This is a genomic window from Bacillus sp. FSL W8-0640 (assembly GCF_038007725.1).
GTDB classification, from domain to species: domain Bacteria; phylum Bacillota; class Bacilli; order Bacillales; family Bacillaceae_G; genus Bacillus_A; species Bacillus_A cereus.
On the sequence record NZ_JBBOXT010000001.1, the window covers coordinates 1,013,896 to 1,244,581 of the forward strand.

Below are 230,686 nucleotides of genomic sequence, written 5' to 3' on the forward strand. Positions count from 1 at the left end.
TTCCTGATCGCTACGATTGCTCTGGGTATACTGTGCTGCGCTTTCGATTGGTCAACAATACTTATGTGGCAAACATATAGTGTTCTTACAGCTTTGATTTCGTCAGCATTATTAACAGCAAGCATTACATGGTTTGTATACACTTACCGATAAAATACCTTGCTCCTAAGATAAGCATAATGTTAAGTCATTAAAGTCCGATTGGTGAGGGCTGATAATCAGTGGGGGGTGAAGAAAACCCCCACTGATTAAAGTTTCACTTTATTAAAAATGAAATAAAATAGTTAAGAAGTACGCATGGGTGTAACGAAGAACTAATAAAACATATCTTGCCACTAGAATGGGGGCATATCAACTTTTAAATTGAGTACCGCCAGCATTTCAGAAAAAATATGTTAAGCAAAAAATACAATAAGCTGTCCATATGGGCAGCTTATTTACATAATTCTCGATATTGGAAGTTGATTAATATCAGTTCATTTGTTTTTCGAAAGGAGTTATTTTGTTCGTTCAAAGATAATATCAAAGTAATTCGCGTACCCCATAGTTGGTGGCGCAAATAGTTGATTTTATAGGGGGAAAACCTGTAACTAAAGCCTAACATAGGTGTTTTTGTTTAAATTTTGCTTAATTCTCACTAGTAATTAACTAAAAATTTAGAAATCGTTATATAATGAATTTAATTTAAAATTAGGAGTGATTAAATTGCCAGATATGATAAACCTCGTTCTTTTCATCATTATAGCGAGGTGTTAAAACTTCTAATAGAAAGCATATTCGATTAAGAAAGAAGGGGTAGTTATGAAAACTAGTGAAGAAACGCATTGGCAAAGGTTTAAACGTAAGAGTAAATCCCCGAAAGAGTGGTTAAAGAAAGTATACGAATTTTTTATTAATGAACACGTATGGGATGCTATCTTTAAAGTGTTCCTTAAACTAGTATGGGCAGTAAAAGGTATGGGGAAAAGCTTGAAACGGGTAATAGAAAACATATTCAATTAAATTCTATTCTTTTATAATTTCCTCATACGATCGATAATTTCCAATAAATTTGTTTTATATAATGGAGTGTGAATACGACAGTTGATACAGCAATGGCTATAATACCTATATGTGCGTAAAAATTGAAGTAATCATATTTCTGGAAGAAAAATTCAAGGACAGGAAATAAAAGAGTAAGACTAGCAAGTAATATTAATTGTTCTTTTTTCATTATCATGCCTCCTTCTTTGTATAATTCAGCATTGATAGAAACAATTCCTATATGAATATCCTATACATGATCAGTTAACATAACGTCCTATTATCGGTAGCAAGGAAAAAGGAGGAACCCTGCTCTCACAAGGGAACCTCCTTTTTTTGTTCTATCAATCTATGCAATCTTTTATACATTCCTATTCTTGTGCGGTTTTAGGGTTCTTGTCTGCTATTGGATTAACGAAAAAACTGTATAAAATCTCGCATACTCTTAGCGTGTTTTTTTCAAAAATGCTGGCGATATCTCACATCCATCAACTTATGAATTTTATAATGTCCTCAAACCAAGAATTTCTCGTGTTTTTAGTCCAAAATGTTATTTAATAAAAAAATATCTCGAATTTGAGATAAATTACTTGCTTTTTAATCACTTGAGTTGTAAAGTGATAGTAACGAAAGCGATTGAGTCATATGAAAAACATACACTCAGTTGTTTTCGAGTTAAAAACGAAAGTAACTTATGCAGTAAAAACCAAGATGAATTTACAAAAACATAATGAGAATAAATTGAACAGCTAAAAAACATATTATTTTTTTATCATCACTTGACTAGTAAAACGAAGTGGAGGAATTATCAATGTATGAAATTAAAGGGCATCATCACATTTCAATGGTTACAAAAAACGGAAGTGAGAATAACCATTTTTATAAAAACGTGCTTGGTTTACGCCGTGTGAAAATGACGGTAAACCAAGATGATCCATCGATGTATCACTTATTTTACGGAGATAGAACAGGGAGCCCAGGTACGGAACTATCATTTTTTGAAATGCCTTTAGTAGGAAAAACGTACCGTGGTACGAATGCAATTACGCGAATTGGCTTACTCGTTCCGTCAGAGGAAAGTTTACATTACTGGAAAGAACGATTTGAGAAATTTGGTGTAAAACATAGTGAAATAACAACATATGCAAATCGTCCTGCTTTGCAATTTGAGGATGCGGAAAGTCTTCGTCTCGTGCTACTCGTTTCAAATGGAGAAAAAGTGGAGCACTGGGAAACGTGGGAGAAATCAGAAGTTCCTGCAAAGCATCAAATTCAAGGAATGGGTTCAGTGGAAATGACAGTGCGTAGACTTGATAAACTGGCGAGTACATTAACAGATATATTTGGTTATACAGAAGTTAGCCGAAGTGACGAAGAAGCGATTTTCCAGTCTATTAAAGGAGAAGCCTTCGGAGAAATCGTTGTGAAATATTTAGATGGTCCTACTGAAAAACCGGGCCGCGGTAGCATTCACCATTTAGCAATTCGCGTGAAAAACGATGCAGAGCTTGCCTATTGGGAAGAACAAGTGAAACAAAGAGGCTTCCATTCTTCAGGAATCATTGACCGTTTCTATTTTAAAAGCTTATATTTCCGTGAATCAAACGGAATCCTATTTGAAATTGCGACAGATGGACCAGGGTTTACAGTTGATGGAGATGTAGAACATTTAGGAGAAAAACTTGATTTACCACCGTTCTTAGAAAATCAGCGTGCAGAGATTGAAGCAAATTTAGCACCTATTGAAGAGAAAATATAAAATTTAAAACCATTGGAGGAATATAAAATGAACCAATTAAAAGGAATTCACCACGTTACAGCGATTACAAGTAGTGCAGAAAAAAACTATGAGTTTTTCACTCACGTTTTAGGAATGCGTTTAGTTAAAAAAACAGTAAACCAAGATGACATTCAAACGTATCATTTATTCTTTGCAGATGATAAAGGTAGTGCAGGAACAGATATGACATTCTTTGACTTCCCAGGTATTCCAAAAGGAGTACACGGTACGAATGAAATTTCAAAAACTTCATTCCGTGTTCCAACTGATGCAGCATTAGAGTATTGGGTGAAACGCTTTGACCGTCTTGAAGTAGAACATACAGGAATTAAAGAGCAATTTGGTAAGAAAACTCTTTCTTTCGTTGACTTTGATGACCAACACTATCAATTAATCTCAGATGAACTTGATAAAGGGATCGAATCAGGTACACCATGGCAAAACGGACCAGTTCCATTAGAATATGCAATTACTGGTTTAGGCCCTGTATTCATCCGTATTGCAAACTTTAGTTTCTTCAAAGAAGTGCTAGAAAAAGTTTTATTATTTAAAGAGGTTGCGCAAGAAGGAGAATTCTATTTATTTGAAGTGAATAAAGGTGGAAACGGTGCTTCTGTCATTGTAGAACATAATACGGTTCTTCCAGAAGCACGACAAGGTTTTGGTACGGTTCACCATGCTGCATTCCGCGTAGAAGATCGCACTGTATTAGAAGAATGGATTGAGAGAATCAGTAGCGTAGGACTTCCTTCATCTGGCTATGTAGACCGTCACTTCTTCGAATCATTATACGCAAGAGTTGCACCACAAATCTTATTTGAATTTGCAACAGACGGCCCAGGATTTATGGGAGATGAGCCATACGAAACACTTGGCGAAAAATTATCTTTACCTCCATTCCTAGAGCCAAAACGTGAAGAAATTGAAAAATTAGTTCGTCCAATTGATACAGTGAGAAGTACGAAGGAATTTATTAAAGAGTAAAAATAGAGATAGTAAGTAGGAGAGCAAGTAGTTTTAGCGGAGTGCTGGAACTGCTTGCTTTTTTATTTATCCTAGTAAGTTTTCTGACAATTATTTCTCAAGTTATCAAAAAAGGAAAACTTTGGTATAATTAATTAAAATATTAAATTTTCTGATAATTATTTTTCAATACATAGAAAAGGAGTGGTAATATACAATTTTAATAATTGTATAAAAATCCTAATTTTGTAATTTTGGAGAAAAGGAGATGCGAGTGTATGGGAGCAGATGTAGTAACGCGGGAGCAAATGAAACATTCTTTAGATGATTGGTATCGTGTAATGTTGCAGCAAAATATAGAGAAAGCTATGGAAATGAAAGAGGAGATTGAAAGTAAGATTAGTGGGGTGGACGTGGATCAGGATGTATTGCTTTATCATGCGTTGTTGAATTTTAGGTATCAAGTTTTGAATGATTGGGTTTCCATTAAAGAAGGTCACTTTAATCAAGTAGAACCTTTTGAAGTTCCGCAAGAAGGTTTGCTAGCTTATTATTATCATTTGTTTAAAGCGCTTTATTTTAGAATGGTTGAAAATTATGAGGAAGCTAGTAAAGAATTTGAACAGGCAGAAAAATTATTAGAATATATTCAAAATCCTTGTGAAAAAGCAGAATTTAATTATCGTTTAGGTGAATTTTACTATCATACATACCAGGAAGTGAAAGCTATTCACCATATTCAAAAAGCGAAAGAAGAATTTATAAATCATCCTGAGTACCAAATTAATGTTGCATTATGTGAAAATATATATGGTTTATGTTGCGTGGAATTAAAGCAATTTGAATTAGCTGAAGAAAGTTTTAATATTGCTTTAGATGTATTCCAAAGATTAAATCATAAAAAGTACGTTCTGATGATTAGAAACAATTTAGGTTGGTTATATGGTACTCAAAATCTATCTGATTTAGCCATTCGTCATGCTTCTGAAGTTGCTGAGAAATTACCTAAACATTATAAAGCGATTTTTACAGTGGCTGAAGAGTATTGGAAATTGGGTGAAATTGAGTTAGCGCAAAAATATATTGCGATGGGAATTGAAACATGTAACGAATTAAAAAATAAAGAATTTCAATATCGTTTTATGATATTGGAAGAATTGAATAAGGGCTCTAATGCAAATGAAATGGAGAAAATTGTATTAGAAAGCATTTCGTATTTTGAAAGTAAAAATCTGTTAGAATGTATAAAAGAATACAGTGAAAAATTGGCAATGCAATTTTATGAAGAAGGTAATCATATCAAAGCAAGTAAATATTTTTATATAAATAATAAGGCGAATAAAAAATATTTAGAAAAGGGAGCTTTGAAATAATGAAAAAACTTAGCAAATTAATAGCGGGATTAGCAATTTTGGGGGCTTTAGCCATAGGATTAAACAGCTCTACTGAATCTAATCAATACGCTAGTCGAGGAGATACGGGTGGAGCACCAGCAAGACCAGACTACGTTAACATTGGTGACACAGGCGGAGCACCAGCAGATAATAAAGGCGACGGCGGAGTAAGCCAACTATAATAACAAAGAAAGGGACTTCAACATGAAGTCCCTTTTTCTATTTTCAGGCCATGTAGAGAAAAGAATTGACTTACTTTAAATATGTAACTATAATAGTTACAGAATAACCATTAGTAATAGAAATGAGTTATATTTTTTTAGTATAATTGTAACTGTTCTAGTTACAATTAAAAAGAGAACATAAAACAACCAAAAAATGTAAAAACTTTAAATAGCAACTCAAGAAAGGAGACGGGAACTTTGAAACGGTTTAAGTTTTATTTGATTAGCGGTATTGTGCTTGTTTTGCTTATCGTATGTAACTTCGTTGAGAAGCCGATTGCGAAGGTTGAAGAAGTGAAAGATACTGTTATGATGAAGCTGAATACGAAAGAGAGTATGGCGCAAATTGATGGGCAGACGATTTATTTTAAGCAAATTGGTGAGGGGAAACCTCCGTTACTCATGTTGCATGGGTTTGGTGGTTCTTCTGATGGGTTTAGTGATATTTATCCGGAACTAGTGCGAGATCATACGATTATTGCGGTTGATATTTTAGGGTTTGGGCGTTCTTCTAAGCCGGTTGATTTTCAGTATTCGTTTCCTGCGCAAGTGAATTTATATTATAAGTTAATGAAGAAGCTTGGATACGATCAGTTTGCGGTGCTCGGCCATTCAATGGGCGGAGAGATGTCCCTTAATTTAGCGTATTTATATCCGGATGCAGTGACGCATCTCATCTTGGCGGATGCTACAGGGATAGAGTCTTTCCAGCAAAAAGAAAGTTATGAAGTACCACCGCTATCGACGGACTTACAAACTGTAACTGAGATTACGAAGTATAATAAAAATGAAGTAAAAAATAGTCGTGATGATAAAGAGCATTATGATCAGCTTACGAAAATGCGAGAGCGCCGCATTGCGATGGAAGCTGATAAAATTAAGGTACCGACTTTAATTATATGGGGACGACATGATAAGAGTGTTTCGTGGAAAAATGGTGAACTGTATCATGGGCTATTTGCGAATAGTACGTTTCATATTATTGAAAAAGGATACCACGCACCGTTTCGTCAGGAACCAATTGAGTTTATGGAATATGTACAAGCATTTTTCGTGAAGCATCCACAATAAAAATTTTAAGCATAAATCCACTTCTTTCCTCATAAAGTGAAACTAATAAGGCTTGTCTAAGGAAAGGAATGAAGTGATTTGGAAACTTTACCATGGTGGGTGTATCTTGTAATTGTCGGGATTGTACTAAGTGGCTACATGGTTTTATATACTTCGAAAAAAGAGCAAGATATGGATAATGAGTTTATCGAAAAAGAAGGCGAAGTATATATGAAGCGTTTAGAAGAAGAGCGTGAGAAACGTAATCAGGATAGTGATAAAGATTCGGTATTGCTTTAATAGAAATTTTGAAAGGTTACCACCTGGTAGGATTTTACATCTAGGTGGTAGCTTTTTTTCTTCTGCGGGAGCAGTATATGTTCATCAAGCTAAGGTTATATTAGTTTAATTTTACATGTATAAGAGAGTCATCATAAACTTTTATTGATGGTATTTATATATTTTTTTACTCATAAGAATGGAACTAGTGGGGATTTTACTGGGGGGGATTAACAATGCATAGGGATGAAACTTCATTACATCCGGATACAGGTGTTACATCTGTAATGTTTGTTGAGCGTTCATTAAATGAAATTCGTTTTTGGTCTAGAATCATGAAGGAGCATTCTTTTTTTCTTCGTTTAGGATTTAGATGCGAGGATACTCAACTAATCGAAAAGGCGAATCAATTTTATCGATTGTTTGAACATATTGAACAAATAGCGCATTCCTATACAAATGAAACAGATCCTGAGCAAATAAAAAGATTTAATGCAGAAGTACAACAAGCCGCAACTAATATTTGGGGATTTAAACGAAAAATTTTAGGGTTAATTCTCACATGTAAATTGCCAGGACAAAATAACTTTCCACTTTTAGTTGACCATACAAGTAGGGAAGCTGATTATTTTAGAAAACGTTTAATACAATTAAATGAAGGTAAATTAGATGCTCTTCCTGATGCTATTATTAAAGAAAATGTTTTCTTTTTACGGATTATGGCAGACCATGCTAAATTTATTGGCCATCTTCTTGATCCATCGGAAAGAAAGCTTGTAGATACAGCGCGGAATTTTAGCAATGATTTTGATGAATTGATGTATCAAGCAATTGACTTAGAATCTATGAAACCACAATCCCAAACAGCCCCTCTTTTAGATCAATTTTTAGATCAAAATCGTGTGTCGGTTGCATCTCTTCGGGATTTTAAGAAAACAGCACGTGATTTAATTGAGCAATGTAAAATAAAGAGTATCATTCATCCGTTATTAGCAGACCATGTTTTCCGTGAAGCTGATAGATTTCTTGAAATCATTGATATGTATGATGTTCATCTTACAAATATTCAATCACAGCCTAGATATTAGAAGATAAGGAAAGATACTATTTTTTCCTTAAGCCGAGAAGTTAACAATTTATTGTTAGCTTCTTTTCTTTGGGATTAAAATTTTCTTTTAAGGACTACATAAATCCCTTTGACCAAATATGTAATTCTTTGTAAAATGATATATATGGAAAGATTATGAATATACAGGAAATATATGGATAGTAGATTTTAATAAATTATTCGAGGGGAATTTATTAGTTAAGTATATTAACTTGTTTGCACTACATTTTACAAATAAAGGGGTATTAGTAATCATGAAAGCAAAGAAATTAGTAAGTTTAGCGTTACCAGTTATGTTATTGAGTGGTTGTATTACAATTGAAACTGATGGTAAGAAAGCTGAACCAAAGAAAGAAGAAACGCAAAAGGTAGAGAAAGAGAATAAGACTTCTGAAAAAGAGAGTAAGTCAACTGATGGCAAGAAAGAGGATAGCTTATCTGTAGCGAAAGGTGAAGGTACAAACAGTAGTTCATCAAGTAGTCAACCAAGTTCTTCTTCAAATAATTCAACTTCTTCTAGTTCTTCAACTGGTAAGGTAACTGGTTCAGATGTTGAAAGGTACAAGGCAGATATCATAAATAGTGCTACTCAAATTGAAAATACAATGAAATTAATTGAAGGAATAGCAGATTCAGACGTAAAATCATACAAACAAAAGAAAAGTGAAGTACAACTGAGTTTAGGTGGAGCAAAGGCAACTGCTACAAAGCTGAAGAATCTACAAGCGCCTCCAGAGTTACAGGGAGAACAGGCGAAGATAAAGCAGTCGATGGAACTATATGCGGATTGTTTTCAACTTCTCTTTGATGCATTAGATCAGGAAGACGAAAGTAAAATGCATCAATCAGTAAGTAAAGCACAAGAAGGTTCGAAACTGTTTGAAGAGGCAGCGAAGAGTATCGGTAGTAAAACCAACTAAAAATAAAGTATTTAAAGGGGTATTTGTAAGTGCAGTTGGTGTAAGTGAAGAGTTAGGAATTAGTTATGGAAACACATTACAAATTTATCAAATGGACGATAATGTTCGTATTCGATATGTAAAACAATAAATAATTGGTGAAAAACTCTGTAATAAATTTTACAGGGTTTTTTGTTAGTTCTAGTTTATTTTTTGTCTTCCCAAGCGCTAAGCATACTAGTATAAGTTGAGAAATGAACAAAACAATAATGATAGGCAGATGATGTAACTCCATAGTAACTGTAACCATCCAAAGCCCAATTCATACACTATGATGGAGGCTTTTTACTTACTAATCGGATGAAAAAGGAGTGTAATCATGAAGAAACGTACTGTTAATGAAGCGGGAGGGAATGTGCCACAACCAATCCGCAGCGACGGAGCAGGTGCGATTGATTCTGGACCTCGTAATGTTATGCGGGATATTCAAAATCCGAATATGCTTGTTCCGCCTATAACGGATGCAGGGTTAGTTCCTAACTTGAAGTTTTCATTCTCGGACACTTCTATGATTTTGAAACAAGGCGGGTGGTCTCGGGAGATTACTGCTCGGGAACTACCGGTTTCGACGACGATTGCGGGAGTAAATATGAGTTTAACGGCCGGTGGAGTACGAGAACTACATTGGCATAAAGAAGCGGAATGGGCGTATATGCTTTTAGGACGGGCGCGCATAACGGCTGTTGATCAAAATGGGCGTAATTTTATTGCTGATGTTGGGCCAGGTGATCTTTGGTATTTTCCGCCTGGTATTCCGCATTCCATTCAAGGATTGGAACATTGTGAATTTCTACTCGTTTTCGATGATGGGCATTTTTCTGATTTATCTACTTTAGCTATTTCTGATTGGTTTGCGCATACGCCAAAAGAAGTGTTGTCGGCTAATTTCGGAGTACCTGAGAGTGCTTTTCGTTCTATTCCTTCAGATCAAGTTTATATTTATCAAGGAGAGGTGCCAGGTTCGCTTGAAAGTCAGGAGATTCAAGCGCCGAAAGGAGAAGTTCCTTTAACATTTAAACATGAATTGTTAAAACAAAATCCGATTAAGACGCCTGGTGGTAGCGTTCGAATTGTAGATTCTACAAATTTCCCTATTTCCAAAACAATCGCAGCAGCGCTCGTTGAGGTTGAGCCTGGCGGAATGAGAGAACTTCATTGGCACCCGAATAATGATGAATGGCAATATTATTTGACAGGGGAAGCGAGAATGACTGTGTTTCTTGGAAATGGTACCGCTCGTACATTTGATTATAGAGCTGGCGATGTCGGATATGTACCTTTTGCGACGGGGCATTATATTCAAAATACAGGTACCGAAACATTATGGTTTTTAGAGATGTTCAGAAGTAATCGTTTTGAAGATGTATCGTTAAATCAATGGATGGCACTGACTCCTAAAGAAATAGTGGAGAGTAATATACATGTTGGCCCGCAAGTAATGGATTCCCTGCGTAAGGAGAAGAGGCCTGTTGTGAAATATCCGGGGTTTTCATATAGTCCGAAAAATGATGAGTAAAAATGAAAATTTGCGTTATTCTTTCTGGAGACTGATAAGAAGGGAGGGCGTATTTCTTATGCCTAATCTAGTCTTTATCCCGCTATTTGCCGGGCAGTAAGACCCCACCTCAAAATTCAGCGGAATCAAAGAAGTTAGGTGGGGCGCGGGCTGTTCGTAAAAGCCCGATTAGTGAGGGCTGATTAAAGTTTCACTTTATTAGTATCCGTCCCTTGTATTATTGTTCGGGAAATTATTATTGGAGCATAGTATAGGGAAGATACATATAAAAGAGCGCCATTATAAGCTGTAGCGTATAATGGCGCAGGAAATGCAACGATAACTCGCTTTACTCTTCATCATTTATTTGAACATAATGGGCATAGAGAGGTGATAAACACAGTATGATTTTTAGTGAGCGTTTAAAAGAAGAAAGGGAAAAAAGAAATTGGTCGCAAAATGATTTGGCTGAAAAACTTCATGTGAGCAGGCAATCTGTTTCGAAATGGGAGACGGGAAAGAACTATCCGAGCATTGAAATTATTATTCATTTAAGTGATCTGTTCGGTATTACAATTGATGAACTGCTAAGGAGTGATGAAGAATTGACGCAGAAAGTAATTGAAGATAGTAAGCAATTGGCATATCCAAAATGGAAGGTATTTTTTGATAGTCTATTTATGATAGGAGTATTTTTGTTTATTGCAAAAATCGTTGTATGGATGCTAAATAAGTTTGCTGGAGCAAGTATTACAATTGTAGCAGATGCGCCATATGTAATGAATCTTTTGCCCCTTGTATTCATGATTATAGGTGGTATAGGTTCCGATAAGTTGAAGAAAATATACAGATAAGAGAAAGATTTGAAAGAAATCCCCGACACTAGCTGTTCTTTTCACTTAAATTGTGTACTATAAAGGATAGGATGACATAAAGAAGGGGACATATAGAATGGAATTTCATGAACAGAAGATTTTGCCGGCAGTGAGGCAAATTAAAGATTTGGAAAAGCTATTACATAGTTCGTATGAATATATCGTTATTTTAGATATTCATGTCGGTCAATTGAAGAGTGTTATATCACTTGCGAAGCAATATTGTAAAAAGGTGTTTTTACATGTGGATTTAATTCATGGTTTGCAGAGTGATGGGCATGCGACGGAATATTTATGTCAGGAGTTTAGACCGTACGGGTTACTTTCAACAAAGGCGAGCGTTATTATGAAGGCGAAGCAAAAAGGTGTTGTGGCAATACAACGCATCTTTTTAATCGATTCGAGTGCGATGGAGAAGAGCTGCAATCTTTTAGATAAGACGAAACCGGATTATATTGAGGTACTTCCTGGAGCAATGACGGATATTATCGCTGAAGTGAAAGAGCGTACTGGTGTACCGATTTTAGCGGGTGGTTTTATTCGTACTGTAGAAGATGTGGAAAGAGCTTTAAACGCTGGTGCGACAGCAATTACGACATCAAAACGCGAACTATGGAAACATTACCAAAAAAAGTGACGAAAATGTGAATTTTTTCGTTGACACCGCTTTCATTTACGGTTAACATTATAGACAAGTTAATAAACGTGACGGAGAAAAGTAGAGATCCACATTTCATTGTTTCTATATAAATTTATATAGAAGCGTGCAAGCTGTGGGTCTTTTTCTTTTGACAAAAACGAATGGCCATTCATTTTACCTCTATCACATTTGGAAGCGTTTAAATTGATTGTGGAGGGATACTATGTCAGCATTTTTAGGAGAGTTAATAGGGACTGCGTTGTTAATCGTACTTGGTGGCGGCGTTTGTGCTGGTGTAAGTTTAAAGAAGTCGTTTGCGAAAGATTCTGGTTGGATTGTAATTACAATGGGCTGGGGCTTAGCGGTAGCGGTTGCAGCATATGCGGTTGGATCAATTAGTGGGGCACATTTGAATCCAGCTTTAACAATAGGATTAGCATTTAAGGGAGCGTTCCCATGGAGTGACGTACCTGGTTATATCGCAGCACAAATGATTGGGGCAATTATCGGGGCAGTTATCGTATATTTACATTACTTACCACACTGGAAAGAAACAGAAGATCCAGGAACAAAGTTAGGTGTATTTGCAACAGGTCCAGCAATTCCGAACACATTTGCAAACCTTTTAAGTGAAATGATTGGAACATTCGTTTTAGTATTTGGTATATTAGCAATTGGTGCAAATAAGTTTGCAGATGGATTAAATCCATTTATCGTAGGTTTCTTAATTGTAAGTATTGGTTTATCATTAGGTGGGACAACAGGATACGCAATTAACCCAGCACGTGATTTAGGTCCGCGTATCGCACACTTCTTCCTTCCGATTGCAGGAAAAGGCGGTTCAAACTGGAAGTATGCATGGATTCCAGTAGTTGGTCCAATTTTAGGTGGATCACTTGCAGGTTTATTCCATCAAGTTGTATTTGAAGGAAAACAAAATTCAGCACTTATTTATGTGATTATCGCAACTGTGATTGTACTAGCAATCTCTTATATGACAAGTAAAAAAAGTGGAAGCAATACAAATAGTAGAAAAGTAGCATAAGGGGGAAACCGATATGAAAAAATATATTCTTTCATTAGACCAAGGAACAACAAGCTCACGCGCAATTCTTTTCAATAAAAAAGGTGAAATTGTTCATTCAGCTCAAAAAGAGTTTACACAACATTTTCCAAAGCCGGGCTGGGTAGAGCATAATGCACAAGAAATTTGGGGATCTATTTTAGCAGTTATCGCAACTTGCTTAAGCGAAGCAGATGTAAAACCAGAACAAATCGCTGGTATCGGTATTACGAACCAACGTGAAACAACGGTTGTCTGGGATAAAACAACTAGTAAACCAATTTACAACGCAATCGTATGGCAATCTCGCCAAACAGCTGAAATTTGTGATGAGTTAAAAGAAAAAGGTTATAGCGAAATTGTTCGCGAAAAAACAGGTCTTTTAATTGATGCATACTTCTCTGGTACGAAAGTAAAATGGATTTTAGATAATGTTGAAGGTGCAAGAGAGAAAGCAGAAAACGGCGATCTATTATTCGGAACAATTGATTCGTGGCTTGTATGGAAACTATCTGGTGGTAAAGCACACGTAACAGATTACTCAAATGCATCACGTACGTTAATGTTTAACATTCACGACTTACAGTGGGATGATGAGCTTCTAGAAATGTTAACAGTACCAAAGAGCATGCTTCCAGAAGTACGTCCATCATCTGAAATTTACGGAGAAACAATTGATTACCACTTCTTCGGCCAAAATGTACCGATTGCAGGTGTAGCTGGTGACCAACAAGCAGCTTTATTTGGACAAGCTTGTTTCGGTGAAGGTATGGCGAAAAATACTTACGGAACTGGTTGCTTCATGTTAATGAACACAGGTGAAAAAGCAGTAGCTTCTGAGCATGGTCTATTAACAACAATTGCATGGGGAATAGATGGTAAAGTAAACTACGCATTAGAAGGAAGTATTTTCGTAGCGGGTTCTGCAATTCAATGGTTACGCGACGGAATGCGCATGTTTAAAGATGCGAGTGAGAGTGAAGTGTACGCGAATCGCGTTGAATCAACTGACGGTGTATACGTTGTACCAGCATTCGTTGGACTAGGAACACCTTACTGGGATAGTGAAGTACGCGGCGCTATGTTTGGTGTAACACGCGGTACGACGAAAGAGCACTTCATTCGTGCAACGCTAGAATCTTTAGCTTACCAAACGAAAGATGTATTATGCGCAATGGAAGCAGATTCAGGTATTGAACTGAAAACATTACGCGTTGATGGCGGAGCGGTTAAAAATAACTTCTTAATGAAGTTCCAAAGTGATATTTTAGATGTTCCTGTAGAGCGTCCAGTAATCAATGAAACAACGGCTCTAGGTGCAGCATACTTAGCTGGTCTTGCGGTTGGATATTGGAAAAACCAAGATGAAATTAAAGAACAGTGGCATATGGACAAACGCTTTGAACCAACGATGGAAGCGAAAACAAGCGAAGAGCTATATGCTGGATGGAAAAAAGCAATTGAAGCAACAAAAGCTTTCAAATAATCATAAACAGTGTTATAATGGTGACAAGTTAATAATTCGGTAGGAGATTTGGAGAGACCACAACGCGCTATAGAGGCGAAATCTATAGCGGAGTTTGTGGTCTCTTTTTTCGTTATCAAAGGGAGGAATTACCATGAAATTTTCAAGTAAACAACGTAAAGACGTATTAAACGGAGTAAATAAACAAGAGTTAGATGTGATCGTAATTGGTGGAGGTATTACTGGTTCTGGTATTGCATTAGATGGAGCAACACGCGGGTTATCAACAATTGTTTTTGAAATGCAGGACTTTGCAGCAGGTACATCAAGTCGTTCAACGAAGCTTGTACACGGTGGTCTACGTTATTTAAAACAACTTGAAGTGAAAATGGTAGCAGAGGTGGGTAAAGAGCGTGCGATCGTATATGAGAACGGTCCCCATGTAACAACACCAGAGTGGATGTTACTTCCGTTCCATACAGGCGGTACGTTCGGATCATTTAGTACATCAATTGGTCTTCGTGTATACGACTTCTTAGCAGGTGTAAAACGAAGCGAGCGCAGAAAGATGTTTAACCGTGAAGAAACATTAAACAAAGAGCCTCTTGTAAAAAAAGAAGGATTAAAAGGCGGCGGTTACTACGTAGAATATCGTACAGATGATGCGCGTCTTACAATTGAAGTAATGAAAGAAGCAATTGAACGTGGTGCAAAAGCTGTTAACTACGCAAAAGTAGATGGTTTCTTATATAAAGATGGAAAAGTATGTGGTGTACGTGTAATCGATTTACTAGACGGTGAAGTATACGAAGTTTACGGTAAGAAAATTGTAAACGCAGCAGGTCCTTGGGTAGATACACTTCGTGAAAAAGATAACTCGAAAAAAGGAAAAGTACTTCAGTTATCAAAAGGTGTTCACTTAGTAATTGATCAAAAACGTTTCCCATTAGGCCAAGCGATTTACTTCGATACACCAGATAAACGTATGGTATTCGCGATTCCTCGCGGCGGAAAAACTTATGTAGGTACAACAGATACGTTCTACGATAAAGACGCAGCTGTACCACAAATGACAACAGAAGATCGCACATACATCATTAATGCGATTAACTACATGTTCCCAAGCGTAAAAATTACGGAAAAAGACATCGAGTCAAGCTGGGCTGGTGTACGTCCGTTAATTTACGAAGAAGGTAAGAGTGCATCTGAAATTTCTCGTAAAGACGAAATTTGGACTTCTGAATCTGGTTTAATTACAATCGCAGGTGGTAAATTAACAGGATACCGCAAAATGGCTGAAATGGTAGTAGACTACGTAACGAACTTACTACAAAAAGAAGGGCATAGCGCATATCCGAAGAGCGACACGAAACATATGCCAATCTCTGGTGGACATGTAGATGGTTCACACGGATTCCCAGCATTCGTTGCGAAAAAAGCTGGCGAAGGTACGAAATATGGTTTAACAACAGCACAAGCAGAAGAATTCGCGAAATTCTATGGTTCTAACGTTGACGTACTATTTGACTTAGCGAAAAAACATAAAGACGAAGCGAAAGAATACAACATGCCGCTTGACGTTCTAATCCCGCTTGTATACGCAATGGATTACGAAATGACAGCAAAACCAGTTGACTTCTTCGTACGCCGCAGAGGCGCTGTATTCTTCAACATCCACTGGGTATATGAGTGGAAAGAAGCAGTAATCAACTACATGGCTGCGAAACTAGGCTGGAGCAAAGAAGAACAAATGAAATATACAGCAGAACTAGAAAAAGCACTAACAGACGCTGTTATTCCTGTAGATCAACAAGAACAGGCAGCTGCGTTAGCGTAAAATAGAAAACCACCTGAAGGGGAGCCTTTAGGTGGTTCTTTTTTTATGGAATATTCTTCTAACTATATTGCATAACGACATATGTTGTTATACGATGTATATAAGGTGGTGGTATTGTTGGACAAAGAAATCTTGAAGGGAAGTATAGATATTTTATTACTTTCTATCATTGCAAAACGTGATACATATGGATATGAAATAGCTCAAAGTTTAAAGGATGCAAGTGAAGATTTGTATAGTATGGGGCAGGGAACTTTGTATCCTGCTTTAAAGAGATTAGAGAAAAAGGAGTTTCTTGAATCTTATTGGAATGAATCTGAGAATGGGATGAAAAGGAAATTCTATACTATTACAGATAAAGGGAAAAAAGAATTGCAGAAGAAAGTGAATTCTTGGGAGAGTGTAACAGCATTAATTCAAGCTTGTCAGAAAGGAGTTATTTATGAGTGAATTTGATGAGTATATTAAGTCTATTTTAGCCTATTCAGAACTTAGTGATATTGAACAGGATGAGTTATTTCTAGAAATGTATGATCACTTGAACAGCTTGAAAGAAGAATATATGGAACAAGGTATGAATGAAAAAGAAGCGATTTATAAAGCAATTCAAAGTTTTGGAGAATCAAAAGTTATTGGCGTAGAGATTAATAAATCGGTATACGAAGTTCCTAGACCATTAAAGGTATTATCAAAAATTTTATGTATTCCTTATATAATCATTTGTTTTATTGTCTTTTTAGGAACGTTTATTTCAACTTCTACATTTGACTCTGTTCGCAGTTTGACAGGTGGGACTGTCTATCATCCCATTGAATTTTGGCAGCAATTTTTACATATATCTGATTTAGAAACGTTATTACAACTTTTTGGAATAACACTTTGGCAAGTTAAAGATTTTATTGCACATCCAGGTCCTTGGGGAAACTCAACTTATTGGTTAAGTGTTTTACAACATATAATATTAGTAGTTCCATTCGGATTTTTCGTTCCAGTGCTGATTAATAAAGTGACTAACTATAAGAAAGCTCGTAAGTGGTATGTTATGACCTTTCTTGTTTGGGAGATATTACATTTACTAACTTTGTCTGATGTTTTTGATGTGTGGCGGATTGCTATAAATATGCTCGGTGCGTCGGTAGGATATCTTTTATTTATAAGCATGATACAAATAGATAATAAATTTAGGATAATGCGCAAGAAGATATTTGAAAATTAGCTTGCTATTCTGTAGTTTAAATTATACAAATTTAGTTTGATGGTAATAGAGTATTGCTGAAAACATAGGTGCTATATAGTGAGAGGATTTTTTATATTCGTAATAGGTGTTGTTCCTTGTTTACTCATACTGTTATGAAGCGGGTACATAATCCGTCTTTATTGGTGCTATAAATGATGAGAGCGGCACAGCTGAACTTGAAAAAGTCTAGCTGCGTTAGCGTAAAATAGAGAACCACCTGAAGGGGAGCCTTTAGGTGGTTTTTCTCTTGACTAAAAATAAATAAAATGTGTTACAATGATGATAGAGTATGTAGTGTGAATTTTGCATAAAATAAAAAAGACAGAAGCCTGAGAAACTTCTGCCTTGTGTAACCTAACTTGCTATTGTGGTGGTAGTAGGTGCGGTTATAAGACAATTACATTAACGTTTTAGCCGAGAACCGCCCTTACCTTTTCCACGAAGCAGGGTGGTTCTCGCTTTTTTGTATACAGAAATTAGCCACGGACCGACGTATCTTCTACCGATGACAACGCCAGCTCCGGTTAGGATACCATACACTAATTTAATTATAAACATCGCGATTATATTATCACCTCCCCCCTTTTTTCAAAATGGAAGAGATGATTGCCACACCTACTAGTTATAGCTTATTAAGTTACATTTTAATTGTATTATGTTTTAAAATAGGGAACAAGATATATGGATGAAAATTCCTGTTTTTAAGCAGAGCATTAGTGTCAGGGGACAAGAAGTAAATAAATATTCATAAAAAAACGGTATGGACATTACCATCCGTATTTTTTATGTATTTATAAAACTTTTCCATACAGTGCGTCGTCTAATATATGGGAAGGAGGAAATGATGTGGATGAATTAACGATAGAAGCGTTTGAAATAGAAGATAAGGAGGAACTTATCGACGAAATAATGAACAAGTATGGGCAAGAAGTCCTGCAGCTTGTGTATTCATATGTGAATAATAAAGAGATTGCGGAGGATATAACGCAAGATATATTTGTGAAATGTTATAAATCTCTTCATACATATAAAGGGAAATCGAATGTGAAAACGTGGTTATGGAGAATTGCGATTAATCAATGTAAGGACTATATAAAAAGTTGGTATAACAAAAAGGTAATCGTTACAGAGGATGAATTTGCGTATATTGGGATTCAAAATGATAGTGTCGAACAAACTGTCATTCAAAATGCGGAGGATAGTAGGTTGGCTTCTGCGGTAATGAGTTTACCGATAAAATATCGAGAAGTCATTTATCTATTTTATTATGAAGAATTATCAATTAAAGAGATTGCTATAGTAATAGACGTAAAGGAAAATACGATAAAAACGAGACTGAAAAAAGCGAAGGAACTTTTGAAGAAAGGATTGGAGGGATAATCAAATGGAAGATCGATTAAAAGGCTTGCGAAAATCAATGGAGAACACAACGTTTAAACATTTGAGTTTTTCTGATCAGCACCAGAAGCAGGTGCGCGAAAAAATTAAGCAATCGTCCGAAAAGGAAGAAGATATCCTTTTAGCAGTGTTACAACTTCTTATGAATGAAAAAACGGGTTATGAATTGATGCAGTTGCTAAGAGGGAGAGGGATTCAAAAATTCGAAGGTGGTGAAGGGTCTCTATACACTTTATTACATCGTCTAGAACAAAATCGCTTTATCCAATCTAGCTGGGATCACGCGGGAGCTAAATATTATCAATTAAATGATAAAGGAAATAAAATGCTGCGAAAGGCAGAGAAGAATGCTACGAAGGCACGATTTATATTAAAAGGATTAGTACAGGAGTGAGAAAAAATTGAGCAAAAAAGGGGAGCGTTTTTTAAAAGAAGTTACGAACCATATTAAATCAAAAGAAGCAAAGGACTTGGTGGCAACAGAACTAGACTTTCACTTGAAACAGACGAAGAATATGTGGATAGAGAAAGGCTTAAGTGAGGAAGTTGCTGAAGATAAGGCTGTTGAACAAATGGGAAGTCCAATTAAGCTTGGCCAGGAACTTAATAAACTACATAAGCCAAAGGTTGATTGGTTCTTAATTGGTTTATTAGTGGCTGCGATGGGGCTAGGATTTTTGCCAGTTATAGCTTTTGGATATACGAATGATGTAATAATGAATAAGGTGATATTTGTTATTCTCGGTGTTGTAACAGCTTTTGGGATGATGCTGATTGATTATCGGAAATTAGAGAGAATGGGAGGGTTGTTTTACACAATCGGGGTACTCATTCTGTTAATGCTATACTGTTTTCCGAACGCTTCGTTGACTGGAGAACCGTTAATAAAAATCGGTCCTATTGAAATTGATTGTTTAATAGCAGTACCGTTCTTTTTTCTAGCGTGGGCGTCTTTTTTCAATAATAGTAGGTTAAAGGTTATGCATCTTGTGGTTTTATATTTATTTTCTTTGTATTTATTTTTGATTGTATCAACCCTTTCGTCAATTTTTGTTTATATGACAATGGTATTCGTTATGCTTTGGTGGAGTAAGTTAGGAAAGAAAACGGCGTTGATTATTACGATTGTACCCATTTGTTTATTTATTATCAGGGCATCGGTATCCTGGTCTTCAGGATATCACTTAGATAGAATTTTAGGGTATTTAAATCCGGAGAGTGATGCAGGTGGTGCAGGATTTATGTATATACGATTAAAAGAGGTAATGTCATCAGCAGGTTGGTTTGGTACATATGGAGATATGAAATTCATCCCTGCTCCGGATACTGATTTTGTATTTGCAAGTTTGACTTACTATTATGGGTATTGGCTTGCATTAATTCTTGTCTTCGTTCTTTCTCTTTTTGTAGCAAGATTAATAGTCATCTCTTATAAAATAAATGATCGGTACGGTAAATTGCTACTCGTTGGTGGATTGACTCTTTTTGTATTCCAGTTCATTTATAATGTTGGAATGATACTAGGATTATTGCCGCTTGCTGCTATATCCTTACCTTTTATTAGTTACGGATTAACGCCGACTGTATTTCATGCGCTTATAATGGGGATCGTGCTGAGTGTGTATAGGCGTAAGGATATTTCAATTAGAATGAGAAAAACACCTTGATGATTATCAAGGTGTTTTCATTATAAGCTCAAAACTCTCCGAATCAGCCCCAAGCACAAAAGGACTAACCTCGCCAACGCTATAAAGTTGCAACTCATGCATCGCCCGCGTACAAGCAGTGTAGAACAATCTACGTACGCTCTCATCACTGTACACAGCTTTAGAAGCATCGTAAATAATAACAGCGTCAAATTCAATACCCTTCGCTAAATAAGCAGGGATCACGACGATGCCTTGCTCATACTCGGCTGAGTTACTTTTCACAAGTTTAATATTGTCGATATGACGAAGTGCTTCGTAGGCAGCGGCGCTTTCAGCTGCAGATTTACATATAATTGCGATAGTATTTTGCTGCTCTTTTTGTAGTTCCGCAACTTTGGCAGTAATGTGTTCGTGCAGTTCGTTGACATTCGATACTTTCGTCACTGTAGGTTTCTCGCCGTCACGTTCAAAGGCGTGAATGTTCTTGCCCTCCGGGACGAGAGTGCGTGTAAATTCAATAATTGGTTTTGTTGAGCGATAGCTACGAGTTAAGTTGATGCCGTTCGTTTCGTCTGGTCCGTATAAGCTAGTAAGTGTGTTGAAATTCACTGCTTCACTCGCATGAGCAAATATCGCTTGGTTAAAGTCTCCGAGTACAGTCATTCTTGCAGCAGGGAAGAGACGTTTTAAAAACTCGAACTGAAACGGCGAATAATCTTGCGCTTCGTCTACGAGTACGTGTTTAATCGATCTGTTCGTTTGGAAGCCTTCAATTAATTCTTTTAAAAGTAAGAATGGAGTCGCATCCTCGTAATATAGTTTTCCTTCATCAAGCATGTTTACTGTTAAGGAGCAAATGTCATCCCACTCTTTCGGTTTTTCTCCAGTAACCCATGATGCATCTGTGAAAAGTTGTTTATATATGCCTATGAAATTGATAAAGCGTAATGTTTGAACGCCTTTACGCAGTGGCTTCAATTTTTTACGGACAATCATACGTCCAAGTACTCTCGTTTCTTTTTCAAAATCATTAAAGGAGTTGTCGTCAAACTCGCCTTTTTTCTGTAAATATTTATAAGCTTTTTGGTATTCATCTTTACTAAGTAATTCAATTTCTTCTTCTACCCAAGGCTTTTTCAGTTCTGCTTTTTCAAGTGCATCTATTTGCTTATTTAGCCAATCCGTTAACTTCTCAATTCGACTATAGAAGCGGAGGGAGGAGTCGGTATTGTAAAATTGTTCTGTAATTTCCTTCGCAGAAACAATCAGTTTTCCTCTAAATTTCATTCCTCTAAATAGCATGCCTGAAGATTCAAGAGATTGTCTGTACGCTCTAATCATCTCGAAAAATTGAGTAGATGCCTTAAATCGAATGCTCGCATTTCTCGTTTTATAGGTAGGATTATTCGTTTCAGTTAACATATATTCTAATTGTTCATAAGGATCTTCAACGTCAAATGACTTACTTAGTCTATGGTTTAAATATTCTTGGAAAGTCACTTGCTGCATATTTTCTTCGCCGAGTTCAGGTAGTACGTTAGAAACGTAGCTGTTGAACATAGAGTTAGGGGAGAAGAGAATAATTTGATCTGCTTTTAACCATTCGCGATATTTATATAGTAAGTAGGCGATTCGTTGCAATGCAGCTGACGTTTTACCACTACCAGCAGCTCCTTGCACGATAAGGAGTCGGCCTTCATCGTGACGAATAATTTCATTTTGCTCGCGCTGAATTGTAGCAACGATGCTCTGCATATGTTTATTCGTACCTTTTCCGAGCGCTTGCTGCAAGATTTCATCACCAATTGTAAGGCTCGTATCGAACATAGAATCAATCTCGCCATTTTGAATAATGTATTGTAATTTTTTCTCCACATTACCGTGGATTACGCCGCCTGGTGTACTGTATTCAGCAGGTCCTGGTGGATAATCGTAGTACACACTCGAAATAGGTGCGCGCCAGTCATATATAAGGAAGTTTTCTCCGCTTGCATCAGTAAGTGTAGCGACGCCGATATAAATTTGATCCGCGGCAGATTCTCCTTCTTCTTTGAAATCAATTCGTCCGAAATAAGGTGCTTTATGCATACGTCTTAATGCGGCAAGTCGATTAAAGGTGTGCTTATGGGTAATTTGTGTGACAGCTAGTGACTGAGCTTGTTGTCTCAAGTTGATAACTGTTTCAAGATAATCATCGAAAGTATCAGTATTCACTTTCACGTCATCCCAAAAGTGTTTACGAATATTGATTACTTCTGCCCGGCGTCTGCCAGTTTCGTTTTCCAGTTTATCAATTTGCTCCGTAATTGTCTCGATTACGGTATCCAATCTTTTTTGCTCTAGATCAAGTTTTTTGTTCATACGGTAAGCACTCCTTTAAAAGTGAAAAATAGAGGTTGACTGAAGATGTGTTTTGGTATAAAATTAAGATACGGATAAATACGTTCCTTTTGTTTTATAAAACGTGTTTCTGTTCTAATTTAACATAGTTTTTTCATTTAATCAATCATAATAAGATAAACCTTGGTTCTACGTGGCGTGGATCAAGGTTTTTTTGTGTTTGAAGAGGAGTCACGCTTGTTGTCGTTTTTTGTCGGTAAGTCGATATATTTGAAAAATCGCCGATATAATTTCATTTACCGAATCTAGATTAACTACCGGGAGAAGAGGGGATAAAAAAGCTTGGGCCGAAGCCCAAGCTTTTTTTACTTCATTATTTCTTTTCGTCTTTCTTAGCGTCAGCTTTTTTCTCTTCGAAAAGATCTTTTAAATCTTTATCGTCAACTTTTACGTCAGCTTTTTTGATTTCTTTCATCATAAGATCGTTCATAAATTGAGCATCTTGTGTTTTTTCTTGAACTAGTGATTTTTTAATATCAGCTTTTGCTTTATCGAAATTTGCATCTGCGTGATTATCAGTTACTTTGATGATATGGTAACCGAATTGTGTTTTTACAGGTTCGCTTACTTCACCTTTTTTCAACTTTTGAGCTGCTTCTTCAAATTCTTTTACCATTTTCCCTGGTCCGAAGAATCCTAAGTCGCCACCTTTTTCTTTTGAGCCTGTATCTTCAGAGTATTGTTTTGCTAATTCTTCGAAAGATTTACCTTGAGCAAGTTCATCTTTTACCTTTTTAGCAGTTTCTTCATCTTTTACAAGGATATGACTTGCTTTAATTTCTTTTTTATAATCCTCGAATTTTGCTTTTACATCTTTATCAGTAATCGATTGTTCAACCGCTTTTTCTTGAGCTAATTGAGCACGCACACTATTTTTAATAGTTTCTTCTTTAATACCTTGTTGTTTCATTAGTGTATCGAATTGATCACCGTATTGTTTTTTCATTTCATCGAACTTTTTGTCTACATCTTTGTCTTCAACTTTGTAGTTTTTAATAAGTACTTTTTCCATAACCATGTTGTTTAGTACTTGTTTACCAGCTTGTGTCTTCATTTGATCGTAGAATTCTTCTTTTGTAATGTCACCAGCTTTAGATGTAACAATTTTGTCTGATGATGATGTTCCACATGCTGATAATGCGATTACACTTGTTGCGGCTAAGGCAAGCATAGCTTTCTTCATTCAATAAACACTCCTACTATTATGTATTTTTAATTTATCCTACACCGATGAATTTTAGTTCATAAGAGCCCGATTAAGTCTCACTGATACTTTTGCTTTTTTATATTGGTAAAGCGCGCTTAACAGGGCTTACCGTGGCTGAGGATAAAGTTTTGATGAATGTTTTGTTCTATAGTATAAGCAATATGTACAAAATTTAATATATCATATTTCGAACCGTTTTCATATTGATAAAGAAAAATTAACCAGCACGTGTCAGATTTTGAAAGTGTGCCATATTGGGCGTATGCCGCATATACAGAATAGAGGAGGGGATGGGGATGAATTCTCAACTTATTTTATTACTTGTACTGTTTATTTTATTGGTTATTGTAGGTATAATTTGCTTATAGAGGAAAAAAGTGAGGAAGGGGCTTTCCTTCCTCACTTTCCATGAAATATAATTTCTATATAACTAGAAATTAATAAAATTGTTATACATACATTAATAACCCGAAAGACACCGGGCTGGCGGCTCGCAGCTATTTGTTTTCGTTCACACAGTGTATGTGTCATGAAATTCGTGTAAAATATAACAAGAAGTGCGAATGCGACAAAAACAACTGTTATAAGTGTCATGAGGCGAGACCTCCTTTTGGCTAAAATACATATACATATATTGTATCACACGATATTTTGTTCGTGTTACAAAATTCAGAAATAGAAGACTTTGTGTTAGAAAGTGAGGGAGAAAATGGACGTTGTTAGAAGATTAGAACAAGCTGAATACTATGTAGACCTATTATTTAAAATGATTGATGAAGAGAAGTGTCCATTTTATTCTTTGATCATAAAGAAAAAAGCTCGTAAAAAAGATATTGAACGTATACTAAATCTTTGTGAAAAACTGAACGAGCAATATGTAGTGGAGAAAGCAGAAGGGCTTCTTTTGTTCGATGCGCTGTTAGATCAATTTGAAAAAGCGCTTCCACATCAGCTCGAAGTACACGAAACTGCGGAAGCGCTAGCAAAACAAGGTTTATTTAAGCCGCTTATGAATGAATTCTTAAGCATGATTGCGAAAAAATAAATAGATTATTTCTTAACTAACTTTTGATCGGATTCTGTAAAGTTCTCTTCAATATCTTCTAATGATTTCTCAAAAATATCGATAAAGTCTTGTCCGTAAATGTTACGCAGGATTGCAATCAGTTCGATATTTTCTGGGAACTTCCCATAAAAATTACGAAGTGCAAGAGCCCCATTAAACACTGAATTATTTTCAGGATCATACTCTTCCATTAAGCGAAGTAGTAATTCTTCCCCTTTGTCTGTAATTTCAATGTACGTATTTCGTTTATCATCTTCCTTTTTTGAGAATACAAGATAGCCGCGTTCTTCCAGCTTTTTCGAGAAGTTAAACGCTGTTGATACGTGCATAACTCCAAACTTAGCAATCTCAGAAATAGAAGCCCCTTTTAAATGATAAGCGATTGTTAAAATATGATGTTCATTAATATTTAAATCGTAAGGTTTAATCCACTGCTGCCAATCTTTCTCTACACATTTCCATAACGCTTTCGATAATTGAGCAATGCGTTGGCTGAAAATCATCGCTTCTTTTACCGAGTAATCTTTTTCTCCACTTTTCATTTACTCACCCACTTTAACATTCTTTTTTCATTACTATCTATTATGCCAGTAAAATAAAAATTAATAAAGTCTTTTTGTGAGAATTGTGAAAATTTTTCGGAAAAATGACATTCTATACAAATCATGCATAACTATGGGAGCGTTTTATGAGTCGTGAATACATACGTTGTCCTTACATGTTAAGTGATAACATATATTGTAAATGCATAAAAACACGGCATATCTATACGATATGCCGTGTCAAGGTCAATTTATATAAAAAATATTTGTTATATGCAAAAAACTAAGCAGGAATTTGTTTACGCTTTTTCTGGAACAGCTTCTTGTAGTTTCTCAATTGACTTTTGGATGTCCAAAATTTCTTTCTCAATATGGCGCTTGTTTTGAGAAATATCTTGCTTCCAGTTAGAAAGCGTGTCTTGCATGTCATCTTTTAATTCTTGAAACACTTCTTTACCTTCTGAAGCAGTTTCAACAATTTGACGCTTTAATAATTTCGTATCGGCTGTAATATCAGCTAAAGTCTTTTTAATATCATTTCCTTTTTCTTTTAACTTGCCGCGCATGTCTTTACCAGAAGAAGGAGTTGAGAAAAGAACAGCTAGTCCAGCAACTGCTCCGCCGCAAATAACACCTGTAATAAAGGATTTAGCTTTTGACATAAAAGGAGACCTCCTTATTTTTTGTTCGTATTCATGATGGGAAAAATATGCATATCTTTCTTATATGTGCTATGCACAAACAATCATCCCTGAGCATTTTAAGTAAAGAAACAAGCCATGCGGAATTTGATGACTTCAGGGAAGTGGCTTGTTATGTATTACGCCTTCTTATAGTGTCATTATTTCACACTATTTGCAATTGTACTTGCGATGTTTTGTAAATTTTCCATAGTGTATTCATTTTGATGTGATTTCCAAACAGCACCGAAACCATCTTTTTCACCGTAGCGTGGAATTAAATGAAGGTGGAAGTGGAACACAGTTTGTCCAGCTTTTTCACCGTTATTGTTAAGTAGGTTAAAGCCAACTGGATTAAACTCTGCTTTAATCGCATTTGCGATTTTTGGAACGACAGAAAAAATGTGTGATGCGATTTCTGGCGTTAACGCAAAAATGTCTTGTTTGTGAACTTTCGGAATAACAAGAGTATGTCCTTTTGTTACTTGACTAATATCTAAAAATGCAAGCACATGTTCATCTTCGTATACTTTTGAGCAAGGGATTTGCCCGTCAATGATTTTACAAAAAATACAATTGTCTGCTGTATGATTCATTGATCTCATCCTTTCAAATATCCTTAGCCGTATTTTACCATAATTACATAAGAGAACAAACACGAAAAACAGGAAGCTGACTCAGCTTCCTGTTTTCTGAAGAGGGATTGAAAAAGCATTATCGTAATTTACGTTTCGCAGACACCTCATTTATTTAAGAAATGCACGGTAAATCGGCTAAAGTTTCTGCCGTAGACACCCCATTTTCAAGTGAAATGAATTGCAATCTTTTTTAAAATGAAATTGTTTATTTTTTAAAACAGTATATGCTCTTTCAGAGACACCCCGTTTCGAAAATGAAACAAATGATCTGGTTATGTGTAAATTTCATTGTCCAACTTGGACACCCCATTTCATGATGACTTCACTATGTTGTTGTACTCATCAATTGGTGGTTGCTTTTTCAATGTGTTCCTTCTTCAATAATTATGATGTCCGCTTTCGGAAAAATATATGCTAATAAATTTAAAAATTTTTTTTGAGTACATGGATACTATGTAGTACAGCATAATTTTTGGTAAGATGAATATAGAATGAATACTAATGAAGAAAGTGGTGTCGTATGAGCGAGTTATTGCGTGTAGAAAATGTTACAGGAGGATATACGAAACGACCTGTATTAAAAGACGTTTCGTTCTGTGTTAATAAAGGCGAACTTGTCGGCTTAATCGGTTTAAATGGAGCTGGTAAAAGTACGACGATTAAACATATTATCGGTTTAATGGAACCGAAAAAAGGAACTGTCACAATTAATGGGAAAACAATTCGTGATGATATGACAGCGTACCGTTCTAGCTTTTCATTCATTCCGGAAACGCCGGTATTATATGATGAATTAACGTTAGAAGAGCATTTGAAATTAACAGCTATGGCGTATGGGGTTGATGAAAAACAATATGAAGAACGTGTAGGACAACTACTACAAGAGTTTCGTATGAAAAATCGTTTAAAATGGTTTCCATCTCATTTCTCAAAAGGAATGAAACAAAAAGTAATGATTATGAGCGCATTTTTAGTGGAGCCATCTCTTTACATAGTAGATGAACCTTTCGTTGGATTAGATCCGTTAGCGATTCAATCCCTTCTTCAAATGATGGACCAAATGAAAAAGAGTGGTGCCGGTATTTTAATGAGCACACATATTTTAGCGACGGCAGAGCGTTATTGTGATTCGTTCATTATTTTGCATCAAGGTGAAGTAAGAGCGAAGGGAACGCTATCTGAACTGCAATCACAGTTTAATATGCCAGGTGCAACGTTAGATGATATTTACATCGCGCTAACAAAGGAAGAAGATTATGAATAGCACAGCGTTATGGAAAGAACGATTTCGTCACTTTCTAAAAGAAGTTCGTACATATAGTAAATACGTATTTAATGATCATTTGAAATTTATTTTCGTGTTCATCATTGGTGCGGGAGCGTATTATTACCAGCAATGGTTACAAACGTTAACACCTTCGTTTCCGGCGGCGCTCGTAATGGCAGTATTAATTGGACTCGTGTTAACGGCTGGATCCATTCAAACATTATTAAAAGAAGCGGATCTCGTTTACTTACTGCCAGTTGAAGAAAAGTTAAAACCTTACTTCACAAAGGCATTTCTTTTTACATTTATGATTCAGTTATACATAATCGCAATCGTAGCAGCTGCGCTTGCTCCGTTATACTTCCAACAAATGAAGCAAACAGGAGCTGGCTACATATGGATCGTACTTGCATTTGTCATTGTAAAAGCGTGGAATTTATTTGTAGCGTGGGAAAAGTCATTTTTAACAGATCAAAATATACAAAGAGCGGATTGGTTCATTCGTTTTATCCTAAACGGTTTATTTGTATATTTCCTTGTAGAGCGTACTTCAGTTCTTTTCATTGGTGGAATCGTCCTTCTCATGGTGTTATACCTTGCTATCATGCATCAAATGGTAAAGGGAAAGCCACTAAACTGGGAGTATTTAATTTCTGAAGAAGGTAAGAAGATGATGCTGCTGTACCGCATCGCGAACATGTTCGTTGATGTACCAGCATTAAAAGAAAGAGTAGCACGCAGAAAATGGCTCGATTTCATTCTTTCGATAATCGGTGAAAAGCGTACATATTTATACTTATATACGAGAACGTTTTTAAGATCAGGTAACTATTTTGGATTATATGTGCGTTTGCTCGCTCTTGGAGGAGTTATTTTGTACTTCATTCCGTTTTTATATGGACGATTTATCGTAAGCCTTATTTTCCTATACTTAATCGGTTATCAGCTCTTAACTTTATGGAAACATCACCGCATGAAGATTTGGCTTGATTTGTATCCGGTAGGGGGAGAAGAGAAGAAGAAAGATTTTCTTACTTTATTAAACGCGATTCTAATCATCGGGAGCGTAATCTTTACAGTTATATTTGCACTAGCAACGAAAGATTTCATGATGACAGGAATTTTACTTATCGTAAGCATATTATTTAGTATCGGTTTCGTTTACCAATACGGGGCGAAGCGCATTGAGCGTTTAAATTGAAGGGAATGAACCTATGATTACATATGAAGAAAAGGTTATAAAAGAACTGGAGCAGTGGAAAGCTACATTTATGAAAGATTCTTCTATGATGACACGGTTCTCAAAGAAAGTGCAGACGAAGGTGCAACAGCTCATTCCGGCGAAAGTACAAAAGGTACTAACAGAGACGATTCGTATGATGGTGCAAACAATCAGCGCCGGGTCAAACTTTATAAAGCCGAAGCTAAAAGAGACGACATGGTCACTGCAAAGACGTGACGATGAAGTTCGTAAAAAAATGGATGAGTATAAAAAAATAGCAGCGGCAGAAGGGGCAGGGACGGGGGCTGGCGGTATTCTCCTCGGTCTTGCTGACTTTCCGCTTTTACTCGGCATTAAAATTAAATTTTTATTCGATGCAGCGACATTGTACGGATTTGATACGAGCAACAAAGAAGAGCGCCTTTTTATCCTTCATGTTTTTCAGCTTGCCTTTTCAAGTGACGATCACCGAAAAGAAATATGGAAAGCAATCGAAACGTGGGATACAGAAGAAGAAAATCATATGGACTGGGAAAAGTTCCAAACAGAGTACCGAGACTATATCGATTTAGCCAAAATGCTGCAGCTCGTACCAATAATCGGTGCCCCGGTAGGCGCATATGCGAACTATCAACTACTGCAAAGACTCGGAGAAGTGACGATGAATTGTTATCGTATGCGATTGCTGAATAGGGATTAAAAAGAAGGCGTCCTACATGTGTAACGTAGGACGCCTTTTCTTAGAAGCCAAGTCCGATATAGCTAACTCCAACTATAATCAATACGATAAAAAGTACAATGATTAATGAAAATCCGCTCTTACCAGCTTGTCCTGCTTCACCGCCGCCATTACCACCAAGTCCCATATGATATCCTCCTTATTGTTATATGTTGCTTTTACTTTATAACTTTCTGTATTTTCTGATAAACACCTTCTGTAGTGCTAACTAAATTGAAAATCATTTCGTTTTGTTTTATAATTTACTTACCGACCGGTAAGTAAAAATAAGTGAGGTACAGTATGACGAAGAATTTACAAACATCGCAAAACATTGTAGAGGCTTCATTTAAACTTATGGCAGAACACGGCATTGAGAAGATGAGTCTTTCCATGATTGCGAAAGAGGTAGGTATTTCAAAACCGGCTATTTATTATCATTTTTCTTCTAAAGAAGCGTTAATCGATTTTTTATTTGAAGAAATTTTCTCTGGATATCATTTCGTGAGTTATTTCGATAAAGAGCAATATACGAAAGAAAACTTTGCAGAAAAGTTAATTGCTGATGGTTTACATATGCTCTCTGAATATGAAGGGCAAGAAGGGATATTACGCGTTATCAATGAATTTATCGTAACTGCATCGCGAAATGAAAAGTATCAGAAACGCTTATTTGAAATACAAGAAGATTTCTTAAATGGTTTCCACGATTTATTGAAGAAAGGCGTAGAACTTGACGTAGTGTCACAACATAAAACGGAAGAAAATGCTCATACGCTAGCACTCGTGATCGATAATATGAGCAACTATATGCTCATGGGATTCCAGTTAAAGTATAAAGAAATTTGGATTCGAAATGTGAAAAACGTCATGAAGGAGGAGTAAAAATGAAAATGCAAAAAAACTGGTGGCTCGGTTTTCTTGGATTTATTGGGGTTTATAAAATACCAGGTATGATTGAAGCTTTTCAAGCGGATGGAAATTGGATGAAGTTAATCGGTTTCATTTGGCTACTTTGGTTCGGATATTTTATTCCTGAGAAGAAAGAAGATTAAATTTCAATTTTCTGTAAAGTTACGTAAAATATAGATTAAGAGTATTCATATATTAGATTACTAGATTTGGAGTGGTTACATGGATCCATTGAAAAATGAAATTCACCCTGACATGGTCAAGGTGTGGAAAGCGCGTTCTTTAATTGAGCTAGGAATCAGTATTATAGTCATTTTGGCATATCTTTTCTTTATGATTAAGTTTAATTGGTGGGCTTGGATTTTCTATGTGCTTATCGGATTAACAATTGTATATACACCGTTTGATTACTTTACGTTTCCGAAACTACGTCAACGTTATTACAGCTACCAACTAAATGAAGAAGAACTTGAAATTCAGCATGGTCTTTTCGTCGTAAAGCGCGTATTAGTACCGATGATTCGTGTACAGCACGTAACGATTGAACAAGGGCCAATTATGAGAAAATACGGATTAGCAGAATTACACATTTCAACAGCAGCAACTTCTCATAGCATCCCAGGTTTAACGATGTATGAAGCTGAAATGTTGAAAACGAAAATCGCAGAATTAGCGAAAGTGAGTGATGAGGATGTATAAGAGGCAGCATCCAATCACGATGTTATTAGAATTAAAAATAACAGATTTTATACCATTTATTATTTTTCTTTTTAGCTTAAAGGGAAAGTTTCCATTTTGGTATTTAGTTCCTATTGGTTTTGCGGTAATCACAATTGTTTCAGCTATCGTAGGTTGGTATTACAAAGTATACTGGGTCGAAAATAACGTATTACATGTGAAGCAAGGTCTCTTCGTAAAGAAGGAGAGCTACTTAAATAAAGAACGTGTTCAAACGATTAATACAAGTTCTAACGTACTATACCAAATGCTTGGTTTGAAAAAAATTCAGATTGAAACAGCTGGCGGGGGCGATGAAGCAGAAGTTAGCTTAGCTGGAATTACGGTAGAAGAGGCGACGGAGCTTATTACTTTGCTAAATGAGCCAACTCCAGAAGTGAAAGCAGAAAAAACGTTAGACGAAGCAGCAGAAAATACAGTAGAAAAAGCAATTGTTACAGAGGAAAAACAAACGACAGAGTACAAGTTAACGTGGAAAGAGATTTTAATAGCGTCTGTTACATCTGGTCAATTTGGAGTATTGTTCTCTTTAATCTTTTTCGTTTATCACCAAGTAGATGAGTATATTCCGAAATGGATAAAAAATAGTGTGACGTCATATGTAATGGACCACGATATATATGGCTGGATTTACATGGTAGCTATTTTACTTGTCGTTTCTTGGATGATATCTACAATTGGCTACGCGTTAAAACACGGTAACTTCACAGTGAATCGAAAAAATGATGAAGTCCGTATTTCGCAAGGGTTACTGGAGAGAAAAGAACTCGTACTAAAATTGCACCGCATTCAAGGGATTACGATAAAAGAAGGCATTTTACGCCAACCGTTCGGTTATTGTGCTGTGCAAGTAGAAGTCATTCAAAGTGAAGGGAAAGAAGAAAAAGTTACACTGCATCCTATCATTCGAAAAGATCGAGTGCAACAATTACTCGCGCATTTACAATTACCATACGAACTGAATGCAAATATTACTTCGTTACCAAAAGCAGCATTGCGCCGCTATCTCATTGATAGTTTCATCTTTTTCGCTATGCTCGCAATCCCGCTTACTGGAATAAGCGTATACTTTGAAAAGTATTACATCATGTGGGCATTACTACCGCTCGCAATCCTTATCTTTACACTTGGCTACGCAACATTTAAAACAAATGGCTACAGTGTTAACGGAGAACAAATTACACTTGTCTATCGTAGCGTCGGAAAATATACAGGACTTATTAGAAGAAGACACGTCCAATCAATGGAGAAGACACAATCATATTTCCAGCGCCGTGCGGATTTATGTACGTATAAGTTTTCGAGTGCATCATCTAGTTATAAAATAGAGCATACGAGAGTAGAAGATGCGGAGAGAATGCAGGATTGGTATAAGAAGAAAATAAATGAGATGTAACTTGAGAAAGCTTGCCTATTATGAAAGGCAGGCTTTTTTGTTACAGGGAAAAGAGTCGTTTAATCCATATATTAGTACAACTACAGCACACATGTATCAATACGTATGAAAAAAGGTAATATGCTTCTGTTTTAGGAAAATATGTGGGATTTTTGATATAAATGGTATAATAAAATGGAAATAGTATTAGGAGGTTATATATGATAAGTCAGTTGAAAAGAGAAGCACTTGATGCATTAAAAGGAAGATGGGGACTAGCGGTAGGGGCAACCTTATTAATTGGAATCCTTATTGGAGCTGTTGAAATGCTAACAACAGGTATTTTCTCGATATTTTGGGGTTGGGAAGAAGCAAGTGATTCACTTACAGTAAGTATTATAGTAATGCTTGTTATTGGTCCATTAACAATAGGTGCCTATTATCTTGTTTTAAATGCAATTCGTGGGACTGATGCTCGCATTGGTCATATATTTAGATGGTTTAGCGATGGAAGTAAGTTGATGAAGTCGTTTTTAACATATTTACTAATGTATGTATACTTGACTCTATGGACATTACTTCTTATTATTCCAGGTATTATTAAATCATTTTCTTATTCTATGACATATTTTATTTTGAATGATCATCCAGAATATACAGCGAATCAAGCGATTACTGAGAGTCGTCATATGATGAATGGACATAAAATGGATTACTTTTTACTATGCTTAAGTTTCTTAGGTTGGTTCATTTTAAGTATTCTTACTGTAGGAATCGGTTTCTTATGGTTAGCACCTTATTTCTACGCGACATCAGCCGCATTTTATGAAGAGATTTCAAAAGAATATTATAAAAAAGAAGGCACTACTTTCTAATAAAACATATAAACTATCTACCCTAAAGAATGTAGGGAGCAGATAGCAGATGGTTTAGGTGTTTTGATATTTGTCCTATTTTCGGGATTCACTTCAGGATAAGGTATAGATTTTTATATAGAAATGCTACCCTCTATGTTTTATCATAGAGGGTTATTTTTTTATGTAAAAATGATAGGAAATAATGAATAATATATGTAAAGAAAAAAGCGAGGTGAATGAGAGTGAGCAAGTTTTTAATACCGTATTCATTTTCTATATTAAGTTTCTTTATTTCAGCAACAGCACTTGATTTATATGATAGGATGGGAAACGATAGTGAGCTGGTTTCGCCGAACATAATTGGAAAGATAATTCAATCTACTGCGCAAATGGGAGTCCTTACATTGTATTTCGGAGTACCTATTATTTTAGGTGGCTGTCTACTTGGTGAGCTATTGTTTAGAGGTATCATTTTACGATTTAAACTAAGCTATATTATATCTTTATTATTATATCTATTTTTAGCTTTTAGTATTGTTTTCGTAACGGTAGGCATTCCAACTACATATGAAGATTCTAATACATTTTTCATGGGGATAACTATGATTTGTGCTGTTACATTCTTTGTGAGTCGGAATATATGGGAAAACAAGTTAATAATGGAGTGACAAAATGAAATACACCTGTCCATGTTGCGGATATAAAGTTTCACTTTATTGGATCAGTTAGAAAACCGACTAGTGAAGATGTGAAGGATGCTAGTTGGCAGCGAATTTGTTAAGTAGAATGTTATTACTCAATTTAATGGGAGTAATAACATTTTTTATTTAGTACTGAAAGAATTACTGCTGTCTTAAAGTAATAAGAAGGAATAAATCGGTAAATTTTATTAATGGATATATTTTCAATAAATACAAAAGTATAGATGTATAGTCAGCTTTGTGTATTTAATGTTATCATATTGAATGATATGGAAATTTTTAATAGAATAAGTAACTAAAAATTCAAAGGTAATGAAGCTTTTGTTGTATAAAGAAAATACTTAGTAGTAATCAACAATATTAAAAATAAGATTCGTATTTATATAAATTTAGTAGAAATGGGGTTTTAAAAAGGAATGAGTATAAGCATAACGCGGCAAAAGATTTTGGCGGCCGCTTCTCAAATTGTACAATGTAAAGGGGTTGCTAAATTAACTTTAGAAGCAGTGGCAAAAGAGGCGGGTTTAAGCAAAGGTGGATTATTGTATCACTTTTCAAATAAAGAAGCTTTAATAGAAGGTATGATAGTCCGAGGGGTAGAGGATTATGAAGGGGCCATTTACAATAAAGTAGCGGAAGACTCAGAGAGGAAAGGGAGATGGGTTCGCTCTTTTGTAGAGGAAAGATTAAGTAATGAGAGAAGAACAGAAGAGTTGTCTAGCAGTATGATGGCAGCACTCATGTTAAAACCTGAATTACTTGAGCCATTACAACAATCATTTCAGCAACTGCAAAAAAATATAGAAAATGATGAGATAGATTCAGTTTGTGCAACAATTATTAGATTAGCAGCAGATGGATTATGGTATTCGGAATATTTAGGGGTTGGAAGACTAAGCCCCGAGTTAAGAGAAAAAGTGATTCAAGCTCTTATTAGTAATTCATATAAATAGAATATACGAACTATATAATGAGAAAATAATTCACCATTGCTTCTTTAATGTAGTGGTGAATTATTTTTTTTATTAGAAAAATAGAACAATTTTATAGAGTATTGAATTATAACCGTCCAGACGGTATAGTAATATTTGGTTTAAGAGGAAAATGAAACAAAAAAAGAATAAAAGATATTTTTAGCACACTATTCGAAAGGATAGGCCGCAAAGCTTAGAGTCTACGGTAATACATATTGGTTACTAAGATCGTCTGGTTGCACATTTTTGATGCAACCGGACGATCTTTTTTTGTTATATAAATATAAAAATTTAGGAGGGAACTATGCAAATGAAAAGTACTAAAAGACATATTTCAATGGTTTCATTAGTTTTTCTAGTATTATTTTCAGTGCTGAATGTGTGGGCTCCAGTTATTCAAGCTGCTGTTATGAAAAGTCCAGTGGACGAAATTAATATTTCCCGTACTGATGGCACGACATCTGAACCATATCAAGCCTCAGATGGTATGAAAGTAGAAGTGAAGTGGTCAGCTAAAGAAAAAATAAAAAGTGGAGATCAATTCACAATTGATATGCCAAAAGAGTTTCGAAAAGACCTTATGAATATGAGTTTTCCTTTAAAAGATGCTGAAGGAAAAACAGTTGGTACATGTGAGATGAAAAAGGGTCTATTAACGTGTACTATGGGTGATTACGTAGAAGGAAAGAACAACATTAAAGGTTCTTTATTCGTAGAATTCTACTTTGGTCTAGAAGCATATGATGGTGTTAAAGAAATTCCATTAGAATTTAACGTTGATGGTCAAATCGTAAATAAAGAAGTAAATGTAAGTAATACGACAGAGAGACCGAAGCCACAACCCAATACGGAAAATCTATTGAAATGGGGTTCTTATAATCAAGAAGATCCGTCTATTGCTGATTGGCTTGTATATGTAAATGCAACTGGAACAGAAATGCAAGATCTTAAATTAACAGATACATTAGGACCTGGGCATGAGTTAATTACAGACAGCGTAGTATTAGAAGAGGCTGTATTTGAAGATGGTTATGCACCAACAAATATTAAGCCAGCAAATTTATCTAACATTAAAATAAATGCAACAAAGACTGGATTTACAATTGAATTTCCAGACAGTTCAAAAGGCTATATTTTAAGATATAAAACAAAGGTTACAAATCCTGCTGCAAAACCTCATAAAAATACTGTGAAATTAGAAGGTAAAAATATTAAAACTGAAGAAAAAGTAGGACAAGTATTTGTGAGTGGTGGGGGAGGATCTGGTTCAGGTGACAATAATCCACCTAGCATTGAAAAAAATATAGTTGATGAGAATGGCAAGCTTGTAGAGAATGAGCAGCTAACACAAATGGATCAAGTTATTCAATACCAAGTTGGTACACATATACCGAACGATCCTTCTAAATACACATCTATGGTAATTAGTGATGATTTAGAAGATGTTTTAGAAGTATTAGAGGCAAAAGTGTATGATAAAAATGGCCAAGATATTACTTCTAAAGGGACGTTAAATATAGATAAACAAAGAAGTGAAGTAACATTTACGTTTGGTGAGAATTTTGATTATAAGTCATATGAAGACCAGATAATTAATCTTAGTATCAAGGCGAAAATTAAAAATAATGCAGACTTATCTTCTTACGTAGATAAGAAGATTCCTAATAAAGCGGAATTACATTTTGATGATAAAACATTAACATCAAAAGAAGTAACTATTACACCGCCTGAAGCTCCAAAAGATGGTACAGTATCGCTTCATAAAATAGATTCTGAGAATCCGAACAAAGGGTTAAAAGGTGCCGAATTTGAAGTTCGAAATAGTGCAAATGAAGTTGTTGCAAAACTGACAACGGACGAAAAAGGTTTTTCAGTACCTCAAACTTTAGCTCCTGGGACGTATAAAGTTTATGAAACAGTAGCACCAGAAGGATATCAAAAATTAACAAGCCCAGTAGAGGTTACACTTCAAGCTGGAGAAACAAAAACAATTGAAATTAAAAATACTGTGCAAAAGGGTCAAATTGAAATAAAGAAAATTGATTCGGAAAATGGTGAAAAACCATTAGCAAATGCAGAGTTTGATATAGTAAAAGACGGTGTAGTAGTCGAACATATTGTTACAGATAAAGATGGTAAGGCAATCTCTAAACCGTTAGCACTAGGAAAATATATTTTAAAAGAAACGAAAGCGCCTGAAGGCTACCAATTAAAAGAAACAGAGTTCGAAGTAAGTGTAACAGGGGACGGCATATTCCCAATACAAGTGGAAAATGCAATGGTAGACAAAGGTAATATAGAAATTACAAAAGTGGACAAAGAAAACGGAGCAGTATTAGCGGGTGTCGAATTTGAAGTCCGAGATGAGAAAGATGAAGTAGTAAGAAAAGTAGTAACAGATAAAGATGGAAAAGCAAATGTTTCAGATCTATCAGTAGGAAAGTACAAATTAGTAGAGACGAAAAGCTTACCAGGTTATAAAAAGCTAACAGAACCAGTACCATTTGAAATAAAAAAAGGTATGACAAAAGCTTTAGCAATAAAAGTAGAAAACGAGCAGTTAGACAAAGGCTCAGTAGAAATTACAAAAATAGATAAAGATAGTCAAAAAGTATTAGAAGGCGTAGTCTTCGAAGTGCAAGATGAGCAAGGAAAAGTAGTAACAGAAGTAAAAACAGATAAAGATGGTAAAGCAAAAATCTCTGATTTATCAGTAGGGAAGTACAAATTAGTAGAGACGAAAAGTTTACCAGGCTACAAAAAGCTAACAGATTCAGTATCATTCGAAATTAAAAAAGGTATGACAACAGTCCTATCGTTGAAAGTAGAAAATGAACAGTTAGATAAAGGTTCAGTAGAAATTACAAAAATAGATAAAGACAGCAAAAAAGCATTAAAAGGCGTAGTTTTTGAAGTGCAAGATGAAGCTGGAACAGTAGTAAAGGAAGTAAAAACAGATAAAGATGGTAAAGCAAAAATCTCAGATCTATCAGTAGGAAAGTACAAATTAGTAGAGAAAGAAAGTTTACCAGGCTATAAGAAACTAACAGATCCAGTATCATTTGAAATCAAAAAAGGCATGACCGAAGTTCTATCATTAAAAATAGAAAATGAAATGGTAGATACGGGAAATATAGAGATAACAAAGATAGATAAAGATAATAAAGCACCGTTAGCGGGAGTAACATTCATCGTCCAAGATGAAAAGGGTAATGAAGTTACAAAAGTAACGACAGATAAAGATGGAAAAGCAAATGTTTCAGATTTACTTGTAGGAAAGTATGAATTAGTAGAGGTAGAAAGTTTACCTGGTTATAAAAAATTAGAAAAACCAATATCATTTGAAATCAAAAAAGGCATGACCGAAGTCCTATCATTAAAAGTAGAAAATGAAATGGTGGATACAGGGAATGTCGAGATAACAAAAATAGATAAAGATAGTAAAGCACCATTAGAAAATGTTGTATTTGAAGTACGTGATTTAAAAGGAAAAGTAGTTGCGAAAGTAACAACGGATAAAGAAGGAAAAGCAAACGTTTCAGATTTATCTATCGGGAAGTATGAGTTGGTAGAAGTAGAAACACCGGCAGGATACAAACCACTAGAAAAGCCAATTTCATTTGAAATTGAAAAGGGTAGAGTAACAGCGCTAAAGCTAACAGTAGAAAATGAATTAGTGGATACAGGAAATGTAGAAATTACAAAAGTAGATAAAGAAAATAAAGATGCTTTAGCTGATGCAGTCTTTGAAATTCAAGATGAAGCAGGGCAAGTAGTCGCTAAAATAACGACAGATAAAAAAGGACAAGTACAAGTTACTAATTTATCAGTCGGCACATACAAGTTAGTAGAAGTAAAAGCACCAAAAGGATATAAACAATTAGTAGATCCGATTACTTTCCAAATTGAAAAAGGCATGACAAAATCTCTTGCTTTAACAGTAGAAAACGAAATGTTAGACAAGGGAAATGTGGAAGTAACAAAAGTAGATAAAGATAGTCAAAAAACATTAGCAAGTGTAGTCTTCGAAGTACAAGACGAACAAGGCAAAGTAGTAACAGAAGTAACGACAGATAAAGAAGGGAAAGCAAAAATCTCAGACTTATCTGTAGGAAAGTACAAATTAGTAGAGAAAAAAAGCTTACCAGGTTACAAAAAACTAACAGAGCCAGTATCATTCGAAATCAAAAAAGGTATGACAGAAGTCTTATCATTAAAAGTAGAGAATGAACAGTTAGACAAAGGCTCAGTAGAGATTACAAAAGTAGATAAAGATAGTCAAAAAGCATTAGCAGGTGTAGTCTTCGAAGTACAAGATGAAAAAGGCAAAGTAGTAACAAAAGTAACGACAGATAAAGAAGGAAAAGCAAAGATTGCTGATTTATCAGTAGGAAAATATAAGCTAGTAGAGGTAGAGAGCTTACCAGGATATAAAAAACTAGCGAAACCAGTATCATTTGAAATCAAAAAAGGTATGACAGAAGTCTTATCACTAAAAGTAGAGAATGAACTAGTAGACAAAGGTTCAGTAGAGATTACAAAAGTAGATAAAGATAGTCAAAAAGTATTAGAAGACGTAGTCTTCGAAGTGCAAGACGAACAAGGAAAAGTAGTAACGGAAGTAAAAACAGATAAAAATGGTAAAGCAAAAATCTCAGACTTATCTGTAGGAAAGTACAAATTAGTAGAGAAAGAAAGCTTACCAGGCTACAAAAAACTAACAGAGCCAGTATCATTCGAAATTAAAAAGGGTATGACAGAAGTTCTATCATTAAACATAGAAAATGAAATGGTAGATACGGGAAATGTAGAAATTACAAAAATAGATAAAGATAATAAGGCACCGTTAGCAGGTGTAGTCTTTGAAGTTCAAGACGACAAAGGCAAGGTAGTAACGAAAGTAACGACAGATAAAGCTGGAAAAGCAACAGTTGCAGATTTATCAGTAGGAAAGTACAAGTTAGTAGAAGTAGAGAGTTTACCAGGCTACAAAAAATTAGAAAAGCCTGTACTATTTGAAATTACAAAAGGTATGACAAAATCTTTAGCGTTCACTGTAGAAAATGAAATGGTAGATACGGGGAATGTAGAAATCACAAAAATAGATAAAGACAGTAAAGCACCATTAGAAAATGTTGTATTTGAAGTACGTGACTCAAAAGGCAAAGTAGTTGCGAAAGTAACAACGGATAAAGAAGGAAAAGCAGACATTTCAGATTTATCTATTGGAAAGTATGAGTTAGTAGAAGTAGAAACACCAGCAGGCTACAAACCACTAGAAAAGCCAATTTCATTCGAAATTACAAAAGGTATGACGAAAGTCTTATCATTGCAAGTAGAGAATGAACAGTTAGACAAAGGTTCAGTGGAGATTACAAAAATGGCCGCTGAAAGCAAGGAAGTCTTATCAGGAGCTGTGTTTGAGGTTCATGATGAAGAGGGAAAAGTAGTAGTGAAAGTAACAACAGATAAAGATGGAAAGGCAAAAATCACAGATCTATCTGTAGGTAACTACACACTAGTAGAAGTAGAAGCACCAAAAGGATATGAAAAATTAACTAATCCAATTCCATTTGAAATTACAAATGGAATGATAAATGCAGTTCAATTAGAAGTATTAAACAAATTGAATCATTTAGCGCCACCAGGCCCAGAAACACCAGATCCAGAAAAACCTGGAACACCAGATCCAGAAAAGCCTGGAACACCAGATCCAGAAAAGCCTGGAACACCGAATCCGGAGAAACCTGGAACACCGAATCCAGAAAAGCCTGGAACACCAAATCCAGAAAAACCTGGGACACCAGATCCAGAAAAGCCTGGGACACCGAATCCAGAGAAACCTGAAAAAGAATTACCGAAGACAGGGCAGAAAATGCCTGTGGAACCATATATGGGAGCACTTCTTGTAATGATGAGTTTTGGATTACTCATATTAGGTAGAAAACAGCAGAGATAATAAAGGTGAAAAGGTATCCTCAAAGTATTTGAGGATACCTTTTTTAGCATAAAAAAAAGCATCTAGCAAAAGTACTAGATGCAAATAAAAACACAAGGGAAGACAAAATTCTTCCCTTTTCCCGTATGTAATTATATCAAAAAATTTATAAAAAACTAGCTATATTTAAAATATAATTTTTAAAAAAGTTATATACATAAATAATTGCAATACGCGCAGTTTTATCTTTCTGAAAAATCTATTTCTTTATTTTTGAATATTAAGACTAATGTTGATAAATCTTCAGATAATTAGAAAAAATACCCGAAAGGATATATAATATTGCTTAATAAATAATTTTAATGAATTACGTATATTTCATTTGGTGTATTAATTGAATATCATAATTTTTAATTTTATTAAGCAAGAATCTCGGTTACTTATTGCATTTCTAACATAGGGTGAGATAGAAAAATACAATAGTGTGGAGGTTTTTATAATGACGTTTGTTCTTAGTAAAATGAGTGGCTTTAGCATAGAAGAAAAGGTACATGAATTTGAATCTAAAGGATTCCTTGAAATCTCAAATGAAATCTTTTTACAAGAGGAAGAGAATCATCGTCTATTAACACAAGCACAGTTAGATTATTATAATTTGGAAGATGATGCATACGGTGAATGCCGTGCTAGATCTTATTCAAGGTATATAAAGTATGTTGATTCACCAGATTATATTTTAGATAATAGTAATGATTACTTCCAATCTAAAGAATATAACTATGACGATGGCGGGAAAGTTAGACAGTTCAATAGCATAAATGATAGCTTTTTATGTAATCCTTTAATTCAAAATATCGTGCGCTTCGATACTGAATTTGCATTTAAAACAAATATAATAGATACAAGTAAAGACTTAATTATAGGTTTACATCAAGTAAGATATAAAGCTACTAAAGAAAGACCATCTTTTAGTTCACCTATTTGGTTACATAAAGATGATGAACCAGTAGTGTTTTTACACCTTATGAATTTAAGTAATACAGCTATTGGTGGAGATAATTTAATAGCTAATTCTCCTCGGGAAATTAATCAGTTTATAAGTTTGAAGAAGCCTTTAGAAACTTTAGTATTTGGACAAAAGGTCTTCCATGCCGTAACGCCACTTGGAACAGAATGTAGTACGGAGGCTTTTCGTGATATTTTATTAGTAACATTTTCTTATAAGGAGACAAAATGAGAGAGAATAAAATAATTATTATTTCTGGAGCCAATAGCGGTATAGGTCATGCTTGTATAAAATACTTTTTAGAAAAATCATTTCATGTAATAGCGCTTGATATTAATAATAATAATTTAATAGATTATATGAAAACAGATATGCCTTTGAAAGTAGTGCAAATTGATTTAAGTAATAGCGAAGCGATTCATAATCTTTTTACTCAATTAGATTTAGAAAAGCTTTCTCCTGATATATTAATAAATGCAGCTGGTATTCGAGAGATAACACCTGTTTTACATTTATCCGATGATATGTTTAAAAAAGTAATTGATGTAAATTTAGTAGCCCCATTTATCCTTTCTAGGGAAGTAGCTAAGCGATGGTGTGAATCGAAAATAAAAGGTTGTATTGTGAATATAGCATCGGTTTCTGGATTAATGGCTGAACCAGAGCGAGCTGCTTATGTTGCATCAAAGCATGCTTTAATCGGATTGACTAAACAGATGGCTATGGAATTTGGAAAGCAAAATATAAGGGTGAATAGCATTTCTCCCGGTGTTATTAGAACTGAACTTACAGAAGAATACTTTAGTAATACAGCCTTGATGTCTATGATAAAAAGTAATCAATCTTTAGATACTTGGGGGGTGCCGCAGGATATTGTTTCATGTATTGAGTACTTGATTTCTGATCAGGCCCGCTTTATTACTGGTTCTAATTTTGTAATTGATGGTGGTTGGACTGCTGGGAAAAATTTATAATTGAGTGTTTTTGAGGAAAAGCACCTGTCCTTTTTTAGGCTGGTGTTTTTCTCACTATAAACCGAGTTTTTATTGGAGGGGGATTAATTTGCTTCAAAAAAGTTTTAAGCAAGAGAAAACGGTACCGGCTTTAAAGATGATAGCATCAATGGTTATCTTTGGATCAGTTGGATTTTTTTCAGTTCAAACAAACTTACCTTCGTTTGAATTAGTGTTTGTAAGGTGTATTTTTGCGACAATATTTTTAAGTGTATGCTGGTTGCTTACAGGGCAATATAAACAAGATAAATGGGAACGAAAAGAAGTTATTCAAGTTTTAATATGTGGCTTTTTCTTAGTATTTAATTGGGTTTTCTTATTTAAAGCCTTTGAAAATATGTCAGTTACAATTGCTATCTCGGTTTATCATCTTGCACCAGTAATTGTACTGTTAATTGGAAGTATCGTCTTTAAAGAAAAATTAACATTAATATCTATCATTTCAATAGTTGTGTGTTTTGCAGGAGCTTTATTAATTGCTGGTATCGATGGAAGTTTCTCTGTCGGTTCATTAATGTCTTCAGGTATGATATGGGGATTTCTTGCAGCTCTTTTTTATGCATTTACAACTTTATTTGGTAAAGGGATTAACAAAATGAGTGCGTATGCAATGACATTTTTACAAACATTCTTGGGGATATTTCTTTTAATACCATTTATAGATTTAGATGCTTTTAGTGGCCTCACTCAAAGTAATTGGACATATATTATAGCTACTGGTTTTATTCACACAGGGATAGTATATTATCTGTTTTTTGATAGTTTACGCTATTTATCTACAAAAACAATCTCAATATTAGTTTTTTTGGATCCGGCAGTGGCAATATTATTAGATACTGTACTTACTGGATTCCGTCCAACTTTAATGCAAATAACAGGAATTCTTTTTATTTTTATTGGTATGACTTTAACATTAAAAAAATCTAAAGATAAAAAACTGAGCCAAAAAGAAAAGCGAATTGAAAGCGATGCTAGTATATCTCAACAATAATGAAATATATTGTGTATAAAACGATAAACCTTACATGAATCATGTAAGGTTTATTTTAGTTCAATATAATTCATATTTATAATATATAATTTTCAAAACTGAGGTATGTTTTTCTTTAATATGCTTTTGATTCATATATTTTTATTTGACTATAAATTTACAAAAATGTATATGAAATCTTATTTTTTGATAATATATAAGTAATAAATTCATAGAATTGGAGTGATGAGATGCAGCCGTTAGAAAGGGAGATTCATTCTAATATGCTGAAAGTGTGGCGAATTCACGCTTTAATTGGGACGGCAGTTATACTAACAGTCGTAATTGCGTATTTCTTTTTTATGATTAACTTTAACTGGTGGGGCTGGTTGTTTGGACTATTAGTAACAGGAGCTATTACATTTATTCCACTTGATTATTTTGTGTTTCCAAATTTACGTCAGCGCTATTATAGTTACAGATTAAATGAAGAAGAGATTGAGATTCAAAAGGGAATGTTCGTTGTAAAACGCGTACTTATTCCGATGATCCGTGTGCAGCACGTAACGATTGAGCAAGGGCCGATCATGAGAAAGTATAATTTAGCAGAATTACACATTTCAACAGCCGCAACTTCTCATAGTATTCCAGGTTTAACGAAAGAAGAAGCAGAACAGCTAAAAAGACAAATTGGAGAACTTGCGAAAGTGAGTGATAAGGATGTATAAGAGGCAACATCCGATTACGATATTGTTAGGTATTAGAGTTGCGAGTTTGTTGCCACTTATTATTCTTGTTTTATTTAAACCTGATGAACAAGTGGAACCTTGGTATTTATTTTATCTTTTCCTTCTGGTTGTTTTATTTATCATGGCTATTTTTTCAGCAATTAAATGGTATTTTAAAGTGTACTGGATTGAGAATAATATTTTACATATAAAGCACGGTGTTTTTGTAAAGAAGGAAAGTTATTTAAATAAAGAACGTGTGCAAAATGTTAGTACGTCTTCTAATGTCATTTATCAGATGCTTGGGCTTATGAAGTTAAATATAGAAGTAGCGGGTGGTGGTAGTGAACCAGAAGTGATGTTGGCTGGTATTAAAGAAGACGAGGCAAAACATTTAATCTCTTTATTACATAAGAAAGAAACTACTGTAAAAGAAGAAATAGAAGAGGAAGAAAGCAAGACGGTTTATCAGTTAACAGCGAAAGAGGTTTTAGCAGCAGCGATTACATCTGGTCGGTTCGGACTAGTGTTTTCTGGACTGGTACTTCTTTACACAAAGTTTGATTTTGTTCTTCCTGAAGGATTCACAAGTAAAGTAGAAGCGTATGTGATGGGAAACGGTGTTTATAAACTAATTGTAATAGCATTAATTTTAATGGCAATTTCATGGATTATTTCCACGGCTGGATATGTGTTGAAATATGCAAACTTTAAAATTGAGCGAAAAGGGGAAGAAATTCGTATCGTTCAAGGGTTATTTGAAAAGAAAGAGTTTGTCTTAAAATTGCACCGAATTCAAGCGATTACTGTAAAAGAATGTATGCTTCGCCAGCCATTTGGTTATTGCGCTGTTGAAGTGGAAGCAATTCACAGTATTGGAGCAGCAAGTAATGAAGTGATGCTGCATCCTTTTATGAAGAAAAAAGATGTACAGCACCTGCTCACATATTTAGAGTTACCTTATGAAATTGAAGCGGAGATCGCTCACTTACCAAAAACAGCGTTGCGTCGTTATTTCATTATGGGCTGGTTAATAAGTATCATACTCACAGTTCTAATTGCTAGCGTGAGTATATATTTAAAACAATATATTGCGTTATTTTTTGTTTTACCGTTATTTATCGTGTTTTCGTTACTTGCGTATGCTAGATATAAAAGTGGCGGTTATGAATTAAGAGAAAATCAACTAACGGTTGTATATCGTAATTTTTCGAAATATACAGGAATAATGCGAAGAAGACATGTTCAAGCAGTAGGTTATAATCAATCGTATTTTCAAAGAAAGGATGAATTATGTACAACTCTTGTAGCGGTAGCGGGGCGGGGTTATGAAGTAAAGCATATGAGAAAAAAAGATTCACTTCGTATATATAATTGGTACAAAGAAAAAGGAAACACCGGTGTGTAATGGTGTTTCCTTTTTGTGTCATGATTTGTCGATAAGTCGATATATTCGAAGAATCGCTGATATAATTCGAGTTGCGCCGATATATTCAGAAAAACGCTGATATAATTCGAGTTGCGCCGATATATTCGAAAAATCGCCGATATAATTTCACATACCGCGGTTTCTGAACTCCAAACTCAAAAAAATTAAACTAACACATCAAAAGTAGTCACAAAAGAAGGGCGAGAGAAAATACTCTTTTGCTGTTCCGCATGTGGATGCGCTTGAGCCTGAGGTTTTCCTTCTGCTTGCGTGGGACGTTTTTTATGAGCGTTTTCGAATGAACGTGATTCTGTCCAGTCTTTAAAGTTTTGCTCTGTTTCCCACATCGTTAAGATGACATATGTATCGTTACTTAATGGACGTAGAACACGGATCGCTTGGAATCCTGGTTCGTTTTCGATAAGGCCTGCGCGGTTTTTAAAGCGGTTTTCAAATACAGGGCGACCTTCGTCTGTTACAGAAATGTTGTTACAAACGATATAGCCAGGTTGTCCTTTAAATTCGCCGACAGCATCTAGTACGTCATACTGAAGTGAGCCTTCTACAGATTCTTCTGTATTTTCTTTATAAAACATATTTTTCTCATCATTTTTTGCAGTGAAATGTGCTTGTTCTAGAGGTGTTTCGTATGAAATAATAGCCTTCATTTTAATGCCCCCTTACTAGTTTGTTTCTATTATATCAACTCTCTTAAAAAACTTCGAAGATTATATACATAAAGATACTTCTTTTTCAAATAATAAATGTACCATCATTTGGAAAGAAGGACGATGTATGAAGAAAGTAAAGTGGACTTTATTAGGCGGCGTCGCAACGTTCGTAGTAGCGATTGTACTCTATAAACTTATCGTGTTAGCTGGTGGCTATATGATGGATGAAAAGCAGCTCGTTTTCCACTCTTCATCACGTATCGTTGACCAGAAAGGGAAAGAAATTACGAAATTATACGTAGAAAATAGAGACCTCGTACCGATCGAGCAAATTCCGAAGTATGTGCAGCAGGCGTTTGTTGCGGTGGAAGATTCTCGTTTTTATGAGCATCAAGGGATTGATTATCCGTCTATATTCCGTGCTCTTTATAAAGATACGTTAGCTAGAGAGAAGGTAGAGGGCGGTAGTACCATTACGCAGCAACTCGCTAAAAACGTCTTTTTAACTCGTGAAAAAACATTTACGCGTAAATTGAAGGAAGTCGCAATTTCTCTTCAATTAGAGCAAAAATATACGAAGCAACAAATTCTTGAAATGTATATGAATCATATTTATTTTGGTCATGGGGCTTACGGTATTCAAGCGGCAGCAAAGTTATATTTTAATAAAAATGTTGAGGATTTAACAGTAGAGGAAGGGGCAATGCTTGCAGGCCTTCCGAAGTCACCAAACGGATATTCACCGTACTATTCTGCAGAGAAGAGTAAGGAACGCCGCGATCTAGTATTGTCACTTATGCATAAACAAGGCTATTTGACTGCAGAAGAAAGCGTTCGTTATCAAGGGAAGACAATTGCTCTATATAAAAATTTAGATGAGAATGAGCTTGCATATATGCCGTATATTGATATGGTCATAGATGAAGCCGCTCGTTTATACGGGTTGTCTCATCAAGAAGTACTTCGCGGAGGATATACGTTTGTCGTACCTATGGATGAAAAGATTCAAAAGGTAGCATATAACCAGTTTCAAGATGCAAGGAATTTTCCTGGGAAAGAAGAAGGGGCGCAAGGTGCTTTCTTATTAATGGATAATCGTACGGGAGGGATTAAAGCGGCGATTGGGGGAAGAAAGTACGTCCCGAGAGGATTTAATCGTGTTTTTGCCAAAAGGCAGCCCGGATCTGTTTTAAAACCACTTATCGTTTATGCACCAGCACTAGAAACGAAAAAGTATAATCCGTATTCTTTATTAACGAATGAAAGAAATTCTTTTGAAGGGTATGAACCTCGAAATTATAATCATGAGTATTCAAAAGAAATGACGATGTATGATGCGATTTTAGAGTCGGCAAACGTACCGGCAGTTTCTTTATTAAATGAGTTAGGGGTAGAAGAAGGAAAGCAATATTTAGAAAAAGGAAATGTCCATATTGCAGATGCTGGTTTAAGTACAGCGCTTGGGGGACTAAAAAATGGCGTTTCAACATTTGATCTTGTAAAAATGTATCGTTCATTTTTAGCAAATGGAAATATTATTGAGCCGCACGTTATTGATAAAGTATTAAATAGACACGGTGCAGTCATTGGGGAATCTCCAAAAGTAGAGACGAAAATCTTCTCGAAGCAGACAGCATGGTATATGACGAAAATGTTAGAAGGAGTTGTGAAGGAAGGAACAGCGAGAGTTGGTGTATATAACGGTGCGTTAGCTGGGAAAACAGGTACAACTTCATTGCCAAATGACGATAAGGGAGCAAGAGATATGTGGTTCGTCGGCTATACACCGAACTTAGTAGGCGCTGTTTGGATTGGTTATGACCGTACGGATAAGGAGCATCAGTTGCAAGGAGAAAGTGCATCTGCGACAAAATTGTTTAAGAAAATTTTAACGAAGGCTAATGTAGAACATAAAGAGAAGTTTATGAAGCCTGAAGGTGTGGAAACAATCGGCGCTCCGATTCGACTGCGCAAAATTGAAGATGTAAAAATGAAACTATCATTTAGCCCTTTCGGTTTATTTAAAGCAAAATTAAGTTGGACGCCACTTCCAGATAACAGAATTATGTACCGAATCTATAGAGTGGAGAACGGAATTCATACACATGTTAGCACTGTAAATGGTGCTGGGGAATATGAGGAAAAGTTCGTTAACATATTTTCAAAACCGAGCTTTTACGTTGTACCATATAATACACAAACGAATCGTGAAGGAGAAAAGTCAAAAGTAGCTAAACCATAGTTTTTCTCTGTGTTATAATAAGAATGTTGTGAAAATAGTAAGCGTTTTTAAGAATGTTTGTGTCAATTTAATGAACAACGTACATAATATTATGCATTTTGTTTTTACAAGCTGTATAGTAAAAAAAGATAAATATCGAACGTATTCGAAGCATTGGTAAGGAAGGGAGCAAGGGTCTTGGTAAGAACTATAAATGAGACATTTTTAAAAGCATGTAGGGGGGAACGTACCGATTATGTACCAGCATGGTATATGCGTCAAGCAGGTCGTTCACAGCCGGAATATAGAAAGATTAAAGAAAAGTATTCTTTATTTGAAATTACACATAATCCAGAGTTATGTGCTTACGTTACAAAATTGCCGGTTGATCAATATAACGTAGACGCAGCAATTCTTTATAAAGATATTATGTCACCACTACCTGCAATTGGTGTGGATGTAGAAATTAAATCAGGTATTGGCCCAGTTATTGATAATCCAATCCGTTCTTTACAAGACGTAGAAAAACTAGGGGAAATCAATCCAGAAGATGACGTACCGTACATACTAGATACAATTCGTTTATTAACGACAGAAATGTTAGACGTACCGTTAATCGGTTTTTCAGGAGCTCCATTTACATTAGCGAGCTATATGATTGAAGGCGGTCCATCTCGTAACTACCATAATACGAAAGCGTTCATGTATGCAGAGCCAAAAGCTTGGTTCGCTTTAATGGATAAACTAGCAGATATGGTTATTACATATTTAAAAGCGCAAATAAACGCAGGAGCAAAAGCAGTTCAAATTTTCGATTCTTGGGTTGGAACAGTAAATGTAGCAGATTATCGCGTATTTATTAAACCAGCAATGGAGCGTATTTTTGCAGAAGTTCGTAAGATGGGTGTACCGATGATTATGCACGGCGTAGGAGCTGCACACTTAGTGAATGAGTGGCACGACTTACCGCTTGATGTAGTCGGCTTAGACTGGCGCTTACCGATTGAAGAAGCACGTGCACGTGGCGTTCATAAGGCGGTACAAGGTAATATGGACCCTTCATTCTTACTTGCACCATGGTCTGTTATTGAAGAACATGTAAAAGGTATTTTAGATCAAGGGATGAAACAGCCGGGTTATATCTTTAACTTAGGTCACGGTGTATTCCCAGAAGTAAATCCGGATACATTAAAACGTTTAACTACATTTATTCATGAATACTCTAAAGGGCAGTTAGCGAAGTAAAGGAGAATTGCTGTATGAAAAAGAAAATTGGTTTGCTTGTAATGGCATACGGAACGCCATATAAAGAAGAAGATATTGAACGTTACTATACACATATTCGTAGAGGAAGAAAGCCAAGTCCTGAAATGCTGGAAGATTTAACAGAGCGTTACCGTGCAATTGGTGGTATTTCTCCTTTAGCTACTATTACATTAGAGCAAGCTAAGAAGTTAGAACAGCGTTTAAATGAAGTACAAGATGAAGTAGAGTACCATATGTATCTTGGTTTAAAACATATTGAACCGTTTATTGAAGATGCGGTGAAAGATATGCATAACGACGGAATACAAGATGCAATCGCACTTGTTCTTGCACCTCACTATTCTACGTTTAGCGTGAAATCATACGTTGGACGAGCACAAGAAGAAGCTGAGAAACTTGGAAACTTAACAATTCACGGCATTGATAGCTGGTATAAAGAGCCGAAATTCATCCAGTACTGGGTTGATGCAGTGAAAGGTATATATAACGGTATGTCAGATGCAGAGCGTGAAAAAGCAGTATTAATCGTATCTGCACATAGCTTACCAGAGAAAATTATTGCAATGGGCGATCCATATCCAGATCAATTAAATGAAACAGCGGATTATATCGCGCGCGGAGCTGAAGTAGCAAACTATGCAGTAGGCTGGCAAAGTGCAGGAAACACACCAGATCCTTGGATTGGTCCAGATGTACAAGATTTAACGAGAGAACTAAATGAAAAGCACGGTTATACTTCATTCGTATATGCACCAGTTGGATTTGTTGCAGAACATTTAGAAGTTTTATATGACAACGACTTTGAGTGTAAAGTTGTAACGGATGAAATTGGTGCGAAATATTATCGTCCAGAAATGCCAAATGCATCGGACGCATTTATTGATTGTTTAACAGATGTTGTATTAAAGAAAAAAGAATCTGTACTGTAAGAAGAAAGGGGGAGCCTGCTTGAGGAAAAAAGTTGTGATCGTCGGCGGAGGCATCACTGGATTAACAGCAATGTATAACTTACAAAAAAATATTCATGAAAAAAACTTGCCGATTGATACATTACTTATAGAAGCATCGGGTAAACTTGGCGGAAAAATTCAAACCGTTCGAAAAGATGGATTTACAATTGAGCGCGGACCGGATTCTTTCTTAGCACGAAAAGAAAGTGCAGCTAGATTAGTGAAAGAATTAGGTCTTGGCGATGAACTTGTAAATAATCAAGCCGGTCAATCATTTATCCTCGTAAACAATCGGTTACATAAAATGCCGAGCGGATCAATGATGGGAATTCCAACGCAAATTACGCCGTTTCTATTTTCCGGGCTGTTCTCTCCAATTGGTAAACTAAGAGCTGGTTTTGATCTATTAATGCCGAGGTCAAAGCCAGTATCTGATCAATCACTCGGACAATTTTTCAGACATCGTCTTGGAAACGAAGTGGTTGAAAACTTAATAGAACCGTTACTATCGGGTATTTATGCAGGGGATATTGATGAAATGAGCTTAATGTCAACATTCCCGCAAATGTATCAGATTGAGCAGAAACATCGCAGTATTTCACTCGGTATGCGTACGCTCGCTCCGAAAGAAGAGAAAGCTGAACCGAAAAAGGGAATGTTCCAAACAGTGAAAACAGGTTTAGAATCTATCGTAAAATCTCTCGAAGCAAAGATGCATGAAGGTACGATAATAAAGGGAACTCGCATTGAAAAAGTTGCAAAACAGGGTGATGGTTATACAATTACTCTTAGTAACGGAAAAGAAATAGAAGCGGACGCCATCGTAGTGGCAACTTCGCATAAAGTATTGCCGTCCATGTTTGCTCAGTACAAGCAGTTTCGTTTCTTCCGTAATATTCCATCCACATCCGTTGCGAATGTGGCACTTGCTTTCCAAAAGTCTGCAATCCAGCGCGATATTAATGGTACAGGATTTGTCGTATCACGAAATAGCGATTACACCATTACAGCATGTACGTGGACGCATAAAAAATGGCCGCATACAACGCCAGAAGGAAAAACACTCCTTCGCTGTTACGTTGGACGTGCTGGTGATGAAGCGGTTGTAGAACAAACCGAAGAAGAACTCGTTCAGCTCGTACTAGAAGATTTAAAGAAGACGATGGATATTACAGAGGATCCAGAGTTTACAATCGTAAGTCGCTGGAAAGAAGCGATGCCTCAATATACAGTAGGCCATAACGAGCGAATGAAACAGCTCACAACATTTATGGAGAAAGAGTTGCCAGGTATATACTTGGCAGGTAGCTCCTATGCTGGCGCTGGACTTCCAGACTGTATTAATCAAGGTGAGGAAGCTGCAAAGCGTGTATTATCTCATTTGGAGAAAGTAATAGATGCTGAATTAATCGCACAATAAATTATAAGAAACGCCTTCAATCATATTGAAGGCGTTTCGTTTATTATATAAAATACTTATTCGCCAATAAACATATATAAGTTATTTGGCTTTATAACAGCATCTCCTGCATAAATAACCCACTCTGTTAAGTTATCAAAATCTAAATGATAACTATTTCCTTCACTCATATCTTCTATAAAATATGGTTCATTAATGAGTATTCCTTGAATGAAATCTTCCGTAATGTTTTGCATTTCAAACCACATATGTTCACTTTTTCCTTCTTCGTAGGAGACACCAAACTTAGCAAGGAAACGAAAATCTTCATTTGATTGTTCAATGTGAAAAATGTTGCTGAAATACCCAAAAGTATTTTTCGCATTGTAAGCCATACGATCGGTTTCACTATTTGTTTTATAGAACATGAGCCCTGTAGCTTCCTCGTGTTCTTTGAAAAAACTTTCAATATATTCTTCTGAAGTATTAAATTTGAATAAGAGAACGGATGGAGATTGATGGTATTCATCTCGGGCATCCATTCCGCCTAAGAATGTATTTTGTGCATCTATTGGTTGTAGTTTCACTTCCTCATCTTCGATTGAAGATAATTGGTCCATACTCGTTTTATGCCCTATATAAGATAATCCTTTTTCCCACGGAACAGCGACTGTATGTATAGAACCTTGCTGACTATGCGCGATAACGATAGGCTCATTCATAGGGACTTGTCCATTCTCAACGGCATTATTAGCAAATGTTTGAAAGAGATCGCTAATGCCGTAGTAGGAAGAAATGCGATTTGGAATAATTAACTCTATTTCAGTTACGCCTGCTCTTAAAAGACCGTGTGTATGAAACCAATATTGCGTAGGCTCACCGTCTTTATCGTCTTCATAAACGGAATGAATAACGTATAAGTCAGGAATGTCAGGTAATAATTCATTTTCAACGTGATATTCAATATAGCTTCTAGATATCACTTTCATTGCTGCACTTGAATCGATTACAAATAACAAATCTGGGGCGAGATTCCATAAGAACTGTAACTGCTGGAAAAAGCAGTCCAGTACATCGCCTACAAATAGCGTACGAGTGAAAATTTCAGTGCCGAAAGCTGCATCTTCAAAATTACGATCTACGATTGTAGCATCTTGTCTATTGTACATTTTATATCCTTCTGGATCGTTCGGTTCATCAATATGCAGTTCATACGGTATGACTGTTTCACCCATATGTAATTCAACAATAAGGCTTGTCTCATCACTATAAACAATTTTTAAATCATCAACTTTAGTAGCGATCGTTTCTAGTCGCTGTTTTAACTGCTCAATTGTAATTCTAGTTGGTATAACGGCAATCATATCTGAAAAATGACGTTCTAATGTTCCATTCATAGCTGCGCGGTATGTTTCTGTTTGCACTTCCATCCAATCACTCCTATTCAAATGAATCCATTTTACATGCCAATTAAATGTCGATATTTTCTGTTTTCTCTCTCTAACATTATAGAGTGTATTTGTAGAAGGTGTAAAATTATTATTTTGTATTATAGTTTGAAAGCTTGTAAATTAAATAAATCTTTTGTAAAATTTGTCGAAATATAGTTCTATATAACGAATCATTTGTTATGATAGAAATGCTGAGAAAATATGAAATAGAGAGAGGAAAATGGCTGTGAAGAAATTGTTAAGTGTCTTTTTATCATTCTTGCTATTGCTTTCATTTACTGGAACTTTAGCGCAAGCAGAAGAAACTGCTTCTATGTCAGTAGAAAAAGCAATTCAAGTATTTAAGCAGCAAGGGAAAACGAAGGGGATAGTAGAAGGATATATTGTTGGATATACGCAAAGTTCTTCTAAATATACGAAGGATCCAGCTAAGTTTGATGATACAAACGTAGCAATTGCAGATTCGCCAAACGAAACGAATCCAGACAAAATCATGCCCGTTCAGTTACCGAAAGGTGATGTGAGAACGGCAGTGAATGTAAAAGATCACCCTGAAAATATCGGGAAGAAAGTTAGTTTGACTGGGACCCTTGAATTATATTTTAGTAACCCAGGTCTAAAATCAGTAACAGCTTATAAGTTTCAAGGTGAAGGACAAAACCGTGTTAGCGATGTAGTAGCTTCACCGAACGGTGGAGAAGTTGCTAAAGGAACAGCGATAACATTAACGACGAATACAGAAGGCGCAACAATCTACTATACGTTAGATGGCTCTAATCCTACTAATAAAAGCGTTCGTTATAATGGACAAATTATAGTGAATGAAAATAGTGTAGTGAAAGCAATCGCAGAAAAAGAAGGACTTACTCCTTCAGCAATTTCGACATTTTCATTTATTATCGTAAATAATGAACAGGTTCGTATTCATGACATTCAAGGGAAATCACATATGTCTCCTTACAACGGGAAGAAAGTAAACAATGTGGAAGGCGTTGTCACAGCGCTTGATAAAAACGGCTTTTATATAGAAGATAATCAGCCAGATAATGATCCAGCTACTTCAGAAGGTATGTACGTATATAAAAAAGATGTGAATGTAGCAGTAGGAGATCTTATTCAAGTTGATGGAGTAGTAGAAGAATATGTTGGACCAGGATATGCAGAACGATTTGAAACAGACTTAACGACGACTGAAATTAAAGCGAGCCGCGTTGCTGTAATCGCAAAAGATCAATCTTTGCCAGCACCGATTGTACTTGGGGAAAACGGTGTGAAAATCCCGGACCAGATTATTGATAATGATGCATTTGGTTTATTTGATCCAAATGAAGATGCAATCGACTTCTATGAAAGTATAGAAGGTATGCGTGTTACGATGCCAACACCAAAAATTATTACACCTCAGAAAAACGGAAATTTATATGTAACAGTAAAAAATGGTGGAGATAAAATAGTAACACAATATGGCACACCTCTATTAGATGAAAATCAATTAAACCCAGAGCGCCTTTCTGTAAAAGTACCTCGCGATTATGTAGCAAAAGTAGGAGATACTTTTACTGGAGATATAACAGGGGTAGTAGGATATGATTACGGTTCTTTCCGTATTTCGCCAATAACAGAACTGCCAGCTGTAGTGGATGGTGGATTTAAGCAAGTAGGGGCAAATATTCAGCCACGTCTTGATAAGTTAACGGTTGCTACATATAACATTGAAAACTTCTCGGCGAATAAAAAAGAAACAACAGATGAAAAAGTAAAAGCGTTAGCGTATTCTATTAAATACAATTTAAAAATGCCAGATATTATCGGTGTAGAGGAAATGCAAGATAATAACGGATCAATTAATGACGGTACAACAGATGCGTCATTAAGCGCAAAACGTATCATTGATGCAGTTCTAGAAATTCGTGGACCGAAGTATGAGTATGTAGAAATCGCTCCAAACAATAATCAAGATGGAGGAGCACCAGGAGCGAATATTCGCGTCGGCTTCTTCTATAATCCATCACGCGTGAAATTAGCGACGGTACCGAAGTTACTTGATAAGAATGTTGTTCGTATTGGAGACGAAAATCCATTGTTTGAAAGTACACGTAAACCGCTAGCGGCAGAATTTACGTTCCAAGGACAAAACATTGTTGTCGTTGCAAATCACTTAAACTCAAAACTAGGAGATGCAACGCCATTTGGAAAAGTGCAGCCGCTCGTATTAAAGAGTGAAGACAAACGAATTCAGTTAGCACAAGAAGTAAATTATTTCGTGCAAGGAATTCAGAAAAAGAATACAAATGCACCAGTTGTTGTGTTAGGTGATATGAACGATTTCGAATTCTCTAAACCACTAAAAACACTAGAGGGAACAATCTTAAAAGATATGTTAAACACAGTGCCGAAAGAGAATCGTTACACGTACATTCACGAAGGAAATGCACAAGTGTTAGATCATATTTTAGTAACAAACAATATCGCACCACACACAATTGTAGACCCAGTACACTTAAACTCAAACATTATGAAAGAACACGGACGTGTAAGTGACCACGACCCAGTACTTGCTCAAATTGATTTGAAGAAGGCTTCTTAAAGTGGGGAACGCTTAGGTGACTAAGCGTTCTTTTTTTGCATCGTTATAGAATAGTATAAAGAGATGATTCCTTTTTTTGTAATCTAATGATAAAATTGATTGAATATTTAGTTTTTAATAAGGGGGACAACAATGCAGTTACAAATAAATGGAAAGGTAATGAATCAGTTTGCAATTTTTTTTAGTACGATCATCATGCTTCAGTTTGTAGCTGATATAACAGGACTTACAAGCAATCTAGATATTACGTATAACTTAATACATACAGCAGCTTCTTATATAACATTTAGTTTGGCGGTTATTTTCACTTTAATAGGTGCAAGAAGAGAATTAAGTAAATATGCAATTGTTTCATTATGTTTAGTTGTAGGTATTAAAGCGATTTATTTTGTAGCGGTCGTTATTTTATGGGGGTTGGCAGGTACGCCATAAGTGAATAGTAAATAAACCCTAATTTCCAATATAGTAAGGAAATTAGGGTTTTATTATACTTGAAACGCTTTTCTACACCGCTCTCTTTTTTGCAGTCTTCTTTTATATTTTTTTCTATCCCGCTTTACTCCTTGTATATACATAAGTAAGCTAACGAAAAGGAAGAAAGCACATTGCGTCATTAAAATATATGGTGACATGCCTTGCAATGGTTGTTTCGGATCATATAAATGAAAAGGTGCTCCGCCTATTGAAGGAAGTATTGTATTTAGCAGGACGTAAGGAATGGAGGCGGCTGCAAATGGAAAGAGAATTGCCATATAGTCTTTTTGTGACCATACAGATGCAGCAAGTCCTAAAAGGGCCATTAAACCTGCAAATAAAAAATTAATTCCGATATATACAGCAATGTAAGTGAGAGGCGCATCAAAATATAGGTTTGCGAACATTCCATCAGCATTTATGATGCCTGAACCAACCGTAGGTGTTCCGTCTGGAATGGTTAATTTGCAAAATAATAACGATAAGATGAATGGAAGTGTATAAAGAAATCCTCCGCAAAAAAACGTAACGATATATTTCGCTACTGAATAAGGAAATATAGAAATCCCCTTACTCACAAACGGTTTAAAACCATCGGACTTATCCGAATTGTAACTTGTACTAAAGGGGAAACTCGCAATAACTGGCATTAATAATAAATAAACATCCATTTCATTGTCGCGAAATCCAATCCATTTTAAATCTGTTGATATAGGACCATTTGCTGCGTTTCCTAAATAACGAATTACATAATAATAGTGATAAATGCAAATAAGAACGAATCCACTAAGCATCATAATTAAAGAAATACGACTACAAAAAGCTTGCTTTATATTTAAACGAAGTGCACGCATCATGACTGAAAAAGCCTCCACTGTTTTGATAAACTTGTCTATTTTCTATATTACTATTAATTGTAAAGATTTTCTTGTTTTTTTATTTGATTATTTGAAAAAGAGGAATTTTGTTGTTGTGAAGTAAGGTTTAGCTGAAATTAATTTTTCTAAAATATGGTTGACAATTAAGTATTACATTTGTAATCTTAATTATGGATTACAAATGTAATACTTAGGAGTGAAACATACGATGACAAATCAATTACCTAAAATATCTGAAGCGGAATTAGAAATTATGAAAGTACTTTGGTCGAGTTCTCCGCAAACAGCGAATGAAATTATAGAAGAACTGGAAGATGCAATGGACTGGAAACCGAAAACAATCCGCACATTAATTAATCGATTAGTGCAAAAGGAAGCCGTTTCTTACCATCAAGATAAAGGGCGTATGTACGCTTATTACCCGTTAGTATCACAAGATAATTATTTGCAAGTGGAAACGAAATCTTTACTAAAACGTTTTTGCGGTGCAGCGTTTAAGCCATTACTTGTTAATTTCTTAAAAGAGGAGAATTTATCTTCAGAAGATATTAATGAATTAAAACGCATTTTAGATGAGAAGACAGAGGAGAATAAGAGGAAGGATTGATAAAAATGATAAACACGCTTATAAATGTATACCTTCCTCATTTTTTTGATTGGCTTATAGAAACGTCACTTATGGCTAGCATATTAGTCGGATTTATTTTATGTATAAAAGTTCTATTTAGAAATAAATTAACCCCCCGGTGGCAATATATGCTGTGGATCGTATTAATGATAAGACTCCTTTTACCGTGGTCGCCAGATAGCTCTTATAGCATTTACTCATTACTTTCTTATAGTTCTAGCGTATCGGAAGTTATTCCAAAAAATATGCCGGCTACTGAGAATATAGTGAACATAGAAAGCGACCGAAAAGTGGAATTGGAATCAAATTCTAAAATGGTGACAAAAACTAGCGAACCGGAAGTAAAAGTCAGTTCGGAAAAACAGACTACATTTTCTTTATACAAACTTGCTTTGTATGTGTGGCTAGCTGGGGTAATCATATTAGCAGCCATCACGTTTCTTACAAATAGACGTTTATATTCTTACATAAAGAAACAACCGGATATTACGGACGAACAGGTCACTACAGTGTTTAATCGCTGTAAGCAGTCTATGAAAATGAAGAAGGCAGTTTCATTACGTCTTGCAGGAAAGATTGCAAGTCCAACGGTTTTTAGTTTCTTTCGCCCGAAAGTATTACTATCAAAAAAACATATGAAAGTATTAAATGAACAACAATTACAATATGTCTTTTACCATGAGTTAGCTCATATTAAGAGAAACGATGTAGCTGTAAATTGGATTATGTACAGTTTAATCCTATTAAATTGGTTCAATCCAATTCTTTGGTACGCCTATTTTTGTATGCGAGAAGATCAAGAATTAGCCTGTGATGCATATGCACTTACTTTTATAGATAAAGAGGAACAAATTGCATACGGTCATACAATTATTACCCTTTTAGAACACTATTCCTATCAAGTACCAAGCCTAGCAAATTTAAGTAGAAATAAACGATTACTAAAAAGGAGAATCATTATGATTAAAAAATTCCAAAAGAAATCGTATCGTCTTTCTTTACTTGGAGTTATTGTCATAGTTGCTATAGCATCTCTTTCTTTATTCAACGCACGTGCAACGGAAGGAAAAGAAAAGCAAGAGGATAAAGTAGAGCAGTCAAAGGATGCTTTCCAAAATGCTGTAGATATGCTGTTTGGTACAGAAGAAAATGCAAAAAAAGAATATAGGTATTCAGCAAGAGTGTATGAAAATAAGACAGATTATTTATATTTAGCTGAAAAGGCTTTAACAACAGATGAGTTCCAACAGTACATAAAGTTGTATAAAGAAATTATTAATATACAGAAAAAAGGTGCTCCGAGAGATTCTGACTACGAGTCAATATTTTTTAGGGAAGAACGTTTAACAGAAGCTGATCGTGAAAAATTATATGCACTTTATGATCAATCAAAACCGTTTAATGACAAAGTGGAAGAATCTTTAAATTACACGGTAAAGGAAGCGCAGGAACATGTAGATTTTCAAATTAAGAAGCCAACTTACACAATTGAAGGCTACGATCTAAAGGATGAAAAGGTAAGTTGTTTTATTAAGAGAAGACCCGAGTTAATTATAGAATTAGAGTATACAAACGGAAAAGGAAACTATACAACTTATCAATCACAAGTATTTGGAGAAAGTAAAGATCCGTTCCATGCTTTATTTGTTGTAGAAGAAAATATTGAACAGTACGAATTAGAAGGTAATCAAATATTCTACGCTACTCATCACTCGGATAGTAATTTACAAGGTATGAAGATGATTGTTCCAGCAAAAGGGAAAAATAGTGCATACCAAATCGTTATTATTAATCATAGTTTAGAGAACCCAGGAGAAGCAGTATTCGATAAGAATGTAAATAAAGAAGAATTAGAGAAAATTATGCTTTCTATGTTGAAATAGCAAAAAGGTGTTCTTAAGATGTATATCTCTAGAACATCTTTTCCTTTTCTCTTTTCTTCTGATAAACTATGGAAAGTATGATATACACTGACTGAAATTTTTTTATACTGGAAATAATAAAAAGAGAACTTGTATAGAATGTAAGCGTGTGGTAATATCAAAGATGTACTGATTGACTATATTATCCAATTGGTCATTTTTGGAGGTGATGATGTGGCAATAGATCGAAAACGTTCTATTATTGAGGCTGCAACAAAGTCTTTTTCAGCGTTCGGCTATAAAGCAACAACGATGGATCAAGTAGCGAAGTTAGCGAATGTAGGGAAAGGAACGATTTATACTTTTTTCAAAAATAAAGAAGAGTTATTTGGTGAAATTATTTCTAATTTAATTACAGAAATGAAGCAAGTTGCAGAAAGTGCAATTCGTTCAGATGTTTCATTTTTTGAAAATGTACATAGAGCATTATATAGCATCTTGGAATTTAGAAAAGAACATCAGCTCATGATTAAATTAATTCAAGAAGAGCGCGATATGGGAACGAAAGAAGTACAAGAAGTGATGCAACAAGTTGATGTGGAAATCGTTTCTGTTATTCAATCGTATTTAAAGATTGCGATTGAAAAAGGTGAAATTAGCAAATGTGATCCAGAAATTACAGCATTTATTATGCTTCGTCTATATGTATCGCTTATTTTTGATTGGGAAAAAAATCACGAACCGCTAGAAAAAGAAAAAATTGCAGAGTTATTTGAACTTTATTTACTAAAAGGATTGTCAAACTAAGATAATCCTTTTAATTTTATAAAAAATGACCAAATGAACAATACGGTCATATATTTAAGTTAAGGGGGGATATAGAAAAATTATAATCATAATAAGAAAAAGTTGCATAGTAATAAATTCGGGGATAAGGCATATGTATGAACAAGTATAGCCTTTTTGTTTGGGTAAAAATGACTATATGAACATTTTGGTCATTTTATAAAAGGGGGAGAAATTATGAAAGGGAATCAGTTACTTCGGAAAGAGTTCACGGAAATTATAAAAAGTAAAAAAATATTAATTCCAATTATTGCGGTCTTATTCGTACCGATTTTATATGCAGGGATGTTTTTGTGGGCCTTTTGGGATCCGTATAAACAGTTAGATGACTTACCAGTTGCAGTAGTCAATTTAGATAAAGGCGCAGTATTTGATGGGAAATCAATTGAGGTCGGAAAAGGGCTCGTTGATAATTTAAAAGATAATAAAAGTTTTAAATGGGAGTTCGTAAGTGAAAAAGAAGCGAAGAAAGGAATGGAAGGTAGAAAGTATTACATGTTAGTGCGCATTCCAGATGACTTCTCAAGTAACGCTACAACGTTACTAAAAGACAATCCAAAGCCATTAAACTTAGAGTACATTCCAAACGAAAGCTTAAACTTCTTATCTTCACAAATTGGAGGAACAGCCATTGAAAAGATTAAAACTGAAGTATCAAGCACGTTAACAAAAACATATGCAGAGAAAATGTTCGATTCTATTAAAGATGTCTCAAAAGGATTAGCAGATGGATCAGAAGGGGCAAGTAAACTACACGACGGATCAAGTGAATTGCATGATGGTTCAAGTAAAGTGACGGATGGCCTTCATACACTTCAAGGGAAGTCTGGGGAGATGAAGGATGGAGTTGAGAAACTATTTGATGGATCTGGGAAAGTGACAGCAGGTTTAAATACGTTAAATAGCAAAACCGGTGAAATGCAAATAGGTATCGGGAAATTAGTAGATGGCTCCGGAAAAGTAACAGATGGTTTACATGTATTAAATAGCAATGCAGGTATCGGAAAATTAGTAGATGGCTCCGGAAAAGTAACAGCAGGTTTAAATACATTAAATAGCAAAACGGGTGAATTGCGTGATGGATCTGAGAAAGTGACCGGTGGCTTGAACAAATTAGTAAGTAAATCCGGTGATTTAAAAACAGGAACAACTGATCTATCAAATGGTATGGGAAAACTTGTTGAAGGGCGAAGTCAATTAGAAAAAGGGTCTCAAGAAATTCAAAAGGGATTGCAAGATTTAAATAGTAACGTACAAAAGTCTGCTGCAGGCTTAGAGGAAATGCAGTCGAAAGTTCCTTCTATATTGAATACAGTAAATGAAAAAATAGATGGAGCTGGGGCGAATATAAATCAGTTAAATGAACTTACGCAATCAACAGTAGGAGATGCTAAAACTGCAGCACAAGATGTAGCGAATTTACAAAAGCAAATTGAAAGTTTACCAAAAGAATATCAAGAGCAGTTACAACCGTTCATAACAAGTGCTGTAAAAAGTACAGCGACAGTTCAGCAAAAGGCTGCCGGAGTAGCAGGTGGAACAAATAAACTAAATGAAGAAGTAAAACAATTAAAGGGCGAAATACATCAAACAACAAATGGATTGCAAAATAAATTACCAAATCCAGCAGGGATGAAAGCTCTGGCAGGTGGTGTTGAGAAACTAACGAACGCACAAAATGAATTTGTTAGTAAATTTCATGGATTTGGTGAGGGATTAGATAATGCAAAAATAGGTGCTGATAAATTAAAAGATGGATCAGTTCAATTAATTGATGGAGTAACGCAATTACAAAGCGGCTCTGGAAAAGTAACAGATGGATTAGGTCAATTATCTGCAGGAGTAAATCAATTAGCAGATGGCTCAAGCCAAGTAACAGGTGGTTTAGGCACATTATCTGCAGGAGTAAACCAATTAACGGATGGCTCAAGCCAAGTAACAGGCGGTTTGGGTACATTATCTGTAGGAGCAAATCAAATGGCAGGTGGAGTAAATCAATTAGCAGACGGCTCCGGTCAAGTAACAACAGGCTTAGGCACATTATCAACTGGCTCAACCCAGCTAATCGACGGTGTAAATAAACTAGCAGACGGCTCAGGAAAAGTAACAGATGGTCTCGTTAAAGTAAACGATGGTTCAGGTGAACTTGCTGAGAAGCTTGGCGAAGGGGCAGAGAAAACTGGTGAAGTAAAAGGAACGGATAAAACGTATGATATGTTTGCAAGTCCTGTAAAAGTGAAGACGGAGAAAATGGCGGAAGTGCCAAACTACGGAACCGGATTTACGCCGTATTTCCTATCACTCGGTTTATTTGTTGGGGCATTACTATTATCAATTGTATATCCATTACGTGATACAGTCGGTGTTCCAAAATCAGGGTTTAGCTGGTTTATTAGTAAGTTCGGTGTTTTACTATCGGTCGGTATTATTCAAGCGATAGTAGCAGATGTTATATTACTGTTCGGATTAGGTGTAGAAGTACAAAGTATTCCGTACTTCATACTCTTTAGCATCGTTACAAGCTTAGCATTTATCGCATTAATTCAATGTTTAGTAACAGCATTCGGTGATGCAGGCCGTTTTATCGCCATCATCACATTAATTATGCAGCTTACAACAAGTGCTGGAACATTCCCGTTAGAGTTGATTCCGAAGTTTTTACAACCATTCAATGCTTGGTTACCGATGACATACTCTGTATCAGGATTGAAAGCAGTCGTATCGAGTGGAGACTTTGACTTCATGTGGCAAAACATAGGAATGCTCATGATCTTTATCGTTGTATTATCACTTGGAACAATCGCTTCCTTAACTTTGATGCACAAACGACAATTTAAAAATGTTGCTGAAAATCAATCGGTTGAAGCGTAGATAAAAGCACCTTTTTGGTGCTTTTTTATTTTAATAGAGGGCATCTTTTCCTTAGTTCATCTATAAATCTTTCTAAAAGCTATAGAAACGAAAGAAAAGGAATTACAACAATTTACAGAGAAACATAGGGTAGAGGAGTTGATATGATGAAAGGCAATCTTACTTATTATTTTATCGTAAATCCGCTAATAATCTTTCTTGTTTATGCCCTTTCACCTATATTGTTTGATAAAGAAGTATATACAAGTATGAAAGATGCATTTGGAATACTTACGTTCTACTATGTGTTAATGGGTGGATATTACTTTATTGATATTTTAAGTGAAAAGATAAAGAAAAAAAGTGATGGAGGATAAAAAATGACTGAAAGTGAAATGAAATTCCGTGATACGACCATTCGTAACTTTTTCGATAAAGAGGATCGTTTAAAATCGATTCCAGGTCAAAAGAAGAAGAAACTAGTATTGTTAGAGCATTTAATTAGCAAGTTAGATGCTGGAAATCAATATACAGAAAAAGAAATTAATACATTTATAAAACAATATCATGATGATTTTTGTACAATTAGACGTGAATTTATTGTACACAGGTTTATGGATAGAGAGGATAATATGTACCGTATAAACGGGAGAGAAGTTTGGACGAAGTGGGAGGAGTTAAAATAATGAATCAGCGAGGGGATCCCCGCTGATTATAAGCCTGTGCTAGTCTTGCTGTTTCTTTGTAGTAAGTCTATGAACGCTTCAACATTCGAACTTGTAATGTACCCAAGCGTTATATATTCATCTTCATAGTAAAATATTATTTTTTTGTCAAAGATTCTTCTCTTCGTTTCTATGGATAGAATTTTTTCATAATCAAATTCGGCAATAAATGTGTTTTTATATTGGCTAAAAAAGAGAAGTCTTTTATTAGTAGCAAGTAACATGCCAGGATACGGGACTTTATGCGTAATCATATAGCCAGTAAGTGAACATTTTAAAGTAGATAAAATCTTTTCTTCTTTATGTAATAGTTGTTTTGCAGCTGTTAAGATTGGATTCATTGCATACATTCCTTTTATTTTGATGTATGAATATTGTATCAAGAGTAAAAAGATTCTCAATATGCAATATTGCATATTGGACGTTTTATAGTTTTAATATTATTTTTTAAAAGAAAAAGTACGAGGTGATTCAATGATACGATTAGCAAAAGAGGCTGATGCAGAAGCAATAATGAACATTAGAAAAGAAATTATATTATCGGAAAATACTACAAAGTTTTTCATAGTATCTCCAAAGAAATTACCGAATGATATTGATGCAGAAAGAGAAAAGATACGGAAAAGTAATGAGAAAGGTAATCTTTATATTGTGTATGAAGTAGATTATAAGGTGGTAGGCTTTTTACTTTTCAACCGATATGAACTAGAACGGTTACAACACGCAGGCACAATGGGAATGGGGATTAAAGAGGCGTATTGTAATCAAGGCATCGGCACGAAATTAATTGAATTTCTTATTAGTTGGGCTAAAGGGCAGAAAGGTTTAGAGAAAATTTGTTTAGGTGTAGTTTCTGTTAATGATCGGGCAATTAAAGTGTACAAACGTATGGGTTTTGTAGAAGAAGGAAGACAAAGAAAGCAAATAAAGTATGAAGATGGATCATATGGAGATGACGTATTGATGGGGTTTTATATTGAATAAAGGATATATGGTATTAAGAAAAGGAATGTACATAACGTAAATTTCTAAAAGCAGTATATTGCCCATGTATTAACAGACTTTTACCTATGTATAATATTAATATAGTAAAATCATAACAACCGATATTGCAGTTTCCAATAATATACTATATAATCAATTTAAGAAAACGTTTTCATGCAAAGGGGGAGAATTTCGTGTCGACTATAGAGGACGTGGCGAAATTAGCAGGGTTATCAAGGACAACGGTTTCTAGGGTGATTAATAATCATCCATATGTTTCAGATGAGAAGAAAAAAAGGGTTCAATTAGCAATGAAGCATTTAGGCTTCGTTCCTAATTCTGCGGCGAGAAGGCTTCGTAAACAAAAAACGGAAACAATTGCGGTGCTAGTTCCAAGGATTACAAATCCTTTCTTCAGTAGATTTATTGAAGCAATCGAGATTGCTGCTTCTGAACATAAATATAAACTGATTATTTGTCAAACAAGATATTTACCGGAAAAAGAGATGGAGTATTTACAATTATTATCTACGAAACAAGTAGATGGGATTATTCTATGTTCACTAGAAAATCCGTGGGAAGATGTAGAGCCATACTTACAGCACGGTCCAATCGTGTTGTGTAATGAATATATTGAGGAAGCAAATATTCCAACAGTGAAGTTTGATCATGCGCAAGGAGCATACATAGCTGCGAAGCATGTGTTAGATCAAGGATATCGTAATCTTATTTTTTGCCGTGGTAACGAAACCAAAGTCGTTAGCCAGCAGCGAAAAATGGGCTTTTTACGTGCAATAACTGAGAAGAGCCGCCAAGTAGAAGCGATTGACTTTCTTGAAAACGCTTTCTCTTGGGAAGATGGAAAACGAATATTCCATGAAGTATTAAAGGACAAAAAAAATCCTACCGCGATTTTGGCAGGAGGCGATGAGGTAGCAGCTGGAATTATCTCAGAGGCGAAACGCCATAACTGGAGCATTCCAGATGATCTCGCTGTTATCGGTTTTGATAATCAAATATTATCGCAGATTACAGAACCAGGTATTACGACAATTGAACAGCCAATTGATGAAATGGCCCGAAAAGTTGTCGACCTGATGATGGATAAAATCCATACGAAAAATTATCGAAAAAAAGAATTGTATGAGTTTGAACTGGAGCTCTTGGTGAAAGGTTCAACGATGAAGGATAAGATGTTATTAGCCTAGTAGACTATGTCTGCTAGGTTTTTTTATGTTCACAAACTACTATTCTTCGTGAACGCAATCGTCACATTTGTTATGGTATGCTTCGTGCTGCTCATCAATTTCTTTCCCGCAGTGTGCACAAGTTTTCGTCGGTAAATTTCTGAAAAACTCCATTGGTTGATCGATCATGTCAATCCCTCCATTTCCATTTCTTACTATCATTGTATTAGTACAAAAAATAAAAGTCAACAACTGTTTTATAACAAAATTGAAAATTAATGAAAAAGTTTAGGAAATGGATTATAGTTAACAATGTAGGATGTAAGTAAAACATGCATTTCTACTCGGTTTTAGAAAGGATGGATACATATGAAAATGACTGTTGTCGGCTTTTGGGGCGGCTTTCCAGAAGCGGGAGAAGCAACGTCGGGGTATTTGTTTGAACACGATGGTTTTCGTTTACTTGTAGACTGTGGTAGTGGTGTACTAGCACAGCTTCAAAAATATATAACACCATCTTATATAGATGCAGTTGTACTGTCACACTATCATCATGATCATGTTGCAGACATTGGGGTATTGCAATATGCGAGATTAATTACGAGCGGGACGAAGGGGCAACTACCGGAATTACCAATATACGGTCATACGTTTGATGAGAATGGATTCAACTCTTTAACGCATGAACCACATACGAAAGGAATCGCGTACAATCCAGAAGAAACACTTCAAGTTGGACCATTCTCGATTTCGTTCTTAAAAACTGTTCATCCTGTTACATGCTTTGCGATGCGTATTACAGCTGGAGATGATGCTGTAGTATACAGCGCTGATTCAAGTTATATTCCTGAATTCATTCCATTCACGAAAGATGCTGATCTTTTCATTTGTGAGTGTAATATGTATGCACATCAAGAGGCTGCAAAAGCAGGGCATATGAATAGTACAGAAGTAGCAAGTATTGCAAAAGATGCGAATGTAAAAGAACTTTTATTAACGCACTTACCGCATACAGGCAACCCATCTGATTTAGTAACAGAAGCAAAACAAATTTTCAGTGGCCATATTACGTTAGCGCATAGTGGTTACGTATGGAACTCATGAGGTGATACGATGTTATTTATTGATAATAAAGGGATTACAGATCCTAGAATAAACTTAGCGATTGAAGAATATTGTGTGAAGAATTTAGATATTAACGAAACATATTTACTGTTTTACATTAATGAGCCTTCGATTATCATTGGTAAAAACCAAAACACAGTAGAAGAAATTAATGCAGATTACGTAAAAGAAAAAGGTATTCATGTCGTTCGTCGTCTATCAGGCGGAGGCGCAGTATATCATGATTTAGGAAACTTAAACTTCAGTTTTATTACAAAAGATGATGGAGACAGTTTCAGCAACTTCAAAAAATTTACTGAGCCTGTAACGAAAGCGCTTGGTAAATTAGGTGTAAATGCAGAACTAAGTGGTCGTAACGACATTTTAGCTGAGGGTAGAAAAATTTCAGGTAACGCGCAGTTCTCAACGAAAGGTCGTATGTTCAGTCACGGTACGTTACTATTTGATTCTGAAATCGATCACGTCGTATCGGCATTAAAAGTAAAAATGGATAAGATTCAATCAAAAGGTATTAAATCAATCCGTAGCCGCGTTGCGAACATTACAGAGTTTCTAAACGAAGAAATGACGACAGAAGAGTTTAGACAACTTCTTCTAGAAACAATTTTCGAAGGAGAAACAGAAATCCCAACGTATGAATTAACAGAAGAGGATTGGAAAGCAATCCATAAACTTTCTGAAGAACGCTACCAAAATTGGGATTGGAACTACGGAAAATCACCGAAGTTCAACTTACAACATTCACACCGCTTCCCAGTTGGACAAGTTGACGTTCGTCTTGAAGTGAAAAAAGGAACAGTAACAGAATGTAAAATTTACGGCGACTTTTTCGGTTCACTAGATGTTCATGATATCGAAGAGCGTCTAACAGGCGTTCAATTCGATAAAGGTGCATTCACTGTAGCTTTAGAAGGCGTAGATATCGCACGTTACTTCGGTAACATTACAACAGAAGATTTCTTACATTTATTCTTCTAAAAATGAGGGAGGCTGCCATCACGGGCAGCCTCTTTCTTTTTGCGTAGATTGTCAGGTTTTGTCGGTAAGTCGATATAACTGAAAAATCGCTGATATAAATTGAGTTGCGCTGATATATTTGGAAAATCGCCGATATAAACCGAGTTGCGCTGATATATTTGGAAAATCGCCGATATAAATCGAGCTGCGCTGATATAACTGAAAAATCGCTCATATAATTTCATTTACTACAAAACATAAAATCACAGGACATTTGCCCCTCGTAAAGGAATATATATATTCAAAAGGAGGCTAATCGAAATGAAAAGGGTAATGTACGTTGTATTATTACTCAGCTTCGCCGTCGGAATGACAGCGTGTAACAGTGGATCGCCCTCAAGTCGTACAATTTTGTCTATCGGAAAACCGGCTGAGGATAATGTTATATATTTTACGCATACAGATAACAAACGAAAGATACATGATATACAAGACATGTTTCAAAATAAGAAGTGGAAAAGAAATGAAACATTCAGCACTGTTAATAAAACACCAGATGTCGTCTTATCAATAGATGAAGACAATATAGGGTTACCGGCATTATATGTTACAGTTTATTTTCATGAAGATGGAGCGGATGCTCTTAACTTGCACGGGGAGCATACGACATTAAATAAAGAAGAACTTGATAAACTTAGAGAAAAGATGAGTGCATATTATCCTAAAATGATTTTTGGTCTAGTGTTATAAATTACTTGTAAATAAAATCCCCTTATTTTTCCAAAGTAAACTAAGAGAAGGTGATCTGTCTATATGCAGTTAATAGAATATCACTTGCCACTTTAATTTTCTTTTAATATAATTAATTTAGAATTTTTAAATATTCTAAATTTTATAAAGGTGGGGTTTTTGTGAATCTCGTTCAATCTTTGGCTGAAACGGCAAAAAAGAAGGGGGAAAAACCGGCTTATATATTTATGGATCAGTCGGTCTCATATGACCAATTAAACAAAATGGTCACAAGGTTTTCTAGCAATTTAGCAGAAATGGGCATTGGAAAAGGGGACAATGTCGCATTAGTTGTTGGGAACTCACCACATTATTTGGTCGGTTTATACGGAACAATGAAAGCCGGAGCAACTGTTATTCCAGTTAATCCAATTTATACAGCAGACGAAATGCATTATATTTTACAAAATGGAGATGTAAAAACAATCATCGTACTCGACGTCCTTCTACCTGTTATACAATCTCTTACAACAAGACTTCCTTCATTAGAAAACATCATCATATGCGAAACCTCATCAGATTTTAACCATACAGAAACCGAAAAAATGAAAACGTTTACTAGTTTTGTGGGGACTGGAGATACAACTTACGAAGGTCCTGAACTAGATGAAGAAGATGTAGCGGTTATTCTATACACATCGGGCACAACTGGAAAACCGAAAGGCGCTATGTTAACACATAAAAATTTATATAGTAATGCGAACGATGTGGCGTCGTATTTACAATATACGGCTGATGACCGCGTTGTTGCGGCACTGCCTATGTTCCATGTATTCTGTTTAACAGTTGCGGTAAATGCACCGATTGTGAACGGGGCAACGATTTTAATGTTACCGAAATTTAGTCCGAAAGAAGTATTCCGTATTTGTCGCACGTACGAACCAACGATCTTTGCTGGCGTACCGACGATGTACAATTATTTATATTTATTTGAAGAAGCAAGCGCAGAAGATGTGAAGACGCTTCGCCTTTGTATTTCCGGTGGTGCATCGATGCCTGTTGCTCTTCTGCAAAACTTTGAAAAACGTTTTAACGTTATTGTTTCAGAAGGATACGGTTTATCAGAAGCATCACCAGTTACTTGTTTCAATCCGCTAGATCGTCCTCGGAAACCAGGATCAATTGGCACAAATATTTGGCATGTAGAAAATAAAATTGTAAATGAACTTGGGGAAGAAGTACCTGTCGGCGCAGTCGGTGAATTAATTGTTCGCGGACCTAACGTTATGAAAGGATACTATAATGCACCAGAAGATACAGCTGCGACATTGAAAGACGGCTGGCTATATACAGGTGACTTGGCGAAAATGGATGAAGAAGGTTACTTCTATATCGTGGATCGTAAAAAAGATATCGTCTTAGTTGGCGGTTATAACGTATACCCTCGTGAAGTAGAAGAAGTATTATATACGCACGAATCAGTAGCGGAAGTTGTCGTAATCGGTGTTCCTGATGAAAACTTAGGAGAAGCTGTGCGAGCGTACGTCGTTTTGAAGCAAGCAAACGTAACAGAAGAAGAACTAATGCATTACTGTACGTTACATTTAGCGAAATATAAAGTGCCGAAAAGCATTGAGTTTTTAATAGAATTGCCGAAGAATACGACGGGTAAGTTGTTAAGAAGAGCATTGAGAGAGAAAGCGATGCAAGTGTAAAAATGAGGCAACCATCTTTGGAGGTGGTTGCCTCATTTTTTTTGTATTGATTAAGCGGTGGTGCCATATATTTAAACCTGTATATGACCAACAAGGAGGGGACATACGTAGATCAGAAGAAATTAACGCTTACGTCGGGTGCAATATCTTATTTGTGAAATTATGGATGAACTCTGAAAGTGATAAGAACGGTAATTTTAATCAAAATGGAGTAGTGGACTGTGAATCAATGGCTACGGTGTTAGTAAATGCATATAAATTAGAATGGAATGAAAATAGTAAGTTACCAAAAGAATTTGCTGATTTGAAAAATCATTGGGCTCAACGTATGCCAATATTTTAGTTTAATAAGAAAATTCAAATTCCAAGTTGACACATGTGAATTACAGAATTAAAATGAAAAGAAATCGAATAGAATACATTAGAAGCTAATCAGATAAACTGAAGGCGCACAATGTTCACATTTGTGAATATATTGTGTGCCTTTTTCTATTGTATAAACTAAGGGGGCTTAACGATGAAAAAGTGGGGTAAGACAGCGTTTATGAAAAGTACAGGTGTTTTATTATCAGCAGTTGTACTTTTATCAGGGTGTGGTTCGGCAACATCCACTAGTAATTCTGAAGGAAGTGGAGATAAAAAAACAGTTGAGCTTTTAAATGTTTCTTATGATCCAACGAGGGAGTTATATCAAGATTTCAATAAAGATTTTGCGAAGTATTGGAAAGAGAAGCACGGGCAAACAGTAAATGTAAAACAATCACACGGGGGATCTGGAAGTCAAGCGCGCTCTGTTATTGATGGCTTAGAAGCAGACGTTGTTACACTAGCACTTGCTTATGATATTGATGCGATTAGTAAGAAAAAACAATTAGCAGAAGATTGGCAGAAGCGACTTGCGAATAATTCCACTCCATACACGTCAACAATTGTATTTCTTGTTCGAAAAGGAAACCCGAAAGGTATTAAAGACTGGGATGATTTAACGAAAAAAGGTGTGTCTGTCATTACACCAAACCCAAAAACATCAGGCGGGGCACGTTGGAACTATTTAGCGGCGTGGGGATACGCACTGAAAAAATATAATAATAGTGAAGATAAGGCGAAAGAGTTTGTTAGCCAAATTTATAAAAACGTAGAAGTATTAGATTCAGGAGCGCGCGGAGCAACGACAACATTTGTTGAAAAAGGAATTGGTGACGTATTAATCGCATGGGAAAATGAAGCGTTATTATCCCAAAAAGAGCTTGGAAAAGATAAATTTGAAATTGTAACCCCTTCTATTAGTGTACTTGCAGAACCACCAGTAGCGGTTGTAGATAAAGTCGTTGATAAAAAAGGAACGAAAAAAGTAGCAGAAGGGTATCTTGAATATTTGTACTCAGAAAAAGGACAGGAAATTGCGGCAAAAAACTTTTATCGTCCACGTAATGAAAAAGTAGCAGAAAAATATACATCTCAATTTCCGAAAGTTCAATTATTTACAGTAGATGAACTATTTGGTGGCTGGAAAAAAGCGCAGGAGAAACACTTTAATGACGGCGGCGTATTCGATAAAATTTATCAAAAATAATGCGTACTGCTAAAGGGGGATGAGGTGAAAGAGGATGAGGAAGAAACGTGTTTTACCAGGGTTTGGATTATCGCTTGGATTTACAATGTTGTACATGAGTTTATTCGTACTTATACCACTTTCTATCGTATTTATTCAAACTTCACAGTTAGGTTGGAAGAAGTTCGCTGGGGTTATAACGAACGAGCGTGTGTTGCATTCCTATCAAGTTAGTTTTACAACTTCATTTGCAGCTGCTATTGTAAATGCCATTTTCGGTTTATTAATAGCATGGGTGCTCGTACGCTACAAATTTCCAGGAAAAAGACTATTAGATGGACTCATTGATTTACCGTTTGCACTTCCGACAGCTGTAGCTGGTATTACACTTACAACGCTTTATGCGGAAAATGGATGGATTGGGAAAATATTTAGTCTGTTTCATATAAAAGTAGCTTTTACACCACTCGGAATTATCGTTGCGCTTACTTTTATCGGTTTACCATTTGTCGTTCGAATGGTGCAACCAGTGCTGCAAAATATTGATAAAGAAGTAGAAGAGGCAGCTTCGAGTTTAGGTGCATCCCGCTTACAAATATTTGTGAAAATCATTTTACCAGAAATCTTTCCCGCTCTTCTTGCCGGTTTTTCACTCGCATTTGCAAGAGCATTAGGAGAATACGGATCTGTCGTTTTCATCGCAGGTAATATGCCGATGAAAACAGAAATTGCACCACTGATGATTATGACGAAACTAGAACAATATGATTACGCGGGGGCAACAGCTGTAGCGACCGTGATGCTTATTATTTCCCTCCTTTTCCTTCTTCTTATTAATATGATTCAAAGCTGGAGTAGAAGGCATGAACTAAAAAGTGAATAGGAGGAGAGAAAATGGAACCAACATTATTAGAAAAGAAAATTGTAAAAAGCGTATCAGCTAAAAAAGAATCTAAGCTTGTACCAGGCGTATTAATTACGATTACAGTTTTATTTTTATCTCTCTTTCTATTACTGCCACTCATAACTATTTTTCTAAAAGCCTTTGAAAGAGGGATGGATGTATACATTGCCGCTATTACAGATCAAGAAGCATTTTCAGCAATTAGATTAACGCTTCTCGTTGCGTTAATCGTTGTGCCGCTTAATACGATATTTGGGGTAGCGGCCGCGTGGCTTATTACAAAGTTTCAGTTTAAAGGAAAACAAGTATTACTCTCTCTTATTGAACTGCCGTTTGCTGTGTCACCAGTTATCGCAGGATTAGTATTCGTCTTACTTTTCACACCGAGGGGTGCTCTTGGCGAATGGTTACTTGAACATGGAGTGAAACTCATTTTCTCTGTACCAGGCATTATTATCGCAACAATCTTTGTAACCTTCCCGTTCGTTGCACGTGAATTAATTCCGGTTATGCAGGCGCAAGGGAAAAGTGAAGAAGAGGCAGCTTTATCACTTGGCGCAAGTGGCTGGAAAATGTTTTGGCGCGTTACGCTTCCAAATATAAAATGGGGTCTTTTATACGGCATGATTCTATGTAATGCCCGTGCTATCGGTGAGTTTGGAGCCGTTTCTGTCGTATCAGGTCACGTGCGTGGCATTACGAACACGATGCCGCTCCATATTGAAATTTTGTACAATGAATATCAATTTTCAGCAGCATTTGCAGTAGCGACGTTAATGTCATTAATTGCAGTGTTTACACTCGTTATAAAAAACTGGATTGAATGGCGAATGGAAAAACGACAATAAGGGGGATTACGGTGAGTATTCAAATTCAAGGTGTATCAAAGCAATATGGTACATTTCAAGCACTAACAGACATTCATTTGGATATTCCAAAAGGTGAACTTGTTGCCTTATTAGGCCCGTCAGGTTCTGGGAAAACGACGTTATTACGCATTATTGCAGGATTAGAAGAAGCGGATGGAGGTTCTATTTCATTTGATGAAGAAGATTTAACAGACATTCACGTGAAAAACAGGCAAGTCGGTTTCGTCTTTCAGCACTATGCGCTCTTTAAACATATGAATGTATTTGAGAATGTCGCTTTCGGTTTAAAAGTAAGAAAGAAAAGCTTAAGACCGTCAGCAGAAGCGATAGAAGAAAAGGTAACAGAATTATTAAAGCTCGTAAAAATGGATGGCTTTGCTAAACGTTATCCAGCGCAATTATCTGGTGGACAACGTCAACGTATTGCACTAGCCCGGGCACTTGCAGTCGAACCGAAAATTTTATTACTTGATGAACCGTTCGGTGCACTCGATGCAAAGGTGAGAAAAGAATTACGAAGATGGCTCCGAAAATTACATGACGAATTTCAAATTACGAGCGTATTCGTAACGCATGACCAAGAAGAAGCGTTAGACGTTGCAGACCGTATCGTTGTAATGAATGAAGGTGGCATTGAACAAATGGGAACACCGGAAGAAGTATATGAAAACCCAGCAAGCCCGTTCGTTTACGATTTTTTAGGAAATGTAAATTTATTTCACGGCCGCGTTCATAAAGGAAAGCTAAATGTAGGATCGGTCGAACTAGAAGCACCAGAGCATAAGCACGTTTCCAACGTAGACGGAATAGCCTACGTAAGGCCGCATGACTTATCAATCTCTCGTACGAAACAAAGCATAGATGCAATCCCGGCAAAAGTATCTTATTCTCACGCAGTCGGACCTGTCGTATATGTAGAATTAAAACGAGACGGAACAGATGAATATTTAGAAGCAGAAATTACGAAAGAACAGTTCAAGCAGTTGAACATTCAAGCGGGTGATTTCGTATACGTACAGCCGAAAGAAGTGAAAGTGTTTATTCCGGAGGATTTTGTAATTTAAATAAAAACCGAACCACCATCTAAATGGAGGTTCGGTTTTCTTTATTTTTTCTCTACTAATTTCTTATTCTTCCAATCTAGTGTGAACAATTTATTAAATGTTTTTTGATCAACGTCTTTTACGTTGTTTCCAACCCAGTTTGCAGTTCCGAATGTGTAGCCTGGACGAAGTTGGTAGTCGTCGGCGTGTTTTGTATAAGCGACTTGTAAGTTAGATTGATCTGTATTTTTTTCAGAGATAACAACAGCAATCATACCAGGAGAGAAACCACTATTTGTTAATGCTGGAAGTTGATCCATCGGTATTAAATTACCTTTTGCATCAGATTCATATAGGTATGTGCGAGAGTACATAAACAGTTGGTTTCCGTATAAAGAATGGTAGGAATCACGTGTGTAAATACCCCAGTTTTGATTGTTATATCCGTTAAAGAATACGTTCCATTTTACGTTTTTGTTTGTTTGGTCAATTAAATTTGTTTTATAACTAGTTTGTTTATAGCTTACAGAGTCCGACCAAGTTACTTGACCAGTTGCACCAGCTTCACCGCTAGGGCCATTAGGCGTTACAGAAGCTTTAACAGAGCCACCAAGTTGATAAGATACGCTAGATGTTACAGTCGTTTCTTCTACAGCATTTGTAGGTGCTACGTTAAAGAAACGAGCGCTGTTATCTTGAAGGCTAAAGGCAATATCATATTGTGAAGGATAACGTAACGTTGCACTAGCGCCAGGGATTGGGTAGTTATCAATAGGTGCATCACTTATAGTAGGATTTGCTTTTAGAAAACTACCAGTTGTATTAATAACGGCAATCTGTTTATCAGCGCTTGGGTCATCGATAAAAGTTACCTTTAAAGACATTGTCATATTATCAGCTTGATCATTATTAAATGTATTATAGCTCGTATGTGTTTTTGCGTTTTGTCCGATATCTGTTACAACTTGCGATGTTGTTTGAGCATAAGCAGCAGGTGTTGAAAGAGTTACAGCGCTACTAGCAAAAACAGCGGATAATGCTAAACATTTTAAGTATGTTTTAGAACGTTTCATACAATCACTTCCTTTTATCTTTGTCGATATATGTCGTATTACATTTATATCGTAACATGAAAATAAAACGGAATGGATGGTTATGCATAATTGCATAGATGAGTTTTGAAGGATAAAGATAATAGAATTTCATCCAACACTTAAGACTCAAAAATGTCCATTACAGCCGTTCTTAAAAATTTTAAGACAATATGTTTATCAATGTTCTTATTCTGAAGATTGAAGTGCTTAATATTTACGTTATAAGTGCATAACAAGTTATAATAAAAGAAATCAATAAGGAGGCTGGCTGTGAAGAATCTTCGTTATCTCAATATATTTACGATATTAATTATATACACACTACTTATGTTTTACATTGGCTGGAACGGCTGGGTTTGGCTTCATGCGGTATTTGGCTGGGAATCTTGGGGATATTATGCTTTTATAGTTGCATTTATTTCATATGCGTACATTCTCGTGCAAGTGTTTAAGTTTTTGCCATTTCTGCGAACGATAGGTTCGATTTGGTTTGCGGTTATACAATATGCGCTTATGCTGTTGCCATTAGCTAATATTATGGTCTTTCTTTTACAGTTTTCAGTAGAGAAAGAAGCGGCAATTATTTGGACAGGGGCGGCTGTGATAGCTGCATTTATCTTTATCTTTGCGTATGGAGTATTTAATGCGTATAGCCCGGTAGTAAGAAAGTACGAGGTGCACATACCGAAAAAGGTAGAGGGGCGTAAAAGTTTACGCATTGCGATGGCTTCTGATATGCATTTCGGTAAACTGTCTGGCGTTTCGCATTTAAAAAGACTTGTTCGTCATGTAAATGAGATGGAGCCGGATATTATTTTGCTACCAGGTGATATTATCGATGATCATCCAGGTGTGTTCATTCAAAAGAATATGGGACCAATCATGAAACAAATGAAAGCACCATTAGGCGTATATGGCGTATTAGGAAACCATGAATACTACGGTAGAGCGGTTCCAGAGTTTTTACAAGAGATGGATAAGATTGATATTCGTATTCTTTTAGATGAAGTAATTACAATTGAAGATGACTTTTATCTCGTTGGAAGAAGAGATAAAACAGAGCGAGATCGTCAAAGCTTTGAACAATTAATGAGTACGGTAGATAAATCGATGCCTGTTATCGCAATGGATCACCAGCCATTTGAGTTGAAACAAGCAGCAGCGGCAGGTGTAGATTTATTATTATCCGGTCATACGCACCGCGGACAAATGGCGCCCAATCATATTGTAACGAGAAGAATGTACGAGCTAGACTGGGGATACGCACAAAAAGGCGCGTTCCACGCAATTGTTTCTTCTGGATTTGGGTTTTGGGGACCACCGCTTAGACTTGGTAGTAGGTCGGAGATTGTGCAGGTAGAAGTTACATTTGAATAGGGGTTATGAAATAGAGAGCTGATGGCTCTCTATTTTTTTTAATAAAAACAAATAACAATAAATATTTATGTTGGTGCTAATTTCATAAAAGAGATAAGATTATAAGACTCGATTAAAATAAAGGGGGATTGTAAGTGATCATATCAGATGTACTATACGGAGAATTTGAAGTGGATCAAGTAGTAGAAGAATTAATTTCAAGTAAGTCTATGCAAAGGCTAAAAGGTATTCATCAAAATGGCGCAAGTTACTTAATGAACGAGAAATGGAATGTAACGCGCTTTGATCATTCAGTTGGTGTTATGTTATTAGTGAAAAAATTAGGTGGTTCAGTAAAAGAACAGATTGCTAGTTTACTGCATGACGTATCGCATACTGCTTTTTCCCATGTGATTGATTACGTTTTTGATAATGAAGATGAAAGTTATCATGAAGAGATATTTAGTTCTGTTGTGAAAAACTCAGAAATTCCAGCGATCCTTGCGAAGTATGGTTATAACTATGAAGATATTTTGTTAGATGATTCGAAATGGACGTTACTCGAAAGGTCAGCACCAGAATTATGCGCAGACAGAGTGGATTATACATTACGAGATATGTATACATATGGGTATGTTTCTTTAGAAGAAGTTCACAGTTTTTTAGAAGATGTCATCGCTGTAGATGGGAAAATGGTTGTTCAAAGTGTCGAAATGGCAGAATGGTTTACAGAAACGTATTACAAGGAAGTAATCGATTTCTTTATGGAACCAATGAATATTTACGGAAATGATATGTTAGCGAAAACGTTAAAGGTAGCTCTTCATAAAAGGATTATTCATGCAGATGATTTTCTTCTTGAAGATGAGGAGCTTATTTCGAAATTGCAACAATGTAATGACCCCGAAGTAGAAGCTTTATTAAGCAAAGTTCATCGAAATGTAAAAGTAAAAGAAGATAGAAACGATTATGATTTACATCAGAAAAATAAAGTGCGTCTTATTGATCCGCCGTTACTTCGTGAAGGAAAAATCGTTCAGTCGTCTGTTGTGTCAGAAAACATAAGACAGATGAGTGATATTGCTTATGAAAAAGCGGTGAGAGGGATGTATGTGAAATTGATTTCGGAATAAAAAAGAAGTAGCGCATCTTTTTTAGAGCGCTACTTCTTTTTTATTAATTATCAAACCAATTCCAAATCTCAATATCTCCAAGAGTCGCATAACGTACGTGCGGGGAGTTTTGTAATTTTAATAACTCTTTCGATGGGCCAGTAATAACAATTCCGTATACTTTTACACCGTTATCCTTTACATATTGATAACGTTTATCTAAGTTTAGTTCTTTCTCAGAAAGCGCTGCCATTTTGCTTACCGTTTTTTTATGGATAGAAAGGACGCGCATCATTTCGGTTACTTTGTCTTCTTGCGTTTTCTGCCCGTCAGTTTCATTATCGAGGAATCTTACATGTTCTGGAAACCCTATAGCTTCTCCGCCATGTAGGATATAGTCATCTACATTTTTTCTTTCTTGTCCTGTATCTAAAGCGTACCATACAGGAGTTGGAGGGAGTTCTTGTGCCTCGAATATGCTATATAAAAGCGGTTCTAATTCTTTTAAAGTGTAAGCTTTATCAAAAGAAATTGCTACTTCTGCAACGGTTCCATCATGTACTTTTGCAAGTGTATCCCATACTTTTTTTGATGAATCCTTTAAATAATCACCCTGCTCTGTTTTTGGATGAACAAAGAAGAGTTTTGGTTGATAGAACGGATTCATCCAAGTTTGCTTCGTGATATCTACAGATGATAAGAAGCTTTTTGTTTCTATTGTACCGAGGGGCATTTCTTTTTTACCGATGGTTCTTACTAAATCAAATTGGCTATTCGTACGGAAAAAAGCTTCTACACTTGTTCCGCCTCCCATAACGCGGCTATTTGGGATAGTTGCTTCAAGTGCAAGCGAAGGAACCTCTCTAATTTCTTTTAGCCTTTTATCATTATTAGATTGAAAATAAAAGGCTGATAATACCCCGCCGATTATATAGATAACGATGCAAATTGATAATATAAAACCAAACGTTTGTAAACGATGTTTCCACTTAATTCTCCAAAAAGGAATTTTAAGATCTTTTGGAGGTAACTTTTTCTTAATTGGTTCTGTTTTTGTTAACAGCTCATCTAAGTAAGCTTCACACTCTTCGCATGACTCAATATGACTTTCTAACAGTTCTTGTTCATCATGCGTGAGCGTTCCAGTTTCATACTTCTTCCATAGTTTTTTAAATTCTGTACAACCCATCCGTATCACTCCTTTATGCTTTTTATTTCTTTTCGTCCCCTGTGTAATTCAATTTTTACTTTCGCTAATGAGAGACCAGTCATTTCTGCTATTTCCTTATAGGAGAATCCATAGTAATCTCGTAGTAGCAGGGCATTTCGTCGTTCGAGCGGAAGAATGGATAAACTTTCTAACCAACTAGCAATCTCAAATTTTACGAAATATGCATGTTCTGTACTTGGAACGTTTGGTAAATGGAATTCTGCAACTTCTGTTGTTTTATATTTCTTTTCTTTACGATACCAATCGATAAAGGCATTGTAGGCAATTGTAAATAACCACGGCCTAATTTCTTCTCCTTTATAATAGTCAATATGGACGAGCATTCGGTAAAAGGTTTCTTGCATGAGATCTTCCGCATAGTGGGAATCTCCGGTTAGGGAGAGAAGATAGCGAAATAAATCTTGCATATGCTCGGAGTAAATGTCTTCTAATGATTGTTTGCGTTTCACTACATTTCCCTCCCTTCATACATAACAACGAAATACATATAAAAAAGTTACATTTGTTTTTTAAAATATAGTAAAAAACGTCAAGAATTGGATAGGATTCTCTTTTATCATAATACATATAAGGCGGGTGAACAGAGATGGAAAGCTATGAAACACAAATTCAAAGGTCAATTGATTATATTGAGGAAGATGTAATGGAAAAACAGACGCTGCGTAATTTAGCACGTATTGCAGGTTTTTCTGAGTCGCATTTTCATCGTGTATTTCAGGCATTAGTAGGTGATACAGTAATGGAGTATGTTCGAAAGCGGAGGTTAGCCCGGGCAGCTTATCAACTTTCTCATACGGATGAAAAAGTTATTGATATCGCATTTGAGCATGGCTTTCAATCTCACGAAACGTTCACGAGAGCCTTTAAAAAATTATTTCAAATGACACCGAGTGAATATCGAAAACAAGAAATCGAAACACCGATGTATTACAGAGTGAATGTAAAGCAAAGAAAATTAAATCCGTATTTAGGAGGCATACAAATGGAATATCGTATTGTAAATAAACCAGAATTTTTAGTGGCGGGTTATGAACTGAAGACGACAAGTAAAGAAGGGAAAAACCATCAAGACATTCCAGTATTTTGGCAAGAATATTTACAAAAAAATCTTGGCACAACGATTCCGAATCGTAAAGATACGAGCCAATGGGTAGAGCTTGGATTATGTACTGATTTTAATTTAGAAACAGGGGACTTCACTTATATTATTGGAATGGAAGTTAAAGACTTTGAAAATGTACCAAACGAAGTTGCGAAGCGTACTTTCCCAGCAGCGACATATGCTGTATTTACAACGCCGAAAGTTCCTCATGAAGAAATGGTATCGTCTATTCACCAAACGTGGAATGCAGTATTCTCAGAATGGTTCCCGCATTCAGGGTATGAACATTGCGGAGTTACAGAGTTTGAACTGTACGATGAGCGTTGCCACGAAGATAAGAGTGAGTTTGCACAAGTAGAGCTTTGGATACCGGTGAAGAAAAAATAATAGGGTAAGAGCGAATCATTGGGAGATGGTTCGCTTTTTCATAAAAGGAGAAATGGGAAAATGTTCAAAAAACTAGAATGTGTATCTATACATACGAAAGATATAGAAAGATCAGTTTCTTTCTATAAAGAAATGGTAATGAAGCAAAACTGGATGATAGAAAGAGAACTAGAAGAAGGAGCTATTTGGACGTTAATAGGATTGAAATTTCCAGATGAGAAAAGTTCGGAGTTAGTAATAAGCAATCATCCGGATATTAATTTTACGGAAGTCGAAGTATTAGTAGAAGATGTACAACAAACGTATGAGAGTTTAAAAGATAATAAAGATGTAAAGTGGATTCGCGAACCATTTCCAACAGAATCAGGACATGTTGCAGTAATGGAAGCACCTGATGAGAATGTGTTTGTGTTAGTAGGGAAATAGCTGAAATATGGAGTGACCTTTCATAGTGAGTTATGAAGGGTTATTTTTACTTTGTATAGTAGTAGAGGAGGTAGGTTAGTATTGTCGGTTTTTGTCGGTAAGTCGATATATCTAGAAAATCGCTGATATAATTCGAGTTGCGCTGATATATTCAAAAAATCGCTGATATAATTCGAGTTGCGCCGATATATTCAAAAAATCGCTGATATAATTTCATATACCGCTAAAACACCCCAAAAAAACGATCTGCATAATTTCAATTACCGCAAAACTCTCCCAGAAAAGAAAAAAAGACGCCACATAGCGTCTTTCCTACGAACGAAACGGAAACACAAGAATAATCGTCGTTCCTTTTCCGAGTGCACTATCAACGGAAATTGTCCCGTTATGAGCATGAACGAGCTGTTTTGTAATGGCTAGGCCAAGTCCAGTTCCAATGTTGCTTTCTTCTGTGTTTGTTCCGCGGTAATATCGTTCAAATAGAAGTTCTTTCGTTTTTTCATCCATTCCTTTTCCATCATCTGAAATGGAGAGTGTAAAGGAATTAGCGTTTTGTGATAGTTTTACGATGACAGTAGTTGTTTCGTTATTATGTTTTACCGCGTTTACGAGTAAGTTTTCGATAATACGCTGGAACCATTTTTCTTCAATGAAATATTGAATTTTATTTGAGCTCGGTACGAATTCAATATTTTGATTTTGGAGTGTTGGATTGTTAATAAATTGCAATAATACTTTTTGAACGAACTGATTGATTTCAACGTTTACGTGTTGGGCAGGAAGGCTGTTATTTTTTAATTGATACGTTAAGCTTAAATCATCAATTAATGTCGTCATATATTGAGATTTCTCTTTCATAACACTACCAAATTGCTGAATATCACGATCAGTCCAGTTATATTGATTCGATTCGAGTAATAATGCGTAGCCATATATAGAGCTAAGTGGTGTTTTTAAATCATGCGTTAGACCGGTAATCCATTCTTCTCGTGTTTGCTGGAGGACTTGCCTCATCGCATCATTTTTTTTGAGTGTAATAGAAAGGTGTTCTAGTGAACTTGTTACATCTCTAAACAAACGGAATGACCATTTTTCTTTACCAGATCGCCGGAACCTGACAGGTTTTCCTTTTTTACTAATAGGTTCTTCATACTTTCCACCAGCGATATTTTTTAGCCAGCGCATCGCATGTAATAACGGTTTTCCGAATTTATTACCGTACCAAATAGAAAGAATGACTAAATAAACAAATACGATAAGAAGGATTAATCCGCATCCGATGAGAAACTTCTTAGTAAATACATCTTCAATTTCGTCATCTGGATAGTAGTGCTCATTTTTTGCAGTTACAACGAGAAGGTTGCCACTATTTGCATCGTAAAAGCTAGACGTGTTTTCTTTATGATTCCACGGTTCTTTTTCATTAAGGGCAATTTGTATTGCTGAAAATGTTTTTTTCTTTCCAGTTGGATAGGAAAAAACCTCTTCGCCATTTTGATTAAATATTTGAAGTGTTGCTTTTTCTTTAGATAGTAACTGTTTTTCTTGGTCTGTTAATGCGAACGAATCCATCGTTAAAGAGGAATGCTCCTTTTGAATTGCTGTCAGTAACGCATTGCTTTTTAACATACCACCATAAATAACAAGTGCTTTCTTTTCTTCTAATTCAATTTCCCAATATGTAAATTTATAATTGCTTTCGATATGATGTTGTATATATGCGACTAAAGATGTCTTCGTATAAGCATCCGGAACATCATTTGGTGTATTAAAGTGGTAGAGGATTTTTCCGTTTTCATCTACAACTTGGAGCCAATCATTTTTCTCCTTTATTAAATCTTGCACTTCAGATTGTAACGAAATATGCCCATCTTCTGAAGAGATGTATCTTGAAATTGTAAAACTATCAGAATCTGGAATGTTAGGTTCGTATAAAGTACTAGTAAGAAGAAAAATTAAATAAGTAAAAGCAGCAACTACAGCGATAAGTAATGTAACTAAAACAAAAACGTGTTGCATGATAAATTGAATAATAAGTCGTTTATTAAAATTCATATCGTCACCCTACTTTGTAACGAACTTATAACCAAGCCCGCGAACAGTTTTTATATATTCTGGTTTACTTGGATCATGTTCAATTTTTTCACGTAGTTTTCGAATGTGGACCATAACAGTGTTGTCATCGCCATTATAGGCAGGTGCTCCCCAAACTTTTTCATATATTTCCTCTTTCGAAAATACGTAGTTCGGATTCTCGCAAAAGAAGAGTAGTAGTTGAAAGAGTTGAGCAGAACATTCGACAATGTGCCCATCTACTGTTAGTTCTGCAGAGTGCTGATCAATTTCAAATCTTCCAAATGAAATTGAGTGTGGTTTTTGTTCGTGTGGTACGGTTTGTTTCATATGTCTCCGAAGCTGTGCTTTCATACGTGCTACTACTTCTAATGGATTAAATGGTTTCGTAATATAATCATCTGCACCGTATGAAAATCCGGATATTTTATCTAAATCAGATGCTTTTGCTGATAGGAAGAAAATTGGACAATCTGTTTGTTGGCGAATGATTGGACAAATATCAAAACCAGATTGTCCAGGAAGCATTACATCTAAAATAATTAAATCGTAATTGTTTTGCTTAGTTAGAGATAAAGCCATTTCAGCTGATGTTGCAGTTGTAATATGAGAAAAGCCTTCTTTTTCAAGAATGGTAGTTAGTAATTGTAAAATTGCTGTTTCATCATCAACGAGTAAAATATTTGCTTGGTACATAAACATCCCTCCTAATTTTCTCGAATATCATATCATCATTTTGTAACTTATGGAATTTTTAAGGAAATTTTAAGGTTTTCTTTCGCAAAAAATTAAGAATCAAATGATATGATAAAAGTAACATAGGGGAGGAGATGAGTGTGAACCCGTTTCAAGTGATGCGAGCTAGATATTTTTTAATTGTATTTGCACTATTAATTTTAATAGCGAGAAGTAGTGGCGATTTGCTAACAAGTATATTTCATATACAAAATTCTTCTTTTATAAATATCCTTATATTCTATATCCTTCCGATGGTATGGATTTCTTATGAGTATAGAAAGCACCACATTTCATTTTCATTATTTGTTAATAAAAATGAAACATTTAACTTGGTACAAGTTTTATACATTACGGTTATGTTATGCATGTTTAGTTACGGGTATCTTATTTTGTATATGTATAGTTTTGCATGGATTACACCGGACTTTATTATGAACGCCCTGCATGAACCAATTGTAGATAGTACTGGGGGATATGTATCTCAAGTCATTAGGGTCGTATTCATCGCACCAATTATCGGGGAATTTGTTTTTCGCGGATTTTTACTTCAACGTTTTGCAACAAAATGGGGAACGAGCATAGCGACCATCGTTGTAGCAATATTGTTTGCGTTGTTACATGTTGATTTCCTCGGTGCAGCCATATTCAGCATCGTATTGTCAATCGTATATATTCGTACGAAAAGTTTACTCATGCCAATTGCAATACATATGTTAAACAATGCATTTGTAATAGGTGCGTCTTTTCTAATAAGTAGAGAAAAAATTATTAGTTTTGCCGATTTCTCAAATTATACGACATTCTTTCCTGGACTTATTATTTTTATAACAGGATTAAACTTAGTACTTATCTTTTTATTTGTTAATCGCAAATATTGGAGTAAAGAAGTGCCGGTTATATATGCAGAGCAGGAAAAGAGCTTTTCAGATGTAGTCGGGAGTAAATAAGATGAAGAAGACGGTTGAAAAAATATTAAAAGACATTATAGATTCTACGTCTATTACAGATATGTGTGATAAAAGCGTTTGTCATTGGCTTCAACCTGTAGTAGATACGATTGTGTTTCCAGAGTATTACTTATTTTCTAGTACTCATTTAAAAGAAAATATTATTTCTCTTCTTATTGTGTTCGGGGTTTTACTAATATTTGGTCTAATTGTAGAAGAAATGATGAAGCGCATCTTCAAAAAGAATGAAGAGAAGTATATGTGGATTCATAAAGTATTCGAGAAAGTAATGGTGGCTTTCCTTTTGTTTTATGGTATAAAAACAATCATTTACTTTATAGCTTTGAAACATCATTAATTCGAAATTTGAAAGGGATGTATAAAATTATATGAATGAAACGATATCATCAAATAAGTTTTTTTATTTGATTTTACTTAGTCTAGTGTTAATAACGACAGTGAATGTTATTTTGCGCTGGGAGGAAGCTTATTTTTTCATGTATTTAGCGCTCCATTTGCTAGGGATTTTATGTATAAGTGGTGGAGTCGTTACTGAAAAAAAGAATGAAGAAAGCGTTAACTATATGTGTGTGATCGGTCTTGTTTTACTTTTAGCCGTACAGGGTATTATGAAATATAGTTCTTTCTCTTTACAAGATTTTAGTTTATTAATAGATGTACTTCCTTAAAGAGGCTTTTTATTTTATCTAAAAAGGAAGTAGGGTACGTGTTGGTTTGTAAGTGTACGGATTGTGAACCGAAGAAAGTGTTTAAAGATAGGTAAAACTCTTCTTATGTAGAAGAGTTTTTTTATGTAAATAAAAAGATCCAGAGCAATTCACATAATAAGCTTGTTCTAATTTAGCGTGTACGAACTTACAATAATAATAGACAGGCAGCATAGAGGAGGGAATAGCGTGAAGAAGGTTATCGGTTGGTCGCTTTTTTTGTACGTTGGATTTGCGTTACTTATATATTGGTATTTATTTGGATGGAATCATGAACTTATTCCGGACATGTATAAGGGAACGAGTGCAGATCCAGAAACGTTTATGAGTACGAGAGAGCTTACGCTAAGCCAAGATTATTCGCGCGTGAAAAATTTACTATACTTTTTAGCGACGCCTCTTGAATGGATTATTTTATTATTTGTACTTGTGCTAGGTATTTCAAGAAAGTTTGAGAAATGGTCGAAGGAAACGACTAAAATAAGTGTTTTGCAAGTTGCGATTTATTTCTTTTATTTATCATTACTGACAACAGTGCTTGCCTTACCGATGCAATGGATTGGCCGGAAAGTGTCCGTTGATTACGGCATTTCAACACAAAGTACACAAAGCTGGATAAAAGATCATGTTATCGGTTTTTGGGAAAGTTATGCGACTATGTTAATCGTAGTTACCGTTCTATTATGGCTTATCCGTAAATTTCCGAAGAGATGGTGGCTCGCAGGATGGGCGCTCTCTGTTCCATTTACAATCTTTTTAACATTCATACAGCCTGTCGTTATTGATCCACTGTATAACGACTTCTCGACGCTGAAAAATAAAGAATTAGAAACGAAAATTTTAGCGATAGCAGACAAAGCGGACATTCCTGCTAAACACGTATATGAAGTAAATATGTCAGAAAAAACGAATGCATTAAATGCTTACGTAACAGGAATTGGCCCTAACGCCCGTATTGTAATGTGGGATACAACACTTAAGCAGTTAAAAGATAAAGAGATTTTATTTATAATGGCCCATGAAATGGGGCATTATGTTATGAAACATATATATTTTGGCGTTGCAAGTTATGTATTGCTATCGTTTATAGGTATGTTTTTAATTAGTCGTATTATAAATATGTGTATTCGCAAATGGGGAGATACATTGCAAATTTCAAAAGTAGCATGTTTCTCCATGTTACCTTTATTTTTCTTAATTTCTTCTGTCCTCTCTTTTGCAGCACAACCAGCAACAAACTACGTTTCACGTATAGAAGAAAGAGCGGCAGATCAATATGCTTTAAATATGACGAAGGATGGGAAATCTGGTGTGAAAACTTTTCAATATTTATCAAAAACAAGTTTAAGCCAAGTAAATCCGCCTGCGTTAGTAAAATTTTTCTTATACACGCACCCACCAATTTTTGAAAGAATTCATACGTTTGAACAATATGAGAAACAAAGCAAAAAGGAGTAGCATGATAGCTACTTCTTTTTTTATAGAGATATAAGTTTCATATTGGGAATATTTATCATTGCTTTTTATTACGATTTTGTAAATAATAAGCTATAAAATTCTAAAAATCTATATATAAAGGAATAAAGGTGGAAAAATGTATTTTTTACAAAATTTAAAAGTGAAATATAAATTATTAGCGCTTATTTCATTAGCAGTTTTAGGTATGGTAATTATGAGCAGTGTAGCAATTAATTCTATTAATAAGATTAAGCACGATACAGAGGTTGTAGTAGATGATTATCAATATTCTGCAATTTTATTAGAAGGAATGCTTCGTACACAAAATTCATTAGAATATAACTTACTAGAATTAATTACGGCATCACAAAATGAAGTGGCAAATAAAGAGGGGATAATTGATAATATTGAAAAGGATCTTAAAAAATATGATTCTTTATTAAAAGAATATGATGATGGTTTTAATTTAAGTAAGCAAGAGGATGAACTATTTCAGAAGATGAAGAAATCTTTGCCAAGTTATAAAGATACATATAAAAAATTATTTGAAAAGGCGAAGGCAACAAATGAGCCACAAATGGTAAATGAATTTCAGAAGGAATTAAAACCGAAGGGAATAGAGTTAGCTGGTTATGCAGTGGATCTAGAATCGTATGTTTCAAATTTAGCTGACCAAGTATTTAAAGATTCTCAAAAAATGATTGATCGTTCCGTTATTACCTTTATCATTCTTGTAGTAGTTACTACAATCGTTATATGTATAGTAAGTTATATTATTAGCAAGCTCATAGTTGCTCCTTTACAAACGGTTAGTCGTATGATGGAAAGAGCGAAAGAAGGAGATTTAACCGTACATGGTGATTATACTGCTAAGGATGAATTAGGTGTATTAGTAAGTAATTTTAACGAGATGATTGCAGGGCTAAGAACAAATATGCAAGAAGTAGAGAATAATATTCAGCTTTTATTCCAACATGCAGACGGAGTAGTATCTGCATCAGAAGTATCTAGTAGTGCAGCGAAGAAAATCACTATGGATATTGAAGAAGTTGCAAATGGTGCAGAGAGTCAAATGCAAGCAATGGAACAAACTGCGGGTGCGATGGAAGAGTTGACGCAAGGAATGCAGAGTATAGTCAATACATCATCCTCTGTAAATGAATTATCTGCTCAATCAGCATTAGATGCAGAGAGTGGTAACAAATTAATGAAACAAATGATTCAACAGATGGATACAATCCAAAATTCGGTACATAGCGGTGTGAAACAAGTAGAGACTATGAAAGAACAATCAGAAGAAATTGTTAAAATCATTGATGTTATGCAAGGTATTACCTCCCAGATTAACTTATTAGCATTAAACGCCGCAATTGAGGCTGCACGTGCTGGTGAAAGTGGTAGAGGATTTGCAATTGTGGCAGATGAAGTGCGGAAATTAGCAGAACAATCTAGTGATTCTGCAAAACAAATTGAGAATCTTATTACTCAAGTTATGGGAACAACGAACCATACGGTACATATGATGGGGAAAGTAGATAATGAGGTACAGGCAGGTACACAAGTAGTAATGCATACAGAAAAAGTATTTGGAACAATTACAGAAAAAGTACAGCAAGTATCTGAGCAAATTCAAACGGTATCTATGTCTACAGATGAAATTGCAGCGAGTAGTGAGGAAATCTCGGCTTCTGCAGAAGACATGGCTCAAATTTCCCAAAGATCATCTGACCGAACTGATAGGGTAAAAGAGTCTATTCAACAGCAAGAAAAATCTGTTCAAGAGATTTCGGTTTCAATTGAACATATGCATAACGCAGCAGGAAAATTAAAACAAATAGTTGCCCAATTTACTCTTCAAAAGTAGTAGCATATTTGAGTGTTAATAAATATAAAAAAATCATCCTCTTTTAAGAAAAAAGGATGATTTTTTTATCCTGTTATTTGCTGGGCAGTAAGACCCCCACCTCAAAATTCAGCGAAAGCGAGTTATCAGTGAAGGGGGATGCTACCTCTGAAATATAAACCATGAATATAGTAATCTCCATTAGGCATCTCCTTTAGGTGCCAATAAAGGGAAGTTATAAAGTGAAAAGGAGTTTATAAAGAGATTGTAGAATGTTTTAGTATATAACACCTTAGATGTGACAACTTCCTTTTTGAAAAAGAAAGAAGGGGGTATAAAGCAGAAAGGTAGTGGGAATATTTCTTCTAGAAGATTTGCATTTTATCTTACATTCACAAAAAAAATAGTACTCCTGAAACAATGAAGTTCATTTTATTTGAATGAAATAGGGAGAGAGGATAATGAAGAAAAAAATATTGGGTGTAATGATGATTGCGACAATGGCAGGAGGTATATTTGCAGGGGCGAATGTGACACCTGTAAAAGCGGAAGAGTATCCACAAATGATTGTGTTTGAAGATGTTCCATACGGATTTTGGGCATATGATGCTATTATGGATTTAGCGTATCATAAAATTATATTAGGGTATGGAAACGGGAAGTATGGTGTTGGCGATCTTATAACACGTGAACAAGTAGCTGGGACTATTTACAGAACACTTGAGATAAAAGAAGAAGGGCCAGTAGCGAATCCATATAAAGATGTTTCTGATAGCACAACCACTTTTAAAAAGGAAATTTTAGCGTTAACAAAACGTGGTGTTTTTACAGGGGATGGCCAAGGGGATTTTAGGCCGAAAGCACCAATCTCTAGAGCGGAAATGGCTGTCATTTTAAAACGAGCATTTAATTTTGAAACGAAACAAAAACATACATTTAAAGATATTCCAAAAGGTCACTGGGCAGAAGATGCAATTAGTGCGTTACAATCTAATAATGTTGTGAGAGGAACTGGGAATGGCATGTATGAATTAAATCGCCCTGTACCTAGAGAACAATATGCTCAGTTTATTAATAATGCGATTATTAATTATCATTTGAAAGAGGATTGGAAGTAGAGTGAAATATGAAAGCACAAATAGAAAAATTTGTGCTTTTTTGTTTGTTTAAAAAAGAATTATTATTCGTATTTATGTATTTTTATGGTTATAAACAAGCTTTATAATCAACCCGATGAAAAAGACATGATGTGTAATATGATTCACAAAACCGTCACGAAATGTGTCGGAAAATATATTGTCACTATACCATTTATTCTGTATATTTTTAAAAAAACATATACATATTGGGGAGATAATTTGATGAGCAAAAAATTATTAAAAACAGCTACAGCATTAACAATTATGGGTGGGGTGTTATTCTCAGCAGAGAGTAATAGTGTAAAAGCGGAAAGTGCACCGTTGCAAAAAGCAAATACAATTGTATTTAAAGATGTACCAAAAGGACATTGGGCATATGAGGCAATTCATGAATTAGCGGAACAAGAAATAATTTTGGGATATGGCGATGGAATATTCGGTTTTGGGGATAATGTAACACGTGAGCAAGTTGCAGCTTTAATTTACCGTGTGTTTGATATGGAAGAACAAGATGAATATGAAAACCCATATGGAGATATCGATGAAAATTCAACAAGCTTTATCGAGGAGATATTGGCTCTAACGGAAATCGGAATTTTCCAGGGAGACGAGAATGGAAACTTTAGACCGAAGGCGACGTTAACGCGTGCGGAAATGGCACAAGTTCTTACGAATGCTTTTGACCTACAGGCAAAGGGATCTCATAACTTTAATGATGTTTCAGCAAATTCATGGGCAACGAATGCAATTAGTGCAGTACAAACAAATGGTATTACAATGGGAATCGGAGAAGGTAAATTCGGTCCGTCTATGAAGGTAACGAGAGAACAATACGCACAGTTTTTACATAGAGCAATATTGCATGATATGGAACAAGGGCAGTAATAAAGTTTAACTAGTCAAAGTGAAATTCAAAAATAATACAAAAAGGTCGTTGTTGTATAACAGCGGCCTTTTTTGTATGAAATAAAGCGCGAAAGAATGGCGTTTTGAAAAAAAACGAAATGAATTTTCAAAAAAAACTTCCTTTTCTGAAGATTTGTTATATAATATAAAACATGAAATCAAATCTGTTATAAAACAGTTTAAGAAGGGGATGCTAATATGTCGACGCAAACTTCACGGGTTACACTCGTTGGAGAAATGTTACCAGCGTACAGCGAAATATTGACACCTGAGGTGCTTAGTTTTTTGAAGGAACTACATGAGAATTTTAATGAGCGCCGCATAGAACTTTTACAAAAACGTGTAGAAAAACAAAAGAGAATTGATGCAGGGGAGTTTCCGAAGTTTCTAGAAGAAACAAAACACATACGTGAAGCGGATTGGACAATTGCCAAGCTGCCAAAAGACTTAGAGGATCGCCGTGTAGAGATTACTGGACCGGTAGATAGAAAGATGGTCATTAACGCTTTAAATTCAGGAGCGCATCTTTTTATGGCGGATTTTGAAGATTCGAATTCACCAACTTGGGAAAATGCAGTGGAAGGCCAAATCAATTTACGAGATGCAGTAAAGGGAACGATTTCACATGAAAATGATAAAGGGAAAGAATATAGATTAAATGAGAAAACAGCTGTACTCATTGTACGTCCAAGAGGATGGCATTTAGAGGAAAAGCATATGCAAGTTGATGGGAAAAATATGTCGGGTAGCTTAGTAGACTTCGGCTTGTACTTTTTCCATAATGCGAAAGCTCTTTTAGCAAAAGGGAGCGGCCCATACTTTTACTTACCGAAAATGGAAAGTTATTTAGAAGCGAGATTATGGAATGATGTATTCGTATTTGCTCAAAAATATATCGGCATTCCAAATGGAACGATTAAAGCAACTGTGTTACTGGAAACGATTCACGCTTCGTTTGAAATGGATGAAATTTTGTATGAGCTAAAAGATCATTCTGCTGGCTTAAACTGCGGAAGATGGGATTATATTTTTAGCTTTTTAAAGAGTTTCCGTAATCATAATAAATTCTTACTACCAGATAGAGCACAAGTCACGATGACGGCGCCATTTATGCGTTCGTATTCTTTGAAAGTAATTCAAACATGTCACCGCCGTAATGCACCAGCAATTGGAGGAATGGCGGCACAAATTCCGATTAAAAATAATCCAGAAGCAAATGAAGCAGCTTTTGAAAAAGTGCGTGCTGATAAGGAACGCGAAGCTTTAGACGGTCATGACGGGACTTGGGTTGCCCACCCTGGACTTGTACCGGTTGCAATGGAAGTGTTTAATCACATTATGAAAACACCAAATCAAATTTTTAGAAGACGTGAAGAAATATGTGTAACAGAAAACGATTTACTAGAGGTACCGGTGGGAACGATTACAGAAGAGGGCCTTCGCATGAATATTAGCGTAGGTATTCAATATATTGCATCTTGGTTAAGCGGACGGGGAGCAGCACCCATTTATAACTTAATGGAAGATGCGGCAACAGCTGAAATTTCAAGAGCACAAGTATGGCAATGGATTCGTCATGAAGGTGGAAAACTAAATGATGGTCGTAATATTACGCTTGAATTAATGGAAGAATTAAAAGAAGAAGAATTAGCAAAAATAGAAAGAGAGATTGGTAAGGAAGCCTTTAAGAAAGGGAGATTCCAAGAGGCGACAACGTTGTTTACAAATCTCGTTCGAAATGATGAATTCGTACCATTTTTAACATTACCGGGTTATGAAATTTTATAAAAAATGAAAAGGGGATGGAACAAATGAAAAACGAAAGAATCGAGAAGTTACAAGAAAGCTGGGAATTAGATGAGCGTTGGAAAGGGATCACACGTCCATATTCGGCAGAAGATGTAATTCGCCTGCGCGGGTCAATTGATATTGAACATACGTTAGCGCGTCGTGGTGCTGAGAAGCTTTGGACATCGCTTCATACAGAAGACTATATTAACGCACTTGGCGCATTAACAGGAAACCAAGCGATGCAACAAGTAAAAGCTGGGTTAAAAGCGATTTACTTAAGTGGTTGGCAAGTAGCAGCTGATGCAAACCTTTCTGGGCATATGTATCCAGACCAAAGTTTATATCCAGCGAACAGCGTACCTGCTGTAGTAAAACGAATTAATCAAACGCTTCAACGTGCGGATCAAATTCAGCATATGGAAGGAAGCGATGATACAGACTATTTCGTACCGATTGTAGCAGATGCAGAAGCTGGATTTGGTGGGCAATTAAATGTATTCGAACTGATGAAAGGTATGATTGAAGCAGGTGCATCAGGTGTGCATTTTGAAGATCAATTATCTTCAGAGAAAAAATGTGGCCATTTAGGCGGAAAAGTACTACTACCAACGCAAACAGCAGTACGCAATTTAATTTCTGCACGCCTTGCAGCAGATGTAATGGGAGTGCCGACAATTATCGTTGCAAGAACAGATGCGGATGCAGCTGATTTAATTACGAGCGATATTGATCCTGTTGATAAAGCATTTATTACAGGAGAAAGAACACCAGAAGGATTTTACCGTACGAATGCAGGTCTTGATCAAGCAATTGCGCGCGGTTTAGCGTATGCACCGTACGCAGACCTCGTTTGGTGTGAAACGTCAGAACCAAATTTAGAAGATGCAAAACGATTTGCGGACGCAATTCATAAGGAGCATCCAGGGAAGCTACTTGCATATAACTGCTCACCTTCATTCAACTGGAAACAAAAACTAGATGAAAAAACAATTGCAAGCTTCCAAAAGGAAATCGCATCTTACGGTTACAAGTTCCAATTCGTAACACTTGCTGGATTCCATTCATTAAATTACGGTATGTTTGAACTAGCACGTGGCTATAAAGAGCGCGGCATGGCAGCATACTCTGAACTACAACAAGCAGAATTCGCAGCTGAAAAACATGGCTACTCTGCAACACGTCATCAACGCGAAGTAGGAACAGGTTACTTTGATGAAGTGGCACAAGTGATTACAGGGGGAACTTCATCAACGACAGCGCTAAAAGGATCTACGGAAGAAGCACAGTTTACGAAATAAAAGGAAGGGGCACCTTTTTGAAAGGTGCCCCTTGTTATTTTCTAAACGATTCGAAAAGAGAGATTGAGTTGTCGGCAAAAAACGATACTAACTTTTCTTTATTACTAAATCAACTCCACTCAGCCCTATGATCACGAATAAACTTCATATCTTTCTCATAATGCTCTAGATGTCCTTCATCGATCATTCTTTGGAAATTCAAGTCGCCTTCTTGAGCTTTTCGTTTCATATATGTACATAACCCTTCTAATCGAAGCAACACCATTCCTAAGTAATCTTCATCCATATTTTTATCATAGGACTGAACGAACAAATTCACTCTCTCTTTAATACGATCTGCATGTTGCGATGAGTCATAATGAACGGCTTCACCGGATTCAGTATAATACACTCTACTTAAAGGCACACAAGTATAGAGTGTATAAGCGATATCCCATAGTCTTGGACCAGGAGCAGCAACATCGAAATCAATAATCCCTACTGGCTTCTTATTATTAAAAATAATGTTATATATGGCAAAATCATTGTGACATAAAACCTCAATGTTATTTGGAGTATGATCCATCGGTTTCCAATCAGCTAATAACGGAAAATCACTTACAGCATCATGGTAAAGGCGGAGCATCTTTGCTATTTCTTTTAATACATCATTAGATCGCATATATTCTTTTAAAGGATAATTGCCAGCTTCTCCTTCAATAAAGGATAAAATCTCTCTATCCTTTTCATCTACACCTAAAAACTTTGGAGCATAATGAAATCCTTTGTTTTCTAAATGTTGCAATAGCTTATGAATCTTTTCACTGTCTGGCTTTAACTCTCGCCGAACAGTATTTTCAGAACGATATACGCTTGAGACGTTTCCCCCTGTTAGCCTTTCTTCTTTAGCGTAGTTTGACATGTGAAAATTCCCCCTGTGATTAAAAAATCCAATTCCAAATAGTGAATAGACCAACAACGGCAGAAAAGAGAAGGGAAGCAAGCAATGCTAGACAGCCAAAAGGAACTAGCTTATCTTTCCATGTTTCTTTATACTCATAAATTAACTCCTCTGCTACTTTCTTCTGCACTGAAGATAAAGGTTGATCTTTATACAAACCTTTTATATGGTTAGAATCGCCTTTAAACTTTAAAGCACGTGCAATATGATGAGGACTATTTCCCATTGATTTTTCAAATAATAAACATGATTCATGCATAATACCTGTTTTATGCTCTTCTAGATACCAGTAACGTCCAGCCATTTCTGGATATTGTAATTTATAATAAATATCTCCGAGTTGTTTTCGAAGATGTAATTCATTTGGGTATGTAAAGATGAGGCCATGCAATCTATCTCTTGCTTTTCCAAGATTATTATTTTCAATATCCTCTTCAATTCTTTTTAATGTTTTTTTAGGAATTTTATTGGTCATAAACTCCTCCTTATTTAGAATAGAGATAATTATATTTTATAAGAAATACTAAAAATTAGAAATTCTATTTTCGAAAAAGATTGTACATTTTATTTTAATGTGCTATGATGATGTCAGTTGAATAGTTAAATTAAGCAATCCATATGTTATCAAGTGCTGAAAACGAACGAGAAAAAGTATGTGAGAACTAGTTTATGTTTCGTATTTGATAATGTGTGGATTCTTTTTTTAGACAGGAAGACTAAAAAATTTAAAATTTGTATTTTCTTAGGAGGAAATAATTATGGCAGTAACAGGACAAGTAAAATGGTTTAACAACGAAAAAGGTTTCGGTTTCATCGAAGTTCCAGGCGAAAACGACGTATTCGTACACTTCTCAGCAATCGAAACTGACGGTTTCAAATCTTTAGAAGAAGGTCAAAAAGTTAGCTTCGAAATCGAAGACGGTAACCGTGGACCTCAAGCTAAAAACGTAATCAAACTATAATTTTATAGTTGATGATGGAAAAAAGGATGGCTAATGCCATCCTTTTTTTGTTGTGGAGAAAGTTTTTTTAGAGCCTGTTTTTATATCTAAATCTCTTTTTCGATGTTACAACTGGTAAAAAATTATCTGGAATGCGTATTAGTTTCTGTAGAAGAATTAGTTCAGCAAGAGCATTTGCTGCGTATGATAGTAAATAACTATAAATTTGTATTCTCTGTTGAAATGGGGAAATCTTTTCCAGATAGACCTTGAGTAACATCTTTTTTGTTAGCGTTGTTGTTGGAATTTTGTACGTTTTGAGATGATGTTTCTAACAGTTGTTCTTGTTCCTTACTAGGGGTATTCAGAGCATCTGAGGGAATGCTATTAACCTGCTGATTTAATGGATTTTCTTTATCCATAGTATACAACTCCTTTTTAGAATTCGATAAAAAGCAATGTAATTATAAATAGCTACTTATATATATTGTGTTTTTGAATGACATTATATACAAAACTTATATTGCAAAGTTAACTAATTAACGAATTGTTAGTGATGGATAAAGATGTGCAAATTTGAATTTTTTAATAAAAATTAAAAGCGGATAACAAGTACAAATACTCTTTCTCATGTTTTATATAAGGATCATATTACAAATCAAAAAAGATGTAGAGAACCTTGGAAGAAAATATAGTCGTTTTTTAGGGGGAAGAAGAATAAATAAAATGATACTACGAATGTAAAAAGGCATTCCATAAAGGAAGGCCTTTTATTGTTCTTGCCCTGATTTTTTCTTCTCACGTTTTTTACATTCTGGACATTTTGATTTACGAAACGGTTTGGCAAAGAATAGCAGAATGAAAAATAAACCGAATATAATATTAGCTGAGTTTTTCACGATAATGACGCTACTATTTTTCATTTGAATCGATGGTTGGATCTCTTTTTCTTCCATAGTGGCCCTCCATATATTGGATTTACATTTTAATTATAGCAAAGTTAGTTGTTGTAATGATGTGAAATGAGGAATGGATAATAAATATTTATAGGTAGTATAAATGCTGTTTTTATAACTTTAAAATTAATTAATTTCTATATTGTGATTTTATTGTTTAACAAATGTTTGATAAATGATAAAAAATTGTAAAAAAGCGGAACTTGTAAGCTATTTCCTTTTCATAGATGCTAAAATTATATATGCAGCTGCTAATATAAATGGAAAAAAGGAGATAATGGAGTATGGAAAGTAAAGTGGAACGCTATGTCGAAAATTATGTTGTAACGAAAAATACGATGGCCTTACTTCCTGTTATTCTAAGTGAAAAGAAAATTGTTACGCGAGTCGTTGAAATGAATGATTCTTTTTTCGTATTTCAAAAACCTCTAGATATTATAGAAAGAAGTTGCCGCAAGCATGGCTCTAGTTTCTTAGGCAGAAAAGAAGGAACGAAAGAGTTAACTCATATTACACATAAAGCACCGATTGCGATTAGTCCAGCAGATCAACTTTATTTTTTCCCTACCTATTCTTACTCTAGAAAAGAGTGCGCTTGGTTGTCTCATTTTTATATTGAAAGTAATAAAGAATTAGAAGATGGAAATCTTATTATTAGATTTATAAATGGCTTTGCTGTGAAATTAGAAATATCAAAAACTAGTTTTGAAAATCAACAAAATCGTACAGCGAAATTACGTACTGAATATGAAGATCGTAGGAAAAAACAAGGGAATCCTTGTTTTAAAGAGGTCGATAAAAAAGAGGAATCAACATTAAGACCCGCTTATGAGAAGGTGTATTTTGTGAAGGAAGGCGAAGTGTGAAAGGATGGGGGAATCCCCATTCTTTTTTTGTTTGTCAGTCAGTCTTTGTAGATCAGGCGATATATTAGAAAAAACGAGTTGTAATTGATATATTTAGAAAATCACCAGTATAATTTCATTTACCGATAAAAACCGAAAAACAATCTAAATAACAAAATGAACGACACGTCCTGTCGAATATTGATAGATTATCATAGCTAAATAATGAAGGAATTCTTATGAAAGATATGGAAACTTTAATAAATACATCTCCGTATGTCGTATCTACCATTTCCTCTTTCATATAAGCAATGATACAGTAGGGATAGTATTTAGAGTAAAGGGGTAAAGTGTAGAATGGATTTTCAGACAATCAAAGAGTATTTTTCACCAGAAAATATGGATCATATTGTTGAGAGTTATAAAGCGTTCGGACCACTTCTTGGTATTGGTTTACCGATGATAGAGGCGTTGATTCCAGCATTACCGCTTATTGTATTTGTACTGGCGAATGCTGTTGCATTTGGCTTTTGGCTCGGTTTTCTTTATTCATGGCTTGGATCAGTAATGGGTGCATTACTTGTCTTTTTCATCATCCGCCATTTTGGTCGCAGTCGTTTCTTTTCGTTTGTAAATAAGCATGAGAGAGTACGAAAAGCAATGGGGTGGATTGAAAGGAAAGGATTCGCACCGATTTTTGTTATATTTTGTTTTCCGTTTACACCGTCAGCGCTAATAAATGTTGTCGCTGGTTTATCCCGAATTAGTGTAAAACAGTTTGGTCTAGCGTTAGCATTCGGAAAACTTGTGATGATTTTTATTTTAACGTATATCGGTCATGATTTAATGTCATTTATTCATAATCCAGTGAAATCAGTTATTGTAGCGATTGGTATTTTTATTTTATGGTATGTCGGTAAGAAAATCGAAGTAAAGTTAGAACTACATTAAGAATAGTCTTCTTTGTAAAGGAAAGCTTCAGTATTAAAGGATAAGGGGAGAAGCAGATGAAGAAAACTTTGAAAAAAGAAGGCATAGAGTGGATACGAACAATTTTAATTGGTGTATTATTAGCTGTATTTTTTCGAACGTTTTTCTTTTCAACGTATGTTGTAGAGGGGAAGTCAATGATGCCGACATTGCAGGATGGCAATATGCTAGTTGTAAATAAGGTGAGTTATCAAGTTGGGGACTTGAACAGATTTGACGTTGTGGTATTTCATGCGAATAAAAAAGAGGACTATGTAAAGCGGGTTATCGGTTTACCTGGAGATCATATTGAATATAAGCAGGATAAGTTATATATAAACGGTCAATTTATTGATGAGCCGTATTTAGAGAAGTATAAGAAAGAGATAAATGGAAGGCAACTAACAGGCGACTTTACATTAGAAGAGTTAACGAAAGAAAAGCTGGTGCCACCCGGGTTTATTTTTGTAGTAGGTGATAACCGGCTCGGGAGCTGGGATAGTAGACACTTTGGCTTTGTAAAAGCTGATACAGTTGTCGGTAAAGTTGATTTGCGATATTGGCCAATTCAAGAGGTGCAAACGAATTTTTCAAAAGGTTGATATAATGAAGTAGAAGTATAGAAAAGACAAACAACTCAGTTTGTCTTTTTTCGTGTACTATAATACAATTATAGTAGCAAACTAACGTTCGTTATGTAAGTGAAAGGTGGGGTTACATGTCACTTCGATTTGTGATTGGTAGAGCGGGAAGTGGAAAAAGTACACTTTGTTTACGCGAAGTGCAAGAAGAGTTAAAACAACGCCCGAGAGGGAAAACAATATTATATCTTGTGCCAGAACAGATGACATTCCAGACGCAGCAGGCGTTAATTGGAAGTGAGGATGTAAGAGGTTCTATTCGGGCACAAGTTTTTAGTTTTTCACGATTAGCGTGGAAGGTACTACAAGAAGTTGGCGGAGCGAGTCGTCTTCATATTGATGAAGCGGGTGTACATATGTTACTCCGTAAAATTGTAGAGTCTCGTAAAGATGGATTATCGGTGTTCCAAAAAGCAGCGGAGCAAAACGGTTTCTTTGAACATCTTGGCAGTATGATTGCAGAGTTTAAACGTTACAATGTAACGCCATCTAACGTATATGAAATGTGGAAACAATTGGATGCGCATAGTAGCAGTGCCGAACAAAAGTTACTAGCGAATAAAGTGTATGATTTACAGTTACTATACGATGATTTTGAACGTGCTTTAATTGGAAAATATTTAGATTCAGAAGACTACCTACAATTGCTAGTGGAAAAGCTTCCGCAGTCTGAATATGTAAATGGTGCGGAAATTTATATAGATGGATTTCATTCACTCTCCCCGCAAGAGTTAGAGATTGTAAGACAGCTTATGATTTGCGGAGCGAGAGTTACGATCACGTTAACGATAGATGAAAAAACGTTAGCACAGCCAGTAAATGAACTCGATTTATTTTATGAAACGACGTTAACGTATGAAAAAATCAAACAAGTAGCGCGTGAAGAGAAAATAGAAATTGAAAAAACAATTCCACTTATGGAACAGCCGCGTTTTCATTCTCCCGCATTAGCGCATTTAGAAGCTCATTATGAAGCGCGTCCGAATGAAAAATTTAACGGTGAAGCGAGTGTAACGATTAGCACAGCTGCGAATTTACGAGCGGAGGTAGAAGGTGTTGCTCGTGAAATTCGTAAACTTGTTGCGAATGAAAAATATCGTTACCGAGATATTGCAGTGCTTCTTCGTAATGGGGAAAGTTATTACGATGTGATGCGCACGTTATTTACAGATTACAATATCCCGCACTTCATCGATGAAAAGCGCCCGATGTCACACCACCCATTAGTAGAATGTATTCGTTCTGCACTCGAGATTATTAGTGGGAATTGGCGTTATGATGCGGTGTTCCGCTGCGTGAAAACAGAGCTTTTATATCCATTAGACGTAAGAAAAGAAACGATGCGTGAAGAAATGGATGAATTTGAAAATTACTGTTTAGCGTACGGTGTACAAGGAAAGAGGTGGACTTCAGAGGATCCATGGATGTATCGCCGTTATCGTTCTCTTGATGATACGAACGGGATGATTACAGACAGTGAACGTGAAATGGAAGAGAAAATAAATAGGTTACGTGACGTTGTAAGAACACCTGTTATTCGCATGCAAAAAAGGTTAAAGCGTGCAGGAACAGTTATGCAAATGTGTGAAGCAGTTTACTTATTTCTAGAAGAGCTGGATGTTCCGAAAAAACTAGAAGAATTACGTATACGTGCAGAAGAAAGTGGAGATTTCTTATTTGCGACAGATCATGAACAAGTATGGGAAGAAGTAATGAGCCTTCTTGATACGTTTGTAGAGATGCTTGGTGAAGAGAAAATGTCTCTTTCTATGTTTACGGACGTTATGTCGACAGGTCTTGAGGCACTTCAATTTGCTAACATTCCGCCGTCATTAGACCAAGTGTTAATTGCTAATATTGATCACTCCAGGTTATCTGACGTGAAAGCAACGTTTATTATAGGTGTAAATGAGGGGGTTATTCCAGCAGCACCTATGGACGAAGGTATGCTTTCTGATGAAGAAAGAGAAGTTCTTGGTGCAGCAGGGATTGAATTAGCGCCAACGACGAGACAAACTTTGTTAGAAGAACAGTTCGTTATGTATCAAATGGTAACGAGAGCATCTGAGAAGTTATATATTTCATGCCCGCTTGCAGATGAAGAAGGAAAGACGTTACTTGCGTCTAGCTTTATTAAGAAAATAAAAAGAATGTTCCCTAATGTGAAAGATTCATTTATTACCAATGACGTAAACGATTTATCACGTTCAGAACAAATTTCATACGTAGCAACGCCAGAAGTAACGTTATCTTACGTTATGCAGCAACTACAAACGTGGAAGCGATACGGATTTGAAGGGAATTTAGACTTTTGGTGGGACGTATATAATTTCTACGTAACTTCAGATGAATGGAAACAAAAAAGTAGCCGCGTCTTATCAAGTTTATTCTATCGAAATCGTGCGAAGAAACTAAGTACAGCAGTAAGTAGAGATTTATACGGAGATATAATTAAAGGAAGCGTCTCTCGTATGGAACTATTTAACCGTTGTGCATACGCTCATTTTGCGCAGCACGGTTTATCGCTTAGAGAGCGTGATATTTTCAAGCTTGATGCGCCGGACATCGGCGAATTATTCCATGCGGCATTAAAGAAAATTGCGGACAAGCTATTGCGTGAAAACCGTACTTGGGCGGATTTATCCATAAAAGAGTGTGAGCATCTTTCTATTTTAGTAATAGAAGAAATCGCACCGTTATTACAACGACAAATTTTATTAAGTTCAAACCGTCATTTCTATTTAAAACAAAAACTACAACAAATCATTTTCCGTACGTCAATCATTCTTCGTGAACATGCGAAGTCAAGCGGATTCGTACCAGTTGATTTAGAAGTGCCGTTCGGTATGGGTGGTACAGGATCACTTCCGCCGATGGAATTCTCATTACCAAATGGTGTGAAGATGGAAGTTGTCGGCCGTATTGACCGTGTTGATAAGGCAGAAGATGAAAACGGGACGTTCTTACGTATTATTGATTATAAATCAAGTTCAAAAGCGTTAGATTTAACGGAAGTGTATTACGGATTAGCACTTCAAATGTTAACGTATTTAGATGTTGTTACTTCGAATGCGCAGACGTGGATGAAAAAAGGTCACGCAGCATCACCAGCTGGTGTATTGTATTTCCATATTCATAACCCAATCGTTGAGATGAAAGGTGACGCATCTGAAGCTGAAATTGAAAAAGAAATTTTAAAGAAATTTAAAATGAAAGGACTCGTATTAGGAGATGCTGACGTTGTTCGTTTAATGGATAACAAACTTTCAACAGGAAGTTCAGATATTATTTCTGCTGGCCTGAAAAAAGACGGTAGCTTTAGTGCGCGTTCAAGTATTGCAAGTGAGCAAGAGTTTAACGTACTGCAAAAATATGTACACCATACGTTTGAAAATATCGGAAAAGATATTACAGAAGGTGTTATCGATATTGCTCCTTATAAAATGGGAAATAAAGCAGCATGTACGTTCTGTAACTTCAAATCTGTTTGTCAATTTGATGAGTCACTTGAAGATAATCAGTTCCGATCGTTAAAAGATATGAAAGATAGCGAAGCGATGGAGAAAATAAGAGAGGAGGTTGGCGGAGAATGATAGAAAATTGGCCTGAAAAACCAGAAGGTAGTCAATGGACAGATGACCAGTGGAAAGCTGTTGTAGCGAATGGACGTGATATTTTAGTTGCGGCTGCAGCTGGGTCAGGGAAAACAGCAGTATTAGTTGAACGTATTATTAAAAAGATTATTAATGAAGAGAATCCAGTCGATGTCGACCGCCTGCTCGTTGTAACATTTACGAATGCAGCGGCGCAAGAGATGAAAAACCGAATCGGGGAAGCGTTAGAAAAGGTATTAATTGATGAACCAGGCTCTCAACACGTAAGAAAGCAGCTGAGCCTATTAAATAAAGCTTCCATTTCAACAATTCACTCATTCTGTTTACAAGTAATTAGAGGATATTACTACATGCTTGATGTTGATCCTCGTTTCCGTATTGCGAATCAAACAGAAAATGAATTGTTAAAAGAAGAAGTGCTAGATGACATATTAGAAGAAGAGTACGGAATCGAAGATAATACAATCTTCTTTGAACTTGTTGATCGTTATACGAGTGACCGTAGTGATGATGACTTACAACGTATGATTTTAGCGCTTCATACAGAGTCAAGAGCGCATCCAAATCCGGAAAAATGGCTTGATAAATTAGTAGAAGCATATGACGTAGAAGGAAAGACAATTGAAGATTTAGTATATGCTTCTTATTTATTAGAAGATGTGAAATTCCAGCTTGAAACAGCGGAACAGCATATTCGTAAGGCAACTGAACTCGCAATGCTTCCTGACGGTCCAGCGCCTCGCATTGAAACCCTGCAAGCAGATCTAGCTTTACTTGGAACGCTATCATCAGCTGCTCATGAGTCGTGGACAAGTTTGTATGAAGCGATGCAAAATGTATCGTGGCAAACGTTAAAGCGTATTAAGAAAAGTGATTACAATGAAGATGTTGTAAAACAAGTAGACTCTCTTCGTAATAAAGCGAAAGATGAAGTGAAGAAATTACAAGAAGAGTTATTTAGCCGAAAACCTGAAAGTTTCTTACGAGATTTTCAAGATATGCACCCAGTATTAGAAAAGCTTGTTCAACTTGTAAAAGTATTTACAGAGCGTTTCCAAGCGATGAAGCGAGATAAAGGAATGGTCGATTTCACAGATTTAGAGCATTTCTGTTTACAAATTTTAAGTGAACAAAGTGAAAATGGTGAAATGAATCCGTCAGCAGTGGCGCTCCAATATCGTAATAAATTTGCTGAAGTATTAGTCGATGAATATCAAGATACTAACTTTGTACAGGAATCTATTATTAAATTCGTAACGAAAGATTCTGAGAGTGAAGGAAACTTGTTCATGGTTGGTGACGTAAAGCAGTCGATTTATCGTTTCCGACTAGCCGAACCAGGACTATTCCTAGGAAAATATAAACGCTTCACACAAGAAGGATTGGGCGGTGGAATGAAGATCGACTTAGCGAAAAACTTCCGTAGTCGTCATGAAGTGTTAGCAGGTACGAACTTTATCTTCAAACAAATTATGGGTGAAGAAGTCGGAGAAATCGACTACGATGCAGACGCTGAATTAAAGTTAGGTGCTACCTATCCAGAAGGTGAAGATGTAGCGGCAGAACTACTGTGCATTCAGCAAACGGAAGAAGAAGTAATAGACGGAGAAGAAGGTGCAGAAGTCGAAAAAGCACAGCTTGAAGCTCGTCTTATGGCGCAGCGCATTAAAGCGATGGTTGATTCAGGTTATGAAGTGTATGACCGTAAAAATGATAGTATGCGCCCAGTACAATACCGCGACTTCGTTATTTTACTTCGCTCCATGCCGTGGGCCCCGCAAATTATGGAAGAGTTAAAATTACAAGGAATTCCAGTGTACGCTGACCTTGCGACTGGTTACTTTGAAGCGACAGAAGTAAATATTATGATGAACGTATTCCGCGTTATTGATAATCCGATGCAAGATATTCCGCTTGCAGCTGTACTTCGTTCTCCAATCGTTGGATTGAGCGATGAAGAACTTGCGACGCTTCGTGCTCATGGAAAGAAAGGCTCGTTTTATGAAGTAATGAGCTCATTCTTAAAAGGGGCACCACTTGAAGAGGAGCAAGAACTTCATGATAAATTAGAGTGGTTTTATAACTTACTGCAAGGATGGCGTGAATTTGCACGTCAACAATCACTTTCTGATTTAATTTGGAAAGTGTACGGTGAGACAGGTTATTACGACTTCGTTGGCGGTTTACCAGCTGGAAAGCAAAGGCAGGCAAACTTACGCGTACTATATGACCGCGCAAGACAATACGAAGCAACATCATTTAGAGGATTATTCCGCTTCTTACGTTTTATTGAACGTATTTTAGAACGCGGTGATGACATGGGTACGGCGAGGGCCCTCGGTGAACAAGAAGACGTTGTTCGCATTATAACGATTCATAAAAGTAAAGGGTTAGAGTTCCCGGTTGTATTTGTAGCTGGACTCGGTCGTCGTTTTAATACACAAGACTTAATGAAACGTTTCTTATTGCATAAAGATTTCGGTTTCGGTTCGCAATTTATCGATCCGCGTAAACGAATTAAATATACAACATTATCACAGCTTGCGATTAAGCGTAAAATGAAAATGGAATTAATTGCGGAAGAAATGCGCGTACTATACGTAGCGTTGACGCGCGCGAAAGAGAAGTTAATTTTAATCGGAACAGTTAAGGATGCAAATAAGGAAATGGAAAAATGGCTTGATGCGAGGGAACATAGTGAATGGTTATTACCAGATCACATACGTGCCGGGGCGTCTTGTTATTTAGACTGGATTGCACCTTCATTATATAGACACCGTGATAGTGAAATGCTTCTTGAATTAGGACAAGGAAGTATTCCAGATGAAATTTACGGGTATGACACTAGCTGGAAAGTAGAAGTTGTGGACGGTAATACGCTACTTGCACCAGAGCCAGTTCAAGAAGAGAAACAAGAATTGTTAGAAGCGCTTCGTGAGAAAAAGGCTGTGCCGTTAGAAAGTGAACGAAAAGATGAAGTGTACGATAGATTAATGTGGAAGTACGGATATGAGGAAGCAACATCTCACCGTGCGAAGCAATCTGTTACAGAAATAAAGAGAAATTATCAATCAGAAGATGGTAGTGATAACGCCTTTATTAAAAAACTACGTGCACCAATTAAAACACGTCCGCGCTTTATGGAGAAAAAAGGGTTAACGTACGCAGAGCGCGGAACAGCAGTCCATGCCGTTATGCAGCATGTTGATTTGAAGAAGCCGATTACGGTTGAAGTTCTTCAAGAGCAAATTGCTGGAATGGTAAATAAGGAATTATTAACATTCGAGCAGGCGGAAGAAATAGCGATTGAAAAAGTAATTTCATTCTTTGACAGTGACTTAGGTAAAAGGGTATTAGCGGCGAAAAGTGTTGAGCGTGAAGTTCCATTTACGATGATGCTTGCAGCAGAAGAAGCATATCAAGATTGGCAAGGGAATAGCGGGGAATCGATTCTTGTCCAAGGGGTTATCGACTGCATGATTGAAGAGGAAGATGGCATTACGTTAATCGACTTCAAAACAGATACGATTGAAGGGAAATTTCCAGGCGGATTCGAACAAGCGAAACCAATTTTAGAAGATCGATATAAAGTGCAGCTTTCGTTATATGCAAAAGCACTGGAGAAAAGCTTACAACATCCTGTAAAAGAGAAATGTTTATACTTCTTTGATGGGAATCACGTTGTAAATATTGAAGAATAGAGGGGCTTGAAAATGGTAACGGAAAAAACGTTAAGAACTTGTGAACAGGGACACGAGTACTATAAAAGTAGCGATTGTCCAACTTGCCCAGTCTGTGAGAAAGAGAGAAAACCAAAAGAAGGTTTTCTCTCTCTTCTTTCAGCGCCAGCAAGAAGGGCATTAGAACACCATGGAATTCAAACTGTAGAAGAACTCTCAAAATATAGTGAAAAAGAAATATTAAAACTGCATGGTATGGGACCTGCGTCTTTGCCGAAGCTTAGGAGGGCTTTGGAGGAGAGCGGGTTATCATTTAAATAAAATGAAATAGTGCCTCTTCACTACTTACTTGTTTATACCACTATTTGTGGACAGTAAAGTTCTTGCTTATTAAAATTTTATTTTAATAATTTTGAATTAGATAAAAGAAAAAAGTAGGAGAATATCTCCTACTTTTTTTACGCTGTTCCAATCTGATCTTGATCTGCCACATCAGAATCAAATGTATTCGTTGCACTAACACCGTTAAACGTATTCACGACAAACCCAACATTGGAAGCTCCAGATCCGTTATAGGCTTTCGTGTTTTCTTTCGGAGATACGTTATAAAAATCTCCTAAGTTGAAAGAGCCGTTACTGTTTTGCACGACGAGATTTCCTACAACCGAAGGCATACCATCCACCTACTTTACTAAGCTTTTTAATTACTATATGAATTATTGTGCGGAAGGTTCATCCGTAATATATTGGCGGATTTGTATAATACGAGAGTTATTAAAACCATAATCAACATTTCCAATTTGAAAGCAACCAGAATTTAAAAGTGTGCGTAATTCAACGTTATTAACTTCAATAAAAGGGCATTCATTTACAATGTTTAATTTTACATCTGTCGTTCGTTTTGGAATTGTAATGTGTTCATCTGTAAAGATTTCAAAAGCATCAAAGCGACCTTCTCCCCGTATATAAAAAGGAATTTCACGGTGGACGGCAATAGCTCTACTTTTTAATTCCATTTGGTTTGCATCTCCAACTTGAAATACAGCAGCAATCCCTAAAGAAATAATAGAAACATTTTGGACAATAGACACATGATGCAACATAATTTCTCAGTCTCCTTAACCTGGAGTAGGAGGGACATCTGTTACTAATGGTACAAATGGACCCTCTGTAACTGTTTCAAATGGTGTATCGAGAATAGAAGATAGAATGAGGAGATTTGCATCTCCAATTAAAAAGAGTGCGGACGACGATACACCGTTCATTTTAATCTGTCCGACTTTTAACTCACGGTTTACAACGTTAAGGTTCATACATACTTACTCCTTTCGGAAATTTCCCGGTATGTGCTGAATAAAGGAGAGAAAGGCTTTGTCAATATCTTGTTTCATTGCCTGAATAATGATATCTCGTAAATAATCTGGATCTGTTGAAATACCTTCATATGATTGCGCTTGTGATAAATAATAAGGGAGTCGATGCTCCATCTGTTTTTTTATGTCATCCACCATCATTTGTCGATACATTTCATCAAGCGGTGTTCGCTCTTCTTGTTCAAAATGGAGAATACGATTATATGCTTCTTCATCTAAGTATCGATGCATTTCTTGGAGGATACCTTGATAAAAGTCTGGGTTTGTTTCAGTTTCAGGGTTTACCTTCAATGTTTCTGTATCCACTTGAAAATCTTCAATTTGTTGTCCTTTTGCTGAAAATGGGTTTAAACCAATATTTAAAGTACCATTTAAATTTTCGACTTTTAATTGATCGAATTTGTATTCCACTTTTCCTACAGAAGAGGAGGGGCGATTTTTTAATTCGTTAAGCTCTTCTTGGAGTTGGCGCACTTGATCTTCTAAATTCAGGATGGCTGCTTGTTGTGTTTGAAGAGCTTGTTGAAGTTGGTGTAAGTAAGTATATATATCTTGATTCATTTGTGAAACCTCCTTTTCAATAGGGAGGGTAAAAATATTCCTGCTATATATTTATGACAAGGATGTCTTAAGAAGAACTAGTTGATGGTTTGATAGAAATAATTTGTCCTTTCGCCTGTAATGGGCGAAGCGGCTCCGTAAATCCGCCCGTATTTGAAAATTTAGATAGGGCTTTAATACTTCCGGCAGTACCAATTTGGAACACAGAAGAGGTTGTAATGCTATCAATTTTAATACTGTTGATGATGATACTTTGGTTTACATAAAAATTCAATGCAATTGCCTCCTTTAAGTTGAGCCAATTATCGCTTGATCGATTACATCTGAATCGTTGACAGTCGTTGCACTTTGATAATTGTAGACAGAAACATTGTCTCCAACGTTGAAAGAGCCGGCCCCGGCGAAAGCACGTGAGTAACTAATAGGCCTAATCGCAAATACATCTCCAATATGAAAAATACCACTTGATCCAATATTGACGATACGAATATGTCCGACCATAGCTGGCATATAAAACACCCTTCGTTTTTAAAATTTTCTTTTCTACTATTGTATGGGCGTTTTCAATAAAATGTGTGTTTTTTTGAAATAAAAGACACACACACGCTATTGCGTGTGTGTGTCGAGTGTTTGATTTGGGTGAAAATCCGTATGTACATGCCAAATTACATTTAAGAGCCTGTCCAGTTCTTGGCTACAATCCACTGTTTTTTGAGAAGTCATTCCATAGCGTTCAGCAAAATAAATCATTTTTTCACGTTTTTTTTCAATCGCTTGCTCAAACATTGAAATCGGCTCCATCTCTAAATGAAATTTTTAGTATATATGTAGTACATATTATACAAAAACTCCATAAAAAAGAAATACCTTCGCTAAAAAAAGTAAAATTTCTACATTTTATGCCAAATATAAAGGCGTAACGAATAGGGTATGAGAAGAATATTGTAAAAATTAGCGTGTATGAGAAGGTTTTTTTCTTACGGATGCGAATACAATTAAAGGGCATGAGTTTTAGGATGGAGAGTGGAAATATTGCGTTTTGTAACGGCGAAGAAAGAAGAAAAGGTATTTGTAGGTATTGTGGATGAAGAAGAAAAAAAGGTATTACACTTAAGAGAAGCGCAAAGACAAAAAGGGGAAAAGGTTACAATCCCTATTACAATGTTAGAGTGTATTGAAAGAGGAACTGAATGCTTTGAGAAAGTATGTGAAATTGTAAATTGGGCAAAAGAGAACGGGGAAGCGGCGTATTATCCGTTAACAGAGGTGAAAATATTAGCACCGATTCCAAGGCCAAGAAAGAATATTTTGTGCGTTGGAAAAAACTATCGTGAGCATGCCATAGAAATGGGCGGAATAGAGTCTATTCCAGAAAATATAATGATTTTTACGAAAGCACCAACAACAGTTATTGGCATAAATGAGCAAATTAATGGTCACCCTCATGCAACGGACGAACTAGATTACGAAGGAGAATTAGCTATCATTATTGGTAAGCGAGGGAAGCAAATAAAAAAAGAAAAAGCGCTTGAGCATGTTTTTGGTTATACGATTATCAATGATGTAACAGCTCGAGACATTCAAAGAAAACATAAACAGTTTTTCCTTGGGAAAAGCTTCGATACATTTTGTCCGATGGGACCGTATTTAATTCATAAATCGGTGGTTAATGCGCCGAATGCATTACACATTGAAACGGTAGTAAATGGAGAAGTAAGGCAAACTTCCAACACAAATAAAATGATTTTTTCAATAGAAGAAATTATTTCAACGATAAGTAAAGGAATGACTTTAGAACCAGGCGATATTATCGCAACAGGAACCCCGGCTGGTGTCGGAAAAGGTTTCACACCACCGAAGTTTTTACATGCTGGTGATGAAGTGGTTATTACAGTAGAAGGAATTGGTACTTTGCGAAATGTAGTGAAGTGAAGAAAAGAGCTATCTTGTTAAAAGATAGCTCTTTTTTATGGCCTTGGGTTATAGAGGTAATCAATAACGGAAAAAGTGTAAAGACCAATGAATGCAAGTGTACAAATGCCAAATAGTATAACCGTAAGTGCGCTTTTTTCTCGTCCAAAACCAATGATAGTAAGAATAACAGCAGTCCAAAATGATGCTTTCAGTAGTGTGAATGTAGTAGGAGTTGAGTAGTGAGTAAGCCATGTTGTGGAAAGTAGGAAGCCAAAGAATGTAACTAAAATAAAAGATGTAGCTAAATAGTTAATATGTTTACCATATCTTAATAGCATATCGCACCTCCTTTACGATTTTAAAATACAGAAAATTACAAAAAATCTTAATATAAATGAATATAAAAAGAAAGAGGTTGTCCCAACATGTCGGACAACCTCTCTATCATTACGATAATACAGCTTTAATTTTTTGGAATGCCCACTCTAAATCTTCTTCAGAGATTACTAGAGGTGGTGCGATACGAATTACGTTTTCATGTGTTTCTTTACATAGTAGACCAGCTGCTTTTAGTTGTTCACAGTAAGGACGAGCTGGTTCGTTTAATTCGATACCGATGAATAAACCTTTACCGCGAACTTCAGTGATCATTGGGTTATCAATCTCTTTTAATTGCCCAACTAATTTTTCACCTAATTGAAGAGAACGCTCTGTTAATTTTTCTTCTTCTAACACTTCAAGAGCTGCGATAGAAACAGCACATGCAAGTGGGTTACCACCGAATGTAGAACCGTGAGAACCTGGCTCGAATACGCCTAAAATGTCGCGGTTTGCTGCTACGCAAGAGATTGGGAATACGCCGCCGCCAAGTGCTTTACCAAGTATGTACATGTCAGGAGTTACATTGTCCCAGTCACAAGCAAATACTTTACCAGTACGGCCTAAGCCAGTTTGGATTTCATCTGCTACAAATAAAACGTTTTCTTTTTTACATACTTCAAAAGCTTCTTTTAAGTAACCAGCTGGTGGGATGTTAATTCCTGCTTCACCTTGAATTGGCTCTAAAATGAATGCTGCTGTGTTTGGTGTAATTGCGGCTTTTAATGCTTCTAAATCACCGTAAGGAATTACAACGATGCCAGGAAGCATTGGACCGAATCCACGCTTGTACTCTTCATTTGAAGACATAGAAACAGAACCCATTGTACGTCCGTGGAAGTTATCTTCACAAACGATGATTTCAGCGCGGTTTGCTTCTACTTTCTTCACATCATAAGCCCAGCGACGAACTGTTTTAATTGCAGTTTCAACAGCTTCAGCACCTGTATTCATTGGAAGTACCATTTCTTTATTAGTTAGTTTCGCAACTTTTTCGTACCAAGGACCTAATTGATCGCTATGGAAAGCACGAGAAGTTAACGTAACACGATTAGCTTGGTCAATTAAAGCGTTAATAATTTTCGGGTGACGATGACCTTGGTTTACTGCAGAATATGCACTTAATAAGTCCATATAGCGGTTTCCTTCAGGATCTTCTACCCAAACACCTTCTGCTTTAGAAATAACGATTGGAAGTGGGTGATAGTTATTTGCTCCGTATGTGTCTGTAAGTTCGATAATATCCTTAGTTTGAATCATGATTGTTCCCCCTTTTGTTATTACAAGAAGTTTGTAAATACTCTAAATATTATATCATTTAAATGTAAAAAAGCGAAACATTTCCTGAAAATAAATGAACATGTTATCATATAGGATGAAAAAGTGTGAAAAGAGGAGGTAAGGAATACGATGGTACATATGCATATTACAGCATGGGCGTTAGGTTTAATTTTATTCTTCGTTGCGTATTCACTTTATTCAGCAGGAAGAAAAGGTAAAGGTGTACATATGGGGCTTCGCCTAATGTATATCATCATTATTGTGACAGGCTTCATGTTGTACATGAGTATTGTGAAGACAGCAACAGGTAGCATGCACATGTGGTATGGCTTAAAAATGTTAGCTGGTATTTTAGTTATCGGCGGAATGGAAATGGTTCTTGTAAAAATGAGCAAAAACAAACCAACAGGGGCGGTTTGGGGCTTATTTATTGTTGCGCTAGTAGCAGTATTATACTTAGGACTGAAATTGCCACTTGGCTGGTACGTATTCAAATAAAAATAAAACCACCTTATAATCTCAAAGACTTGGGAGATAAGGTGGTTTTTATTTTTTATGTCGCATCGATATGCAACTCTTCTCCATTTACTTTCGTAAAACGGAACATATTTTTATTTGATGTAGTGTGACGTACGAAATGGTGCTGCAGTGTACAGATCATTTCGTCGTTATCAAACAAAAGAATATTTACTCCTTCGCGTGACTCCTCTTTCGGTAAGAAGGATAAATAATTATGACAATACATGCAATCATATAAAGAGTAGTGAAGTGATTGCAATGATTCAGTTAATAATGTGAAGACAGAGTCAGGTAATTCCTCGAGCCATTCATTATAGCTAAGAAGTAACTTTTTTCGAATACGTACCATTTCACCATTTTGCAAATGGTGTTGCTCGTTGGCGATTTGTAATACATCTTGTTCATAGAAACGGGCTGGTAACCAATTGTTATTATACAAAATTTCAAACCCATCTTCGGCAATATCTTCTAATAGAAACGCTTCATCATTTTCATCATCAAAGAATACCCATTCATTGTTTATATATTCTACATTACCGACTGTATGAGCACGGGGCTGGTTATATAAAATATGTTTACGTTGTATCATATACGATTTCTCCTTTATGAAAAGTAGTTATTCCTGTTATAGACAGTTCGTGCGTTCTTTATAACTAGACACATCTAGACATAGGTGGGCATACAATAAAACACGTTTTACTGAGTGAGAATGCTATTCCATATGTGGATAGTAGGTTATCGTCAAGTTTTTCATTTTTTAATCCGCACTCTTAGGGTGGGGATTACTGCACGTTCAAGAAAAGAAATAAGATGGAAGGATGATTTATATGTGCGGGATTACAGGATGGGTGGATTATAAACGCTCATTAGAAGGAGAAAGAGATGTCGTTACGAAGATGGCTGAGACGTTAGCGAAGCGGGGGCCGGATGATAATAAAGTTTGGATTAAAGGAAATGTCGCATTTGGGCATAAACGGTTAATTGTTGTTGATCCTGAGGGGGGGAAACAACCGATGACTTGTTTAAAAGATGAAACGAATTATGCCATTTGCTATAACGGTGAACTTTATAACACAGAAGACATTCGAAAGGAATTATTAAGAAGAGGGTATACGTTCAAAGGTCATTCTGATACAGAAGTATTATTAGCTTCTTATATTGAATGGAAAGAAGAATGTGTCGATCATTTAAACGGTATATATGCGTTTGCAGTATGGGACGAACAGAAAGAACAAGTATTTATTGCGAGAGATCGATTAGGTGTAAAGCCACTTTTTTATAAATATGATAGCGGACGCTTATTATTTGGTTCGGAGTTAAAAGCGATATTGTCGCATCCAGATGTGAAGGCGGAAGTAACATTAGAAGGGTTATCAGAAATATTCGGACTCGGACCGTCAAGAACGCCTGGCCACGGTATTTATGCTGGTATAAAAGAATTACGTCCAGGTCATGCGATGACATTTTCGAAGAACGGTTTATGTATATGGAGATATTGGAATGTAGAAAGTAAAAAACATGAAGACTCTTTTGAAGAAACAGTAGAGAAAACGCGCTTTTTATTACAAGATGCTATTACAAGACAGCTTGTTTCTGATGTACCACTATGTACTTTTTTATCAGGTGGTGTAGATTCGAGCGCTATTACAGCTATTGCAGCGAAAGAATATGAGAGATCGGGAAAAGGGCAATTACACACGTATTCTATTGATTACGAAGATAATGACAAATACTTTAAAGCAAATGCATTCCAGCCAAATTCAGATGCTCCGTTTATTAATTTAATGACTGAGACATTTCAAACAACCCATCATCGCTGCGTCATTTCGAATGAAAAATTAGCAGAGTATTTAACTGAAGCAGTACTTGTTCGTGATTTGCCTGGTATGGCAGATATCGATTCGTCATTATTATGGTTTTGCCGAGAAATTAAACAAGATTTTGTCGTTGGCTTATCTGGAGAATGTGCAGATGAAATATTTGGTGGATATCCGTGGTTTTATAGAGAAGATGATTTACAATCGAGTGCATTTCCATGGATGCGTTCTACAGAGGCACGTGAACAACTTCTAAAAAAAGAATGGAGAAATAAATTAAATTTACAACAATATGTACAAAGGCGTTATGAAGAGTCGATTCAAGAAGTTCCTATTTTAGAGGGGGAAAGTCCGCTAGAAGCAAAAAGACGCCAATTATTTTATTTAAATATGGTATGGTTTATGACAACATTATTAGACAGAAAAGACCGCATGAGTATGGGGGCAAGTTTAGAAGTACGTGTTCCATTTGCAGATCATCGTCTTGTCGAATATGCGTGGAATATTCCTTGGGAAATGAAAATGTATAAAAACCGCGAAAAAGGTCTATTACGTAAAGCGTTAGAAGATGTACTTCCGCATGACATCTTATATAGAAAGAAGAGTCCGTATCCGAAAACGCACAATCCACACTATACAAACGCAGTAACAGTATGGCTTCAAAATCTATTAACGGATAAAGGTTCAATTTTACACGAACTGTTTGATAAAGAGCTGTTGAGCGGATTGATTCAGTCTGGCGGCAGTGCATTTCAAACACCATGGTTTGGTCAATTGATGACTGGGCCACAGCTTTTAGCTCATTTAGCACAAATTCATGTTTGGTTTAAAGAATATGGGGTAAATATTAAGGAATAAGGGAAAAGCGGCTTACAATTATGTAAGTCGCTTTTTATTAAAGAAATTGTCATATAAAATTCAAAATCATCTTATAAATAATACTTAATTAGAATTATTATTTTGACGTACTTATTATTACTTGTTATAATTGGAAACAAACGTTCTGAAAAAGATTCTCATTTATAAAATTGAGGTGTTATATAGATGACAAAGAAAAGAATAGGTTTACTCGTAATGGCGTATGGAACACCAGAATCATTAGACGATGTAGAGGCATATTATACACATATCCGTCACGGGCGTACGCCATCAGAAGAAGCGCTTGAAGATTTAATTGGGCGCTATAAAGCGATTGGTGGAATTTCACCGCTTGCAAAAATTACGAAAGAACAGGCGCATAAATTAACAGATTCAATGAATAACATATTTACAGAGTATGAATTTACTTGTTACTTAGGTTTAAAACATATTGCACCATTTATAGAAGATGCTGTAGAAGAAATGAAGCGTGATGGGATCGAGCAAGCGATTAGTATCGTATTAGCGCCGCATTACTCTACATTTAGCATTAAAGCGTATAATGACCGTGCTATTCGTCTTTCAAAAGAAATCGGTGGTCCTGTTATTGAACCAATTGAACAATGGTATGATGAACCGAAATTTATTTCGTATTGGGCAGACCAAATAAAAGAGACGTTTACAGAAATTGATAATAAAGAGAAAGCAGTCGTAATTTTTTCAGCGCATAGTTTGCCGGAAAAGATTATTGCAGCAGGAGACCCATATGTAGAACAACTAAAGCATACGGCAGATTTAATTGCAGAAGCTGCAAATATTCAAAACTATACAATCGGTTGGCAAAGTGCTGGGAATACTCCAGATCCGTGGATTGGTCCAGATGTGCAAGATTTAACGAAAGATTTATATGAAGAGCATGGGTACGAATCTTTCGTATATTGCCCAGTTGGTTTTGTAGCGGAGCATTTAGAAGTTTTATATGACAACGATTATGAATGTAAAGTTGTAACTGATGAATTAAATGCCAAATATTTCAGACCAAATATGCCGAATGCACAATCTGCATTTATCGACTGTTTGGCTGAAATTGTTTCCAAAAAAGTGAAGGAAATAGTTGACAAAGATTTAGTTTTGAATAATAATTAATTTATAATAATTTTAAATAAATAATAATTACTACGAAAGAAAGAGGAGGATCCCCCTAGATGAATCCAAATAATCGCTTAACAACAAACCAAGGTGCTCCAGTTGGAGACAACCAAAATTCTCGTACAGCTGGTCGTCGTGGACCAGTATTATTAGAAGACTATCATTTAGTAGAAAAACTTGCGCACTTTGATCGTGAACGTATTCCGGAGCGTGTTGTGCATGCACGTGGTGCAGGTGCTCACGGTGTATTCGTAACGAAAAATAGTATGAAGCAATATACGAAAGCAGCATTTTTACAAAATGAAGGAACTGAAACGCCTGTATTTGTTCGTTTTTCAACGGTTATTCATGGTCAAGGTTCTCCTGAAACAGCACGTGACCCACGTGGGTTTGCTGTTAAATTTTATACAGAAGAAGGAAACTACGATATCGTAGGTAATCATTTACCAGTTTTCTTCATTCGTGATGCAATTAAATTCCCTGATATGGTACATTCCTTAAAACCAGCACCTGATACGAATATTCAAACGCCAGATCGTTATTGGGATTTCATGACGTTAAGTCCAGAATCTACACATATGATGACATGGGTATTTTCTGATTACGGTACACCAGCAAGCTATCGTGAAATGGAAGGTTTCGGCGTCCATTCATTTAAATGGATTAATGAAGAAGGCAAAATTGTTTATATTAAATACCACTGGAAACCACAGCAAGGTGTACGTAACTTAAATGCGAAAGAAGTGCAAGAAGTACAAGGGAAAGACTTCAATCATGCAACTCGTGACTTGTTCGATGCAATCGAAAAAGGAAATTACCCAAAATGGGATTTACACGTACAAGTTATGCAATTAGATGAAATGGACTCTTTAGACTTTGATCCACTAGATCCAACGAAAGTATGGCCAGAAGATCGCTTCCCATTAATGGAAGTAGGGACAATGACGTTAAATCGTAATCCGAAAAACTTCTTTGCAGAAGTAGAGCAAGTAGCGTTCTCTCCAAGTGCAACTGTAAATGGTATTGAGCCATCGGAAGATAAATTATTACAAGGTCGTTTATTCTCTTACCCAGATACACAGCGTTATCGTCTTGGTGCAAATTACTTACAAATTCCTGTAAACTGCCCATACGCAGCTGTTCAGAATCAACAACGTGATGGTGCGATGCAAGTGAATCAAAACCCATCTACAATCAACTACGAACCGAGTCGTCATGCAGAGAATCCAGTTGAAGACAAAGCTTACCGCGATTCAACTATGAAAGTAGAAGGCTATGTATCTCGTGAAAAAATTGAGAAACCAAATGACTTCAAACAAGCAGGTGAGCGTTACCGTTCATTCTCTAAAGAAGAGCAAGATAACTTAATTGCAAACTTAACAAATGATCTAAAAGACGTAAATGAACGCACAAAATTATTAGCTGTTTGTAACTTCTTCCGTGCAGATCAAGAATACGGTATGCGTTTAGCGCAGGCATTAAATGTTGATATTACGCAATATGTAGGAAATGCTCCGAAATAAATTGGAAAAGACGACCGGGCTTCGGTCGTCTTTTTTGTATAAAGTTATGTGGGGTATTTCGCATGTAAAACATGTCGGAATTTGTTGGTAAATCGATATGTTGTGTCGAACCGTTGATATATTGAAAGAAACAATCGATATATTTGAAAAATCGTTGATATATCCAAAAAAACGTTAATATATTTCCGGTTATACTAGGTGGGGTATGTTGCCCGGTGCGCAAAAAAGAGATGCAATCTACTATCGATAGATTGCATCTCTTTTTTAGTTTGCTCGCTCTGCATGTTCATAAGCCTTCTCACCATGCATTGAAATATCAAGACCCATGTGTTCTTCATGTTCATCTACTCGAACAGGGAGGAAGAAGTTGATCGCTTTAATAATGGCATACGTCATGATGATTGTGAATGCATATGTTGCGCCAATCGCTATAAGTTGTTTAAACAGTAACGCGGCGTTTCCGTAAAACAATCCGTTCGCACCATCCCCGTTTACGGTAGTAGTTGCAAATAGTCCTGTTGCAATACCGCCCCAAGTTCCTCCGATGCCGTGGCATCCAAAGGCATCAAGTGTATCGTCATACCCAAATTTTGTTTTTAAGAAGAAAACGGCGCCAAAGCATAATATGCCACCAATTGCTCCGATAAGAAGGGCGGAGAAAGGTGTAACGAACCCGCAAGCTGGTGTAATAGCGACTAGACCAGAAACAACTCCGCAAGCAGCTCCCATTGCGGTCGGTTTTGATTGGAAGAACCATTCAGAAAGCATCCAAGTTAGAGCGGAGGCAGCGGCGGCTATATTTGTATTAATAAATGCAGTTAACGCTACGTCGTTTAAGGATAATGCGCTGCCGACGTTAAAACCGAACCAGCCAAACCATAATAAGCCTGCGCCTAACATTGTAAATGGCAAATGGTGAGGAGAAGAACCATTTATGTTTTTTCGTTTTCCAAGGAAAATAGCTAATACAAGACCAGCAACTCCGGAAGTGATGTGAACGACGTTTCCGCCAGCGAAGTCTAGTGCGCCAAGTTCCCTTAGCCACCCGCCGACGCCCCATACCCAATGAGCGACAGGATTGTAAACGATCGTTGTCCATAGAAGGATAAAAATAAGAAAGGCAGAAAATCGCATTCTTTCAGCAAATGCACCTGAAATTAAAGCTGGAGTTAAAATGGCGAACATGAGTTGAAACATCATGAATAAATTGTGAGGAATAGTAGATGAGTAGTCTGGATTTGGTGCGTAGGTAACTCCGTTTAGACCGAACCAATCAAGTGTACCGATAAGCCCGTGCCAATCTGGTCCGAATGATAAAGAATAGCCGATAACAATCCATTGAATCGAAACGATAGCCATTGCGCTATAACTATGCATCGTTGTGCTGAGTACATTTTTGCTGCGAACCATACCTCCATAAAAAAGTGCCAATCCTGGTGTCATCAACATGACCATTACTGTCGTCACAAACATAAAAACTGTATCTCCCATATCCATGATCTCTCCTCCTGTAATGTTATAAAAAATAACATCTATTTGTTATGTTTCATATCATATTCGAAATTAAACTAAAAATCAACTAAAAATTCAGAAAATTATATACATGATGTCATGAAACCTAACATGAATTATTTTGTGAGGATTAAAATCGACATATGCGTTTCATTCGGATAATTGGTATAATATTCTTACAATTAAAAAGCTTGGGGGATGCGTGTGGGAAAAATACGGACTAGGAAACTATTCATTTGTTTTTGCTTAGCTGTTGTTTTGTTTGTACCAATACATACTTTTGCAGACGAAAAAAGAGAGTGGCGAGATGAAGTTATATACTCCATTATGATTGATCGCTTCAATAATGGAGAACCGAAAAATGACAAACAGTTAGAAGTTGGTAATTTAGAAGGGTATCAAGGAGGGGATATAAGAGGAATTATAAAAAGGTTGGATTACATAAAAGAAATGGGTTTTACTACCGTTATGCTTTCGCCGCTTTTTGAAAGTGGAAAGTACGATGGATTAGACGTGCGAAATTTTAAAAAGGTAAATGAACATTTCGGGACAGACAATGATGTGAAAGAACTTGTAAAAGAAGTTCATGCAAAAGGAATGAAAGTTGTATTTCAATTTCCGCTTGGAGAAAACGAACAACAGGTAATTGACGCAATGAAATGGTGGATAAAAGAAGTTGATTTAGACGGAAGTTATGTTATACAGAGTGAAAAAAAGCCGCGTTCCTTTTGGGATAACGCGCAAAAAGATATGCAAGTGATAAAGAAAGATTTTCGTATTATGACAAAGGAGGATAGCGAATACAACGAAAAAATAGTAGAATCGTTTTCTAAAGCAGATGTATCGGTGAAATCGTTATACGATGTGAGTAAAAAAGAAGGAGAATTTGTTACGTTCTTAGATAATCAAGAAACAAAAAGATATGCGCGTATTGCAAAAGAAAATATGTATTATCCGCCATCACGTCTAAAACTGGCGCTTACTTATTTGTTAACATCACCTGGAATTCCGAATTTTTATTACGGAACTGAAATTGCATTAGATGGAGGGAGTGTACCCGATAATAGACGATTAATGGATTTTAAGTCAGACGAAAAGTTTATGCAACACATAGCAAAACTAGGTGAACTTAGGCAAGCGAGACCGTCTTTACGACGCGGTACGTTTGAGCTTCTGTATGATAAGAGCGGGATGAGCATACTAAAACGAAAATATAAAGATGAAGTAACTTTAGTAGCAATTAATAATACGAAAGAAACACAAAAAGTCTCCTTACCTGCAAGTGCAATTGGTGAAAAACAAGAGTTAAGAGGATTGTTGCAGGATGAAATTATAAGAGAGGAAAACGGAAAATTTTATCTCGTTTTAAAGCGTGAAGAATCAAACGTGTATAAAGTTAAAGGAGAAACAGGTGTGAATTGGTTATTTATCTCCTTAATCGTTGGGGTGAATGTATTATTTATTGCGTTTTTAATTGCAGTTAAAAGGAAACGTAGATGAGATGAGAAGTTACTCACTCTACGTTCATGTCTTCTTATTGGATTTGTAAGTTTGTTCGGTGGGGCCAGGTTAGGGAGAAAGTCTTCTTCCTAGCCTGTTTTTGTGTCCATACGGATAGAGAAAGACCTTTGAAACGAACAATAATTGCAACTATATTAATTTTACATTACATTAAAAGTTAGAGAATACTCTTATACTAATATAGTGCTAAATAGTAGGTGGAAAAATGGAGTTTTACGATTTGGGTATTACCATTAAAGAGCTTAGAATTAAAAAAAATATATCACAATCCGAATTATGTCATGGAATATGTTCACAAAGTCAAATTAGCAAAATAGAAAAAGGTGTGATTTATCCATCTAGTATATTATTATATCAATTATCAGAAAGACTTGGTATTGACCCAAATAATATATTTGCATTAACTCAAAACAAAAAATTAAAATATGTAGAAAATGTAAAATGCGTAATAAAAGATTGCTTAAAGCAAAAACAATACAAAGAACTTTATGAAATAGTGAAAAAAGAGAAAAACGAAAATAACTTCCAATCAACAGAAGATAAACAATTTTTAATATGGCATGAAGCGATTGCTATATTTATGGTGGATAAATCAATAAAAACTGCTTTAGATTTTTTAAATAATGCATTAAAATTAACTGTAACTAATTCTGATTTTTTATCAGAAAGAGAAATAGATATTATGCAGACAATTGCTATATTCCATGGGGAAAATAAAGAATATGAAAAAAGTATTAATATATTAAGAAGGTGTTTAACTAATTTTAATAAGTTAGATTTTCCTAGAGATAAAGAAATTAAATTGAAAATTATTTTTAATTTAGCAAAAATTTTAGGTCATGCAAATCAACATGAAGAGGCAGTAAAATACAATGATATGGGTATCAAACTAGCTATTAATCTAAATACTTTATATTTACTAGGTGAATTATACTATGGAAAAGCTTGGAATTTATTGAAACTTAAACAACCTAATGAAGAAGATGTTGCAAATAACATGAAAAAAGCATTATTTATATTTGAACTAACAGAAAAAGAAAATCTGATAAAAATGGTTAAAGAAAAATATTTTGAAAACCAAAATGAAAAAAGCCACTCATAATTCATTTGGGGATTACTTGAAATATAATAGAACCTACAGGGAAAATCCCTGTAGGTTCTAAACTTATAAACTTTCTTCTAAAATATTAGTGTTTAATATAAATTTTTGAATAAGAGTTTACTTAGTGTACTTTTTATTTTGAAGTCTGCATCTTTATTAACCATTTATGCTTCTTTTTAACTCCATCCAAATATAATTAAAATTAAGATGGTTCAAGTCGGAGGAAGGCGCTTTGAGGTGTCTTTTTTTATGACTTTTATCATTAACTATTTAATGTTTTTTTAAATGATTACATGACATAGTTTTTTTGTACCAAGCTTTGTTGATACAGTTAGACTTATCCGTTAGTGAATTCGCATTATTAGAACATCCTACAGTATTTAGGGAGAATGTGGCCAATAAAAACCATAGTATTAATTTCTTCATATAACCACTTCTAACTCTTTTTTAATTAACATTTTTAAGTTCCTTATTAATTTTACAATACATTAAAGGTTGGGAAATATTCTTATACTCATAAATTGTTACGTTTTGGCGGGGGGGAATTATGAGTTACAGCGATTTTTAAGATGACTTTGGTCTAGGGTGTAGTTACTAAGAAAAGTAATTCAAATCGAAGGGGGAAACGTCTTGAGGTGTCTTTTTCTTATTTTCAATAAGGTCTGCTAAATACATGTATAAAACAAATTCTACAATAAGGCCTAGTTTAATCATACGGTCACTTGTAAAGTATGCGTATGGTTAGACCCTGTTCACTTAGCGATTTTCACCGCATATACCTTTTTCTATAGTTTGTTCTCGTAATATTGTCTCTACAAGACAAAAAAGAAAACTCCTCTAATTAAGAGGAGTTTTCTTTTTAGCGGTAGTTAATGAACTGTACGTCGATTGGTAAATCAGCGCTACGAACAGCTGCGATTACTGCTTGTAAGTCATCACGGCTTTTTGCTGTAACACGTACTTGATCATCTTGTACTTGTGTTTTTACTTTTAATTTCATTTCTTTAATGATGTTGTTAATTTTTTTCGCGTTATCTTTATCGATACCTTGTTGAAGTGTTGCGCGTTGGCGAACAGTGTTGCCAGTTGCAGCTTCAACTTTTCCGTAATCTAAGTTCTTAATTGGAACGTTACGTTTTACAAGTTTAGAGATAAGAACGTCTTTTACTTGCTCTAATTTAAACTCGTCATCAGAAGTTAAAACAAGTACTTCTTTTTCTAATTTAATATCACTTTTACTTCCTTTAAAGTCATATCGGTTTTGGATTTCTTTTAATGCGATATTAATTGCGTTTGTTACTTCAGGTAATTCTACTTTCGAAACGATGTCAAAAGAACTATCTTTTGCCATAGTTAGCACCTCCAAATAAATTTCTAATCTTTTTATGTACTGTACATACTAAAGTATAGCTGAAAACGAGTCTAGACTTAAGTGTTTTCGTACTTATATTCATGTAACCTCATTTTATTATAGTGAATTTTGGGCAGTTGGACAAATATAGGAAAAATCATGTTATAATTAACTTTTGTTTGGAATGATAAAAAAGATAATTTTATATATATAGAAGGGAATTAAAAAATATGTATTTGCAAATAGGATCGATTGAACAGGTAACTGTTTTACGCGAAACGGAAATCGGATATATGGTTGGGAATGAAGAAGAAGAAATTTTCCTACATAAAAACGAAGTGGCTGGAGAAATTGAAGAAGGCGATACGATTGATGTATTCTTATACCTTGATCACCAAAATCGTATTTCAGCAACAATGAAGGAACCAATTATTACAACTTATGATTGGAACTGGGTAAAGGTTGTAGAAGTTATTCCTAGTTTAGGTGTGTTTGTTGATATTGGTGTGTCAAAAGATATACTAATTCCAGCTGATGAGTTCCCGATTTATATGCCGGTATGGCCAGAAGTAGGCGACGAATTATATTGTACGTTAAAATTAACGAATCGTGATCGTTTAATTGCTCTTCCGGCAAGAGACAGTGATATGCAAGAAATTATCGTAGATGCAACGCCATCTATGCGTAATAAAAACGTAAACGGACGTGTATATCGTTCACTTCAAGTTGGTTCATTCATACTAACGGATGAGCATTTCCGTGCTTTCCTACACCATACAGAAAGAAAAGAACAAGTCCGCATCGGTCAGCGTGTAACGGGCCGTATTATTGACGTAAAAGATGACGGTACAATTAACATTTCACTTCTTCCTCGTAAAGAAGAAGGAATGGAAGATGATGCTGCAGTAATTTATGCATATATGGAAGAACGAGGCGGAGCAATGCCGTTTTGGGATAAGAGCCATCCAGAAGATATTAAAGAACGCTTTAACATGAGTAAAGCTGCATTTAAGCGCGCACTTGGTAAGTTGATGAAAGAAGAAAAGGTTTACCAAGAAGAAGGTTGGACGTACTTTAAGAAATAAGGTGGATGAAAAAAGAACTATTCTTTCTCTGAATTTTTAAGAGAAGGGATAGTTCTTTTTATTTTTAATAATGTATTCGCTCTATAAGGTAGATATTGTGAAAGAAGTAGGCAGGATGGAAACTAAAGTTATAGAAGAGGTATGTTATAAAGTTTTAAAAATATATGGTTAATTATTATGTAGTTTTTTAAGTGAGATTTTGATTGTAGTATTTCTTATGTGATTCATTAAAAAGGCTAAAAGAATATAAGAGATTTATCGCAGTGTTTGTACTGCCTATCCTGCTATTTGCCGGGCAGTAAGATCATCACTGATTAAAGTTTCATTTTATGTATAAAATTGTGATAGCTTTTACACTGTGTTTTGAATTTTTACAACGCTGACAGTATTAAAAATATAAAATAATTAGGATGATTATATGCATATTTGGATACTAACAAATTGGCGGAAATATAATAATCTAGAAGAGAAGAGTCATCGCATGGGACTACGAGTAAAATTCGATAAAGATGTTGATCCTGAAGTGAGAAGAGCTATTAAAGAGTTTTGTAAATGGATACGCCGAGAATATTTTTTTCCAATTAGAGTACCTATTTATGTGAAATCTTCATATAAAATAAAGGCGATGGATGGTGAGTTGGTCTATGGTACTTTCTTTGAACCATTTGATCGAAATGATGAGCCGTATATTCGTATTTCGACAGGAGATTATTACGATGAGCTAGAGAAAAGAGGGAAAGATGACGCTTTGGGAGGATATTTGTTTACTATTGCGCATGAACTAACACATTATTTTCAATGGATTAATGATATAAGACTAACGAGAATTGGATATGAGAGGCAGGCTACTGCTTATTCAGGATATATTATTGATGAGTATAAAGAAACTAGAGAGCATCCGTGAAATAGAAACTTTATGGATAATTGGAAGTATGATAATTAGCAATGGGCTTGAATGAATGCCCTAATATTTAGGGGCTATCCGGGATTAGATATCTGAGTTATTAAACAAAAATAAGTGTGGGTAATACGCTTTGACGAAAAGGTGTGTATATGAAATTTTATAACGCAGTATATCTTATAATTTCTTATGATGATGAGATATTGAAAGAGAGGTACGAAAATGCAAGATAATGTACTGGAACAATTGATAAAGAGTCTCTCGGTATTATCCCTTGAAAAAGAACACGAAATAGCAGCAGTTGATTTACATGATATATATGAGAGCACTGAAAGATTCGAACAATTACTTGAAAATATTATGAACTCACAACAGTCTAAAGAAGAATTAATAGATGCGCTAATTGAAGTGGAGATAGAATTAGATCACATCAATTGGCATTACAAAAGCTTGAAGAAAAAGTTGGAAATATTGATGAAAGATTAAAAAGCACAACCTTATTTAAAAAAATAAGGTTGTGCTTTTTTAATTTCCTTGCGGAGAAACAAGAGTAAATGTATCTTTCAAATCACTATCATTTATTTTAATATTTGCCTTTTTTAATTCCTCTTGTAACAATTTTTTGCTGAATACAGGATCAGCAGTACGTTCTTCCTCTAAGTTTTTGCGAATAGAGTTTTTTACCTCATCGTAAGGTTTTAAATCTTTTTTATCAGTTAATTTAATAACGTGATAACCGTTTGATGATTTTACGGGATTGCTAATTTGTCCAACATTTAGTTTGTAGGCAGCCGTTTCGAATTCAGGAGCCATTGTACCTGAATTGAAGTATCCAAGGTCTCCGCCTTTATCTTTTGATAGTAGATCTTGTGATTCTTGTTTTGCTAATTCTTCAAATGAAGCACCAGCATCTAGTTTACTCTTTATTTCTTTCGCTTCATTTTCGTCACTTACTAAAATGTGACTCGCTTTAATTTCTGGCTTATAGTGGTCTTTTACGTCTTTCTCTGTAATGCTTTTCTTAATCGCTTCATTCATAGCAAGTTTGAACTTAATTTGATTTTTGAAATCCTCTTCATCTTTTAAACCATTATTTTCTAATACTTTTTTGAATTGATCTCCATATTGTTTTTTTACTTTTTCTACTTCTTTATTTACCTCTTCATCAGATACTTTATATTTTTTTGTGATGACGTCTTGTGCCATCATTTCGTATAGCATGTCTTTTCCGTAACGATCTTTCAATTGTTTTTCGAAGTTATCCTTTGTAATGGTCGAGTCTGTTGCTGTAGCGACTGTAGCTGAGCCGTTTTTTTGTCCGCAAGCAGATAACATCAATATACTTATTAGTGCAGTAATAATGAAAATATGTTTCCCTCTCATGCCAACACCTCATCCGAATATGTTATCGCTATTGTAGAATATAGAAGTGAACATGAAGTGAATTTTTAATGTTTTTTTCCTTTAAAATGTAAAAAAGTACATCAACATAATTGTTGATGTACGATGGAATCAAAGGTGATCGGTCTTTTTAGAGTATGCACGTTTACCTTGCTGAATATTTTTTTGCTCTTGCTCATTTTTTTGTGTGCGTTTTGCGTTATTATCGCGTGCTTTTTTGTCGTTATCACTCGTATGTGGCATATGTATCAACTCCATTTCTAAACGTTGTACGTTTATCATTTCCTTTTTCGTAAAGACTATGTATAGCGGTGCATTTATGAAGGGTAAAGGTGGATTCGAAATGGATTTGAAGTTGAATTATACTGAACTTATAAAGAAGTTAATCGTTGTAATCATCGCAGGTTTATTAAACGCGATTGGGATGAATTTATTTTTAACACCAGCAAAAGTGTATGCGAGCGGCTTTGCTGGATTGTCTCAATTATTATCGCAAATATTAGGTGATTTTTTATCGATTCACATATCTACGGGAGTATTGTTTAGCTTATTTAATATTCCTGTCGTTATTTTAGCGTGGAAAAAGGTTGGAAAGGCCTTCACCTTTTTTAGTTTTCTTTGTGTTATATTTATGACTCTGTTTCTAGAAATCATCCCTGTTAGAGCGGTTTCAAATGATATCATATTAAATGCGATTTTTGGCGGGATTATTTCGGCAATTGGAGTAGGGATTGCTTTAAAGTGGGGTGCTTCTACAGGTGGATTAGATATTATCGCCATGATTTTATCAAAAATAAAAGATAAGCCTGTCGGTACATACTTTTTCTTTTTTAATGCAATTATCATTATCGCTGCTGGCTATGTATATGGATGGGAAAAAGCGTTGTATACGCTAGTGACTTTATATGTATCAACGAGAATTATTGATGCAATTCATACTCGTCATGTAAAGATTACAGCATTAATTGTTACGAAGAATGGGGCAGACGTAAGAAAGGCGATTCACTCGCGATTAGTAAGAGGGATTACAACGATACCAGCAACAGGTGCTTATACGAATGAAAATAAAGAAATGTTAATGATGGTTATTACCCGTTACGAGTTATACGAATTAGAGAGGATTATTAGACAAGTGGACCCAGGTGCATTTACAAATATACTGCAAACAGTTGGGGTGTTCGGATTATTTCGGAAAGATTAAAGAGGACCAAAGTTGGTCCTCTTTTTTAATGTAAATTCGTAATGTTTTGCAATTGCTCTTGCATTTCACGGAGCTGAACTTTTTCAGCAGTTGAAGAGTTTGCGTAAGCGGATTGCAAAGCATTTTTTGCTCTATACACGAGATCTTGTTGCTCAGTACCGCTTGAACAAGATACGGCATTTTCAACAGCATCTCTAGCTTGTTGGAATAGTAAGTTCCCCATTTAAACCCCTCCAAAAGAAGAGTTACTTCTTGCTTTTTCTGCCTCAGCTAATGTACCTCTGTACGGGAATCTTGCATCATGCTTCATAACAGCATCGGCTCCTTGTTGGATAAAACGTTTTGATTTGTTCTTTTTACCCATTCGAAAAACCCCCTTTATTTAGCTGAAAACAATCGACGCAATGTCTCATGCGTCTACTTATAGTATGGACATTTGGCAGGAAACTATAAGTAGGGAATTTTTAGATTACAACCCAAGAACCTCTTCTAAATATAAAGCAATACCATCTTCTTCGTTCGTTAACGTCGTATGGTTTGCGAGTGATTTTAATTCAGGGATGGCATTTCCCATTGCGATGCCATGACCAGCAAATTCAATCATTTCAAAATCATTATCTTCATCACCGAAAGCGATAATGCGCTCTTGTGGAATGTTGTAATGACTAGAAATTTTTTGTAATCCAACTGCTTTATTTAATCCGCTTTTCACAATTTCAATAATCGGCCAAGGTGCGCCCCATTTTCTATGGTCGATTACTTCCGCATGCATATCCGTTAAATGTTGACGAATTGCAGTAGAATGCTCGTCATGTGCGTCAATTAATAAGCAAGTTGGATGATCGTTTAAAATATTTAATAAGTCTCCGGTAAAAATCTTAGGAGAGCCGAATTCGAAAATATGTTTTTTATCTTCATCAATTTCACGAACATACACATCGTCCATTACTTCCGCGTATATATTTTTTACGCCAAAATCAAAGCAAGCTCGGACAATTTCTTGCGCTGTTGCTAGCTCAAGAGGAGAGTGATGTGTTCCCCAGTTTGAATCAAGAGGATGATGTACGTAAGCGCCGTTAAAGTTTACGATAGGTGTGTTAAGATCAAGTTCTTTATAGTAATCGTAACTAGCACGGAATGGACGTCCTGTTGAAATAACAACAATATGTCCCTGTTCCTTTGCTTTTGCAATTGTATGTTTCGTTCGAGTGGAAATTATTTTGTTGTCTGTTAATAAAGTGCCGTCTAAGTCTAATGCGATTAAATGTTGTTTGTTCATAATTTCACCTCTTATAATAATTTTTTTGTATCTATCTGTATTTCCGTTTTTAATATGCAGAAATAAGAGGTTAGGCTCGGTGAAATCACCATAGATGGAAATTTCACTATATATCCATCTTACGTCTCAAAGTGCTGTGGTGTCTACTATTTATCGTTGGAAATTAAGAAAAGTCAACATCTTTTTAGAAAGTTCAAACAATGTTTCTTTCATTATGTACAAATTGTGAAAAGGGTTACATTGCTCGTGTGGTGAGGCATATAATGAACATGTAATCTTCTCGTATATGTTTGACTCTCCTTTGAAACTAGCCTAGAGTAGGTTGGTTTCTTTTTTTTTCTACAAGTAGGAAAGAAATCCCTGCTTACGCTTGTGTCATTCATATATATGTACAAGAATGAGATGTAGTACTGTTTCCTAAACATGACAGAAAAGCTTTCTTTTAAAATGGATATACTAATGAGGCAAGACGTCATGGAAGGAGAATGAAGATGGGACAAAATCGCAGGTTTCGTTCTGGACAAAAAGCGCCGAATGATGGCATTTACGTAGAAATTGGTGAAACGGGAAGTATGGTGAAAGATCCGCAAATGGTGAAATTAACTGCCGGTGAAAAGTTTCCGGATAACACGAATCATAACCGCCAGTGGACATATAAAAGAAAACCGTAACAGAAGCCGCAATCATTATTGCGGCTTTTTTGTCGTTACACATTGTAATTTCATTTACCGTATTTTTAGCAGTATAATGAATGCTCTCTTTTTCTTTTTCAAATAATAAGTTTGAAAATACATAGGCAAAATTATTGTATAAAAAAGTCAGTTGGCGTATAATCAAATCAAAGGTCAAAGAAAGTCAAACTTTTGGAGGGCTGTAAAGATGGACTTAAATCAAATGACAACAAAAACACAAGAGGCGATTATGAGTGCCCAATCTTTAGCGGTATCTCATCATCACCAAGAGGTGGATACTGTTCATCTATTACTTGCATTATTAGAAGAGCAAGATGGATTAGCAGTACGTATATTTCAAAAAATGAATGTTGATATAGAAGCATTAAAGCAAGGTGCTGAAAGTTTAATTAAAAAGAAACCTTCTGTAACGGGGAGCGGTGCAGAAGTTGGAAAATTGTATGTAACGAGCGCTCTGCAACAACTGCTTGTAAGAGCAGGGAAAGAAGCAGAAAAACTGCAGGATGATTACATTTCAGTAGAACATGTGTTGCTTGCTTTTTCTGAAGAAAAAGGCGATATAAATCAATTATTTACAAGATTGCATATTACGAAAGATAACTTATTACAGTCTTTAATGACAGTTCGGGGGAATCAAAGAGTGACGAGTCAAAATCCAGAAGCAACTTATGAAGCGTTAGAAAAATATGGTCGTGATTTAGTGGCGGAAGTGAGAGCAGGGAAAATTGATCCTGTAATCGGCCGTGATAGTGAAATACGACGTGTAATTCGTATTCTTTCACGTAAAACGAAAAACAATCCTGTTTTAATTGGGGAGCCAGGTGTTGGTAAAACAGCAATCGTTGAAGGGCTAGCACAGCGTATCGTGAAAAAGGATGTACCTGAAGGATTGAAAGATAGAACGATTTTTGCGTTAGATATGAGTGCGCTCGTAGCAGGTGCGAAATTCCGTGGTGAGTTCGAAGAGCGTCTGCAAGCTGTATTAAATGAAATTAAAAAGAGTGAGGGCCGCATTTTATTATTCATTGATGAACTTCATACAATAGTTGGAGCTGGTAAAACAGAAGGTGCGATGGATGCAGGAAATATGTTAAAACCGATGCTTGCGCGTGGTGAACTGCATTGTATCGGGGCGACGACGCTCGATGAATATCGCAAATATATTGAAAAAGATCCAGCACTAGAAAGACGTTTCCAACAAGTATTAGCAGAAGAACCAACTGTTGAAGATACAATCTCAATTTTACGTGGATTAAAAGAACGCTTTGAAATTTATCACGGTGTAAATATTCATGACCGTGCGATTGTAGCGGCGTCAGTTTTATCAGATCGATATATTTCAGATCGCTTCTTACCTGATAAAGCAATTGACCTTGTTGACGAAGCATGTGCAACAATTCGTACAGAAATTGATTCTATGCCGACAGAATTAGATGAAGTAACGCGACGCATTATGCAGCTGGAAATTGAAGAAGCGGCTCTTGGAAAAGAAACGGATCGTGGTAGCCAAGAGCGTCTAAAAACATTGCAACGTGAATTATCGGATTTAAAAGAAGTTGCAAGTGGTATGAGAGCGAAATGGGAGAAAGAAAAAGAAGAAATTCACAAAGTTCGTGACTTACGTGAACATTTAGAACGTCTGCGTCGTGAATTAGAAGAAGCAGAAGGTAATTACGATTTAAATAAAGCAGCCGAACTTCGTCACGGGAAAATTCCAGCAATTGAAAAAGAGTTAAAAGAAGCGGAAGAAATGGGCGCGCATAATAAACAAGAAAATCGTTTATTACGTGAGGAAGTAAGTGAAGAAGAAATTGCAGATATTGTTTCACGCTGGACGGGTATTCCTGTTGCGAAACTCGTGGAAGGTGAACGCGAGAAATTATTACGCTTAGAGCAAATCTTATCAGAGCGTGTTATCGGACAAGAGGAAGCAGTAAGCTTAGTGTCAGACGCAGTTCTTCGTGCTCGCGCTGGTATTAAAGATCCGAACCGCCCGATTGGTTCTTTCATCTTCTTAGGACCAACAGGTGTTGGTAAAACAGAACTTGCAAAAACGCTAGCCCAGTCTTTATTCGATAGTGAAGAGCAAATGATTCGCATTGACATGTCTGAGTATATGGAGAAACACGCAGTGTCACGCTTAATTGGTGCACCTCCTGGATATGTAGGATATGAGGAAGGCGGTCAATTAACAGAAGCGGTAAGACGTAAACCATATTCCGTTGTTTTATTAGATGAAATTGAAAAAGCACATCCAGAAGTATTCAACATTTTATTACAAATGTTAGATGATGGACGCATTACAGATTCGCAAGGTCGTACAGTGGATTTTAAAAATACAGTTATTATTATGACTTCAAATATCGGATCTGCTCATTTACTAGATGGATTAGAAGAAGATGGTTCGATTAAAGAGGAATCAAGAGACCTTGTAATGGGGCAATTAAGAGGACATTTCCGCCCTGAATTTTTAAACCGTGTTGATGAAATTATTTTATTCAAACCTCTTACAACGAATGAAATTAAAAGCATTGTTGATAAAATTGTAAAAGAACTACAAGGTCGTCTAGCTGACCGTCACATTACAGTAGAATTAACAGATGCAGCAAAAGAATTTGTTGTGGAAGCTGGTTTCGACCCAATGTACGGAGCTCGTCCATTAAAACGATACGTACAGCGTCAAGTGGAAACGAAATTAGCACGAGAATTAATTGCAGGAACAATTACTGACAATAGTCACGTAGTTGTTGATGTAGAAAATAACGAATTAGTCGTTCATGTGAAATAAAAATAAAAAAGAGTTCGGATAAAATCCGGACTCTTTTTTTAGTGTTGTTCTACTGGCTCGTTTGGAATTGCAGCTGAAATTGCTAGTACTAACACAGCAAGAACAACTGAGAAAATAGACGCTTGGTTAAAGTCGTATGTACCGCCAGTCATAGAGCCGATTACATAGCTCATCATATGTACAAGTAAGAACGACCAAATTAATGCCCAAATGAAACGCATATTTTACACCTCTATTCGTTCAATCTGTCCTTATTGTAACACAATTGAAAAAAGAATATAGAAAAATATTTGTAGATTTTTCAACGCAAATTTGCATTCCGTTCATACATTATAAAAGAGTACTTTTATATGTTTAGAAAATAAGGCGGGGGAAAAATGAGTATTACGGAACGTTTTTTTTACTTAGAAAAAGAACCATGTGTCATTTATTTACCGGAGAAGCCAAATGGATTTTCTGTTATGCTCCTCGGTGATTATAACTACTTTATTGAGAATGGTACAAGTTTATGGACACAACATGCGGGTAAATCTTATTTTTTACATGGTCTTATTGAACAAGGCTACACGGTCTTTTCCTCTAATTTATACGGAAGACATTGGGGAAACGATCAATCTGTTCGTCTGGCAAAACGTTTATATGATGTTGTTTTGAGAAAAGAGACGTTAAATGCGAAAATGCACATTATGGCAGATGGTATGGGAGCGCTTGTAGCACTTGAAATGATGAACAAATATCCTGAATGTATTCGTTCTGTTGTTATGCTAAATCCGTGTTTAGATTTACCGGAATATGTAAGTTTTGAGAAAGAGCATAAATTTTTTTACAAGAGACTCGTGAAGGAATTAAGTTTGGCGTATGATGCCAAAGAAGAAGAATTAGAATCAAAAATAAATAAGAAATCATTTACGCTTCTTCCATCTTGTGTACCTGTTAAAATTTTCGTATCAACACAAGAAAAAAGAGGAAGAAAACAGCAGTTGCGTAGATATGAGAAAATGAGGCAACTAAATCAATGTGATACTTCTGTCTTGTTCCATCTGCAAGATGTGAAATATAAAATGGTTAGGCAAACGACTGATTTCTTTAAAAAATATGAAGAAGAATTATGAAGCTCCCATATACATAAATGAGGAGCTATTTGTTTCAGAGGGAAAGGGTTGGTGGTATGGAACGCGTGCTGATAATAGGTGCACTTACGTTTGTAGGTTATCACCTTGTAAATAAAATGATTGCAGAAGAAGTGGAAGTCTATGGTCTTGATTTTGATGAATTCGATAGTATGACCAAAATTAATGAAGAGAAGTTATTATTAATTGGGCGAAATGCGTTATTTACGTATTATTCGATAAGAGATGAAGATGGATGGAGATCGGTTGAGGAAGAGAGATTCGATACTGTTTATTTTTGCTTATATGAGCCAAATCAGCAAAGTGGATTTCGGAATGAAAGAGTCATATTACAATATTTAAAGCGAATTATAAGAATGTGTGAAGAACAAAAAGTGAAGTTAAATTTAATTTCTTCTATTGAAGTAGGCAGTACAGATGAATCCGAAAATAAGCGCCTATTTTTGAAAGTAGAAGAAGGATTGAAAAAAGGGAATTTACAATATAGTGTATTTCGAGTTCCAACATTATATGGACCGTGGCAACCGTCCTTTATGATGTTTCATCAGCTTATTTTATCAGAATTAGTTGAAAAAGAGTGGCGTTGTACGATTGAGGAAAAGGGGAATGATTTACTTTACGTTGAAGATGTATGTGAATACTTATGGGAACATGGAACGAACGGGGCGCATCTTGGTATATACAATTTACTTAGTGGTAAACAGTCATTATGGGAAAAAGGTATGAATCTTTTACGCGCGGATGATAAAGTAAATAAAAATAATAACGAAGTAAGAGATGAGGCTATCGAAGTAATTTCAATAAAAAGAAATACTCCGTTAGAATACGGTTTAAATAAGCAACTGGCACACATGAAAAAATATAAAGAGTTATACGAAGGGTAGTACGCGTGTTACACTATTGTATGTGAAAGTTTTAATGGAGAGGAAGAGTATAATATGAACGAAAAAAGCATGCAGTTTTTACAAATCGCAATGAAGCATTTACCGGAAGCAAAGGCAATTTTAGATGATAATGGAATTGCACTTGATATGGAGAAGGCACAGCCGGTGTTAGAGTTGTTAATGAAAGTTATGAACGAAGCTTACGAGCTTGGGAAAGCAGATAAAGAATAAAAAGCATCTTTTTAAGATGGAAGAGAGGCCCGAACCGTGGATAGAAGCGGTCAGGGCCTTTTTTATTCTCGCCTGGGGGAAAACCAGAGATATGAAGAGGATAAAGGAAAAGTAGTGAGGAGAACTGTCTAGTTTAGAAGGAAAGCAGATAAAGAATAAAAAGCATCTTTTTAAGGTGGAAGAGAGGCTCGAACCGTGGATAGAAGGGTTTGAGTCTTTTTATATTTGAGAGGTATGTTTCTGTTTCTTTTAATGAAAAATAAAGTGGATAATGCGTTAGCTTTCTGTTTTATGCGAAATATATTCTAGACAAAAATACATTTATGTTTTAAAATTAGTACCAAGTCATAATAATTGATATAAAACGGAGGGCTGCGATGTGAACGTGGGCATTTTAGGGATCGGAAGATATGTGCCAGAAAAAGTAGTCACAAATCACGATTTAGAAAAAATAATGGATACATCCGATGAATGGATTCGTACGAGAACGGGAATTGCAGAAAGACGCATTGCCGATGATACAATAGATACTTCATATATGGCCGTAGAGGCTGCAAAAAAAGCACTTGAAGATGCAGGGGTTAGCGGAGAAGATATCGATCTTATTTTAGTGGCGACAGTAACACCAGATCGTGCGTTTCCAGCAGTAGCTTGTGTCATTCAAGAAGCGATTGGAGCGAAACATGCAGCTGCAATGGATGTAGGTGCAGCATGCGCTGGTTTTATGTACGGAATGATTACAGCGCAGCAATTTATTCAAACGGGGACTTATAAAAACGTATTAGTAGTTGGTAGTGATAAGCTATCTAAAATTGTAGACTGGAATGATCGAAATACAGCGGTATTATTTGGAGACGGAGCCGGTGCTATCGTAATGGGAGCAGTTTCAGAAGGAAGAGGCGTTCTATCTTTCGAATTAGGAGCAGACGGAAGCGGCGGTAAGCATCTATATCAAGACGAGTATGTTATGATGAATGGCAGAGAAGTCTTTAAATTTGCTGTTCGTCAACTTGGTGAATCTTGTCTTCGCGTGCTGGATAAGGCTGGTCTTACAAAAGAGGATGTGGATTTCTTAGTACCGCATCAAGCGAATATTCGTATTATGGAATCTGCAAGAGAGAGATTAAATTTACCACAAGAAAAAATGAGTATGACAATTGAAAAGTTTGGTAATACATCGGCTTCTTCAATTCCGATTGCAATGGTAGAGGAATTGCAAAATGGACGTATTCAAGATGGTGATTTAATTATACTTGTTGGTTTTGGTGGCGGATTAACATGGGGAGCAGTCGCTCTTCGTTGGGGTAAATAAGGACTGAGAGAAAAAAAGGAGTGTATTTTGTATGGAAAAAAAGAGGGTCGTAATTACAGGACTAGGAGCTGTTACACCGGTCGGAACAGATGTTGAAACAGCATGGGAAAACATTAAAAAGGGTGTATCTGGAATCGGACGACTTACAAGAATTGATCCGGAACTATTTCCAGCAAAAGTAGCAGCAGAAATTAACGACTTTGAAGTCGAGAAATATATTGATAAAAAAGAAGCGCGCCGTATGGACCGCTTTACACAATATGCAGTAGCAGCAGCGAAAATGGCAGTTGCAGATGCAAAGCTTGAAATTACAGAAGAAAACGGACCTCGAATTGGTGTATGGATTGGATCAGGTATTGGCGGTATGGAAACATACGAAGAACAATTTAAGATTTTTACTGAGAAAGGCCCACGCCGCGTGAGCCCATTCTTCGTACCGATGATGATTCCGGATATGGCAGCAGGTCAAGTATCAATCGCAACAGGAGCAAAAGGAATTAACACTTGTTCTGTAACGGCTTGTGCATCTGGTGCAAACTCAATTGGTGATGCATTTAAAGCAATTCAGCGTGGTGATGCTGATGCAATGATTACAGGCGGAGCAGAAGCACCGCTAACAAGTATGGCATTCGCAGGATTTAGCTCAGCGAAAGCATTAACATTTAATGAAGACCCAGCAACGGCTTGCCGTCCATTTGATAAAAACCGTAGCGGTTTTGTAATGGGTGAAGGCTCAGGTATTCTAATTCTTGAAGAATTAGAGCACGCATTAGCGCGTGGTGCTCACATTTACGCGGAAATTGCTGGTTATGGTGCAACTGGAGATGCGTTCCATATTACAATGCCTGCTCCTGGTGGTGAAGGCGGAGTGCGTGCAATGCGTCAAGCTTTAGCTGATGCAGGCCTACAGCCAGAAGATATTGATTACATTAATGCGCATGGTACAAGTACGGATGCGAATGAAAAATATGAAACGATGGCAATTAAAGAAACTTTCGGTGAGCACGCGTATAAAGTAGCGATTAGCTCAACGAAATCAATGACAGGTCACTTATTAGGAGCAGCTGGTGCTGTTGAAGCGATTTTCTCTATTAAATCAATTACAGACGGAGTAATTCCGCCAACAATTAACTATGAGACACCAGATCCAGAATGTGACTTAGATTACGTACCGAATCAAGCGAGACACCAAGAAGTAAATGCAGTATTAAGTAACTCATTAGGATTTGGTGGTCATAACGCAGTGTTAGTATTTAAATCGTATAAATAATAGATGAAATAAGGAGTTTTTTCGCAATATATTGCGAAAAAACTCCTTATTTATTTTTACGCCTTTTTCTCCTGTAGCATATACATAAGAAAAAGGAGGGATAAAGATGGGGATTGTTGAAACAGCTGAATGGCTACATTTATATTATGGGCGGCCAGAAAAACTTTGTGAGAAATTTACGAAGTATATTCCGTTGCCAAAAGAAAGGTTGTATCGCTTTTTAATTTCAAAAGGGATGTATCGCCCGATCATGCGCGGAGAAAAGGAAATTAAAGAATTAGAGGAAAAGGAAATTTGGAAAGAATTGAGCCTGGAGTATGATAAACTGAAAAACTGGTTAAAAGGTCCAGATGTCCCTGTCTTTATTTTATTATCAGATTCCTATAATCGAACTGTACAAGAAGAGTATAACGGTAGGGCTGGATTATCTATGCGTCATGTTATTTTCTTATTCGTATGTGGACGGAATTCGGTAGAAGAATTAAAAGTGTTATTAGCGCATGAATATCATCACATATGCAGGTTACATCAAATTGAGACGAAAGAAACAGAATATACATTACTTGATACGATGATTATGGAAGGGTTAGCTGAACAAGCAGTAACAGAAAGGTATACAGAAAAAAACAATGCACCGTGGACGGCGTATCTTTCAAAGGAAGAGGCTATTTATTATTGGAAAAATATTGTACATGAAAGAATAAGTATAAAACGAGGAACAAGGGAACATGACATCTTATTAAATGGCTTTCACTCTTATCCGAAGATGCTTGGCTATGCGCTTGGATTTCATATTGTCAAAGATTGTGTAACTTTGGAAGGAGAAGATACACTTTCTTTATTATCTATAGATGCAAAAGAAATATTGAATAAAGCAAGTACATTTCATATATAAAAAAACAGGAGTTCTATTTCCTGTTTTTTTAGTATTAATAGAAGAAAAAATAATAATTAGAATATATTTCCTCAAGTGGAATAAAGTTAAGCAAAAATGAACATAATGATTGGTACAAACAGTAGTGAAGTGAGGGGTAGTGAATGTTATATCTACATGATGTATGGGTAAATTGGTTTGAAGGTGAAGAAAATGGGTATAACGTTTGTCATTTTTACGAATGGCGGAAAGATGATACGATTGAGCTATTAGATCAAGTGCCATTATTAAAAGTAGATGCCACATTATATCATTACATCGAGAACGAATTGTTAGAGCTTCCGCAAAAAATGCTGGAAGACGTACATCATAAGGCTTATATTCGTAAAAATCATGAACGTTTGCAGCAAGAGTATTGCTTTGTTGTTACAGATGGAAAAGGAATTATTGCGATTGACACAATTGGTTACAATGTACCAATTCGCAAAAGCAGACTTATACCACGCCAAGAGCAGATGGTATATGAGATGGTAGAAAATGTACAAGCAGAAAAGTATGAGTTCCAAGTAGAAGAAACAGAAAAAGAACATCACATTTTATCACCATCGCCTTTCATTATGAATGGCTTGACTCGTAAAGAAAGACAGCTAAAACAATTATTATTTATGGCGTTAGATCAATTACATACAACGAAAAATACAGCAGAAATTCGCTATTGGTTCACAGAGTGGGATCCATCAGCATATGGAATGGTTCAACATATGGAATTTGAAGATATTTGGGTTAAGCTGTATGATGAAGCGAAAACAGGCTGGTCTGATAAGCATGAACAATTATGCGAGCGTCTCGTAAAAGGACAGCCATTTTTTGAAAAGTTATGGGAAATGGAAAATGAGCAAAAGGTAAATTAAAAAACCGCCAATTGGCGGTTTTTTAATTTTGTAGTAATCCAGCTCCAGCGGCAAGAATGTTCGGTGGCTTCGCGCCTTCCTGCGAGGCAAAAAGCGCCTCTACGTCAGGAGCTCCATCCCCCTCACATTCTGAACGAGCCGCTTCCACTTTATATGTTACCTACGTTTTCTGCTTAGTCCCATTGCGTTTTCTACTTTGCGTAGTTGTTTGAATGCAACGCGGTTTGCTTTTTCTGCACCTTTGTCTAGAATTTCGTCTAGTTCTGGTGAGTTGATTAGTTCGTTATATTTGTCTTGGATTGGACGAATTGCTTCTACGACTACTTGCGCTAGGTCGCCTTTGAAGTCGCCGTATCCTTTTCCTTCGTACATTGCTTCAATTTCTTCAACTGTTTTTCCAGAGAATGAAGAGTAGATTGTTAATAAGTTAGAGATACCAGGTTTGTTTTCTTTATCAAATTTCACAATACCTTCAGAGTCAGTAACAGCACTCTTAATTTTCTTTTCAATTGTTTTTGGTTCATCAAGCATACTGATCATTGATTTTGGATTCGGATCAGATTTACTCATTTTCTTCGTAGGTTCTGTTAATGACATAACGCGAGCGCCTACTTTTGGAATACGAATTTCAGGAATTGTGAACACGTCACGGAAGCGTTTGTTGAAACGCTCTGCTAGGTCGCGTGTTAATTCCATATGTTGCTTTTGGTCATCACCAACTGGTACGATTTCAGTGTTGTAAAGTAAAATATCAGCAGCCATTAATGGTGGATACGTAAGTAATCCAGCTGGAACTGAATCTCTACCCGAAGCTTTATCTTTATATTGCGTCATACGTTCTAATTCTCCAACGTAAGCAACAGATTGCATGATCCATCCTAATTGAGCGTGTGCTGGTACTTCTGATTGTACAAATAAAGTAGCTTTTTCAGGATCGATGCCGCATGCTACATAAAGTGCAGCAAGACTGCGGATGTTTTTACGAAGTCCGACGGGATCTTGAGGTACTGTAATCGCATGTTGGTTTACAATACAGAAATAACAGTCGTGTTCATTTTGAAGCTCTGTAAACTGCTTCATTGCGCCTAAATAGTTTCCAAGTGTAATCGTTCCACTTGGCTGAATACCAGAAAAGATAACTGACATAAGTAATTCCTCCTAAAATTGAATGCGTGATGGGGGGGAGAGAAGGCAAACAAAAAAGCCCATTCATCCCAAAAACTATAGGGACGAATGGACCGCGGTACCACCCTAATTATTTCACTACTGTGAAATCTCTCTAATCCATAATAACGTTAGGATATAACGCCAAAGCCTACTACTTTCGGTTCGGTTTGGTGCTCAAAAGCCCATTCCATACTGTACAATTACTTGTTCACACCAACCACAAGCTCTCTGAAATTGCCTCAATATGTACTCTTCTTTATCATCGCATACATATAAATTTATTTATTGTTACTTGAGCTCTTTTAATATGAAAGAACTAAAGTTTTATAACAAAATGTTTTGCTGATTATTATATCATATGGGATAGTGTTTGCAAACTACATCAAAATAGTAAAGCTAATAAGGGTCGAGAACAACCCAAGGAAGATACCTGTAATACAAATTGGATATGTCCATTTGAATGAATATGTTTTATAAATACGTTCTTTCTTATCTGTAGGTTCCTCGACTTCTTCAATTAAAGAGTCAATCTTTTTGTTCGTACCAAATACTCTTTGGAATGCGTAAATGGTTACATTGAAAAAACCATTTTGAAATATGTATAAAAAACCGCCGATAAGAATAAAAAACAGTGCAATATAAAACAAAATGTTGACAAAGTTCAACAAAAATTGAGATGAAATGAGGAATGCACCAATACTAGAAGCAATCATCGCTATAAAAATTAGTATACAAGTATGAAAAAAAACTTTATTCAAAATATTCCCCTCCGTCAAAATATTACTAGAATTATTATACTATAAAAGCTATAATAAGTACTAGGATTAATTTTTTGAAAATTATACGCAATTAAAGGTCTGATTTTAAGATGATGGTAGCAATGTTAATGTATCCCTTTACGAAAAATTAAAAATATAAATATTTTATTAAAAATTTTAACAAAAAAACAAAAAACTATATTCACAATTGTTATATTATATGTATAATGAAAATTGTAGAAACTTGGAGATTATTCTTTCAATTCTACTTTTTAACAAGTGAGGGTACAGGAAGTGCAATTAGGGGAGGCAACACAACATGAAGAAAAAGATACCGTTATTACTTGCATCAACTTTAACTGCAAGTATGTTGCTTAGCGCGTGTAGCTACCAAAAAGATGACGCAAAAGCAAAAGGGAAAGAGAACGCTACGAGTAGTAGTAACGGAAAACAGATTCTTAATTTAACAGAGTTATCTGAAATTCCGTCAATGGATGCATCATTAGCATCTGATTCTTCATCTTCTACAGCATTAAATAATACGATGGAAGGTTTATATCGTATTGGCAAAGATCAAAAGAGAATGCCTGGAGTTGCAGAAGATGTCGAAAAGCTAGATGATGGGAAGAAATACATATTTAAATTAAGAAGAGATGCGAAATGGTCGAATGGGGAACCTGTAACAGCTAAAGACTTTGTGTATTCATGGAAAAGAGCAGTAAATCCAGATACAAAAGCAACGTATTCATACATTATGTTCGATATTAAAAATGCAGAGAAAATTCATAAAAAAGAATTACCTGCTGACCAATTAGGTGTAAAAGCGATTGATGATTATACATTAGAAGTAGAATTAGACAATCCCGTTCCTTACTTTATCGATTTAACAGTTTATCCAGTATTTTACCCACTAAATGAAAACTTTGTAAAAGCACAAGGTGATAAATTTGGTTTAGAGGCAAATACAACATTATATAACGGTCCATTCGTTATGAGTGATTGGAAACATGAACAAAGTTTCCAATTCAAGAAGAATCCTTCATATTGGGATAATAAAACGGTTAAAATCGAAGAAATCAACTTTAATATTGTAAAAAATACAGCAACTGATGTAAATTTATATGAGACAAACGCGATTGATCGGGCGGCTTTAACGTCTGAATTTGTTGATAAGTTTAGAAAAAGCCCAGAGTTCCAAACAAGAAAAGAGGCAGGGGTTGCTTACTTAAGATTTAATCAAAGTAATCAGTACTTAAGTAATAAAAACTTAAGAAAAGCAATTTCAATGTCCTTTGACCGTGATAACATTGCAAAAGTTATTTTAAATAACGGCGCAATTGGAGCTTACGGATTTGTTGGAAAAGATTTCGCTGAAGGTCCAAATAAAAAAGATTTCCGAGCTGAAAATGGAAAGCTAGTTGAAACAAATCCAAAAGAAGCAAAAAAGCTTTGGGAAACAGCGAAGAAAGAGCTTGGAACTGATAAAATCGAACTAGAATTCTTAAACTTTGATAATGAAGATGCTAAAAAAGTTGGGGAATTCTTAAAAGGTGAGATGGAAAAGAACTTACCAGGTTTATCAATTAAAATTAAACAGCAACCATTCGCACAAAAAAATAAATTAGAAGATTCTCAGCAATATGATATTGCGTTTGGTATTTGGGGACCAGATTTCCCAGATCCAATCTCATATTTAGATATGTTTGTTACGAATGGTTCTCAAAATAAAACAGGGTATTCTAATCAGAAATATGATGAGTTAATCCTAAAAGCTAAAACAGATACAAAAGATTTACAAGCTCGCTGGGACAACCTTCTAGAAGTAGAGAAGATGTTAATTAAAGAGGATGCAGTTATCACTCCAATCTTCCAAAAAGGTTCAGCGTATGTAGTAAAAGGTGCCGTAAAAGATATTATCCCAATTAACTATGGTGGTAAATTAACTTACAAATGGGCATCTGTTGAACAAAAATAATCTTTTTTTTCCATCGTTTACAAGGGTATATGCCTATGATGGGCATATGCTCTTATTTTAAAAAAATAAAAGTAAGAATATTTTAAACTATCTTATTGCTTTTGAGAAAAACGGGGAGGTGCTTGACTATGGGACGTTATGTATTAAAACGTTTCGTGTACATGGCTTTGACATTATTTTTAATTACTACAATGACTTTCTTTTTGATGAAATTACTTCCGGGTTCTCCGCTTAAAAACCAGGAGAAGCTATCACCGGCACAAAAAGAAATCATTCTTGAAAAATACGGATTGAATGATCCGGTACCAGTTCAATATGCACGTTACTTAGGTAACTTAGCAAAAGGTGATTTAGGGGTATCATTCCAATATGATAACCGCCCAGTAACAGACATGATTGTGGATCGTATTGGACCATCAGCCCAATTAGGTTTACAAGCGATTATATTAGGAACATTTATCGGTTTAATTTTAGGTATTGTTGCCGCACTTCGTAATAATACGTGGGTAGATTATAGTGCAACAGTTATTTCGGTACTCGGAATGTCGGTACCATCATTCGTATTCGCCGCATTACTGCAATATTTCGTAGGGGTAAAACTAGGCTGGTTCCCAGTAGCATTCTGGAAAGGACCAGAGTTTACTGTAATGCCTACAATTGCATTATCGATGGGAGTTATCGCGACAATCGCACGTTTCTCTCGTGCAGAATTAATTGAAGTTATGCAAGCCGATTACATTTTAACAGCGAAAGCGAAAGGAATTAGCCAAGGCGTTATCATTGTCAAACATGCACTTCGTAACGCGTTAATTCCAGTTGTAACAATTTTAGGACCAATGGTTGCGGCATTAATTACAGGAACACTTGTTATCGAGCAAATTTATGCTGTACCAGGACTTGGGGAACAATTCGTTAAATCGATTACTTTAAATGACTATACAGTTATTATGGGAACTACGATTTTCTATAGTGCGATCTTCATTTTAGTTATTTTCATTGTCGATATTTTATACGGAATTATTGATCCTCGTATTCGTTTAGCGGGAGGGAAAAAATGATGAAAGATGTACAAAAATTATCTCCAGATTTATTTCAACAAGCCAATCAAAATAATGTTGATAATGAAGTCATTGCCCGTCCAAGCTTAACGTTTTGGCAAGATGTAAGAAGACGTTTATTCCAACATAAAGGTGCGATGCTTGGCCTTGTATTGTTAGTTATCATTGCGCTATTAGCGATTTTTGGACCGATGGTAAGTAAACACTCGTATAAAGAGCAAGATTTAGGTCGTGCGAAATTACCACCAAAAATTCCAGTTATTGAAAATGTTCATTGGTTACCATTTGACGGTACAGATCAATATGGTGTTGACCAATATGAAAAACGTGATATTAAAGAGTACTTCTGGTTTGGTACAGATGACCTTGGCCGTGACTTATGGACAAGAACATGGGAAGGTACACGCGTATCATTATATATCGCTCTTTTAGCGGCAGCAATTGACTTAGTAATTGGGGTTGCATACGGAGGTATTTCAGCATTCTACGGCGGTAGAGTAGATAACATTATGCAACGTATTATGGAGATTATTAACGGTATTCCATACTTAATCATCGTTATTTTAATGGTAATCATTATGGGATCTGGTATTTGGTCAATTACACTTGCGATGGCGATTACAGGTTGGATAGGGATGTCGCGTATTGTTCGTGGACAAATCTTAAAGTTAAAAAACCAAGAATATGTATTAGCATCTCGTACATTAGGTGCAACAAATACACAATTAATTGTGAAACATTTAATTCCAAACGTAATGGGACCTATTATCGTAATGACGATGTTTACAATTCCATCAGCGGTGTTTGGTGAAGCGTTCTTAAGTTTCATCGGTTTAGGAATTCAGCCACCATTTGCGTCACTAGGTTCTCTTGTAAATGATGGTTATAAATCTATTCAAACGTATCCGCATATGATGTTCATCCCTGCGGTTGTCATCAGTATATTAATTTTAGCGTTTAACTTAATGGCAGACGGATTACGCGACGCGTTAGATCCAAAAATGCGTAAGTAAAAGAGGGGAGAGGCAAAGATGAAAACATTGTTAGAGGTAAAAGATTTACAAGTCTCCTTTGATACACATGCAGGTGAAGTACAAGCTGTACGCGGCGTTACTTTTGATTTGAAAAAAGGAGAAACATTGGCGATTGTAGGAGAATCTGGTTCAGGGAAATCAGTTACTTCTAAAGCGTTAATGGGATTAATTCCGAATCCTCCTGGACGCATTAAAAATGGTGAAATCGTATTTGAAGGTCGTGACTTAACAAAATTAACAGAAAAAGAAATGCAGCAAGTACGCGGTAAAGATATTGCGATGATTTTCCAAGATCCAATGACATCATTAAACCCAACAATGACAATTGGAAATCAAATTATGGAAGGTCTAATTAAACACCAAGGGATGAGTAAAGCAGATGCACGTAAAGTTGCTTTAGAGTTAATTGACCTTGTAGGTATTCCAAATCCAGAAGCTCGTTTAAAACAATATCCTCACCAATTCTCAGGTGGTATGAGACAGCGTGTAGTTATTGCGATGGCGTTAGCTTGTAATCCGAAATTATTAATTGCCGATGAGCCGACAACAGCGCTAGACGTTACGATTCAGGCGCAAATTTTAGAACTTATGAAAGACATTCAGCAAAAAACAGAAGCAGCAATCATTTTCATTACGCATGACTTAGGTGTAGTAGCAAACGTTGCGGACCGAGTGGCAGTTATGTACGCTGGTAAAGTTGTTGAAATTGGAACTGTAGATGAAATTTTCTACAATCCGAAACATCCATATACTTGGGGTTTAATCGCATCTATGCCAAGTTTAGATGGTTCAGAAGAAGAGTTATATGCAATCCCTGGAACACCTCCAGATTTATTGAAGCCGCCAAAGGGAGATGCTTTTGCACCACGTAACCCACAGGCACTGAAAATTGATTTTGAAATGGACCCACCTTTATTTAAAGTAAGTGATACGCACTATGCGGCAACTTGGTTACTTCACGAGCAAGCTCCAGAAGTAAAACCGCCGGCAGTCGTTGAAAAACGCATTCTTCAAATGAAAGCAGGTGAACAACATGACTAAACAACGTGAGAAATTAATTGAAGTAAAAAATGTAAAGCAGCACTTCGACGTGAGTGGTGGTGTTGTCAAAGCGGTTAATGATATTTCATTTGATATTTACCGCGGAGAAACATTTGGTCTTGTAGGAGAATCAGGTTGTGGTAAATCGACAACTGGAAGAACGATTATTCGTTTATATGATGCAACTGCTGGTGAAGTGTTATTCGATGGTGAAAATGTACATGGTAAAAAATCACGCGCAGAGCTGAAGAAATTCAACCGTAAAATGCAAATGATTTTCCAAGATCCATATGCATCATTAAACCCTCGTATGACAGTAGGGGATATTATTGCAGAAGGTATCGATATTCACGGACTAGCGAAAAGTAAAAAAGAGCGCATGGACCGTGTTCATGAACTATTAAACACAGTTGGTTTAAATAAAGAGCACGCAAACCGTTTCCCACACGAATTCTCAGGTGGACAACGTCAGCGTATCGGTATCGCTCGAGCGCTTGCTGTAGACCCAGAATTTATCATTGCCGATGAGCCGATCTCAGCACTTGACGTATCGATTCAGGCGCAAGTTGTAAACTTACTGAAAAAGCTACAAAAAGAAAAAGGTTTAACATACTTATTCATCGCCCATGATTTATCAATGGTAAAATACATTAGTGACCGTATTGGTGTAATGTATCGTGGCCAAATCGTTGAGTTAACAACAAGTGATGAATTATATGCGAATCCAATTCATCCATATACGAAATCACTATTATCAGCGATTCCACTTCCAGATCCAGATTATGAGCGCAATCGTAAACGTATCGTATATGATCCATCACAGCATAATTATGGTAGTGAAGCACCAACAATGCGTGAAATTCGCCCAGGACATTTCGTACTATGTTCGGAAGCGGAGTACAAGAAATATAAAGAGATTTATCAATAAGAAAAAGAGCCATTCTTCTGTTATGGAAGGATGGCTCTTTTTCTACTATATAAAAGAATTGTATACATTTGTCGGTCAGTCGATATATTTAAAGAATCGCCGATATAAATCTCATGTATCATTAGTGATATCCATATGCAAAATTACTGAACTTGAACAGAAACATTCTCCTCTTGTTCTTCAGGTTTAACAAGCGCATAACGCTCCCATGCTCTACTTTTCCAGCGGAAGAACATAATAATGGCACGTGTCCATTCGTCGATGGCGATTGCTAGCCAAATACCAACGAGCCCCATATCTAAATGAAAGGAGAAAAAGTAACCTAGTGGTAAACTCATTAACACCATAGAGAATGCACCGATTAAAACAGGATATTTTGCATCACCAGCTGCACGAAGCGAATTAATGATGACGATGTTCATCGTACGTCCCGTTTCAAGTAGTACACTTAGTAAAAGAACACTTGCGCCTAACCCGATAATGTGCGGATTATCTGTAAACAGTCCCATTAATTGTGTACGGAATGTAATAACGAGAGCGACCATACATAAAGTTACACCAATTGCCCATTTTACACTTTTCCACAAGCGTTCGTATGCTTCATCTTTTTCGCCACCACCAACGAGGCGGCCAATAATAATGGCTGTTCCCATACCAATTGCAATTGCAAATAAATAAGTGAACATGGAAATGTTAGTAGCGTATTGTCTAGCAGCTAATGATTCCGTTCCTAAGTACGTTGCGTAATAAAGGAAGACGATTTGACAAGCTTGATACATCACTTGTTCAAATGCAGATGGAATGCCAATTTTTAAAATTTTCCCAATGTATTCTTTGGATAAAGTGAAGTAATATTGTAATTTCACACGATATTCCATAACGCGGTATAGTAACCAGAAGAAAACAATAAGTGCGATCAATCGACTGATAGCGGAAGAAATTGCAGCCCCTTGTACACCGAGCTCAGGGAAACCAAATTTCCCGAAAATGAGTACGTAGTTTCCAGCGATATGAATCATATTCATTCCGAGTGAAATAAACATCGCTTGCTTTGTAAAACCGTGTACACGGATAATTGCGGCTAATGAGTTAATAATAGCTTGTAGGAAGATGGCTCCTCCGACGATAGATAAGTAGTTTTGCGCATACGTTAGTACATCGCCTTGTAAGTTCATTGCGAGCATCATATGTTTCGAAAATAAAAGAAAACCAGCGCTTATAACGAGCCCAACTATTAAATTTAATGTGACGGCTAATGCTGATATTTTAGATGCTTCCATAAAGCGTTTGGAACCGAGGTATTGAGATACAACGATAGCAGCGCCGTTCCCGATGACTTCTAATACCAAAATCGCAATATGAAGATATTGATTCGCTGCACCAACCCCAGATACAGCATCGTCTGATAATGCACTTAACATGAAAGTATCAGCGATCCCCATTAACATAAAAAGAAAAACTTCTAGAAAAATAGGCCATGTTAATAAGAATAAACTTAATTTCTCAGTAGGCCCGTTTTTTGCCTGAATTGCTGCCATGTCCGTCCCCTCTTTACCGATATCTATTTTTAGCAAAATGTATCGTAACATACTTTCTTAACCTTTGCACTCATTTTAGCCTACATATTTTTATTATGAAGAGAGTGCTATTTTATGATAAAAACAAAAGGATAATTATACATAAAATATTATGAGATATAAAATTCATTTTTCTCTGATAATTTAGAAAAGTATAAAAAATATTATTTTTAACACTTTAGTATGAATAATCAGCAATATGAAACGTTTACAAAGGTATATTTTTTAACGAAAAATTTTAATGAAATAGAAATATAAATATACAAAAAATATATTTGTGTGTATAATATGAATTATTAGAACATATATATATTTCTTTTTGTTTGAAAATGAAAGGGTTAACATTTTTTTGGAGGGTGGAAGTATGAAAAAAAAGATACCAGTTTTTGTAGCATCAACAGTAGCGATGAGCATGATGTTAGGGGCATGTAGCTATCAAAAAGATGAATCGCAAGCAAACGCTAAAGGGGATAGCGGAAAAAGCGGCGCGAAGCAAGTTATTAACTTAATTGAAACACAAGAAATTCCAACGATGGATCCAGCGTTATCAGCTGATGCAGTTTCTTCAAGAGTAATGACTAATACGATGGAAGGCTTATACAGTTTAGGAAAAGATGATAAGCTAGTTCCTGGTGTAGCGAAGGAATTCAAAAAATCAGAAGATGGTAAAAAATATACATTTAAATTACGTGAAGACGCAAAATGGTCAAATGGTGAGCCTGTGACGGCAAAAGATTTCGTATATGCATGGCAAAGAGCGATTAACCCAGATACAGCTGCGAAATCAGCGTACATTATGTATGATATAAAAAATGCAGAGAAAATTAATAAAAAAGAGATGAGTCCGGATCAATTAGGGGTAAAGGCGATTGATGATTATACATTAGAAGTGGAATTAGATAATTCAATTCCATACCTTGTAGATTTAATGGTATATCCAATCTTCTATCCTGTGAATGAAAAGTTTGTGAAAGAGCAAGGTACGAAGTTTGGTTTGGAAGCGAATACAACGCTTTATAACGGGCCATTTACATTAAGTGATTGGCAACATGAACGTAGCTTTAAAATGACAAAGAGCGCGTCATATTGGGACAATAAAGAAGTGAAGATTGAAGAAGTAAACTTTAATATTGTAAAAGATACATCTACGCCAATTAACTTATATGAAACAAATGCAATTGATCGAGCGTCGTTATTAGCGGAGTTTATTGATAAATATAAAGGAAAACCAGATTTCCAAACAGTAGAAGATACATCTGTATTCTTCCTTCGTTTAAATCAAAAAGATCCAGCTTTAGCAAATAAAAATATTCGTAAAGCAATTTCACTTGCTTTTGACCGTAAGCCATTCGTGGATACATTATTAAATAACGGTTCTAAGCCAGCGACAGGATTAATTCCTGATAACTTCATTAAAGGACCAGATAAAAAAGATTTCCGTGCTGTAAACGGGGATATTGTAAAACCAAACGTGAAAGAAGCGAAGAAATATTGGGAAGCTGGTAAAAAAGAACTTGGTAAAAATGAAATCGAATTAGAATTATTAAATGAAGATGTAGAGTTATCAAAGAAAACTGGTGAATATTTAAAAGGTGAATTAGAAAAGAATTTACCAGGTTTAACAGTAAAAATTAAACAACAACCATTCGCACAAAAACTAAAATTAGAAGATGCGGGCGATTATGTCATGTCATTCTCTGGATGGAGTGCGGACTTCCCAGATCCAATTACATATCTTGATATGTTTGTAACAGATGGGTCACAAAATAAGATGAAGTACTCTAATCCAAAATACGATGAAATCATTATGAAGGCGAAAAAAGATGGAAGCGATGTAAATGCTCGTTGGAAGAACTTATTAGAAGCAGAAAAAATGTTACTTGATGATGCTGCGATCGTTCCAGTATATCAACGTGGTAGAGCATATTTACAAAGAGATTCAATTAAAAATATGTATAACCATAAATATGGCGGCGATTTAAGCTTTAAATGGGCGTCAGTAGAGAAATAAGAAAAAAAGCAGGTGATCACCTGCTTTTTTTAATACGTTCGTTTCTTATAAATGCCTTTTCCACCAACTTGGTTCCAGCCAGATTGTACATCCAAACTTTTGTTAACAAACTTCATTTTTTCTTTTCCACCAAAGAGCTTTTCGCCGATGCTATTTGTAATGACACCAATCAATGCTGTTATTCCGATGATGAGGGCAGCAACCGTAATAAAATCAATAAAAAAAGCAATCATTTGAAAACTCCCCCTTTGCCTGTCTGTATGTTTATTGTATGAGATAAAAATTGAAAAAGAAAGAAATGTCAGAAAAATATTTTGTTTACTTTAGAAATCGTGTAGACAGGAGGGAGGATATTTGTTAAAATGAGAACAAATGTTCCTTTTAATTCTCAATTGCATAGTCTTACATTTCTTAATTGATTTATCAAGAAAAAGTAAGAAAACGTTCTCTTTTTCATAGGGAAGATTATAGATAAATAACTATATATTATATGAAAAATCTATGGGAAGTGAGTAGTAAAAGGGTTGAAAGTTATTGTTAAAGTACAGCTGAAATGAGCGTAATCATGTTACATAGCAGTGAAATACACGGGAGAGTTTTCTCAACTAGCAGGAAATTTACTGTATATTTCTTGCAAAATCTATTGTATAATGATTATAGAAGTTACTTATTAAAAGTAATTGTTGTTTATTATAAGTTGTTGCTTACATGAAATGTGATTTTTGTACTTTTCAATAAGACAAGTTATCACGAAAAATTGCTGAAGTTAGAAATTAAAACTGTATTTAGTACAGAATTTGTACTCTTTAAGGAGAGTGAGCTTTGTATGGTAACATTATATAGTTCTCCAAGCTGTACGTCTTGTAGAAAGGCGAAATTATGGCTAGAGGAAAATCATATTCCCTATACAGAACGTAATATTTTCTCAGATCCATTAACGATTGAGGAAATTAAAGAGATTTTACGTATGACAGAAAGCGGAACGGATGAGATTATTTCTACTCGTTCGAAAGTTTTCCAAGAATTGAATGTAAACTTAGAGTCTTTACCACTTCAAGATTTATATAAGATGATTCGTGACTATCCAGGGATTTTACGTCGTCCAATTATGATTGACGAGAAACGCCTTCAAGTTGGTTACAACGAAGACGAAATTCGTCGTTTCTTACCACGTACAGTAAGAACGTTCCAATTACGTGAAGCACAACGTCTTGTAAATTAATTATAATAATATGAAAACCTTCTACTTATTATATAGTAGAAGGTTTTTTTTAATGTTTCACATTGCGTAATCGAACTTGTTGTACAATAAAGCCGATGCATAAAATAGTGAAGATGAACAAATAAGGAATGCTTGCAGTGAAACTTGGATTGTTATGAAAAAAGGTTGCAAGTCTGTCTTCATGTGTAACCATTTTTCCTGCAGTATAGGCAAGAATCGCTGCACCGCAATAAATGAGGAATGGAAATCGCTCCATAAGTATTAAAATAAGTTTGCTGCCCCAAATAATAATCGGGATAGAAATGAGTAAGCCGATTATGACGAGTAAAAATCTCCCGTGAGCTGCACCTGCAATGGCAATAACATTATCAAACCCCATAACGAGATCCGCGAAAACAATTGTCCGCACAGCTTGAAATAAAGTTGTTTTTCCTTGAATAGAAGAAAGATCGTTGCTATTATCGGTTAATAAATTGACTGCAATTAATGTAAGTAAAACCCCGCCAATCAATTGTAGAAATGGAATGTCGAGTAAATAGACAGCTAGTATAGTAAGGACAATTCTTAGTACAATCGCTAAAAGAGTACCGATCAAAATAGCCTTATTTCGTTTCGATTCAGGTAAATTTCGGCTAGCTAGTGCGATGACGATTGCATTGTCACCACCTAATACAACATCGATACCGACAATCATTAGTACGGATGTTAAAAACTCTAAGTCCATTCGTCTGCCTCCATTTATGATGTTTTAATAAGCGAACTATATGTATGTGATGAAGAAAATTGTTGTTAAATAATCTCTTCTAATAGAAGTTTCACTTTATTACAGTGTACGGGGGAATGTGGAAATGTATGTCCAAATTTTTTGTAAGTAAGAAATCGCTATAATAATATATTTACGTAGTTGATCGAGTAAAGATAGGCATATAACTATTTTTGTAAAATAAATCGATTTTATTTCCATTCTGGAGAATCTTATCATAAAATGAGAGTACAAGAATCTATTGATTTGTCATATGAGTGGGGAATCCCTTCATAACAATTCTAAGCAGGAAGGGAGAGTTGTATTTTGGATATTGAAAGAATTAATGATCATACGATGAAATTTTTTATTACGTACATTGATATAGAGGATAGAGGATTTAATCGTGAAGAGATTTGGTATGATCGCGAACGAAGTGAAGAGCTCTTTTGGGAGATGATGGACGAAGCTCGTGATCATGACGATTTCTTTATTGATGGGCCGTTATGGATTCAAGTGCAAGCAGTCGATAAAGGGATTGAAGTACTTGTCACGAAAGCAGAGCTTTCAAAGGACGGGCAAAAGCTGGAACTACCGATAGGGGTAGACAAAATTATAGATATTCCTCTAGATGAAGGCATCGAATCATTATTCCAGCAAGAATTAGTCGAAGAGGTAGAAGAACAAACAGGAACAAACTTTAATGAAGATGGTACGTTTGGCTTTTTAATTAAGTTTAATGATTTTGAAGATGTCATTTCATTAAGTCATCGTCTTATCTTTGAAGATATAAAAGATGAGCTGTATTCATTTGAGAACCGCTATTATGTATATGTGGAATTCGATGAAGTGCTACATGATGAAGAAGAAATCGATCGTATTTTAAGTATTATTTTAGAATATGGAGAAGAATCAACTTTAACAATTCATCGTGTAAGTGAGTATGGAAAACAAATTGTGAAAGAGCATGCGCTTGAAACGATTCGCAATAATTTTCCTGCTAAAACGTAGGCCGATTTCTGTAGTATGAAATCGGCTTTTTATATGAAGAATAGGAAAGCTTTCTTAGTTAGGAGGTAAGAGATGAAAAATACGTTAAAGCTGATTTTCTTTATACTGCTATTGTTCGCATTATTTGTTTCGTTACGTATGTTTATTGATGTAGCATTTTATTCAGATGTGATTGGGATAAAAGATGTTTCGGTTTTAGGTATTATTAGTATTTTATTTACAGTATCTGCGTTTTTAATTGGTTGCGTTATTTTCTTAGAGAACCGTCATCCGTCAAAAACACTTACATGGCTCATTGTGTTAGGTATTTTTCCGGTATTTGGATTCTTCGCTTATTTATTATTCGGACAGAACTTTCGGAGGAAGAGAATGTTCCAAAAGAAGGCGTTGCTCGATGAACAAGCGTTTTTACAATATAAGGGGCATGAAGATTACGAAGAACGGATTTTACGCAATCATAAGCATCAAGAGCTGTTATTTCGTTTAGCGGATCGCTTAGGCGCTTTAAATATTTCATTTCAAACTGAAACGAGAACATTAACAAATGGAGATGAAACGTTTCAGGCCATTTTAGATGGATTAAAACGAGCGAAACATCACATTCATATGGAATATTACATTGTGCGTGATGATAAGCTTGGAACGGAAATTAAAGATATTTTAATACAAAAATCAAAAGAGGGCGTAGTCGTTCGTTTTTTGTATGATGCGGTTGGAAGTTTTAAATTATCAAAATCGTATATTGAAGAATTAAACGATGCAGGAGTCGAAATGATTCCGTTCTTCCCTGTACGCTTTCCGATTTTAAACGATAAAATTAATTATCGAAATCATCGAAAAATCGTTATTATTGATGGAAATGAAGGCTTTGTAGGTGGATTAAATATTGGTGATGAATATTTAGGGAAGGATAAGTACTTCGGCTTTTGGCGAGACACACATTTATATTTGCGTGGTGAAGCTGTACAAAGTTTGCAGCTTATTTTCCTTCAAGATTGGTTTTATATGACTGGTGAGGCTGTGCTAGCCCCTGAATATTTACAAGCGAAAGCAGTTGAGGGGGAGCATTGGGGAGGCGTGCAGCTTGTTGCAGGTGGGCCTGATAATAAATGGGAAACGATTAAGCATTTATATTTTGCCATGATTGCTTCTGCTCGGAAATCCATTTGGATTGCAACGCCGTATTTTATTCCGGATGATGATATTTTATCCGCATTAAAGGTTGCTGCACTTGCTGGTATTGATGTTCGTTTATTAATGCCGAGTAAACCGGATAAGCGTACTGTCTTTTACGCATCGAGATCTTACTTCCCAGAGCTTTTAGATGCAGGTGTAAAGATATATGAATATGAAAAAGGTTTTCTTCATAGTAAAGTTGTCATCGTCGATTCTGATTTAGCTTCAATTGGGACAGCTAATATGGATATGAGAAGTTTTCATTTGAATTTTGAAGTAAATGCCTTTTTATATGATACAGATAGCATTCGAAAACTTGTTCAAGACTTTAAAGATGATTTAGAAGAATCAAGTGAAATTCATGTTGATCATTTTCATAAAAGACGTCTTCATAGACGAATTGTTGAATCAACATACCGCTTATTATCACCTTTATTATAAAAAGAGATGTCCGAAATTGGGACATCTCTTTTTTAAAAGGAATTTGTAACAAATTGTAGAATATAAGGAGCTGAAAGGGTGTGATTACGATATTTATCGCTAAAAGAGAAAACGGAGAGAAAATTCATTTACTCTATAATTTTAATGAAAAGCTTTTGCGCCGTATGCGTCAACAAGAACGATTCTTTTGTGTAGCTTGTGGAAAGGAAGTGCAAATGAAATTAGGGAAACAAAAAAGTTGGCATTTTGCTCATAAAAAAGTGAATTCATGTCTTGCCTTTTATGAAGCGGAATCAACGTATCATATGCACGGTAAAGAATTGTTATATAGATGGTTCAAGCGTCAAAACTTTCAGGTGGATATAGAGTACTACCTTCCAGAAATTAAGCAACGACCAGATGTTTTTGTAGAGAGGGCGGGCAGAAAAATTGCAATTGAATACCAATGTGCAAACCTCGCTATAGAGCAGCTGTACAAAAGAACATATTTGTATTGGCAAGCTGGTATACAGGTCATTTGGATCGTTGGTGGAAATCAATTGAAAAAGCAATCTGCATATTGGATGAAATTTTCCTCACTTATGGCTTTCTCCTTACAATCTTATCCTCAGCCACTTCTTATTTTCTTCTGTCCGAAACAAAAATCATTTATGAAATGTGCATTTGTCACTCCCTTTTCTACAAATGTCTTTTTCTCACATACTATATATTTACCAACTGATACGACTACTTTTGAAATGCTTTTTTCTCCCGTTCCTTTCGGGAAAGAAAGATTGGGTGAAGAGTGGAAGAAGAGAAAGAACTACTTCCGCAAAAATGCCCTGCCGATTTGGAATTATAATTATAAGTCATTATTACGCCTCTTATATCAATTTAAATGTACCCCAGCAAGCTTTCCTTCTGAAATTGGTGTTCCACTCCCTTCTGCATTTGCTTTACAAACAAATCCATTTATATGGCAAGCTTTCCTCTATATGAAGTGTATAGGGGAGCTTGCAGTGGGAGAGTGTATTTCTCTTCAATACGTGTGTAGTTATGTAAAAAGGTATACGAAAAGGCGGATACTTCCGTACTTTTCAAAGCACATATGGAAAGTGGCAGTTACTGAATATATGACATTTTTATGCTATATAGGTGTTTTGTGTAAAGTGGGAACTTATACGTACCGGAAAATAAGGGATGTCGTGATGTTAAAAACAGAGGAGGAAATTATGAAACATGATGAGATTTGCTTAATACATGCGCTATCTTTATTTGAGGCAAATTTTAACATGAGAGGAGGAAAAGGGGATATAATAAAGAATGATTGTGAAGGAATTACATAAGAAAAAACGAATTGTACTTAAGTAGAGATATTTAAAGGAGGGCTTAAAGAATGTCTGAACAAAACAAAGTGAAAGCATTACCAGATCGCAACGAGATTGAAGAAGCAAGTACGTGGCGATTAGAAGATATTTTCCAAACGGATGCAGAATGGGAAAAAGAATTCCAAGCTATTAAAGAGCTATTGCCGAAGTTAACTGAATTTAAAGGGAAACTTAGTGACTCTGCGGACAATTTACTTGAGGCATTGCAATATGAAGATGAAATTTCAATGCGATTAGGTAAGTTATATACATATGCTCATATGCGTTACGATCAAGATACAACAAACTCTGTATATCAAGCATTAAATGATCGCGCAACAAATTTATATTCACAAGTATCTAGTAGCACAGCGTATATTGTTCCTGAAATTTTATCGATTTCAGAAGATACACTGCAAACATTCTTGAAGGAAAATAGAGATTTAAGTGTATATGAACATGCATTAGAAGAAATTACACGTCAACGCCCGCACGTATTATCAGAAGCTGAGGAAGCTTTATTAGCGGAAGCATCTGAAGTAATGAGTTCATCAAGCAATACATTCGGTATGTTGAATAACGCGGATTTAAAATTCCCATCTATTAAAGGGGAAGACGGAGAAGAAATAGAAATTACACATGGCCGTTACATTCAGTTTTTAGAAAGTGATGATCCTCGTGTTCGCAAAGATGCATTTAAAGCTGTATATGAAACGTACGGAAAATTTAAAAACACATTCGCAAGTACGTTAAGTGGAGCAGTAAAACGTAATAATTTCAATGCGCGTGTTCGTAAATATGATTCTGCTCGCCAAGCTGCATTGAGCAATAATAATATTCCGGAAGCAGTATACGATCAACTCGTTGAAACAGTAAATGACAACTTACATTTATTACACCGTTACATCGATATTCGTAAGCGTGCACTAGGACTTGATGAACTTCATATGTATGATTTATATACACCACTTGTACCAGAAGTGAAAATGAATGTGAAATACGAAGAAGCGCAAGACCTTTTATTAAAATCTTTAAACGTACTTGGTGATGAATATGTTGATATTTTGAAAGAGGCATATGAAAATCGCTGGGTAGATGTGTATGAGAATAAAGGAAAACGAAGCGGGGCATATTCATCTGGTGCATATGGAACAAATCCGTATATTTTAATGAACTGGCATGATAATGTAAATAATTTATTTACACTTGCTCATGAGTTTGGTCATTCGGTGCATAGTTACTATACAAGAAAAACACAACCGCACGTATATGGTGATTATTCCATCTTCGTAGCAGAAGTGGCATCTACTTGTAATGAAGCGCTTCTAAATGATTATTTATTAAAAACGACAGAAGATAAGAAAGAGCGTCTATATTTATTAAATCATTATTTAGAAGGGTTCCGTGGTACTGTATTCCGTCAAACGATGTTTGCAGAGTTTGAACATATTATTCATAAGAAAGTACAAGAAGGACATGCTGTCACGCCAGACATGCTAACGGAAATTTACTACGATTTAAATAAGAAATATTTCGGTGACGCTTTAGTAATCGACGAAGAGATTGGTTTAGAATGGTCTCGTATTCCACACTTCTACTACAACTATTACGTATATCAATACGCAACAGGATTTAGTGCAGCGACAGCTCTATCTAAACAGATTTTAGAAGAAGGACAACCAGCAGTAGAACGTTATATTAACGAGTTCTTAAAAGCAGGAAGCTCTGATTATCCAATTGAAGTGCTGAAAAAAGCAGGAGTAGATATGGCATCTCCTGAACCAGTAAAAGAGGCGCTACAAGTATTTGAAGAGAAATTAAATGAATTAGAAGCATTATTATTTGAAGAAAAGTAATGAAAAAAGACGAGGGATTGTATCCTCGTCTTTTTTGTTGAATAGATTTAATGTCGATATTTGTCGAAGAGAAAGGTGGATTTTTTTGTTTTTTCTAACTGAAAGGATAGCTTTACGGCTGATTTTTGAAATTAAAACCCTTTGAATCGTTTTTTATAATTGAAATAAGAGAGTGTGATAACGATGATTCCGAATAAAAGAGGTAAGGCAATAATTTTAGGAAAAGCTTGTAGTAGAGAGAGGATGTACAAGAAAAAAGAAACGATGACAGCTAGAAAGAGAAGAGCAATATAAGATTTTTTCATAAATAAACCCCCTAAATGACCTTTTTTATAGCTTATTCAAAAATGAAAACGTTTAGAATGTGACAAAAGTGTGAAATTCGACAAAAGGGGTTGTCATCTGACGTCGAATCTTGTAATATAATAAGCGTGAACGAATTCACATACAAACATATACCCCTTTGTTTGAACGTGAAAATTTCTCCCATCCCCTTTAATATTTTTATAAGCCGTAAAGAAGAAGACCTGGTGTTTACACCAGGTCTTTTTCTTTTGCTATCCATTTCCAATAACGTTCGCATTTTACTTCTATCATTTGTACTTTTCGTTTCAGTTGTAATTTTTTTAGTTCGCGTTCAATTTCTTGTTGCGGACAGTCATAAATAAATGCTACTTCTTTTGAAGATATAAATTGTGTTGCTTCTAGTAGCACTTCTAAAGGTGGTAATGGTTCTGGCTCAATTTCACATTTTACAAGTTCTTTCAATAATTGTACGTATACATCGTAGGAATAATTTCCAGCGATTTTAATACCTTCTTCATCTGAGTTCGCATGAAAAAAGACGAGGGAAGGTATTTCTGTAATATGCATTTCATTCGTGAATTTCAAGTCACATTGGAAAGCTTTTTTTGCACTAGCAGAATGTAGATCTTTTTTAAATTCTTCTACATCAATATTGCTATCTCTCGCACATGCAAGTAATAGTTCGCAATCAGGGTTTGATACATTTTCAAGGAAAATGTATTCTTGGAGTTTTCGCAAAAACTTCGAACCTGCTTTTCGGCCTTGCAACTCCGCTGCCTTAATTGCCATCGAAACTAAATATGGTGTTGACGATGCTTCTTGCATATGTACCTTTCCATCACATGAAAAACCTTGTAAACTGGTTGTCTTTTCCCACACAAATCGAATATTAGCAGGTTTATTCCATTTGTGTGAGGAAGCGTTCGTTCCATCCACTTTCCCTGTTACGATATGACGAATAGAGAAGTATTTCCCGTATTCAAGCCATAGTTTAATAATAAAAGGCTCAATTTCCCAGCAATCTTTACAAAGTGGATCAATAAATAAATATGCTTCTACAGACTTATGCTCGCATGCGGAAGGAGATGGCATATTTATATGCTTTGCTTCCTGCTTATCCATTACACTTCACCTGTTTCGTTTGGAGTATTAACCATATGCTGAGCGGTTAATGCTAAACGTTCAAAAACAAACTCTCTTATATGACCATGCACTCCAGTATCATCCATTGCTTGCTCCATACATGATAGCCAAGCCTCTGCTCGTTTTGGGGTAATCTCAAACGGGAGATGGCGTGCTCTTAACATAGGATGACCATGTTCTTCAGTGTACAAATTAGGACCACCTAAATATTGGGTTAAAAATTGCTTCTGCTTCCTAGCGGTTTCTGTTAAATCTTCCGGGAAGATGGGAGATAAGTCAGGGTGTTTACTGACATAGGAATAAAATGTATCTACTAATATTGCAATGCATTGTTCACCGCCAATTGCTTCAAATGGTGTCATCGGTTGCTTGCTCATCCTTTATAAACTCCTTTTTCCATGAAATGTATATCTATTGTAGCAATGGAATGTTCGAGAGGGCAAATAAACAGCCTTCTCAAAGATTCTTTGCTTATTCTACGGGTGTAACCTTTTTAGTGAGATGTATCCACTAGTGAAACATATTCACTAGTGGAATTTTCACTTTAGCGTGCTTTGTTTTGTTTGGCAAGGAAAAAGCGTTTTACTTTGTTATTTGTATGGCGAACAGGTATGTTATGTTGCGTTAATAAATCAATAAATGCAGCTTTTCCTGTTTCTTCATCTTGCACTTCAAATTCAATTTCATAATCATCGTGATTGTAATAGAAACTATGATCAAAGACAAGCGTTCCGCCTTTAAATAATGTTTCTGCTCTTTCTGTTGTTAAACTACCCATATATGTTAAAGCAGAAACAGGAATTTGTAATTTGTGTAATTGATCTACTACTGCTCCTTGAATGATTGTGTTTGTTTCCATCATCATTTTTGCTTTGTCTTCTGTTACGACTTGATGCGTTTCTAATAAACCGATTTCTGCAGATTGTTTCAACGTTAACGTATAAGTTTCTCCTTTATGACGAATACGAAGTGCAGAGCCAGCTTCTTTTAACGAGAAGTCAGGTGTTTCAAAGTAGTGATTCACTTGTTTTGTAAATGCTTCAATAGAAAACGATTTACATAATGTATCGAATTCTTCTTTTGTAACGATATTTTTGAATTCAATTTCAATTTCTTGTGTCATTGTATAATCTCCTTTTGAAAAATAATTCTTTACACATTATCGCTTTTTCATAAATTTGGTTCAATGTTTTATTTGTTTGCGTCCATGTTATGATACAATAATACTGTTAAGTAAGACAGGAAGTTGAGATGGAGGAGTTAGAGCATGCAAAATAAAATCCAAGTTAAGAGCGTAGAAAAGAGAGAGAATGCTCTTATTTTTTGTGCGGAAAATAGTGAAATAGAGGTAAAGGAGTTAAGTGCGCGTAATCACGTACTTGTAGACTCAGACAATTTATCATTTTTATATATCTTAGAAAATGAATCATCTTTCATTTATGTAAGTATTCCGCACACATGCTGGGAAGCAATGCATGAAGCGATGAATAACGATGTGGTTATGTTCGTTCGCGTGAATGACATTGAAATGGAATTAGAAGGATTAAAAGAAGAAGTAGAATATTTAGTTGAAAATATTGAAGGTAATGCAAATTACGGAGAAGAACTAGTAACTGCTGTAGAAAAAGTATTTCTATAAGCAAATGGATTGATTTTGGTGGTGGTTGAAATGAATCGAAATTGGGAAGAATTTTTAGCACCTTACCACCAAGCGGTGGCAGAGCTGAAAGTGAAACTAAAAGGAATGCGTACTCAATTTGCAATGTTAACAGAGCATTCTCCAATTGAGTTTGTAACAGGAAGGGTAAAGTCGGTTGCAAGTATTATTGATAAAGCGGAGAAGAGAAATGTACCGCTAGACCGATTGAGAGAAGATATGCAGGATATTGCTGGGCTTAGAATGATGTGTCAATTTGTTGATGAGATTAAGCCTGTTGTAGAATATCTTCGAAAACGAAATGACTTTGAAATCGTGGAAGAACGTGATTATGTTACGCAAAAGAAAGATAGCGGTTATCGTTCTTATCATGTTGTCATTAGTTATCCTGTTCAAACGATTCAGGGTGAACAAAAAGTATTGGTAGAAATCCAAATACGCACGCTAGCAATGAACTTTTGGGCAACAATTGAGCATTCTTTAAATTATAAATATAGTGGACGTTTTCCTGAAGATATTAAAATAAGGTTGCAACGTGCAGCTGAAGCGGCGTTTTTATTAGATGAAGAAATGTCTTCTATTCGTCTTGAAATTCAAGAAGCGCAAAAGGCTTTTTCAAGAAAGCAAGAAACGAAAGATTCTGAATCATAAACTAAAGGGTGTTGGGCGATGAAATTTACAATTATGTCAAAGGGAGATCAATCATCAGATACACTGGCAAGCACGATGAAAGAGTACTTGCTAGATTTTGGATTTATAATGGATGAAAAGGAACCCGATATTGTAATTTCTGTTGGGGGAGATGGAACGCTTTTATATGCGTTTCATCGTTATTATAATCGATTGGATGAAACAGCATTTGTTGGTGTACATACAGGACATCTAGGTTTCTATGCAGATTGGTTACCGACAGAAGTAGAGAAATTAGTAATTGCAATTGCGAAAACACCATTCCAAGTGGTGGAATATCCGCTTTTAGAAGTTATTATTCGCTATGTGAATGGAAGTAAAGAGTCACAGTATTTAGCGATGAATGAGGCGACTGTAAAAAGTGCAGAAGGTACATTAGTAACAGAAGTAGAAATACGCGGAGAATATTTTGAAACATTCCGCGGAGACGGCCTTTGTATCTCTACTCCTTCAGGAAGTACCGCGTATAATAAAGCGCTTGGCGGAGCGATTATTCACCCATCTATTGAAGCGATACAAATTGCAGAAATGGCGTCCATTAACAATCGTGTATTTCGTACTGTAGGATCGCCACTTGTATTGCCGAAGCATCATACATGTGTGTTAAAGCCAGCTGCAGGAATGAACTTACAAATTACAGTGGATCATTTAACGATGGTTCATCAAGATGTGAAATCAATCCAGTATCGCGTCGCAAACGAGAAAGTACGATTTGTTCGTTTCCGTCCATTCCCGTTCTGGAAACGAGTTCGTGACTCGTTTGTTGCAGATAAATAGAAAGGGTTATATATTTGAACAGATTTACATTGAAATGGGATATAGGTCCGGCTGAAGAGGGAACTTTAGTTAGGGAATTTTTGAAAACGAAATGTATTTCTAAAGCCGCTTTAACGGATATAAAGTTTCACGGCGGGGCAATTGAAGTAAATGGTCAACATGCGAGTGTTCGTCATCAGTTGCGTGCTGGTGAAGAATTACGTGTCTTTTTTCCAGTTGAGGAAAGAAGTGAAGGGATGATGGCAGAAGATATCCCTTTAAGCATTGTATATGAAGATGACGCGGTTCTTATCATTAATAAAGAGGCGAACATGTCAACGATTCCGTCTAGAGAACATCCGACAAGGAGTGTTGCCAATGCGCTTTTATCTCATTATGATAAGCAGCACCTTGCAAGTACAGTGCACATCGTAACACGTTTAGATCGTGATACTTCGGGGCTTATGCTTATTGCAAAAAATCGTTTCGTGCATCATCTTTTATCGAAGCAGCATCAACAAAAAGCTGTGAAACGAACGTATGAAGCAATTGTTCACGGAAAGATTGTAGAACGAGAAGGAATGATTGACGCACCAATTGGTCGAAAATCTGATAGCATTATTGAGCGAACGGTTTGTGAGGATGGACAAAGGGCAGTTACTCATTTTAAGGTAATTGATAGTACATATCATAAGACACATGTAGCGCTTGAGCTTGAGACAGGAAGAACGCATCAAATTCGTGTGCATATGGCTCATATAGGACATCCGTTACTTGGTGATAGCTTATATGGAGGGAGAAGGGATGAAATGAAACGGCAAGCACTTCATAGTAAATCTTTGACGTTTTATCATCCTATTTTAGAGAAAGAGATGTCTTTCACTATAAAGCTTCCAAGCGATATGCAAGAAGTGTTGCGGCATACTTAAAAAGGGGACAAAATTCTTATATTATAAAGAATTTTGTTCCCTTTTTTCTTAGCGGAATAATATTAAAATTTGGTTTTCACCCGTACGCTTTATAACGAAAAATCCACTTTCGGCTTTTGTAGCAATGCCATTGTCATTTGGACGACAATATCCATGTGCTTCGCAAGTGCCGTCATCACGTACTAACATTTGTCCAATTAATCCGACAGGAAGCCACTCGGCGCGATCTTTTCTTGCTACATATTTGCAAGTTGGATCCCATTCTGTATTTAAAAGAGGTTGTATTTCTTCGGCTTCCGTCCATACATATTGGCGTTTTCCAAAGTTATCTGTTTTATAACGTTTTTGCCAACTTAAAGCCCCGCTATTTCCTATAAGGGCAGGGGTTGCACTAGATATTCCTAAAATGAACGAATCGCGTGAAGTAGCTATCCGAATTTTTTCTTCGTTACTAAATGTAACGAAATAACCGACATCAATAGGTTTATAACCTTCGGTTTCAAACATTTGTGCAAAATCCGTTCCGCTTGCATTGTAAGACGCGCCCTCAATGTACATTTCTCCATTATGAGCAAGCCATTTAGCCCCGATATTATGATCGGTGTCGCTTACACCATTTGCAATAAACCAAGAATAAGCTTCTTCTGCAGTGCCGAAGCGCCCCATAATATGGCTACCTGCAAAATGAGCTGTTGATGTATGATGACCTTCCGCATGAGAAGAGGATCCGTTAGCGATAGTTGCGTTTCCTTCTGCGTGTGCTGCTTCGCCTAAAGCAATTGTCTGTTTACCCTCCGCATGAGAATAAGCCCCGCCTGCTGTCGTTTCACTTCCCTCACTATGCGAACTATGTCCAGTTGCTTTTGAGTTTGATCCTTCTGCATGAGAGAAAGAACCTTTTGCGTGTGTTAATAAGCCTTCCGCATGTGCTGCCATGCCCTCCGCATGAGAGTGAAGCCCCTCTGCATATGCATATCGGCCGCCCCTTTTAACTTTTGTATTTTCAGGTGTAGGTGTCTCAATTATGAGTGGTTTTTCAGTTTGTATATCATTCGATGAAGCCAATGCCTCTTTTATTTTTTTTACTTTGTTTATAATAGCAGCTGGAATTTCTGGTTCCACTTTTTTATTTATTGCTACAGAAATATTTTCTGCCGTCTTTTCTTCTGTTTGGTTAGAATGTAGTATCTGTTCATCTTGATTTGAGAGCTGTTTATTTTTTTGTTGCATCTTTATTTTTCTGCGATTGATTATGCGGCTCATCACAGCATTTTCTAAAGAGACATATGTTGGTTTTACTTTGCTTTTTTTTGATGACTCTTGTTCTTCCAGTTCTTCTATCGCTGCAGCCCGAATACTACACCAGTTGTTAATTCCGTACATGGGCAGATATAAAGGGGGAAATTTTCTTTTTTGTTTAGAAGATTTTTTCTTCATTCTGTCACCTCCTGCGACATTATATGTAGTGTAATTAAAAAAAGATGCACTTTATTGCATCTTTTTTTAATTACTTTACCTAGTTTTATATGAGATCTGCCTAAATAATGCTAAGTAAGGTAGTTATGAAATTGGACGGAATTTCTCAGCGACAAAAGGTAAAGAAGAAGGGACAGAGATAGTCTCCATTTCAGGATAACGTAATCCGGTTAATTTGCCACCAAATACAGCACCAGTATCAATATTGACTGTCTGATTGACGAATCGAGGTTCTGCTACTGGTGTATGTCCATATACAATCCAAGCTTGCCCCTTGTATTCTTGCGCCCAATCGCGACGGACAGGTGAGCCATCGGCATGCTTTTCTCCTGTAATATCGCCATATAATACAAAGGTTTGCACTTTTTTATCTCGTCTTCCTATGTAATCTTGCCGAATCCCAGCGTGACATACGATTACTCTTTTTTCATCTAGTATGTGGTAGAGCGGTGATTGTTCATAAAGAGTGATAAACTTTTCTTTTATAATGTTTTGCTTATTAGGAGGAAGTGCCTCATATTCAGCAACAGTTGTTTCAAGTCCGTGAGCGACTGTTACATTACGCCCAAGGAAAAATCGATATAGTTTATTACAGTGATTTCCAGGAGCGTAATAAGCTTCTTTTTTATGTATGACAAGTTCCCATACAATTTCAATCATACGTAATGAATGAGGACCACGGTCTGTAATATCGCCAACGAATGCAAGTTTACGTTGGTCAGGGTGAACCGGTAGACCGCTACGCCAGTTATATCCTAGCTTCTCTGTTAAATTTTGAAACTCTTGGAAGCATCCATGAATATCTCCTATAATGTCATATTTCATATTTAAACCTCCATCGTATTTTTCATTAGTATATCTAAAAAAGGATAGAGATAAAAATATAGCGTTTTTGTGTTGTTCATTTAAACATAAAGATTTTCGTTCTTGAGCGAACATTTAAAATGAATCCAATCGCAATCATGTATGTAAGCAGTGAACTTCCTCCGTAGCTCATAAGAGGTAATGTTATCCCTGTAATGGGAAGTAATCCGATTGTCATCCCGATATTTTGGAATACTTGGAAAGTAAACATTCCGATTGTACCAGCGCAAATGTAACTACCGAAAGGGTCATTACTTTCTAAAGCAATATGAATCATTCGAAAAATGAGTAAGAAAAAAAGAGAAATAATGACACTTGCGCCTAGAAATCCAAATTGTTCAGCGACATTAGTGAAAATAAAATCTGTATGTGGTTCTGGAAAATATACTTGTCCATTTTCCCACCCTTTTCCTTGCATTTCTCCGGATCCAGTCGCTAAGAATGCTTGTCTTAATTGATAGCCTTGTGCATCATATTTGTAAGGTGCTAACCATCCGTAGAAGCGATTTAATTGATATTCTTTTAAAATGTGTGCTTTAAAGAAATCTGTGTGAGTAAAAAAAATATATATTAATGTAGTTCCAGCAACGAAAGTAGCTGAAACTAATCCGAAAATAAAACGCCATCGTATGCCAGAAACTAGTATCATTGCTGCAAGCATCGCTGAAATGACCATTGTATTTCCTAAATCTGGTTCCTTTGCGATGAGTAGTAGTGGTGGCAAACTTGTTGCAAATATTTTTCCAAGTAGTAAAAAATCGTCATGTATCGTTTGGGAAAAATATTTCTCATTATGGTTTGCTATAATTCGTCCAATGACGATAATTAAAAATAATTTCATAATTTCAGAAGGCTGAAAATTTCCGATGCCTGGGAGCCTGTACCAAGCGGTAGCGCCTTTAATTGTAACGGCACCTGGTACTTGAAGTTCTAGTCCAATAAGTAGTACCATTGCAAAGCTGTACAAATACCAAGCAATTTTTTGATAACGATCGAAGTCGATAATCATAATAACACCAATGGCTATAAATCCAATGAAATACCATTGGATTTGCTTTAGTACAAAATTGACGTTTTGTAAAAATGGCGGTAAAGAGGCTTGCGCACTTGCAATAGCACAACAACTAACAATCCCAATGGCAAATAAAATAAATAGTAATACGTAGTCTATTTGATATTGAGAATTTGGATCTTTCAATGTAGGTATTCCTTTCTACTGCTCTTTATAGTAATGGATTTTATCCCGCATTAATGGGCAGTAAGACCCCTACCTCAAAATTCAGCGAAAGCGAAGAAGTTAGGTGGGGGATCAACTGCCCGTAAAAGCCCGATTGGTGAGAGCTGATTAAAGTTTCACTTTATAGTATGAGAAAGAATGTATGAACTATACGAATGATTCACATATAGTCCATACACTTTTAATTTTGCAGAGTAGTTTAATTGTTTAACTCTTTAATAATTATATCCAAACAATGGGAAAGACGTACATGTGCGTCAGGAAAAATATCTAGTTGATGAAGATAGTATTTTAAGGAACTTTTACACCATTGGTAAGCACTAAGTAGAGCTGCTCTATAGTCTGTAGTATTTTGTAAAAAGCCATATTCTTTTGCTGTTATAACGAGGTGTGTGAAATCTTCACAACCTTGAAGGAGCTTATTGTGTATTTGTTGTCCAGCATGGTAGCGAAATTGACTTAAAGGCTCAGAAATGTATATTGCATTTCCTTTAGAAAGTAAAGAAATCCATGAGGCCATATCAACACTACAAGAATATTGTCGCTCTTTAAGGGTGCCAAAAGGTTCAGTGAGCAATTCCTTTCGGAACAAGGTAGTTGTAGGCTCACCGATAATGTTGTGTCCACCCTTTAACATCCAATTACCTAAAAATATCCCGTTTAATGGGGTGTCTTCACTATATAACCTTTGTGTTGGATGGGAATCACCTATTAGATTTCCATGATCATCAATGCGTACTCGATAAGAAGTAACAAGAGCAAGATTTTTATTGGGATCTTGCTCAAAATAGGTCATCATTTTTTGTATTTTATGCTTATAAAACACGTCATCGTCCATTAAAAAATTTATATACTCACCATTTGATTTTTCTATGAGCATAAGGTCATTGTGAAATTGTCCTAGAGTAGGGATATTTCGAATGTATGTTATATTTTTATAATTTGGTAAGTATTGTTCGCGTATTAAAGTTGCTGTTTCATCATTTGTACTATCATCTCCGATGATGATTTCAATATTAGAATAAGTTTGTGCCAATGCACTTTCTAGAGCAATTTTGAAATAATGAGGCCGATTATAAGTGGGAATAAGGATGGAAACGAGAGGTGGATTTTTTTCATTCATCATACATAACTTCCTTTCAGAAGCTTTTTTTTGTAAGAACAATATCTTGGTAACTTGTATATTCATGTCTGCCGCACCATAAACCGTAATGCGGCTTATTGATTATTTCTAGGCCGTACTTATTCAATAGATTGCAAATATCTGTCTCAGGATAAGCAACTGCGAAATTCGGAATATCTTTATTTACAACGTAGCAATTTTCGATTCGATGATAAAAACCTAATGTACTTTGTCCTGCATTTAAATAATAGGACGATTCAGGATTTATAAGAAAGAATGTAATGAAACATCTCCCGTCTTTTTTTAATACACGTACAATTTCAGATACGTAATGTTCTAATTCTTTTGGGAGAAGATGCGTAAATACAGAAGTTAAAAAGATAAAATCGAATGTCCCGTCTTCATAGGGGAAACGATATTGAGAGGCATCTTCTTTTCCTTCTGGATTATAGAATTGATTGTATATGTCAACATGTTCAAAGTGAAAATTATTACGCATAGTTGAAATGTTATTTTGACACCAAGTAATTCCATCTTTAAACAAATCAAATCCATAATACGCTCCATCATCATTTAAGTAATTCAATAATGGTACAGCCATTCGACCGACGCCGCAGCCTACATCTAATACTTTTTCATTTGGTTTTAAAGCGCCAATTTGAATAAAATGCTTTAGGAACTCTTTTCCAACTTTTTTGAAGTCGCCACCTACATATTGGACGAGTTCAGGAGGGGGGAGTAAAGTCATTTCTTTGTTAAGTTCACTCATGAGTATACCCCTTTCTTGTATGAGAAGATGCAGTAAATCTATTAATAAAATTTTCAATTTGTAGTGAGAGAACACAGGAAAACAATTGTTATATGTAAGGAGATTCCGAAAAAGAATACTTAATTGGATTAGAAGTGAGAGAAGGATGAGTGAAAATGAAATCTCCTATAGATTAAATCTTTTTTATTCTTTTCTCCAATAAACGCCAAATACATCAATTTTAGTAATAGGGGCTTTTAAATTTCGTTGGTTTCTAAAGTCTGTCACAGCCTCAGCGCATGGCGGTAGCCCGTAGTCATCGATAATTATATAGCCACCTTTAGAAACTTTATCATATAAGTTCACGAGACCATCCATTGTGGATTCGTACATATCACCATCAAGCCGTGCAATTGCTATTTTTTCAATTGGTGCTGTTGGTAAAGTATCTTTAAACCAGCCTTTTAAAAATTTCACTTGATCATTTAGTAAATCATATTTTTTGAAATTCTCTTGTACTTGTTCTAAAGAGACGCGTAAATAATCGAATGTGTGCAAATAATCACCGTAATCTTTTGGATATTGTTCTAGATTCGGTGCTGGCAAACCTTCAAATGAATCAGCGACCCACACATTACGATTCGTAATGTTGTTTGCTTGTAAAAAACCATTCATAAAAATGCACGATCCTCCGCGCCATACACCTGTTTCAATAAAATCTCCCTCTATATTTTCACGAACAACGGTTTCCATTGCCTCTTGTAATTGGTTCATACGTTCTCGACCGATCATGCTATGTGCTGCTCTTGGCCAATCCATTCCATCATGGCGTTCACTTTTTGAAACATTTGGTTTTACAATTTTTAAGTTATGGTTTTCAGCATATTGCTTAATGAATAAAGGGAGGGGGACTGTAACTGGCTCGAATTCTAGTTCTTTTGAAATATGTAGAGATGCGGGTAAGTATGCCTCATATTCTAACCATATTTCAAATAAAATGGTCTTCTTTAGCAATTCGAGATAAAGCTGAACAGCAGATTTACTTTCCATATTTGTGCCTCCTGCAAAATGTCATACAACAATATGATTATGTAGATAGCGAATGTTTCATGATTGAATTTGAAATTGAAAAAGCAGTAAAACTGATATCAGTTTTACTGCTAAGTAAAAAATTAAGCGATTTTTTCAATAATAATAGATGCATTTGTACCAACAGCTAATGATAGCCCAAGCCCTGTAACGATTACTTCAATTAATGATGGAGTTGTCGTAATTTGCGTAATTGCTTGAACAACGATAGGTGCTCCAACTGAGATTAAAGTGGCCCCAGTACCTGGAACAGATACCCCATTTACTTGGATTGTAAGTCCTCCTAATAGACTTACTGCTGCAGTGTATACGATAACGGTAATTTTATAGAATCCAGTTTGACTAATTACGAAAGTATCAGGATCTAATTGAGAAATTGCTGTACCAAACTGAGATCCAACAGTATTAAATGGTACTGGAGCATTAAGTCCAATATCCAAAGAAATCCCAGCGGAGTTAAATGCATACAATCCTGCTGGAAGCCCTAGTCCAGATGGTCCAGTCGGTCCAGTCGGTCCAGTAGCCCCAGTCGGCCCCGTAGGTCCAGTAGCCCCAGTGTCACCAGTCGGCCCTGTAGGTCCAGTAGCCCCAGTGTCACCAGTCGGCCCCGTAGGTCCAGTAGTCCCAGTGCCACCAGTCGGCCCCGTAGGTCCAGTAGCCCCAGTGTCACCAGTCGGCCCCGTAGGTCCAGTAGTCCCAGTGCCACCAGTCGGCCCCGTAGGTCCAGTAGTCCCAGTGCCACCAGTCGGTCCTGTAGGTCCTGTAGGTCCCGTAGGTCCAGTTGGCCCAGTCGGTCCAGTTGGCCCGGTAGGTACAGTCGGCCCCGTAGGCCCCGTAGGTCCAGTCGGCCCGGTCGGCCCAGTCGGAAGGGTAAACGGTGGTATCGGTGGTAATGTAGGTCCTACAAGATTAGGGTCAAATGCACTAGCTGATAAAGATTCATCGGGATTTAATCCATTTGAATAATTATTATTTGACATAAATTCACCTCCATAAAGCGTTCATTATATAGTAGATGCAAAACCGAAAGAAAATGACACGGACATTTGAATTATTGAAAAGAAATCTTAAACTACTTGAACAATTTAAAAAAATGGAAAGTTTAGTATATGTATAACATATGATTGATTTGGAAGAGGGTGATTATGTTGAACAAGCAAGGAATTACAATTAGTTTATGTATGATTGTTCGAGATGAGGAGGAGACAATAGCCCGTTGTTTAGAAACAGTTGAAAAAATTGTGGATGAAATTATAGTAGTTGATACAGGTTCCGTCGATCGAACGAAAGAAATCGTAGAGAAATACACTTCTAACATATATGATTTCCAGTGGATTGATGATTTTGCAGCAGCAAGAAATTTTTCTTTTTCAAAAGCGACGCAAGAGTATATATTGTGGCTAGATGCAGATGATGTCTTATTAGAAGATGCTCAAGAAGCATTGAAACTTTTAAAAAGAGAATTAGATCCTAAAATTGATGCTGTTTCGATGCCTTATCATCTTGCAATGGATTCTAACGGGAAACCTTTATACTGTACAAAAAGAAATCGACTTGTAAAGCGTGAAAAACAATTTCAATGGTTTGGAAAGGTTCATGAGTATTTAGCTATTTCTGGTGAGGTTTTTAGTAGTAATGTTGCTATTACACATAAAAAAGAAAAAAAAGTAACAAATCGTAATTTGAAAATTTTTCAAAATACTGTAGCGGCAGGTGAAGAATTAAGTCCGAGAGATTTATTTTATTACGCAAATGAATCTACGGATAACCAAAAATATGATGATGCAGTTCTTCTATATGAAACATTTCTTAATCAAGACGAAGGATGGTATGAAGAGAAAATTTATGCATGTGGTAAGTTAGGAGATTGCTATGCAAAGCTAGGAATGTGGGAGAAGGCAATCGAATCTTGTGTGAAGTCGTTTCGGTATGACGTCCCTAGAGGAGAGAATTGTACAAGAATAGGATATATATATATGGAACAAGAAAAATATAATGAAGCGATATTTTGGTTTAAACTTGCTACGGAAGTACCAATGGCAACGGAAAGTCCTTTCCATAGTCCAGCTAGCTACACATGGCTACCCTATTTACAAATGTGTATTTGTTATAGCAGGTTAGGGGAGCAGGATAAAGCGTATTATTACAATGAATTAGCAGCTTCTTATGTTCCGAATAATGCTGCAATTGAATATAACCGTAAATATTTTCGGGGAGTTTTTGATAAACCATATAAAGTGTAATAGGTTTCGTTTTTTAGAAATGATTTATCGCTATTCTAACTCTAATAGATTGGTTATATATTAGAGTATCAGTAACGTAACCAATATAAATAAAAGATTTTATACTGCTATTTGCGGGCTAATAATCATTGGGGGATGAACAAAATCTGCACTTTATAGAATTCATATGAGATTTATATTTCTAATTCAATTTGCATAAGGAGTGTGTGAAATGAATCGCGAAAAAAGTTCTTTATATGAAGAAAAATCCGAGCATTATTATAATGCAGCGAATCCGAATTTATTAAAGCATATAAAAAAGGAATGGAAAGAAGTTCTTGATATTGGTTGCTCGAGCGGTGCATTGGGAGCAGCTATTAAAGAAAACGGTACACGTGTATCAGGAATAGAGGCATTTCCAGAGGCGGCAGAAAAAGCGAAGGAAAGACTAGATCATGTTATTTTAGGGGATATAGAAAAAATAGATCTTCCTTATGAGGAGGGGCAATTTGATTGCGTCCTATTTGGGGATGTATTAGAGCATTTATTTGATCCGTGGGCTGTGATTGAAAAGGTTAAGCCATATATAAAGCAAAATGGTGTGATTTTAGCAAGTATACCAAACGTTGCTCATATTTCAGTATTAGCTCCCTTACTTGCTGGAAATTGGACGTATACAGAATATGGTTTATTAGATAAAACACATATTCGTTTCTTTACATTCAATGAAATGCTAAGAATGTTTTTAAAAGCAGGATATTCAATTAGTAAAGTAGATCGTGTATATGTTGATCATAAAATGTATGAGCCGCTTATTGAGGAGTTATATGGAATTTGTAAAAAATATCGTCTTGGAAGTGGCTTCATGGCTGAGACAGTTGTATTTCAGTATATTATTGAAGCTGAAAAATCACAATTATGAGTGCTGCAGACAAAACAATATTATTTGTTACATGCATAAATGATCGGAAATTGTATGCAAACTGCGTGCGACATATATTGCAATTGTTAGTACCGCCAGGGTATATTGTCCAATTTATGCCGATTCGAAATGCGAAAAGTATGACGAGTGGATACAATCAAGCCATTTCGCATCCAGCGAAGTATAAAGTGTATTTACATCAAGATGTTTTTATTATAAATAGGGCTTTTTTATACGGATTACTTCAATTATTTGAGGAACATGAAAACCTTGGGATGATTGGGATGGTTGGAGCGCAATATGTTCCTCCGACTGGCGTATGGAACGAAGGGCGTGGAATTGTAGGAAAAGTCATTGGTTATATGAATGATTTGTTTTATATGGCAAGTTTAGAACAACCGTATCATGAATCAAAAACATTTATTCCTGTAGAATGTATTGATGGTTTATTAATGGCGACACAATATGATGTTCCGTGGCGAGAAGACTTATTTGACGGATTTGATTTTTATGATGTATCTCAATCATTTGAATTTAAAAAAGCAGGATATACAGTCGGTGTACCTGTACAGCGCGATGCTTGGTGTATCCATTATCATTTTGATGTGAATATGACGAACTATGAAAAGTATCGGAAAATATTTGTGGAACACTATATGTCAGATGTAAATAAGGAAGAATAAAAGGGGGGACAAAAATGAAAGATCATACAATATTAGTCGTTGTTTGTGTAAATAATGAGGAGCTTTTCAAACAATGTGAGAGCCAAATAAGAAACATTTTTGTTCCCTCTGGTTATGTCGTGCAAATTTTTCCGATACGAGATGCGCAAAGTATGGCAAGTGCATACAACCGAGCCCTTTCATATCCAGCGAAATACAAAGTGTATATACATCAAGATACATATCTTATTAATCGAGACATGTTTTCTACACTTATATCTCTTTTTAAAGAAAATGAAAAGCTTGGTTTAATAGGAGTCGCTGGGGCTCAGTTTTTACCGAATAACGGGATATGGTGGGAAGGAAAAAATTTAGTAGGGAAAGTGATTGAGTATAGAAGACGGAATTATCAATTATTAAATTTAGATCAGGTTTTTTATGGTAATCAACCATTTTTGTCAGTTCAGGCAATTGATGGTTTATTCATGGCAACGCAGTATGATATTCCGTGGCGAGAAGATTTGTTTCAAGGGTTTCACTTTTATGATGTGTCACAGTCTTTAGAGTTTCAAAGGGCTGGTTATTTAATTGGTATCCCAAATCAAGCAAATTTATGGTGTATTCATTACAACGGGGATGAGTTTGATGCGGATACATATGAGAAGTACCGGAAAGTGTTTGTAGAACATTACAAAGATATATTATCTCCATCATAAAGGAGAGATGAAAAGTGAAAGGAATTATTTTAGCAGGTGGTACTGGATCGAGATTATATCCAATAACGAAAGTAACGAATAAACATTTACTTCCTGTTGGTCGGTATCCGATGATTTATCATGCGGTATATAAGCTAAAACAATGCGATATTACAGATATTATGATTATTACGGGTAAAGAGCATATGGGGGATGTTGTTAGCTTTTTAGGGAGTGGTCATGAATTTGGAGTGTCCTTTACGTATCGTGTGCAAGATAAAGCGGGCGGGATCGCACAGGCGTTAGGGCTTTGTGAAGATTTCGTCGGGAATGATCGTATGGTAGTTATATTAGGGGATAATATTTTTTCAGATGATATTCTTCCGTATGTTGAAGAGTTTGCAAATCAAAAAGAAGGTGCGAAAGTGCTATTGCAATCTGTAGAAGATCCCGAAAGATTTGGCGTAGCACATATTCAAAACCGAAAAATAGTTGAAATTGAAGAAAAGCCGAAAGAGCCGAAAAGTTCTTATGCGGTTACGGGAATTTATTTGTATGATTCGAAAGTCTTTTCTTATATTAAAGAATTAAAACCTTCTGCACGGGGAGAACTTGAAATTACAGATATAAATAATTGGTATTTAAAACGAGGGGTACTTACTTATAATGAAATGAGCGGCTGGTGGACTGATGCGGGAACTCATGCTTCGCTTCAAAAGGCGAATACGTTAGCGCGTGATATTAATTTTGGGAAACAGTTTAACGGAGAATAGGTGAGAATATGAAAGTTGTAGAAACAAATTTTACCGATGCAAAATTGTTAGAACCGAGGTTGTTTGGAGACGAGCGTGGCTTTTTTTCAGAGAGTTATAATAAGCAGGTGCTAGAAACATTAGGGATAACGTATTCATTTGTACAGGATAACGTATCTTATTCGGCTAAGGCAGGAACGATTCGGGGACTACACTTTCAAAAAAAACCGAAAGCACAAACGAAACTCATTCAAGTTATGCAAGGGGCAATTTATGATGTTATCGTTGATTTACGAAAAAAATCACCAACATTTAAACAATGGAAAGGATATATTTTAAGTGCAGATAACCATCGGCAATTACTAGTGCCAAAAGGGTTTGCGCATGGATTTTGCACGCTTGTTCCGCATACTATCGTTATGTATAAAGTAGATGAATATTATAGCGCAGAGCATGACTCAGGATTACTTTGGGAAGATAAAGATTTAGCAATTCCTTGGCCAGTAACCGATCCTATATTGTCCGATAAGGATCAGATATTACCATTATTAGAGGAATATGAAGATAGTTTTTAAGTAGGAGCGTTGTTTATGAATATATTAGTGACAGGTGGGGCTGGATTTATTGGAAGTAATTTCGTTCATTACATGCTACAAAGTTATGAAACATATAAAATTATTAATTACGATGCCTTAACATATAGCGGGAATTTAAATAACGTAAAATCTCTTCAGGATCACCCGAATTACTCTTTTGTAAAAGGAGAAATTCAAAATGGAGAGCTATTAGAACACGTTATAAAAGAGCGAGACGTACAAGTGATTGTAAATTTTGCAGCTGAATCACATGTGGATCGTAGTATTGAAAATCCGATTCCTTTTTATGATACAAATGTAATTGGAACGGTCACTTTATTAGAACTAGTTAAAAAATATTCGCATATAAAACTTGTGCAAGTGTCAACGGATGAAGTGTATGGCTCTTTAGGAAAAACAGGGAAGTTTACAGAGAAAACACCGTTAGCTCCAAATAGTCCATATTCTTCAAGTAAGGCGAGCGCGGACATGATAGCTCTATCTTACTATAAAACATATCAATTACCGGTTATAGTAACGCGTTGTTCTAACAATTATGGACCGTACCAGTATCCTGAAAAATTAATTCCATTAATGGTTACGAATGCACTAGAAGGAAAAAAACTACCGCTATATGGTGATGGTTTAAATGTAAGAGATTGGTTACATGTAACGGATCATTGCAGTGCGATTGATGTTGTTCTGCATAAGGGACGTGTAGGAGAAGTATATAATATAGGTGGAAATAATGAAAAAACAAATGTAGAAGTTGTGGAACAAATTATTACTCTTTTAGGAAAAACAAAAAAAGACATTGAATATGTTACAGATCGTTTAGGGCACGATCGTCGTTATGCGATTGATGCAGAGAAAATGAAGAATGAATTTGATTGGGAACCGAAATACACGTTTGAACAAGGATTACAAGAGACGGTGAAATGGTATGAAAAGAATAAGGAATGGTGGAAACCACTAAAAGATTAGTAAGGGGCATGTTAAATGAAAGAGAGGGTTATCATAACAGGAGCAAACGGTCAATTAGGAAAGCAACTATTTGAAGAGTTAGACTCTGAAGAATATGATATATATCCATTTGATAAAAAGTTATTAGATGTGACAAATATATCCCGAATACAACAAGTGGTACAAGAAATAAAACCACATATAATTATTCATTGTGCTGCCTATACGAAAGTAGATCATGCGGAGAAAGAACAGGATTTTGCGTATAGAATAAATGCAATCGGAGCTCGAAATGTAGCGGTTGCTTCACAATTAGTAGGGGCGAAGCTAGTTTATATTAGTACTGATTATGTATTTCAAGGTGCCAGACCAGATGGATACGACGAATTTCATAGTCCAGCGCCGATAAATATATATGGGGCCTCTAAGTATGCGGGGGAGCAGTTCGTCAAAGAGTTACATAATAAATATTTTATCGTTCGCACATCGTGGCTATATGGTAAATATGGGAATAATTTTGTGAAAACGATGATGCGATTAGGAAAAGAAAGAGATGAAATATCTGTTGTAGCGGATCAAGTTGGCTCTCCTACGTATGTGGCGGATTTGAATATGGTTATTAATAAGCTCATTCATACTTCTTTATACGGTACATACCACGTATCAAACAGAGGTTCATGCTCTTGGTTTGAATTTGCACAAAAGATATTTTCGTACGCCAATATGAAAGTGAATGTATTACCTGTTTCAACGGAAGAATTCGGGGCTGCGGCTGCGAGGCCCAAATATTCTATTTTTCAACATAACATGCTAAGATTAAATGGTTTTTCACAAATGCCGTCTTGGGAAGAAGGATTAGAGCGGTTTTTTATAGAAACCAAAAGTCATTAACAAATTTCTGTTAATGACTTTTTTGTTTGCCTTTAAGCGGTTTTATGGTACTATAATTATAGTATCAGGTACTAATAACAAGTATAAGTATTTCTGGGAGGATATATCATGGAACTATTACAAGGGAAAACATTTGTTGTTATGGGCGTTGCGAACCAAAGAAGTATTGCATGGGGAATAGCTCGCTCTTTGCATAATGCAGGTGCAAAATTAATATTCACATATGCAGGAGAACGTTTAGAAAGAAACGTTCGTGAATTAGCGGACACATTAGAAGGACAAGAATCACTTGTATTACCTTGTGATGTAACGAATGATGAGGAACTTACAGCTTGCTTTGAAACAATTAAACAAGAAGTAGGTACTATTCACGGTGTAGCACATTGTATTGCTTTTGCAAATCGCGATGACTTAAAAGGTGAATTTGTAGATACTTCTCGCGATGGATTTTTACTTGCACAAAATATTAGCGCATTCTCTTTAACAGCTGTAGCAAGAGAAGCGAAGAAAGTAATGACAGAAGGCGGAAATATTTTAACATTAACATACCTTGGCGGCGAGCGCGTTGTGAAAAATTATAACGTTATGGGTGTTGCGAAAGCTTCATTAGAAGCGAGCGTGAAATATTTAGCGAACGATTTAGGTCAACACGGTATTCGTGTTAACGCTATTTCTGCAGGACCAATTCGTACGTTATCTGCAAAAGGTGTAGGCGATTTCAACTCAATCTTAAGAGAAATTGAGGAGCGCGCACCACTTCGTCGTACAACAACGCAAGAAGAAGTTGGCGATACAGCAGTATTCCTATTCAGTGATTTAGCACGCGGTGTAACAGGAGAAAACATTCATGTTGATTCAGGGTATCATATCCTAGGATAAATATAATATTAATTTTTAAAGGACAATCTCTAAATGCTGAGATTGTCCTTTTTATTTGTTCTTAGAAAGAACGATTTTTAACGAAAGTTCTTACCACGTGATGAATATAACTATAATAGTACACGATTTATTTAGCTACGTATGGAAGTGGGAGGGACGAGTGTGAAGAATAAAAATAAAAGTTCAACAGTTGGAAAACCGTTGTTATATATCACGCAAGTAAGTTTAGAACTTGCTGCACCGAAAATCAAAAGGATTATCCTGACAAACTTTGAAAATGAAGATCAAAAAGAGAAAAGTAATAGACAAGAAAATATTGTAAGTAGTGCTGTGGAAGAGGTAATAGAACAAGAACAACAAGAAGAGCAGCAAGTGGAAGAAAAAATAGAAGAAGAAAAAGAAGAACACGCAGAACAAGAAGAGCAAGAACCAGAACCAGTAAGAACTGTCCCGTATAATAAATCATTTAAGGATATGAATAATGATGAAAAAATTCATTTTTTACTAAACCGTCCTCATTACATTCCAAAAGTAAGATGCAGAATAAAAACAGCTACAGTCTCATATGTTGGATCGATCATATCGTATCGTAATGGCATTGTATCTATTATGCCGCAAAATAGTATGAGAGATATTAGGTTGTCTATAGATGATATCCAATCGATTAGTATGGCCGGTTTTTAAATATGTAAAGGTGGTAGAAAGCTTCTACCACCCCAATAGTTTTTTAGTTTACTTTACGATAGAAACGTCGCGTAAGCATTGAATCGCACAGAAACAGCTTAAATCAACAGTAATGCAAGTAGTTGTAGATATTAATCTTGCATTTGGTACAGCTAAAAACGTACAAATTGGATCGTCACCAGGTGGTACCGGAGTACCGTCACCTAATACTACAGTTAATACACGTAGCACAGCACAGCTATCATCATCTACACTTTCCACACGGAAAATTGGAGATCGGCAGCTAGTAAGGCTTGAAGATGGTGCAAATGCTTCAAAAGGTTCTCCAGTTTTTGTGTATAAAATAAAAGGGCGTGTATTTGCTACTGATGCAGTATTGTGTGCACCTAAAAATGGGATTTCACAACCAGATCCACATGTTGTTGTAGAACAATCTTGTAATTCATTGATGAATTTTACAACGTCAACTACACAATGAGAAGAGCCATGGTGTTTATTTTCGTTACAACTCATTAATGTCACTCCTTATCTTCTTGTTTGTATTTACATTAATAAGATATTGGAGTCGAGGAGATTTGGTCACAATCTCAAGACCTTTTTTTTTAAATAGGCGAAAGAGGATAAGGGTAGGTGGAATTATGCTGTTTACAAGCTGGCTTTTATTTTTTATTTTTGCGTTAGCTGCTTTTAGGCTCACTCGTTTAATTGTTTATGATAAAATTACAGCCTTTTTGCGAAGACCATTTATTGATGAATTAGAGATTACGGAGCCGGATGGAAGTGTATCAACGTTTACAAAAGTGAAAGGTAATGGATTAAGAAAGTGGATTGGCGAATTATTAAGCTGTTATTGGTGTACAGGTGTATGGGTTAGTGCTTTTTTATTAGTCTTATATAATTGGATCCCTATCGTTGCAGAACCGTTACTTGCATTATTAGCTATTGCAGGAGCGGCAGCCATCATTGAAACAATTACAGGATATTTTATGGGAGAATAATATATTTTCATAATACGAGAAAAAGCGGAGTTTAAAAGAATGAGGGAACGGAAATAAAGAGTTGTTCATATAGTAAATAGACAGAATTGACAGTAGAGGAGATGTTTGCTGTGAGCAATAATCCAAGGCAGAATTCATATGACCTGCAGCAGTGGTATCATATACAGCAACAACACCAAGCACAACAACAGGCATATCAAGAACAATTACAACAACAAGGATTTGTGAAGAAAAAGGGATGCAATTGTGGGAAAAAGAAGAACACAATAAAACAATATGAAGAATGAAACACTCATGCTACTGTGAGTGTTTTTTATTATATATAAAAAGCGGTATTTCTGTATTAGAAATACCGCTTTTTACTAGCTAATTTGTGCAACTGTTAATGCTGCAGCACGAATGTCTACAGTTCCAATTAACTGAACTGGCACAATTTGAATTAAGTCACCAGGATTTAAGTTAATAAGAATAACACCGCTGGATACGTCTACTTCACCAGTACCAATAACGTTAGAACGAACTGCTGTACCTGATCCAGGAATAATATTAGCTGGTGTATTTAATGATAAGAAGAAACGACCAGCTTCTGGTGCAACAGGTGAGTTATCAAGACTAATTGTTAATGTATAACTGATTTGATAAATACCAGCTCGTAGAATTCGAATGCCATCTCCGACACTTACTGTATCATTTATTACAGGAACAGTAATATTTGGGTTTGGACTTACGCTAGGTAATAATAGTGGTGTAAATAGTGAAGCAAACTGAGGTGCAGACGCGTTGAAAGCAAAACCAAAGGCAGGTAGTGTACTAGCTGGCTTCGCCTCACAATCGATTTTAGTAAATTCGCAATCAGAAGAGAACATGTTTTTCACTCCTTTATCTGTTTCTACTTTCAGTTAATGAAAAGGACAGGTTCTATGTTCTAGACAAGTTCCCAATTTTAAGAAATTTACATAAGAATACTCTTTAAGCATGGATTGGGTGGCAGAATACTCTGCCACCCAATCCATGCTTAACTCATTATTTAGTTTTAAATAGAAACATCACGTAAGCATTGAATAGCGCAGAAGCAACTTAAATCAACAGTAATGCAAGTGGAGGTTGATATTAGTCTTGCATTTGGTACAGCTAAAAACGTACAGATTGGGTCGTCACCAGGTGGTACAGCGGTACCATCACCTAAAACTACAGTTAATACACGCAATACAGCACAGTCATCATCATCTATACTTTCTACGCGGAAAATAGGAGATCGGCAGCTAGTAAGGCTTGAAGATGGTGCAAATGCTTCAAAAGGTTCTCCAGTTTTTGTGTATAAAATAAAAGGACGTGTATTCGCTACTGATGCATTGTTATGTGCACCTAAAAATGGAACTTCGCAACCAGATCCACATGTTGTCGTGGCACATTCTTGTAGTTCATGTATAAAACGAACAACATTCGATACACAGTTGAAATCACACTCATGTTGATGATCTTCATTACAATTGCAGCTCATTATGTTCACTCCTTCTCGTGAGTTCTGACATACACTATTACAATATGAGTGGGATATGGCTGATATTACGTTAATTCTCACGATAAAAACAAGGAATTTATATAGGAGGGATGTACATAACGTGATATAAAAAAAGACATCCTTATTTAGTGGATGTCTTTTCAGGTAAATCTTTTCGCACAGTATATAAAAAACGAGATATATCTAATTTCTTTCCTCTGAAAAATTGCGGAGAAGAAATGTAAAGTTCTTCTTTCGCACGTGTAATGGCAACATAAAGTAATCGGCGTTCTTCTTCTAACGCTTCAGAAGTTTCCGTAACACGATCATTTGCATCTTTTAAAGAAGAAGTATGAGGCAGGATTCCATCACTCGCTCCAAGTAAAAAGACACATGGAAATTCAAGGCCTTTTGCGTTATGAATTGACATAAGTGAAACGGCATCTTTTTGCGGCATTGTTTTTAATGCTTCCATTTCTTTTTGACCTTGAATCGCCTCGTCGATAAATTGTAAATAAGCTGGAATATCGGTGAAACGAGTTGCAGACTCCATTAATTCTTCCAACATTTCTTCTTGTATGTCTTTATGCATTGTAAAGGAAGAACGATCGTTACTTTGTAAGTACTCTAAATATTTTCCTTTACCATGAATGATTTCTTTTAATGCTTTTTTCGGTTCTAATTCTTTAATAAACTTAATAAAATCGATGCGCTCATTTACCTTTTTCACTTGAAAAGGTTTTAAGCTTGGATTTAATAGTAAGAAATGAAGAAGAGAAGGGAAGCGCCCCTCACCATATTTCCATTGTTCACGTTCAATAAATGAAATACAATCATCACGTCCGATATACATCGTCGGCAATATGTTTGAAAGTGATTCTAGTCGAAACGGCTCAATCACGAGTCTTAAATGATCTAATACAGGCTTAATTAAAGAATGTTCATAAAATGATTGGCTCGCTCCGTGTTTAATAAACGGGATTTTATGAATGGTAAGCTGATCAAGTAACGAACGACTTACAGAATGTGTGCGATACAGTAAACAAAAATCTTTAAAGTTACGTTCACCACTCTCTACTTTTTCTTGAATAAGCTGCAAAATTTGATTTGCTTCATCAAGAGTCGTAGCAGGTCTTGCATAAAAAGGTTGTACACCTTCCTCACGAACAGAGTATAGCTCTTTATCAAAACGTTCTTGATTTAATTTTATAACTTCATTTCCAAGCCCGACGATAAAGGGATTGGATCGATAATTCGTATTTAGTGCAATGATTGTTGTGTTATCAAATTCTTTTGGAAAAGATAAAATAATTTGGTGACTTGCTCCTCGCCAGCCGTATATCGCCTGGTCGTCATCACCTGCGATAAATAAATTATTTCTTGGCGTGGCTAACAATTTTACGATTTCATATTGTGCATACGATGTATCTTGAAACTCATCTACTTCAATGTAGTGAAAACGTTGTTGTAATTGAGTTAGTAAAGGAGCATTATTTTCTAACATATAATATGTTTCCAATAAGATGTCATCGAAATCAATATAATTGTATCTTTGTTTTACCTCTTCAAAACGTTCGTATACTTCTTTAAATTCTTGTTCGACTGGTGTTTTCGCTTTTACATCTTTCGGACGATTTAATTTGTTTTTCTCAAGTGAAATCATCGCGAGCATCGTTTCAGCATCATAATCGTCTTTTAAACGCAATTCTTTTAAGATTTTCTTTATCATAATTTGTTTATGTTTTTCATTTGCTAAAATTTGCTGATTATAACCTTGACTACGAAGTAATTTTAAGAAAACAGAGTGGAATGTACCAGCAACTACGTAGCTACTTGCTGCATGATTCATACCTGGTAACTTCGCAACACGACTTCGTATTTCTTCAGCTGCTTTTTGTGTAAATGTAAGTAATAAAATATTTCGTGGATGAACTTGTTTTACATTTACTAAATAACCAACGCGAGTTGTTAAAACAGATGTTTTCCCGCTTCCGGCACCAGCTAGTGTAAGAACAGGACCTTCTGTTGTGCGCACGGCTTCTAATTGTTTTTCGTTTAAAAAAACATTTTGTTGTTCAAGAGCGCGGAAATAAGCCGCATCTACATCTTCTTCCATAATTAAATGGGTAGATGTTTTCGGAATATGATATGTCGCACGCGGAATATCAGCGTGTGTTAACGATTTTTGTGAAAATTTTTCTTGTGTCATATGTTCACCTTCAAAACTATAGCATCAACATTTAACTTTAGCGGAAGAAAAAGAAAATAGCAATGTAAAAAAACAGGAGGGATCACCTCCTGCTTTCAAATTACAATTCTTTTATCATTACGACGTGCGGGATATTCGCTTCCATAAATACATCAGAACTTGTTACATATCCAAGTTTTTTATAGAAATCTTCGGCATGTGTTTGAGCGTGAAGTTTCAATTTTGGTAGCGAATTTTCTTTTGCATACGCTTCAAGAGAATCCATAACAATTTTTCCAATCCCTTTTTTGCGATGGGAATTTAGCACGCAAATGCGTTCCATTTTTCCTATACCATCAAGGATGCGAAAACGTCCAGCACCAACTGGAACATCATTGTCATATATAACAACGTGTGTTGAAGTTTCTTCAAACTCATCGTACTCTTCTTCAGCAGAGACACGTTGTTCATTTACAAACACTTGTTTACGTACAGAGAATGCATCTCTTAGTTGTTCGTCCGTTTGTACAATCTGTGCGTGCAAATTAGTTGTTCCCCTTTCCAAGACGGAATGTTTCGTGTACAGTCCATGTTCCATTTTCTAATTGATATAGAAGATGGAAACGATCAATTGGTTGTTCGTAATAGAAATCTTTCATACGTAATCGGCCCAACACATCAGCATGCTCTGCATCTGATAAGCCTTGTCCGATTGTTAAATGAGGTACGAAAGCATATTCGCGTTCTTGCGTGAATAACCCGCTATGCATTTCTTCATTTAAGAAAGTAAGTTCAGGTGTTTTTTCTACTTTAAAGTAAAGGACGTTATTAACAGGTGCGAATGAACCAACTTTCCCAACATGAAGGGTGAAAGGGTTCGTTTTACTTGCGATTGTATGTAACTCGTTTACAATCGACTCTAATTGTTCATCTTGCGCCTCAAAGGGTGTTTTCAATGTAATATGTGGCGGAACTAATGCGTAGTGCGGGTCATAACGTTTACGCAATCCGTTCGCTTTATCTTGAATCATTTTAGATGGAAAAATTACAATGCCTAATTTCATGTTCCAATTCCTCCCTTTGTAAGTCTAGTTAGATTTTGAGATAAATAAATCTCTTTATCTATTATATCAAATTATTCTGAATACTGCTCTCTATTATTTCATTGATAGAATATGAGAGAAGGCTTTCGGTAAATCAGTCTGCCAATATTTCCAAGTATGATTGCCTTCAAATTCCTCATAATGCGTGATGAAGTTTCTATCTGTAAGAAGTGTATTTAACTCACGGTTCGGCCCTACGAAATCAGATACTTGTCCATCAGTACGCTTTACAGCCGTTTCTTCTGTACCGATGACGTGATACAGTTCTAACGCCTGTGGATCTTTGAATTCTTTTGCTAAGTTCATCACTGTCTCATCCACAAATGGTGATTGCATAACGACTTTACCGAATGTATGCGGATACATAAGTGCAGTCATAAAGGAAACTGTTCCGCCAAGAGAATCACCAATTAAAACACGACCTTTTCCCATTTGGTACGTTGGATAATTTTCATCAATATATGGTGCAAGTTCATGAGCAAGGAAACGAATATATGCAGCATTTTTTACTTCATTTGGGAAATATTTTTCTTTACGATCATGTACATTTTTATATGGAATACCGACAATAATTGTACGGTCAATTTCTTCGGTTTCACGAAGGCGCTCAATTACACGGTGCGCTTTACCAAGCTGAAAATAATCTCTACCATCTTGTGCAATTACAACTGTATGTTTGTGCAGTGGTGTGTAATTTACTGGTAAATAAACGAGAAGTGTAACATCTTCTTGAAGTGATGCGCTATAAAATGAAATTTCTTCAATTCTCCCTATTGTTTGACTCATGTAGATCCCCCTAAATAAAAATTTACTGTAACGATTGTAAGAGCGACGCTTGTAGTGAAAAGGAAAGAAATATTCACTAATTGGTGCCTTAATTTCTATTTTACCATAATGGTACGAAGAATCTAAAAAATTAGTATTTAAGTTGCGAAAGAAAACGGATATAATGAAGTGGGATTTTTGACAGGTGAGAGGGGAGACAGGATTTGAAACAAGAAAAATCAATCGCACTACCATTAGCAATTTCTATAATTGCCATTTCCTTTGCAGCAGTTTTTGTAAAGATGTCCTCAGCACCATCTTCAATATTAAGTATGTACCGCTTATGGATTATCGTACTTATTATGCTGCCTATCGTATGGAAAAAAAGAGAGGAATTTAATAGGATTCAAATGAAAGATTGGGGCTTTTTAATTGGATCTGGTTTCTTTTTAGCACTTCATTTTCTTTTATGGTTTGAATCTTTAAAGCATACAACAGTTGCTAGTTCAACAATTATTTTGGCACTTCAACCAATCGTATCTTTAGTTGGAGGTTTTTTTCTATTTAAAGAAAGAACAACATATTCAGCCATTGCAACGATGGGAATCGCTATTTTAGGAGTAATGTGCATTGGTTGGGGAGATTTAGGTTTAAGTAAGCAAGCAATTTATGGTGACATATTATCCTTTCTAAGTGTAATAGCGGTTGTCGGTTATTTATTTATCGGGCAAACGACAGTGAAGAAAGTATCGCACTGGATTTATAGCTTTACAGTCTTTGCGTTCGCAGGTCTTTTTATGGGGATTTATAATGTTATATTACAAGTACCCTTTACAGGTTATACGAAGTGGGATTGGACTGTTTTTCTTTTACTTGCGGTTGTGCCGACAGTGTCACATGTAATTAATAACTGGCTATTAAATTATGTAAATGCAACGACAATTTCAATGAGTATTTTAGGAGAACCTGTTGGAGCATCTATACTTGCGTTCTTCTTACTTGGAGAAAAATTAAATGCAATGCAAATTATCGGTAGCATGCTCGTATTGTTTGGTGTATCTGTTTTCTTACTGCAGCAACAAAAGCGAACAGCAAAAAATGTCGTAAATGAGCCAGTGTATACACAGGAATTATAGTGTTAGGGGAGAAAAGAGAAGTTGTGATACTTCTCTTTTTGTTTTATAGAAATACGGGCGTAGAAGGGGGAAGAAAATGGAAGAGATATTAAAGAAGTATATGAATAGATTTACAACACTAAGTGAAGAAGAGCAGCAAATGATTCTCAGTGAATTACAAATTGAAGAATATAAAAAAGGAACAGTGCTCCTAAGACAAGGAAATGTTCCGTTAAAATGTTATTTTGTATTAAAAGGATGCGTTAGGCAACATAGTATAGATGAAGCAGGGAAAGAAGTTACATCAAATTTTTATACAGAAGAGCAGGCAATTTCGAATTTCAACCATCATAAACAAGATAAATCTTCATCTTTTTTTATTAACCTTGTAAAAAGTAAAAACTAAAATATTGAAATCAAGTAAAAGAGTGGCTACGAAGCCACTCTTTTACTTTGGATTTGTCATATAAGGTTGTACATGAATGACACATAGGTCACGAAATTTGCCTTCAGCAGTTGTGACAATTACGACTGCTTTACCTGCACTTTTTCCAGTAATCGTCACGGTGTCACCTTTTGGATATATGGTGATGATATCAGAATTCATATTTGACCAAATAAGCTCTTTATTCGTTGCTTGTATTGGTAAAATGGAAGCTGATAACACAATGTTTTGTCCCGTTTTTATTTTTAATTTATGTTTTTCCATATGAACACCGATGACTGAAATAACAGAAGGAGCAATTGAAATTTTAGGCGGGTTAGGTTGCATGTTTAAACAAGACGCAGAAGTATTTGTGATAGGTGAAAATTTTCGTGTTTGTTGTTGCTGGAAAGCTGCTAACATGTTGGAGTCCCCTTTCTGTATAAGTGCTGATACTCATACTATAAAGGAGTAGTGTTATGTTAAATTTAACGAAACATAAAGAATTTGTTAAATTTGATAAAAAGATTGTCGAACTGTAAAAAATCTCTGCTGTTATGATAACAGCAGAGATTTTTTTATAAATTATGACGATGTTGTTTTTCGAAATCCTCAAATTGCTCTTTAACTTCTTTTGAAGGTTGTGTTAGTAAACTAACAATTACGATGGCTAGTAAACTAATAGCGAAACCTGGAATCATTTCATATAAGAAATCTTTTAAGAATTTGAATTGAGTCCATATAATAACAGTAGCGGCACCAGAAATCATACCGGCAAGTGCGCCCCACTTCGTCATACGTTTCCAATATAAGCTTAATAAAATAGCAGGTCCGAATGAAGAACCAAATCCAGCCCAAGCGTATCCAACAAGAGCTAAAATCGTATCATTTTGTTTAAACGCTAATGCGCACCCAACTAATGCAATAACAAGTACAGCCATACGACCGACAAATACAAGTTCTTTATCAGATGCAGAACGTTTGAAGAATGTACGATATAAATCTTCAGTTACAGCACTAGAAGTAACGAGTAGCTGTGATGAAATTGTACTCATAATCGCTGCTAGAATGGCTGCTAATAAAAATCCAGTAATAAGTGGATGGAATAAAATTTTCCCAAGTTCAAGGAAAATTGTCTCTGGATTAGATAATGTCAACTCTTGTTGTGAATAGTAAGCAATACCAATAAGACCAGTAAACATAGCTCCAACAACAGAGAAAATCATCCAGCTCATACCAATTCTTCGTGCACTTTTAAGTTCTTTTACAGAAGAAATTGCCATAAAGCGTACGATAATATGAGGTTGTCCGACATAACCAAGGCCCCATGCGAATAGAGAAATCATTCCTAAAGTAGAGGCACCTTTAAAAATATCTAGACGTGTTGGATCTACAGATCGAATTGTATCAAATGCAGGTCCAAGTCCGTTCGAATTCATAATTGTTACGATAGGAACAAGAATAAGAGCGACCACCATAATGATTCCTTGTACGAAGTCTGTCCAACTTACTGCTAAGAAACCACCAAATAATGTGTAAGCGACAACAACGCCTGCAACAATGAATAATCCAACATGATAGTTCATGCCAAATGAATTTTCAAATAATACAGCGCCTGAAACTAATCCTGAAGCTACATAAAAAGTAAAGAAAATCATAATAACAAGTCCAGATACTAAGCGTAGCATATGAGATTTGTCGTGGAAACGGTGTTCCAAAAATTCTGGAATAGTAATAGAGTTGTTTGCAATTTCTGAGTAGGTACGTAAGCGAGGAGCGACATAAAGCCAGTTTGCGTATGCGCCTAGTGTTAGGCCGATCGCAATCCAACTACTACTTAATCCAACGCTAAACATTGCACCGGGTAATCCCATTAAAAGCCAACCACTCATATCGGATGCTCCAGCACTTAATGCTGTTACTGCGGGGCCTAGTGTACGCCCGCCAAGCATATAATCTGTTAAGTTGGACGTTCGTTTGTAGGCGAAATAGCCGATTACTAACATCCCGAGCATGTAAATAGAGATAGAAGTTAAAGTTAACATCTGCGTACTCATGTAGTTCCCCTTTCTTTTGTCAGGTCTTTTGATGCGTTATGCATATTTATCCCGCATTAACGGGCAGCAAAACTCCCACCTTAAAATTGGCTGGGCAAGGAAGTTAGGTGGGAGATCAACTGTCCGTTAATGCCCGATTGATTCAACTAATAATCAGTGGGGATGAACACCCTCTACTGATTAAAGTTTCACTTTATAATCTATCATGATTATTCTGAAAAATCCATATAGAAATACGAATTTTCAGAAATGTAAGCGTTTTTTGATGTCATTTTACTTTTTTAATATATAATATTCATACAAAAAACCTTATTTTTAATAGAGTATTTATTATATTTACATAAAAAGAGGTTGTTTTGTCAATATAATATTGAAAGGAAAGAAAAATAAAATTTTTAAAAAAGTATTGACTTGTGAAAAAAGTCAGGTCTATAATGAGTGCAACTTAAAAAAATGCAAGCGTTGATGAAGAAGAGTACACATGATGAACATGTCAGAGAGCTGATGGTTGGTGCGAATCAGTATGGAATTGATGTGGAATGGGCTTCGGAGCTTCCAAACCGAAACGAAAGAAGTAGGCTTTGGCGACATGATCTCATCGATACAAGAGACACGTATTGTTTTTGATACGGTAAAGTGCGTTACATTTGTAACGAATTAAGGTGGCACCACGGGAGTACCCGTCCTTTCTATAGGATGAGTACTCCCTTTTTGTGTATAAAAAATTAAATAAATGAAATCGTTTAAGTAAGAAGAGTACGTATATTGGAGACGTTACAGAGAGCCGGGAATAGGTGGGAGCCCGGTACGGTGCCATATACGGAATGGGCTTACGAGAGGTATGCTGAACAATTATTTTTAGTAGGCAACCCGGGTTCCGCCGTTACAAGGATAAGGTATAAAATTTGTACCTGAACAAAGCGGGATGCTTTTGCATCCAACACGAGGTGGTACCGCGGTATATTTATCGTCCTCTACATATTTTCGATATGTAGGGGACTTTTTTATTTTTCAGGGTGAGGTGAAGGACATGATGACGAAAGAAGAATTTATAAAACAAAAAAGAGAGAGAAAGACATTTTTAGTAATCACTGAAGAAGAAGGAGATAGCATTACGCCAATTTCTTTATATAGACGTATGAAAGGGAAGAAGAAATTCTTATTAGAAAGTTCACAGCTTCATCAAGATAAAGGGCGTTATTCTTACTTAGGATGTAATCCTTATGGAGAAGTGAAAAGCGTTGGTACGGAAGTAGAACGAACGATTTACGGCCGGGCAGAAAAGTTACAAGGTAACGTACTGCAAGTGTTAGAAGAAGTAATCGTACCATCACAAGTAGACAGTCCATTTCCATTTTGCGGAGGAGCAGTTGGTTATATTGGATATGATGTCATTCGACAGTATGAAAACATTGGAGCGGATTTACACGACCCATTAAATATTCCGGAAGTACACCTTTTACTATATCGTGAGTTTATCGTTTACGATCATTTACGCCAAAAGTTGTCGTTTGTATATGTATGCAGGGAAGATGATTCAACAGATTATGAGGAAGTATACGAAAGGCTACGAGTATACAAAGAGGAAGTGCTACAAGGAGAAGAAGCTGAAGTAAATACAATACAATCCACATTATCATTCACTTCTTCTATAACGGAAAAAGAGTTTTGTGAGATGGTAGAAATGGCGAAAGAATATATAAGAGCGGGAGACATATTCCAAGTCGTACTATCACAGCGTTTACAAAGTGAATGTATTGGGGATCCATTCGGGTTATACCGAAAACTTCGAATTGCAAATCCATCACCATATATGTTCTATATCGATTTTCAAGATTATGTTGTACTCGGTTCTTCGCCGGAAAGTTTACTATCAGTAAGGGAGGATAAAGTGATGACGAATCCAATTGCTGGTACAAGGCCGAGGGGGAAAACGAAGAGGGAAGACGAGGAAATCGCAAAAGAACTGTTAGGCAATGAGAAAGAGCGAGCAGAGCATATGATGCTTGTAGATCTTGGGCGAAACGATATTGGTAGAGTGAGCGAAATCGGCTCGGTTACGATAGATAAATATATGAAAGTAGAAAAATATTCTCACGTTATGCACATTGTATCTGAAGTTTACGGAACATTGCGAAAACAAATGGGCGGATTTGATGCGTTAGCGTATTGCTTACCAGCAGGGACGGTTTCTGGAGCTCCGAAAATTAGAGCGATGGAAATTATAAATGAACTAGAGAATGAAAAAAGAAATGTATACGCTGGTGCAGTTGGATACGTTAGTTTTTCAGGAAATCTTGATATGGCGCTCGCTATTCGAACGATGGTCGTAAAGGATGAAAAAGCATACGTTCAGGCAGGAGCAGGAGTCGTTTACGATTCAGATCCAGTAGCTGAATATGAAGAAACATTAAATAAAGCGAGAGCGCTTTTGGAGGTAATGAAATGATTGTACTTATCGATAATTACGATTCGTTCACATATAACTTGTATCAACTGTTAGGCGAACATGAAGAAGAAATTGTAGTTGTAAGAAATGATGAAATAACGATAGAACAGTTAGAAGAGATGAATCCAAGAGGAATTGTACTTTCACCAGGACCAGGAAAACCAGAGGATGCTGGCGTTTGTATCGACGTCATCCGTCATTTTTATAAGAACGTTCCTATATTAGGGATTTGTCTTGGCCACCAAGCGATCATAGCTGCATTTGGAGGAGACATTGTTAGAGCAGAACGTATTAAACATGGAAAAACATCGCGTGTGAAACATAACGGAATGTCAATCTTTTCATACGCTACACAGCCGCTAACGGCGATGCGCTATCATTCCCTTGTTGCAGAGCAAACGAGCTTGCCAGAGTGTTTTGACATATTAGCGACAGCGATGGACGACGGAGAAATAATGGCAGTCCGTCACAATTATTATCCGCTCTTCGGATTACAGTTTCATCCGGAATCAATCGCAACAGAAGAAGGCGGAAAGTTAATACGTGCCTTTTTAACAGAAGTAAAAGAGGAGGAAAGAGTATGAATAACTATCTTCGTAAATTAGTTGAGGGTCAACATTTAACAGAAGAGGAAATGTATAAAGCAGGATTACTTTTATTAAGTGAAAACATATTAGAAAGTGAAATTGCAGCTTTCTTAGTCTTACTGAAAGCGAAAGGTGAAACTGCAGAAGAAATATACGGTCTCGTTCGAGCTCTTCGCGAAAAGGCATTGCCGTTTTCGAACCATATACAAGGAGCAATGGATAATTGCGGGACGGGTGGCGATGGTGCTCAAACGTTTAATATTAGCACAACATCAGCATTCGTACTGGCAGGAGCAGGTGTAAAGGTTGCAAAACATGGTAATCGTGCTGTTTCTAGTAAAACAGGAAGTGCAGACTTATTAGAAGAACTCGGTGTAAATATTAGCAGTACGCCAAGCGAAATTGATTATTTACTAGAGCATGTAGGTATTGCATTTTTATTTGCACCAGCGATGCATCCAGCACTAAGGCGCATTATGAAAATAAGAAAAGAATTAAACGTACCGACGATCTTTAACTTAATTGGCCCTTTAACAAATCCAGTGAATTTAGAAACACAATTTGTCGGTATTTATAAACGAGATATGTTATTACCAGTTGCACAAGTATTACAAAAGTTAGGCCGGAAACAAGCGCTTGTCGTAAATGGAAGTGGTTTTTTAGATGAAGCATCATTACAAGGGGAAAATCACGTTGTCATTTTAAAAGATAATGAAATAGTTGAAACGAGTATTGAACCTGAGAAATACGGTTTCTCAATAGTGAACAATGAAGAGATTAGAGGCGGGGATTCGAAAGAAAATGCAAAGATTACAGTCGGCGTATTGAGCGGAGAAAAGAGTGTTTACCGCGATACCGTTTTATTAAATGCAGGTCTAGCTCTTTTCGCAAATGGAAAAACGGAAACGATTGAAGAAGGAATTAAACTCGCGGCACATAGCATCGATTCTGGAAAAGCATTAACCAAATTAAACTTATTAATTGCAGCAAGCAACGAAAAATTAGAAAGGGTGAACTAAAGTGGGGACGATTTTAGATAAAATTGTAGAACAGAAGAAAAAGGAAGTTACGGAGTTATATGAAATATATACACCAGTAAAAGCAAAAAGAAAGACACATTCACTTGTAGAAGCGTTACAGCAGTTTACTGTCATTGCAGAAGTAAAGCGAGCATCACCATCAAAAGGAGATATCAATTTACACGTTGACGTACGAAGACAAGTGGAAACATATGAGAAATGTGGTGCAGGAGCAGTTTCTGTTTTAACAGATGGTCAATTTTTTAAAGGATCGTTTCACGATTTACAAACAGCAAGAGAAGAAAGTAACATTCCGCTTTTATGTAAAGATTTCATAATCGATAAGATTCAAATCGATAGAGCGTATGAAGCGGGAGCAGATATTATTTTACTAATTGTAGCAGCGTTAACGAAAGAGAAGTTAAAAGAGTTGTATAGCTACGTGTTAGAAAAAGGATTGGAAGCGATTGTTGAAGTTCATGATGAACAGGAATTAGAAACTGCGATTGTATTAAATCCGCACGTTATTGGCATTAATAATCGTAATTTAAAAACGTTCGAAGTAGATTTAAGCCAAACTGAAAAGCTTGGAAAAAGATTGAATGAGGAGAAACTACTTTGGATTAGTGAAAGCGGGATTCATTTAAAAGAGGATATTATTCGTGTTAAAAAAGCAGGAGCAAAAGGTGTATTAATTGGAGAGGCACTTATGACATCATCTTCTATTAGTAACTTTTTTGAAGACTGTAAGGTGAATATATGAAAGTGAAAATTTGCGGCATCACTGATATGGAAACAGCAAAACGTGCTTGCGAATACGGCGCAGATGCACTCGGATTTGTTTTTGCAGAAAGTAAGCGGAAAATCACTCCAAAGAGAGCGGAAGAAATCATTCAGGAGCTTCCAGCCAACGTGTTAAAAATCGGTGTTTTCGTAAATGAATCAGTAGAAGTGATCCAGAAAATTGCAGATGAGTGCGGGTTAACACATGTACAACTACATGGAGATGAAGATAATTATCAAATTAGAAGATTGAATATTCCGTCTATAAAATCACTAGGAGTAACTTCAGAAAGTGATATGAAAAATGCTCAAACATATGAAACGGATTATATATTGTTTGATAGCCCGAAAGAAAAGTTTCACGGAGGAAATGGGAAGACATTTTCATGGGAACTACTTGTGCATATGCCAGAAGAGTTGCGAGAGAAAACGATATTAGCTGGTGGATTAAACGCTCTTAATATAGAAGAAGCGATTCGAACTATTCAGCCATACATGGTCGATGTAAGTAGCGGAGTAGAGACAGAAGGAAAGAAAGATCTAAAGAAAATAAAACAATTTATTAAACAAGCGAAGGAGTGTTCCAAATGAATTACGCATATCCAGATGAAAAAGGTCACTACGGTATATATGGAGGACGATACGTTCCAGAAACGTTAATGCAATCTGTATTAGAACTAGAAGAAGCATATAAAGAAGCGATGCAAGATGAAGCGTTTCAAAAGGAATTAAATCATTATTTAAAAACGTACGTTGGAAGAGAAACACCGCTTTATTTCGCTGAAAATATGACGAAGTATTGCGGTGGTGCAAAGATTTATTTAAAACGTGAAGATTTGAACCATACAGGAGCTCATAAAATTAACAATACAATCGGTCAGGCACTACTTGCAGTACGAATGGGCAAGAAAAAAGTTGTCGCTGAAACAGGGGCTGGACAACACGGAGTGGCAACCGCTACTGTATGTGCCCTACTCGGATTAGAATGTGTCATCTTTATGGGAGAAGAAGATGTGAGACGTCAAAAATTAAATGTGTTCCGAATGGAATTACTCGGAGCGAAAGTAGAAAGTGTAGCGGCAGGTAGCGGCACATTAAAAGATGCGGTAAATGAGGCGCTTCGTTACTGGGTTGCACACGTGCACGATACGCACTACATTATGGGATCTGTTCTCGGACCACATCCATTCCCGCAAATTGTCCGTGATTTCCAAAGTGTAATTGGAAATGAAACGAAAAAACAATATGAGGAGTTAGAAGGAAAGTTACCAGAAGCAGTCGTTGCTTGTATTGGCGGTGGTAGTAATGCGATGGGTATGTTTTATCCATTCGTACACGATGAAGAAGTTGCTCTTTACGGCGTAGAAGCAGCAGGGAAAGGCGTTCATACAGAACAGCACGCAGCTACTTTAACGAAAGGAAGCGTTGGGGTTTTACACGGATCGATGATGTACCTTCTGCAAAATGAAGAAGGACAAATTCAAGAAGCTCATTCTATTTCAGCAGGGCTCGATTACCCGGGTGTTGGGCCAGAACATAGCTTACTAAAAGATATTGGCCGTGTTTCTTATCATTCGATTACAGATGATGAAGCGTTAGAAGCATTTCAATTATTAACGAAAAAAGAAGGGATTATTCCGGCTTTAGAAAGCTCACATGCTGTCGCATACGCTTTAAAATTAGCGCCGCAAATGAAGAAAGACGAAGGGCTTGTCATTTGTTTATCTGGCCGCGGAGATAAAGATGTAGAGAGTATAAAACGTTATATGGAAGAGGTGTAAAAAATGGGAGTCGAAAAAATTACAGCAGCGTTTGAAAATGGTAAGAAAGCATTTATTCCGTACGTAATGGGCGGAGATGGTGGCCTTGAAAAATTAAAAGAAAGAATTCGTTTTCTAGACGAAGCAGGAGCAAGCATCGTTGAAATCGGCATCCCGTTTTCAGATCCAGTTGCAGATGGCCCAACAATTCAAAGAGCAGGGAAGCGAGCGCTAGATAGCGGTGTAACAGTAAAAGGCATTTTTCAAGCATTAATAGAGGTAAGGAAAGAAGTGCAAATTCCGTTTGTACTCATGACATATTTAAATCCAGTACTCGCATTCGGAAAAGAACGATTCATCGAAAACTGTATAGAAGCAGGGGTAGATGGCATCATCGTTCCAGACCTACCATATGAAGAACAAGACATTATTGCACCGCTCCTTCGAGAGGCAAACGTTGCGCTAATTCCACTCGTTACCATCACGAGCCCAATTGAGCGAATCGAAAAAATTACGAGTGAATCAAAAGGATTTGTTTACGCAGTTACAGTAGCGGGCGTAACAGGAGTACGTCAAAACTTTAAAGGTGAGATTCATAGTTACTTAGAAAAAGTAAAATCACATACGCATTTACCGGTAGTGGCAGGGTTCGGTATTTCAACAAAAGAACATGTAGAAGAAATGGTTACAATATGCGACGGAGTTGTCGTTGGAAGTAAGATCATTGAGCTTTTAGAAAATGAAAAGCAAGAAGAAATATGTGAATTAATATATGCAACAAAACAAAAAGAAGAGGCGTAGTCTCTTCTTTTTGTTTTGCGTAATAAATGTTAAAATATACAGAAAATACATATAATTTAGAGGGTGAGAAGGCATGCTAAGACGTAAACTACTATATCTATTCTTAACTGTACCGCTATACGCTTGGCTCATTAGCATGACGAAAATAGAGTTAATGGCTCTATTTTTAGGGTATGTATTCATCTTTTCCAACTTAAATCGCATTCAAGAACAGTCTATTTTAGAAATATGTCTATTTTCGATTAGTATAGAATTATTTAGTATCGTTTCGATTGTATTATTAAACGAATTATTTCTACGGATTCATTCATTTACATTAATGAAATTTTGGAATATTATATTGCAAGCAATATGTACTTACATTGTGTTTGTTGTGTTGAAAGAAATAGTCGGAAAGCAGACAGTTTTTCAGGATAATAGAAAATGGGAGTGAATGAAAAGGAGCCGTTTGGTTCCTTTTTTGAATCTGTTGTAAAAATAATTGAAAATTATAGTATCTGTTATATAATAGTTAAAAATTGTATTTTAAACGAAATGAGATGATAACATGGCCATATTGTTGGCACTTATCCCAATTATGATGATTTTCATTTGTTTATTTTTATTTAAACAAACGTCATTAAGGTCCTCGTTAATTTCTTATGCTGTGTCTGTTGGAATCGTTTTACTCTCGCCAATGTTTCAATTAGGGATAAGTGAAACTGTGCACGCAACGATTAAAGGATGGTTAATTTGTTTTATTGTCGGGTACGTTTTATTTTTCGGTATTTTTTTATTTCACCTCATGAACAAAATGGGGTACATCGATCAAGTAGCACGTTTTCTAGAAGCAGTTACTCAGGATCGCTTATTACAAATGCTGCTTATGTGTTTTGGCATTTGCCCGCTTATTGAATCAGTAAGTGGATTCGGTATTGGCTTCATGGTTGCAGCACCTATTTTTCTTTCATTAGGATATAAACCATTTCAAGCTGTACTACTCTCATTCATCGGCTTACTAGCTAGTTCATGGGGCGCAATGGCAACTGGTACGATTATCGGTTCGCAGCTAATAAATATGCCTCTTACAACACTTGGCACAAATACAGCGCTATTAAGTATTCCGATGTTTGCTTACTTCGTTATTCTTTCTTTACACGTTGTTGGCGGCTGGCAAGCGGTTATAGAAAAGTGGAAAGAAGGAGTAGGGTTCTTTCTATTATTTTCTCTCGGAATCTATCTTTCTAATGCGTACGTAAGTGTTGAACTAGCCGGGATATTAAGTTCTATCGTTACGATTACCTTTGGCTTTTTTATCATTAAATTAAAAGGAAAAAGTGGGCAAAATCTTATAACAGAACATGCGGCTGCAACGGAGAGAGAAGTATCCATTATAAAAATTATTAGCCCTTATATATTTCTAACAGTTTGTATTTTACTTTCTCGCCTCGTTCCAGCATTACATGATTTGTTCAGATCATATGCGGTTCTTGATTTGAAATCATACTCTTACAAACTAGAGTTACTATATTCACCAGGATTTTGGCTCGGTATGACTTGCTTATTTACTATTATTTTCTTCCGCATCCCGTCTAATATTATTAAACAATCACTCTCACAAACGATTAAACAATGGATTCCATTTGCTATTACGACGACAATGTTTATCGCCATTTCAGAACTAATGGGTGCATCTGGCATGCATTCATTACTCGCAAAGACAGCTGGTGAAACATTTGGAACCTTTTTCGTTTTCGTTGCTCCGTTTATTGGCGCTATTGGTGGATTTTTAACAGGTAGTAACGCAGGATCAAATGCAATGTTTATAAAACTACAAATGCAAACCGCACAAAACGTAGCACTCCCGTGGCAATATGTCACAACACTTCAAAACACCGCATCATCAGTAGCGACAATTGCTTGCCCATCACGGATTACACTAGGTGCTTACTTATGTAATATCCCTTACCGTGAAAATGAACTATTAAAGAAGACGACGTTAATGATCTTTGGTGCGGTTTTGCTTGTAGTGGTAGAAGTTATTGTTTGGTATATGTTGAGAAATTAAAAATCCTCCTAACATAGGAGGATTTTTTTTATGAGTGGATAATGATTTAAATATGAATAGCTTCTACTAAATGAATAGGAGATGAAATGTATGCCCCTAAAAAACTACGGTGTGTTAAAAGGTACAGTTATACAATCAAAGATTGGAAAAGGGAAAACACCTCATTATCAAGTTCATTTACAGGGCGAGACAGGAGTAAATTATCGTATTGCAATTAACGTAAAATCGCAAAGCTATCCGTCAGAAGTTTTATATTTTGCGAGTAACAATATTAAGTCAGAGGCGATTCATATTTTACCGACATTACCATTCGGTTTTACAGAAATAAAAAACAATGAACCGAAAGTAGCTTTAGATTATGTAAGAGGAAATCTATTTGACTCAAATCAAATGATTCCTTTGCCTCCCGAAAAAGCAGGAGCAGATAATGATTTAAATGAAAAAATAGAACGTTATATAAAACGAGCAATAGAAGAAAAAGCAATTATTTACGCGTTTGGTGAAAGATGGGGACCAGAAGAAAATACACCAGATTCCTATTTTCATTTCAAACCAGGAAACGGTATACATGATATTCATATGAATCAAGGGAATGTAGAAAAATGGCAAGGTGATGATGGCATATGGCAAGACGGAGGAATACTCATTCACTTTGAAAAGGAAGAAGAATGGATTGGTATCTTTCTTGCATTCCAATCACAGTCATGGTGTACCGATGAAGAAGGGCATGCTCGTGTGCCCGTTGAGCATTGTGATTATAAGGGGAATAATTAATAAGAAGAGGGCGTTCAAAAAGAACGCCCTCTTCTTATTTTATAAAACGAAAAACTAACGAGTGTAGAAAGACAAGAGAACAGCAGTGCCACACTAGAAAACGCAATGAGATACATATTATATTTCATAACCTGTCCAATTAGCTGATTACTGTCGTATTGAAACAGTCCTGCTATTATGTTGAATAAAAATAACACGATAAACATGACGACAACACCGTCTATTGATCCTTTAATGTCTGGTTTACTTAAAGCGATATGTGCAGAAATACAAATGGCGATAAATAAAAATAGCCAAAAGGAAGGATTCAATAAATTACTTATTGTAAATAAGCTTTTCAATAATACAAACGTCGACAAGAGCATGTTTTGAACCATTTCTATATTAATAGAAGTAGAAGCGATTGTTTTTTCGAGAGTTGTATTAAATAAGAAATATGAATTCGGTACGAAATAGCGCATTAAAAGGATTAACGCAGTAATACCAGAAATAATAGGACCAATTCCAATGAAGAAGTTCCCAATTCGTTGATATACACTTTTTTGATTGTATTGATGTTGTACGTAACCTAAAGCCCCTTGACTTGTATCTGTCGGGAAGAACTGCGTTGCTACAATCTTATGACGGAACAGCACGCACATAATGGCATGTCCAAGTTCGTGAATAGGAACACCGATCCAAGCCGTTAATAGGAATCCTTTTCGTCCAAAAGCTCTCGACCAATACATCCGTGTGAGAGATTCTAAATAGCCTAATAGAAATCCAATTACAATGATAACGCCAATTAAAGATAATAATTGGATTACGCTTGTAAGGAGTATTTGAAAAATTGAGTTTACCAATTCCATTGCCAGTCATCCAATCTGTTAAAAATATTATTTATTCTGTTTCATAATAGCATTTTTTTTCAAGATTACTAGCACATATATTTTCTTTCGGAAGAAGGATTTCAGAATCTTTTTCTTGTAGTCATGTTTTATGTACAAATTCATATATTGAATTTGTAACACCCTATACGGTATATCCTTAAGGAGGGATAAGAGAATGAAATGTCCGTCATGTCATACAGAAAATGCAGCGGAGGCAAAATTTTGCGGGAATTGTGGACATTCGTTAACGGAAGAAGTAGTGGCAAGTAGTGGCCAAGAAGAAGGGCCGGAACAAGCAAAGGAAGCTCGGCAAAATGAAACGGTAGAGCAAGCGAAGCGGTTTGCGAGCGGCTATTTTCAATTTTTTAAACATGCATTACAAGCACCGACAGCGATTATGCAAAGCGGCGCTATTGAAGTACGAAATGGAATTGTAAGTCTTGTTCTTATTTGTTTTTTAGGAGCATGTATTTTTTATAGAATGATGAGTGCAGCATCAGCAGTTACGAGAACATTTGCACCAGATATATCTACTCCCACGTTTTTTGTAGAATCTATAACGGTCTTTTTCTTTTTATTAATTTTAACTTTATTTGTCGGATTTATTATTTTTGTAAGTGGTAAGATGATGAAATCATCTTTTTCGTTTCTTGAAGTATTCGGTATATGGGGAACGATAGCGACGCCGGCTATTGTCATATTAGTCCTTTCTTTTCTTTTTAGTTTCTTATTAATCTTTTTCTTACCGATATTATTATCCGTAGCTGCAACTTATATAGGGATTAGTATAACTGTAGCCGTATTAAAGCTAGACAATGGCGGATTAGATCTCGTTTACACACTTATTATTGCAAATGTTTTAATTGGAATTGCAACATTCATTGTACTTTGGTCTTACATTAGCACGATAATTCAAGCCTTAACACAGGGAATAACTGGCTTCTAATGAAAAGGTGGTTGACTGGATGAATGTATGTACAAAGTGCGGAATTCAGTTTGAAGATGGTGTGCAATTTTGTCAAAACTGCGGGACGAAGAGGGGACGTTCTGTAGTAAAGAAGAACATGAGCGGTGGTGCAAAAGTTGGCATTACACTGTTAGCGCTATTTGTTATAGCGATTATTGGATTGTATTTGTACGGATCGTCGTATTATACGCAGGTGGCACAAGTAGACCGGATGATTAGGATTTTACAAGAGAGGGACGGAGAGAAATTAGCTGAGATCGTTACGGCAGATGATCCATCGGTTATGATAACGAGAGAGAGCGTAACGCCTCTATTTTCATATATAAAAGAAAATCCATCTTACGTAAATGAATTAAAACAATATTTGAGACAAGGTGAAAAACAACGGGACGGAATAGAAAAAGCTGATTTTTCATTAACGAAAGACGGAAAGTATTTCTTTATATTTGATCGATATAAATTGAAAGCGAAGACGTACTATACAACTTTGCTTACAAATGAAAAAGACGTATCGTTAAAAATGAACGGAAAAGAAATTGATAAGACAGATGACAAAAAGTTTGAGAAGCAATATGGGCCATTTCTTCCGGGAAATCAAGTGTTTCAATCAGAGTATAAAAATGACTACGTAAAACTATCGCGTGAGGAAAAGGTTGTACTTATGAAACAAAGCCAAAATAACGTAACGGTAGATTTAACGTTGCAAGGTCAATATATTACAGTTCAAACGAACGCGCCTGGTGCAACATTGTACGTAAATCAAAAACCAGTTACAGCGCTGGCAGGAGAAGAAATTACATGGGGGCCTGTAGCGACTGATGGAAGTGCGACGATTTATTTAGAACGAAATGGAGAAAGTGGACGGGAAACGACAAAAGTAGAGACGGTAACGGCACTTTCGTCTTATAATCTTCCATTTCAAAAGAAAAGTACAGAAAAACCAGTTGTTTATAATGTTACTCCAACGCCCGCGACTGAGTATGTATATAATGGTTTCATCTTTCCTGATAGTGATATTCGAAAATTAACGAGCGCAGATTTAACATATTTATCGAAAGAGCAGTTGAAAATTGCTAGAAATGAAATATATGCAAGGCATGGACATATTTTTCAAACGAAAGATATGCAAGTGTATTTTGCAAAACAGTCTTGGTATAGAGAAAATCCTTATTTTACAGGAAAGTTAACAGATATCGAAACTTATAATATTGAACTAATCAAATCAAGAGAATAGAGCGCGTGAAAAAGGTACAGTGTATATTGCTGTACCTTTTCTATCGTTATTTGGCTGGACGAGGTTCCCTAGAGAAAAAGATATGAAAGAGAAATGTGACTTTACTTGCCCCTCCTGATGTACTGGCTTGCACATCAGATAAAGAACTAGACGTTAAAGCAGCTTCAGAATGAGGAGGGACGATTATTTTAAGAGCATCATCTGATTCTGAGGATGCAGTAACTGTTATTGTATCGTCAGAAAAATTTAAAATTTTAACAGTACCGACTGGAAAGATGGCCTTGCGAGCATGTGATGCAGAAGCGAAGCGGGTAGCTTTCCAAATAGTTTGTGAGAAAGTGTCATTGTCAGATAACCAAGCACGAGCACTGTATAAAGTTACACTAACGGTAAACTCCTGTTCAAGCGGGAGGGCGGGTTTCGGTTCTATCGGTTCCTCTGGAAGCTGGACGAGAAGGCCGGCGCACATGTATGTTTCACCTACTTTCAACTGGTTACTGTTATAGGATATTAAACATGTTGTTTATAAGACACGACAGGTACCTATTCATACATAAGTTTGTGCACAAAATTTGAAGATGAAATTCTCTTTCTTTACAATGGAAGTAGGTGTTATTTCTATAAAATATGGAAAACGTAAAGAGTATGTAAAAAAGAAGGAGTGGTAAAGTGAACTATGTCATTATTGGCGGAGATGCAGCTGGTATGAGTGCAGCGATGCAAATTGTTAGAAACGATGAAGATGCAAATGTTGTAACTTTAGAAAAAGGTGAAATTTATTCGTACGCTCAGTGTGGATTACCGTATGTCATTAGTGGTGCTATCGCTTCAACTGAAAAGTTAATCGCGCGCAACGTAAAGACGTTTCGTGAGAAATATGGAATTGATGCGAAAGTGCGTCATGAAGTAACGAAAGTAGATACGGAAAAGAAAATGGTGTACGCAGAGCATACGAAGACGAAGGATGTCTTTGAATTTCCATATGATCGATTATTAATTGCGACTGGAGTGCGTCCTGTTATGCCAGAATGGGAAGGACGGGAATTACAAGGCGTTCATCTTTTAAAAACAATTCCTGATGCTGAGCGCATATTAAAAACGTTAGAAACGAATAAAGTTGAAGATGTAACGATTATTGGCGGTGGTGCAATCGGACTAGAGATGGCAGAAACATTCGTCGAACTTGGTAAGAAAGTAAGAATGATTGAGCGAAATGATCATATCGGTACGATTTATGATGCAGATATGGCTGAATATATACATAAAGAAGCAGATAAACACAATATTGAAATTTTAACGAATGAAAATGTAAAAGCGTTTAAAGGGAATGAACGAGTAGAAGCAATTGAAACGGATAAAGGTACGTATAAAGCAGATCTTGTTTTAGTGTCGGTTGGAGTGAAGCCAAATACTGATTTTCTTGAAGGGACAAATATACGTAAGAATCATAAAGGAGCAATCGAAGTAAATGCATATATGCAAACGAATGTGCAAGACGTATATGCAGCTGGTGATTGCGCAACACATTACCACGTTATAAAGGAAATTCATGATCATATCCCACTCGGAACGACTGCCAATAAACAAGGGCGACTTGCTGGACTGAATATGCTTGATAAACGAAGAGCATTTAAAGGCACGTTAGGCACAGGCATTATTAAATTTATGGATTTGACGCTCGCAAGAACAGGCTTAAATGAAAAAGAAGCGAAAGGGCTAAACATCCCGTATAAAACAGTTAAAGTAGATTCTACAAATATGGCGGGCTATTATCCAAATGCAAAACCACTTTATTTGAAATTACTATACCGTTCTGACACGAAACAATTATTGGGCGGGCAAGTAATTGGAGAAGAAGGTGTAGATAAACGTATTGATGTGATTGCGATGGCGCTTTTCAATAAAATGAGCATTCATGATTTAGAAGACGTCGACTTAAGTTACGCACCACCATATAACAGCGTGTGGGACCCAATTCAACAAGCGGCAAGACGAGCGGAATAGCACTTTTTAAGTGCTATTTTTTTTGCAAAGGGAGGTAAACCTTTTTAGCGAATAATAAAGAGGGAGGAACAGTTATAGATGGGAAAGGGGATTATTAAAAATGTTTGCAACACTTCAAACCGTTCAAGAATCAGAAAAAGAAATATTACGTAATTTGTACGCATTATATCTTCATGATCTTTCTAAGTTCACTATGAATATAACTATCGGAGCCAATGGTTTTTTTGGATACAAAGATTTACATATGTTTTGGGAAAATGACGGAATCACTCCGTATTTTATAAAAGTTGATCATAGTATTGTAGGATTCTTATTACTACTGGAACGTCCGTTTTTGAAGAAGGAAAATGATTTTGGTATTAATGATATTTTCATATTGAATCAATATAAAGGAAAAGGAATCGGTAAACAAGTAGTTGAGAATTTACTAGAAGAGAAAAGAGGACAATATTTCGTTATCGAACTTCTAAAAAATGTACCAGCAGTGTCGTTTTGGAAGAAAGTATATAAAGAATTAAACATTGAATTTGATGAGAGAGCGCAGCTAATTGATGATGAAGAATGTCTCGTTCAAACGTTTAAAATTTAATGAAATTGGTGTTCCTTTTATATTACTTTGAAATTTAACTTTATCCTGCTATTTGCGGGCAGTAAGACCCCACTGATTAAAGTTTCACTTTATTTTGAATATACCGTTTCCCCTTGAAAACATATTACGTATCGCTTATATTTTCATATAGTATTTATTTTTTAAACGAAGCAATGAACGAACCAGGGGGCGCAGTATGGCAATTAACATGAAAACAATCGAAGAATGGATTGCTGAATCAAATGCAAGACATGAAGAAGACTTTGGACACGTTGTGGAAGAAATGAAAGAAGTATGTGTCGGACTTGATAACGCGACATTAATTTATACGAAAAATGTATTTTGTTTCGGTAAAAAAGTAGAAGTCTTTTTCTTCTTCCAAGACCATGTCGTGATTGGACAAGAAAAAGACGAATATGTTGAGATTGAAAAATTAAAGTATGATGACATTACAAATAGTAACTTAAAAACAAATGACAAAAATACTACGTTAGAATTAAAGTTTGCTAACGGACAATCTATCAATTTAGATAGTTTAAATGATAACTACGGTACGAAAAATTGGTTATTTGCTAGACAAATTAAGAGTATTTTTAAGTTAATCTAGTAAAAAAGCACGCCGTCCATCGGCGTGCTTTTAACTATGCAAAGCCCCTTTTAACCAATTCCGCGCCCGATATGCCCCAACTGGAACTTGAATAAGAGATGTTTCATTCCCAGCATCTATTCCGTACAATTGATCACATGCATTTGTATCAAAACTAAGTAAAGGATGCCCGCCCATCCCCATAGCAGTTGCAGCAAAAACGAGTTTATGAACGAGTATACCTGCTTCCATTTGGTGAATACGGTATCCTCTATAGCCTAATGCACGTGTATAGTAATCTTTCTGTCCGACTACATGTAAGCAAAGTGGTACTTGAAAAAGGTTTACGTTATCCATCGTCATACTAGACTGAAGTGGGTAGCGAAGGTCTCCATATCGAATTGGTTGTATGGAATGTGTTTTACTGTTATAAGCGTAAGCTCCGTTTTCAATATTTTTCACGCTATAAAAACATCCGTATAAGGAGACGCGTGTATTTTCATTTGTATACTTACCGTCAAGGTCGTTGTAATAGGGGAAGGAAAGGCTCGCTTCTTGTAGTAAAGTAGCGAGCTCAGCTGCATCCCATTTCGTTAAAATAAAATCCGCATCAGGAGAATATCGTTTTTTACAAAGTTGTAGGAAATCATACGATAACCGTTCTACTTTTGGTAGCTGTACAGCGTACGGATTATGTTGATAGTGCTCTTCATGATGTAGTGTTTGGAAGTGTGCTGTTGATTCGATCATAGAAGCTTCATTTATTTTTGTTATCATCGGATATTCACCTACATGTTTTGAGCGAATGAAATGTTCATGTGCGAGCGGCGGAATTTGTTGCAACAACTCATGAGAAGTAACTGTTTTATTTTCACGGTAATCATTGTGAAACCAATTAGTTTCTGGCTCTGTACTTAAAGGAATAACGGCATACACACTTTCTTCACCTTCTGACAATCCGAGTAAATGGTTCAGTGCACGGTCTAGAAATTGAAAGTATACGCCGTTTGTATAACCGAATTGCTTTGCACATTCTAGCAATTGTCCAATGAGGACCCCGCTATCTAATCCTTGAAGACGATATGAAAAATTATTGTATTTAAAGAAATTTTTCCAAAACATAGTGGATACGAATGCAGCACCGAAACAATCATCTATATTACAGCGATTACCGAGTGTGTCTGCCAAATAAGAATCGAAATTTCCTTCGCGAAGTAAAATAAGTCGGTGATGCGCGGCGTCATAATGGTAAATGCCGTCTGGGTAATCGTCAATCTTTAAATAGATATACAATTCATTCGGATATAAAGCACCACCTGAAGGAATAGATCTTCGTAATACATTTCTCTCGCTATTTAGCTGACATAATTGTGTTACACCAAATGAATACCAAAGGTAGTGACCAATCTCATCTAAAGTAGGTGTAGTAGAAGAGTTCGGTAAAGATAATGGGATTTCTAAGGAGAGCGGGATGGTAGGTAAATTTCGATATAATTTATAAGGAAGCGGTGCGTCTTTCCAGTCCACCTCATGATTCGGCATAATTTCATCGATAGAGAAATGGAGATGATGTAAAAAAGTATCTAGCTGCATGAAATCCCTCCTTTACTATGGAAACGGATGTGGATGTGGATTTAATCTTTCATTCGTTAAAGGTTCGTCTGTATATCCAAGTGTCATCGGTACGGTATATACCCGGTCCAGTCCTGTAACTCGAGTAAGATGGTGACCAAACGTCATCGGCAGCATGCCTGGAATAATAACTTTTACACAATGTAATCCATTCTTTCCTATGAGGGGAACGGTTTGATCTACAACGATTATTTCAAGATTAGATTGATGCAAACGATTTAAAAGTTGGTGGAGATCGGATGTTAAATCCATATCAAATGATTGTGATACATTCATTTCTTGGAACGTTTGCACCGGTGCATCTTCCCGTAAAAGGAAGTGAAGACGTTCTTCTGTTTCTTTCAATCCATACAGCATACTATGGTCTTCCATTTTATTAACGAAATAAGGATCTTGTAAGCATTTTTCGTAGTATTCTCTTTTGTGCTCGAGCTCATCGTCTGTTATAAGTAACATGCCTGCTATTTCTTGAATGGCGCTTTTTAAGGCTCGAATAGGATCTAAATGAGCGCCTCCTGCACAAACAACGTTCATTCCATTTTCACGCGTATTTTTTGCAATTACCCATAAGCTAGGAATGCCGTGTTCCATCGTCGCGTTAAAAGCGTGTAATTCATATCCGGTAATCGTACGTAACCGCTGAATCATTAATTGTAATTCTGTATCATTTGCTGAATTAAGATCCAGGCGGGGAAGAGGTAATTCGGCATACCAAGTGAGTAAGAAGGCATCACGCTCTACAATTTCTAAAATGCCGTGAAAAATCGCTTCTTCTAAACTACCGCCAATTGCACATCCATTTGATGTTTCATACACGAAAGCATCTCGATGACCGAGGCTATAATAAGCAATTGATTCAGGAACTAAAAGCGGTCTGTTTTGTGATAAAGAATATCCCCATACCCAGTTTTGCTCATAATCAGGATCAAACGGCTTGAATGGAAAGTTATCACGATTGTAATGTTCATTTGTATGGACACCGAGTGTGAGGGGATTTAGTGCATGTTCCTCTAAATCATGAAAACTACCATGCACATTTGTCTTTTTCCCTCGAGGCGACATACCGCAATATCGTTCTAAACCTTCTAAAATAGCAGTTGCTTCACTCACTGCAAATGAATGAGTTCGTCCCGCAACACCTTCATTTCCGAACATTAATGGCATGTTTATAATGACGTCAGCGAATGGTAATACAGAATGCTGCATTTTTCCGTTCAACATACCGACCCGATAATCTAAATAGTCTCTCGTTAAAAATGTGTTTAGCTCATGAATGGAACGGCAGCGATACGTTTCGGTGCTTACTTTTAAACTCGGTTGTAAAGAAACTTCCGCCGCATCCGCAGTATCATCAGGTAAATTACTACATACAGGACAGAGAGGATCTGGAAGAAAAGAATGCCGCGTACATTGTAATGTTTGTAAGTTTAGTAAAATAAGTTCATTTTCTAAAGAAGAATGGTTATGAGTTAATATTTTTCCTGTTTCTGCGCAAATAAGATGGCACATTTGCAACATTCCATTTTGGGTGGCACGTACGTCACGTCTCGTTACATTATCTGCTTTAAAGGCATATTTCCGCTGTAGTTCCCACATTTCTTTTTGATCAAAGCCAGCGATAAAACGGCGTCCATCAGAACAATGGGAACATCCAGGCGTAAGAGGATGAATGTAAGGACCGATAATACCTTCGCCAAATGAAGTAAAACCACGAAGCCATGGAATATGATTTGAGCGAAAAATAAGTTCGGCATCATGATGAATAGTAGAAGGAGATCCGTCATGTAATACGAGAGCGAGATGAATATTTTCAGGAAGTTCTTCTGTAAGGGTCTGCTGACGAATGATGGAATATTGTTTGCATAATTGATCATGTACATAGTCTGCAAGAAGGCCATCTCCTATAAGCAATATATTTTGAATCATAAACCGTCCTCCTTTGCAATTAATACCCCATACACACCGTCTAGGTTTTCTTTCAAAAATGGTTCGATTGCTAAATCGAACACGAAGGGATAAAAATTATGTTCTTCTAAATGCTGTAAGGCAAGCTGTAAAGATTGCACACTTGGAATTTCTTCTTCCGCTTGTATTTCCACTCTAAAAGAATCCGTGTCATATAAAATAATAGAGGATTCAGGCAAGATATTAGCTCTGTAAGGAATTTCTTCATTTTGAACGTGAAAGAGTGATAGTTGTAGTGCGTTTCGTAACGCTAACGTCATATTAATATTAGATGCACCGTACCATCTATCATTTATACCAACCCAAACGACTGGAAAACTGAGAATCTCTTCACTCATTGCGATTTTAGGTGTTTCATGGATTGTAGAGAGAGCATCGTAATAAAATCTACAATGTTTATCTTGAATATCAATTAAATCAACAGTTGTAAGTTCCTCTAGAATATGTGACTGCCGCTCATACAGTTTATTGTTTAAATGTTGTTGTAGTGCCCGGTAAAATCCTTCTGTCATCGTTTCTCCAGCACCGATACCGATATTGTTATGTTCAGGAATAAGGCGGTGAATGATTTCTGCTACATATGTTTCAATTCCTGTTAAACCAGCTTCTCGGCGTGCTTCATTATGAGTCAATCCACTACGAGTCATAAGAGGCAGAAGGGGAGCTGGGCCATCTGATAGTGGAGTAGCTACTTGAATATAGCATTGTGATAATGGTAATTGATATGAATCTTGTTCATCCCATACATGGAATATACCGGCTTCTTTAGAAGTTAATGAATCGAAAAAGCGGAATACATCAGTTGAAGTATGTTGGCTGGACCGATGCTCAAGTTTTTCAGAAATATTTTCTATCGTATCAATTGTAAAACTTTCATCAGTTGCAAGAGGGTGTTTTATAAAAGGATGCCACGTTCCTTCAAGTGTTTCATAGTTTAATAAAAAGAATTGTGATTCTTTTTCACGATATGAATCATCCGCGACATGTTTAAACAATTCAAAAACGATTACATTTGCTAACATGGCAGATGTAATTGGTGAGAAGGAATCCGATGAATTTTCATTTTGTAAAGTCGTTTCATGTAGCCGATGCCATGCGGATTCCCAGCATTCATCACGATTTTCTGTTACGACAGGTCCAGCTATACCGAGTGTTGATAAACAAATAGCTGGTATGAAATTCTTTTTCGTTTCTCTACAAATAGTGTGAACTGTTTTTAAACCGTCAATGTCTCCGTTTTGAGAAACATATAAAATCCAATCAAAAGGTTCGAATACTTCACGCAAAGGACGGTCAATTGTAGTATCGATTTCTTGAAGGAGTACACTGTTATCAACTTCATATGCACGTTCTATTAGCTCATGTATTCTGTCATAGTTTGTTTCATCCCGATCTGTAACGAGGTAATGAAATGTAGGTAAACCAGATTCTAATAAAGAAGAAACTAAGGAAGTGAGCATATCCCCAGAACCAAGTACAAGGACATTTGCTCCGCGGTATGTTTCAAACTTTAAAGCACCTGAATGAGAATCAGCTTCTAAAAATTCAATTTGCGAAGCATATCTGTCGAGTAATGTACTGTTTAATTCATGAGGTGCATCTTGATTTGCATCGCGAACGAAACCATTTTCATATAAAATCTCTCCAATTTCAAATACACGGTTTTGATAGGGGAGAGGGAGGCCATCGGTTATTTCGGCTAAAGAATAATTCCCGTTAAACATTGGCATTAATTTTTCAATCCAATCATAAATTCCATCACCGTCCATACGAAATGAACTGGCGTTATTTCGAAAATAGACACCCCCGTTTGAATCGGGGAGGAAGAAAGTATCCTTATTTACTTTAAGTTTTGCATGAATTGGAAGGTTATTCATTTTAATCCTCCTTACGTTTAGGCATACATTATTACCTTATGTCATGAAATTTGTCCCGTATGAACACAATAAAAAAAGGCTGTAGAATGATTCATTCTACAGCCTTTAATAGATTTTTAATCTATCAACCTTCTAATAATAATGACTTTGGATCTTCAAGCATATCTTTAACAGCAACAAGGAAGCTAACTGCTTCTTTACCATCAACAATACGGTGATCGTAAGATAAAGCAATGTACATCATTGGGCGGTTTTCCATACGCTCGTTATCAATTGCAACTGGGCGTACTTGGATTTTATGCATTCCTAAAATACCAACTTGTGGGCTATTTAGGATCGGTGTTGACATTAGAGAACCGAACACACCACCGTTTGTAATTGTAAATGTACCACCTTGTAGTTCTTTTAATGAAAGTTTGTTGTCACGTGCTTTTTTACCTAATTCACGAATTTCACTTTCAATTTCAGCGAAATTTAATTGGTTGGCATCGCGTACAACTGGAACAACTAATCCATCTGGAGCTGCTACTGCAATACCGATATCATAGAATTTTTTAATGATAAGCTCGTCACCTTGAATTTCAGCATTTAATAATGGGAATTGTTTTAATGCTGCAACAACTGCTTTTGTGAAGAATGACATGAAGCCAAGACGTACATCATGTTTTTTCTCGAAAGCATCTTTGCGTTCTTTACGTAATTCCATGATCGCACTCATATCAACTTCGTTAAATGTTGTTAACATTGCAGATGTTTGTTGAACTTCTACAAGACGTTTTGCAATTGTTTGACGGCGGCGGGACATTTTCACGCGCTCAACTGGTTTTTCGAATTCCGTTTTTGCAACTGGAGCAGGAGCTGGACTCTTTGGAGCAGCTGGTGCTTCTTTTGGTGCTGCAGCATGAGCTTGTACATCATGTGGTCTCACGCGTCCAAGTGGGTCTGTGCTACGTACGTCGTTTAAGTCGATTCCTAATTCACGAGCCATTTTTCTAGCAGCTGGTGATGCGATAGGACGGTTTGTATTTGGTAACCCTTGTAGTGTTGCAGTTTGCTCAGCATTTGGTGCCGCAGCTTTCGGTGCTTCAGTCGTTTCTTGTTTTGGTTGCTCAGCCACTGGTGCAGGTGTACTTACTGCAACTGGTGCTCCATTAGCATCTAAAATTGCGATAGTTGCACCAACTTCAACTGTATCCCCAGGTTCGCCTAGTAACTTCGATACAATACCTGAATCTTCTGCAATGATTTCTACATTGACTTTATCAGTTTCAAGCTCAACAACGCTGCCACCTTTCTCAACTTTGTCGCCTACGTTGATAAGCCATTGTGAAATAGTTCCTTCAGTAATAGATTCTGCAAGCTCAGGTACTTTAATTTCGATCATTTTAAATGTCCTCCCCTTATTTGCCTAACGGTGTGTTTTTTCTTCTTTTGTCTTCGGTAATCTCCATTTGTTAGCCTGGCCTTGGGCAGAATATCTGCCCAAGGAACAAGCAAGAAAGCTTCATTGTTACTTTTTAGTTGCTGTAAACTTCAATTTCTTGTTTATCTTGACGGAAGTTATACTTTACATCTAAAGCATGTGCAACGATTAGTTCTTGCTCAGCTTTGTGAGCGAATGGATCGCCGCCAGATGGACTAGAGCGATCAGGACGTCCAATGTAGCCTGTTTTCACTTTATCTCCAGCAAGTTCGAACAGAATTGGAGCCATGTAATGCCATGCGCCCATATTACGAGGTTCTTCTTGAACCCAAATGATTTCTTCTAAGTTTTTAAAGCGTTTAATAATAGATTGAACTTTCTCAGCAGGGAATGGGTACAATTGCTCAATACGAACGACATGAACTTCGTCTAAGTTGTACTCATGTTTACCAGACTCGATTTCTGCTGCTAAGTCAATCGCCATTTTACCTGTGCTTAAAACAAGACGTTTTACTTTATTTGGTTTCATGCCAAGGTTTTCTTGTTCTAAAGCAGGTTGGAAACGTCCTTCGCTTAACTGACTAGCAGTTGAAAGCGTAAGTGGGTGACGTAATAAACTCTTCGGCGTCATCAATACTAATGGTCGAACAGCTTCTGTTCCTAAGATAGATGCTTGACGACGCAGGATATGGAAGTATTGAGCCGCGCTCGTTAAGTTTGCAACTGTCCAGTTATTCTCAGCAGCTAACTGTAAGAAACGCTCTGGACGTGCACTAGAGTGCTCTGGTCCTTGACCTTCATAACCGTGTGGTAATAGAAGAACTAAGCCAGATTTTTGACCCCATTTTGCTCTTCCAGCTGAAACATATTGATCAAATAATGCTTGCGCAGTATTTGAGAAGTCACCATATTGCGCTTCCCACATAACAAGAGTTTCTGGAGCGAATACGTTATAACCATATTCGTAACCAACAACAGCAGCCTCTGATAACGGACTGTTATGAACAGAGAATGAAGCATTAATGTTTGGTAAGCGATGTAATGGTGAATATGTTTCATTTGTATCAGTATCGTGTAATACGATATGACGGTGTGCGAATGTACCACGCTGTGAATCTTGACCAGTTAAACGAATTGGCGTACCTTCTTGTAAAATAGAAGCGAATGCTAATGATTCAGCAAGTGCCCATTCAATTTTGCCGTTCTCTTCAAGAGCATCTTTACGGCGCTCAAGAATTTTCTTCACTTTCGGATATACGTTAAAGCCTTCTGGCCAAGATAGTAGACCTTCATTAATTGCACGAAGTGAGTCAATCTCAACGCCAGTATCAATTGACTGAATACCTTTTGCAACAACATCTGGTACTTTAACGTGAATTGTTGCATCACTCGTATCAGCTGGTGGTACTTGTGCATAGTCGGATTTTAATTGCTCTTGTATAAACTGTGTAATTGTTTCAACCTCATCTGCATTTAGAACACCAGCAGCTTGTAATTGATCTGCATAAATTGCTCTTACAGTTGGATGGTTTTTAATTTTTTTGTACACTTGTGGTTGCGTAACTGCCGGGTCATCCATTTCGTTATGACCGTAGCGGCGGTAACCAATTAAATCGATTAAGAAGTCTTTTTTGAACAACATGCGATATTGAATCGCAAGGTTAGCAGCTGCAAGACAAGCTTCCGGATCATCAGCATTCACGTGAACAATCGGAATATCGAAACCTTTTGCAAGGTCACTTGAATATTTCGTAGAACGAGAATCATAGCTATCAGTCGTAAAACCAACTGCATTGTTTGCGATAACATGAATCGTTCCGCCTGTTTGGTACGCGTTCAATCTGCTTAAGTTGAGTGTCTCAGATACAATACCTTGACCAGGGAATGCAGCATCACCATGAACTAAAATTACGAATGATTTTGAAGTATCTTGATCTGGAAGACCAGATTTTTTACGATTCTCTTGAGCCGCACGTGCGAAACCTTCTACTACAGGATTCACGAACTCAAGATGACTCGGGTTATTTGCTAATGTAACGCGAGTACTAACTTCTTCGTTACTAACGACTTGTTCTCTACCTAAATGGTATTTCACGTCGCCAGTCCAGCCAGAATTAGCCACTGCGCCTTCTATTTTTGCATGTTTGAACTCAGCAAACATGTGGCTATATGGTTTTTCTAATACGTGAGCAAGTACGCTTAGGCGACCGCGGTGAGCCATACCAATCATGACATCCTCTACGCCGTTCTTAGCACCTTCTAGAACAATTTCATCTAAAACAGGTACAAGCATATCAACGCCCTCGATAGAGAAACGTTTTTGCCCAACGAATGTTTTATGCAAGAATTGCTCGAAACCTTCAACAGCTGTTAAACGTTTTAAAAGAGCAGTTCGTTTTTTATTTGATAGTGGTTGACGCAATGAATTTGATTCCACCATTTGATGCAACCACGCGCGTTCTTCACTATCTTGTATATGAGAAAATTCATAAGCTAAAGATTTTGTATAAACGTCTTTTAATCTATGAATTACATCAAGTGCAGTGTGAATACCTTCTGGTGCATCTTGCCATACCGTTTTCGCTGGAATCGCTTTCAAGTCAGCATCGCTCAGTTCGTTCATTGCTTTCTCAAGAAGAGATTGTCCATTTGCAGCATCTTCCATCGGGTTGATGTGAGCCAACGTGTGCCCGAAAGAACGAATCTGCTCAACAAGTTGAACGACTTTAAGAATTTTTTCAATGTTACCTGTGTTTTGAGGAGAAAAATGTGTTGCTGTGTTGTCCCCTGTTACGACATCATCTTGAAACGAAGGAGCTCCAAAAATTTCAAAAAGCTCTTGTAATTCCGGATCAACAGAACCTGCTCCAGTTACGTAAAGATCATACTGCTCAATAACATAACCAAGGTTCGGACCGTGGAACTTGGCCCAAGGGTTTGTCGTTGTATTCTTCCTCGTCATTTGTTTAAACCTCCCAATGCATATAATCCTTTTCCATACAAAGGTGCATTTTGCTCTTTTTCAATAAGTAATGAATCAATAATCAATGTAAATGTTTTTCTTTACTCTTATGTTATTACAATAATTTACATAATACCAAACACTATTACTTATCTGTTTTGTAAAAAAACATTCACAATAACTTATCACCCAAGTTAATCTTTCATGTTATAAAGTAATTTTACAGAAAAATGGGGTGGATATATTTGGTATGCCTATACTAATAGCTATAATTGTTGCATTTAAATATAGGTATAATAGTTAGAATGTTTCGATAAAAACAGTTTGAATTATGTATATTGAAATAATAAGCGCTTTCATAGATATTATACAACAATATAACGGAATATAGTATAAAAAATAAAAAATTATGAATTTATCGTAAACTTTATTTAGATAGTGTTAAATATTGAAAGGAAAGTGAAGGATTTCTACAAAAAAAGTTGCTAAACATAAAAAATGCTCCATAAACAGTTAGTTTCTATAAATATGACGAAAAACACCGTAAAACAAATAACGCATTTCGTGAAATAAAGAAATAAATGAAATATTTTAAAAGGATAAAACAAATATGGAGATATTAAATTTTAAAAAAAGAAGTGAGGAGATATAGTAACAGTTATTTACAGTGTTCCGTGTTTCGCTTCAAAATAGACGTGCTGAAATTTAAAAAAGTTTCTTCTATATTATTGAATATACTTATGGCACTTACAATGAGTACCGTCTTTATCTCATTTGTTGTTTTAGCAAAAAGATATTAAGATGGAGGAGAGAAAGGAAGATTAACATATGCAAATGATGTATGCTTTTGGCATTGGGCTTGTATTATTTTTAGCCGTATTCTTATTTATTCGTAAAGACGTTCAAGGTGGGACGTTAACGAAGCGAGGATTTTATAAATTAATCGGCTGTTTAGTTGTTATGCTTATAGCAATTATTGTAATGATCGTATTAATTAATCAGTCACTATAGAATGTAAAAACGAAACCTTACTTCGGTAAGGTTTTTCTTTATTGTTAAACCTAAAAATTACCACTAAATCCATTTACTATAAATAACTTGTATTATATAATCCAATGAAATGATAGATAAGGAGTGTAGTATATGAATAAAAAAACTATCTTCTATTTATTAACTTGTATACTACTTGTAGCTAGTACTACTTATATAATATGTAACAAAAGAGAACAAGTGCCACCTATATTAGTATGGAACGAACAAGAATACTATGTTACGAATGAACCTGCCAAAGTAGAAGAAGTTGGGCAAAAACTTGGCGAAGTAACAAAGAAAATTAAAACAAGTAAAAAACCTACTAAAAATAGAGAATCTAATACATTACAAGAGAAAACAGAAGTATTCATAATGATTGAGGAAGAAAAAAGTGATTACCCGCCTTTAATCATAAAGGAAGCTTATAGTGATGAATATAGGGTAGTGAGGCCGATGTTGAAGCAAGTATTATGATGAAAAGGGGATTCATATGCAGACAGTAACTTTGTATCCGTGGTCGTTAAGAAAAATATTTGTCTTTTTCCTCCTATCGGTGCCGCTTACATTTTGATGAATAGAGGAGCAATACAAAAGAGAGATTACATTTTATATTTATTATTTGCTGCTATTAATATATCGCTTTGGTTATCGCTTATGATCTTTGATCGGAGTATGTGGATGGTAGCAGGGCATTATGTGTTTGGAGCAGTTGTTGTTGTTTCGAATATGAATAAGAGATAAGCCAGCAACCTCAAAGTTGCTGGTTTTTATTTTGCTATTTATAATAAAGAAACAAATTTTTAATAGAGAGTAGTGGGCGTTATGAGATGGAAAGAGGGAACGTTTGAAAAAATAGACACGAATGACTCACCTGTTGAGCAACTTATAAACACGTTTAAGGAACAAAACTTAATTGGTGGAGCAATAATAAGCTGTTTTAAAGTGCATAACGAAAATTTTTTTAAAGAAATACCACATTCGAAAGATGGACATGAGCACTTCTTTAGAAGAATCTTCAACTCTTTAGACATAATCAATAACTTAGAAGAGTTAAAAATACATACATCAGACAAATATAAGTTTTGTTTTAAAGAGCAGCTCGCAGTCATGCTTGATGGTAGCATTGCTGCGCAAATTTTGTGGGGCGGAGCATATGAAGGGTTTAAGGAACGACCAGTTATCGTAAAACAATTAGCAGTCAATGTATGTCAATATATGTTCCAAGATCGATACGAAGATATTAAAGTGTTCGAAAGCTATCGCCCTTGGACAGATTGGTTTTACGATGTTGCGTGGGGTGTTACTTGGATGGTGTTAGATAGTAGGGAACAGAAAATGTGGTTCATTTGTGCTACGGATACAGATTGATAGAAGCCGGGCCTTGTAGGAATGCTGCAAGGCCCTTTATCTTTTGGGAATTAATAGAAAACGAATCATATAAATGATATACTAAAAAATGTTTGTAATGTCAGTTTCATACTATTATATAATGCTGACTTACTAGAAAAGATAAGAGGAGAATGAGCGTGCAAAAGATAAAGAGATTATTGCTATTAATGATGGTAGTAGGATTAACAGCAGTTGTTTTAGCAGGGTGTGCAAATCCGAAAGATACTACAGAAGAATTTTTAACAGCGATACAAAAAGGTGATGTAGAAAAGGCTCGTACATTTGTTGAGAGTGACAAGGAATTTAATAAACTAAATGAAAAAACAGATGATGCTGAGGCAAAAGCAATGCTAAGTGCAATTACAAAAACCTTTAAATTTGAAAAGCTAGAAGAAGTATCGAAAAAGGATGACAAAGCAGAAGTGAAAGTGAAAATTACATCTGCTGATCTATCCGTTGCTGTAACAAAAGCAGTGGGAGAAGTTATGCCAATGGCGTTCGCTAGTGCCTTTAGTGAAGACAAAGAACAATCTGAAAAAGCAATCGAAAAAACAATGACATCAACTATCGTCAAAAACTTAGCAGATAAAGATGCAGCAATGGCAACTCGCGAAGTTACATTGAACTTAAAGAAAGACAAAGATGGCGACTATAAAATCGTTGCTGACGATAACTTGAAAGAAGTATTGTTTGCCAATGCGAAGTCTTTGGAGAAGATGTTTGGTGGGAAGTAATTGAATTAGATAAAAAGAGACACCATATCACGTAGAAGGTTGATATGGTGTCTCTTTTTTATGAACCTGGAGAGGTTTGAACTCAAGAAATTAATTCTATAAATTTCATATTATGATTTATTGGTTTATGACATACAGCTAGTTGTAACAGAGGAGGTACTGTATTCTATGTTTTCTTATGCGGATCCTGTAACGTAGAAAGGTAAAATTTCTGGACCAGATTTTAATTAGTGTTCCTTCAGCTTTAATGAGGAGGTGTACGAAGATGTTGTGACTATACCTGCTGGGTATTATTAATTGTGAAGTCAAATAAGAAAACAATTTATTAGAGGAAGATTAGTTAGTTTAAGTATCAGATTTAGGTGTTTAACAGGGGGTACTAATTAATTTCAGTTCTTTCATGAAAAATTATAGAAAAAGTATGGATAAACAAATTCTTGTTTTAAGTGAATTTTGTGAATGTGGGGGCTGCTTTAAATAAAGATGGTCAAACACTATGTAAATAATTAGGAATGTTAAAATATGCAAAATTGCATATTAAATATTTTAAATCTTATGCTAACCTTATAATGGTAAATATAACATTTGTTGGTAATTATTCATTTTTGAAAGATAAAAAATGAATAATTACAGTGAATTGTATACCACTGTCCTATAGTATAAACGATAATAACGAAAGCTATTTGAAGTCCTTTGAAGGAAATAAGTTATTTAAAAAAATTCCATATAGAAAATTTGTTAAAATTTCAGATGTAACAAATGTCATTTTATTTTTAATGTCTGATAAAAGCGATGCCATTAGAGGGCAAAATATTGTGGTTGACTATGGATATACAATTGTATAAATAAATCATCTTGGGAATTAAGGGTGTGGATAATGAGTTTACTAATTAAAGATTTAACAAAGAAATTTGACGAGCATATTGCAGTGAATAATTTGAATATCGAGATACCAAAAGGTGAAATATTTGGATTCTTGGGCGGGAATGGAGCAGGTAAAACGACTACATTTCGAATGATACTTGGACTTTTATCGAAATCAAGTGGGACCATTTCATGGAATGGTAAACCTATAAATTATGGTGTTACAGATAAAATTGGGTATTTACCAGAAGAACGTGGTCTTTATGCGAAAATGACTGTCAAAGAACAAGTTAACTTTTTTGCAAAACTAAAGAACATGAAAAGTAAAGATGCAGAAAAAGAACTTCACTATTGGCTGGAGCGTTTTAATATTACTGAGCATCTGAACAAAAAGGTAGGAGAACTTTCTAAAGGCAATCAGCAAAAAATCCAGCTGATAACAGCGATTATACATAAGCCTGAACTCTTAATTTTAGATGAACCATTTAGTGGTTTAGACCCAGTAAATGTTGAAATGTTAAAAGACGCTGTTCTTGATATGCAAAAACAAGGGTCGTCAATTCTTTTTAGTTCACATCGTATGGAACATGTGGAAGAGTTATGCCAACACATTTGTATTATGCACAAAGGTGTACCTGTTGTTCAGGGTGACATTACCAAAATTAAAAGTGATTTTGGTAAAAAGAACGTTGTAATCGTTGGCGATCATAACTTTGACCATTTGAAAGAAATAAAAGGTGTAGAAAGTATGAAGAAACGTAAAAATGCAGTTACTCTTAAAATTTCATATGAAGAAGTTTCACATGTTTTATTTAAAGAGATAACAAAATTAGGGTATGTTAAAAAGTTTGCAGTAGAAGAGCCTACATTAAATGATATCTTTATTGCGAAAGTAGGTGCACAAAATGAATAGTTTCTGGACAATTTTTTTACAAAACTATAAATCTAAAGTGAAATCAAAATCATATTTTGCTATTACAATAATAGTTTCTATGTTAATTATAGGATTGATGAATTTTGACAAGATTTATAACTTGTTTGCAGGTAACGAGGACGATCAAGTTGTTGTTGTTACAGAAAAAGAAGAATTATATTCAACCATTCATCAAGTGTTTAAAAATGTCGATAGTAAGATACAAGTTAAACGTAGCACGGATAAACAAAAAGCAGAATCAGGTGTTAAAAATGGTGATTATACATATGCAATCGTTGTAGAGGAATTGAATAATAAACAATTAAAGGCTACGTATATAACTGAGACGGATGTAAATCAGCAAGATGTTAGCAAGGTTCAAACGATTTTATCTCAAATACAATCTTCTAATTTCGCCCAGCAATTGAATCTATCTCAAGATGAATTAAAGGTGTTAACAACGCCAGTAGAAATTCATACCAAAACGGTTTCAGATAAGGTTAAAGATGGAGAACATACTGAGGGTGTAGGGATTTTAATTAATGTCTTTATCATGCTAAATTATCTAATGATATTAATGTATGCTGCACAATTAGCAACAGATGTTGCAACAGAGAAATCTTCTCGTGTTATGGAGTTAGTTGTTTCAAGTATTTCGCCTACCAAACATTTATATGCGAAGCTATTCTCAACATTATTGGCTGGTATTACGCAAATCATAATTTGGGGCTTGGTCGCAACTGTTGGATATAAAACAGCAATTAATGATTCGAAAAATGATATTTTAAATAGTATTGATTTAAATTCTGTTGCTCCAACTCTAGTGTTTTATGGGATTCTATTCTTCACATTAGGATTCTTATTATATGGCTCATTATCTTGTCTATTTGGCTCTATCATTACGCGTATAGAGGAATCTTCTCAAGCTGTTATGCCGCTGATGTTTATGTTACTTGCTGCTTTGTATATAGCAATTTATGGAATGTCAAACCCAAGCAGCATGGTTGTTACCATTACTAGTTATGTACCTTTCTTCACTCCTATTGTTATGCTTGTACGAATTGGATTCCTCAATATCCCAGTATGGGAGATTGCGCTTGCATTAGCAATTCTAATTGCAACAATATGTATGATGATTGGTTTAACGAGTCGTGTTTACCGCGGTGGCGTATTAATATATGGTAAAGGTGCATTTAGTAATATCAAAAAGGCAATCAAATTAGGGCAAAAATAGGATTCGTCTATTCATTTCTAAACTTAAATTTACAAAGATCTGCATAGTTAAACTGTGTAGATCTTTTTTGTTGAGAAATTTATATAAATAAATATAAAAATTGCTGTATTAGGCTATTTTTCAAAGAGAATTTTAAAAAGCTCCCAAAAGAGAGTAAAGAATCGAGTTCTAGCGAACAACGTAGAGCGATAATTAATATAATTTATGTCTTTCTCCAAAATGGAGAAAAGAAGTAGGGAAAAATTTAGTTTTAATAATAATCATTTATTTGCTACATAAAGAAAACCCCTTGACTATCAAGGGGTTTTTCATATGACCCCGGAGAGGCTCGAACTCACGACCTCCACCCTGTCAAGGTGGCGCTCTCCCTGCTGAGCTACGGGATCCCAACTATAAATGTTACCATCAGCAATGTATTTTCATTTCATTCGTGTAATCGGAGAATTTGTACAATTTGTTGAGTATTGTAACATTTGATGTATTCCTATAATAGCAACAAACTTTAATGGTGTAAAGGTGTAATTTTCTGAATATTCATATTCTAATTTTTGTATAAAAAAATAAGCCCCAAAGAGCTTATTTTAATAATAATATCAACGCAATTATCAATGATATTTTCAAAAATACAATCATAAATAATGGAGCTTGTTCATAAGCTATCGTCCTGTAACTGTCATTCCTGCTGTGTAAATTGTATCAATAGAACCGTCAGCGCCTTTTATTTCGACTTTATAACGATATGTTCCATCCTCATAAATATCATCGCCATATCCTGTGAAAGTTGCAATTTCATCATTGCTTCCAGCTGGGACCCATTGATTTTGCCAACGGAAGTTGGTTTCAAATTCTCCCCATCTATCGCCATATTTCTTTTCAAGGCTGACATTGTAATGAATTTCTTCAGCTCGGTCATTTGTAATTCTTGCAATTACGCTGTTACCAAAAGTAACTTGTGTAGAGTGTACCTGAACTGTAACACCGTTCACCGTTTCACCAGGACCACAAATGTAATGACAACCATCCCATTCGTCAGCATGTGCTTTTGGTGTTTCAATGTTCATAACCGTTAAACCGCCTAAAGCTAATGCGCCAGTTAATAATACTTTACCAAATGTTTTCACTTGAAATTCCCCCTAAGTATACTCTCAATTCGTTCGATAGATATCACATTAATCTAATGGAACGTTTTTTCCTTAAGTGTATTCGCTATGAATCTTTCATCTTGTAGTAATCTAATCACTACATAAAATTTCATAGTTTTGATTCCATATATGTATCATGATTTACATAGAACAAATCTGTTAATACGCTTTGGTTATTTACTTATTCCACTACTTCTTATTACCTTTTATTGGTAAAACGTTGGTTTTATTATATAACATTATTATCTATTTACAAGAGAAAATAATACTGTATGCAAAAATGCATAATAAAAAACACTGCTTGTATTCTAGATTACAGATTAAATGGAGTGTTGGGTTTCAATTAATATTTGAGTGGAACTTAATGCTAATTTTTTATGCTTAACAGTATGCATATATCATCGTTTATTAAAGTCATAATTGATAAACCTTGTTCAGGGGACGCTCTTCCTGCTGAGCTACAGAATCTTCAAAAGGGAAAGTATAAGCGATTATGCTAGTAATGTATGAAGGAATAATGATGAGAAGCGAATTCAGTAGAAAGTAGTCTTTGGATGTAGTGGTTATATTATTTACGATACCAATCCAAAGGACCTTCAGCACTCAAATCAACAAGAAAAGGGAGTAAGAAATGTAAAGGTAAGCTTATAAGTTCTGGCATAGCGTTCACCGTTTTCTTTGATAGATATTGTCTCATAAAACAATACGGACAATCCTTTTCAAATGTCACGAGTATTGCCCATACATCTTTTATTGTCCACTTCGTTTTACAATACGTACAACGCGTCATGAGGTTCCTCCTCATTTTAAGTTTTCTTCTAGTATACTCCATTCCATTGTAAGAAAGTCATTTGTATTTGGTGTGGTAAAATGTAAGTTGTTTTATTTTTATGTGAATCTATTTAGTCATTTATGAACAATTACATATCATTTGATATTTTTGCAGAATGATAGATTTTCAGTTTCAATATGCCAATTGGCCAATATATCCTTTTTACAATTTACTGAAAATCATGTATAACAGAGATACATGATTATTTTATCTCGCTATTTGCGGGCAGTAAGATCCCTTACCTCGAAATTCAGCAAAAGTAAAGAAGTTAGGTTCGGGTCGGAATGCCCGTAAAAGTCCGATTCGTGAGGGTTGATGAAAGTTTCACTTTATAAATATTCAGAAGTAGAGGGAGAAAAGTTGTAATGGTAAGAAAAACGTTCAAGATGCGCGTGTCTAAAAATAGAACGATTTCGATTAATGGATCGATTCTTGATGTGGATGTTACACATGATGAATTTTTACAAGAGTTTGTTGAGTGGGTTGATTCTAAAGGTTGGTCGTTTATGGGAATAACAGATGAGATTACGCCCGAGGAAGCTAGTCAAAAGTTAATAGATTCGTTGATTGATGAGAAGGATAAGAAAGAGTAATTCCTTCTTATTTTTATTGTATATTTATGTTCTTTATCGTAAAAGTATGATATAGTAAAAAATAGTGAAATTTCTTCCAATATAATACAAATTACATATGATTGGTAGATTTATTATTTTGTTAAGGAGTAAATGGAAAAGGGAGAGTCATATGGTAAATTTTAAGAAAATTTTGGTTTTTATTACAGTTATTTGTTCGTTTTTTTTGACGCCCATAACATTGCGTGCTGAGACGAATATTGGAGTAAATCCAGAACAAGTTGCACCACCACCTGCGGAAGGACCGAATGTTTTTAGTCAGTTTGCAACGACAATTGATGCGAAAACAGGAGATGTTTTGTATGATAAAAACGCATATCACCGAGCATATCCTGCTAGTACGACGAAGGTGTTAACAGCGATTTTACTCATGGAGCATACAAAGCCAGAGGATCAATTTACATTTTCACAATTAGCATTAGATCAAGAGAAGAGTAATTATCAAATTGAGTTTCAACCTGGAGAGACAATTAATAGAAATACTGCGCTTATGATTTTAATGGTGCTGAGTGCGAATGATGTGTCGTATGCGATTGCGGAGCGGATTGGCGAGAGTGTTGAGAATTTCGCTAATATGATGAATGAGAAAGCGAAGCAATTAGGAGCGAAAGATAGCCACTTTGTAACACCGAATGGATTGCATGATCCGAACCATTATACGACGCCGTATGATATGGCTATGATTACGAAGGGTGTGCAAAAGTATCCTGAAATTTTACAAGCGATGAATACGAAAAGAACGACAGTTACGACGTCTAGGCAGACGGTGTCTATTTTTAATAAATCTAATTTTTTTGAAAATCCATATAGCATTGGCGGTAAGACAGGGTTTACGAATGAAGCACGTAATACACTTGTTTTATTAAATGAGAAAGATGGAAATCGTATTATAAGCGTAGTAATGGCTTCTCAAAGACCTGAAATTTATGAAGATTTGAAGCAGATGGCGGAATATTCTTTCGGTCAATTTACGAAGCAAATGGTGCTTGATAAACATAATTGGCATCAAAAAACAACATATTTAAATAAAGATGTTAATTCTGAGTTGGAACAAAGTGCGGAGCTTATGCTTAAGAAAGATGAAGGGAAAAATGTGAAAACTATTTTCCGGGCGGCTTCATTAGATAAAGAATCTTTATATCATAAAGGAATACATCGTGGTGAGGTAGTTGGTGCAGTTGATATTACGAAAAATAATCAAACAATTGCGACGGTAAATGTTCTTTCAACAGAAGATGTCACTTTTACGATGCCTAAAAAAGATACAACTATGCCTGAAGTAAAAGACTCAAATGTGAAAGTAATAAGTGTTGGGATAGGTGCGATTATATTATTTGGAGCAATTTTATATGTAGTGTTGCGCCGAAATACAAAAGGAATGAAATCAGAAGGTAAATAAATTACTAATAAAAAGACTGTGTAAAATTTTGGCACAGTCTTTTTTCTATATTTTAAATAACTAATAATTGTAAATTTTCTTATTGCAATAACTTAAAGTTCGTTATATCATTTACTTGTGTTCTTGTTAAAGAACGCAAGTGGATATTGCATACTTCAAATAATATAAAACAACGGAGAGGGAGAGAGACGATGAAATTAATATGGAAGATAATTAGCAACGCGATCTCATTTGTTTTATTTGCATTGATGGTTTTTTTAGCTTTTGTAGTTATTTCTTCAAAAGCAAGCGGTGGTGATCCGACAGTGATGGGATATCAATTTAAGAGCGTTCTTTCAGGATCAATGGAGCCGACGTTTTTAACAGGATCAATCATTGCAATAGAACCAAACAAAGATGGTTCTAAATATCAAAAAGGTGATGTTATTACCTTTAAAGAGAAAGATCAAAAAATTATCACTCACCGTATTACCGGTGTGAAAGATACAAATGGAAAAGTAATGTATGAAACAAAAGGGGATAACAACAACGGACCAGATTTAGAGCCAGTACTTGCAGAAAATGTAGTTGGAAAGTATGCAGATATTACAGTTCCGTATGTTGGTTATTTACTGAATTATGCGAATTCAAAAGCGGGAGCAGCATTACTTCTTATTATTCCAGGAGTCTTTTTACTTGGGTATTCCGCAATTTCTATTTTTGGTGCTATTCGTAGCATTGACGGAGAAAAGAAAGATAAAAAAGTAGAACAATCCGTCTAGTTCGTTTGGTTATACTTTCCGTTTAGGAAGTTAACAAATATATATTAAGGGGATATGGACATGACTTTAAAGAAAAAATTAGGAATGGGTATTACATCAGCAGTATTAGGAGCAGCTTTAGTTGGTGGAGGAACATTTGCATTTTTCAGTGATAAAGAAGTGTCAAATAATACATTTGCGGCTGGAACACTGGATTTAGCATTAAATCCATCAACAGTTGTTAACGTATCGAATTTAAAACCTGGGGATACAATTGAAAAAGAATTTAAACTAGAAAATAAAGGCTCTTTAAATATTAAAAAGGTTCTACTGAAAACAGATTATAATGTAGAAGATGTAAAGAAAGACAATAAAGATGATTTTGGTAAACATATTAAAGTAACATTCTTAAAAAATGTAGATAAGCATGAGACAATTGTGAAACAAACTACTTTAGATAAATTAAAAGGTGACACACTTACAGCTGTAGATAATGATTTATCGGCTTGGTTCTGGGATGAAAAAGGTATTTCAGCAGGTAAATCTGATAAATTCAAAGTGAAATTTGAGTTCGTTGATAATGGAAAAGATCAAAATCAATTCCAAGGCGATAAGTTACAATTAAATTGGACGTTTGATGCACAACAAACAGCAGGTGAAGAAAGATAATAAGAAAAAGGGCTATCACATGGATAGCCCTTTTTCTATTTTTCTAGTATTTGTCTATCAATTTTAATAGTTCTTTACTATAATATAGATAATGTTCTGTATAAAGAACGTAATGTTCGATGGGAGAGATTAAGATGCTGAAAAGACCGCGTAATTTTAAAAAGATGCTTATATTGCCGTGTATGTGTTCTATTACGTTTTATTTAGGATCTCAAATTATGACGCATACAGAAGCGGCGTTCATTCATGAAACGAAAGTAGAAGCGACGCTTTCTACAGCAATTATATTTCCGAA

The 230,686-nt window shown here is 35.9% G+C and carries 232 protein-coding genes, 1 tRNA gene, 5 pseudogenes, 1 riboswitch and 3 other annotated features (2 of these 242 running past the window's edge); of the genes and pseudogenes, 161 read left to right on the forward strand and 77 right to left on the reverse strand.

What is annotated here, in order from left to right; translation table 11 throughout:
• Both N2V80_RS05305 and N2V80_RS05310 read left to right on the forward strand, forming a co-directional pair.
• On the forward strand, window positions 1-153 hold the final stretch of the coding sequence (locus N2V80_RS05305) for a serine hydrolase domain-containing protein (protein WP_061655424.1). 1,275 nt of this gene lie to the left of the window's left edge; only the last 153 of its 1,428 coding nucleotides appear in the window; its start codon lies off the left edge, out of view; it ends in the stop codon at window positions 151-153.
• A gap of 648 nt (window positions 154-801) precedes the next feature.
• A complete protein-coding gene (locus tag N2V80_RS05310) occupies window positions 802-1,002 on the forward strand; it encodes a hypothetical protein (protein WP_000858032.1) in 201 nt (66 codons plus the stop codon).
• A 22-nt stretch (window positions 1,003-1,024) separates the two neighbouring features.
• Here the strand turns inward: N2V80_RS05310 and N2V80_RS05315 are convergent, their stop codons facing one another.
• Window positions 1,025-1,213 carry a hypothetical protein gene (locus N2V80_RS05315; protein ID WP_061655425.1) on the reverse strand — a complete coding sequence of 63 codons (189 nt, stop codon included), beginning with the start codon at window positions 1,211-1,213 and terminating at the stop codon, window positions 1,025-1,027.
• Between the two features lie 621 nt (window positions 1,214-1,834).
• Here N2V80_RS05315 and N2V80_RS05320 point away from each other — a divergent pair.
• From N2V80_RS05320 to N2V80_RS05400, 17 genes are all read left to right on the forward strand, one after another.
• Window positions 1,835-2,782, forward strand: coding sequence for a ring-cleaving dioxygenase (locus N2V80_RS05320; protein ID WP_061655426.1), 948 nt, complete (start codon window positions 1,835-1,837; stop codon window positions 2,780-2,782).
• Window positions 2,783-2,809: 27 nt separating this feature from the next.
• Complete coding sequence (locus tag N2V80_RS05325) at window positions 2,810-3,787, forward strand: ring-cleaving dioxygenase (RefSeq protein ID WP_061655427.1); 978 nt, start codon at window positions 2,810-2,812, stop codon at window positions 3,785-3,787.
• Window positions 3,788-4,044: 257 nt separating this feature from the next.
• The gene (locus N2V80_RS05330) at window positions 4,045-5,139 is read left to right on the forward strand and encodes a response regulator aspartate phosphatase (protein WP_061655428.1); all 1,095 of its coding nucleotides are present in this window, start codon (window positions 4,045-4,047) and stop codon (window positions 5,137-5,139) included.
• Window positions 5,139-5,342: a Phr family secreted Rap phosphatase inhibitor gene (locus N2V80_RS05335; protein ID WP_053513543.1), complete on the forward strand. Its 204-nt coding sequence runs from the start codon at window positions 5,139-5,141 to the stop codon at window positions 5,340-5,342. Before N2V80_RS05330 ends, N2V80_RS05335 begins: the two co-directional genes overlap by 1 nt.
• A 240-nt stretch (window positions 5,343-5,582) precedes the next feature.
• Window positions 5,583-6,455: an alpha/beta fold hydrolase gene (locus tag N2V80_RS05340; protein ID WP_061655429.1), complete on the forward strand. Its 873-nt coding sequence runs from the start codon at window positions 5,583-5,585 to the stop codon at window positions 6,453-6,455.
• A 78-nt stretch (window positions 6,456-6,533) separates the two neighbouring features.
• Window positions 6,534-6,734, forward strand: coding sequence for a sporulation YhaL family protein (locus N2V80_RS05345; RefSeq protein WP_000449223.1), 201 nt, complete (start codon window positions 6,534-6,536; stop codon window positions 6,732-6,734).
• Between the two features lie 215 nt (window positions 6,735-6,949).
• Complete coding sequence (locus N2V80_RS05350) at window positions 6,950-7,801, forward strand: DUF2935 domain-containing protein (RefSeq protein WP_061655430.1); 852 nt, start codon at window positions 6,950-6,952, stop codon at window positions 7,799-7,801.
• A 274-nt stretch (window positions 7,802-8,075) separates the two neighbouring features.
• A complete protein-coding gene (locus N2V80_RS05355; protein ID WP_000644831.1) occupies window positions 8,076-8,741 on the forward strand; it encodes a DUF7018 domain-containing (lipo)protein in 666 nt (221 codons plus the stop codon).
• A complete protein-coding gene (locus N2V80_RS05360) occupies window positions 8,701-8,871 on the forward strand; it encodes a hypothetical protein (protein ID WP_002100810.1) in 171 nt (56 codons plus the stop codon). The genes N2V80_RS05355 and N2V80_RS05360 overlap by 41 nt, the downstream gene beginning before the upstream one ends.
• 228 nt (window positions 8,872-9,099) lie before the next feature.
• A complete protein-coding gene (locus tag N2V80_RS05365) occupies window positions 9,100-10,296 on the forward strand; it encodes an oxalate decarboxylase family bicupin (protein WP_061655431.1) in 1,197 nt (398 codons plus the stop codon).
• Between the two features lie 383 nt (window positions 10,297-10,679).
• Entirely contained in the window at window positions 10,680-11,129 is a 450-nt protein-coding gene (locus N2V80_RS05370; protein ID WP_000577658.1) for a helix-turn-helix domain-containing protein, read from the forward strand.
• Window positions 11,130-11,226: 97 nt separating this feature from the next.
• Window positions 11,227-11,787: a glycerol uptake operon antiterminator GlpP gene (gene glpP / locus N2V80_RS05375; protein WP_000394286.1), complete on the forward strand. Its 561-nt coding sequence runs from the start codon at window positions 11,227-11,229 to the stop codon at window positions 11,785-11,787.
• Window positions 11,788-12,013: 226 nt separating this feature from the next.
• Window positions 12,014-12,835: a glycerol uptake facilitator protein GlpF gene (glpF, locus tag N2V80_RS05380; RefSeq protein ID WP_001272195.1), complete on the forward strand. Its 822-nt coding sequence runs from the start codon at window positions 12,014-12,016 to the stop codon at window positions 12,833-12,835.
• A 13-nt stretch (window positions 12,836-12,848) separates the two neighbouring features.
• Window positions 12,849-14,339, forward strand: coding sequence for a glycerol kinase GlpK (gene glpK, locus N2V80_RS05385; protein ID WP_000760004.1), 1,491 nt, complete (start codon window positions 12,849-12,851; stop codon window positions 14,337-14,339).
• 133 nt (window positions 14,340-14,472) lie between these two features.
• Window positions 14,473-16,155, forward strand: a complete 1,683-nt coding sequence (glpD, locus tag N2V80_RS05390; RefSeq protein WP_061655432.1) for an aerobic glycerol-3-phosphate dehydrogenase — start codon at window positions 14,473-14,475, stop codon at window positions 16,153-16,155.
• A 117-nt stretch (window positions 16,156-16,272) separates the two neighbouring features.
• A complete protein-coding gene (locus N2V80_RS05395; protein WP_000356630.1) occupies window positions 16,273-16,605 on the forward strand; it encodes a PadR family transcriptional regulator in 333 nt (110 codons plus the stop codon).
• Window positions 16,598-17,371 carry a VanZ family protein gene (locus N2V80_RS05400; RefSeq protein ID WP_001288383.1) on the forward strand — a complete coding sequence of 258 codons (774 nt, stop codon included), beginning with the start codon at window positions 16,598-16,600 and terminating at the stop codon, window positions 17,369-17,371. The genes N2V80_RS05395 and N2V80_RS05400 overlap by 8 nt, the downstream gene beginning before the upstream one ends.
• A gap of 423 nt (window positions 17,372-17,794) precedes the next feature.
• Here N2V80_RS05400 and N2V80_RS05405 read toward each other — a convergent pair whose 3' ends face one another.
• Window positions 17,795-17,950 carry a hypothetical protein gene (locus N2V80_RS05405; RefSeq protein ID WP_000469930.1) on the reverse strand — a complete coding sequence of 52 codons (156 nt, stop codon included), beginning with the start codon at window positions 17,948-17,950 and terminating at the stop codon, window positions 17,795-17,797.
• A gap of 288 nt (window positions 17,951-18,238) precedes the next feature.
• Here N2V80_RS05405 and N2V80_RS05410 point away from each other — a divergent pair, with 288 nt between their 5' ends.
• The 3 genes from N2V80_RS05410 to N2V80_RS05420 are packed head-to-tail and all read left to right on the forward strand — an operon-like array spanning window position 18,239 to window position 20,457.
• Window positions 18,239-18,772 (forward strand): sigma-70 family RNA polymerase sigma factor, encoded by a 534-nt coding sequence (locus tag N2V80_RS05410; RefSeq protein WP_061655433.1) that lies wholly within the window; start codon window positions 18,239-18,241, stop codon window positions 18,770-18,772.
• Between the two features lie 4 nt (window positions 18,773-18,776).
• Window positions 18,777-19,184, forward strand: coding sequence for a PadR family transcriptional regulator (locus tag N2V80_RS05415; protein ID WP_000390151.1), 408 nt, complete (start codon window positions 18,777-18,779; stop codon window positions 19,182-19,184).
• Window positions 19,185-19,191: 7 nt separating this feature from the next.
• Window positions 19,192-20,457, forward strand: a complete 1,266-nt coding sequence (locus tag N2V80_RS05420) for an FtsW/RodA/SpoVE family cell cycle protein (RefSeq protein WP_061655434.1) — start codon at window positions 19,192-19,194, stop codon at window positions 20,455-20,457.
• 6 nt (window positions 20,458-20,463) lie between these two features.
• Here the strand turns inward: N2V80_RS05420 and helD are convergent, their stop codons facing one another.
• The 3 genes from helD to N2V80_RS05440 all read right to left on the reverse strand — a co-directional run bounded on the left by helD (window position 20,464) and on the right by N2V80_RS05440 (window position 24,640).
• Window positions 20,464-22,800, reverse strand: coding sequence for an RNA polymerase recycling motor HelD (gene helD, locus N2V80_RS05425; RefSeq protein ID WP_061655435.1), 2,337 nt, complete (start codon window positions 22,798-22,800; stop codon window positions 20,464-20,466).
• Between the two features lie 352 nt (window positions 22,801-23,152).
• Complete coding sequence (gene prsA / locus N2V80_RS05430; RefSeq protein ID WP_000710063.1) at window positions 23,153-24,022, reverse strand: peptidylprolyl isomerase PrsA; 870 nt, start codon at window positions 24,020-24,022, stop codon at window positions 23,153-23,155.
• 423 nt (window positions 24,023-24,445) lie between these two features.
• Window positions 24,446-24,640 carry a hypothetical protein gene (locus N2V80_RS05440; RefSeq protein ID WP_000172690.1) on the reverse strand — a complete coding sequence of 65 codons (195 nt, stop codon included), beginning with the start codon at window positions 24,638-24,640 and terminating at the stop codon, window positions 24,446-24,448.
• Between the two features lie 115 nt (window positions 24,641-24,755).
• On the opposite strand from N2V80_RS05440, the gene N2V80_RS05445 reads away from it, so the two are divergent.
• A complete protein-coding gene (locus tag N2V80_RS05445; RefSeq protein ID WP_000383655.1) occupies window positions 24,756-25,091 on the forward strand; it encodes a DUF1878 family protein in 336 nt (111 codons plus the stop codon).
• 5 nt (window positions 25,092-25,096) lie between these two features.
• On the opposite strand, the gene N2V80_RS05450 is transcribed toward N2V80_RS05445, so the two are convergent.
• The 3 genes from N2V80_RS05450 to N2V80_RS05460 form a co-directional block, all read right to left on the reverse strand.
• A complete protein-coding gene (locus N2V80_RS05450; protein ID WP_000834924.1) occupies window positions 25,097-25,654 on the reverse strand; it encodes an HTH-type transcriptional regulator Hpr in 558 nt (185 codons plus the stop codon).
• 299 nt (window positions 25,655-25,953) lie between these two features.
• Window positions 25,954-26,316 (reverse strand): YtxH domain-containing protein, encoded by a 363-nt coding sequence (locus N2V80_RS05455; RefSeq protein ID WP_000030302.1) that lies wholly within the window; start codon window positions 26,314-26,316, stop codon window positions 25,954-25,956.
• Window positions 26,317-26,495: 179 nt separating this feature from the next.
• Window positions 26,496-26,930: an HIT family protein gene (locus tag N2V80_RS05460; protein WP_001016835.1), complete on the reverse strand. Its 435-nt coding sequence runs from the start codon at window positions 26,928-26,930 to the stop codon at window positions 26,496-26,498.
• A gap of 562 nt (window positions 26,931-27,492) precedes the next feature.
• Here N2V80_RS05460 and ecsA point away from each other — a divergent pair.
• From ecsA to ecsC, 3 genes are read left to right on the forward strand one after another with little or no spacing between them, the layout of a single operon-like run.
• The gene (gene ecsA, locus N2V80_RS05465; protein WP_061655436.1) at window positions 27,493-28,236 is read left to right on the forward strand and encodes an ABC transporter ATP-binding protein EcsA; all 744 of its coding nucleotides are present in this window, start codon (window positions 27,493-27,495) and stop codon (window positions 28,234-28,236) included.
• On the forward strand, window positions 28,229-29,440 hold the full coding sequence (gene ecsB, locus N2V80_RS05470) for an ABC transporter permease EcsB (protein ID WP_061655437.1): 1,212 nt from the start codon (window positions 28,229-28,231) through the stop codon (window positions 29,438-29,440). Before ecsA ends, ecsB begins: the two co-directional genes overlap by 8 nt.
• Before the next feature lie 13 nt (window positions 29,441-29,453).
• On the forward strand, window positions 29,454-30,161 hold the full coding sequence (ecsC, locus tag N2V80_RS05475) for an ecs operon protein EcsC (RefSeq protein ID WP_000634139.1): 708 nt from the start codon (window positions 29,454-29,456) through the stop codon (window positions 30,159-30,161).
• 40 nt (window positions 30,162-30,201) lie between these two features.
• Here the strand turns inward: ecsC and N2V80_RS05480 are convergent, their stop codons facing one another.
• A complete protein-coding gene (locus tag N2V80_RS05480) occupies window positions 30,202-30,327 on the reverse strand; it encodes a YjcZ family sporulation protein (RefSeq protein WP_000522755.1) in 126 nt (41 codons plus the stop codon).
• A gap of 155 nt (window positions 30,328-30,482) precedes the next feature.
• Here N2V80_RS05480 and N2V80_RS05485 point away from each other — a divergent pair, with 155 nt between their 5' ends.
• From N2V80_RS05485 to N2V80_RS05545, 13 genes are all read left to right on the forward strand, one after another.
• Window positions 30,483-31,064 carry a TetR/AcrR family transcriptional regulator gene (locus N2V80_RS05485; protein WP_061655438.1) on the forward strand — a complete coding sequence of 194 codons (582 nt, stop codon included), beginning with the start codon at window positions 30,483-30,485 and terminating at the stop codon, window positions 31,062-31,064.
• 2 nt (window positions 31,065-31,066) lie between these two features.
• Complete coding sequence (locus N2V80_RS05490) at window positions 31,067-31,234, forward strand: hypothetical protein (RefSeq protein ID WP_000783813.1); 168 nt, start codon at window positions 31,067-31,069, stop codon at window positions 31,232-31,234.
• A 79-nt stretch (window positions 31,235-31,313) separates the two neighbouring features.
• Window positions 31,314-31,790: a PH domain-containing protein gene (locus N2V80_RS05495; RefSeq protein WP_000371346.1), complete on the forward strand. Its 477-nt coding sequence runs from the start codon at window positions 31,314-31,316 to the stop codon at window positions 31,788-31,790.
• Window positions 31,783-33,225, forward strand: coding sequence for a PH domain-containing protein (locus N2V80_RS05500; RefSeq protein ID WP_061655439.1), 1,443 nt, complete (start codon window positions 31,783-31,785; stop codon window positions 33,223-33,225). The genes N2V80_RS05495 and N2V80_RS05500 overlap by 8 nt, the downstream gene beginning before the upstream one ends.
• A 200-nt stretch (window positions 33,226-33,425) precedes the next feature.
• Window positions 33,426-34,079 (forward strand): DUF975 family protein, encoded by a 654-nt coding sequence (locus N2V80_RS05505; RefSeq protein ID WP_000625400.1) that lies wholly within the window; start codon window positions 33,426-33,428, stop codon window positions 34,077-34,079.
• 224 nt (window positions 34,080-34,303) lie between these two features.
• Window positions 34,304-34,729 (forward strand): hypothetical protein, encoded by a 426-nt coding sequence (locus N2V80_RS05510; RefSeq protein ID WP_002098741.1) that lies wholly within the window; start codon window positions 34,304-34,306, stop codon window positions 34,727-34,729.
• A gap of 449 nt (window positions 34,730-35,178) precedes the next feature.
• Window positions 35,179-35,715, forward strand: a complete 537-nt coding sequence (locus N2V80_RS05515) for a TetR/AcrR family transcriptional regulator (RefSeq protein ID WP_000028010.1) — start codon at window positions 35,179-35,181, stop codon at window positions 35,713-35,715.
• 172 nt (window positions 35,716-35,887) lie between these two features.
• A riboswitch (cyclic di-GMP riboswitch) is annotated at window positions 35,888-35,980 on the forward strand.
• A 60-nt stretch (window positions 35,981-36,040) separates the two neighbouring features.
• The gene (locus tag N2V80_RS05520) at window positions 36,041-41,695 is read left to right on the forward strand and encodes a SpaA isopeptide-forming pilin-related protein (protein ID WP_061655440.1); all 5,655 of its coding nucleotides are present in this window, start codon (window positions 36,041-36,043) and stop codon (window positions 41,693-41,695) included.
• Between the two features lie 478 nt (window positions 41,696-42,173).
• Window positions 42,174-42,911: a 2OG-Fe dioxygenase family protein gene (locus tag N2V80_RS05525; RefSeq protein ID WP_061655441.1), complete on the forward strand. Its 738-nt coding sequence runs from the start codon at window positions 42,174-42,176 to the stop codon at window positions 42,909-42,911.
• Window positions 42,908-43,654 carry an SDR family NAD(P)-dependent oxidoreductase gene (locus tag N2V80_RS05530; protein WP_061655442.1) on the forward strand — a complete coding sequence of 249 codons (747 nt, stop codon included), beginning with the start codon at window positions 42,908-42,910 and terminating at the stop codon, window positions 43,652-43,654. The genes N2V80_RS05525 and N2V80_RS05530 overlap by 4 nt, the downstream gene beginning before the upstream one ends.
• An 88-nt stretch (window positions 43,655-43,742) precedes the next feature.
• On the forward strand, window positions 43,743-44,684 hold the full coding sequence (locus N2V80_RS05535; RefSeq protein ID WP_000939630.1) for a DMT family transporter: 942 nt from the start codon (window positions 43,743-43,745) through the stop codon (window positions 44,682-44,684).
• A 230-nt stretch (window positions 44,685-44,914) separates the two neighbouring features.
• Window positions 44,915-45,391: a PH domain-containing protein gene (locus N2V80_RS05540; protein WP_001182725.1), complete on the forward strand. Its 477-nt coding sequence runs from the start codon at window positions 44,915-44,917 to the stop codon at window positions 45,389-45,391.
• Window positions 45,384-46,799, forward strand: a complete 1,416-nt coding sequence (locus N2V80_RS05545) for a PH domain-containing protein (protein WP_061655443.1) — start codon at window positions 45,384-45,386, stop codon at window positions 46,797-46,799. The genes N2V80_RS05540 and N2V80_RS05545 overlap by 8 nt, the downstream gene beginning before the upstream one ends.
• A gap of 185 nt (window positions 46,800-46,984) precedes the next feature.
• Here the strand turns inward: N2V80_RS05545 and hmoB are convergent, their stop codons facing one another.
• Window positions 46,985-47,488, reverse strand: coding sequence for a heme-degrading monooxygenase HmoB (hmoB, locus tag N2V80_RS05550; protein ID WP_048568198.1), 504 nt, complete (start codon window positions 47,486-47,488; stop codon window positions 46,985-46,987).
• Window positions 47,489-47,615: 127 nt separating this feature from the next.
• Here hmoB and N2V80_RS05555 point away from each other — a divergent pair, with 127 nt between their 5' ends.
• The 4 genes from N2V80_RS05555 (at window position 47,616) to hemY (ending at window position 53,348) form a co-directional block, all read left to right on the forward strand.
• Window positions 47,616-49,733 (forward strand): transglycosylase domain-containing protein, encoded by a 2,118-nt coding sequence (locus N2V80_RS05555; RefSeq protein ID WP_000756297.1) that lies wholly within the window; start codon window positions 47,616-47,618, stop codon window positions 49,731-49,733.
• A 177-nt stretch (window positions 49,734-49,910) separates the two neighbouring features.
• Window positions 49,911-50,957, forward strand: coding sequence for a uroporphyrinogen decarboxylase (hemE, locus tag N2V80_RS05560; protein ID WP_000252605.1), 1,047 nt, complete (start codon window positions 49,911-49,913; stop codon window positions 50,955-50,957).
• A 14-nt stretch (window positions 50,958-50,971) separates the two neighbouring features.
• Window positions 50,972-51,907: a ferrochelatase gene (gene hemH, locus N2V80_RS05565; protein WP_000726800.1), complete on the forward strand. Its 936-nt coding sequence runs from the start codon at window positions 50,972-50,974 to the stop codon at window positions 51,905-51,907.
• A 19-nt stretch (window positions 51,908-51,926) separates the two neighbouring features.
• Complete coding sequence (hemY, locus tag N2V80_RS05570; protein WP_061655444.1) at window positions 51,927-53,348, forward strand: protoporphyrinogen oxidase; 1,422 nt, start codon at window positions 51,927-51,929, stop codon at window positions 53,346-53,348.
• Between the two features lie 56 nt (window positions 53,349-53,404).
• Here hemY and N2V80_RS05575 read toward each other — a convergent pair whose 3' ends face one another.
• Window positions 53,405-54,757, reverse strand: coding sequence for a DUF4026 domain-containing protein (locus N2V80_RS05575; protein WP_000453718.1), 1,353 nt, complete (start codon window positions 54,755-54,757; stop codon window positions 53,405-53,407).
• A 241-nt stretch (window positions 54,758-54,998) separates the two neighbouring features.
• Here N2V80_RS05575 and N2V80_RS05580 point away from each other — a divergent pair, with 241 nt between their 5' ends.
• Both N2V80_RS05580 and N2V80_RS05585 read left to right on the forward strand, forming a co-directional pair.
• A complete protein-coding gene (locus tag N2V80_RS05580; protein WP_061655445.1) occupies window positions 54,999-57,365 on the forward strand; it encodes a DUF6359 domain-containing protein in 2,367 nt (788 codons plus the stop codon).
• Window positions 57,366-57,497: 132 nt separating this feature from the next.
• The gene (locus N2V80_RS05585) at window positions 57,498-57,797 is read left to right on the forward strand and encodes a hypothetical protein (RefSeq protein ID WP_001176844.1); all 300 of its coding nucleotides are present in this window, start codon (window positions 57,498-57,500) and stop codon (window positions 57,795-57,797) included.
• Window positions 57,798-57,850: 53 nt separating this feature from the next.
• Here the strand turns inward: N2V80_RS05585 and N2V80_RS05590 are convergent, their stop codons facing one another.
• Window positions 57,851-58,696 carry a hypothetical protein gene (locus N2V80_RS05590; RefSeq protein ID WP_000984174.1) on the reverse strand — a complete coding sequence of 282 codons (846 nt, stop codon included), beginning with the start codon at window positions 58,694-58,696 and terminating at the stop codon, window positions 57,851-57,853.
• Between the two features lie 229 nt (window positions 58,697-58,925).
• Here N2V80_RS05590 and N2V80_RS05595 point away from each other — a divergent pair, with 229 nt between their 5' ends.
• The 6 genes from N2V80_RS05595 (at window position 58,926) to N2V80_RS05620 (ending at window position 65,589) form a co-directional block, all read left to right on the forward strand.
• Window positions 58,926-59,324: a BlaI/MecI/CopY family transcriptional regulator gene (locus tag N2V80_RS05595; RefSeq protein WP_061655446.1), complete on the forward strand. Its 399-nt coding sequence runs from the start codon at window positions 58,926-58,928 to the stop codon at window positions 59,322-59,324.
• A 5-nt stretch (window positions 59,325-59,329) separates the two neighbouring features.
• On the forward strand, window positions 59,330-61,228 hold the full coding sequence (locus N2V80_RS05600) for a M56 family metallopeptidase (protein WP_033667011.1): 1,899 nt from the start codon (window positions 59,330-59,332) through the stop codon (window positions 61,226-61,228).
• 213 nt (window positions 61,229-61,441) lie between these two features.
• Window positions 61,442-62,014, forward strand: coding sequence for a TetR/AcrR family transcriptional regulator (locus tag N2V80_RS05605; protein WP_000963381.1), 573 nt, complete (start codon window positions 61,442-61,444; stop codon window positions 62,012-62,014).
• A 216-nt stretch (window positions 62,015-62,230) separates the two neighbouring features.
• Window positions 62,231-64,924, forward strand: a complete 2,694-nt coding sequence (locus tag N2V80_RS05610; RefSeq protein ID WP_061655447.1) for a YhgE/Pip domain-containing protein — start codon at window positions 62,231-62,233, stop codon at window positions 64,922-64,924.
• A gap of 143 nt (window positions 64,925-65,067) precedes the next feature.
• Window positions 65,068-65,280 carry a hypothetical protein gene (locus tag N2V80_RS05615; protein ID WP_001986098.1) on the forward strand — a complete coding sequence of 71 codons (213 nt, stop codon included), beginning with the start codon at window positions 65,068-65,070 and terminating at the stop codon, window positions 65,278-65,280.
• Window positions 65,281-65,283: 3 nt separating this feature from the next.
• Entirely contained in the window at window positions 65,284-65,589 is a 306-nt protein-coding gene (locus tag N2V80_RS05620; RefSeq protein WP_000140286.1) for a DUF2087 domain-containing protein, read from the forward strand.
• A 26-nt stretch (window positions 65,590-65,615) separates the two neighbouring features.
• Here the strand turns inward: N2V80_RS05620 and N2V80_RS05625 are convergent, their stop codons facing one another.
• Complete coding sequence (locus tag N2V80_RS05625; protein WP_001068217.1) at window positions 65,616-65,969, reverse strand: PH domain-containing protein; 354 nt, start codon at window positions 65,967-65,969, stop codon at window positions 65,616-65,618.
• 133 nt (window positions 65,970-66,102) lie between these two features.
• On the opposite strand from N2V80_RS05625, the gene N2V80_RS05630 reads away from it, so the two are divergent.
• Together N2V80_RS05630 and N2V80_RS05635 are read left to right on the forward strand one after the other, a co-directional pair.
• The gene (locus N2V80_RS05630; protein ID WP_000620017.1) at window positions 66,103-66,612 is read left to right on the forward strand and encodes a GNAT family N-acetyltransferase; all 510 of its coding nucleotides are present in this window, start codon (window positions 66,103-66,105) and stop codon (window positions 66,610-66,612) included.
• A 194-nt stretch (window positions 66,613-66,806) separates the two neighbouring features.
• Window positions 66,807-67,820 carry a LacI family DNA-binding transcriptional regulator gene (locus N2V80_RS05635; protein ID WP_000103715.1) on the forward strand — a complete coding sequence of 338 codons (1,014 nt, stop codon included), beginning with the start codon at window positions 66,807-66,809 and terminating at the stop codon, window positions 67,818-67,820.
• 39 nt (window positions 67,821-67,859) lie between these two features.
• On the opposite strand, the gene yhfH is transcribed toward N2V80_RS05635, so the two are convergent.
• A complete protein-coding gene (gene yhfH, locus N2V80_RS05640; protein ID WP_000567010.1) occupies window positions 67,860-67,988 on the reverse strand; it encodes a protein YhfH in 129 nt (42 codons plus the stop codon).
• A 180-nt stretch (window positions 67,989-68,168) separates the two neighbouring features.
• Here yhfH and N2V80_RS05645 point away from each other — a divergent pair, with 180 nt between their 5' ends.
• The 9 genes from N2V80_RS05645 (at window position 68,169) to N2V80_RS05685 (ending at window position 76,714) form a co-directional block, all read left to right on the forward strand.
• The gene (locus tag N2V80_RS05645; protein ID WP_061655448.1) at window positions 68,169-68,903 is read left to right on the forward strand and encodes an MBL fold metallo-hydrolase; all 735 of its coding nucleotides are present in this window, start codon (window positions 68,169-68,171) and stop codon (window positions 68,901-68,903) included.
• A 9-nt stretch (window positions 68,904-68,912) separates the two neighbouring features.
• A complete protein-coding gene (locus N2V80_RS05650; RefSeq protein WP_061655449.1) occupies window positions 68,913-69,902 on the forward strand; it encodes a lipoate--protein ligase in 990 nt (329 codons plus the stop codon).
• A gap of 300 nt (window positions 69,903-70,202) precedes the next feature.
• Complete coding sequence (locus N2V80_RS05655; protein ID WP_000832615.1) at window positions 70,203-70,631, forward strand: hypothetical protein; 429 nt, start codon at window positions 70,203-70,205, stop codon at window positions 70,629-70,631.
• Between the two features lie 161 nt (window positions 70,632-70,792).
• Entirely contained in the window at window positions 70,793-72,325 is a 1,533-nt protein-coding gene (locus tag N2V80_RS05660; protein ID WP_001055203.1) for a fatty acid--CoA ligase family protein, read from the forward strand.
• Window positions 72,326-72,491: 166 nt separating this feature from the next.
• On the forward strand, window positions 72,492-72,668 hold the full coding sequence (locus N2V80_RS05665) for a hypothetical protein (protein ID WP_001999272.1): 177 nt from the start codon (window positions 72,492-72,494) through the stop codon (window positions 72,666-72,668).
• A gap of 174 nt (window positions 72,669-72,842) precedes the next feature.
• The gene (locus N2V80_RS05670) at window positions 72,843-73,898 is read left to right on the forward strand and encodes a sulfate ABC transporter substrate-binding protein (RefSeq protein WP_000758703.1); all 1,056 of its coding nucleotides are present in this window, start codon (window positions 72,843-72,845) and stop codon (window positions 73,896-73,898) included.
• 34 nt (window positions 73,899-73,932) lie between these two features.
• The gene (gene cysT / locus N2V80_RS05675; protein ID WP_001227879.1) at window positions 73,933-74,760 is read left to right on the forward strand and encodes a sulfate ABC transporter permease subunit CysT; all 828 of its coding nucleotides are present in this window, start codon (window positions 73,933-73,935) and stop codon (window positions 74,758-74,760) included.
• A gap of 11 nt (window positions 74,761-74,771) precedes the next feature.
• Complete coding sequence (gene cysW, locus N2V80_RS05680) at window positions 74,772-75,629, forward strand: sulfate ABC transporter permease subunit CysW (RefSeq protein ID WP_061655450.1); 858 nt, start codon at window positions 74,772-74,774, stop codon at window positions 75,627-75,629.
• An 11-nt stretch (window positions 75,630-75,640) separates the two neighbouring features.
• On the forward strand, window positions 75,641-76,714 hold the full coding sequence (locus N2V80_RS05685; protein WP_061655451.1) for a sulfate/molybdate ABC transporter ATP-binding protein: 1,074 nt from the start codon (window positions 75,641-75,643) through the stop codon (window positions 76,712-76,714).
• A gap of 41 nt (window positions 76,715-76,755) precedes the next feature.
• Here the strand turns inward: N2V80_RS05685 and cytK2 are convergent, their stop codons facing one another.
• Window positions 76,756-77,766, reverse strand: a complete 1,011-nt coding sequence (cytK2, locus tag N2V80_RS05690) for a beta-channel forming cytolysin CytK2 (protein WP_061655452.1) — start codon at window positions 77,764-77,766, stop codon at window positions 76,756-76,758.
• Between the two features lie 143 nt (window positions 77,767-77,909).
• Window positions 77,910-78,023, reverse strand: a pseudogene (locus N2V80_RS05695) (TetR family transcriptional regulator); the annotation flags it as partial.
• A gap of 34 nt (window positions 78,024-78,057) precedes the next feature.
• Here N2V80_RS05695 and N2V80_RS05700 point away from each other — a divergent pair.
• Together N2V80_RS05700 and N2V80_RS05705 are read left to right on the forward strand one after the other, a co-directional pair.
• Window positions 78,058-79,164 (forward strand): metallophosphoesterase, encoded by a 1,107-nt coding sequence (locus N2V80_RS05700; protein WP_000793735.1) that lies wholly within the window; start codon window positions 78,058-78,060, stop codon window positions 79,162-79,164.
• Window positions 79,165-79,298: 134 nt separating this feature from the next.
• A complete protein-coding gene (locus tag N2V80_RS05705; RefSeq protein ID WP_000587072.1) occupies window positions 79,299-80,276 on the forward strand; it encodes an HD domain-containing protein in 978 nt (325 codons plus the stop codon).
• Window positions 80,277-80,319: 43 nt separating this feature from the next.
• On the opposite strand, the gene N2V80_RS05710 is transcribed toward N2V80_RS05705, so the two are convergent.
• Both N2V80_RS05710 and N2V80_RS05715 read right to left on the reverse strand, forming a co-directional pair.
• On the reverse strand, window positions 80,320-81,444 hold the full coding sequence (locus tag N2V80_RS05710; RefSeq protein ID WP_061655453.1) for an anti-sigma factor: 1,125 nt from the start codon (window positions 81,442-81,444) through the stop codon (window positions 80,320-80,322).
• A 5-nt stretch (window positions 81,445-81,449) separates the two neighbouring features.
• Window positions 81,450-81,935 (reverse strand): RNA polymerase sigma factor, encoded by a 486-nt coding sequence (locus N2V80_RS05715; protein WP_000823979.1) that lies wholly within the window; start codon window positions 81,933-81,935, stop codon window positions 81,450-81,452.
• Between the two features lie 137 nt (window positions 81,936-82,072).
• Between N2V80_RS05715 and N2V80_RS05720 the strand changes: the two genes are divergently transcribed.
• Complete coding sequence (locus N2V80_RS05720) at window positions 82,073-82,975, forward strand: AraC family transcriptional regulator (RefSeq protein WP_061655454.1); 903 nt, start codon at window positions 82,073-82,075, stop codon at window positions 82,973-82,975.
• Window positions 82,976-83,035: 60 nt separating this feature from the next.
• Window positions 83,036-83,401 (forward strand): VOC family protein, encoded by a 366-nt coding sequence (locus N2V80_RS05725; protein WP_061655455.1) that lies wholly within the window; start codon window positions 83,036-83,038, stop codon window positions 83,399-83,401.
• A gap of 312 nt (window positions 83,402-83,713) precedes the next feature.
• Here the strand turns inward: N2V80_RS05725 and N2V80_RS05730 are convergent, their stop codons facing one another.
• Together N2V80_RS05730 and N2V80_RS05735 are read right to left on the reverse strand one after the other, a co-directional pair.
• Window positions 83,714-85,456 carry a sensor histidine kinase gene (locus N2V80_RS05730; protein WP_001010440.1) on the reverse strand — a complete coding sequence of 581 codons (1,743 nt, stop codon included), beginning with the start codon at window positions 85,454-85,456 and terminating at the stop codon, window positions 83,714-83,716.
• A gap of 9 nt (window positions 85,457-85,465) precedes the next feature.
• The gene (locus N2V80_RS05735) at window positions 85,466-86,170 is read right to left on the reverse strand and encodes a response regulator transcription factor (protein ID WP_000283870.1); all 705 of its coding nucleotides are present in this window, start codon (window positions 86,168-86,170) and stop codon (window positions 85,466-85,468) included.
• 140 nt (window positions 86,171-86,310) lie between these two features.
• Here N2V80_RS05735 and N2V80_RS05740 point away from each other — a divergent pair, with 140 nt between their 5' ends.
• The 10 genes and pseudogenes from N2V80_RS05740 to aceA all read left to right on the forward strand — a co-directional run bounded on the left by N2V80_RS05740 (window position 86,311) and on the right by aceA (window position 96,322).
• A complete protein-coding gene (locus tag N2V80_RS05740) occupies window positions 86,311-87,159 on the forward strand; it encodes a CPBP family intramembrane glutamic endopeptidase (RefSeq protein WP_001067984.1) in 849 nt (282 codons plus the stop codon).
• Between the two features lies 1 nt (window position 87,160).
• Window positions 87,161-87,517: a hypothetical protein gene (locus N2V80_RS05745; protein WP_000754332.1), complete on the forward strand. Its 357-nt coding sequence runs from the start codon at window positions 87,161-87,163 to the stop codon at window positions 87,515-87,517.
• A 31-nt stretch (window positions 87,518-87,548) separates the two neighbouring features.
• Complete coding sequence (locus N2V80_RS05750) at window positions 87,549-87,848, forward strand: DUF2101 family protein (protein WP_001006050.1); 300 nt, start codon at window positions 87,549-87,551, stop codon at window positions 87,846-87,848.
• 228 nt (window positions 87,849-88,076) lie between these two features.
• On the forward strand, window positions 88,077-89,345 hold the full coding sequence (locus N2V80_RS05755) for a M48 family metallopeptidase (protein ID WP_000755730.1): 1,269 nt from the start codon (window positions 88,077-88,079) through the stop codon (window positions 89,343-89,345).
• 136 nt (window positions 89,346-89,481) lie between these two features.
• A pseudogene (locus N2V80_RS30495) lies at window positions 89,482-90,261 on the forward strand (MCP four helix bundle domain-containing protein); the annotation flags it as partial.
• A gap of 156 nt (window positions 90,262-90,417) precedes the next feature.
• Window positions 90,418-91,209, forward strand: coding sequence for a methyl-accepting chemotaxis protein (locus N2V80_RS30500; RefSeq protein WP_404978265.1), 792 nt, complete (start codon window positions 90,418-90,420; stop codon window positions 91,207-91,209).
• 440 nt (window positions 91,210-91,649) lie between these two features.
• On the forward strand, window positions 91,650-92,306 hold the full coding sequence (locus tag N2V80_RS05765; RefSeq protein WP_000727094.1) for an S-layer homology domain-containing protein: 657 nt from the start codon (window positions 91,650-91,652) through the stop codon (window positions 92,304-92,306).
• A gap of 138 nt (window positions 92,307-92,444) precedes the next feature.
• Window positions 92,445-93,212, forward strand: coding sequence for an S-layer homology domain-containing protein (locus N2V80_RS05770; protein ID WP_114159535.1), 768 nt, complete (start codon window positions 92,445-92,447; stop codon window positions 93,210-93,212).
• Window positions 93,213-93,431: 219 nt separating this feature from the next.
• The gene (aceB, locus tag N2V80_RS05775; RefSeq protein WP_000107349.1) at window positions 93,432-95,021 is read left to right on the forward strand and encodes a malate synthase A; all 1,590 of its coding nucleotides are present in this window, start codon (window positions 93,432-93,434) and stop codon (window positions 95,019-95,021) included.
• A gap of 23 nt (window positions 95,022-95,044) precedes the next feature.
• On the forward strand, window positions 95,045-96,322 hold the full coding sequence (gene aceA, locus N2V80_RS05780) for an isocitrate lyase (protein WP_000787346.1): 1,278 nt from the start codon (window positions 95,045-95,047) through the stop codon (window positions 96,320-96,322).
• Between the two features lie 109 nt (window positions 96,323-96,431).
• Here aceA and N2V80_RS05785 read toward each other — a convergent pair whose 3' ends face one another.
• Entirely contained in the window at window positions 96,432-97,223 is a 792-nt protein-coding gene (locus N2V80_RS05785; RefSeq protein WP_000073788.1) for a phosphotransferase, read from the reverse strand.
• Between the two features lie 19 nt (window positions 97,224-97,242).
• The gene (locus N2V80_RS05790) at window positions 97,243-97,737 is read right to left on the reverse strand and encodes a DUF6584 family protein (RefSeq protein ID WP_000182386.1); all 495 of its coding nucleotides are present in this window, start codon (window positions 97,735-97,737) and stop codon (window positions 97,243-97,245) included.
• Between the two features lie 283 nt (window positions 97,738-98,020).
• On the opposite strand from N2V80_RS05790, the gene cspA reads away from it, so the two are divergent.
• On the forward strand, window positions 98,021-98,224 hold the full coding sequence (gene cspA / locus N2V80_RS05795) for an RNA chaperone/antiterminator CspA (protein ID WP_000301518.1): 204 nt from the start codon (window positions 98,021-98,023) through the stop codon (window positions 98,222-98,224).
• A 197-nt stretch (window positions 98,225-98,421) separates the two neighbouring features.
• Here the strand turns inward: cspA and N2V80_RS05800 are convergent, their stop codons facing one another.
• Complete coding sequence (locus N2V80_RS05800) at window positions 98,422-98,625, reverse strand: hypothetical protein (RefSeq protein WP_000356922.1); 204 nt, start codon at window positions 98,623-98,625, stop codon at window positions 98,422-98,424.
• Window positions 98,626-98,973: 348 nt separating this feature from the next.
• On the reverse strand, window positions 98,974-99,159 hold the full coding sequence (locus N2V80_RS05805) for a hypothetical protein (RefSeq protein ID WP_061655456.1): 186 nt from the start codon (window positions 99,157-99,159) through the stop codon (window positions 98,974-98,976).
• A gap of 284 nt (window positions 99,160-99,443) precedes the next feature.
• Here N2V80_RS05805 and N2V80_RS05810 point away from each other — a divergent pair, with 284 nt between their 5' ends.
• The 6 genes from N2V80_RS05810 (at window position 99,444) to N2V80_RS05835 (ending at window position 109,229) form a co-directional block, all read left to right on the forward strand.
• Window positions 99,444-100,025, forward strand: coding sequence for a competence protein ComK (locus N2V80_RS05810; protein WP_000444439.1), 582 nt, complete (start codon window positions 99,444-99,446; stop codon window positions 100,023-100,025).
• Between the two features lie 336 nt (window positions 100,026-100,361).
• On the forward strand, window positions 100,362-100,955 hold the full coding sequence (locus tag N2V80_RS05815) for a TVP38/TMEM64 family protein (RefSeq protein WP_000347517.1): 594 nt from the start codon (window positions 100,362-100,364) through the stop codon (window positions 100,953-100,955).
• Between the two features lie 56 nt (window positions 100,956-101,011).
• Window positions 101,012-101,575 (forward strand): signal peptidase I, encoded by a 564-nt coding sequence (gene lepB, locus N2V80_RS05820; protein WP_000751910.1) that lies wholly within the window; start codon window positions 101,012-101,014, stop codon window positions 101,573-101,575.
• A gap of 116 nt (window positions 101,576-101,691) precedes the next feature.
• Window positions 101,692-105,207: a helicase-exonuclease AddAB subunit AddB gene (addB, locus tag N2V80_RS05825; RefSeq protein WP_061655457.1), complete on the forward strand. Its 3,516-nt coding sequence runs from the start codon at window positions 101,692-101,694 to the stop codon at window positions 105,205-105,207.
• Window positions 105,204-108,929 carry a helicase-exonuclease AddAB subunit AddA gene (addA, locus tag N2V80_RS05830; protein ID WP_061655458.1) on the forward strand — a complete coding sequence of 1,242 codons (3,726 nt, stop codon included), beginning with the start codon at window positions 105,204-105,206 and terminating at the stop codon, window positions 108,927-108,929. The genes addB and addA overlap by 4 nt, the downstream gene beginning before the upstream one ends.
• A 12-nt stretch (window positions 108,930-108,941) precedes the next feature.
• Entirely contained in the window at window positions 108,942-109,229 is a 288-nt protein-coding gene (locus N2V80_RS05835) for an RNA polymerase alpha subunit C-terminal domain-containing protein (protein ID WP_000255727.1), read from the forward strand.
• 137 nt (window positions 109,230-109,366) lie between these two features.
• Here the strand turns inward: N2V80_RS05835 and gerPF are convergent, their stop codons facing one another.
• The 7 genes from gerPF to N2V80_RS05870 form a co-directional block, all read right to left on the reverse strand.
• The gene (gene gerPF / locus N2V80_RS05840; protein WP_001141566.1) at window positions 109,367-109,582 is read right to left on the reverse strand and encodes a spore germination protein GerPF; all 216 of its coding nucleotides are present in this window, start codon (window positions 109,580-109,582) and stop codon (window positions 109,367-109,369) included.
• 42 nt (window positions 109,583-109,624) lie between these two features.
• A complete protein-coding gene (locus tag N2V80_RS05845; protein WP_000902319.1) occupies window positions 109,625-110,011 on the reverse strand; it encodes a spore germination protein GerPE in 387 nt (128 codons plus the stop codon).
• A 15-nt stretch (window positions 110,012-110,026) separates the two neighbouring features.
• Window positions 110,027-110,221 (reverse strand): spore germination protein GerPD, encoded by a 195-nt coding sequence (gene gerPD, locus N2V80_RS05850; protein ID WP_001052807.1) that lies wholly within the window; start codon window positions 110,219-110,221, stop codon window positions 110,027-110,029.
• 6 nt (window positions 110,222-110,227) lie between these two features.
• Window positions 110,228-110,842: a spore germination protein GerPC gene (gerPC, locus tag N2V80_RS05855; RefSeq protein WP_001070760.1), complete on the reverse strand. Its 615-nt coding sequence runs from the start codon at window positions 110,840-110,842 to the stop codon at window positions 110,228-110,230.
• A 67-nt stretch (window positions 110,843-110,909) separates the two neighbouring features.
• Window positions 110,910-111,116: a spore germination protein GerPB gene (gene gerPB, locus N2V80_RS05860; RefSeq protein ID WP_001012508.1), complete on the reverse strand. Its 207-nt coding sequence runs from the start codon at window positions 111,114-111,116 to the stop codon at window positions 110,910-110,912.
• A gap of 14 nt (window positions 111,117-111,130) precedes the next feature.
• A complete protein-coding gene (gene gerPA, locus N2V80_RS05865) occupies window positions 111,131-111,352 on the reverse strand; it encodes a spore germination protein GerPA (protein ID WP_001111187.1) in 222 nt (73 codons plus the stop codon).
• A 96-nt stretch (window positions 111,353-111,448) separates the two neighbouring features.
• On the reverse strand, window positions 111,449-111,628 hold the full coding sequence (locus tag N2V80_RS05870; RefSeq protein WP_000462845.1) for an aspartyl-phosphate phosphatase Spo0E family protein: 180 nt from the start codon (window positions 111,626-111,628) through the stop codon (window positions 111,449-111,451).
• Window positions 111,629-111,874: 246 nt separating this feature from the next.
• Between N2V80_RS05870 and N2V80_RS05875 the strand changes: the two genes are divergently transcribed.
• Window positions 111,875-112,774: a fumarylacetoacetate hydrolase family protein gene (locus N2V80_RS05875; protein WP_001213086.1), complete on the forward strand. Its 900-nt coding sequence runs from the start codon at window positions 111,875-111,877 to the stop codon at window positions 112,772-112,774.
• Between the two features lie 35 nt (window positions 112,775-112,809).
• Here the strand turns inward: N2V80_RS05875 and N2V80_RS05880 are convergent, their stop codons facing one another.
• Window positions 112,810-113,094 carry a hypothetical protein gene (locus N2V80_RS05880; protein WP_000926864.1) on the reverse strand — a complete coding sequence of 95 codons (285 nt, stop codon included), beginning with the start codon at window positions 113,092-113,094 and terminating at the stop codon, window positions 112,810-112,812.
• A gap of 109 nt (window positions 113,095-113,203) precedes the next feature.
• Window positions 113,204-114,394 (reverse strand): ornithine aminotransferase, encoded by a 1,191-nt coding sequence (gene rocD, locus N2V80_RS05885; RefSeq protein ID WP_000616658.1) that lies wholly within the window; start codon window positions 114,392-114,394, stop codon window positions 113,204-113,206.
• A 150-nt stretch (window positions 114,395-114,544) separates the two neighbouring features.
• Here rocD and N2V80_RS05890 point away from each other — a divergent pair, with 150 nt between their 5' ends.
• Window positions 114,545-114,913 (forward strand): YisL family protein, encoded by a 369-nt coding sequence (locus N2V80_RS05890; RefSeq protein ID WP_000233495.1) that lies wholly within the window; start codon window positions 114,545-114,547, stop codon window positions 114,911-114,913.
• Window positions 114,914-114,968: 55 nt separating this feature from the next.
• Here the strand turns inward: N2V80_RS05890 and N2V80_RS05895 are convergent, their stop codons facing one another.
• Complete coding sequence (locus N2V80_RS05895; protein WP_000616049.1) at window positions 114,969-115,523, reverse strand: DUF2777 domain-containing protein; 555 nt, start codon at window positions 115,521-115,523, stop codon at window positions 114,969-114,971.
• Between the two features lie 238 nt (window positions 115,524-115,761).
• On the opposite strand from N2V80_RS05895, the gene asnB reads away from it, so the two are divergent.
• From asnB to katB, 3 genes are all read left to right on the forward strand, one after another.
• Complete coding sequence (asnB, locus tag N2V80_RS05900; RefSeq protein ID WP_061655459.1) at window positions 115,762-117,609, forward strand: asparagine synthase (glutamine-hydrolyzing); 1,848 nt, start codon at window positions 115,762-115,764, stop codon at window positions 117,607-117,609.
• 186 nt (window positions 117,610-117,795) lie between these two features.
• A complete protein-coding gene (gene hemH / locus N2V80_RS05905) occupies window positions 117,796-118,755 on the forward strand; it encodes a ferrochelatase (protein WP_061655460.1) in 960 nt (319 codons plus the stop codon).
• A 59-nt stretch (window positions 118,756-118,814) separates the two neighbouring features.
• Window positions 118,815-120,281 (forward strand): catalase KatB, encoded by a 1,467-nt coding sequence (gene katB / locus N2V80_RS05910; protein ID WP_001069181.1) that lies wholly within the window; start codon window positions 118,815-118,817, stop codon window positions 120,279-120,281.
• A gap of 264 nt (window positions 120,282-120,545) precedes the next feature.
• Here the strand turns inward: katB and N2V80_RS05915 are convergent, their stop codons facing one another.
• Entirely contained in the window at window positions 120,546-121,778 is a 1,233-nt protein-coding gene (locus N2V80_RS05915) for an ammonium transporter (RefSeq protein WP_000367134.1), read from the reverse strand.
• 213 nt (window positions 121,779-121,991) lie between these two features.
• Here N2V80_RS05915 and N2V80_RS05920 point away from each other — a divergent pair, with 213 nt between their 5' ends.
• Both N2V80_RS05920 and N2V80_RS05925 read left to right on the forward strand, forming a co-directional pair.
• Window positions 121,992-123,293, forward strand: a complete 1,302-nt coding sequence (locus N2V80_RS05920) for an alpha-amylase family glycosyl hydrolase (protein ID WP_061655461.1) — start codon at window positions 121,992-121,994, stop codon at window positions 123,291-123,293.
• A 226-nt stretch (window positions 123,294-123,519) separates the two neighbouring features.
• The gene (locus N2V80_RS05925; RefSeq protein ID WP_098450298.1) at window positions 123,520-124,416 is read left to right on the forward strand and encodes a helix-turn-helix domain-containing protein; all 897 of its coding nucleotides are present in this window, start codon (window positions 123,520-123,522) and stop codon (window positions 124,414-124,416) included.
• Between the two features lie 859 nt (window positions 124,417-125,275).
• Here N2V80_RS05925 and N2V80_RS05930 read toward each other — a convergent pair.
• Complete coding sequence (locus N2V80_RS05930; protein WP_001040149.1) at window positions 125,276-125,767, reverse strand: YajQ family cyclic di-GMP-binding protein; 492 nt, start codon at window positions 125,765-125,767, stop codon at window positions 125,276-125,278.
• 230 nt (window positions 125,768-125,997) lie between these two features.
• Between N2V80_RS05930 and N2V80_RS05935 the strand changes: the two genes are divergently transcribed.
• The 3 genes from N2V80_RS05935 to N2V80_RS05945 all read left to right on the forward strand — a co-directional run bounded on the left by N2V80_RS05935 (window position 125,998) and on the right by N2V80_RS05945 (window position 128,239).
• Entirely contained in the window at window positions 125,998-126,852 is an 855-nt protein-coding gene (locus N2V80_RS05935; protein ID WP_000281260.1) for a CvfB family protein, read from the forward strand.
• A 418-nt stretch (window positions 126,853-127,270) separates the two neighbouring features.
• Complete coding sequence (locus N2V80_RS05940; protein ID WP_061655175.1) at window positions 127,271-127,756, forward strand: hypothetical protein; 486 nt, start codon at window positions 127,271-127,273, stop codon at window positions 127,754-127,756.
• A 219-nt stretch (window positions 127,757-127,975) separates the two neighbouring features.
• The gene (locus N2V80_RS05945; RefSeq protein WP_001153798.1) at window positions 127,976-128,239 is read left to right on the forward strand and encodes a hypothetical protein; all 264 of its coding nucleotides are present in this window, start codon (window positions 127,976-127,978) and stop codon (window positions 128,237-128,239) included.
• A 39-nt stretch (window positions 128,240-128,278) separates the two neighbouring features.
• On the opposite strand, the gene prsA (N2V80_RS05950) is transcribed toward N2V80_RS05945, so the two are convergent.
• Together prsA (N2V80_RS05950) and N2V80_RS05955 are read right to left on the reverse strand one after the other, a co-directional pair.
• Window positions 128,279-129,136 (reverse strand): peptidylprolyl isomerase PrsA, encoded by an 858-nt coding sequence (gene prsA, locus N2V80_RS05950; RefSeq protein WP_001214216.1) that lies wholly within the window; start codon window positions 129,134-129,136, stop codon window positions 128,279-128,281.
• A gap of 129 nt (window positions 129,137-129,265) precedes the next feature.
• Window positions 129,266-129,397 (reverse strand): DUF3941 domain-containing protein, encoded by a 132-nt coding sequence (locus N2V80_RS05955; protein ID WP_001120851.1) that lies wholly within the window; start codon window positions 129,395-129,397, stop codon window positions 129,266-129,268.
• A 100-nt stretch (window positions 129,398-129,497) separates the two neighbouring features.
• Between N2V80_RS05955 and N2V80_RS05960 the strand changes: the two genes are divergently transcribed.
• Window positions 129,498-130,355 (forward strand): YitT family protein, encoded by an 858-nt coding sequence (locus N2V80_RS05960; protein WP_000364432.1) that lies wholly within the window; start codon window positions 129,498-129,500, stop codon window positions 130,353-130,355.
• Window positions 130,356-130,380: 25 nt separating this feature from the next.
• On the opposite strand, the gene N2V80_RS05965 is transcribed toward N2V80_RS05960, so the two are convergent.
• The 3 genes from N2V80_RS05965 to N2V80_RS05975 all read right to left on the reverse strand — a co-directional run bounded on the left by N2V80_RS05965 (window position 130,381) and on the right by N2V80_RS05975 (window position 131,634).
• Window positions 130,381-130,578, reverse strand: coding sequence for a DUF3813 domain-containing protein (locus N2V80_RS05965; RefSeq protein ID WP_000527407.1), 198 nt, complete (start codon window positions 130,576-130,578; stop codon window positions 130,381-130,383).
• Window positions 130,579-130,719: a hypothetical protein gene (locus N2V80_RS05970; protein WP_000516816.1), complete on the reverse strand. Its 141-nt coding sequence runs from the start codon at window positions 130,717-130,719 to the stop codon at window positions 130,579-130,581.
• A gap of 105 nt (window positions 130,720-130,824) precedes the next feature.
• The gene (locus N2V80_RS05975; protein ID WP_001041232.1) at window positions 130,825-131,634 is read right to left on the reverse strand and encodes a Cof-type HAD-IIB family hydrolase; all 810 of its coding nucleotides are present in this window, start codon (window positions 131,632-131,634) and stop codon (window positions 130,825-130,827) included.
• A gap of 491 nt (window positions 131,635-132,125) precedes the next feature.
• On the opposite strand from N2V80_RS05975, the gene N2V80_RS05980 reads away from it, so the two are divergent.
• A complete protein-coding gene (locus tag N2V80_RS05980) occupies window positions 132,126-132,305 on the forward strand; it encodes a YjzC family protein (protein WP_000531421.1) in 180 nt (59 codons plus the stop codon).
• Between the two features lie 208 nt (window positions 132,306-132,513).
• Window positions 132,514-135,114, forward strand: coding sequence for an ATP-dependent chaperone ClpB (gene clpB, locus N2V80_RS05985; RefSeq protein WP_000365404.1), 2,601 nt, complete (start codon window positions 132,514-132,516; stop codon window positions 135,112-135,114).
• A gap of 38 nt (window positions 135,115-135,152) precedes the next feature.
• Here the strand turns inward: clpB and N2V80_RS05990 are convergent, their stop codons facing one another.
• On the reverse strand, window positions 135,153-135,335 hold the full coding sequence (locus tag N2V80_RS05990) for a YjzD family protein (RefSeq protein ID WP_001211116.1): 183 nt from the start codon (window positions 135,333-135,335) through the stop codon (window positions 135,153-135,155).
• 156 nt (window positions 135,336-135,491) lie between these two features.
• Here N2V80_RS05990 and N2V80_RS05995 point away from each other — a divergent pair, with 156 nt between their 5' ends.
• From N2V80_RS05995 to N2V80_RS06025, 7 genes are all read left to right on the forward strand, one after another.
• On the forward strand, window positions 135,492-136,226 hold the full coding sequence (locus N2V80_RS05995; RefSeq protein WP_000028691.1) for a hydrolase: 735 nt from the start codon (window positions 135,492-135,494) through the stop codon (window positions 136,224-136,226).
• A 29-nt stretch (window positions 136,227-136,255) separates the two neighbouring features.
• Window positions 136,256-137,128 (forward strand): NAD-dependent epimerase/dehydratase family protein, encoded by an 873-nt coding sequence (locus tag N2V80_RS06000; protein WP_002102826.1) that lies wholly within the window; start codon window positions 136,256-136,258, stop codon window positions 137,126-137,128.
• A gap of 54 nt (window positions 137,129-137,182) precedes the next feature.
• Window positions 137,183-137,359 (forward strand): ComZ family protein, encoded by a 177-nt coding sequence (locus N2V80_RS06005; RefSeq protein ID WP_001986215.1) that lies wholly within the window; start codon window positions 137,183-137,185, stop codon window positions 137,357-137,359.
• A 379-nt stretch (window positions 137,360-137,738) separates the two neighbouring features.
• Entirely contained in the window at window positions 137,739-138,671 is a 933-nt protein-coding gene (gene fabH, locus N2V80_RS06010) for a beta-ketoacyl-ACP synthase III (protein ID WP_001100533.1), read from the forward strand.
• Window positions 138,672-138,702: 31 nt separating this feature from the next.
• On the forward strand, window positions 138,703-139,941 hold the full coding sequence (fabF, locus tag N2V80_RS06015) for a beta-ketoacyl-ACP synthase II (protein ID WP_000412656.1): 1,239 nt from the start codon (window positions 138,703-138,705) through the stop codon (window positions 139,939-139,941).
• Between the two features lie 106 nt (window positions 139,942-140,047).
• On the forward strand, window positions 140,048-140,836 hold the full coding sequence (locus tag N2V80_RS06020) for a DUF2268 domain-containing protein (protein WP_000513275.1): 789 nt from the start codon (window positions 140,048-140,050) through the stop codon (window positions 140,834-140,836).
• A 143-nt stretch (window positions 140,837-140,979) separates the two neighbouring features.
• Window positions 140,980-141,726, forward strand: coding sequence for a YjbA family protein (locus tag N2V80_RS06025; RefSeq protein WP_000966128.1), 747 nt, complete (start codon window positions 140,980-140,982; stop codon window positions 141,724-141,726).
• 156 nt (window positions 141,727-141,882) lie between these two features.
• Here the strand turns inward: N2V80_RS06025 and trpS are convergent, their stop codons facing one another.
• Both trpS and N2V80_RS06035 read right to left on the reverse strand, forming a co-directional pair.
• Window positions 141,883-142,872 (reverse strand): tryptophan--tRNA ligase, encoded by a 990-nt coding sequence (gene trpS, locus N2V80_RS06030; RefSeq protein ID WP_061655174.1) that lies wholly within the window; start codon window positions 142,870-142,872, stop codon window positions 141,883-141,885.
• A 76-nt stretch (window positions 142,873-142,948) separates the two neighbouring features.
• Window positions 142,949-143,165 (reverse strand) — a binding site (T-box leader).
• 105 nt (window positions 143,166-143,270) lie between these two features.
• The gene (locus N2V80_RS06035) at window positions 143,271-143,651 is read right to left on the reverse strand and encodes a DUF3899 domain-containing protein (RefSeq protein ID WP_001044997.1); all 381 of its coding nucleotides are present in this window, start codon (window positions 143,649-143,651) and stop codon (window positions 143,271-143,273) included.
• A 319-nt stretch (window positions 143,652-143,970) separates the two neighbouring features.
• Here N2V80_RS06035 and N2V80_RS06040 point away from each other — a divergent pair, with 319 nt between their 5' ends.
• The 5 genes from N2V80_RS06040 (at window position 143,971) to N2V80_RS06060 (ending at window position 149,687) form a co-directional block, all read left to right on the forward strand.
• Window positions 143,971-145,626 carry a peptide ABC transporter substrate-binding protein gene (locus N2V80_RS06040; RefSeq protein ID WP_000727219.1) on the forward strand — a complete coding sequence of 552 codons (1,656 nt, stop codon included), beginning with the start codon at window positions 143,971-143,973 and terminating at the stop codon, window positions 145,624-145,626.
• A gap of 128 nt (window positions 145,627-145,754) precedes the next feature.
• The gene (gene opp3b, locus N2V80_RS06045) at window positions 145,755-146,684 is read left to right on the forward strand and encodes an oligopeptide ABC transporter permease (protein ID WP_000534172.1); all 930 of its coding nucleotides are present in this window, start codon (window positions 145,755-145,757) and stop codon (window positions 146,682-146,684) included.
• Window positions 146,681-147,697, forward strand: coding sequence for an oligopeptide ABC transporter permease (opp3C, locus tag N2V80_RS06050; RefSeq protein ID WP_000974106.1), 1,017 nt, complete (start codon window positions 146,681-146,683; stop codon window positions 147,695-147,697). The genes opp3b and opp3C overlap by 4 nt, the downstream gene beginning before the upstream one ends.
• Before the next feature lie 18 nt (window positions 147,698-147,715).
• A complete protein-coding gene (locus N2V80_RS06055) occupies window positions 147,716-148,759 on the forward strand; it encodes an ABC transporter ATP-binding protein (RefSeq protein ID WP_000854346.1) in 1,044 nt (347 codons plus the stop codon).
• A complete protein-coding gene (locus tag N2V80_RS06060; protein ID WP_000166348.1) occupies window positions 148,752-149,687 on the forward strand; it encodes an ABC transporter ATP-binding protein in 936 nt (311 codons plus the stop codon). Before N2V80_RS06055 ends, N2V80_RS06060 begins: the two co-directional genes overlap by 8 nt.
• A 143-nt stretch (window positions 149,688-149,830) precedes the next feature.
• Here the strand turns inward: N2V80_RS06060 and N2V80_RS06065 are convergent, their stop codons facing one another.
• Window positions 149,831-151,276 (reverse strand): MATE family efflux transporter, encoded by a 1,446-nt coding sequence (locus tag N2V80_RS06065; RefSeq protein ID WP_061655173.1) that lies wholly within the window; start codon window positions 151,274-151,276, stop codon window positions 149,831-149,833.
• Window positions 151,277-151,628: 352 nt separating this feature from the next.
• Here N2V80_RS06065 and N2V80_RS06070 point away from each other — a divergent pair, with 352 nt between their 5' ends.
• Window positions 151,629-153,275, forward strand: a complete 1,647-nt coding sequence (locus N2V80_RS06070; RefSeq protein WP_000727250.1) for a peptide ABC transporter substrate-binding protein — start codon at window positions 151,629-151,631, stop codon at window positions 153,273-153,275.
• Between the two features lie 29 nt (window positions 153,276-153,304).
• On the opposite strand, the gene N2V80_RS06075 is transcribed toward N2V80_RS06070, so the two are convergent.
• Entirely contained in the window at window positions 153,305-153,508 is a 204-nt protein-coding gene (locus N2V80_RS06075) for a hypothetical protein (protein ID WP_000559971.1), read from the reverse strand.
• Window positions 153,509-154,101: 593 nt separating this feature from the next.
• On the opposite strand from N2V80_RS06075, the gene spx reads away from it, so the two are divergent.
• The gene (gene spx, locus N2V80_RS06080; protein ID WP_000258267.1) at window positions 154,102-154,497 is read left to right on the forward strand and encodes a transcriptional regulator Spx; all 396 of its coding nucleotides are present in this window, start codon (window positions 154,102-154,104) and stop codon (window positions 154,495-154,497) included.
• 49 nt (window positions 154,498-154,546) lie between these two features.
• Here the strand turns inward: spx and N2V80_RS06085 are convergent, their stop codons facing one another.
• Window positions 154,547-155,221 carry a TerC family protein gene (locus N2V80_RS06085; protein WP_000362615.1) on the reverse strand — a complete coding sequence of 225 codons (675 nt, stop codon included), beginning with the start codon at window positions 155,219-155,221 and terminating at the stop codon, window positions 154,547-154,549.
• Between the two features lie 345 nt (window positions 155,222-155,566).
• Between N2V80_RS06085 and mecA the strand changes: the two genes are divergently transcribed.
• The 4 genes from mecA (at window position 155,567) to pepF (ending at window position 161,069) form a co-directional block, all read left to right on the forward strand.
• The gene (gene mecA, locus N2V80_RS06090; RefSeq protein WP_000350716.1) at window positions 155,567-156,250 is read left to right on the forward strand and encodes an adaptor protein MecA; all 684 of its coding nucleotides are present in this window, start codon (window positions 155,567-155,569) and stop codon (window positions 156,248-156,250) included.
• Window positions 156,251-156,322: 72 nt separating this feature from the next.
• Complete coding sequence (locus tag N2V80_RS06095) at window positions 156,323-157,867, forward strand: cardiolipin synthase (RefSeq protein ID WP_000799198.1); 1,545 nt, start codon at window positions 156,323-156,325, stop codon at window positions 157,865-157,867.
• 80 nt (window positions 157,868-157,947) lie between these two features.
• Window positions 157,948-159,192 (forward strand): competence protein CoiA, encoded by a 1,245-nt coding sequence (locus N2V80_RS06100; protein ID WP_061655172.1) that lies wholly within the window; start codon window positions 157,948-157,950, stop codon window positions 159,190-159,192.
• Window positions 159,193-159,242: 50 nt separating this feature from the next.
• Window positions 159,243-161,069, forward strand: a complete 1,827-nt coding sequence (gene pepF, locus N2V80_RS06105; protein WP_000003366.1) for an oligoendopeptidase F — start codon at window positions 159,243-159,245, stop codon at window positions 161,067-161,069.
• A gap of 131 nt (window positions 161,070-161,200) precedes the next feature.
• Here the strand turns inward: pepF and N2V80_RS06110 are convergent, their stop codons facing one another.
• The 4 genes from N2V80_RS06110 to N2V80_RS06125 form a co-directional block, all read right to left on the reverse strand.
• Complete coding sequence (locus N2V80_RS06110) at window positions 161,201-161,374, reverse strand: hypothetical protein (protein WP_000750355.1); 174 nt, start codon at window positions 161,372-161,374, stop codon at window positions 161,201-161,203.
• Window positions 161,375-161,603: 229 nt separating this feature from the next.
• Window positions 161,604-162,497, reverse strand: coding sequence for a ClpXP adapter SpxH family protein (locus N2V80_RS06115; RefSeq protein WP_000360656.1), 894 nt, complete (start codon window positions 162,495-162,497; stop codon window positions 161,604-161,606).
• On the reverse strand, window positions 162,497-162,895 hold the full coding sequence (locus N2V80_RS06120; RefSeq protein ID WP_000043386.1) for a globin domain-containing protein: 399 nt from the start codon (window positions 162,893-162,895) through the stop codon (window positions 162,497-162,499). The genes N2V80_RS06115 and N2V80_RS06120 overlap by 1 nt, the downstream gene beginning before the upstream one ends.
• 167 nt (window positions 162,896-163,062) lie before the next feature.
• Window positions 163,063-163,641 carry a CYTH domain-containing protein gene (locus N2V80_RS06125; protein WP_061655171.1) on the reverse strand — a complete coding sequence of 193 codons (579 nt, stop codon included), beginning with the start codon at window positions 163,639-163,641 and terminating at the stop codon, window positions 163,063-163,065.
• 144 nt (window positions 163,642-163,785) lie between these two features.
• On the opposite strand from N2V80_RS06125, the gene N2V80_RS06130 reads away from it, so the two are divergent.
• From N2V80_RS06130 to N2V80_RS06145, 4 genes are read left to right on the forward strand one after another with little or no spacing between them, the layout of a single operon-like run.
• Window positions 163,786-164,157, forward strand: coding sequence for a UPF0738 family protein (locus tag N2V80_RS06130; protein WP_001180003.1), 372 nt, complete (start codon window positions 163,786-163,788; stop codon window positions 164,155-164,157).
• 30 nt (window positions 164,158-164,187) lie between these two features.
• The gene (locus N2V80_RS06135; protein ID WP_001081482.1) at window positions 164,188-164,826 is read left to right on the forward strand and encodes a GTP pyrophosphokinase; all 639 of its coding nucleotides are present in this window, start codon (window positions 164,188-164,190) and stop codon (window positions 164,824-164,826) included.
• Window positions 164,827-164,844: 18 nt separating this feature from the next.
• Window positions 164,845-165,642, forward strand: coding sequence for an NAD kinase (locus tag N2V80_RS06140; RefSeq protein WP_000673190.1), 798 nt, complete (start codon window positions 164,845-164,847; stop codon window positions 165,640-165,642).
• Window positions 165,643-165,656: 14 nt separating this feature from the next.
• Entirely contained in the window at window positions 165,657-166,550 is an 894-nt protein-coding gene (locus tag N2V80_RS06145; protein WP_001079131.1) for an RluA family pseudouridine synthase, read from the forward strand.
• A 48-nt stretch (window positions 166,551-166,598) separates the two neighbouring features.
• On the opposite strand, the gene N2V80_RS06150 is transcribed toward N2V80_RS06145, so the two are convergent.
• From N2V80_RS06150 to N2V80_RS06180, 7 genes are all read right to left on the reverse strand, one after another.
• Entirely contained in the window at window positions 166,599-167,987 is a 1,389-nt protein-coding gene (locus N2V80_RS06150) for a peptidase G2 autoproteolytic cleavage domain-containing protein (RefSeq protein WP_061655170.1), read from the reverse strand.
• 123 nt (window positions 167,988-168,110) lie between these two features.
• Window positions 168,111-168,851, reverse strand: a complete 741-nt coding sequence (gene prpE, locus N2V80_RS06155; protein ID WP_061655169.1) for a bis(5'-nucleosyl)-tetraphosphatase PrpE — start codon at window positions 168,849-168,851, stop codon at window positions 168,111-168,113.
• 76 nt (window positions 168,852-168,927) lie between these two features.
• Entirely contained in the window at window positions 168,928-170,088 is a 1,161-nt protein-coding gene (locus tag N2V80_RS06160; RefSeq protein ID WP_000654700.1) for an FtsW/RodA/SpoVE family cell cycle protein, read from the reverse strand.
• 238 nt (window positions 170,089-170,326) lie between these two features.
• Window positions 170,327-171,253 carry a glycosyltransferase family 2 protein gene (locus tag N2V80_RS06165; protein ID WP_002004643.1) on the reverse strand — a complete coding sequence of 309 codons (927 nt, stop codon included), beginning with the start codon at window positions 171,251-171,253 and terminating at the stop codon, window positions 170,327-170,329.
• Window positions 171,254-171,266: 13 nt separating this feature from the next.
• The gene (locus tag N2V80_RS06170; protein WP_001292838.1) at window positions 171,267-172,019 is read right to left on the reverse strand and encodes a class I SAM-dependent methyltransferase; all 753 of its coding nucleotides are present in this window, start codon (window positions 172,017-172,019) and stop codon (window positions 171,267-171,269) included.
• A 183-nt stretch (window positions 172,020-172,202) separates the two neighbouring features.
• Window positions 172,203-173,048, reverse strand: coding sequence for a TylF/MycF family methyltransferase (locus N2V80_RS06175; protein ID WP_000444386.1), 846 nt, complete (start codon window positions 173,046-173,048; stop codon window positions 172,203-172,205).
• Window positions 173,049-173,170: 122 nt separating this feature from the next.
• Window positions 173,171-174,067, reverse strand: coding sequence for a BclA C-terminal domain-containing protein (locus tag N2V80_RS06180; RefSeq protein WP_061139696.1), 897 nt, complete (start codon window positions 174,065-174,067; stop codon window positions 173,171-173,173).
• 165 nt (window positions 174,068-174,232) lie between these two features.
• Here N2V80_RS06180 and N2V80_RS06185 point away from each other — a divergent pair, with 165 nt between their 5' ends.
• From N2V80_RS06185 to N2V80_RS06230, 10 genes are all read left to right on the forward strand, one after another.
• The gene (locus tag N2V80_RS06185) at window positions 174,233-175,330 is read left to right on the forward strand and encodes a glycosyltransferase (RefSeq protein ID WP_000932913.1); all 1,098 of its coding nucleotides are present in this window, start codon (window positions 174,233-174,235) and stop codon (window positions 175,328-175,330) included.
• A gap of 211 nt (window positions 175,331-175,541) precedes the next feature.
• Window positions 175,542-176,231, forward strand: coding sequence for a class I SAM-dependent methyltransferase (locus N2V80_RS06190; RefSeq protein WP_001078432.1), 690 nt, complete (start codon window positions 175,542-175,544; stop codon window positions 176,229-176,231).
• Complete coding sequence (locus N2V80_RS06195; RefSeq protein ID WP_001271187.1) at window positions 176,228-176,914, forward strand: glycosyltransferase family protein; 687 nt, start codon at window positions 176,228-176,230, stop codon at window positions 176,912-176,914. Before N2V80_RS06190 ends, N2V80_RS06195 begins: the two co-directional genes overlap by 4 nt.
• A gap of 14 nt (window positions 176,915-176,928) precedes the next feature.
• Window positions 176,929-177,609 carry a glycosyltransferase family protein gene (locus N2V80_RS06200; RefSeq protein WP_000651529.1) on the forward strand — a complete coding sequence of 227 codons (681 nt, stop codon included), beginning with the start codon at window positions 176,929-176,931 and terminating at the stop codon, window positions 177,607-177,609.
• 14 nt (window positions 177,610-177,623) lie between these two features.
• Complete coding sequence (locus tag N2V80_RS06205; RefSeq protein WP_000676160.1) at window positions 177,624-178,361, forward strand: sugar phosphate nucleotidyltransferase; 738 nt, start codon at window positions 177,624-177,626, stop codon at window positions 178,359-178,361.
• Window positions 178,362-178,369: 8 nt separating this feature from the next.
• A complete protein-coding gene (rfbC, locus tag N2V80_RS06210) occupies window positions 178,370-178,915 on the forward strand; it encodes a dTDP-4-dehydrorhamnose 3,5-epimerase (protein ID WP_000869415.1) in 546 nt (181 codons plus the stop codon).
• A gap of 15 nt (window positions 178,916-178,930) precedes the next feature.
• Entirely contained in the window at window positions 178,931-179,899 is a 969-nt protein-coding gene (gene rfbB, locus N2V80_RS06215) for a dTDP-glucose 4,6-dehydratase (RefSeq protein WP_001024170.1), read from the forward strand.
• A gap of 15 nt (window positions 179,900-179,914) precedes the next feature.
• On the forward strand, window positions 179,915-180,769 hold the full coding sequence (rfbD, locus tag N2V80_RS06220; RefSeq protein WP_000664647.1) for a dTDP-4-dehydrorhamnose reductase: 855 nt from the start codon (window positions 179,915-179,917) through the stop codon (window positions 180,767-180,769).
• A 108-nt stretch (window positions 180,770-180,877) separates the two neighbouring features.
• Window positions 180,878-181,648 (forward strand): enoyl-ACP reductase FabI, encoded by a 771-nt coding sequence (gene fabI / locus N2V80_RS06225; protein WP_000421886.1) that lies wholly within the window; start codon window positions 180,878-180,880, stop codon window positions 181,646-181,648.
• 141 nt (window positions 181,649-181,789) lie between these two features.
• Window positions 181,790-182,332: a spore coat CotO family protein gene (locus tag N2V80_RS06230; RefSeq protein ID WP_080451010.1), complete on the forward strand. Its 543-nt coding sequence runs from the start codon at window positions 181,790-181,792 to the stop codon at window positions 182,330-182,332.
• Window positions 182,333-182,380: 48 nt separating this feature from the next.
• Here N2V80_RS06230 and exsY read toward each other — a convergent pair whose 3' ends face one another.
• Window positions 182,381-182,845 carry an exosporium assembly protein ExsY gene (exsY, locus tag N2V80_RS06235; protein ID WP_001277743.1) on the reverse strand — a complete coding sequence of 155 codons (465 nt, stop codon included), beginning with the start codon at window positions 182,843-182,845 and terminating at the stop codon, window positions 182,381-182,383.
• Between the two features lie 125 nt (window positions 182,846-182,970).
• Between exsY and N2V80_RS06240 the strand changes: the two genes are divergently transcribed.
• Both N2V80_RS06240 and N2V80_RS06245 read left to right on the forward strand, forming a co-directional pair.
• Complete coding sequence (locus N2V80_RS06240; protein ID WP_000899664.1) at window positions 182,971-183,330, forward strand: DUF1360 domain-containing protein; 360 nt, start codon at window positions 182,971-182,973, stop codon at window positions 183,328-183,330.
• A 101-nt stretch (window positions 183,331-183,431) separates the two neighbouring features.
• On the forward strand, window positions 183,432-183,617 hold the full coding sequence (locus N2V80_RS06245) for a hypothetical protein (protein WP_029948404.1): 186 nt from the start codon (window positions 183,432-183,434) through the stop codon (window positions 183,615-183,617).
• A gap of 75 nt (window positions 183,618-183,692) precedes the next feature.
• Here the strand turns inward: N2V80_RS06245 and exsF are convergent, their stop codons facing one another.
• The 6 genes from exsF to N2V80_RS06275 form a co-directional block, all read right to left on the reverse strand.
• Window positions 183,693-184,196, reverse strand: a complete 504-nt coding sequence (gene exsF / locus N2V80_RS06250) for an exosporium protein ExsF (RefSeq protein WP_000492939.1) — start codon at window positions 184,194-184,196, stop codon at window positions 183,693-183,695.
• A 167-nt stretch (window positions 184,197-184,363) separates the two neighbouring features.
• The gene (cotY, locus tag N2V80_RS06255) at window positions 184,364-184,831 is read right to left on the reverse strand and encodes a spore coat protein CotY (protein WP_001277719.1); all 468 of its coding nucleotides are present in this window, start codon (window positions 184,829-184,831) and stop codon (window positions 184,364-184,366) included.
• A gap of 142 nt (window positions 184,832-184,973) precedes the next feature.
• A complete protein-coding gene (locus tag N2V80_RS06260; protein ID WP_000191204.1) occupies window positions 184,974-187,040 on the reverse strand; it encodes an ATP-dependent helicase in 2,067 nt (688 codons plus the stop codon).
• 100 nt (window positions 187,041-187,140) lie between these two features.
• Window positions 187,141-187,563, reverse strand: coding sequence for a GNAT family N-acetyltransferase (locus tag N2V80_RS06265; RefSeq protein WP_000543295.1), 423 nt, complete (start codon window positions 187,561-187,563; stop codon window positions 187,141-187,143).
• Between the two features lies 1 nt (window position 187,564).
• On the reverse strand, window positions 187,565-188,083 hold the full coding sequence (locus N2V80_RS06270) for a YjcG family protein (RefSeq protein ID WP_000765863.1): 519 nt from the start codon (window positions 188,081-188,083) through the stop codon (window positions 187,565-187,567).
• A gap of 93 nt (window positions 188,084-188,176) precedes the next feature.
• Window positions 188,177-188,908 (reverse strand): alpha/beta hydrolase, encoded by a 732-nt coding sequence (locus N2V80_RS06275; protein WP_000084013.1) that lies wholly within the window; start codon window positions 188,906-188,908, stop codon window positions 188,177-188,179.
• A 203-nt stretch (window positions 188,909-189,111) separates the two neighbouring features.
• On the opposite strand from N2V80_RS06275, the gene N2V80_RS06280 reads away from it, so the two are divergent.
• Together N2V80_RS06280 and N2V80_RS06285 are read left to right on the forward strand one after the other, a co-directional pair.
• Complete coding sequence (locus N2V80_RS06280; RefSeq protein WP_000806939.1) at window positions 189,112-190,023, forward strand: DMT family transporter; 912 nt, start codon at window positions 189,112-189,114, stop codon at window positions 190,021-190,023.
• 76 nt (window positions 190,024-190,099) lie between these two features.
• Window positions 190,100-190,372 (forward strand): annotated as a pseudogene (locus tag N2V80_RS06285) (Crp/Fnr family transcriptional regulator); the annotation flags it as partial.
• A gap of 78 nt (window positions 190,373-190,450) precedes the next feature.
• On the opposite strand, the gene N2V80_RS06290 reads toward N2V80_RS06285, so the two are convergent.
• Both N2V80_RS06290 and putP read right to left on the reverse strand, forming a co-directional pair.
• Window positions 190,451-190,849 carry an Ig-like domain-containing protein gene (locus tag N2V80_RS06290; protein ID WP_000878734.1) on the reverse strand — a complete coding sequence of 133 codons (399 nt, stop codon included), beginning with the start codon at window positions 190,847-190,849 and terminating at the stop codon, window positions 190,451-190,453.
• Between the two features lie 155 nt (window positions 190,850-191,004).
• On the reverse strand, window positions 191,005-192,483 hold the full coding sequence (gene putP, locus N2V80_RS06295; protein WP_000107211.1) for a sodium/proline symporter PutP: 1,479 nt from the start codon (window positions 192,481-192,483) through the stop codon (window positions 191,005-191,007).
• 453 nt (window positions 192,484-192,936) lie between these two features.
• Window positions 192,937-193,174, forward strand: a binding site (T-box leader).
• 42 nt (window positions 193,175-193,216) lie between these two features.
• Window positions 193,217-193,461: a binding site (T-box leader), on the forward strand.
• Between the two features lie 52 nt (window positions 193,462-193,513).
• Between putP and trpE the strand changes: the two genes are divergently transcribed.
• From trpE to N2V80_RS06345, 10 genes are all read left to right on the forward strand, one after another.
• On the forward strand, window positions 193,514-194,932 hold the full coding sequence (trpE, locus tag N2V80_RS06300; protein WP_061654710.1) for an anthranilate synthase component I: 1,419 nt from the start codon (window positions 193,514-193,516) through the stop codon (window positions 194,930-194,932).
• Window positions 194,929-195,516, forward strand: coding sequence for an aminodeoxychorismate/anthranilate synthase component II (locus tag N2V80_RS06305; RefSeq protein ID WP_025967017.1), 588 nt, complete (start codon window positions 194,929-194,931; stop codon window positions 195,514-195,516). Before trpE ends, N2V80_RS06305 begins: the two co-directional genes overlap by 4 nt.
• A complete protein-coding gene (gene trpD, locus N2V80_RS06310) occupies window positions 195,513-196,538 on the forward strand; it encodes an anthranilate phosphoribosyltransferase (protein ID WP_030024037.1) in 1,026 nt (341 codons plus the stop codon). Before N2V80_RS06305 ends, trpD begins: the two co-directional genes overlap by 4 nt.
• A gap of 1 nt (window position 196,539) precedes the next feature.
• The gene (gene trpC, locus N2V80_RS06315) at window positions 196,540-197,301 is read left to right on the forward strand and encodes an indole-3-glycerol phosphate synthase TrpC (RefSeq protein WP_061654709.1); all 762 of its coding nucleotides are present in this window, start codon (window positions 196,540-196,542) and stop codon (window positions 197,299-197,301) included.
• Window positions 197,298-197,912 (forward strand): phosphoribosylanthranilate isomerase, encoded by a 615-nt coding sequence (locus tag N2V80_RS06320; protein ID WP_000865122.1) that lies wholly within the window; start codon window positions 197,298-197,300, stop codon window positions 197,910-197,912. Before trpC ends, N2V80_RS06320 begins: the two co-directional genes overlap by 4 nt.
• Window positions 197,909-199,102: a tryptophan synthase subunit beta gene (gene trpB, locus N2V80_RS06325; RefSeq protein WP_001105021.1), complete on the forward strand. Its 1,194-nt coding sequence runs from the start codon at window positions 197,909-197,911 to the stop codon at window positions 199,100-199,102. The genes N2V80_RS06320 and trpB overlap by 4 nt, the downstream gene beginning before the upstream one ends.
• A 3-nt stretch (window positions 199,103-199,105) precedes the next feature.
• Window positions 199,106-199,882 carry a tryptophan synthase subunit alpha gene (trpA, locus tag N2V80_RS06330; protein WP_000537852.1) on the forward strand — a complete coding sequence of 259 codons (777 nt, stop codon included), beginning with the start codon at window positions 199,106-199,108 and terminating at the stop codon, window positions 199,880-199,882.
• Window positions 199,883-199,955: 73 nt separating this feature from the next.
• Window positions 199,956-200,315, forward strand: coding sequence for a DUF4029 domain-containing protein (locus N2V80_RS06335; RefSeq protein ID WP_000946131.1), 360 nt, complete (start codon window positions 199,956-199,958; stop codon window positions 200,313-200,315).
• A 114-nt stretch (window positions 200,316-200,429) separates the two neighbouring features.
• Window positions 200,430-201,929, forward strand: a complete 1,500-nt coding sequence (locus N2V80_RS06340; protein ID WP_000996243.1) for an L-lactate permease — start codon at window positions 200,430-200,432, stop codon at window positions 201,927-201,929.
• Window positions 201,930-202,019: 90 nt separating this feature from the next.
• The gene (locus N2V80_RS06345) at window positions 202,020-202,703 is read left to right on the forward strand and encodes a DUF2278 family protein (protein ID WP_001128613.1); all 684 of its coding nucleotides are present in this window, start codon (window positions 202,020-202,022) and stop codon (window positions 202,701-202,703) included.
• Between the two features lie 14 nt (window positions 202,704-202,717).
• Here N2V80_RS06345 and N2V80_RS06350 read toward each other — a convergent pair whose 3' ends face one another.
• Window positions 202,718-203,551, reverse strand: coding sequence for a hypothetical protein (locus tag N2V80_RS06350; RefSeq protein ID WP_061654708.1), 834 nt, complete (start codon window positions 203,549-203,551; stop codon window positions 202,718-202,720).
• A 196-nt stretch (window positions 203,552-203,747) separates the two neighbouring features.
• Here N2V80_RS06350 and N2V80_RS06355 point away from each other — a divergent pair, with 196 nt between their 5' ends.
• Together N2V80_RS06355 and N2V80_RS06360 are read left to right on the forward strand one after the other, a co-directional pair.
• Entirely contained in the window at window positions 203,748-204,518 is a 771-nt protein-coding gene (locus N2V80_RS06355) for a zinc ribbon domain-containing protein (RefSeq protein ID WP_000650085.1), read from the forward strand.
• Between the two features lie 19 nt (window positions 204,519-204,537).
• On the forward strand, window positions 204,538-205,773 hold the full coding sequence (locus N2V80_RS06360; protein ID WP_061654707.1) for a TcaA 3rd/4th domain-containing protein: 1,236 nt from the start codon (window positions 204,538-204,540) through the stop codon (window positions 205,771-205,773).
• Window positions 205,774-205,819: 46 nt separating this feature from the next.
• Here N2V80_RS06360 and N2V80_RS06365 read toward each other — a convergent pair whose 3' ends face one another.
• On the reverse strand, window positions 205,820-206,242 hold the full coding sequence (locus tag N2V80_RS06365; protein WP_000332420.1) for a hypothetical protein: 423 nt from the start codon (window positions 206,240-206,242) through the stop codon (window positions 205,820-205,822).
• A 200-nt stretch (window positions 206,243-206,442) separates the two neighbouring features.
• On the opposite strand from N2V80_RS06365, the gene N2V80_RS06370 reads away from it, so the two are divergent.
• The 3 genes from N2V80_RS06370 to N2V80_RS06380 all read left to right on the forward strand — a co-directional run bounded on the left by N2V80_RS06370 (window position 206,443) and on the right by N2V80_RS06380 (window position 208,973).
• Entirely contained in the window at window positions 206,443-207,777 is a 1,335-nt protein-coding gene (locus N2V80_RS06370) for a CoA-disulfide reductase (protein ID WP_001110198.1), read from the forward strand.
• A 100-nt stretch (window positions 207,778-207,877) separates the two neighbouring features.
• Window positions 207,878-208,366, forward strand: a complete 489-nt coding sequence (locus N2V80_RS06375) for a GNAT family N-acetyltransferase (RefSeq protein WP_000458343.1) — start codon at window positions 207,878-207,880, stop codon at window positions 208,364-208,366.
• A gap of 196 nt (window positions 208,367-208,562) precedes the next feature.
• Window positions 208,563-208,973, forward strand: coding sequence for a DUF3908 family protein (locus N2V80_RS06380; protein WP_000996783.1), 411 nt, complete (start codon window positions 208,563-208,565; stop codon window positions 208,971-208,973).
• A 30-nt stretch (window positions 208,974-209,003) separates the two neighbouring features.
• Here N2V80_RS06380 and N2V80_RS06385 read toward each other — a convergent pair whose 3' ends face one another.
• The 5 genes from N2V80_RS06385 to odhA all read right to left on the reverse strand — a co-directional run bounded on the left by N2V80_RS06385 (window position 209,004) and on the right by odhA (window position 218,811).
• A complete protein-coding gene (locus N2V80_RS06385; protein WP_061654706.1) occupies window positions 209,004-210,545 on the reverse strand; it encodes a SagB family peptide dehydrogenase in 1,542 nt (513 codons plus the stop codon).
• A gap of 15 nt (window positions 210,546-210,560) precedes the next feature.
• Window positions 210,561-212,510 (reverse strand): TOMM precursor leader peptide-binding protein, encoded by a 1,950-nt coding sequence (locus N2V80_RS06390; protein WP_061654705.1) that lies wholly within the window; start codon window positions 212,508-212,510, stop codon window positions 210,561-210,563.
• Window positions 212,507-214,426 carry a putative thiazole-containing bacteriocin maturation protein gene (locus N2V80_RS06395; RefSeq protein WP_061654704.1) on the reverse strand — a complete coding sequence of 640 codons (1,920 nt, stop codon included), beginning with the start codon at window positions 214,424-214,426 and terminating at the stop codon, window positions 212,507-212,509. The genes N2V80_RS06390 and N2V80_RS06395 overlap by 4 nt, the downstream gene beginning before the upstream one ends.
• A gap of 124 nt (window positions 214,427-214,550) precedes the next feature.
• The gene (odhB, locus tag N2V80_RS06400) at window positions 214,551-215,810 is read right to left on the reverse strand and encodes a 2-oxoglutarate dehydrogenase complex dihydrolipoyllysine-residue succinyltransferase (RefSeq protein ID WP_000569926.1); all 1,260 of its coding nucleotides are present in this window, start codon (window positions 215,808-215,810) and stop codon (window positions 214,551-214,553) included.
• 133 nt (window positions 215,811-215,943) lie between these two features.
• Complete coding sequence (gene odhA, locus N2V80_RS06405; RefSeq protein ID WP_000197136.1) at window positions 215,944-218,811, reverse strand: 2-oxoglutarate dehydrogenase E1 component; 2,868 nt, start codon at window positions 218,809-218,811, stop codon at window positions 215,944-215,946.
• A 725-nt stretch (window positions 218,812-219,536) separates the two neighbouring features.
• Here odhA and N2V80_RS30505 point away from each other — a divergent pair.
• The 9 genes and pseudogenes from N2V80_RS30505 to N2V80_RS06445 form a co-directional block, all read left to right on the forward strand.
• Window positions 219,537-219,611: pseudogene (locus tag N2V80_RS30505) on the forward strand (permease); the annotation flags it as partial.
• A gap of 28 nt (window positions 219,612-219,639) precedes the next feature.
• The gene (locus tag N2V80_RS06410) at window positions 219,640-219,822 is read left to right on the forward strand and encodes a DUF3976 domain-containing protein (protein ID WP_001178294.1); all 183 of its coding nucleotides are present in this window, start codon (window positions 219,640-219,642) and stop codon (window positions 219,820-219,822) included.
• Window positions 219,823-219,954: 132 nt separating this feature from the next.
• Entirely contained in the window at window positions 219,955-220,317 is a 363-nt protein-coding gene (locus tag N2V80_RS06415) for a hypothetical protein (RefSeq protein ID WP_061654703.1), read from the forward strand.
• 16 nt (window positions 220,318-220,333) lie between these two features.
• A pseudogene (locus N2V80_RS06420) lies at window positions 220,334-220,584 on the forward strand (hypothetical protein).
• 81 nt (window positions 220,585-220,665) lie between these two features.
• The gene (locus N2V80_RS06425; protein ID WP_061654701.1) at window positions 220,666-221,211 is read left to right on the forward strand and encodes a hypothetical protein; all 546 of its coding nucleotides are present in this window, start codon (window positions 220,666-220,668) and stop codon (window positions 221,209-221,211) included.
• A gap of 158 nt (window positions 221,212-221,369) precedes the next feature.
• Entirely contained in the window at window positions 221,370-221,966 is a 597-nt protein-coding gene (locus N2V80_RS06430) for a DUF4878 domain-containing protein (protein ID WP_001169504.1), read from the forward strand.
• A gap of 632 nt (window positions 221,967-222,598) precedes the next feature.
• A complete protein-coding gene (locus N2V80_RS06435) occupies window positions 222,599-222,811 on the forward strand; it encodes an SDR family oxidoreductase (protein ID WP_224765010.1) in 213 nt (70 codons plus the stop codon).
• A gap of 32 nt (window positions 222,812-222,843) precedes the next feature.
• The gene (locus tag N2V80_RS06440) at window positions 222,844-223,743 is read left to right on the forward strand and encodes an ABC transporter ATP-binding protein (protein ID WP_061654700.1); all 900 of its coding nucleotides are present in this window, start codon (window positions 222,844-222,846) and stop codon (window positions 223,741-223,743) included.
• A complete protein-coding gene (locus N2V80_RS06445) occupies window positions 223,736-224,977 on the forward strand; it encodes an ABC transporter permease (protein ID WP_001084160.1) in 1,242 nt (413 codons plus the stop codon). The genes N2V80_RS06440 and N2V80_RS06445 overlap by 8 nt, the downstream gene beginning before the upstream one ends.
• A gap of 313 nt (window positions 224,978-225,290) precedes the next feature.
• On the opposite strand, the gene N2V80_RS06450 is transcribed toward N2V80_RS06445, so the two are convergent.
• The 3 genes from N2V80_RS06450 to N2V80_RS06460 all read right to left on the reverse strand — a co-directional run bounded on the left by N2V80_RS06450 (window position 225,291) and on the right by N2V80_RS06460 (window position 226,909).
• Window positions 225,291-225,363, reverse strand: a tRNA-Val gene (locus tag N2V80_RS06450).
• A 270-nt stretch (window positions 225,364-225,633) separates the two neighbouring features.
• Complete coding sequence (locus tag N2V80_RS06455; RefSeq protein WP_000846655.1) at window positions 225,634-226,098, reverse strand: hypothetical protein; 465 nt, start codon at window positions 226,096-226,098, stop codon at window positions 225,634-225,636.
• A gap of 589 nt (window positions 226,099-226,687) precedes the next feature.
• Window positions 226,688-226,909: a hypothetical protein gene (locus N2V80_RS06460; protein ID WP_000196288.1), complete on the reverse strand. Its 222-nt coding sequence runs from the start codon at window positions 226,907-226,909 to the stop codon at window positions 226,688-226,690.
• A gap of 407 nt (window positions 226,910-227,316) precedes the next feature.
• Between N2V80_RS06460 and N2V80_RS06465 the strand changes: the two genes are divergently transcribed.
• The 5 genes from N2V80_RS06465 to N2V80_RS06485 form a co-directional block, all read left to right on the forward strand.
• Window positions 227,317-227,544, forward strand: coding sequence for a hypothetical protein (locus N2V80_RS06465; RefSeq protein ID WP_000251856.1), 228 nt, complete (start codon window positions 227,317-227,319; stop codon window positions 227,542-227,544).
• Between the two features lie 151 nt (window positions 227,545-227,695).
• On the forward strand, window positions 227,696-228,982 hold the full coding sequence (locus tag N2V80_RS06470; RefSeq protein ID WP_061654699.1) for a D-alanyl-D-alanine carboxypeptidase family protein: 1,287 nt from the start codon (window positions 227,696-227,698) through the stop codon (window positions 228,980-228,982).
• Between the two features lie 191 nt (window positions 228,983-229,173).
• Window positions 229,174-229,743: a signal peptidase I SipW gene (gene sipW, locus N2V80_RS06475; RefSeq protein ID WP_000767794.1), complete on the forward strand. Its 570-nt coding sequence runs from the start codon at window positions 229,174-229,176 to the stop codon at window positions 229,741-229,743.
• A 60-nt stretch (window positions 229,744-229,803) separates the two neighbouring features.
• Window positions 229,804-230,391, forward strand: coding sequence for a CalY family protein (locus N2V80_RS06480; protein ID WP_000172854.1), 588 nt, complete (start codon window positions 229,804-229,806; stop codon window positions 230,389-230,391).
• Between the two features lie 134 nt (window positions 230,392-230,525).
• Window positions 230,526-230,686 carry the 5' portion of a DUF4047 domain-containing protein gene (locus N2V80_RS06485; protein ID WP_340979565.1) on the forward strand. The gene runs 682 nt beyond the window's last position, so the window shows 161 of its 843 coding nt (coding positions 1-161); its start codon is at window positions 230,526-230,528; its stop codon lies beyond the right edge, outside the window.

Excerpts from the sequence above, each read along its gene's own strand:
- N2V80_RS06360 (WP_061654707.1), top strand. The coding sequence starts at position 204,538 with ATGAATGTATGTACAAAGTGCGGAATTCAGTTTGAAGATGGTGTGCAA.
- clpB (WP_000365404.1), top strand. The coding sequence starts at position 132,514 with ATGGACTTAAATCAAATGACAACAAAAACACAAGAGGCGATTATGAGT.
- N2V80_RS06425 (WP_061654701.1), top strand. The coding sequence starts at position 220,666 with ATGAGATGGAAAGAGGGAACGTTTGAAAAAATAGACACGAATGACTCA.
- glpF (WP_001272195.1), top strand. The coding sequence starts at position 12,014 with ATGTCAGCATTTTTAGGAGAGTTAATAGGGACTGCGTTGTTAATCGTA.
- addA (WP_061655458.1), top strand. The coding sequence starts at position 105,204 with ATGATAGAAAATTGGCCTGAAAAACCAGAAGGTAGTCAATGGACAGAT.
- gerPA (WP_001111187.1), bottom strand. The coding sequence starts at position 111,352 with ATGCCAGCTATGGTCGGACATATTCGTATCGTCAATATTGGATCAAGT.
- N2V80_RS06110 (WP_000750355.1), bottom strand. The coding sequence starts at position 161,374 with ATGAAAAAATCTTATATTGCTCTTCTCTTTCTAGCTGTCATCGTTTCT.
- N2V80_RS05770 (WP_114159535.1), top strand. The coding sequence starts at position 92,445 with ATGATTCACAAAACCGTCACGAAATGTGTCGGAAAATATATTGTCACT.
- prpE (WP_061655169.1), bottom strand. The coding sequence starts at position 168,851 with ATGAAATATGACATTATAGGAGATATTCATGGATGCTTCCAAGAGTTT.
- N2V80_RS05650 (WP_061655449.1), top strand. The coding sequence starts at position 68,913 with ATGTTATTTATTGATAATAAAGGGATTACAGATCCTAGAATAAACTTA.
- N2V80_RS06240 (WP_000899664.1), top strand. The coding sequence starts at position 182,971 with ATGCTGTTTACAAGCTGGCTTTTATTTTTTATTTTTGCGTTAGCTGCT.
- N2V80_RS06060 (WP_000166348.1), top strand. The coding sequence starts at position 148,752 with ATGACTAAACAACGTGAGAAATTAATTGAAGTAAAAAATGTAAAGCAG.
- N2V80_RS06395 (WP_061654704.1), bottom strand. The coding sequence starts at position 214,426 with ATGAATAACCTTCCAATTCATGCAAAACTTAAAGTAAATAAGGATACT.
- N2V80_RS05955 (WP_001120851.1), bottom strand. The coding sequence starts at position 129,397 with ATGCCACATACGAGTGATAACGACAAAAAAGCACGCGATAATAACGCA.
- N2V80_RS05450 (WP_000834924.1), bottom strand. The coding sequence starts at position 25,654 with ATGAAAAGTGGAGAAAAAGATTACTCGGTAAAAGAAGCGATGATTTTC.
- exsY (WP_001277743.1), bottom strand. The coding sequence starts at position 182,845 with ATGAGTTGTAACGAAAATAAACACCATGGCTCTTCTCATTGTGTAGTT.
- N2V80_RS06085 (WP_000362615.1), bottom strand. The coding sequence starts at position 155,221 with ATGGACTTAGAGTTTTTAACATCCGTACTAATGATTGTCGGTATCGAT.
- N2V80_RS05870 (WP_000462845.1), bottom strand. The coding sequence starts at position 111,628 with ATGTTTGAGCAAGCGATTGAAAAAAAACGTGAAAAAATGATTTATTTT.
- N2V80_RS06180 (WP_061139696.1), bottom strand. The coding sequence starts at position 174,067 with ATGTCAAATAATAATTATTCAAATGGATTAAATCCCGATGAATCTTTA.
- N2V80_RS05745 (WP_000754332.1), top strand. The coding sequence starts at position 87,161 with ATGAAGAAGACGGTTGAAAAAATATTAAAAGACATTATAGATTCTACG.
- N2V80_RS05750 (WP_001006050.1), top strand. The coding sequence starts at position 87,549 with ATGAATGAAACGATATCATCAAATAAGTTTTTTTATTTGATTTTACTT.
- rfbB (WP_001024170.1), top strand. The coding sequence starts at position 178,931 with ATGAATATATTAGTGACAGGTGGGGCTGGATTTATTGGAAGTAATTTC.
- lepB (WP_000751910.1), top strand. The coding sequence starts at position 101,012 with ATGAAGAAAACTTTGAAAAAAGAAGGCATAGAGTGGATACGAACAATT.
- N2V80_RS05620 (WP_000140286.1), top strand. The coding sequence starts at position 65,284 with ATGACTGAAAGTGAAATGAAATTCCGTGATACGACCATTCGTAACTTT.
- N2V80_RS05800 (WP_000356922.1), bottom strand. The coding sequence starts at position 98,625 with ATGGATAAAGAAAATCCATTAAATCAGCAGGTTAATAGCATTCCCTCA.
- N2V80_RS05575 (WP_000453718.1), bottom strand. The coding sequence starts at position 54,757 with ATGGAAGTGCAAACAGAAACATACCGCGCAGCTATGAATGGAACATTA.
- N2V80_RS05445 (WP_000383655.1), top strand. The coding sequence starts at position 24,756 with ATGGACGTTGTTAGAAGATTAGAACAAGCTGAATACTATGTAGACCTA.
- hemH (WP_061655460.1), top strand. The coding sequence starts at position 117,796 with ATGACAAAGAAAAGAATAGGTTTACTCGTAATGGCGTATGGAACACCA.
- N2V80_RS06070 (WP_000727250.1), top strand. The coding sequence starts at position 151,629 with ATGAAAAAAAAGATACCAGTTTTTGTAGCATCAACAGTAGCGATGAGC.
- gerPC (WP_001070760.1), bottom strand. The coding sequence starts at position 110,842 with ATGAATCAAGATATATATACTTACTTACACCAACTTCAACAAGCTCTT.
- N2V80_RS05585 (WP_001176844.1), top strand. The coding sequence starts at position 57,498 with ATGCAGTTACAAATAAATGGAAAGGTAATGAATCAGTTTGCAATTTTT.
- cytK2 (WP_061655452.1), bottom strand. The coding sequence starts at position 77,766 with ATGAAACGTTCTAAAACATACTTAAAATGTTTAGCATTATCCGCTGTT.
- N2V80_RS05765 (WP_000727094.1), top strand. The coding sequence starts at position 91,650 with ATGAAGAAAAAAATATTGGGTGTAATGATGATTGCGACAATGGCAGGA.
- N2V80_RS05970 (WP_000516816.1), bottom strand. The coding sequence starts at position 130,719 with ATGGGTAAAAAGAACAAATCAAAACGTTTTATCCAACAAGGAGCCGAT.
- ecsC (WP_000634139.1), top strand. The coding sequence starts at position 29,454 with ATGATTACATATGAAGAAAAGGTTATAAAAGAACTGGAGCAGTGGAAA.
- N2V80_RS05540 (WP_001182725.1), top strand. The coding sequence starts at position 44,915 with ATGCAGCCGTTAGAAAGGGAGATTCATTCTAATATGCTGAAAGTGTGG.
- N2V80_RS05815 (WP_000347517.1), top strand. The coding sequence starts at position 100,362 with ATGGATTTTCAGACAATCAAAGAGTATTTTTCACCAGAAAATATGGAT.
- N2V80_RS05500 (WP_061655439.1), top strand. The coding sequence starts at position 31,783 with ATGTATAAGAGGCAGCATCCAATCACGATGTTATTAGAATTAAAAATA.
- N2V80_RS06290 (WP_000878734.1), bottom strand. The coding sequence starts at position 190,849 with ATGTTAGCAGCTTTCCAGCAACAACAAACACGAAAATTTTCACCTATC.
- N2V80_RS06410 (WP_001178294.1), top strand. The coding sequence starts at position 219,640 with ATGCAAATGATGTATGCTTTTGGCATTGGGCTTGTATTATTTTTAGCC.
- trpA (WP_000537852.1), top strand. The coding sequence starts at position 199,106 with ATGGGAGTCGAAAAAATTACAGCAGCGTTTGAAAATGGTAAGAAAGCA.
- N2V80_RS05995 (WP_000028691.1), top strand. The coding sequence starts at position 135,492 with ATGAGTATTACGGAACGTTTTTTTTACTTAGAAAAAGAACCATGTGTC.
- N2V80_RS06175 (WP_000444386.1), bottom strand. The coding sequence starts at position 173,048 with ATGGAAAGTAAATCTGCTGTTCAGCTTTATCTCGAATTGCTAAAGAAG.
- asnB (WP_061655459.1), top strand. The coding sequence starts at position 115,762 with ATGTGCGGGATTACAGGATGGGTGGATTATAAACGCTCATTAGAAGGA.
- N2V80_RS05525 (WP_061655441.1), top strand. The coding sequence starts at position 42,174 with ATGACGTTTGTTCTTAGTAAAATGAGTGGCTTTAGCATAGAAGAAAAG.
- cotY (WP_001277719.1), bottom strand. The coding sequence starts at position 184,831 with ATGAGCTGCAATTGTAATGAAGATCATCAACATGAGTGTGATTTCAAC.
- N2V80_RS06195 (WP_001271187.1), top strand. The coding sequence starts at position 176,228 with ATGAGTGCTGCAGACAAAACAATATTATTTGTTACATGCATAAATGAT.
- N2V80_RS05805 (WP_061655456.1), bottom strand. The coding sequence starts at position 99,159 with ATGGAAGAAAAAGAGATCCAACCATCGATTCAAATGAAAAATAGTAGC.
- sipW (WP_000767794.1), top strand. The coding sequence starts at position 229,174 with ATGAAATTAATATGGAAGATAATTAGCAACGCGATCTCATTTGTTTTA.
- prsA (WP_000710063.1), bottom strand. The coding sequence starts at position 24,022 with ATGAAGAAAGCTATGCTTGCCTTAGCCGCAACAAGTGTAATCGCATTA.
- cysW (WP_061655450.1), top strand. The coding sequence starts at position 74,772 with ATGGAACCAACATTATTAGAAAAGAAAATTGTAAAAAGCGTATCAGCT.
- N2V80_RS06355 (WP_000650085.1), top strand. The coding sequence starts at position 203,748 with ATGAAATGTCCGTCATGTCATACAGAAAATGCAGCGGAGGCAAAATTT.
- ecsA (WP_061655436.1), top strand. The coding sequence starts at position 27,493 with ATGAGCGAGTTATTGCGTGTAGAAAATGTTACAGGAGGATATACGAAA.
- N2V80_RS06415 (WP_061654703.1), top strand. The coding sequence starts at position 219,955 with ATGAATAAAAAAACTATCTTCTATTTATTAACTTGTATACTACTTGTA.
- odhB (WP_000569926.1), bottom strand. The coding sequence starts at position 215,810 with ATGATCGAAATTAAAGTACCTGAGCTTGCAGAATCTATTACTGAAGGA.
- glpK (WP_000760004.1), top strand. The coding sequence starts at position 12,849 with ATGAAAAAATATATTCTTTCATTAGACCAAGGAACAACAAGCTCACGC.
- exsF (WP_000492939.1), bottom strand. The coding sequence starts at position 184,196 with ATGTTCTCTTCTGATTGCGAATTTACTAAAATCGATTGTGAGGCGAAG.
- fabI (WP_000421886.1), top strand. The coding sequence starts at position 180,878 with ATGGAACTATTACAAGGGAAAACATTTGTTGTTATGGGCGTTGCGAAC.
- N2V80_RS06470 (WP_061654699.1), top strand. The coding sequence starts at position 227,696 with ATGGTAAATTTTAAGAAAATTTTGGTTTTTATTACAGTTATTTGTTCG.
- opp3C (WP_000974106.1), top strand. The coding sequence starts at position 146,681 with ATGATGAAAGATGTACAAAAATTATCTCCAGATTTATTTCAACAAGCC.
- N2V80_RS05485 (WP_061655438.1), top strand. The coding sequence starts at position 30,483 with ATGACGAAGAATTTACAAACATCGCAAAACATTGTAGAGGCTTCATTT.
- N2V80_RS05555 (WP_000756297.1), top strand. The coding sequence starts at position 47,616 with ATGAAGAAAGTAAAGTGGACTTTATTAGGCGGCGTCGCAACGTTCGTA.
- N2V80_RS05920 (WP_061655461.1), top strand. The coding sequence starts at position 121,992 with ATGCGTGTGGGAAAAATACGGACTAGGAAACTATTCATTTGTTTTTGC.
- trpD (WP_030024037.1), top strand. The coding sequence starts at position 195,513 with ATGAATAACTATCTTCGTAAATTAGTTGAGGGTCAACATTTAACAGAA.
- N2V80_RS06440 (WP_061654700.1), top strand. The coding sequence starts at position 222,844 with ATGAGTTTACTAATTAAAGATTTAACAAAGAAATTTGACGAGCATATT.
- N2V80_RS05350 (WP_061655430.1), top strand. The coding sequence starts at position 6,950 with ATGCATAGGGATGAAACTTCATTACATCCGGATACAGGTGTTACATCT.
- N2V80_RS05600 (WP_033667011.1), top strand. The coding sequence starts at position 59,330 with ATGATAAACACGCTTATAAATGTATACCTTCCTCATTTTTTTGATTGG.
- rocD (WP_000616658.1), bottom strand. The coding sequence starts at position 114,394 with ATGATTCAAACTAAGGATATTATCGAACTTACAGACACATACGGAGCA.
- N2V80_RS05845 (WP_000902319.1), bottom strand. The coding sequence starts at position 110,011 with ATGTTGCATCATGTGTCTATTGTCCAAAATGTTTCTATTATTTCTTTA.
- N2V80_RS05595 (WP_061655446.1), top strand. The coding sequence starts at position 58,926 with ATGACAAATCAATTACCTAAAATATCTGAAGCGGAATTAGAAATTATG.
- N2V80_RS06075 (WP_000559971.1), bottom strand. The coding sequence starts at position 153,508 with ATGATTGCTTTTTTTATTGATTTTATTACGGTTGCTGCCCTCATCATC.
- trpE (WP_061654710.1), top strand. The coding sequence starts at position 193,514 with ATGATGACGAAAGAAGAATTTATAAAACAAAAAAGAGAGAGAAAGACA.
- N2V80_RS05320 (WP_061655426.1), top strand. The coding sequence starts at position 1,835 with ATGTATGAAATTAAAGGGCATCATCACATTTCAATGGTTACAAAAAAC.
- N2V80_RS05580 (WP_061655445.1), top strand. The coding sequence starts at position 54,999 with ATGGCTGTGAAGAAATTGTTAAGTGTCTTTTTATCATTCTTGCTATTG.
- N2V80_RS05590 (WP_000984174.1), bottom strand. The coding sequence starts at position 58,696 with ATGATGCGTGCACTTCGTTTAAATATAAAGCAAGCTTTTTGTAGTCGT.
- N2V80_RS05530 (WP_061655442.1), top strand. The coding sequence starts at position 42,908 with ATGAGAGAGAATAAAATAATTATTATTTCTGGAGCCAATAGCGGTATA.
- N2V80_RS05975 (WP_001041232.1), bottom strand. The coding sequence starts at position 131,634 with ATGAACAAACAACATTTAATCGCATTAGACTTAGACGGCACTTTATTA.
- N2V80_RS05490 (WP_000783813.1), top strand. The coding sequence starts at position 31,067 with ATGAAAATGCAAAAAAACTGGTGGCTCGGTTTTCTTGGATTTATTGGG.
- N2V80_RS06140 (WP_000673190.1), top strand. The coding sequence starts at position 164,845 with ATGAAATTTACAATTATGTCAAAGGGAGATCAATCATCAGATACACTG.
- N2V80_RS05965 (WP_000527407.1), bottom strand. The coding sequence starts at position 130,578 with ATGGGGAACTTACTATTCCAACAAGCTAGAGATGCTGTTGAAAATGCC.
- N2V80_RS05630 (WP_000620017.1), top strand. The coding sequence starts at position 66,103 with ATGATACGATTAGCAAAAGAGGCTGATGCAGAAGCAATAATGAACATT.
- N2V80_RS06185 (WP_000932913.1), top strand. The coding sequence starts at position 174,233 with ATGTTGAACAAGCAAGGAATTACAATTAGTTTATGTATGATTGTTCGA.
- N2V80_RS05495 (WP_000371346.1), top strand. The coding sequence starts at position 31,314 with ATGGATCCATTGAAAAATGAAATTCACCCTGACATGGTCAAGGTGTGG.
- N2V80_RS06055 (WP_000854346.1), top strand. The coding sequence starts at position 147,716 with ATGAAAACATTGTTAGAGGTAAAAGATTTACAAGTCTCCTTTGATACA.
- N2V80_RS05890 (WP_000233495.1), top strand. The coding sequence starts at position 114,545 with ATGGTACATATGCATATTACAGCATGGGCGTTAGGTTTAATTTTATTC.
- N2V80_RS06320 (WP_000865122.1), top strand. The coding sequence starts at position 197,298 with ATGAAAGTGAAAATTTGCGGCATCACTGATATGGAAACAGCAAAACGT.
- N2V80_RS05720 (WP_061655454.1), top strand. The coding sequence starts at position 82,073 with ATGGAAAGCTATGAAACACAAATTCAAAGGTCAATTGATTATATTGAG.
- N2V80_RS06040 (WP_000727219.1), top strand. The coding sequence starts at position 143,971 with ATGAAGAAAAAGATACCGTTATTACTTGCATCAACTTTAACTGCAAGT.
- glpD (WP_061655432.1), top strand. The coding sequence starts at position 14,473 with ATGAAATTTTCAAGTAAACAACGTAAAGACGTATTAAACGGAGTAAAT.
- N2V80_RS06020 (WP_000513275.1), top strand. The coding sequence starts at position 140,048 with ATGGGGATTGTTGAAACAGCTGAATGGCTACATTTATATTATGGGCGG.
- N2V80_RS06275 (WP_000084013.1), bottom strand. The coding sequence starts at position 188,908 with ATGAGTCAAACAATAGGGAGAATTGAAGAAATTTCATTTTATAGCGCA.
- N2V80_RS06065 (WP_061655173.1), bottom strand. The coding sequence starts at position 151,276 with ATGTTACGATACATTTTGCTAAAAATAGATATCGGTAAAGAGGGGACG.
- N2V80_RS06460 (WP_000196288.1), bottom strand. The coding sequence starts at position 226,909 with ATGACGCGTTGTACGTATTGTAAAACGAAGTGGACAATAAAAGATGTA.
- N2V80_RS05980 (WP_000531421.1), top strand. The coding sequence starts at position 132,126 with ATGGGACAAAATCGCAGGTTTCGTTCTGGACAAAAAGCGCCGAATGAT.
- N2V80_RS05365 (WP_061655431.1), top strand. The coding sequence starts at position 9,100 with ATGAAGAAACGTACTGTTAATGAAGCGGGAGGGAATGTGCCACAACCA.
- katB (WP_001069181.1), top strand. The coding sequence starts at position 118,815 with ATGAATCCAAATAATCGCTTAACAACAAACCAAGGTGCTCCAGTTGGA.
- N2V80_RS06130 (WP_001180003.1), top strand. The coding sequence starts at position 163,786 with ATGCAAAATAAAATCCAAGTTAAGAGCGTAGAAAAGAGAGAGAATGCT.
- N2V80_RS05785 (WP_000073788.1), bottom strand. The coding sequence starts at position 97,223 with ATGTCAAACTACGCTAAAGAAGAAAGGCTAACAGGGGGAAACGTCTCA.
- gerPF (WP_001141566.1), bottom strand. The coding sequence starts at position 109,582 with ATGCCTTCGGTTGTAGGAAATCTCGTCGTGCAAAACAGTAACGGCTCT.
- aceB (WP_000107349.1), top strand. The coding sequence starts at position 93,432 with ATGTCGACGCAAACTTCACGGGTTACACTCGTTGGAGAAATGTTACCA.
- N2V80_RS05945 (WP_001153798.1), top strand. The coding sequence starts at position 127,976 with ATGCAAGATAATGTACTGGAACAATTGATAAAGAGTCTCTCGGTATTA.
- N2V80_RS05880 (WP_000926864.1), bottom strand. The coding sequence starts at position 113,094 with ATGCTATTAAGATATGGTAAACATATTAACTATTTAGCTACATCTTTT.
- cysT (WP_001227879.1), top strand. The coding sequence starts at position 73,933 with ATGAGGAAGAAACGTGTTTTACCAGGGTTTGGATTATCGCTTGGATTT.
- N2V80_RS06095 (WP_000799198.1), top strand. The coding sequence starts at position 156,323 with ATGAAAAATACGTTAAAGCTGATTTTCTTTATACTGCTATTGTTCGCA.
- N2V80_RS05990 (WP_001211116.1), bottom strand. The coding sequence starts at position 135,335 with ATGCGTTTCATTTGGGCATTAATTTGGTCGTTCTTACTTGTACATATG.
- N2V80_RS06005 (WP_001986215.1), top strand. The coding sequence starts at position 137,183 with ATGAACGAAAAAAGCATGCAGTTTTTACAAATCGCAATGAAGCATTTA.
- trpB (WP_001105021.1), top strand. The coding sequence starts at position 197,909 with ATGAATTACGCATATCCAGATGAAAAAGGTCACTACGGTATATATGGA.
- N2V80_RS05665 (WP_001999272.1), top strand. The coding sequence starts at position 72,492 with ATGAACTCTGAAAGTGATAAGAACGGTAATTTTAATCAAAATGGAGTA.
- N2V80_RS05460 (WP_001016835.1), bottom strand. The coding sequence starts at position 26,930 with ATGAATCATACAGCAGACAATTGTATTTTTTGTAAAATCATTGACGGG.
- N2V80_RS05710 (WP_061655453.1), bottom strand. The coding sequence starts at position 81,444 with ATGGGTTGTACAGAATTTAAAAAACTATGGAAGAAGTATGAAACTGGA.
- N2V80_RS05505 (WP_000625400.1), top strand. The coding sequence starts at position 33,426 with ATGATAAGTCAGTTGAAAAGAGAAGCACTTGATGCATTAAAAGGAAGA.
- N2V80_RS05415 (WP_000390151.1), top strand. The coding sequence starts at position 18,777 with ATGGAAGATCGATTAAAAGGCTTGCGAAAATCAATGGAGAACACAACG.
- N2V80_RS06375 (WP_000458343.1), top strand. The coding sequence starts at position 207,878 with ATGTTTGCAACACTTCAAACCGTTCAAGAATCAGAAAAAGAAATATTA.
- N2V80_RS05655 (WP_000832615.1), top strand. The coding sequence starts at position 70,203 with ATGAAAAGGGTAATGTACGTTGTATTATTACTCAGCTTCGCCGTCGGA.
- N2V80_RS05940 (WP_061655175.1), top strand. The coding sequence starts at position 127,271 with ATGCATATTTGGATACTAACAAATTGGCGGAAATATAATAATCTAGAA.
- N2V80_RS06390 (WP_061654705.1), bottom strand. The coding sequence starts at position 212,510 with ATGATTCAAAATATATTGCTTATAGGAGATGGCCTTCTTGCAGACTAT.
- N2V80_RS05405 (WP_000469930.1), bottom strand. The coding sequence starts at position 17,950 with ATGTTTATAATTAAATTAGTGTATGGTATCCTAACCGGAGCTGGCGTT.
- N2V80_RS06335 (WP_000946131.1), top strand. The coding sequence starts at position 199,956 with ATGCTAAGACGTAAACTACTATATCTATTCTTAACTGTACCGCTATAC.
- N2V80_RS05480 (WP_000522755.1), bottom strand. The coding sequence starts at position 30,327 with ATGGGACTTGGTGGTAATGGCGGCGGTGAAGCAGGACAAGCTGGTAAG.
- N2V80_RS06365 (WP_000332420.1), bottom strand. The coding sequence starts at position 206,242 with ATGTGCGCCGGCCTTCTCGTCCAGCTTCCAGAGGAACCGATAGAACCG.
- N2V80_RS05325 (WP_061655427.1), top strand. The coding sequence starts at position 2,810 with ATGAACCAATTAAAAGGAATTCACCACGTTACAGCGATTACAAGTAGT.
- hmoB (WP_048568198.1), bottom strand. The coding sequence starts at position 47,488 with ATGAAGGCTATTATTTCATACGAAACACCTCTAGAACAAGCACATTTC.
- N2V80_RS06190 (WP_001078432.1), top strand. The coding sequence starts at position 175,542 with ATGAATCGCGAAAAAAGTTCTTTATATGAAGAAAAATCCGAGCATTAT.
- pepF (WP_000003366.1), top strand. The coding sequence starts at position 159,243 with ATGTCTGAACAAAACAAAGTGAAAGCATTACCAGATCGCAACGAGATT.
- N2V80_RS06165 (WP_002004643.1), bottom strand. The coding sequence starts at position 171,253 with ATGATGAATGAAAAAAATCCACCTCTCGTTTCCATCCTTATTCCCACT.
- cspA (WP_000301518.1), top strand. The coding sequence starts at position 98,021 with ATGGCAGTAACAGGACAAGTAAAATGGTTTAACAACGAAAAAGGTTTC.
- N2V80_RS05810 (WP_000444439.1), top strand. The coding sequence starts at position 99,444 with ATGGAAAGTAAAGTGGAACGCTATGTCGAAAATTATGTTGTAACGAAA.
- aceA (WP_000787346.1), top strand. The coding sequence starts at position 95,045 with ATGAAAAACGAAAGAATCGAGAAGTTACAAGAAAGCTGGGAATTAGAT.
- N2V80_RS06170 (WP_001292838.1), bottom strand. The coding sequence starts at position 172,019 with ATGAGTGAACTTAACAAAGAAATGACTTTACTCCCCCCTCCTGAACTC.
- rfbD (WP_000664647.1), top strand. The coding sequence starts at position 179,915 with ATGAAAGAGAGGGTTATCATAACAGGAGCAAACGGTCAATTAGGAAAG.
- N2V80_RS05645 (WP_061655448.1), top strand. The coding sequence starts at position 68,169 with ATGAAAATGACTGTTGTCGGCTTTTGGGGCGGCTTTCCAGAAGCGGGA.
- N2V80_RS06120 (WP_000043386.1), bottom strand. The coding sequence starts at position 162,895 with ATGAGCAAGCAACCGATGACACCATTTGAAGCAATTGGCGGTGAACAA.
- fabF (WP_000412656.1), top strand. The coding sequence starts at position 138,703 with ATGGAAAAAAAGAGGGTCGTAATTACAGGACTAGGAGCTGTTACACCG.
- glpP (WP_000394286.1), top strand. The coding sequence starts at position 11,227 with ATGGAATTTCATGAACAGAAGATTTTGCCGGCAGTGAGGCAAATTAAA.
- N2V80_RS05310 (WP_000858032.1), top strand. The coding sequence starts at position 802 with ATGAAAACTAGTGAAGAAACGCATTGGCAAAGGTTTAAACGTAAGAGT.
- N2V80_RS05440 (WP_000172690.1), bottom strand. The coding sequence starts at position 24,640 with ATGACACTTATAACAGTTGTTTTTGTCGCATTCGCACTTCTTGTTATA.
- putP (WP_000107211.1), bottom strand. The coding sequence starts at position 192,483 with ATGAGTACGCAGATGTTAACTTTAACTTCTATCTCTATTTACATGCTC.
- N2V80_RS06345 (WP_001128613.1), top strand. The coding sequence starts at position 202,020 with ATGCCCCTAAAAAACTACGGTGTGTTAAAAGGTACAGTTATACAATCA.
- N2V80_RS06025 (WP_000966128.1), top strand. The coding sequence starts at position 140,980 with ATGTTATATCTACATGATGTATGGGTAAATTGGTTTGAAGGTGAAGAA.
- yhfH (WP_000567010.1), bottom strand. The coding sequence starts at position 67,988 with ATGATCGATCAACCAATGGAGTTTTTCAGAAATTTACCGACGAAAACT.
- N2V80_RS05615 (WP_001986098.1), top strand. The coding sequence starts at position 65,068 with ATGATGAAAGGCAATCTTACTTATTATTTTATCGTAAATCCGCTAATA.
- N2V80_RS06380 (WP_000996783.1), top strand. The coding sequence starts at position 208,563 with ATGGCAATTAACATGAAAACAATCGAAGAATGGATTGCTGAATCAAAT.
- ecsB (WP_061655437.1), top strand. The coding sequence starts at position 28,229 with ATGAATAGCACAGCGTTATGGAAAGAACGATTTCGTCACTTTCTAAAA.
- N2V80_RS30500 (WP_404978265.1), top strand. The coding sequence starts at position 90,418 with ATGCAAGCAATGGAACAAACTGCGGGTGCGATGGAAGAGTTGACGCAA.
- N2V80_RS05610 (WP_061655447.1), top strand. The coding sequence starts at position 62,231 with ATGAAAGGGAATCAGTTACTTCGGAAAGAGTTCACGGAAATTATAAAA.
- rfbC (WP_000869415.1), top strand. The coding sequence starts at position 178,370 with ATGAAAGTTGTAGAAACAAATTTTACCGATGCAAAATTGTTAGAACCG.
- N2V80_RS06305 (WP_025967017.1), top strand. The coding sequence starts at position 194,929 with ATGATTGTACTTATCGATAATTACGATTCGTTCACATATAACTTGTAT.
- hemH (WP_000726800.1), top strand. The coding sequence starts at position 50,972 with ATGAAAAAGAAAATTGGTTTGCTTGTAATGGCATACGGAACGCCATAT.
- N2V80_RS06480 (WP_000172854.1), top strand. The coding sequence starts at position 229,804 with ATGACTTTAAAGAAAAAATTAGGAATGGGTATTACATCAGCAGTATTA.
- N2V80_RS06385 (WP_061654706.1), bottom strand. The coding sequence starts at position 210,545 with ATGCAGCTAGATACTTTTTTACATCATCTCCATTTCTCTATCGATGAA.
- N2V80_RS06125 (WP_061655171.1), bottom strand. The coding sequence starts at position 163,641 with ATGACACAAGAAATTGAAATTGAATTCAAAAATATCGTTACAAAAGAA.
- N2V80_RS05960 (WP_000364432.1), top strand. The coding sequence starts at position 129,498 with ATGGATTTGAAGTTGAATTATACTGAACTTATAAAGAAGTTAATCGTT.
- spx (WP_000258267.1), top strand. The coding sequence starts at position 154,102 with ATGGTAACATTATATAGTTCTCCAAGCTGTACGTCTTGTAGAAAGGCG.
- N2V80_RS05895 (WP_000616049.1), bottom strand. The coding sequence starts at position 115,523 with ATGATACAACGTAAACATATTTTATATAACCAGCCCCGTGCTCATACA.
- gerPD (WP_001052807.1), bottom strand. The coding sequence starts at position 110,221 with ATGAACCTTAACGTTGTAAACCGTGAGTTAAAAGTCGGACAGATTAAA.
- N2V80_RS06270 (WP_000765863.1), bottom strand. The coding sequence starts at position 188,083 with ATGAAATTAGGCATTGTAATTTTTCCATCTAAAATGATTCAAGATAAA.
- N2V80_RS05335 (WP_053513543.1), top strand. The coding sequence starts at position 5,139 with ATGAAAAAACTTAGCAAATTAATAGCGGGATTAGCAATTTTGGGGGCT.
- N2V80_RS06150 (WP_061655170.1), bottom strand. The coding sequence starts at position 167,987 with ATGAAGAAAAAATCTTCTAAACAAAAAAGAAAATTTCCCCCTTTATAT.
- N2V80_RS05935 (WP_000281260.1), top strand. The coding sequence starts at position 125,998 with ATGTATTTGCAAATAGGATCGATTGAACAGGTAACTGTTTTACGCGAA.
- prsA (WP_001214216.1), bottom strand. The coding sequence starts at position 129,136 with ATGAGAGGGAAACATATTTTCATTATTACTGCACTAATAAGTATATTG.
- N2V80_RS05355 (WP_000644831.1), top strand. The coding sequence starts at position 8,076 with ATGAAAGCAAAGAAATTAGTAAGTTTAGCGTTACCAGTTATGTTATTG.
- helD (WP_061655435.1), bottom strand. The coding sequence starts at position 22,800 with ATGAACAAAAAACTTGATCTAGAGCAAAAAAGATTGGATACCGTAATC.
- N2V80_RS06135 (WP_001081482.1), top strand. The coding sequence starts at position 164,188 with ATGAATCGAAATTGGGAAGAATTTTTAGCACCTTACCACCAAGCGGTG.
- N2V80_RS06445 (WP_001084160.1), top strand. The coding sequence starts at position 223,736 with ATGAATAGTTTCTGGACAATTTTTTTACAAAACTATAAATCTAAAGTG.
- N2V80_RS05930 (WP_001040149.1), bottom strand. The coding sequence starts at position 125,767 with ATGGCAAAAGATAGTTCTTTTGACATCGTTTCGAAAGTAGAATTACCT.
- N2V80_RS06340 (WP_000996243.1), top strand. The coding sequence starts at position 200,430 with ATGGCCATATTGTTGGCACTTATCCCAATTATGATGATTTTCATTTGT.
- N2V80_RS05520 (WP_061655440.1), top strand. The coding sequence starts at position 36,041 with ATGCAAATGAAAAGTACTAAAAGACATATTTCAATGGTTTCATTAGTT.
- N2V80_RS05835 (WP_000255727.1), top strand. The coding sequence starts at position 108,942 with ATGGTAACGGAAAAAACGTTAAGAACTTGTGAACAGGGACACGAGTAC.
- N2V80_RS05735 (WP_000283870.1), bottom strand. The coding sequence starts at position 86,170 with ATGTACCAAGCAAATATTTTACTCGTTGATGATGAAACAGCAATTTTA.
- N2V80_RS05790 (WP_000182386.1), bottom strand. The coding sequence starts at position 97,737 with ATGACCAATAAAATTCCTAAAAAAACATTAAAAAGAATTGAAGAGGAT.
- N2V80_RS05370 (WP_000577658.1), top strand. The coding sequence starts at position 10,680 with ATGATTTTTAGTGAGCGTTTAAAAGAAGAAAGGGAAAAAAGAAATTGG.
- N2V80_RS05515 (WP_000028010.1), top strand. The coding sequence starts at position 35,179 with ATGAGTATAAGCATAACGCGGCAAAAGATTTTGGCGGCCGCTTCTCAA.
- N2V80_RS05730 (WP_001010440.1), bottom strand. The coding sequence starts at position 85,456 with ATGAATTTTAATAAACGACTTATTATTCAATTTATCATGCAACACGTT.
- N2V80_RS06350 (WP_061654708.1), bottom strand. The coding sequence starts at position 203,551 with ATGGAATTGGTAAACTCAATTTTTCAAATACTCCTTACAAGCGTAATC.
- N2V80_RS05925 (WP_098450298.1), top strand. The coding sequence starts at position 123,520 with ATGGAGTTTTACGATTTGGGTATTACCATTAAAGAGCTTAGAATTAAA.
- N2V80_RS06115 (WP_000360656.1), bottom strand. The coding sequence starts at position 162,497 with ATGGATAAGCAGGAAGCAAAGCATATAAATATGCCATCTCCTTCCGCA.
- N2V80_RS05400 (WP_001288383.1), top strand. The coding sequence starts at position 16,598 with ATGAGTGAATTTGATGAGTATATTAAGTCTATTTTAGCCTATTCAGAA.
- odhA (WP_000197136.1), bottom strand. The coding sequence starts at position 218,811 with ATGACGAGGAAGAATACAACGACAAACCCTTGGGCCAAGTTCCACGGT.
- N2V80_RS06260 (WP_000191204.1), bottom strand. The coding sequence starts at position 187,040 with ATGACACAAGAAAAATTTTCACAAAAATCGTTAACACACGCTGATATT.
- opp3b (WP_000534172.1), top strand. The coding sequence starts at position 145,755 with ATGGGACGTTATGTATTAAAACGTTTCGTGTACATGGCTTTGACATTA.
- trpS (WP_061655174.1), bottom strand. The coding sequence starts at position 142,872 with ATGTCAGTTATCTTTTCTGGTATTCAGCCAAGTGGAACGATTACACTT.
- N2V80_RS05315 (WP_061655425.1), bottom strand. The coding sequence starts at position 1,213 with ATGAAAAAAGAACAATTAATATTACTTGCTAGTCTTACTCTTTTATTT.
- N2V80_RS06245 (WP_029948404.1), top strand. The coding sequence starts at position 183,432 with ATGTTTGCTGTGAGCAATAATCCAAGGCAGAATTCATATGACCTGCAG.
- N2V80_RS05725 (WP_061655455.1), top strand. The coding sequence starts at position 83,036 with ATGTTCAAAAAACTAGAATGTGTATCTATACATACGAAAGATATAGAA.
- N2V80_RS05670 (WP_000758703.1), top strand. The coding sequence starts at position 72,843 with ATGAAAAAGTGGGGTAAGACAGCGTTTATGAAAAGTACAGGTGTTTTA.
- N2V80_RS06200 (WP_000651529.1), top strand. The coding sequence starts at position 176,929 with ATGAAAGATCATACAATATTAGTCGTTGTTTGTGTAAATAATGAGGAG.
- N2V80_RS05545 (WP_061655443.1), top strand. The coding sequence starts at position 45,384 with ATGTATAAGAGGCAACATCCGATTACGATATTGTTAGGTATTAGAGTT.
- N2V80_RS05455 (WP_000030302.1), bottom strand. The coding sequence starts at position 26,316 with ATGTCAAAAGCTAAATCCTTTATTACAGGTGTTATTTGCGGCGGAGCA.
- N2V80_RS06465 (WP_000251856.1), top strand. The coding sequence starts at position 227,317 with ATGGTAAGAAAAACGTTCAAGATGCGCGTGTCTAAAAATAGAACGATT.
- N2V80_RS06230 (WP_080451010.1), top strand. The coding sequence starts at position 181,790 with ATGGAAGTGGGAGGGACGAGTGTGAAGAATAAAAATAAAAGTTCAACA.
- N2V80_RS05915 (WP_000367134.1), bottom strand. The coding sequence starts at position 121,778 with ATGGATATGGGAGATACAGTTTTTATGTTTGTGACGACAGTAATGGTC.
- addB (WP_061655457.1), top strand. The coding sequence starts at position 101,692 with ATGTCACTTCGATTTGTGATTGGTAGAGCGGGAAGTGGAAAAAGTACA.
- N2V80_RS05625 (WP_001068217.1), bottom strand. The coding sequence starts at position 65,969 with ATGAATCCAATCTTAACAGCTGCAAAACAACTATTACATAAAGAAGAA.
- N2V80_RS05330 (WP_061655428.1), top strand. The coding sequence starts at position 4,045 with ATGGGAGCAGATGTAGTAACGCGGGAGCAAATGAAACATTCTTTAGAT.